Source organism: Sphingomonas sp. (genome assembly GCF_017745215.1).
In the GTDB taxonomy this organism is placed as follows: Bacteria; Pseudomonadota; Alphaproteobacteria; order Sphingomonadales; family Sphingomonadaceae; genus Sphingomonas.
In genome coordinates this window covers 55,214-246,471 of the sequence record NZ_JAGHZV010000005.1, presented here as the reverse complement: position 1 = coordinate 246,471, position 191,258 = coordinate 55,214, and the positions used below count along the sequence as shown (strand labels likewise).

The 191,258-nt window shown below is 66.6% G+C and carries 171 protein-coding genes and 1 tRNA gene (1 of these 172 cut by a window edge); 92 read left to right on the top strand and 80 right to left on the bottom strand.

Going from position 1 to position 191,258, the window contains the following annotated elements; all coding sequences use genetic code 11:
• Positions 1–280: 280 nt before the first annotated feature.
• Genes J7495_RS07480 through J7495_RS07465 form a run of 4 tightly spaced genes read right to left on the bottom strand, consistent with a single transcriptional unit; the run spans position 281 to position 3,354 of the window.
• A complete protein-coding gene (locus J7495_RS07480; protein ID WP_294055844.1) occupies positions 281–676 on the bottom strand; it encodes a hypothetical protein in 396 nt (131 codons plus the stop codon).
• 18 nt (positions 677–694) lie between these two features.
• Entirely contained in the window at positions 695–1,963 is a 1,269-nt protein-coding gene (locus J7495_RS07475) for a patatin-like phospholipase family protein (protein WP_294055843.1), read from the bottom strand.
• Between the two features lie 35 nt (positions 1,964–1,998).
• Complete coding sequence (locus J7495_RS07470; RefSeq protein ID WP_294055842.1) at positions 1,999–2,274, bottom strand: hypothetical protein; 276 nt, start codon at positions 2,272–2,274, stop codon at positions 1,999–2,001.
• A gap of 24 nt (positions 2,275–2,298) precedes the next feature.
• Positions 2,299–3,354 (bottom strand): hypothetical protein, encoded by a 1,056-nt coding sequence (locus J7495_RS07465; RefSeq protein ID WP_294055841.1) that lies wholly within the window; start codon positions 3,352–3,354, stop codon positions 2,299–2,301.
• Positions 3,355–3,562: 208 nt separating this feature from the next.
• Here J7495_RS07465 and J7495_RS07460 point away from each other — a divergent pair, with 208 nt between their 5' ends.
• A complete protein-coding gene (locus J7495_RS07460; RefSeq protein ID WP_294055840.1) occupies positions 3,563–5,194 on the top strand; it encodes an FAD-binding protein in 1,632 nt (543 codons plus the stop codon).
• 10 nt (positions 5,195–5,204) lie between these two features.
• Here the strand turns inward: J7495_RS07460 and J7495_RS07455 are convergent, their stop codons facing one another.
• From J7495_RS07455 to J7495_RS07440, 4 genes are all read right to left on the bottom strand, one after another.
• On the bottom strand, positions 5,205–6,860 hold the full coding sequence (locus J7495_RS07455) for a hypothetical protein (protein WP_294055839.1): 1,656 nt from the start codon (positions 6,858–6,860) through the stop codon (positions 5,205–5,207).
• Between the two features lie 195 nt (positions 6,861–7,055).
• Entirely contained in the window at positions 7,056–8,588 is a 1,533-nt protein-coding gene (locus J7495_RS07450) for a DHA2 family efflux MFS transporter permease subunit (RefSeq protein WP_294055838.1), read from the bottom strand.
• A gap of 11 nt (positions 8,589–8,599) precedes the next feature.
• Complete coding sequence (locus J7495_RS07445) at positions 8,600–9,748, bottom strand: HlyD family efflux transporter periplasmic adaptor subunit (RefSeq protein ID WP_294055837.1); 1,149 nt, start codon at positions 9,746–9,748, stop codon at positions 8,600–8,602.
• A complete protein-coding gene (locus J7495_RS07440; protein ID WP_294055836.1) occupies positions 9,741–11,213 on the bottom strand; it encodes an efflux transporter outer membrane subunit in 1,473 nt (490 codons plus the stop codon). The genes J7495_RS07445 and J7495_RS07440 overlap by 8 nt, the downstream gene beginning before the upstream one ends.
• Before the next feature lie 88 nt (positions 11,214–11,301).
• Here J7495_RS07440 and J7495_RS07435 point away from each other — a divergent pair, with 88 nt between their 5' ends.
• The 3 genes from J7495_RS07435 (at position 11,302) to J7495_RS07425 (ending at position 13,386) form a co-directional block, all read left to right on the top strand.
• Positions 11,302–11,943 carry a TetR/AcrR family transcriptional regulator gene (locus tag J7495_RS07435; RefSeq protein WP_294055835.1) on the top strand — a complete coding sequence of 214 codons (642 nt, stop codon included), beginning with the start codon at positions 11,302–11,304 and terminating at the stop codon, positions 11,941–11,943.
• A 146-nt stretch (positions 11,944–12,089) separates the two neighbouring features.
• Positions 12,090–13,100 (top strand): LacI family DNA-binding transcriptional regulator, encoded by a 1,011-nt coding sequence (locus J7495_RS07430; protein ID WP_294055834.1) that lies wholly within the window; start codon positions 12,090–12,092, stop codon positions 13,098–13,100.
• Between the two features lie 121 nt (positions 13,101–13,221).
• Positions 13,222–13,386: a hypothetical protein gene (locus tag J7495_RS07425; protein ID WP_294055833.1), complete on the top strand. Its 165-nt coding sequence runs from the start codon at positions 13,222–13,224 to the stop codon at positions 13,384–13,386.
• A 21-nt stretch (positions 13,387–13,407) separates the two neighbouring features.
• Here J7495_RS07425 and map read toward each other — a convergent pair whose 3' ends face one another.
• Positions 13,408–14,166 carry a type I methionyl aminopeptidase gene (gene map / locus J7495_RS07420; RefSeq protein WP_294055832.1) on the bottom strand — a complete coding sequence of 253 codons (759 nt, stop codon included), beginning with the start codon at positions 14,164–14,166 and terminating at the stop codon, positions 13,408–13,410.
• A gap of 1 nt (position 14,167) precedes the next feature.
• Positions 14,168–14,374, bottom strand: coding sequence for a ParD-like family protein (locus J7495_RS07415; protein WP_294055831.1), 207 nt, complete (start codon positions 14,372–14,374; stop codon positions 14,168–14,170).
• A 156-nt stretch (positions 14,375–14,530) separates the two neighbouring features.
• On the opposite strand from J7495_RS07415, the gene J7495_RS07410 reads away from it, so the two are divergent.
• Positions 14,531–16,597 carry a sulfatase-like hydrolase/transferase gene (locus J7495_RS07410; RefSeq protein WP_294055830.1) on the top strand — a complete coding sequence of 689 codons (2,067 nt, stop codon included), beginning with the start codon at positions 14,531–14,533 and terminating at the stop codon, positions 16,595–16,597.
• 30 nt (positions 16,598–16,627) lie between these two features.
• Here the strand turns inward: J7495_RS07410 and J7495_RS07405 are convergent, their stop codons facing one another.
• Positions 16,628–17,914 (bottom strand): MFS transporter, encoded by a 1,287-nt coding sequence (locus J7495_RS07405; RefSeq protein ID WP_294055829.1) that lies wholly within the window; start codon positions 17,912–17,914, stop codon positions 16,628–16,630.
• A 148-nt stretch (positions 17,915–18,062) separates the two neighbouring features.
• Here J7495_RS07405 and pgsA point away from each other — a divergent pair, with 148 nt between their 5' ends.
• The 4 genes from pgsA to J7495_RS07385 all read left to right on the top strand — a co-directional run bounded on the left by pgsA (position 18,063) and on the right by J7495_RS07385 (position 20,008).
• Positions 18,063–18,617, top strand: a complete 555-nt coding sequence (gene pgsA / locus J7495_RS07400) for a CDP-diacylglycerol--glycerol-3-phosphate 3-phosphatidyltransferase (protein WP_294055828.1) — start codon at positions 18,063–18,065, stop codon at positions 18,615–18,617.
• Positions 18,617–18,874 carry a molybdopterin converting factor subunit 1 gene (gene moaD / locus J7495_RS07395; RefSeq protein ID WP_294055827.1) on the top strand — a complete coding sequence of 86 codons (258 nt, stop codon included), beginning with the start codon at positions 18,617–18,619 and terminating at the stop codon, positions 18,872–18,874. Before pgsA ends, moaD begins: the two co-directional genes overlap by 1 nt.
• Positions 18,871–19,314, top strand: a complete 444-nt coding sequence (locus J7495_RS07390; RefSeq protein ID WP_294055826.1) for a molybdenum cofactor biosynthesis protein MoaE — start codon at positions 18,871–18,873, stop codon at positions 19,312–19,314. The genes moaD and J7495_RS07390 overlap by 4 nt, the downstream gene beginning before the upstream one ends.
• A 439-nt stretch (positions 19,315–19,753) precedes the next feature.
• Complete coding sequence (locus tag J7495_RS07385; protein WP_294055825.1) at positions 19,754–20,008, top strand: addiction module antitoxin; 255 nt, start codon at positions 19,754–19,756, stop codon at positions 20,006–20,008.
• Between the two features lie 306 nt (positions 20,009–20,314).
• Here J7495_RS07385 and J7495_RS07380 read toward each other — a convergent pair whose 3' ends face one another.
• The 3 genes from J7495_RS07380 to ahpC all read right to left on the bottom strand — a co-directional run bounded on the left by J7495_RS07380 (position 20,315) and on the right by ahpC (position 23,638).
• Positions 20,315–21,217 (bottom strand): hydrogen peroxide-inducible genes activator, encoded by a 903-nt coding sequence (locus J7495_RS07380; RefSeq protein ID WP_294055824.1) that lies wholly within the window; start codon positions 21,215–21,217, stop codon positions 20,315–20,317.
• A gap of 182 nt (positions 21,218–21,399) precedes the next feature.
• Entirely contained in the window at positions 21,400–22,977 is a 1,578-nt protein-coding gene (ahpF, locus tag J7495_RS07375; protein WP_294055823.1) for an alkyl hydroperoxide reductase subunit F, read from the bottom strand.
• 97 nt (positions 22,978–23,074) lie between these two features.
• Positions 23,075–23,638 (bottom strand): alkyl hydroperoxide reductase subunit C, encoded by a 564-nt coding sequence (ahpC, locus tag J7495_RS07370; RefSeq protein WP_294055822.1) that lies wholly within the window; start codon positions 23,636–23,638, stop codon positions 23,075–23,077.
• Between the two features lie 763 nt (positions 23,639–24,401).
• On the opposite strand from ahpC, the gene epsC reads away from it, so the two are divergent.
• Positions 24,402–25,121, top strand: coding sequence for a serine O-acetyltransferase EpsC (gene epsC / locus J7495_RS07365; protein WP_294055821.1), 720 nt, complete (start codon positions 24,402–24,404; stop codon positions 25,119–25,121).
• A 52-nt stretch (positions 25,122–25,173) separates the two neighbouring features.
• Positions 25,174–25,512 carry a DUF2794 domain-containing protein gene (locus tag J7495_RS07360; protein WP_294055820.1) on the top strand — a complete coding sequence of 113 codons (339 nt, stop codon included), beginning with the start codon at positions 25,174–25,176 and terminating at the stop codon, positions 25,510–25,512.
• A 152-nt stretch (positions 25,513–25,664) separates the two neighbouring features.
• On the opposite strand, the gene J7495_RS07355 is transcribed toward J7495_RS07360, so the two are convergent.
• The 4 genes from J7495_RS07355 to glmU all read right to left on the bottom strand — a co-directional run bounded on the left by J7495_RS07355 (position 25,665) and on the right by glmU (position 30,465).
• Positions 25,665–26,780 carry a hypothetical protein gene (locus J7495_RS07355; RefSeq protein WP_294055819.1) on the bottom strand — a complete coding sequence of 372 codons (1,116 nt, stop codon included), beginning with the start codon at positions 26,778–26,780 and terminating at the stop codon, positions 25,665–25,667.
• Positions 26,781–26,948: 168 nt separating this feature from the next.
• Positions 26,949–27,245 carry a UBP-type zinc finger domain-containing protein gene (locus tag J7495_RS07350; protein ID WP_294055818.1) on the bottom strand — a complete coding sequence of 99 codons (297 nt, stop codon included), beginning with the start codon at positions 27,243–27,245 and terminating at the stop codon, positions 26,949–26,951.
• Positions 27,246–27,262: 17 nt separating this feature from the next.
• Complete coding sequence (glmS, locus tag J7495_RS07345) at positions 27,263–29,086, bottom strand: glutamine--fructose-6-phosphate transaminase (isomerizing) (protein WP_294055817.1); 1,824 nt, start codon at positions 29,084–29,086, stop codon at positions 27,263–27,265.
• 23 nt (positions 29,087–29,109) lie between these two features.
• Positions 29,110–30,465: a bifunctional UDP-N-acetylglucosamine diphosphorylase/glucosamine-1-phosphate N-acetyltransferase GlmU gene (gene glmU / locus J7495_RS07340; RefSeq protein WP_294055816.1), complete on the bottom strand. Its 1,356-nt coding sequence runs from the start codon at positions 30,463–30,465 to the stop codon at positions 29,110–29,112.
• A 132-nt stretch (positions 30,466–30,597) separates the two neighbouring features.
• Between glmU and J7495_RS07335 the strand changes: the two genes are divergently transcribed.
• Positions 30,598–31,269, top strand: a complete 672-nt coding sequence (locus J7495_RS07335) for an HAD-IA family hydrolase (protein ID WP_294055815.1) — start codon at positions 30,598–30,600, stop codon at positions 31,267–31,269.
• Here J7495_RS07335 and J7495_RS07330 read toward each other — a convergent pair.
• The 5 genes from J7495_RS07330 to J7495_RS07310 all read right to left on the bottom strand — a co-directional run bounded on the left by J7495_RS07330 (position 31,204) and on the right by J7495_RS07310 (position 34,294).
• Positions 31,204–31,656, bottom strand: a complete 453-nt coding sequence (locus tag J7495_RS07330; RefSeq protein WP_294055814.1) for a hypothetical protein — start codon at positions 31,654–31,656, stop codon at positions 31,204–31,206. The genes J7495_RS07335 and J7495_RS07330 overlap by 66 nt on opposite strands.
• 107 nt (positions 31,657–31,763) lie before the next feature.
• On the bottom strand, positions 31,764–32,738 hold the full coding sequence (locus J7495_RS07325; protein ID WP_294055813.1) for a nucleotidyltransferase family protein: 975 nt from the start codon (positions 32,736–32,738) through the stop codon (positions 31,764–31,766).
• Positions 32,735–33,598: an HprK-related kinase A gene (locus tag J7495_RS07320; protein ID WP_294055812.1), complete on the bottom strand. Its 864-nt coding sequence runs from the start codon at positions 33,596–33,598 to the stop codon at positions 32,735–32,737. Before J7495_RS07320 ends, J7495_RS07325 begins: the two co-directional genes overlap by 4 nt.
• Entirely contained in the window at positions 33,595–33,864 is a 270-nt protein-coding gene (locus tag J7495_RS07315; protein ID WP_294055811.1) for an HPr-rel-A system PqqD family peptide chaperone, read from the bottom strand. The genes J7495_RS07320 and J7495_RS07315 overlap by 4 nt, the downstream gene beginning before the upstream one ends.
• Positions 33,865–33,895: 31 nt before the next feature.
• A complete protein-coding gene (locus tag J7495_RS07310) occupies positions 33,896–34,294 on the bottom strand; it encodes a hypothetical protein (protein ID WP_294055810.1) in 399 nt (132 codons plus the stop codon).
• Positions 34,295–34,398: 104 nt separating this feature from the next.
• Between J7495_RS07310 and J7495_RS07305 the strand changes: the two genes are divergently transcribed.
• The 10 genes from J7495_RS07305 (at position 34,399) to J7495_RS07260 (ending at position 45,431) form a co-directional block, all read left to right on the top strand.
• On the top strand, positions 34,399–35,607 hold the full coding sequence (locus J7495_RS07305; RefSeq protein WP_294055809.1) for an ATP-binding protein: 1,209 nt from the start codon (positions 34,399–34,401) through the stop codon (positions 35,605–35,607).
• Positions 35,608–35,692: 85 nt separating this feature from the next.
• Positions 35,693–36,724: a PstS family phosphate ABC transporter substrate-binding protein gene (locus J7495_RS07300; protein WP_294055808.1), complete on the top strand. Its 1,032-nt coding sequence runs from the start codon at positions 35,693–35,695 to the stop codon at positions 36,722–36,724.
• A gap of 34 nt (positions 36,725–36,758) precedes the next feature.
• A complete protein-coding gene (gene pstC / locus J7495_RS07295; protein ID WP_294055807.1) occupies positions 36,759–38,135 on the top strand; it encodes a phosphate ABC transporter permease subunit PstC in 1,377 nt (458 codons plus the stop codon).
• Positions 38,128–39,420 carry a phosphate ABC transporter permease PstA gene (pstA, locus tag J7495_RS07290; protein ID WP_294055806.1) on the top strand — a complete coding sequence of 431 codons (1,293 nt, stop codon included), beginning with the start codon at positions 38,128–38,130 and terminating at the stop codon, positions 39,418–39,420. Before pstC ends, pstA begins: the two co-directional genes overlap by 8 nt.
• Positions 39,420–40,223 carry a phosphate ABC transporter ATP-binding protein PstB gene (pstB, locus tag J7495_RS07285; RefSeq protein WP_294055805.1) on the top strand — a complete coding sequence of 268 codons (804 nt, stop codon included), beginning with the start codon at positions 39,420–39,422 and terminating at the stop codon, positions 40,221–40,223. Before pstA ends, pstB begins: the two co-directional genes overlap by 1 nt.
• Positions 40,223–40,924: a phosphate signaling complex protein PhoU gene (phoU, locus tag J7495_RS07280; RefSeq protein WP_294055851.1), complete on the top strand. Its 702-nt coding sequence runs from the start codon at positions 40,223–40,225 to the stop codon at positions 40,922–40,924. Before pstB ends, phoU begins: the two co-directional genes overlap by 1 nt.
• A 2-nt stretch (positions 40,925–40,926) precedes the next feature.
• Complete coding sequence (phoB, locus tag J7495_RS07275; RefSeq protein WP_294055804.1) at positions 40,927–41,619, top strand: phosphate regulon transcriptional regulator PhoB; 693 nt, start codon at positions 40,927–40,929, stop codon at positions 41,617–41,619.
• Between the two features lie 226 nt (positions 41,620–41,845).
• Positions 41,846–43,465 (top strand): tyrosine-type recombinase/integrase, encoded by a 1,620-nt coding sequence (locus tag J7495_RS07270; protein WP_294055803.1) that lies wholly within the window; start codon positions 41,846–41,848, stop codon positions 43,463–43,465.
• 502 nt (positions 43,466–43,967) lie between these two features.
• A complete protein-coding gene (locus tag J7495_RS07265; RefSeq protein ID WP_294055802.1) occupies positions 43,968–44,543 on the top strand; it encodes a hypothetical protein in 576 nt (191 codons plus the stop codon).
• A gap of 87 nt (positions 44,544–44,630) precedes the next feature.
• Positions 44,631–45,431 (top strand): hypothetical protein, encoded by an 801-nt coding sequence (locus J7495_RS07260; RefSeq protein WP_294055801.1) that lies wholly within the window; start codon positions 44,631–44,633, stop codon positions 45,429–45,431.
• Between the two features lie 3 nt (positions 45,432–45,434).
• On the opposite strand, the gene J7495_RS07255 is transcribed toward J7495_RS07260, so the two are convergent.
• On the bottom strand, positions 45,435–45,977 hold the full coding sequence (locus tag J7495_RS07255) for a hypothetical protein (protein WP_294055800.1): 543 nt from the start codon (positions 45,975–45,977) through the stop codon (positions 45,435–45,437).
• A gap of 255 nt (positions 45,978–46,232) precedes the next feature.
• Here J7495_RS07255 and J7495_RS07250 point away from each other — a divergent pair, with 255 nt between their 5' ends.
• From J7495_RS07250 to J7495_RS07235, 4 genes are all read left to right on the top strand, one after another.
• Positions 46,233–46,832 carry a recombinase family protein gene (locus J7495_RS07250; protein WP_294055799.1) on the top strand — a complete coding sequence of 200 codons (600 nt, stop codon included), beginning with the start codon at positions 46,233–46,235 and terminating at the stop codon, positions 46,830–46,832.
• A 14-nt stretch (positions 46,833–46,846) separates the two neighbouring features.
• Positions 46,847–47,158 carry a hypothetical protein gene (locus J7495_RS07245; RefSeq protein WP_294055798.1) on the top strand — a complete coding sequence of 104 codons (312 nt, stop codon included), beginning with the start codon at positions 46,847–46,849 and terminating at the stop codon, positions 47,156–47,158.
• Between the two features lie 258 nt (positions 47,159–47,416).
• A complete protein-coding gene (locus J7495_RS07240; protein ID WP_294055797.1) occupies positions 47,417–47,626 on the top strand; it encodes a hypothetical protein in 210 nt (69 codons plus the stop codon).
• 109 nt (positions 47,627–47,735) lie between these two features.
• A complete protein-coding gene (locus tag J7495_RS07235) occupies positions 47,736–48,251 on the top strand; it encodes a hypothetical protein (RefSeq protein WP_294055796.1) in 516 nt (171 codons plus the stop codon).
• 1 nt (position 48,252) lies between these two features.
• On the opposite strand, the gene J7495_RS07230 is transcribed toward J7495_RS07235, so the two are convergent.
• Positions 48,253–48,594 carry a hypothetical protein gene (locus tag J7495_RS07230; protein ID WP_294055795.1) on the bottom strand — a complete coding sequence of 114 codons (342 nt, stop codon included), beginning with the start codon at positions 48,592–48,594 and terminating at the stop codon, positions 48,253–48,255.
• Positions 48,595–48,629: 35 nt separating this feature from the next.
• A complete protein-coding gene (locus J7495_RS07225) occupies positions 48,630–50,573 on the bottom strand; it encodes a type IV secretory system conjugative DNA transfer family protein (RefSeq protein ID WP_294055793.1) in 1,944 nt (647 codons plus the stop codon).
• Between the two features lie 64 nt (positions 50,574–50,637).
• On the opposite strand from J7495_RS07225, the gene J7495_RS07220 reads away from it, so the two are divergent.
• From J7495_RS07220 to J7495_RS07210, 3 genes are all read left to right on the top strand, one after another.
• Entirely contained in the window at positions 50,638–50,985 is a 348-nt protein-coding gene (locus J7495_RS07220) for a hypothetical protein (RefSeq protein ID WP_294055791.1), read from the top strand.
• 20 nt (positions 50,986–51,005) lie between these two features.
• Positions 51,006–51,482 (top strand): hypothetical protein, encoded by a 477-nt coding sequence (locus J7495_RS07215; protein WP_294055789.1) that lies wholly within the window; start codon positions 51,006–51,008, stop codon positions 51,480–51,482.
• 281 nt (positions 51,483–51,763) lie between these two features.
• Entirely contained in the window at positions 51,764–53,266 is a 1,503-nt protein-coding gene (locus J7495_RS07210) for a MobA/MobL family protein (protein ID WP_294055788.1), read from the top strand.
• An 89-nt stretch (positions 53,267–53,355) separates the two neighbouring features.
• Here the strand turns inward: J7495_RS07210 and J7495_RS07205 are convergent, their stop codons facing one another.
• Together J7495_RS07205 and J7495_RS07200 are read right to left on the bottom strand one after the other, a co-directional pair.
• A complete protein-coding gene (locus tag J7495_RS07205) occupies positions 53,356–56,679 on the bottom strand; it encodes a hypothetical protein (RefSeq protein ID WP_294055786.1) in 3,324 nt (1,107 codons plus the stop codon).
• 108 nt (positions 56,680–56,787) lie between these two features.
• The gene (locus J7495_RS07200) at positions 56,788–57,564 is read right to left on the bottom strand and encodes a hypothetical protein (protein ID WP_294055784.1); all 777 of its coding nucleotides are present in this window, start codon (positions 57,562–57,564) and stop codon (positions 56,788–56,790) included.
• A 274-nt stretch (positions 57,565–57,838) separates the two neighbouring features.
• Here J7495_RS07200 and J7495_RS07195 point away from each other — a divergent pair, with 274 nt between their 5' ends.
• From J7495_RS07195 to J7495_RS07185, 3 genes are all read left to right on the top strand, one after another.
• Complete coding sequence (locus J7495_RS07195; RefSeq protein ID WP_294055782.1) at positions 57,839–58,603, top strand: hypothetical protein; 765 nt, start codon at positions 57,839–57,841, stop codon at positions 58,601–58,603.
• Positions 58,604–58,901: 298 nt separating this feature from the next.
• Positions 58,902–59,207, top strand: coding sequence for a hypothetical protein (locus J7495_RS07190; protein ID WP_294055781.1), 306 nt, complete (start codon positions 58,902–58,904; stop codon positions 59,205–59,207).
• Between the two features lie 200 nt (positions 59,208–59,407).
• Positions 59,408–60,307, top strand: a complete 900-nt coding sequence (locus tag J7495_RS07185) for an SDR family NAD(P)-dependent oxidoreductase (protein WP_294055779.1) — start codon at positions 59,408–59,410, stop codon at positions 60,305–60,307.
• A gap of 24 nt (positions 60,308–60,331) precedes the next feature.
• Here J7495_RS07185 and J7495_RS07180 read toward each other — a convergent pair whose 3' ends face one another.
• From J7495_RS07180 to J7495_RS07165, 4 genes are all read right to left on the bottom strand, one after another.
• Positions 60,332–60,916: a hypothetical protein gene (locus J7495_RS07180; RefSeq protein ID WP_294055777.1), complete on the bottom strand. Its 585-nt coding sequence runs from the start codon at positions 60,914–60,916 to the stop codon at positions 60,332–60,334.
• Between the two features lie 273 nt (positions 60,917–61,189).
• Positions 61,190–64,546 (bottom strand): polysaccharide deacetylase family protein, encoded by a 3,357-nt coding sequence (locus J7495_RS07175; protein ID WP_294055775.1) that lies wholly within the window; start codon positions 64,544–64,546, stop codon positions 61,190–61,192.
• A 145-nt stretch (positions 64,547–64,691) separates the two neighbouring features.
• Positions 64,692–65,060: a response regulator gene (locus J7495_RS07170; protein WP_294055773.1), complete on the bottom strand. Its 369-nt coding sequence runs from the start codon at positions 65,058–65,060 to the stop codon at positions 64,692–64,694.
• Positions 65,057–67,222 carry a PAS domain S-box protein gene (locus J7495_RS07165; RefSeq protein ID WP_294055771.1) on the bottom strand — a complete coding sequence of 722 codons (2,166 nt, stop codon included), beginning with the start codon at positions 67,220–67,222 and terminating at the stop codon, positions 65,057–65,059. The genes J7495_RS07170 and J7495_RS07165 overlap by 4 nt, the downstream gene beginning before the upstream one ends.
• A 324-nt stretch (positions 67,223–67,546) precedes the next feature.
• Here J7495_RS07165 and J7495_RS07160 point away from each other — a divergent pair, with 324 nt between their 5' ends.
• The 5 genes from J7495_RS07160 (at position 67,547) to J7495_RS07140 (ending at position 76,436) form a co-directional block, all read left to right on the top strand.
• Positions 67,547–69,424, top strand: a complete 1,878-nt coding sequence (locus tag J7495_RS07160; RefSeq protein ID WP_294055770.1) for an EAL domain-containing protein — start codon at positions 67,547–67,549, stop codon at positions 69,422–69,424.
• The gene (locus J7495_RS07155) at positions 69,424–71,226 is read left to right on the top strand and encodes a HAMP domain-containing sensor histidine kinase (protein WP_294055768.1); all 1,803 of its coding nucleotides are present in this window, start codon (positions 69,424–69,426) and stop codon (positions 71,224–71,226) included. Before J7495_RS07160 ends, J7495_RS07155 begins: the two co-directional genes overlap by 1 nt.
• 969 nt (positions 71,227–72,195) lie before the next feature.
• Positions 72,196–73,503 carry a GGDEF domain-containing phosphodiesterase gene (locus J7495_RS07150; RefSeq protein ID WP_294055766.1) on the top strand — a complete coding sequence of 436 codons (1,308 nt, stop codon included), beginning with the start codon at positions 72,196–72,198 and terminating at the stop codon, positions 73,501–73,503.
• Positions 73,503–75,977: an ATP-binding protein gene (locus tag J7495_RS07145; RefSeq protein WP_294055764.1), complete on the top strand. Its 2,475-nt coding sequence runs from the start codon at positions 73,503–73,505 to the stop codon at positions 75,975–75,977. Before J7495_RS07150 ends, J7495_RS07145 begins: the two co-directional genes overlap by 1 nt.
• A gap of 72 nt (positions 75,978–76,049) precedes the next feature.
• Positions 76,050–76,436 (top strand): response regulator, encoded by a 387-nt coding sequence (locus tag J7495_RS07140; protein ID WP_294055762.1) that lies wholly within the window; start codon positions 76,050–76,052, stop codon positions 76,434–76,436.
• Positions 76,437–76,439: 3 nt separating this feature from the next.
• Here J7495_RS07140 and J7495_RS07135 read toward each other — a convergent pair whose 3' ends face one another.
• The 4 genes from J7495_RS07135 to J7495_RS07120 all read right to left on the bottom strand — a co-directional run bounded on the left by J7495_RS07135 (position 76,440) and on the right by J7495_RS07120 (position 81,512).
• Entirely contained in the window at positions 76,440–77,714 is a 1,275-nt protein-coding gene (locus J7495_RS07135; protein ID WP_294055761.1) for an MFS transporter, read from the bottom strand.
• Positions 77,711–78,910: a nucleotidyltransferase family protein gene (locus J7495_RS07130; RefSeq protein WP_294055759.1), complete on the bottom strand. Its 1,200-nt coding sequence runs from the start codon at positions 78,908–78,910 to the stop codon at positions 77,711–77,713. The genes J7495_RS07135 and J7495_RS07130 overlap by 4 nt, the downstream gene beginning before the upstream one ends.
• A 599-nt stretch (positions 78,911–79,509) precedes the next feature.
• Positions 79,510–80,790, bottom strand: a complete 1,281-nt coding sequence (locus tag J7495_RS07125; RefSeq protein WP_294055757.1) for an ATP-binding protein — start codon at positions 80,788–80,790, stop codon at positions 79,510–79,512.
• Positions 80,787–81,512, bottom strand: a complete 726-nt coding sequence (locus J7495_RS07120) for a response regulator (protein WP_294055755.1) — start codon at positions 81,510–81,512, stop codon at positions 80,787–80,789. The genes J7495_RS07125 and J7495_RS07120 overlap by 4 nt, the downstream gene beginning before the upstream one ends.
• Positions 81,513–81,861: 349 nt before the next feature.
• On the opposite strand from J7495_RS07120, the gene rpsU reads away from it, so the two are divergent.
• From rpsU to J7495_RS07070, 10 genes are all read left to right on the top strand, one after another.
• Positions 81,862–82,068 carry a 30S ribosomal protein S21 gene (gene rpsU, locus J7495_RS07115; RefSeq protein ID WP_010162663.1) on the top strand — a complete coding sequence of 69 codons (207 nt, stop codon included), beginning with the start codon at positions 81,862–81,864 and terminating at the stop codon, positions 82,066–82,068.
• Positions 82,069–82,199: 131 nt separating this feature from the next.
• Complete coding sequence (locus J7495_RS07110) at positions 82,200–82,817, top strand: FKBP-type peptidyl-prolyl cis-trans isomerase (protein WP_294055753.1); 618 nt, start codon at positions 82,200–82,202, stop codon at positions 82,815–82,817.
• Positions 82,818–83,029: 212 nt separating this feature from the next.
• The gene (locus J7495_RS07105) at positions 83,030–84,271 is read left to right on the top strand and encodes a sugar transferase (RefSeq protein ID WP_294055751.1); all 1,242 of its coding nucleotides are present in this window, start codon (positions 83,030–83,032) and stop codon (positions 84,269–84,271) included.
• A 13-nt stretch (positions 84,272–84,284) separates the two neighbouring features.
• Positions 84,285–85,526, top strand: a complete 1,242-nt coding sequence (locus J7495_RS07100; protein ID WP_294055749.1) for a glycosyltransferase family 4 protein — start codon at positions 84,285–84,287, stop codon at positions 85,524–85,526.
• Positions 85,527–85,538: 12 nt separating this feature from the next.
• Positions 85,539–86,324, top strand: coding sequence for a metallophosphoesterase family protein (locus J7495_RS07095; protein WP_294055747.1), 786 nt, complete (start codon positions 85,539–85,541; stop codon positions 86,322–86,324).
• Positions 86,325–86,421: 97 nt separating this feature from the next.
• Positions 86,422–86,850 carry a hypothetical protein gene (locus tag J7495_RS07090; protein WP_294055746.1) on the top strand — a complete coding sequence of 143 codons (429 nt, stop codon included), beginning with the start codon at positions 86,422–86,424 and terminating at the stop codon, positions 86,848–86,850.
• Positions 86,851–87,114: 264 nt separating this feature from the next.
• The gene (locus J7495_RS07085; RefSeq protein ID WP_294055744.1) at positions 87,115–87,789 is read left to right on the top strand and encodes a polysaccharide biosynthesis/export family protein; all 675 of its coding nucleotides are present in this window, start codon (positions 87,115–87,117) and stop codon (positions 87,787–87,789) included.
• Positions 87,790–87,835: 46 nt separating this feature from the next.
• Entirely contained in the window at positions 87,836–90,067 is a 2,232-nt protein-coding gene (locus tag J7495_RS07080) for a polysaccharide biosynthesis tyrosine autokinase (protein WP_294055742.1), read from the top strand.
• The gene (locus J7495_RS07075) at positions 90,067–91,284 is read left to right on the top strand and encodes a hypothetical protein (RefSeq protein ID WP_294055740.1); all 1,218 of its coding nucleotides are present in this window, start codon (positions 90,067–90,069) and stop codon (positions 91,282–91,284) included. Before J7495_RS07080 ends, J7495_RS07075 begins: the two co-directional genes overlap by 1 nt.
• Positions 91,284–92,729 (top strand): O-antigen ligase family protein, encoded by a 1,446-nt coding sequence (locus tag J7495_RS07070; protein ID WP_294055738.1) that lies wholly within the window; start codon positions 91,284–91,286, stop codon positions 92,727–92,729. The genes J7495_RS07075 and J7495_RS07070 overlap by 1 nt, the downstream gene beginning before the upstream one ends.
• On the opposite strand, the gene J7495_RS07065 is transcribed toward J7495_RS07070, so the two are convergent.
• From J7495_RS07065 to J7495_RS07050, 4 genes are all read right to left on the bottom strand, one after another.
• Positions 92,726–93,574: a hypothetical protein gene (locus tag J7495_RS07065; protein ID WP_294055736.1), complete on the bottom strand. Its 849-nt coding sequence runs from the start codon at positions 93,572–93,574 to the stop codon at positions 92,726–92,728. The two genes, J7495_RS07070 and J7495_RS07065, sit on opposite strands and share 4 nt — an antisense overlap.
• Positions 93,571–93,888, bottom strand: coding sequence for a divalent-cation tolerance protein CutA (gene cutA, locus J7495_RS07060; protein WP_294055734.1), 318 nt, complete (start codon positions 93,886–93,888; stop codon positions 93,571–93,573). Before cutA ends, J7495_RS07065 begins: the two co-directional genes overlap by 4 nt.
• Positions 93,885–94,919 carry a COX15/CtaA family protein gene (locus J7495_RS07055; protein ID WP_294055733.1) on the bottom strand — a complete coding sequence of 345 codons (1,035 nt, stop codon included), beginning with the start codon at positions 94,917–94,919 and terminating at the stop codon, positions 93,885–93,887. Before J7495_RS07055 ends, cutA begins: the two co-directional genes overlap by 4 nt.
• A 142-nt stretch (positions 94,920–95,061) precedes the next feature.
• Positions 95,062–95,826 carry an SDR family oxidoreductase gene (locus J7495_RS07050; RefSeq protein WP_294055731.1) on the bottom strand — a complete coding sequence of 255 codons (765 nt, stop codon included), beginning with the start codon at positions 95,824–95,826 and terminating at the stop codon, positions 95,062–95,064.
• Positions 95,827–96,150: 324 nt separating this feature from the next.
• On the opposite strand from J7495_RS07050, the gene J7495_RS07045 reads away from it, so the two are divergent.
• The 4 genes from J7495_RS07045 (at position 96,151) to J7495_RS07030 (ending at position 101,331) form a co-directional block, all read left to right on the top strand.
• On the top strand, positions 96,151–97,710 hold the full coding sequence (locus J7495_RS07045; protein WP_294055729.1) for a tyrosine-type recombinase/integrase: 1,560 nt from the start codon (positions 96,151–96,153) through the stop codon (positions 97,708–97,710).
• 531 nt (positions 97,711–98,241) lie between these two features.
• On the top strand, positions 98,242–99,528 hold the full coding sequence (locus tag J7495_RS07040; protein WP_294055727.1) for a PEPxxWA-CTERM sorting domain-containing protein: 1,287 nt from the start codon (positions 98,242–98,244) through the stop codon (positions 99,526–99,528).
• A gap of 317 nt (positions 99,529–99,845) precedes the next feature.
• Entirely contained in the window at positions 99,846–100,058 is a 213-nt protein-coding gene (locus J7495_RS07035; protein ID WP_294055725.1) for a hypothetical protein, read from the top strand.
• A 511-nt stretch (positions 100,059–100,569) separates the two neighbouring features.
• Complete coding sequence (locus tag J7495_RS07030; RefSeq protein ID WP_294055723.1) at positions 100,570–101,331, top strand: hypothetical protein; 762 nt, start codon at positions 100,570–100,572, stop codon at positions 101,329–101,331.
• Here the strand turns inward: J7495_RS07030 and J7495_RS07025 are convergent.
• Both J7495_RS07025 and J7495_RS07020 read right to left on the bottom strand, forming a co-directional pair.
• Positions 101,328–101,660: a hypothetical protein gene (locus tag J7495_RS07025; RefSeq protein ID WP_294055722.1), complete on the bottom strand. Its 333-nt coding sequence runs from the start codon at positions 101,658–101,660 to the stop codon at positions 101,328–101,330. The two genes, J7495_RS07030 and J7495_RS07025, sit on opposite strands and share 4 nt — an antisense overlap.
• 5 nt (positions 101,661–101,665) lie before the next feature.
• Positions 101,666–101,836 (bottom strand): hypothetical protein, encoded by a 171-nt coding sequence (locus J7495_RS07020; protein WP_294055720.1) that lies wholly within the window; start codon positions 101,834–101,836, stop codon positions 101,666–101,668.
• A 229-nt stretch (positions 101,837–102,065) separates the two neighbouring features.
• On the opposite strand from J7495_RS07020, the gene J7495_RS07015 reads away from it, so the two are divergent.
• Together J7495_RS07015 and J7495_RS07010 are read left to right on the top strand one after the other, a co-directional pair.
• On the top strand, positions 102,066–102,638 hold the full coding sequence (locus J7495_RS07015; RefSeq protein ID WP_294055718.1) for a site-specific integrase: 573 nt from the start codon (positions 102,066–102,068) through the stop codon (positions 102,636–102,638).
• A 263-nt stretch (positions 102,639–102,901) separates the two neighbouring features.
• Positions 102,902–103,859 (top strand): IS630 family transposase gene (locus J7495_RS07010; protein WP_294055716.1). Its coding sequence is split into 2 segments (ribosomal slippage): positions 102,902–103,252 and positions 103,254–103,859, totalling 957 coding nucleotides; the frame shifts between segments, so codons are not numbered across the junction.
• 320 nt (positions 103,860–104,179) lie between these two features.
• Here the strand turns inward: J7495_RS07010 and J7495_RS20220 are convergent.
• The 3 genes from J7495_RS20220 to J7495_RS07000 form a co-directional block, all read right to left on the bottom strand.
• Positions 104,180–104,401: a hypothetical protein gene (locus J7495_RS20220; protein WP_366810892.1), complete on the bottom strand. Its 222-nt coding sequence runs from the start codon at positions 104,399–104,401 to the stop codon at positions 104,180–104,182.
• Between the two features lie 146 nt (positions 104,402–104,547).
• Complete coding sequence (locus J7495_RS07005) at positions 104,548–108,711, bottom strand: RHS repeat-associated core domain-containing protein (protein ID WP_294055714.1); 4,164 nt, start codon at positions 108,709–108,711, stop codon at positions 104,548–104,550.
• 39 nt (positions 108,712–108,750) lie between these two features.
• Positions 108,751–108,984, bottom strand: coding sequence for a hypothetical protein (locus J7495_RS07000; RefSeq protein ID WP_294055712.1), 234 nt, complete (start codon positions 108,982–108,984; stop codon positions 108,751–108,753).
• A gap of 351 nt (positions 108,985–109,335) precedes the next feature.
• On the opposite strand from J7495_RS07000, the gene J7495_RS06995 reads away from it, so the two are divergent.
• Positions 109,336–109,758, top strand: a complete 423-nt coding sequence (locus J7495_RS06995; RefSeq protein ID WP_294055850.1) for a TrbC/VirB2 family protein — start codon at positions 109,336–109,338, stop codon at positions 109,756–109,758.
• A gap of 31 nt (positions 109,759–109,789) precedes the next feature.
• Here the strand turns inward: J7495_RS06995 and J7495_RS06990 are convergent, their stop codons facing one another.
• From J7495_RS06990 to J7495_RS06960, 7 genes are all read right to left on the bottom strand, one after another.
• Positions 109,790–110,419, bottom strand: coding sequence for a hypothetical protein (locus tag J7495_RS06990; RefSeq protein ID WP_294055711.1), 630 nt, complete (start codon positions 110,417–110,419; stop codon positions 109,790–109,792).
• Entirely contained in the window at positions 110,416–111,456 is a 1,041-nt protein-coding gene (gene mobQ / locus J7495_RS06985) for a MobQ family relaxase (RefSeq protein ID WP_294055709.1), read from the bottom strand. Before mobQ ends, J7495_RS06990 begins: the two co-directional genes overlap by 4 nt.
• Before the next feature lie 285 nt (positions 111,457–111,741).
• Entirely contained in the window at positions 111,742–112,287 is a 546-nt protein-coding gene (locus J7495_RS06980; RefSeq protein WP_294055707.1) for a hypothetical protein, read from the bottom strand.
• Positions 112,284–113,891, bottom strand: a complete 1,608-nt coding sequence (locus J7495_RS06975; RefSeq protein ID WP_294055705.1) for a TraM recognition domain-containing protein — start codon at positions 113,889–113,891, stop codon at positions 112,284–112,286. The genes J7495_RS06980 and J7495_RS06975 overlap by 4 nt, the downstream gene beginning before the upstream one ends.
• A gap of 24 nt (positions 113,892–113,915) precedes the next feature.
• A complete protein-coding gene (locus tag J7495_RS06970; protein WP_294055703.1) occupies positions 113,916–114,158 on the bottom strand; it encodes a hypothetical protein in 243 nt (80 codons plus the stop codon).
• A 2-nt stretch (positions 114,159–114,160) separates the two neighbouring features.
• Entirely contained in the window at positions 114,161–114,370 is a 210-nt protein-coding gene (locus J7495_RS06965) for a hypothetical protein (RefSeq protein ID WP_294055702.1), read from the bottom strand.
• Positions 114,371–114,637: 267 nt separating this feature from the next.
• The gene (locus J7495_RS06960) at positions 114,638–114,769 is read right to left on the bottom strand and encodes a hypothetical protein (RefSeq protein WP_294055700.1); all 132 of its coding nucleotides are present in this window, start codon (positions 114,767–114,769) and stop codon (positions 114,638–114,640) included.
• A gap of 118 nt (positions 114,770–114,887) precedes the next feature.
• On the opposite strand from J7495_RS06960, the gene J7495_RS06955 reads away from it, so the two are divergent.
• Entirely contained in the window at positions 114,888–116,324 is a 1,437-nt protein-coding gene (locus J7495_RS06955; RefSeq protein WP_294055698.1) for a hypothetical protein, read from the top strand.
• Between the two features lie 357 nt (positions 116,325–116,681).
• On the opposite strand, the gene J7495_RS06950 is transcribed toward J7495_RS06955, so the two are convergent.
• Both J7495_RS06950 and J7495_RS06945 read right to left on the bottom strand, forming a co-directional pair.
• Positions 116,682–121,841: an RHS repeat-associated core domain-containing protein gene (locus tag J7495_RS06950; RefSeq protein WP_294055696.1), complete on the bottom strand. Its 5,160-nt coding sequence runs from the start codon at positions 121,839–121,841 to the stop codon at positions 116,682–116,684.
• Between the two features lie 560 nt (positions 121,842–122,401).
• On the bottom strand, positions 122,402–123,562 hold the full coding sequence (locus tag J7495_RS06945) for a DUF6161 domain-containing protein (RefSeq protein ID WP_294055694.1): 1,161 nt from the start codon (positions 123,560–123,562) through the stop codon (positions 122,402–122,404).
• A gap of 111 nt (positions 123,563–123,673) precedes the next feature.
• Here J7495_RS06945 and J7495_RS06940 point away from each other — a divergent pair, with 111 nt between their 5' ends.
• Positions 123,674–125,881: a P-loop NTPase fold protein gene (locus tag J7495_RS06940; RefSeq protein ID WP_294055692.1), complete on the top strand. Its 2,208-nt coding sequence runs from the start codon at positions 123,674–123,676 to the stop codon at positions 125,879–125,881.
• Positions 125,882–126,126: 245 nt separating this feature from the next.
• A complete protein-coding gene (locus tag J7495_RS06935) occupies positions 126,127–126,597 on the top strand; it encodes a MucR family transcriptional regulator (protein WP_294055691.1) in 471 nt (156 codons plus the stop codon).
• Between the two features lie 251 nt (positions 126,598–126,848).
• Here the strand turns inward: J7495_RS06935 and J7495_RS06930 are convergent, their stop codons facing one another.
• Positions 126,849–127,757, bottom strand: a complete 909-nt coding sequence (locus J7495_RS06930) for a LysR family transcriptional regulator (RefSeq protein WP_294055689.1) — start codon at positions 127,755–127,757, stop codon at positions 126,849–126,851.
• A gap of 445 nt (positions 127,758–128,202) precedes the next feature.
• Between J7495_RS06930 and J7495_RS06925 the strand changes: the two genes are divergently transcribed.
• Complete coding sequence (locus tag J7495_RS06925; RefSeq protein WP_294055687.1) at positions 128,203–129,528, top strand: family 1 glycosylhydrolase; 1,326 nt, start codon at positions 128,203–128,205, stop codon at positions 129,526–129,528.
• A gap of 79 nt (positions 129,529–129,607) precedes the next feature.
• Here J7495_RS06925 and katG read toward each other — a convergent pair whose 3' ends face one another.
• The gene (katG, locus tag J7495_RS06920) at positions 129,608–131,836 is read right to left on the bottom strand and encodes a catalase/peroxidase HPI (protein WP_294055685.1); all 2,229 of its coding nucleotides are present in this window, start codon (positions 131,834–131,836) and stop codon (positions 129,608–129,610) included.
• Between the two features lie 466 nt (positions 131,837–132,302).
• On the opposite strand from katG, the gene J7495_RS06915 reads away from it, so the two are divergent.
• Positions 132,303–133,667, top strand: a complete 1,365-nt coding sequence (locus J7495_RS06915; RefSeq protein ID WP_294055683.1) for an HD-GYP domain-containing protein — start codon at positions 132,303–132,305, stop codon at positions 133,665–133,667.
• Positions 133,668–133,753: 86 nt separating this feature from the next.
• Here J7495_RS06915 and dxs read toward each other — a convergent pair whose 3' ends face one another.
• From dxs to J7495_RS06890, 5 genes are all read right to left on the bottom strand, one after another.
• Positions 133,754–135,679, bottom strand: a complete 1,926-nt coding sequence (dxs, locus tag J7495_RS06910) for a 1-deoxy-D-xylulose-5-phosphate synthase (RefSeq protein WP_294055681.1) — start codon at positions 135,677–135,679, stop codon at positions 133,754–133,756.
• 194 nt (positions 135,680–135,873) lie between these two features.
• A complete protein-coding gene (locus tag J7495_RS06905; RefSeq protein ID WP_294055679.1) occupies positions 135,874–136,335 on the bottom strand; it encodes a transcriptional repressor in 462 nt (153 codons plus the stop codon).
• Positions 136,336–136,373: 38 nt separating this feature from the next.
• The gene (locus tag J7495_RS06900; protein WP_294055677.1) at positions 136,374–136,760 is read right to left on the bottom strand and encodes a MerC domain-containing protein; all 387 of its coding nucleotides are present in this window, start codon (positions 136,758–136,760) and stop codon (positions 136,374–136,376) included.
• A gap of 220 nt (positions 136,761–136,980) precedes the next feature.
• Complete coding sequence (locus J7495_RS06895) at positions 136,981–137,658, bottom strand: alpha/beta hydrolase (RefSeq protein ID WP_294055675.1); 678 nt, start codon at positions 137,656–137,658, stop codon at positions 136,981–136,983.
• A 264-nt stretch (positions 137,659–137,922) separates the two neighbouring features.
• Complete coding sequence (locus J7495_RS06890; RefSeq protein WP_294055673.1) at positions 137,923–138,387, bottom strand: lysozyme; 465 nt, start codon at positions 138,385–138,387, stop codon at positions 137,923–137,925.
• A gap of 118 nt (positions 138,388–138,505) precedes the next feature.
• Between J7495_RS06890 and J7495_RS06885 the strand changes: the two genes are divergently transcribed.
• The 9 genes from J7495_RS06885 to J7495_RS06845 all read left to right on the top strand — a co-directional run bounded on the left by J7495_RS06885 (position 138,506) and on the right by J7495_RS06845 (position 148,957).
• Entirely contained in the window at positions 138,506–139,240 is a 735-nt protein-coding gene (locus J7495_RS06885) for a TlyA family RNA methyltransferase (protein ID WP_294055671.1), read from the top strand.
• Between the two features lie 147 nt (positions 139,241–139,387).
• The gene (locus J7495_RS06880; RefSeq protein WP_294055669.1) at positions 139,388–141,286 is read left to right on the top strand and encodes a TonB-dependent receptor; all 1,899 of its coding nucleotides are present in this window, start codon (positions 139,388–139,390) and stop codon (positions 141,284–141,286) included.
• 410 nt (positions 141,287–141,696) lie between these two features.
• Complete coding sequence (locus J7495_RS06875) at positions 141,697–142,755, top strand: efflux RND transporter periplasmic adaptor subunit (RefSeq protein ID WP_294055667.1); 1,059 nt, start codon at positions 141,697–141,699, stop codon at positions 142,753–142,755.
• Positions 142,755–145,856, top strand: coding sequence for an efflux RND transporter permease subunit (locus tag J7495_RS06870; protein WP_294055665.1), 3,102 nt, complete (start codon positions 142,755–142,757; stop codon positions 145,854–145,856). The genes J7495_RS06875 and J7495_RS06870 overlap by 1 nt, the downstream gene beginning before the upstream one ends.
• Positions 145,857–145,898: 42 nt before the next feature.
• A complete protein-coding gene (locus tag J7495_RS06865; RefSeq protein WP_294055663.1) occupies positions 145,899–146,429 on the top strand; it encodes a TspO/MBR family protein in 531 nt (176 codons plus the stop codon).
• Between the two features lie 21 nt (positions 146,430–146,450).
• The gene (locus tag J7495_RS06860) at positions 146,451–146,759 is read left to right on the top strand and encodes an accessory factor UbiK family protein (RefSeq protein ID WP_294055662.1); all 309 of its coding nucleotides are present in this window, start codon (positions 146,451–146,453) and stop codon (positions 146,757–146,759) included.
• A gap of 118 nt (positions 146,760–146,877) precedes the next feature.
• Positions 146,878–147,378, top strand: coding sequence for a YbjN domain-containing protein (locus J7495_RS06855; RefSeq protein ID WP_294055660.1), 501 nt, complete (start codon positions 146,878–146,880; stop codon positions 147,376–147,378).
• Positions 147,379–147,421: 43 nt separating this feature from the next.
• Complete coding sequence (locus J7495_RS06850) at positions 147,422–148,156, top strand: pyrroline-5-carboxylate reductase (RefSeq protein WP_294055849.1); 735 nt, start codon at positions 147,422–147,424, stop codon at positions 148,154–148,156.
• Between the two features lie 171 nt (positions 148,157–148,327).
• Complete coding sequence (locus J7495_RS06845; RefSeq protein ID WP_294055658.1) at positions 148,328–148,957, top strand: hemerythrin domain-containing protein; 630 nt, start codon at positions 148,328–148,330, stop codon at positions 148,955–148,957.
• A gap of 107 nt (positions 148,958–149,064) precedes the next feature.
• Here the strand turns inward: J7495_RS06845 and J7495_RS06840 are convergent, their stop codons facing one another.
• Positions 149,065–149,328, bottom strand: a complete 264-nt coding sequence (locus tag J7495_RS06840) for an SWIB/MDM2 domain-containing protein (RefSeq protein WP_294055657.1) — start codon at positions 149,326–149,328, stop codon at positions 149,065–149,067.
• A 207-nt stretch (positions 149,329–149,535) separates the two neighbouring features.
• On the opposite strand from J7495_RS06840, the gene J7495_RS06835 reads away from it, so the two are divergent.
• Positions 149,536–149,757, top strand: a complete 222-nt coding sequence (locus J7495_RS06835; protein ID WP_294055655.1) for a hypothetical protein — start codon at positions 149,536–149,538, stop codon at positions 149,755–149,757.
• A gap of 134 nt (positions 149,758–149,891) precedes the next feature.
• Here the strand turns inward: J7495_RS06835 and J7495_RS06830 are convergent, their stop codons facing one another.
• Positions 149,892–150,287 carry a BLUF domain-containing protein gene (locus J7495_RS06830; RefSeq protein WP_294055653.1) on the bottom strand — a complete coding sequence of 132 codons (396 nt, stop codon included), beginning with the start codon at positions 150,285–150,287 and terminating at the stop codon, positions 149,892–149,894.
• A 249-nt stretch (positions 150,288–150,536) separates the two neighbouring features.
• Between J7495_RS06830 and leuA the strand changes: the two genes are divergently transcribed.
• The gene (gene leuA, locus J7495_RS06825; RefSeq protein WP_294055651.1) at positions 150,537–152,195 is read left to right on the top strand and encodes a 2-isopropylmalate synthase; all 1,659 of its coding nucleotides are present in this window, start codon (positions 150,537–150,539) and stop codon (positions 152,193–152,195) included.
• 168 nt (positions 152,196–152,363) lie between these two features.
• Positions 152,364–153,536 carry an ATP-binding protein gene (locus J7495_RS06820; RefSeq protein WP_294055649.1) on the top strand — a complete coding sequence of 391 codons (1,173 nt, stop codon included), beginning with the start codon at positions 152,364–152,366 and terminating at the stop codon, positions 153,534–153,536.
• Between the two features lie 46 nt (positions 153,537–153,582).
• On the opposite strand, the gene J7495_RS06815 is transcribed toward J7495_RS06820, so the two are convergent.
• Complete coding sequence (locus J7495_RS06815) at positions 153,583–155,700, bottom strand: prolyl oligopeptidase family serine peptidase (RefSeq protein ID WP_294055647.1); 2,118 nt, start codon at positions 155,698–155,700, stop codon at positions 153,583–153,585.
• 129 nt (positions 155,701–155,829) lie between these two features.
• Between J7495_RS06815 and yghU the strand changes: the two genes are divergently transcribed.
• Positions 155,830–156,747 carry a glutathione-dependent disulfide-bond oxidoreductase gene (gene yghU / locus J7495_RS06810; protein WP_294055645.1) on the top strand — a complete coding sequence of 306 codons (918 nt, stop codon included), beginning with the start codon at positions 155,830–155,832 and terminating at the stop codon, positions 156,745–156,747.
• Positions 156,748–156,867: 120 nt separating this feature from the next.
• Here yghU and J7495_RS06805 read toward each other — a convergent pair whose 3' ends face one another.
• From J7495_RS06805 to folE, 3 genes are read right to left on the bottom strand one after another with little or no spacing between them, the layout of a single operon-like run.
• Positions 156,868–157,227, bottom strand: coding sequence for a dihydroneopterin aldolase (locus J7495_RS06805; RefSeq protein ID WP_294055643.1), 360 nt, complete (start codon positions 157,225–157,227; stop codon positions 156,868–156,870).
• Positions 157,220–157,984 carry an SDR family NAD(P)-dependent oxidoreductase gene (locus J7495_RS06800; RefSeq protein WP_294055641.1) on the bottom strand — a complete coding sequence of 255 codons (765 nt, stop codon included), beginning with the start codon at positions 157,982–157,984 and terminating at the stop codon, positions 157,220–157,222. The genes J7495_RS06805 and J7495_RS06800 overlap by 8 nt, the downstream gene beginning before the upstream one ends.
• A 4-nt stretch (positions 157,985–157,988) precedes the next feature.
• The gene (folE, locus tag J7495_RS06795) at positions 157,989–158,609 is read right to left on the bottom strand and encodes a GTP cyclohydrolase I FolE (protein WP_294055639.1); all 621 of its coding nucleotides are present in this window, start codon (positions 158,607–158,609) and stop codon (positions 157,989–157,991) included.
• Between the two features lie 237 nt (positions 158,610–158,846).
• On the opposite strand from folE, the gene J7495_RS06790 reads away from it, so the two are divergent.
• Positions 158,847–161,534, top strand: a complete 2,688-nt coding sequence (locus tag J7495_RS06790) for a TonB-dependent receptor (protein ID WP_294055637.1) — start codon at positions 158,847–158,849, stop codon at positions 161,532–161,534.
• Between the two features lie 182 nt (positions 161,535–161,716).
• Here the strand turns inward: J7495_RS06790 and J7495_RS06785 are convergent, their stop codons facing one another.
• The 5 genes from J7495_RS06785 to miaA form a co-directional block, all read right to left on the bottom strand.
• Positions 161,717–162,319, bottom strand: a complete 603-nt coding sequence (locus tag J7495_RS06785) for a TMEM175 family protein (protein ID WP_294055635.1) — start codon at positions 162,317–162,319, stop codon at positions 161,717–161,719.
• Between the two features lie 87 nt (positions 162,320–162,406).
• A complete protein-coding gene (gene ilvC / locus J7495_RS06780) occupies positions 162,407–163,426 on the bottom strand; it encodes a ketol-acid reductoisomerase (protein ID WP_294055633.1) in 1,020 nt (339 codons plus the stop codon).
• Positions 163,427–163,541: 115 nt separating this feature from the next.
• A complete protein-coding gene (ilvN, locus tag J7495_RS06775; protein WP_294055631.1) occupies positions 163,542–164,057 on the bottom strand; it encodes an acetolactate synthase small subunit in 516 nt (171 codons plus the stop codon).
• Positions 164,058–164,061: 4 nt separating this feature from the next.
• Positions 164,062–165,849, bottom strand: coding sequence for an acetolactate synthase 3 large subunit (locus tag J7495_RS06770; protein ID WP_294055629.1), 1,788 nt, complete (start codon positions 165,847–165,849; stop codon positions 164,062–164,064).
• Between the two features lie 45 nt (positions 165,850–165,894).
• Positions 165,895–166,830: a tRNA (adenosine(37)-N6)-dimethylallyltransferase MiaA gene (gene miaA / locus J7495_RS06765; RefSeq protein ID WP_294055628.1), complete on the bottom strand. Its 936-nt coding sequence runs from the start codon at positions 166,828–166,830 to the stop codon at positions 165,895–165,897.
• Between miaA and serB the strand changes: the two genes are divergently transcribed.
• A complete protein-coding gene (serB, locus tag J7495_RS06760) occupies positions 166,823–167,701 on the top strand; it encodes a phosphoserine phosphatase SerB (RefSeq protein WP_294055626.1) in 879 nt (292 codons plus the stop codon). The two genes, miaA and serB, sit on opposite strands and share 8 nt — an antisense overlap.
• A gap of 3 nt (positions 167,702–167,704) precedes the next feature.
• Here the strand turns inward: serB and J7495_RS06755 are convergent, their stop codons facing one another.
• From J7495_RS06755 to J7495_RS06745, 3 genes are all read right to left on the bottom strand, one after another.
• Positions 167,705–168,487 (bottom strand): MipA/OmpV family protein, encoded by a 783-nt coding sequence (locus J7495_RS06755; protein ID WP_294055624.1) that lies wholly within the window; start codon positions 168,485–168,487, stop codon positions 167,705–167,707.
• Between the two features lie 36 nt (positions 168,488–168,523).
• Positions 168,524–169,561: a hypothetical protein gene (locus J7495_RS06750; protein WP_294055622.1), complete on the bottom strand. Its 1,038-nt coding sequence runs from the start codon at positions 169,559–169,561 to the stop codon at positions 168,524–168,526.
• Positions 169,562–169,625: 64 nt separating this feature from the next.
• Positions 169,626–170,594, bottom strand: a complete 969-nt coding sequence (locus J7495_RS06745) for an SPOR domain-containing protein (RefSeq protein WP_294055621.1) — start codon at positions 170,592–170,594, stop codon at positions 169,626–169,628.
• A 218-nt stretch (positions 170,595–170,812) separates the two neighbouring features.
• Between J7495_RS06745 and J7495_RS06740 the strand changes: the two genes are divergently transcribed.
• From J7495_RS06740 to J7495_RS06730, 3 genes are read left to right on the top strand one after another with little or no spacing between them, the layout of a single operon-like run.
• Entirely contained in the window at positions 170,813–171,529 is a 717-nt protein-coding gene (locus J7495_RS06740) for a ParA family protein (protein WP_294055619.1), read from the top strand.
• Positions 171,530–171,539: 10 nt separating this feature from the next.
• Positions 171,540–172,154, top strand: coding sequence for a hypothetical protein (locus J7495_RS06735; protein ID WP_294055617.1), 615 nt, complete (start codon positions 171,540–171,542; stop codon positions 172,152–172,154).
• Position 172,155: 1 nt separating this feature from the next.
• Positions 172,156–173,475 (top strand): SPOR domain-containing protein, encoded by a 1,320-nt coding sequence (locus J7495_RS06730; protein ID WP_294055616.1) that lies wholly within the window; start codon positions 172,156–172,158, stop codon positions 173,473–173,475.
• A gap of 129 nt (positions 173,476–173,604) precedes the next feature.
• Here J7495_RS06730 and J7495_RS06725 read toward each other — a convergent pair whose 3' ends face one another.
• Positions 173,605–174,705: a DUF3089 domain-containing protein gene (locus J7495_RS06725; protein ID WP_294055615.1), complete on the bottom strand. Its 1,101-nt coding sequence runs from the start codon at positions 174,703–174,705 to the stop codon at positions 173,605–173,607.
• Positions 174,706–174,892: 187 nt separating this feature from the next.
• Between J7495_RS06725 and J7495_RS06720 the strand changes: the two genes are divergently transcribed.
• The 4 genes from J7495_RS06720 to gatA are packed head-to-tail and all read left to right on the top strand — an operon-like array spanning position 174,893 to position 178,393.
• Complete coding sequence (locus J7495_RS06720) at positions 174,893–175,561, top strand: peroxiredoxin (protein WP_294055613.1); 669 nt, start codon at positions 174,893–174,895, stop codon at positions 175,559–175,561.
• Positions 175,561–176,592: an MBL fold metallo-hydrolase gene (locus J7495_RS06715; RefSeq protein ID WP_294055611.1), complete on the top strand. Its 1,032-nt coding sequence runs from the start codon at positions 175,561–175,563 to the stop codon at positions 176,590–176,592. The genes J7495_RS06720 and J7495_RS06715 overlap by 1 nt, the downstream gene beginning before the upstream one ends.
• Before the next feature lie 32 nt (positions 176,593–176,624).
• Positions 176,625–176,912, top strand: coding sequence for an Asp-tRNA(Asn)/Glu-tRNA(Gln) amidotransferase subunit GatC (gene gatC, locus J7495_RS06710; RefSeq protein ID WP_294055609.1), 288 nt, complete (start codon positions 176,625–176,627; stop codon positions 176,910–176,912).
• A complete protein-coding gene (gatA, locus tag J7495_RS06705; protein ID WP_294055607.1) occupies positions 176,909–178,393 on the top strand; it encodes an Asp-tRNA(Asn)/Glu-tRNA(Gln) amidotransferase subunit GatA in 1,485 nt (494 codons plus the stop codon). The genes gatC and gatA overlap by 4 nt, the downstream gene beginning before the upstream one ends.
• 7 nt (positions 178,394–178,400) lie before the next feature.
• On the opposite strand, the gene J7495_RS06700 is transcribed toward gatA, so the two are convergent.
• Both J7495_RS06700 and J7495_RS06695 read right to left on the bottom strand, forming a co-directional pair.
• Positions 178,401–179,510, bottom strand: coding sequence for an acyltransferase (locus J7495_RS06700; RefSeq protein WP_294055605.1), 1,110 nt, complete (start codon positions 179,508–179,510; stop codon positions 178,401–178,403).
• Between the two features lie 49 nt (positions 179,511–179,559).
• Positions 179,560–180,612, bottom strand: a complete 1,053-nt coding sequence (locus J7495_RS06695) for an acyltransferase (protein ID WP_294055603.1) — start codon at positions 180,610–180,612, stop codon at positions 179,560–179,562.
• 80 nt (positions 180,613–180,692) lie between these two features.
• On the opposite strand from J7495_RS06695, the gene gatB reads away from it, so the two are divergent.
• The 4 genes from gatB to J7495_RS06675 all read left to right on the top strand — a co-directional run bounded on the left by gatB (position 180,693) and on the right by J7495_RS06675 (position 184,268).
• Positions 180,693–182,201 carry an Asp-tRNA(Asn)/Glu-tRNA(Gln) amidotransferase subunit GatB gene (gene gatB / locus J7495_RS06690; protein WP_294055601.1) on the top strand — a complete coding sequence of 503 codons (1,509 nt, stop codon included), beginning with the start codon at positions 180,693–180,695 and terminating at the stop codon, positions 182,199–182,201.
• 25 nt (positions 182,202–182,226) lie between these two features.
• Positions 182,227–182,814, top strand: a complete 588-nt coding sequence (locus J7495_RS06685) for a hypothetical protein (protein ID WP_294055599.1) — start codon at positions 182,227–182,229, stop codon at positions 182,812–182,814.
• Between the two features lie 61 nt (positions 182,815–182,875).
• On the top strand, positions 182,876–183,496 hold the full coding sequence (locus J7495_RS06680) for a peptidylprolyl isomerase (protein ID WP_294055597.1): 621 nt from the start codon (positions 182,876–182,878) through the stop codon (positions 183,494–183,496).
• Positions 183,497–183,554: 58 nt separating this feature from the next.
• Positions 183,555–184,268: a hypothetical protein gene (locus tag J7495_RS06675; RefSeq protein ID WP_294055595.1), complete on the top strand. Its 714-nt coding sequence runs from the start codon at positions 183,555–183,557 to the stop codon at positions 184,266–184,268.
• 10 nt (positions 184,269–184,278) lie between these two features.
• On the opposite strand, the gene J7495_RS06670 is transcribed toward J7495_RS06675, so the two are convergent.
• Positions 184,279–184,458 carry a hypothetical protein gene (locus J7495_RS06670; protein ID WP_294055594.1) on the bottom strand — a complete coding sequence of 60 codons (180 nt, stop codon included), beginning with the start codon at positions 184,456–184,458 and terminating at the stop codon, positions 184,279–184,281.
• Positions 184,459–184,565: 107 nt separating this feature from the next.
• On the opposite strand from J7495_RS06670, the gene J7495_RS06665 reads away from it, so the two are divergent.
• The 5 genes from J7495_RS06665 to J7495_RS06645 all read left to right on the top strand — a co-directional run bounded on the left by J7495_RS06665 (position 184,566) and on the right by J7495_RS06645 (position 188,448).
• Positions 184,566–184,650: transfer RNA gene (locus J7495_RS06665), tRNA-Leu, on the top strand.
• Positions 184,651–184,712: 62 nt separating this feature from the next.
• Complete coding sequence (gene tig / locus J7495_RS06660) at positions 184,713–186,353, top strand: trigger factor (protein WP_294055592.1); 1,641 nt, start codon at positions 184,713–184,715, stop codon at positions 186,351–186,353.
• Positions 186,354–186,528: 175 nt separating this feature from the next.
• Positions 186,529–186,990 (top strand): Holliday junction resolvase RuvX, encoded by a 462-nt coding sequence (gene ruvX, locus J7495_RS06655; RefSeq protein WP_294055590.1) that lies wholly within the window; start codon positions 186,529–186,531, stop codon positions 186,988–186,990.
• Positions 186,987–187,658, top strand: coding sequence for an HPP family protein (locus J7495_RS06650; RefSeq protein ID WP_294055588.1), 672 nt, complete (start codon positions 186,987–186,989; stop codon positions 187,656–187,658). Before ruvX ends, J7495_RS06650 begins: the two co-directional genes overlap by 4 nt.
• A gap of 52 nt (positions 187,659–187,710) precedes the next feature.
• Positions 187,711–188,448, top strand: coding sequence for a LuxR C-terminal-related transcriptional regulator (locus tag J7495_RS06645; RefSeq protein WP_294055586.1), 738 nt, complete (start codon positions 187,711–187,713; stop codon positions 188,446–188,448).
• Positions 188,449–188,475: 27 nt separating this feature from the next.
• Here J7495_RS06645 and J7495_RS06640 read toward each other — a convergent pair whose 3' ends face one another.
• Positions 188,476–189,186 (bottom strand): PEPxxWA-CTERM sorting domain-containing protein, encoded by a 711-nt coding sequence (locus tag J7495_RS06640; RefSeq protein ID WP_294055584.1) that lies wholly within the window; start codon positions 189,184–189,186, stop codon positions 188,476–188,478.
• 293 nt (positions 189,187–189,479) lie between these two features.
• Here J7495_RS06640 and J7495_RS06635 point away from each other — a divergent pair, with 293 nt between their 5' ends.
• Both J7495_RS06635 and J7495_RS06630 read left to right on the top strand, forming a co-directional pair.
• On the top strand, positions 189,480–190,472 hold the full coding sequence (locus tag J7495_RS06635; RefSeq protein WP_294055582.1) for an aspartate carbamoyltransferase catalytic subunit: 993 nt from the start codon (positions 189,480–189,482) through the stop codon (positions 190,470–190,472).
• On the top strand, positions 190,469–191,258 hold the 5' portion of the coding sequence (locus J7495_RS06630; RefSeq protein WP_294055580.1) for a dihydroorotase family protein. It continues 419 nt past the right edge of the window; 790 of the gene's 1,209 nt are visible here — the first part of the coding sequence; its start codon is at positions 190,469–190,471; the stop codon falls past the right edge of the window. Before J7495_RS06635 ends, J7495_RS06630 begins: the two co-directional genes overlap by 4 nt.

Here is a 191,258-nt window from a genome sequence, read left to right as displayed (position 1 = left end):
CACGCTCGACAGGAGCAGGTTCCCGCTCCCCGCATCGACGTACACGCTCTCCCCGCCGCGGCCCGCCACCGCGCTCCCCAGCAACCCCCCAGACCCAAGCACCGACCCCGAGCCCCCGCTAAGCCCAGCACCCTTGCCCGTGATGATCGCTACCATCTCTTCCCCGCCCCCTGACGCCGCCCTCGGCGCGTGATCAGGAAAGATCGGCGGGATCCTGCTTTTGTTTAGCGGAGTGCGAATTCCGCCGGTGGCGGACCGGGCGCATCAAGCGCCCGGTGCCTCAGCGTTGCGGGGTGACCAGCGCGCCTCGCAGCGCCGTCCTGGCGGCCGAAATCCCGTCGCCGCCCTTCGAGGGATCGCCCGACTGCACCGTCTCGAGGCGATCGAGCGCCGTCAGCGCGGCCGCGTCCTTCGTCGCGAGCGCGCCCGCCAGCCGCTCGTTCGCTTGCTGGGCAGAGCGGACATTGCCCTGCTGGATCTCGACGCCGAGCAGCACGCCCGCCGCCGTCGTCGCCAGAGCGCCCACGGCATTGAAGATCACCAGCACCTGGCTCCATTCGGGCGGCTTGTCGCCCGGATGATAGAGCTCGAACAGCAGGATTCCCGCAACGCCCATATAGGCGACGAGCAGCAGGCCGGCGACGATCATCCGGTACTTCGGAGCCGTATCTTCCATGTGAACCTCCTCTGGTGGTTAGCTTGGCCGCACTTCGTTCCACGCTCCCCGGCGATCGCGCCCGATCAGGAGCATCCGCGCCATGTAGGCCGGATCGAATTCAACCCCCTTCGCCGGCGGGCCCGCCGCGATTTCATCCTTGGTGATGAAGGCGAAGCGCACCTGCTGCCCGTCGCCGGCGCGCGCCAGCACGTCCCGCATCGAGAAGGCATAGACCTGGTTCACCAGGATTTTCCGGGCTCGGCCGACGATATCCAGCGCCGAATATCGCGGAGGCGCGGAATAGGGCACGGTCAGGTCGCCGTTGCGGATCATGTCGGTGCGGATGACCGGCGCGGACGAAGCCGTGCCCGCGGCCCGCGGCGAGCGGAACGTCCTCGCCGCCTCGGCGCCCGCCTCGATCGCATTCACCGCGAACACGCCGAAACGCAGCCCCGCATCGACGTAGAGATGATCGTCGATCGGAACCGGCGGCGTGCCCAGCGGCTCGGAGGACGCGGCGATCATCACGTCGATGAAGCAATCGCGCGCGTGCCGGTCGCCACCCGCATATCGCCGGGCGAGTTCCAGCATGTCGATCCGCTCGGCGTCGCCCGTGTCCCAATTCAGCAGAAGCGTGAAGAGGCCTCGGCGCCTCGGGTCCAGCATCGCGAGCCGGCGCAGGGTCTGGTCGGTGATGAGCAGCCCGATGCGGCGCCTGAGCGGCGCCAGGTCGCCCGACGCCGCCTTGCGAAGGATCCCGGCCACGCCGCGCGACCGGTACAAGCTGCCTTCGCGCGATATCGAATAGCCCGAGACCAGATCGTCGATGTTGCGCCGGCCGGGTCGGTTCGCGTCGGCGGGGAAATCGTCCGCGGCGTCGAGGCGGCGGTCGTCGGGCGGCGCCTCGTTCCCCAGCAGGGCGAGCGGCGCCTGGAGCGCGCCGGTGCTGACGCCGGTCACGACGTCATAGTCCGGCAACGGCGCCAGGCCCGCCAGGAACCCCGAGCCGAAGGCGCCGTCCTGTCCGCCGCCGCTGAGAACGAGATGGCTGGCCCGAGGCTGGGGCGGGCCGAGCGCCTCGATCCCGGCCGAACGCGCCGCGGCGGCGTTGCGGAGGATCGAAACCATCGGGTCCTCCGGCGCCTCGGCTTGCGCCCCCAGCCGACTGCCGGTGCCCAGATCGATCCGGAGCGGCACGCCCGGAAGCGCGCAGGCCGGCGCGCCCGGCGCGGGCGCGGGCCGGGGAACGGTGCAGCCGGCCGTCAGGGAAAGCAGCCCGGCGGCAGCGATCGATGAAACGCGCATTCTCATCTCCTGTCTCTCGCAGCACGCCGGACGAGTCAGTTCGCCAGCAGGCCTTCGATCTCGGCCATCAGCGCCTCGAAGGCGGCGTGATTGCCGAGGTCGAGGGTCGACGCGCGCCCGGCGAGCCTGCCGAGCACGGCCTCGAACGCATCGTCGTCGCGGCCCATCGCCTGCAGGCTTTCGTCATATGCCGCCATCGTGTTGGCGTTGACGCGCTGGCGCCGCGGATCCGCGACCGGGAGCCGGTTGAAGAGGAGGCTGAGCGAGTCGCCGAGCGAAGCCCAGGCAGCGGAAAGCGTGGTCGAGTTCATGGCAGGTTCCTCCGATGTCAGGGTTCAGAACAGCGCGGCGACGGCCAGCAGCCCCTTGAGCGCCGACAGGATGCGCTTGCGGATTTCCGCGGCCTTGAGGCGCCGTTCCGCCAGCGAGAGCTTGGCGTGGGGATCGAACAGCAGGGCGCGGTAGGACGCGTGCGCCTCCCCGAACGCGTCGAGCAGCTTGTCGAGCTGTTCGCGCGTCGCCTGGACCTTGGCCAGTTGCTCGGTGACCGCCAGCGAGCGATCGGCAGTGGCGCGATATTCGGCGCGGTCCGCCGCCGGGATGCGCGTGTATCGGCAATCGGACGCGCTGCCCGGCGGGCAGAGCGCCAGCATCGCGCTCGCCTGATAGCCGCGAACGCCGTCGATCTGGGCGCCCTCGAGCTTGAGCGACGTGGCGAGCGCGTCGGTCCAGGCATGCGAAATGGCACGGAGCGCATCGAGCGAGGCCCGGAACTCGTTGTCGTCGAGCTTGGCCTCGATCCTCCTGAGATCGCGGACCTGATCCGCCGAGCTGATCAGACCGGAGATCAGGTCGAGGATCGTCTTGGCGCTCTTGAGCTGATCTTCCGACACCGGCAGCGACAAATTGCTGCCGACGATCCCGTTGATGTTGCTGATCACCCCTTCCAGCTGGTCGCGCGCGTCGGTCAGCGTTCCGGCGATGTCGATCGGCTTGCGCGTGGCGATGGCGTCGACCGCATCGAGATAAGCCACCATGCCGTTGATCGTCGCCAGGCTGATCTTCGCATAGGCCTGCGAGGGCCCCAGCACCTTGTGTCCGCGCCCGCCTTGTTCGATGATGCAGCCGCCCGTGGCGCCGGGACCGATCTCGAGCGTCGACGACAGCGCCTGGCAATTGGGATCGAAGGCGGCGAGCTCGACGAGATAGCGCCGGTAGCTGGCGGCGGTCTCGTCGATGGTCTTCCGCGATGCGGCGGTGGCGGCGTTGCCGGCCTCCACCATCGTGCCGGCGCGGCCGAGCTGCAGCGTCGAAGTGACGCAGCCCGAAAGCGCCAAGGCGATCGCGAGCGCGCCGGCCGCGGTGGCCGGGCCGCGCGGCGACCTGCCCATCGCGGATCGAGTTCGAGAATAGTCCATCGCCGTTCCCCTGAAAATCGAGAGTGCACGGCGAACAAATCATCTCATCATCCGGCGATCGTTACGTCGGCGTCCTCGTTGCGTGAAAAAAGCCGAAATTCGCGACTTTCGAGCCGCCGCGATCTTGGAAGACGTGCGCAATCGTGCAGCATTGCGGCATTCGTCCAAGGAGGCAGGTCTTATGTCCGAGGTCTGGAACAACTATCATGGGACCCACATGATCGAGGTCTTCGATCAGCGCCGGTTCAACCCGAAGGGAAAGCTGCAGCCCGACGGCAAGACCAAGGGGCAGGAAATGTTCGCCCTCAGCTCGGCCGATCTTTTCGCGCACCTCCGTCTCGCCGACGCCTCCGGCACTTATTGCGGACTGATCGGCAAGGCCTGGTCGTTCAGCATGCTCACCGGAAATACCAAGCTTCAGCTCGAGTGCGGCGGCAAGCTGGCTGGCGAGAGCCACCTTGAGGACAACAGCGGGCTCGTGGGCATCGTGCCGTTCCGCCCCGGCGAGCTGCACGCGGCATCGCAGCTTCGCCCCGGCCTGCTCGCCTGGGTGCGCGGCGGCACCACGATGCGCGCGCTCGCGCTTTGGGCCGAAGCGCATAATCTGTCGATCAGCACCAGCGGCGACCAGCTCGGACCCTCCCTCGCCGGCGCGATCGCGACCGGCACGCACGGGTCGCGCTTGGGCTACGGAGCGCTCCAGAACATGGTGCGCGGCCTGCACCTGATCACCGGGGACGGTCATTCGGTGTGGATCGAGAGGGCGAGCAATCCGGTCCTGGCAGACACCGTGGCGACGTCCTTCGCGGACAAGGTCATCCGTGACGACCGCAAGTTCGCCGACGCGCTCGTTCACCTCGGCGCGATGGGGATCGTCAATGGCGCGATCGTCGAGCTCGAGCCCCTGCGGCTCTTCCAGAAGAATGTCCCCATCCTCAGGCTCGCGCCGATGTGGGACGATTGGCTCAAGGCGGTCCGGGCGCGCGATTTCGCGAGGGCGGCCAAGATCCTGGGATGCGACATCAGCCCGATCTTCTACGAATTCAGCCTCAACCCCTTCGACCCGAAGGGAGAGGAAAGCGTCCATATCTTCTATTCGCCGACGACCGCGCTGATCGACACCGAAGTTCCGGGCCGCACGCCACGCCCCGCCGACGCGGTGATCCAATATGTGCTGCAGCAAACCCAGCTGGGCATGCTGGAGCCGGACGCCGCTCCGGCAGCCGATCTTCCGGCGATCTACATCGGGCTGGTCCGCAAGGCGCTGGAGGATGAGGCAAGCCTTCCGAACGCGCGGAAATGGAGCGTGCTCCATTCGAGCGACCAGGCGACGGGCGGGCCCGGCATGCTCTACAACGCGGGCTTCGCGATCCCCTTCGGCGAGCTTTCCAGGGCGATCGACATCATGTGCGACACGGTGAAGGACATGGGGCCGGGGCGGCAATTCATCTTTACCTATCGCTTCGTCACCGGCGCCGCGGGAACGCTCGCGCACCTGCGCTGGCCCGAAAGCGTGGCCGTCGAGCTCGATGGGGCATCGCCGGCCGCGCTCCTGCCCTATCAGATCGGGGCGCCGAACAGCCTCCAGGCCGCCAAGGCGATACAGGACGCCTTTCACAGGCGGGGCCTTCCGTTCGCGATGCACTGGGGAAAGCTCGGCAATGCGCCGGCGATCGTGAAGGAAAATTTCGGCTCGGCGGCCGAGGCGGCCTCGTCGCTCGGGCAATGGAACAAGACCCGCGACGCGCTCCTCCAGCCCGAGGGCAAGCGGACGATGCGCAACCAGCTGGTCGACAATTATGATCTGGCATGACGCCGGCGAGTCAGCCCTGCGAGAGACTCGCCTCCAGCATCGCGCGATGCATCGGGCTGGGAAAGAGCGCGAAGACGCGGTCGAGGTCGCCGCTCCGCCGCAGCCGCGTGGCGATGGTGGCGGCGACCGACGTCTCTCCTTTCAGCCGTGCCGCCATGTAGAGCCCGGCCATGGTGAGGGCGTATTGGGGGATGTGGATGTGTGCTTCGAACAGCAGCGCATAGGCCTCGTCGATCTCGCCCATCATCAGCCGCGCGAGCCCGATCCCCGTGATCGCATGGGCCCGGACGCCGGAGACCGGATTGATGCGCAGCGACAGCTCGAACCGTTCGCTCGCGCGGGCAGGGCGATCGCTGGCGAGATCGACCCAACCGCCCCAGAACAGCGACGGCTGATAGGCGGGGAACAGGCTGAGCGCGCGATCGACGAGATGGTCGGCGATGCGCAGGTCGCCACCCGTGAGCGCGAGCGTACCCGCGCAATAGCCCATCACCTCGACGTTGTCGGGCTCGAGCCGCAGCGCGTTCTGGTATTGGAGCATCGCCGTCCGCCGGGCAGCCTCGGGATTCGCCGTCCAGCCCGTGGAGAATGCCGCGGCATTGCAGAAGGCGCAGAGCGACGCCGCCCATCCGCTCTCGCTTTCGTGCGCCACCAGATCCTCGGTGAGCACCAGCGCTTCGCGGATCGAGGCGCTCGTCCACTGATGGAGCAGCGCGTTCGCACGCCAGTAGAGGTGGTAGCTGTTATCCATCCGCGCGGGGCGGGAGAGGCCGCGGTGGCGCTCCGCCTGGTCTATCCGCGTCCAGATTTGCGGCGTGATCGCCTGCGCGATCTCGTCATGGAGCGCCAGCGCGTCGCCATGCGGGTGCCGGAAGCTGCTCGCCCAGCGCTGGATGCCATTGGCCCCGTCGACGATGCGCACGCTGACGCGCATGGCGTCCTCGCCTTCGGCCAGCGTCCCCTCGAGCAGATACTGGACACCGAGCGTGACGGCGATCTCGCCGGGCAATTGCCCGCGCTCCAGCAGCATCGCCGCGGAACTGGTCGATACGACGAAGATGTGCGGATAGCTGGCGAGGCTCATGCTGATCGCTTCGGCGAGCATCAGCCCGCGCTCGACGGCGTCCCGGTTCGAGGTGTCGCCCGCGCTGAACGGCAGGACCGCGATCGAGGGCTTGGGCACCAGCGGCGGCGGCCGGGCGACGACGAGGTCGCTGCGCGGCGGCAGGGGGCCGCCGAGCAGCGCCTGCGGGGTGACCGAACCGGCGAGCGGGGGCTCGATCACGGTGAGGCAGACTTCCTCGATCCGGCGACGCTGCGTCCGGAGCCAGTCCTCGAACTCGTCGCAGCCCGGCAGGTCGAAGCCTTCCAGGAACACCGGGAACAAAGTCACGTCGCGATCGAGCCGCGGCGTGATCGCCAGCGCGTCGACGTCGATCCGATCGAGATCGAGAACGACATGCGACGCGTTGCGGGTGATGAGCGCCGGCGCGCCGCTGGCGTCGAGCGTCTGGACCAGGCTCGACAATTCGCGGCGCAGGCTCGCTTGCGCCTGCTCGATCCCGCGGCTGCCCCACAGCATCGACTGGAGCCAGACCCGCGCCCGCTCGCCGCTGGGAGTCATTGCAAGGAGCGCCAGCAAGGCGCAGGCGCGCTTGCTGGTCAATGAAATGCGCGCGCCATCGGCCGAGAACAGCGCAAAGCTTCCCAATAATCGCAGCCTGTACTTGCCGCTCGTCATCGCCACCATCTAATCTCGACGGAAACAGCTTATGGCGACAGTGCCCCGGCAATTCTTAGGTCGTTTATATTTATTTGCGCAACAGTTTTGATTTTCGGCCAATTGCCGGCAGGAGGCGGTTCAATGCGCCGCGCCCGGCCCCACCGCGCGCCTGGGCCGCGGGGTCAGCCAGATGATCATCGCCGCAGCCACGAAGACGAAGGCCGAAAGCAGGAAGACGTGGCTCGTCGCCAGCGACGACGCCTCCTTGTCGACCAGCTGGGCGACGATCGCGCGGACCTGATCGAGCGAGAAGCCCTGCGCGGTGAGGCTGTCCGCCGTGCCGTCGGTGTTGAGCCGGGCGACGATCTCGCTGCGGGCGATGCGCGACTGATCGTCCCACATCGTCGTCGAGACCGAGGTGCCGATCGCGCCCGCCATGGTGCGCAGGAAGCTCATCACGCCCGCCGCCGACGCCACTTCGCGCGGATCGACCGAGGCGAGCGCGAGCGTGGTCAGCGGGATGAAGAAGAAGGGCATGCCGAAACCCTGCAGCATCTGCGGGAAGGCGAGCGACCAGAAGTCCGCCTGGCTGTTCCAATGGACGCGGAGCAGCGACGTGAAGCCGAGCCAGAGGATGCCGAAGCAGACCAGCAGGCGCGGGTCGACCTTGGTCGAGAGCTTGGCGACGATCGGCGACATGATCACCGCCGCCACGCCGGTGAAGGCGGTGGCATAGCCGGCATCGGTGGCGGTGTAGCCCATGTTGAGCTGCAGCCACTGCGGGATGATCACCGCCGAGGAGAAGAAGGTTGCGAAGGCGAAGGACAGCGACAGGACCGAGACGGTGAAGCCGCGGTGGCGGAACACGCGCAGGTCGACGATCGGCTGCGCCTCGGTGCCTTCCCAGGCGAGGAAGACGAGGAGACCGATGACGGCGACCACCGCGAGCGACACGATCGTGCCGTCGTTGAACCAGTCATGCTCGCGGCCGAGGTCGAGCATGATCTGCAGCGCGCCGATCCAGAGCAGCATCAGCATCAGCCCGACGCGGTCGACGCGGAGCTGCTCGGTGGGCGTCTCGACGCGCGCGAGCAGGCGCATCGCCCCGAAGGCGCAGAGCGCGGCGACGGGAATGTTGATGAAGAAGATCCAGTGCCACGACCAGCTGTCCGAGATGGTGCCGCCGAGGATCGGGCCGAGGATCGGCGCGACGACGGTGGTCATCGCCCAGACGCCCATCGCCTGGGCGCGCTGCTCGGGCTTGAAGATGCGCATGAGCAGCGTCTGCGAGAGCGGCATCAGCGGGCCGCCGCACAGCCCCTGGCCGATCCGGCAGGCGACGAGCATGCCGAGCGAGGTGGACAGGCCGCACAGCGTCGAGAAGACGCCGAAGCCGATCATCCCGAAGGTGAAGGTGCGCACCGTGCCGAAGCGGCCGGCGAGCCAGCCGGTCAGCGGCACGCACACCGCCTCGGCGACGGCATAGGAGGTGATGATCCACGTCCCCTGGCTGCCCGAGATGCCGAGGCTCCCCGAGATATGCGGCACCGAGACGTTGGCGATGGTGGTGTCGAGCACCACCATGAAGTTGGTGAGCGCGAGCACGACGCCCGCGAGGATGAGCGGGACCCCGGTGAGGGGCGCCATCGTCTCGGCCTTGCTGCCGGTCATCGGAGGTGTCCTCAGTTCTTCGAGATGTCGATCTCGGCGTCCATCGACAGGCCCACGCGCAGCGGGTGCGCCTGGAGCTCCCTGGGGTCGAGCGCGACGCGGACGGGGAGGCGCTGGACCACCTTGATCCAGTTGCCCGTGGCATTCTGCGCGGGGATCAGCGCGAAGGACGAGCCGGTGCCGCCCGAAAGGCCGACGACCTTGCCGTGGTACTCGACGCTGCCGCCGTAAAGGTCGGACTTGAGCGTCACCGGCTGGCCGACCTGGACCTTGGCGAGCTGGCCTTCCTTGAAGTTGGCGTCGACATAGAGCTGGGCGACGGGGACGATCAGCATCAGCTGCGCGCCCGGGGCGACGCGCTGGCCGACCTGGACGTTGCGGCGGGTGATGACGCCGTCGATCGGCGCGCGGATCACGGTGCGCTCGAGGTCGAGCTTGGCCGCGACGACCTTGGCCTGGGCGGCGAGCACCTCGGGCGCGCTGTTGGCATTGGTGCCGCTGATCAGCGCATTGTTCGCGGCGAGCTCTCCGGTGGCGGCACCGCGGGTGGACGCAGCCTGGGCGACGCCGGCGCGCGCGAGGTCGAGATTGGCCTTGGCCGACGCGAAGGCGTTGGCGGCGGTGGTCAGCTCCTCGCCCGACACCGCGCCATTGGGGGCGAGGCGCTGGCGGCGGGCGAGGTCGACGCGGGCCTTCTCGTAATCGGCCTGCGCGGAAACGAGCTGGGCGCGGGCGCGCGCGATATCGGCGTCGCGCGCCTGGACCTGCGCGGCGAGCGCGGCGCTGGTCGCCGAGGTCTGGCCGTACTGCCGGCGGGCCTTGGCGAGCTCGGCCTCGGCCTGGGCGAGCGCCACGCGCGCGTCCCGGTCGTCGAGCTGGACGAGCATGTCGCCCTTGCGCACCTGCTGGGTGTCCGAGACCGCGACGGTGGTCACCTGCGCGGCGAGCATCGGCGTCACGCTGGCGCTGTCGGCGCCGACATAGGCGTTGTCGGTGCTGATGTAATGGCTGCCGACCAGCGCGTACCAGCCGCCGTAGCCGACGCCGGCGATGAGCACCGCGGCGCCGATGCCGGTTAGCAGCCGCCTGCGCAGCGTGTTGGGCTTGGCCGCCACTTCCTGGGCGTTCGTCGTGGGGAAGGCGGGATCGGCGTCAGCCATGGGTCGGGTCCTTGAGAACGGCAGCGTCGGCCGCGGTGTTGGTGGAAAAGCCTCCGCCGAGCGCGCGGACCAGCTGGACGTCGAGCGTGAACGCCCGCGCCTCGAGGTCGGCGACGATCTGGCGGTTCTGCAACACCCTCTCCTCGGCGGTCAGAACATCCAGGAAGGTCGACAGGCCGCCTTCATAGCGTTGCCTGGCGATCGAATAGGCGGCCTCGGACGAGGCCAGCGCCTGCCGGCTCTCCGAGAGGCGGGTCTCCAGCGCCTGGCGGCTCGTCATCGCATCGGCGACTTCGCGGAAGGCGGTGGTGACGGTCGAGTCATAGGTAGCGACCGCTTCGTCGTATGCGGCGCGCGCGCCCTTGTATTGGCCGGCGAGCTGGCCGCCGCGGAAGATCGGCAGGCTCACCGCCGGGCCGACCTGGCCATAGGTCGAGCCGCCCTTGAACAGATTGTCGAGCCCGAGCGCCTGGAGGCCGACCAGCGCCGTGAGGTTGACGGAAGGGTAGAAGTCGGCGCGGGCGACCTTGATGCGGTTCGCGGCAGCCTCGACGCGGGCGCGGGCGGCGGCGATGTCGGGGCGGCGGCCGATCAGATCGGTGGTGACGCCGGCGGGCAGGTCGTGCGCCTGGGCGGGGCGGGCGGGGAGGGCGATCGCGAGGCCGCGGTCGGGGCCCTTGCCGAGCAGCGCGGCGATGCGGTTGCGCGTGAGGCCGATCGCTTCGTCGGTCGCGGCCAAGTCGGCGCGCGCGGCGGGGACGGCGGCGTCCGACTGCTTGAGCTCGGCCTGGGTATCGAGCCCGTTGGTCACGCGATCGCCGACGAGCTTCTGCGTCTCGAGCCGGAGCTCGAGCGCCTTGGCCTGAACCGCGCGCTCGGCGCCGAGGCGCGCGAGATCGGCATAGGCGCTGGCGATGTTGGTGGAGAGCACGAGCCGCGACTGTTCGAGCTCGATCCGCGCCGCCTCGGCATCCGAGGTGGCGGCGGCGAGCGCGGCGCGGTTCTTGCCCCAGAGGTCGAGGTCGAAGCTGAGGCTCGCGGCGAGCTGGCCGCTGTCGTTCCAGCCGTGCGGCACGAAGGCGGCGGGGATGCCGTTGTTGTAGCTCTGCTTCGATTCGTTCGCGCCGCCCTGGGCAGTCACCGAAGGGAGCAGCGCCGCGCCGGCCTGCTGCGCATAGCCCTGCGCCGAGCGGAGCCGCGCGGCGGCGGCGGCGAGATCGGGCGAATCGGCGAGGCCCTCGGCGATCAGCGCGCTGAGCTGGGGATCGCCATAGGCCGACCACCAGTCGGTGGCGGGCCAGGCGGCGGCGACCGCGCGAGGGGCGAGCGACTGGTCCGCGGCATAGCTCGAGGCGGCGCGCACCTCCGGGCGGGCGCCGAGGTTCGGCACCGGGGCACAGGCCGAGAGCAGCGTGCCGGCAGCAAGAGTGGCGAGGAACAGGGGGCGGTAGCGGGGGTATGTCATCTTTTTATACCGTACTGTCTGGTACGGCAACGCAGATGGGCGCCTGGCGATCCCTTGTCAAGCGAAAATCGTACCCTATAGTACGGTAATGGAGACGGAGATCGAAACGGCGGAAAAGGCGCCGGGCAAGCGCGAGGCGCGCAAGCAGGATCGGCGCGAGGCGATCCTGGCGGTCGCGCGGCGCATGTTCCTCGAGAACGGCTATTCGGCGACTTCGATGTCGGCGATCTCGGCCGAGCTCGGCGGGTCCAAGGGCACGCTGTGGAGCTATTTCCCCTCGAAGGAGGAATTGTTCGGGGCCGTACTCGACGAAACGACCTCGGCCTATCGCCGGCAACTCGCGGACCTGCTCAAGCCGGGTGAGGACGTGGGCGCGACGGTGCTCCAGTTCTGCCGCAGCTTCATCGCCAAGGTGACCTCGCCGGAGGGGCTGGCGCTCCACCGGCTGGTGGTCGCCGAGGGAAGCCGCTTCCCCGAGGTGGGCGAGATCTTCTATCGCCGCGCGCCGCGCGCGACGCAGGAGATGCTTGCGGCCTTCTTCGCCGGCGCGATGGACGCGGGCGCGCTGCGCCGCGACGATCCGCTGCGCGCCGCACGCGTGCTGGCGAGCCTGTGCGTCGGGGGCGCACACCAGCGCATGCTCTGGGGCCAGAAGCCCACCGATGCCGAGCGCGAGCAGGAAGCGGCGCTGGCTGCGGAGATCTTCCTCAGGGCCTACGCGCCGGAGTGATTGCCGGGTGAATCCCGGCCAGCTAAATCCCGGAACGCGGCATCGGACGGTTGACAGCGGTTACATCTCCGCTTGCGCTGCGCCGACTCTCTCCAATATGCCATGCAATCGTCACACGGGCCAAAGCCCGGTCCCCGGGGGAGCCGATGTCCAGCCGTCCGACGATCAAGGAAGTCTCGAAGATCGCCGGGGTCTCGTTCAAGACCGTGAGCCGCGTGCTCAACAACGAGAAGCATGTGAGCGAAGCGACGCGGCGGCGCGTCGAGGAAGCGGTCGCGCGGCTGAACTTCCGGCCGAGCCATGCGGCGCGCACGCTCGCGGGGCGGCGGAGCTTCTCGGTGGCGCTGCTCTACGACAATCCGAGCCCCTATTACGTCTATCACGTGCAGCATGGCGCGCAGCAGCGCTGCGACGAGCTGGGCTTCCGCCTGCTCCACCAGCCGGTCGACGCCGAGGCGGCGGACTTCGTGCCGCAAGTGATGGCGCTGATCGACGAGGCGCATCTCGACGGCGTGATCATTTCGCCGCCGGTGACCGAATCGACCGAGCTGATCGAGACGCTCGAGCGGCGCGGCGTACCCTATGTGCGGATCGCGCCGGGGGTGAAGCGCGAGCTGGGCATGCTCGCGGCGATGGACGACGTCGCGGCGGCGCGCGAAGTGACCGAGCATCTGGTGGGGCTGGGGCATCGCACGATCGCCTTCATCCACGGGCCCTCGACGCACATCTCGTCGCGCGAGCGGCTGAAGGGCTATCGCGGCGCGCTGGAGGCGGCGGGAATCAAGTTCGACGAGGACCTGGTGGTGCCGGGCGACTATAGCTTCGCTTCGGGGCGGGAGGCGGCACGGACTTTGCTGGCGCGCGCGGCGCGGCCGACGGCGATCTTCGCGGGCAACGACGAGATGGCGGCGGGCGCGCTGGCGGTGGCGCACGAGTTCAACATCGCGGTGCCGGGGCAGCTCTCGATCGCGGGCTTCGACGACACCGACCTGGCGAGCGCGGTGTGGCCGCCGCTGACGACGATCCGCCAGCCGGTGCGCGAGCTCGCCTATGCCGCCGCCGACCTGCTGCTGGGCGGCAAGCCCGATCCGGAGCAGGTGACGCTGGGGCATGCGCTGATCGTGCGGAGCTCGACCGGGCCGGCGCCGAAGCGGTGAGGGTCTAAAGCCCTTCCCCTTCAGGGGAGGGGGGGCGGAGAAACGGCTGTCCCACCCTTGCACAATTGTTAACCACCCTCGGGATTTGCCCAAATCGTAAACGGCGCGTTAACTTGCGCGCATGGACCCGCTCTCGATCGCTTCGCCGGCTGCCAGCCACCCGATCCGCCGCACGATCGCGCGCGCGCGCGCGGTGGAGCGCAAGCGCCGCGACGACAGCGACCTCAAGCTGTTCGCGCTGAGCTTCACCGCCTTCTTCGTCTGCTTCTACACCTTCCTGCTCTGAGGGCAGGCGGCGAGGAGACGATCAAGTCCCGTCGCCGCGCAGCGTCAGCACTTCGACGCCGCTCGCGGTCACCGCGACCGTATGCTCGAACTGGGCGGAGAGCTTGTGGTCGCGCGTGACCACGGTCCAGCCGTCGTCCTCGGTCGAGACCATACGGCTGCCCTGGTTCACCATCGGCTCGATCGTGAACACCATGCCTTCGCGCAGCCGCATGCCGGTGCCGGGCTTGCCGAAGTTGAGCACCTGCGGATCCTCGTGCATCTCGCGGCCGATGCCGTGGCCGCAATATTCGCGGACGACGGTGTAGCCGTGCTTCTTGGCGTGGCGCTCGATCGCGAAGCCGATGTCGCCGAGCTGCGCGCCGGGGCGGACCTGGCGGATGCCCTGCCACATCGCCTCCTGCGCCACCTTCACCAGCCGCCGCGCGGCGGGCGGGGTGTTGCCGACAAGATAGGTCTTGCTCGAGTCCGCGATGAAGCCGTTCTTCTCGAGCGTGATGTCGAGGTTGATGATGTCGCCGTCGCGGATGATCGCCTGCGCGTCTGGCACGCCGTGGCAGACGATATGGTTGATCGAGCAGTTGAGGACGTATTTGAAGCCGTACTGCCCCTTGCTCGCGGGCCGCGCGGCGAGGTCGACGGTGATGAAGCGCTCGACCAGGTCGTTGACCTGCATCGTCGACATGCCGGCGAGGTCGAGCCCGTCGAGCATCTCGAACACCGAGGCGAGCAGCCGGCCCGAGATGCGCATCAGCGCGAGTTCGTCGGGAGTCTTGACCATGTCAGGCGGCCAGCGTCTCGGCGAGGCGGACCTGCGCGCCTTCGAGCTGGAAGCGGACGATCTCGTTGAACGAGCGTGTCGGGTTGGCTTCGGCGAGCATGCCGATCTTCATCCAGAATTCGGCCTGGGCATTGATCGAGCGGCACATCACCGCGCTCGCCCGGCGGACCTCCTCGTGGAGTTGATCGTCGATCTTCACAATGCCCATCGGACCCTCGGCAGGTGGCTGAAGTATGGTCCGTATACGATTCGTATATCGACTGCAATGGCGAGCGAATTCGAGTCGGCATCGGTTCGATCCGGTTAAGTCGGATCGACGGACACGCTAGTTGTCTTTCCGCAACGACGCGGAGGAGAGCGTGTCATGGGGGACGATTCGGAGACGACGACCGATTCGGGGACCGCGGCGAAGCGGCCCAATATCCTGTTGATCACTTGCGACCAATATCGATTTCCGCGCTTTTCCTATGGCGCGGAGGGCGGGTTCGACGAGGAACTGAAGCAGATCCTCGGCTTCCAGGGCGAAGTACACGAGCACAACCGTTTCGCGCATTGCTTCCCGGGGCTGCTGCGGTTGCGGCGCAACTCGGTGGTGCTGCGCAACCACACGATCGCCGCCTCGGCCTGCACGCCGAGCCGCGCGGTGATCTACACCGGGCAATACGGCACCAAGACCGGCGTCACCCAGACCGACGGCCTCTTCAAGAACGGCGATTCGCCCAACTTCCCCTGGCTCGAGGCCGGGGGCATCCCGACGCTGGGGCATTGGATGCGCGGCGCGGGGTACAGCACGCATTATTTCGGCAAGTGGCACGTCTCCAACCCGCCCGACCATTCGCTCGAGCGCTACGGCTTCGACAATTGGGAGGAGAGCTACCCCGAGCCGCACGGCGCGCAGGCAAACAACCTGGGCGTCTATCGCGACGCCGGGTTCACCGACAGTGCGTGCAAGTTCCTGCGGCGCCAGGGACTGGCGCTCAACTACAACCGGGTCTCGGCGCAGATGTCGGCGAGCGACCCGACGAGCACCGGGCCCGATGTGAACGACATCCCGCCGTGGTTCACCGTGGTGTCGTTCACCAACCCGCACGACATCGCGACCTATCCCGGCGTGATCGCCCAGGCGCTGCCCGACAGCGACAGCAAGAGCGGCACCCAATCGATCATGGGGCCGCTCACCGTGCCGCGGAAGGGCGAGCGCACACCTGCGCCGACCGCGGGGACGATCCGGCTGCCGCTCAACCCCAACGACTTCCCGCAGGACTGCGCGCGGCCCTCGCCGACGCAGAACGAGGACCTGTCGACCAAGCCGAGCTGCCAGCACGAGGCGGCGTACAAGGTCGGGCTAGCTCTGGCGGCGAAGGGCGGGTTCAACCTCGTCAACACGCTGATCGCCGCCGCCCAGGCCGCCGGCAAGGACCCGAGCGGCGATCACAGCTTCGAGGCGATGGTCGATTCGGCGCTCAGGATGTGCATCCCCTTCCAGCTCGCCGAGGACCCGGGGCCCGAGGAGAATTGCACGCTGTTCCTCCAGCTCTACGCCTGGCTCCACGCGGTGCTCGACGGGCATGTCGCGACGGTGCTCGATGCGCTGCATGATTCGGGGCAGGCGGAGAATACGATCGTGGTGTTCCTGGCCGATCACGGCGAATATGCCGCGGCGCACGGGATGATGATCGAGAAATGGTACACGGCGTACCAGGAAGCGCTGCACGTGCCGGTGGTGGTCCAGTTCCCCGGCGTCGCCGATCCCGCTGCCGTGGCGAGGCGGGTGGTGGCACCCGAGCCGGCGCAGGTCGACGCGCTGACCAGCCACATCGACATCCTGCCGACGGTGCTGGGGCTGGCAGGCGTGACGCCCGAGGAGCGCGTGAAGATCGGCGCCAAGCTTGCCGAGACGCGGCCGGTGCCCAGGCTGCCGGGAGTCGATCTTTCCGAGATCATCCGCAACGCGGCCTCGGGCGCGCGCGTCGAGATTCCGGTGATCGAGCCCGACGGGCAGGAGCGCGAGGGCGTGCTGTTCATCACCGACGACGACATCACCTCACCGCTGCCGCCCGAGCGCAATGCGCACGAGAAGCAAAGCTATGAGGAGTTCCGCGTCTACGAAGCGGTGGTCGACCGGGTGCGGCTGCGCCATGGGCCCAAGGGGGTGAGGCTGACCGGCGGCCCGGTGAAGCAGCCGAGCCATGTCCGCGCGGTGCGGACCAGGGACTTCAAGCTGGCGCGCTACTTTGATCCCTCGGGCGCCGAGGCGCAGGAATGGGAAATGTATGACCTGCGCGCGGATCCGAACGAAGCGCGCAACCTGGTCGAGGTGGCGCTGACGCCGCCTCTGGTGCGGCCGGACGTGCCGGGGCGCGACGCGATGCAGACCGAGGCGGATCGGCTGGCGAAGCTGCTCGAGCGACTGGAGCGGCGGGATTTGTAAATTCCTCCCCCAGCAAGCTGGGGGAGGAATTTAGGGCGCCACCGTCGCCGGGGTGTCGCAGGCCTTGTGGAGCACCCAGGCCGCCCAGGCGGAGAGGAAGCAGAAGATCAGCACCACGAGGATCGCATTCTCGACGCTGACCCCCAGTTTGGTGACGCCGAAGATGCCGACCGAGCCGAACACCATGAAGCCCGAATTGACGATGTTGTTCGCCGCCACGGTGCGCGAGGTCTGCGACTTGTCAACCGTGGTGGTGAGGAAGGCATAGAGCGGGACGACGAACATGCCGCCGGTGATCGCGATCATCGCGAGATCGAACAGCACGCGCCAGGCCTGGGGCTCGGCGAGGAACTCGACGGTCTTGATCAGCGGGCCCTCGTTGACCGGCCAGAGCCGCGCGGCGAAGTAGAAATCGGTGACGAACGCCGCCATCGCGAGCACCGAGGCGGTGGAGTAGCGCGCCGAGACCTGGCCCTTGAGCAGCGCGTTGATGATGATCGATCCGATCGCGATCCCCACCGAGAAGATCGCGAGGAAGACGCTGGCGACGTCCTTCTGCGAGTGGAAGACGTTCTTGACCAGCGGCGGGAAGAGCACGCCGAGCATCGCCGCGATCGTCCAGAACACGCTGATCGCTAGGATCGCGAGGTAGAGCCGGCGGATGTGCATCGTCGCCGCGACCAGCCGATAGGAGGAGCGGACGACGTTCCAGTCGATCTTGAGCTTGGCGACCGGCGGTGCGGGCGGGATGAACTGCGAGGCGCCCCAGCCGATGCAGGCGACCGCGACGACCGCCACCGCGGCGATGCGCACGTCGCCGATCGTTCCGCCGGCGATCGTACCGCCGAGGATCGCGATATAGGTCCCCGCCTCGACCAGCCCGGTGCCGCCGAGGACATGCTCCTCGCGCAGGTGCTGGGGGATCACCGCATATTTGATCGGGCCGAAGAAGGCCGAGTGCACGCCCATGCCGACCAGCGCCGCGAGCATCAGCTCGAGGTGCGCGGTGAAGATGCCGACCGCGCCGACGAGCATGATCAGGATCTCGGCGAACTTGATGATCCGCATGATCCTCGCCTTGTCGTAGCTGTCGGCCAGCTGGCCGGCGAGCGCCGAGAAGAGGAAGAACGGCAGGATGAACAGCCCGGTGGCGATCGCGCTGAAGCGCGTCTCGGCCTCCTCGCTGTTGAAGATCTGATAGGTCGCGAAGAAGATCATCGCGTTCTTGAACAGATTGTCGTTGAACGCGCCCAGGAACTGGGTGACGAACAGCGGCAGGAAGCGGCGCTGCGTGAGCAAGCCGAGCGAACCGATCATGCCTAGCTGTTGACTCCGAGACTCAAAACGATGGCAGGGCATAGCCAGCGGGGGACGGGGCGGCAATCGCGATTGTGTTTCGCCCGTGGCACGAGTTTGGCCGCTCCGGGGTGACGAGGGCGGGGCCAGGGTGTAGACCGCCAGCCGCATGCTGACGCTTCCCAACATCCTGACGCTGTCACGGATCTTCACGGTGCCGCTGCTCGCGGCCTTCCTCTGGTGGCCCGAATGGCGGCTGGGCTATGCGATCGCGTTCGCGATCTACTGCCTGATGGGCGTGACCGACTATTTCGACGGTTACCTCGCCCGCGCGCAGGGGACGGTCTCCAAGCTCGGCGTGTTCCTCGATCCGATCGCCGACAAGATCATGGTCGCGGCGGTGATCCTGCTGCTGGTCGCGACGCGGACGATCGCGGGATGGCACCTCATCGCGGCGCTGGTCATCCTGCTGCGCGAGATCACCGTCTCGGGGCTGCGCGAGTTCCTGGGCGGCATCCAGGTGTCGGTGCCCGTCTCGCGGCTCGCCAAGTGGAAGACGACGCTGCAGCTGGTGGCGCTGGGCGCACTGATCCTGGCGCGCGCGCTGCCGGGCTGGCCCTGGATGCTCGACGTGGGACTCGCGGCGCTGTGGGGCGCGGCGGCGCTGACGCTGGTGACGGGCTGGGACTATCTGCGCGTGGGCCTGAAGCACATGGACACGTGATGGCGCTCGAGCTGCTCTACTTCGCCTGGGTGCGCGAGAGGGTCGGCACGCCGCACGAGCTGGTCGAACCGCCCGAGGACGTGGCCGACGTGGCCGGGCTGGTGGCCTGGCTGTCGGGGCGGAGCGCTGGGCATGCGGCGGCCTTTGCCGAGCCGGGGAAGCTGCGCGCGGCGGTGGACCAGAAGTTCGTCGGGATGGAGGCGCCGATCGCGGGCGCGCGCGAAGTCGCCTTGTTCCCGCCGGTGACGGGCGGATGATCCGCGTCTCGGTCCAGCCCGCGCCGATCGACCTCGCCACCGAGCTGGCGGCCGTCGAGGTCAAGGAGGCGGGCGGGATCGCAAGCTTCACCGGCTGCGTGCGCGGCGACGATGGCGTGGCCTCGCTGACGCTGGAACATTATCCCGGCATGACCGAGGCGGCGCTCTGCGACCTGGCCGAGGAGGCGTTCGCGCGCTGGGGGCTGCTCGCGGCGACGATCGTACACCGGGTCGGCGAGATGGTGCCGGGCGACCGGGTGGTGTTCGTCGCCACCGCGGCGGTGCATCGGGCGGAGGCGCTGGCGGCGTGCGCTTTCCTGATCGACCGGCTGAAGACCGACGCACCGTTCTGGAAGAAGGAAGTGCGCGGGGAGGCGGCGCATTGGGTCGAGGCGCGGGCGGGGGATGCCGAGCGTGCCGCGGGCTGGGGGGAAGGTTGAAATTTTAGCGAGTCGACGGTATAACGAGATCGCCAAAGGACATGAGTGCCTTTCTTGGATGAAGCCCCGTTGTTGCAGCAGCGGGGCTTCGCTCGTTTGGGGGACGCGTTGCAGCGCGCCCCCCGCCCGTTGCCCTACTTTTGACGCGTGACTTCGACGAGCTTCAACAGAAGCGTTCCGAAGCCGAACAACGCCGCCAGCAAAAGGCAAACGTCGCCAAAGACCATGATTCAACCTCCTCGGTTGGACGGCAACAGCGCCGCCATCGCAGAGGATAGGGTCGGCCCGAGCGCATCCCCGGCGACTGCGTCCATAACGGATGCGGTTCCATCCGCTTTGGTGGTTGGTGCGCTAGAATGGGCTGTCGATTGTTCGTCCACAATATCGGGATATATTGAGACATATGGCGACAGCTATGGAGGTCCCGGTGGGCAAAGCAATGACGCTGAACGTGCGCGTGAGCGGCGCGCTGAGCGAGTTCATCCAGCGCAACGTCGGCGAGGAGGGGCTGTACGAGAACGTCAGCGAATATGTCCGCGACCTGATCCGGCGCGACAAGGAGCGGGTGGAGCGCGAAGCGTTCAATACGCTGAAGGCGGAGCTGCAGCGCGGCTTTGCGACGCCGGATGAGGAATATGTCTACATCTCCGCCGAGGATGTGATCGCCCGTGCCAAAAAACGGTGGGGCGATTGAGCGGCTTCCAAGTCGATCCGATCGCTGCGGGGCAGATCGACGAAATCTATGATTATACGCGCCACCGATGGGGCGCGAATCAGGCCGAGCGATACATCCATGGCCTCGTCGAGCGGTTCACGCGATTGCTGATCGCCAGCTTGTCTGGCGACCGATTCCGGTTGAGTTCGGCGTCGCCGGCTACTTCCACAGATATGGACGGCGCTACATCTATTGGAAGCGAACTGCGGATGGTGTCATTCGGATCTTCTCGATCCAGCAGGTGAGCATGCAGCAGGCCACCAGGCCCCCGCGCGAAATGCCTGACTAAGCCCGCGCCTCCGCCAGCACGTCGGCGAGCAGCCGGAAGTCGCGCTCGCGGGGGGAAGCCTTGCGCCAGACCAGCGCGATGTGGCGCGAGGCGTGGGGGGACTCGAGTGGGCGAGCCTCGACGCGGGTATTGTCGAGGATGCCGGCGTCGACCGCCATCTCGGGGAGCATCGTCACGCCCAAGCCGTTGTCGACCATCTGGACCATCGTGTGGAGCGAGGTGCCCATCATCGTCGCCTCGGCGCGGAGTTCGGGGCGGTTGCAGGCCGACAGCGCATGGTCCTTGAGACAATGGCCGTCCTCGAGGAGGAGCAGGCGGCGCTCGTCGATCTCGCCCGGCGCGATGCTGGTCGCGGGCTCCATCTCGCCCTGCTGGAAGGCGACGAACAGACGGTCGTCGAACAGCCGGACCGATTCGATGTCGCCGCAGGCGTAGGGGAGGGCGAGGAGGACGCAGTCGACACGGCCGTTGTGGAGGCTTTCGCAGGCCTGTCCGCTGGTCTCTTCGCGCAGATAGAGGCGCAGGTCGGGATAGTCGCGGCGCAGGCGGGGGAGGATGCGGGGGAGGAGGAACGGCGCGATCGTGGGGATCACGCTCATCCGCATCTCGCCCGACAGGGGCCGGCCGGCGGCGCGGGCGAGGTCGCCGAGCTCATCGGCCTCGCGCAGCACGCGGCGCGCCTTGGCGACGATCTGCTCGCCGAGCGGCGTGAAGCGGACGACGCGGCGCGTGCGCTCGACGAGGACGACGCCGATCAGCGTCTCGAGCTCCCGGATGCCGGCGGAGAGGGTGGACTGGGTGACGAAGCAGGCCTCCGCGGCGCGGCCGAAATGGCCCGCGTCGTTGAGCGCGACCAGATATTGGAGCTGCTTGAGCGTCGGGAGATAGGTGGTCGTCATTGATCGCCGCTGTCGATTGACTGGGGCCTATGTAAGCGATTTTGGCGATCAGGCTAGGGGGAAGCGTTCACAAACTGCCGTCATCCCGGCGAAAGCCGGGACCCAGAGCCAAGCAGGACGTCGCTCGGGCCCCTGGGTCCCGGCTTTCGCCGGGATGACGACTTAAAGGGAAGAGAGCACCCTCAAGCCGCCATCTGCTCCTCGAGCGGCAGGCGGATCAGATAGTCGAAGGCGGCCAGCGCGGCGGTCGAGCCCGCGCCCATCGCGATGACGATCTGCTTGTAGGGCACCGTCGTCGCGTCACCCGCGGCGAAGATGCCGGGCTGCGAGGTCTCGCCGCGCGCATCGATCTCGATCTCGCCGCGATCGGTGAGCGCGATCGCGTCCTTAATCCACTCGGTGTTAGGCACCAGCCCGATCTGGACGAACACGCCCTCGAGCTGGACCTCGTGCTCCTGATCGTGGTTGCGGTCCTTGTACACCAGACCGGTTACCTTCTGGCCATCACCGACAACCTTTGTGGTGAGCGCCGATGTGATGATCCGGACATTGGGCAGGCTCGCGAGCTTGCGCTGGAGCACTGCGTCGGCGCGCAGGTCCTTGTCGAACTCGATCAGCGTGACGTGCGCGACCACGCCCGCCAGGTCGATCGCCGCCTCGACTCCCGAATTGCCGCCGCCGATTACCGCGACGCGCTTGCCCTTGAACAGCGGCCCGTCGCAATGCGGGCAATAGGTCACCCCCTTGTTGCGATATTCGGCCTCGCCGGGGACGTTCATCTGGCGCCAGCGCGCGCCGGTCGAGAGGATCACGGTGCGCGCCTTCAGCACCGCGCCGCCGGCCAGCACGACCTCGTGGAGCCCGCCCTCATGGCTCGCGGGCACCAGCTTCTCGGCGCGCTGGAGGTTCATCAGGTCGACGTCATAGTCCTTGACGTGCTGCTCGAGCTGGGCGGCGAGCTTCGGGCCCTCGGTGTGCGGGACCGAGACGAAATTCTCGATCGCCATCGTGTCGAGCACCTGGCCGCCGAAGCGCTCGGCGACGACGCCGGTGCGGATGCCCTTGCGCGCGGCATAGATCGCCGCCGCCGCGCCGGCGGGGCCGCCGCCGACGACGAGCACCTCGAACGGCGCCTTGTGCCTGAGCTTCTCGGCCGCGCGCGCCGCGGCGCCGCTGTCGAGCTTGGCGACGACCTGCTCGAGCTCCATGCGGCCCGAAGCGAAAGGCTCGCCGTTCAAATAAATGCTCGGCACCGCCATGATCTGGCGTTCCTCGACTTCGCCGGGGAACAGCCCGCCGTCGATCGCGGTGTGCCGGATGCGCGGATTGAGCACCGCCATCAGGTTGAGCGCCTGCACGACATCGGGGCAGTTCTGGCAGGTGAGCGAGAAATAGGTCTCGAATTCATAGTCGCCGTCGAGCGCCCTGACCTGCTCGATCACCTCCTGCGCGGCCTTGGAGGGGTGGCCGCCGACCTGGAGGAGCGCGAGCACCAGGCTGGTGAACTCATGGCCGAGCGGGATGCCGGCGAAGCGCACGCCGATATCGGTGCCGGCGCGGCGAATCAGGAAGCTCGGGCGGCGCATGTCGTCGTCGGCGCGGATCACTGCGATCTTGTCCGAAAGCGCGGCGATCTCGTCGAGGAGGCCAGCCAGCTCGCGCGATTTGGCGCCGTCGTCCAGGCTCGCGACGAGCTCGATCGGCTCACGGATATTGGCGAGATAGGTCCTGAGCTGTTGCGTCAGATTGGCATCGAGCATGGCTTACTCCTGTTGCACTTGCGAAAAGGCCCGGGACGATTGCTCGCCCCGGGCCTGGTGGGCGCCCGCAAGGGGGCAGCGGGCGCCTCGGGGACGCTTAGATCTTGCCGACGAGGTCGAGCGAAGGGGCGAGCGTCTCTTCGCCCTCTTCCCACTTGGCCGGGCAGACTTCGCCCGGATGCGCGGCGATGTACTGCGCGGCCTTGACCTTGCGGAGCAGCTCGGCGGCGTTGCGGCCGACGCCTTCCGACGTCACTTCGATCAGCTGGATCACGCCCTCGGGATCGACGACGAAAGTGCCGCGATCGGCGAGGCCCTGACCGGCACGCAGGATCTCGAAATTGTTCGAAATCACATGGTTCTGGTCACCCAGCATGAAGTAATCGATCTTGCCGATCGCCGGCGAGGTGTCATGCCAGGCCTTGTGGCTGAAGTGGGTGTCGGTCGACACCGAGTAGACCTCCACGCCCATGCTCTGGAGCTTGGGGTAGATGCCGGCGAGGTCCTCGAGCTCGGTCGGGCAGACGAAGGTGAAGTCCGCCGGATAGAAGAAGAACACAGCCCATTTGCCCTTCACGTCCTGGTCCGTGACGCTCACGAACTTGCCCGACTTGTACGCCTGGGCGGTGAACGGCTTGATGGTGCTTCCGATCAGCGACATGTGCTTGCTACTCCGTTTTTGGTTGCGGTGCAGCAGATAGGCGCGCTGCGTCGCAATGTGAAATTGGAAGCCTCGGTCGCGCTGATCGGAGTTTTCAATCATTAAGGGGCTTGTGATCGATTTCACGCTTTTTAGCGTTGATCTGCCGCAACCGCACGATGAGCGGAAAACACCGATTCGGAGCGGACATCCCACCGAAACAAAGCTTTGGTCATTTCGCAGTCGAGCCAAGTGCTCCGCCCGAAGCCCCCCAGCTTAGGGCGAGATTGGTGCTTCGCCGGCGGTGATGCCGCAAGCGGCGCAAGCCGGGATGCCCCCCAAGCATCCTCCGTTTTGAACGGACAGCGTCACTCAGGCGCGAGCACCTACTCCCCCGGCGCGGGGCCCGGCCCCCAACCATTGGGCCCCGCGCCACTCCCTTCTTTGGACGAGGCCAGCCGGCTCCCCGGTCCGCTGCTCGTGTTCCTCGCGAGACGGCGTGTCATCTATTGCCTGACGGACCTCGGCCCCGCGGCCGTCATCCCGGCGAAAGCCGGGACCAGGGTTACGCAGGGCGTCGCTCGCGGCCCTGGGTCCCGGCTTTCGCCGGGATGACGATTGGGCCGGGATGAAGATTGGGGAAGTCCAATCCCGTGATGACGCGCCCAGGTTTCCGGGTGCGGAAAAACGCCTCTCGCGCACGTTGGATCGAAACGGGAAAGGCGCGGTTCTGGTAATTGCGCTTCGCGATGTTTAAATGAGTTGCGGTTAAAGGGGACCGGCCATGTTCAAGCGTCTCGGCGCCTATCTGGATTCGATCAAGGCGCGCGACCCCGCGCCGCGATCCCGCGCGGAGATTCTCCTTTACCCAGGCGTGTGGGCGCTGGGCTATCATCGCATCGCGCATGCGCTGTTCCGCCGCCGCTTCTTCTTCCTTGCCCGCGCGGTGAACCACTGGTCGCGGTGGCTGACTGCGATCGACATCCATCCGGGCGCGAAGATCGGGCGCAACTTCTTCATCGACCATGGCTTCACCGTGATCGGCGAGACGGCCGAGATCGGCGACGACGTGACGATCTACCAGTGCGTGACGCTGGGCGGCACGAGCCCCGACAATGGCGTGGCGGGCAAGCGCCACCCGACGATCCTCGACGGCGCGATCCTGGGTTCGGGCGCGCAGGTGCTCGGGCCGATCACGGTCGGCAGGCGCGCGCGCGTGGGCGCGAACGCAGTGGTGACCAAGGACGTGCCCGAGGGCGCGGTGATGGTCGGCATCCCGGCGCGTCCGGTGCTGGTCGAGGCCGAGACCTGGAAGCAGGACTGGATGCCCTATGGCACGCCGTGCAGCCAGATGTTCGACCCCGCGACTCAGAAGCTCGAGATCATGCGCTGCGAGATGGAGACGCTGAGGAAGCGGCTCGACGCGATGATCGCCGAGCGCGAGGCGGCGAAGGCCGAGCATGAGCCCAAGCTGTTCAGCCCGGAGCAGCGCGATTCGGCTTGAGGCTGGCCTGGGCGCTTCGATGCGGATTCCCCATGGAAGGGTCTTCGGCTGAATGGGGACGGTGACCCCGCTCCCGCTCGCCCGCAGGGCGCAGGTCGGCTTCGACCGCGCCGAGCTCACAAGGATCCTCGATCTCTATGGCCGAATGGTCGCCGCCGGGCATTGGCGCGACTATGCGATCCAGTTCGACGGCGAGGCGGCGGTGTTCGCCTGTTTCCGGCGCGCGGCCGAGCGGCCCGAATATCGGATCGAGAAGCGGCCGGCGCTGAGGAACCGCCAGGGGATGTGGGCGCTGCTGAGCGAAGGCGGGCTGGTGCTCAAGCGCGGGCATGAGCTCGGGCCGGTGCTGGCGCCGGTGGAGCGGCGGCTGCTGAAGCTGGTGGGGGAGTGATCCTGCAACTCTAAGTCGTCGTCATCCCGGCGAAAGCCGGGACCTAGGGCCACGAGCGACGTCGCCTGCTGCCCTGGGTCCTGGCTTTCGCCGGGATGACGGTTGTAAAGTCGGATGGGGATGGCCCTCCTCGGGAGGCCACCCCCATCGGATTACGCCAACGCCGGCTGCTGCGTCGGCGGCAGGCTTTCGCCGATGCCGCCCAGCAGGCCGACGACCGCGCGGCGCATCGGGTGCCAGAAGGCCGAGAGCGTCAGCAGCGCCGAGCCGATCACCAGCGCGGTGAGCGAAGCCGAGAGCTCGACGTTCCCCGTCGTCCGGAACAGCGTGTACATCGCGGCCAGGACGTAGACGAGCGACGAGACCAGCAGCGCGCGGCGGTCGACCGCGAGCGCGACCAGCGCGAAGCCGATGTAGAGCGCGATCACGATCCCCGCCGTCGCGCCCGAGATGTCGCCGCTCAGCACGCCGAGCATCTGGAAGATCGGATGCGCGATCAGCGGCGCCGCGGCGAGATGGAGCCAGAAGGCGACGTCCGATCGGCGCGTGCGGCGCTCGAGGTCGCTCACGTCCCAGCGCATCGCGAAGGCGAAGACCAGCACGCCGGCGCCGAGGAGGATCGGGTTGATCCAGTGGATCGCATCGGGGACGAGCGCGAGCACCAGCGCGACGGCGAGCCCGATCACTGCGGCGGTGGCCGCGGCGACGGTGATCGGCACCATGAAGCGCTTCCAATGCACCCAGGCGCCGACCGCGGTGGTGATCGCGACGATCGCGGCGGCGCCGGCGCCGTACTGGCGATGGCCGAGGTCGGTGTCGGGGATGTGGAGCTGCTCGGTCAGCCAGCCCCAATTGGCCGTGAACAGCCCGGCGACGCCCGCGGCGATCCCGCCGACGAAGGCGAGGAGCAGCAGGATGCTGGGCAGCGCCATGCGGCGGCGGCGCGTGAAATATTCGCCGAGCAGCCAGCTGGTGGCCGCAACCGCGAAGCCGGCGACGGTCACGCCGACGCCGATCTGGTGCGCTTCATTGTCGCCGCCATAGAGGAGGTCGGCGAAATAGGCGCCAATCCGTCCGACGGCGACGAGCATCAGCACCGTCGCGATTGCGACGAAGATGTCGTTGAAGCCGGTGAGCAGCTTGAAATGCTCTTCGTCGACGGCGGGCGCGGCGCGCGACTCCGCGACGTGATTGCGCAGTGCCTCGGCGGCTTCGCGCGAGATCGCGCCCGCCTCGACTGCGCCTGCCAGATCGCTTTCGCTGTACATGGCTCAGGGTCCCTCCTGTTGGTGGAGGGGGTTTAGCATGAGTGTGTTATTGTAGCAATACGGTATGCACGCACTCACCGTCATCCCGGCGAAAGCCGGGACCCAGGACCGCGGCGACGTCCTTCGTAACCCTGGGTCCCGGCTTTCGCCGGGATGACGATTCAAAGGTCAGACGAATCGCGGGATCGGCCCCTGCTGGGGCGTCTGGTCGGGCAGGTCGACGACTTCCTCGTCGACCCAGCACCAGCCCCAGCCTTCGGGCGGGTCGTAGCCTTCGATGATCGGGTGGCGCGTCGCGTGGAAATGCGCGCGGGCGTGGCGGTGGGGGGACTGGTCGCAGCAGCCGACATGGCCACAGCTGCGGCACAGGCGGAGATGCACCCAGGGGCTGCCGATCTTGAGGCACTCCTCGCAGCCCTTGGCGCTGGGGATGACGTCCAGGATCGTATCGAGGTGCGTGCACATGCGCGGCTCTCCCAGGGCTATTCGACGGTCACCGATTTTGCGAGGTTGCGGGGCTGGTCGACGTCGGTGCCCTTGGCCACCGCGACGTGATAGGCGAGGAGCTGCACCGGCACCGCGTAGACCAGGGGTGCGATCAGCGGGTGGACCTTGGGCATGGTGATCGTCGCGAGGCAATTGTCGCCCGCGGCGAAGATGCCGTCATAGTCCGAGATCAGCACCACCTTGCCGCCGCGCGCCTGGACCTCCTGCATGTTGCTGACGGTCTTGTCGAACAGCGGACCCGAGGGCGCGATGACGATCACGGGGACATTCTCGTCGATGAGGGCGATCGGCCCGTGCTTCATCTCGCCCGCGGCATAGCCTTCGGCGTGGATATAGCTGATTTCCTTGAGCTTGAGCGCGCCTTCGAGCGCCAGCGGATAATCGGTGCCGCGGCCGAGGTAGAGCACGTCGCGCGCGCCGGCGATGACGTGCGCCATCGCTTCGATCGCTTCGTCATAGGCGAGCGCGGCGTTGAGCGAGGCGGGCGCCTCGGCGAGGTGACGGACGATGCGGCGCTCCTCGTCGCGGTCGAGCTTGCCCTTGGCGGTCGCGAGGTTGGCGGCGAAGGCGGCGAGCACCGCGAGCTGGCAGGTGAACGCCTTGGTCGAGGCGACGCCGATCTCGGGGCCGGCATGGGTGGGGAGCAGCAGGTCGGCCTCGCGCGCCATCGTGCTGGAGGGGACGTTGACCACCACCGCGATCTTCTGGTTCTCGGCGCGCGCGTGGCGGAGCGCGGCGAGCGTGTCGGCGGTCTCGCCCGACTGGCTGATGAAGAGCGCGAGCCCGCCTTCCTCCATCACCGGCGCGCGGTAGCGGAACTCGCTCGCGACATCGAGGTCGACGGGGACGCGGGCGAACTGCTCGAACCAATATTTGGCGACCATGCCCGCGTAGAAGCTCGTCCCGCAGGCGACGATGGTGACGCGCTTGACTCCCGACAGGTCGAACTCGGGGATGGGCAGCGCGACACGCTCGTCGATGCGGCTGAGGTAGGAGCGCAGCGTCTGCGCGACCACCACCGGCTGCTCGTAGATTTCCTTGAGCATGAAGTGGCGATGGTTGCCCTTGTCGATCGCCATCGGGGTGACGCCCGAATCGACGATAGGCCGCTCGACGGGGTTGTTCTCGCGGTCGAAGATCTCGACGGCCTCGCGGGTGACACAGGCCCAGTCGCCTTCGTCGAGATAGGCGATGCGGCGGGTGAGCGTGGCGAGCGCGTGCGCGTCCGAGCCGAGATAGTTCTCGCCTTCGCCATAGCCGACGGTGAGCGGCGCGCCGAGGCGCGCGGCGATCAGCAGGTCGGGCTCGTTGCGGAACAGGAAGGCGATCGCGAAGGCGCCGTGGAGGCGCGGCAGCACGGTTGCGACGGCCTCGCGCGGGGTGCGGCCGCGGGTGAGCTCGCGGTCGACGAGGTGCGCGACGACCTCGGTGTCGGTCTGGCTCTTGAACACGCGGCCGTCGGCGATGAGCTCGTCGCGCAGCGGCTTGAAATTCTCGATGATGCCGTTGTGGACGATGGTGACGTCGCCGGCGATGTGCGGATGGGCATTGTCCTCGGTCGGCGCGCCGTGGGTGGCCCAGCGGGTGTGGGCGATGCCGATCCGGCCGGGCAGCGGGTTCTCGGCGAGGCGCGCCTGGAGGTTGGAGAGCTTGCCCTCGGCGCGGCGGCGATCGATCTCGCCGTCGTGGAGCGTGGCGATGCCCGCCGAATCATAGCCGCGATATTCGAGGCGCTTGAGTCCGTCGAACAGCCGCTGCGCGACTTCGCTGGTCCCGACGATTCCGACAATTCCGCACATTCAATCTTACTCCTGGGGGCTGGCTATTTCGCGGCCTTCCGCGCTGCCATCATCTCCCGAAATCTCTTCGCCCAGCCGGGCTTCGCCGCCTGCGTGCCGCGCGCGAGCGCGAGTGCGTCGGCATCGACGTCCTTCGTGATCACCGAGCCCGCCGCGACGATCGCGCCGTCGCCGATCGTCACCGGCGCGACCAGCGCGCTGTTCGAGCCGACGAACGCGCCGGCGCCGATCGTGGTGCGGTATTTGAAGAAGCCGTCGTAGTTGCAGGTGATCGTGCCCGCGCCGATGTTCGCCTTCGCACCTACGTCGGCGTCGCCGAGGTAGGTGAGGTGGTTGGCCTTGGCGCCCTCGCCCAGCGTCGCATTCTTCACTTCGACGAAATTCCCGACATGCGCATTGACGCCGATCCGCGCGCCGGGGCGCAGCCGGGCATAGGGGCCGACGGTCGCGCCGCTCTCGATCGTCGCGCCTTCGAGATGGCTGAAGGCGCGGACCTGGACCCGGTCGGCGATCGCCACGCCCGGGCCGAAGACGACGTTGGGCTCGATCGTGACATCGCGGCCCAAGACCGTGTCCCAGGCGAACCACACCGTCTCGGGCGCGATGAGCGTCGCGCCGTCGGCCATCGCGTGGGCGCGGCGGGCGCGCTGCCAGTGATGCTCGGCATGCGCCAGGTCGGCGCGGCTGTTGACGCCGAGCACCTCGGCCTCGGGCGCTTCGATCACCACCGAGCGGTCGCCGTCCGCCAGCGCGAGCATCACGATGTCGGGGAGGTAATATTCGCCCGCCGCATTCTCGTTCTTCACGCGCGCGAGCAGCGGCCAGAGGTCGGCGGCGCGCACCGCCGTGACGCCCGAGTTGCAGAGCTTTTCGGCGCGCTGGGTGGGGCTGGCGTCCTTGTACTCGACCATCGCGAGGATACGGCCGTCGCTGTCGGCGATGATCCGGCCATAGGCGCCGGGGTCCAGCGGGCGGAAGCCGAGCACCGCGATCTTGGGGTGGTCGTACTCGTCGAGCCGGGCGACGAGCCGCTCGATCGTCGCCGGGCTGAGGAAGGGGGTGTCGCCGAAGCAGACCACCACCACGCCATCGAAGCGGGCGAGCGCGCCCTGGGCTTCGCGCGCGGCGTGGGCGGTGCCCATCTGATGCTCCTGGACGACGGTGCGGATGCCGAGCGGATGGACCACCGCCTCGACCTGCTCGCGCTGCGAGCCGACGACGACGACGCGCTCGCTGGCGCCCGCCTCGGCGAGGCTGTCGGTCAGGTGCAGCAGCATCGGCCGGCCGGCGATGGGATGCAGCACCTTGTGGAGATCGGACTTCATCCGCGTGCCCTTGCCGGCGGCAAGGATGATCGCGGCGATGGGTTGCGTGGCCACGCGGAGCAGGGTCCCTTAAACGGTTCGTGGCCGGGATAGCCGGCGCGCGATCGAACCGGAATCAGACTTAGGTTGGTGGCCCTGCCACGATTGGCTTGCCAACGCCATAGCGATGCTGGCAGCGGCTCCGAAATGACCGATTTCCCTTTTCAAGTCGTCGGGTTCGACCTCGACGGCACCTTGTTCGACACCAGCGGCGACCTGGCCGCGGCGACCAACCATGCGCTGTCGCTCGCGGGGCGGCCGACGCTCGCGGTCGAAGAGGTCAAGCGGATGATCGGCGGCGGCGCGCGGCGGATGCTCCAGCGCGGGCTCGAAGCCTCGGGCGGATGCGACGACGCGCAGCTCGACCAGCTCTTCCCGCAGCTGCTCAGCTATTATGAGGGGCATATTGCCCGCGAGACCCGGCCCTATCCGGGGCTGCTCGACGCGATGGACGCGCTCGACGGGCTGGGGGTGAAGCTCGGGATCGTCACCAACAAGCTCGAATATCTGACCGTCAAGCTGGTGAACGAGCTGGGTCTCGCGCACCGCTTCGCCGCGGTGATCGGCGTGGACACGATGGGCAAGGGCAGCGCCAAGCCCTCGCCGCTCGGCATCCAGGCGATGATCGAGCGATGCGGCGGCGGGCGTGCGGCGTTCGTGGGGGATTCAGACTTCGACATCGCCGCGGCGCGCAACGCGGGCATTCCCGCGGTGGCGGTGAGCTTCGGCTTCCTGGCCGGTCCGGTCGAGGACCTAGCCGCTGATGCCGTTGTCCATCGCTACGCCGAGCTGGTCCCCGTCCTCGCCGGGCTCGCCTGAGGCGGGCGCAGGCTCGAGCAGCAGGTTCGAGTTGACGTGATAGCCTGCGAGCGTCGCCCTGCCGCCGTCGAGCCGATAGACGAACTCCTCCTGCCCCGGTCCGTTGGCGAAGCGCGACTGATAGGTGAGGATGACGAAATGCTCGCCGTTGAAGAGGTTGTCGGTCCAGCCCGGTTCACTCGACGACTGGAACGGCCCGAGCTTCGCGGCGAGCAGCGGGCAGAGCTGCATCCATTGCTCGCGCGAGGTGCTCTGGATGAAGTCGGGTGCGGCACCGGCGTGGATTTCGCCACAGCGCCCCGAAGCCCATTGCTTGCGGAACTTCGCCACTTCTGCCTTCGCCAGCGGCAAGTCGGCCGCGGGCGAGCAGCCCGCAACCAACAACAAGACCGCCGGAATCGCCCTTCCGACTCGCATTCTGGCGTCCCCTTGCCGATGCTCGCCCGAATTTACCAAAATGGATGAGATTCAGGAACGGTTAATTGTGCGCTGCGTCAGGCCTTGCGCCATTTGGTCCAGAGGTGCCGCGCGAGCATCAGCGGCGGCATGCGCAGCCAGTGCGAGCGGACGTAGAAGGCGAGGCGGGTGAGGGGCCGCGTCGCCCGGCCCCAGCCGTCGCGCGCGAGCAGGCGGCGCACATAGAGCCGGTCGGCGAGGCTGCGCGGCGGCGCGGAAGGTGCGAAGAGCGAGGCGCTGAGACGCAGCGCGCGGCCGACTTCGCGCTCGAGCCCGTGGAGCCGCGCGCGCTCGACGAGGCCGGTGATGCCGAATTCCTCGACCAGGCAGTGCACGTCCCAGAGGTTGCGCAGGCCGCCCGCAAGGTCGCCGTCGGCGAAGAGGTGAGCAGCGGCGTGGCAGAGCATGTCGCCTGGCGAGAGCGCCCAGAGGCCATTGCCGAGCGGCACTGCCTCGGCGAGCAGCGCGACTGGATCGGGGGTGATCCGCGCGGTGAGCGGCAGGATCGTGTGGTGGACGTCGATCATCCGGTCGCGCTCGCGATGGATGAGCGGCGGGAGCTCGTGCATCCAGCGGCGGTAATAGGCGTCGTCATAGGGGTCGGGCTTCACCCATTCCCAGCCGGCGGCGAGCAAGGCGGCCTCGGCTTCGGCGAGGCGGTCGCGGGGCACGAGGATGTCGAGGTCGCCGACCGAGCGGCCGACGCCGGCCTTGAGCCCGGCGGCGAGGAAGGCCGTGCCCTTGAGCAGGACGAAGGGGATGGGCCCGAGCGCGCGGCGCGCCATCTCGGCTTCCCAGAGCGCGGCGGTGCGGCCGTGGTCGGCGCTGGCGCGGGCGTCCTCGAGGAGGCGCCGGGCCGCGGGCGGGGCAGGGAGGCCGGCGAGGCGGTGCGCGAGCGTGCCGACGATCTGCTCGGCGCGCGCGGCGGCGATGAGCTGGGTCCAGCCGTGCGCGTCGAGCTGGGTGGCGGTCGCAGGCTCGGCGAGGGTGCGGGCGAGGAGGCGGGCGGTCACGCCACCGCCTCCCACAGCGCTTCGACCCGGGCGATTGCGGCGTCGGTGTCAGGATAGTCGATCGCCGCGGCGGGCACGTCGCGCACCAGGCGAGTGAGCGCGTCGAAGCCGCGTTCGGCGAGCGCGACATAGTTGGTCGAGGCCTGGGTAAGGCGCGCGAACGCTTCGCTCGGCGGTACCGGGCGCGTGGCCGGGGCGAAGCCGAAGCTCGGGAAGAGGATCAGCGCGGGGGCCGCCGGCGTGTCCATCGCAGCGATCGCGGCGGCGTCGGGGACGAGGTGGCGGATGCGGCCCTTGGGGGTGCCCTCGATCGCGTCGGCGAAGTGGGCGCGGGGGATCGCGGCCTCGACCACGGCGACGCTCTCGTTCTTGAGGCTGACGAGGCGCGGGAAGGCGTGGGCGAGGCCGGTCGCCGGATCGATCAGCGCGAATTCGTCGCCCATCAGCCGCCAGCCGCGCGCCGAGAGCAGGGCGGCGAGCGTGGATTTGCCCGCGCCCGAGAGGCCGGTCATCAGAAGCGCCTTGCCGTCGCGCTCGACCGCCGAGGCATGGAGCAGCAGGTAGCGCCGCTGGCCGAGCGCCATCTGCAAGTTCATCCCCATCTCGGCAGCGAGTAGCCCTTGGGCGAGCGGAAGCGGCGCGGCATCGGCGAGGAGATAGTCGCCCCCGATCTCGACCGAGGGGCGCAGGAACCGCCGCCACGGCCGCGCGGCGAAGAGGCGGACGGTGAAGTCGGGGATGCCGTCGTGCGGCTGGGGGTAATCGGCGTAGAGCGTCTCGAGCTGGGCGATCGGGCCACGCCAGTCGCTGCCGATGCGGAAGCCCACGGGGCCGATGCGGAGCTGGGCCGCGTGCCTCACGGGTGCTGGACCAAGCCGGCGGCGGCGAGCTCGTCGAGGCGCGCGGCGAGCGCCGCTTCGTCGGCGTCGGCGAGGTCGAAGCGCTCGGCAAGACGGGCGAGCAGCTGGAAGGCGTCGAGCGTCTCGCTGCCCAGCGCCTCGAGGATCTCGGGCACCGGCGCATCGACGACATGGGTGATGCCCGAGGCGCGGTGGTAGATCAGCGTGAGCGCGTCGAGCGGGACGATGCGCAAGGTGGCGGGATCGGCGGCGCGGTAGCGGGTCACCGGGCCCGGAGACGGGGCGTTCGGCAAGCGCTCAGCCGCGCGGCATCTGCAGCGAGGCGAAGCAGGTGAAGCCGCTCTGGCCCGCCTGGAGCCGGCGGATGTAGTTGGTGTAGGCGCGGCTCGACTCCGCGTCGGTGCCGGGCAGCGTGCCGCCCTGGAGCGCGCGCTTGACGTCCTCGGCGCTGAACTCGCCCGCGGCGGGGAAGGCGCCCTTGGTGCCCGCGGGCACCAGGCTGCCGTCGGGCGCGATATAGCTGCCCGCGCGGCCGGCGTCGGGCACCGGGATCTTGCAGTTGCTGACCGACACCGCGGTGCTCGCGAGCGCGGGGCGGATCGACACGATCGCCGAGGCGCCGACCGCGCCGAGCATCAGCGCGCGGCGGCGCGTGGCCCTGGGGCCGGGCCCGGCTTCGGGACTGTCCTCGCTCATCGCCCATCCATGTTGCGCGCCGCGGCCTTTCGCAATCGTAAATCTCGTTTCGGGAATGGGCGGCGGTTTGCCGTTGGCGCAACTTCTTCTAAGGGAAGGGCGCAATGCCTTCACCCTTCGGAGCCCGCGCCCTGCTGGCGCTCGCCGTCGCCGCCTCGGGCGCGCTGGCGGGCTTCCTGCTGAACGGGGACGTGCAGACCCTGCTCGTCGGGCTGGTCTGCGGCACGGCGGCGGTGCTCGTCGCTGGCGGGATGGGCGATGCGCCGCCCGCGACGCTCAACACCGCTCCGGCACCGGTCCAGGCAGGCCCGCCGGTGGGCGACGTGATCGAAGCGATCGACGAGCCGCTGCTGGTGATCGCCGCCAATCGCGTCCGCCACGCAAACCGCGCCGCGCGCGAGCTCCTGGGCGACCATATCCTGGGCGAGGACGTGCGCGTCGCGATCCGCCACCCCGCGGCGGCCGAACGGCTGCTGAGCCCGGAGCAGGGCGCTCCGGCCGCGCCGGTGCACCTCGTCGGGCTCGGCACGCGCGACCAGCGCTGGGAGCTGCGCGTCCGCGATATCGGGGAAGGCCAGCGCGTCGTCCATCTGCGCGACAGCACCGGCAGCTATGCGACCGAGCGGATGCGCGTCGATTTCGTCGCCAACGCCAGCCACGAGCTGCGCACCCCGCTCGCGTCGCTGCTCGGCTATGTCGAGACGCTGGGCGACGAAGCGGGGGACGATCCGGCAACGCGCAACCGCTTCCTCAAGATCATGTTCGACGAAGCACGCCGGATGCAGCGGCTGATCGACGACCTGATGAGCCTCAGCCGGATCGAGGCCGAGAAATACCGCGCGCCGAGCGACGCGGTCGACCTCGCCGAGCTGGTGGAGGAGGTCCACACCGAGCTGGCCACCGGCGGTGGCGTGCGCGCGGCGGATATCGTGGTGGAGACCGAAGCCGTGGCGCCGGTGCGCGGCGATCGGATCCAGCTGTCGCAGCTGCTCCACAACATCATCGGCAATGCGCTCAAATATGGCCGGCCGGGCACGCCGGTGACGGTGCGGCTGCGCCCGGGCGGCAGCGGGATGGTCGAGCTGAGCGTCGCCGACGAGGGCGAGGGGATCGCGCCGGCGCACATCCCGCGGCTCACCGAACGCTTCTACCGCGTCGATTCGGGGCGGAGCCGCGCGATGGGCGGCACCGGCCTGGGGCTCGCGATCGTCAAGCACGTCGTCGAGCGCCACCGCGGCCGGCTCGACATCGCCAGCGGCGTGGGCAAGGGCACGACGGTGACGATCCTGCTTCCCCTGCAGCGGGTGTCATGAACCTGTCACGCTGGCGCGCAATGGGCTAGCTTGCGGCCCCGGCCATGCCGGCGGCCGACGAGGCGATTCCCGAAGGAACCCATCGATGCTCGGCCGGCTCACGCTAGTTGCGGTTACCGCATTCGCGCTCGCTTCGTGCGACGGCAGCAGCGTGCGCGAGATTCGCGTGGTCGGCTCTTCGACCGTGTTCCCCTTCACCACCGCGGTGGCCGAGGCCTTCGTCAACCAGGGCAAGGGCCACAAGGCGCCGGTGATCCAGTCGACCGGCACCGGCGCCGGCTTCAAGCGCTTCTGCGAAGGCGTCGGCGCGCAATTCCCCGACGTGGTCGACGCTTCGCGCGCGATGAAGCGCAGCGAATACGACAATTGCCGGAAGAACGGCGTCGGCGAGATCCTGGAAATCCAGATCGGCACCGACGGCATCGCGCTCGCCGAATCGAACAACGGCCCCAAGATGGCGCTGACCGAGAAGGACATCTATCTCGCGCTGGCGGCCAATCCGATGGGCAAGCCCAACACCGCGAAGACCTGGAAGGATGTGAACCCGGCGCTGCCGGCGATCCCGATCACGGTCTACGGGCCGCCCTCGACCAGCGGCACGCGCGACGCCTTCGCCGAGCTGATCCTCCAGCCGGGCTGCCTCGCCGCCTGGCCCGAGGCCAGGGCGCTCAAGGAAGGCGGCGATCCGGCCAGATTCGATGCGGCATGCCTGAGGCTGCGCGACGACGGGCCCTATGTCGACAAGGGCGAGAACGACAACCTCATCGTCCAGGGGCTGGCGCAGAATCCCAACGCGCTCGGCATCTTCGGCTATTCCTATCTCGAGGAGAACCACGACCGGCTGCACGGCGTGAAGATCAACGGCATCGAGCCGACCTATGAGACGATCGCCACCACCCGATATCCGGGCTCCCGCCCGCTCTACCTCTACGTCAAGAAGCGCCACCTCAAGGCGGTGCCCGGGCTCAAGGACTTCCTGAACCTGTACACCGAGCTGTGGGACCCCAAGGGCGAGTTGGTGAAGCACGGTCTGATCGCGGCGCCGGCGACGGTGCGCAACAAGTCCTGGGACATCATCCAGAACGAAGTTGCGCTCGATCCGGCGCAGTTGCACTGAGCGGCGCGCTGACCTTGCTGAGAATGTCCTGCCGGTGAATCTGTTCGCACTCCTGTTCCTGATCGCGGGTCTCGGTCTGATCGGTTGGATCACGGCGCGCGCGCGGGCGGCGCGATTCGATCGCGGCGTGCAGAAGCGGCTTCACTCGCTGCCGACGCAGCACGGCTGGTACGTCGCGCTTTGGACGGTGCTGCCGGCGCTGCTGTTCCTCGCCGTGTGGGGAACGATCGCGCCGGGGCTGGTGCGCGAAGCGGTGCTCAAGGACCCGGCGGCGAAGGAGCTCTCGACCTTCGACTTCGAGCGCGATTCGGTGCTCGCCCAGGCGCGGCAGATCGCCCGCGATCCGTTCCAGGGTGGCGGCAACGACCTCGCCGACCGACTCGCGCCGGCGATGAAGAAGGCGCAGGCGCATTACGGCTGGATGGGCAGCATCGCGGCGATCGCGCTGGCGTTCGCGGGCGGGGCACTGGCCTTCGCCCGGCTGCGCGCGGGATTCAAGGCGCGCACCCAGGTCGAGCGGGTGGTGATGCTGCTGCTGCTCGTCGCCTCGCTGATCGCGGTGCTGACGACGTTGGGAATCTTCGTGTCGCTGTTCTGGGAATCGATGCGCTTTTTCGAGCAAATCTCGCCGATGCAGTTCCTGCTGGGCACGCATTGGAGCCCGCAGATCATCGACGCGAAGAACCCCGGCGCGTCGCTGGGCGCGGTGCCGCTGTTCTGGGGGACCTTCTTCATCGGCGCGGTGATCGCGATGCTCGTCGCGATCCCGTTCGGGCTGATGAGCGCGGTCTACCTCACCCAATATGCCGCACCTCGCGTGCGCAAGTGGATGAAGCCGATCCTCGAGATCCTCGCGGGCGTGCCGACCGTGGTCTACGGCTATTTCGCCGCGCTCACCGTTGCGCCGGCGGTGCGCCAGCTCGCGGTGGCGCTGGGCGACACCTATGCCTCGTCGGAGAGCGCGCTCGCGGCGGGGCTGGTGATGGGGGTGATGATCATCCCCTTCGTCTCCTCGATGGCCGACGATTCGATCGCCGCGGTGCCCAGCGCGATGCGCGACGGCAGCCTGGCGATGGGCGCGACGACCAGCGAGACGATCAGCCGGGTGCTGCTGCCCGCGGCGCTGCCCGGCGTGGTCGCCGGCGTGCTGCTCGCGGTGAGCCGCGCGATCGGCGAGACGATGATCGTTGTGATGGCCGCGAGCGGCGCCGCGACGATCAGCCTCAATCCCTTCGAGAGCGCGACGACGGTGACCAAGCAGATCGTCGACCTGCTCACCGGCGAGGCCGAGTTCGACAGTCCCAAGACGCTCGCCGCCTTCGCGCTGGGCCTCACGCTGTTCGTGGTGACCTTCTGCCTCAACATCTTCGCGCTCGGCGTCGTGAAGCGCTACCGGGAGGCCTATGAGTAAGGCGCCTTCCACCCTGCGCGACCGTCCGCCGACCGACTGGAAGTCGCCGGAGATGCAGCGCCGCATCCGCCGCCGCTACGGCGCCGAGCGGCGCTTCCGGCTGCTCGGCTTCATGGCGGTGGTGTTCTCGGCGGCGTTCCTCGCCTTCCTGTTGTTCACGATGAGCTTCAACGGGCTGCGCGGCTTCCTCCATTCGGAAGTGGCGCTGCCGCTCGACTTCCCGGCGATGCAGATCTCGGTCGACGAGCACCAGCTCCATGCCGCCGGTGCCGACCTCGCGCTGAGCGGCGCGGGGCTCGAGGACAAGGTCGACGTCGCCGCCTCGGCCGCCTTTCCGGGCGAGCTGCAGACGGTGTCGGACAGCGCCTGGCTTACCGTGCGCAACCGGATCAAGGCCGATCCGCGGATCCTGAAGCAGAAGACGGTGATCTGGGTGCCGGCCTCCCCCGAGGTCGAGCGCGGCACCGCAGACGAAGGGCCGGGCGTCGCCGCGGCGCGCAAGCTTCAGGCCGAGGGCAAGCTGCGCAGCGGGTTCAACTGGGGCTTCCTGACCGAGAGCAACTCGACCGATCCCACCGCGGTGGGCATCTGGGGGGCGCTCAAGGGATCGCTGATGACGATGCTCGTCACCTTCGCGATCGCCTTTCCGGTGGGCGTGCTCGCCGCGGTCTATCTCGAGGAATATGCGCCGCGGAACCGCTGGACCGACCTCATCGAAGTCTCGATCAACAACCTCGCGGCCGTGCCCTCGATCATCTTCGGCCTGCTCGGCCTGGCGGTGTTCCTCGGCACCTGGGAGATCGGCGGCGCGCGCTTCGGGCCGCTGCTGCCCGAATCGGCGGCGGTGGTCGGCGGGCTCACCCTCGCGCTGATGATCATGCCGGTGATCGTGATCGCCGCGCGCAATGCGCTCAAGGCCGTGCCGCCCTCGATCCGCGACGCTGCGCTGGGGGTCGGGGCAAGCCGCGTGCAGGTGGTGTTCCACCATGTCCTGCCGCTCGCGCTGCCCGGCATCCTGACCGGCACGATCATCGGCATGGCACGGGCGCTGGGCGAGACCGCGCCGTTGCTGCTGATCGGCATGCGCGCCTTCATCTCGACCCCGCCGCAGAGCTTCACCGATCCGGCGACCGTGCTGCCGGTGCAGATCTTCCTCTGGTCCGACGAAGTCAGCCGCGGCTTCGTCGAGAAGACCAGCGCCGCGATCATCGTGCTGCTCGTCTTCCTGCTCGCCATGAACGGGCTGGCCATCTATCTCCGCAACCGATTCGAGACTCGCTGGTAATGACCGACGCCGCTCGCGCCTTCCCTCCCGTTTCCGCGACGCCGGCGGAGCACAAGATGTCGGCGCGGCGCGTCAACGTCTTCTACGGCTCGAACCAGGCGATCCGCGACGTGTCGATCGACATCGACATGGAGAACGTCACGGCGTTCATCGGCCCCTCGGGCTGCGGCAAGTCGACCTTCCTTCGCACCTTCAACCGGATGAACGACACGATCGCGACGGCGCGCGTGGAAGGCGAGATCACGCTCGACGGCGAGGACATCTATTCGAGCGCGATGGACGTGGTGCAGCTGCGCGCGCGCGTCGGCATGGTGTTCCAGAAGCCCAATCCCTTCCCCAAGTCGATCTACGAGAATGTCGCCTACGGTCCGCGCATCCACGGGCTGGCGGCGTCGAAGAGCGACATGGACGCGATCGTCGAGCGTTCCTTGAAGCGCGCGGGGTTGTGGGAGGAAGTGAAGGACCGGCTCTCGGACAGCGGCACCGCCCTGTCGGGCGGGCAGCAGCAGCGGCTGTGCATCGCGCGGGCCATCGCAGTCGATCCCGAAGTGATCCTGATGGACGAGCCCTGCTCGGCGCTCGACCCGATCGCGACCGCCAAGATCGAGGAGCTGATCCACGAGCTGCGCGGCAACTATGCGATCGTGATCGTCACCCACAACATGCAGCAGGCCGCGCGCGTCTCGCAGCGGACCGCCTTCTTCCACCTGGGCCAGCTGGTCGAATATGGCGTGACCGACGACATCTTCACCAATCCGCGCCAGGAGCGGACCAAGGACTATATCACCGGAAGGTACGGATGATGGCGACCGGCCACGAACATACGGTCAAGGCCTTCGACCAGGACATCGGCCAGCTCCGCGCGCTCGTCAGCCAGATGGGCGGGCTCGCGGAGGAAGCGCTGGGCGACGCGATGACCGCGCTTTCGCGCAACGACGTCGCGCTGGCGCGCGAGGTTCGGCGCAAGGACAAGGCGATCGACGCGATCGAGAGCGAGATCGAGCGCGCCGCGGTGCGCGTGATCGCGCTTCGTGCGCCGATGGCGGACGACCTTCGCGAAGTGATCGCCGCGCTCAAGATCGCCGCGGTGATCGAGCGGATCGGCGACTATGCCAAGAACATCGCCAAGCGCGTGCCGATGATCCACGCCGAGGGCGAGGAGCGGATCGAAGTCATCTCGATCCTGCCGGCGATGGGACAGATCGCGAGCGACATGGTGCACGACGCGCTCGACGCCTTCTCGGCGCGCGATGCCGAGAAGGCACGCCGGGTGTGCGACAGCGACAATGCGCTCGACGATTTCTACGACAGCATCTTTCGCACGCTCGTGACCTTCATGGTCGAGAACCCGCGCACGATCAGCCAGGTCGCGCACCTGCTGTTCGTCGCCAAGAATATCGAGAGGATCGGCGATCACGCCACCAACGTAGCCGAGATGGTCTATTTTGCAGCCACCGGCCAATACCTCGCCGACCGCGAGGCCACCGATACCGAAAGGACGTGAAAATGGCCCGGGCCCGCATGTTGCTGGTCGAAGACGACGCCGCCCTCGCGGAGCTCGTCAGCTATCATTTCAAACGCGAAGACTTCGACGTGAAGCAGACGCACGACGGGGAGGAAGCGCTGCTCCTCGCCAAGGAGGCGACGCCGGACATCGTGCTGCTCGACTGGATGGTCGAGGGGCTTTCGGGAATCGAGGTCTGCCGGCGCCTGCGCCGCATGCCCGAGACCGCGAACGTGCCGATCATCATGCTGACGGCGCGCGGCGAGGAGGAGGACCGCGTGCGCGGGCTCGAGACGGGCGCGGACGACTATGTCACCAAGCCCTTCTCCCCGCGCGAGCTGGTGGCGCGCGTCGGCGCGGTGCTGCGCCGCGTACGGCCGGCGCTGGCGGGCGAGCAGCTCACCTATTCGGACATCGAGATGGACACGGTGGGCCACAAGGTCCGCCGCAGCGGCGAAGTGGTGCCGCTGGGGCCGACCGAGTTCCGACTGCTCAAGCATTTCCTCGAGCATCCCGGCTGGGTGTTCTCGCGCGAGCGGCTGCTCGATGCGGTATGGGGGCATGATTCGGACATCGAGAGCCGCACGGTCGACGTGCACATCCGCCGGCTGCGCAAGGCGATCAACACCAACGGCAAGCCGGACATCATCCGGACGGTTCGTTCGGCGGGCTATGCGCTGGATTCGGGGAATTAATTCCTGACGCCGTCATCCCGGCGAAAGCCGGGATCCAGGGTCACGAGCGATGGCCTTTGCGGCCCTGGATCCCGGCTTTCGCCGGGATGACTATTTCATCTTAAATTACTAGTAATAAACGATATTTTTTGCTATAGTTCTCTGCACAAGGCATGCACAGCAACGGTAGATCAAAGACTTACGCCGCTGTTCTGCACAGAAACTGCACAGAGAGCGAGATAGCGCTATGGCGTTTGTCACAGATAAAGAGGTGCTGAAGCCCGGCTTGATTATCTTTCGTCGGGCGGACGTGCAGCACCGCAACTGGTATTGCCGTGTGAAGCTCCCAAAGGCCGACCGCTACAAGACCTTCTCTTTAAAGACCGACGACATCAACGCCGCCCGCACGCAGGCGTGGCGGCGCGATGCCAATGTCGAATACGCCCTTGAGAAGGACCATCCGCTATTCAACCGCTCTTTCGCCAAGGTGGGGCAGGAATACTTGCTTGAACAGCAGGCGCGCGCGGATCGCGGCGAAATCAGCGAGGCAAGGCCGAAGAAACTTCGCGCCGTGATCGAGGGGGCGCTCAACGATTATATGGGTTCGACGCAAGTCCACCTGATCGGCGACGACACATGGAGGGGTTACCCGGCATGGCGCCGCGCCAACGGCGAAGGCCGCGCGGCGCGCAACGGCGTTCGATCGATCTCCGAGGCGCTCGCGACCAAGCTGGTGGATCAGGAATTGATGGCGCGCGAGAAGGCGCGGCAAGCGCGGGGCCTTCGCCCGCGCGTCCTGCCGGGCGCGAGCAACCGGCGCGGGCAATCGGCCAGCGACGAAGCGATCGAGGCGCGCGAAGCGGCGATCGCTGAGCGCATCAAAGGTGCGCGCCAGATCAGCGACTCCACCATCCGCTTTGAAATGTCCATCTTCGCCTCCGTGATGAACTTCGCCATTCGGAAGCGTTACGCACCGGCGAGCCAACGCTACGACACGCGGCCCAAGCTCAAGACCATGCGTCGCGATGAATTCACGCATGAGGAATATACGGCGCTTTACACCTATTCCCGCGACTATTGGGTGAAGGGCAAAACGAAAGAGGACGGCAAGGCGAAGGAACCCGCCCGTCCGCTCTCGCTGGTGAGCCGCTGGTATCGCGCGATAACGCACAATTTCGTGCTGGTGATGTGTAACACCGGCATGCGGCCCAGCGAGGCAAAGAACCTGCGCTGGAAGGACATCACGACCGCCAGGGATCGCGACGGCAACGAGGTTGTCGTGCTGTTCGTCCAGGGCAAGGGCAAGTCGCGCAAATTGGTCGCGGTCCCGAGCGTCGGCAAATATCTCGACCGCATCCGCCAGAAGATCAAGGAGCAGAACCGCAAGCGGCTCGAGCGCGACGGCATGAAGAACGTTCCGGATCATCTAACGGAGCCGAAACCGCTCGATCCGGTGTTCGCGACTATCGACGGAACGCCCGCCCTCTCGCTCTATAAACACCTGATCGACGATTTGTTGACCGAAGCGGGTTTGCGCATCGGTCCGTGCGGCACGGTGCGCTCCACCTACAGTTTCCGCCACACCTACGCGACGATGCGGCTGAGCGAAGGCGTGGATGTCTACCTGCTTGCCGAGCAGATGGGCACATCGGTCAAGATGATCGAGGATCACTACGGCCATGTGGATTCCATTCGGCACGCCGACCGCGTGTTGCAGGGCGCGGGCGGTTGGAAGGGCCGCAGGCCCGACGACGAGGACGACGGGAAAGCCGAACCCCACGGCAAAGCCGCCAAGGCTTCCTCTGTACGCGATAAGGCGAAGCGGCCCGCTACGCCCCGCAGGGGTCGCCGCCCTCGTGCCGGTTAGCGCGCTCTCGCGCTAACCTGATCCCGCGCCCGGCTCGGGCTTCTCGGCGGGATCAAAAGCCGTTTGCCGATGCGCCGCTGGCGCTCCCCGATCGGCGAATGGCCGGTGAACGCGTGATCTCGCGTTCGCCCCTTCAAGCTATCTGCCGCTGGCAAATGGAGAGCTTGAACACAAAAATCGGCCGCTGCCGCGGCCTCCCTTCGCAATTAGAAGCAGCCCCTAATGGGACTGCTTCCAAGTTCTTATCAGGTGACTGATCGCTGAGATCAGGCTGGCTATAGCGCTGATCAGTAGCGCCAGATCGTTGAAGGTCATCGCATCTCCTTTCGAGCGTGTTTGCCGCTTCATGCGGAGATGTCTCGTTGCCGAGCCTAGCATCGGAGATTGAAAGCCCGGACCGTGCCTTAGGCCGCCGCTTGCGCGGGGCGGAGCTGCACAACCCCGGCTTGGACGGGGGCGGAAGCGAGCAGGCTTCAATCTCTGATCGGATCGGCAAAATCGAATGCACAAGCACATACACGCCCGGAAGGGCGTAGACCTGAGACGCCGGGCGATCGGCGACGAACGGCCTGAGTTCAGCTATAATGCCGTCGAGGAGGCAGCAGTGGGTTTGAGATATAGCGCCGAGAAAATCCGGGGATGGTCCCACCTTTATCTCAGCTTGGCCGACTGGCCGGACCGGATTCGAGAATGCCATCGTTCCCACAATCGAATGCGGGATGAGCTGACCTTCTATCTCTGCTTCTTCGTTCAGGCTTACTCGGTGCGTGACTGGCTGGCGAAGCAGAAAATTCTGAAGCCGAACGAGTTAGATGCCGCGATACAGGGTGATATCGCGATGCGCATCTGCCGCGACATCTGCAATCGCTATAAGCACTATACTATCCAAAATCCGAGTATTGACGCGGATTGGTCGATACAGCGCCGCGTAATCAATCCGTTTTCAGGCAGCGATTGGGAATGGTCCGTCATCGCCGACACCGAAAATTTCGCGCTGTGGGACTTGATGATCAGATGCATAAGCTTTTGGGAAGCGCTGGTAGCCGCATACGGCCTTGAAGCGCAGGCCGATCCATAGGGAATACTAAAGTATTCAGCAAGTTATAGATGCTGCAACACTTTCTTTTTAGAGATTATTAACCGTCTTGTCCCATAATATGGGAACATGGCGGAGTACGAAGAGGCAGATTCCAGAATTGACGGTGCGGCGCTAGCGATGGCGCAGAGCTTCGGCGCGGTGACGCTGCCGCTTGGAATCTCGTTCGCCAAAGCTGCCGCGACAGAAGCGCAGGCCAGTCTCGCGCTTCGCCTCGAAGGCGCGGAAAATTTCTCCCTCGCCGGGAAGGGTGGAGCGATCGGCGGTAAATCCAGAGCCGAACGCGAAAAGGATGAAGCCGAGGAGGCGCTTGAGCTGTTCGCCTGGACGGCGGAAGAAGCGGAGCGTCAGCGCGAGCGCGACGAATGGTCGAAAGCGACGCACAGCTTCGCGGGCGTCAACATGACCGGCGCACAATGGGGTGAGCTTGGCGACGAACTCCGGCGCGACGGGCCTCTCCGGCAGTGGCTAATCTCCCGCATGGTCCGCGACGGCAAGACCAACGGGCAAGCGACCGTGAAGGCCGATGAAATGGCCGACGTGTTTACAGCCCTTTCAAAGCCGCCGACACAGCGGACGCCGGAAGAGAATGCGGCCATCGATCGCGCGAAGAGCGATCCTGATTTTCAACGCTACACATCGCAGGCAGCGGTGCAGAAATTTGGTCGCTCCGAGATAAACGGTGGCGGCATGCGCCACGAACAAGACGGTTCGACCACCAGCAGGGCCGAACTCTTCACCACCGCACCCGATCTTTCATCAGGATATCGAGCAGCGCTCGCAGCGTCTGAGCCGCTGGACGCGCCGAAGCTCGCCGCCACGACGACGCCCGCGCCGCTTCCCGCAAACTCAGCCGGGCTTGATCTCTAGCGGTTAGCTCGATGGCCTGCGCGCATCGAGAATTTGCAGCGCATAAGGGGTGTAGTCCGTGTCACCCATCAGCACGAGCATGACGGGCTTGTTCTCCCCCCGAAGCGCATAGATCGAGGCGCTTCGCTGCCCGCCGTTCCAGAATATGATCATCGGAAGGCCGCTCCTTGTCGAGCCGTCGGCATTGCGATGGACCGTATCGGCGATCACCATGGGGCGGGTTCCGATTTTCTCCTTTTGGCGCATCTCCGCATCGAACGAAGGGCCGAACAGCGACAGGGGCTTCGCGACTGGCAACCGCGCATCAATCAGGCGGATATTGGTAAGCCTCGCGACGACGCACATGCGGGTTGAGCTTTGGGCGCGCGGCAAATCGCCCTCTAGCTGGTAGCCGACCGACCCGTCAGCGTTCGACGTGACGGCGTTTGCGTAGCGCGTGACCGTCACGCCCGAGCTTCGCGTGGCGTCGTTGTTGAGCGCTTCGCGGTTGCCGATGACAAGCGTGCGCTGACCTTGCGCTTTCAACGCCGTGTTCATCTCGGCCATGGAAAGGCACTGCTTAGGTTCAAGTTCCTGCGCTTGTGCAACAGTAGTGGGGATGCACAGAACCACCAAAGCAACAACGCCGACGATAGAACGGAGATACATGACCCAATAGCTTTCGCCTTGCAGTCTCGAAAACCATCATATTTGATACTCACGTATCTTGAGGGGTTCCGCTCTTCGTGCTACTTCAGATTACTAGGAAATAGGCAGCTCGACCGTCTGATATTCCCGGTCTTCGGGCCGGTCTCATAAACGATGGTTTTTGAGACTGCCGGTGCGCCACCGCGCACCGGAAAGGGCTCCGTGAAAATTGGCTACATTCGCGTGTCGAAAGAGACGCAAAATCCTGACATGCAGGCAAGAGCGATGCGCAAGGCCGGTTGCCATCGCGTCTTTCGTGAGAAGATCAGCGCCACCGCCGTGCATCGGCCCCAGCTCGCGCGGGCGTTGGAGTGCCTGAACAAAGGCGATCAGCTTGTGGTGTGGAAGCTCGATCGCTTCGGTCGCGACCTGCTCGAATATCTCCTGCTCCAGCGCGAGCTCGGCGAGATCGGCGCGAGCCTTATTAGCCTCACCGAAAATCTGCGCACCGCCGACATAATGGACAGCCTGATGGGGCAGCAGCGCATGCTCTGGAACGAGGTCGAGCTTCACAATATCCGCCTGCGCACCCGCGCCGGATTGGCGGCGGCGAAAGAGCGCGGCGTGAAGCTCGGGCGGAAGCGCAAACTATCCGAACGGCAGGCGTCCGCCGCGCGACGACTGATGGACAGCGGAATGAAGGCCGAAGCTGTCGCACAAAAATACGGCGTCGGACGTGCCACGCTGTTCCGGTACATGCGGAGTGTTTCGTGATGGAGGGGTCGCAAATGCGCGTGCTACTGGTCGTTCCGCTTTTCGCTCTCGCCGCGTGTCAGCCGGACGCGCCGGAAACGACAAATCAGCCAATCACGATGGATCAGTTGAGCCGCGAACTCAGCGCCTTGCTCACGGACGGAATGATCAACGCTCGCGAAAACGCGGTGCTGCGTCGGGGCTTCGATCTTGCCGCCTCGCGTGGCGGCGACACGCGCCTGATCGACAGCGCAGACGAACGCAAGGAATTCGCCAGGATCGTCTCGGCTAGCACCGCGAAGCACAGCGCGCGTCAGCGTCTCGTGGTATCGTTCGGTCTTGGGTAGTCGGCGAGTGCAGGTGCCGGTCAGTCTCGAGCCACGGTCTCACCTTCGGATCAGTCCGGGTTTAATTTCATTGGGGATCATGCCCGCCGCCGCCGGCGATCAACACGCCTCGCTTCCGCGTCTCTCTCGTTCCTTGTGCAGCTCCGGCCCATCCCGGCGCATGTACCATGCGGTGTTTGATCCCCGGCTCGTCTCGGCGGGCCCTTGTCTCCCCATGAACCCCGGACTGATCCGAGGTCTGGAACCAAGGAGACTATCATGACCGCTACCGCTCAAAATCGCTTTCCCACCCACAGCGTCTATGTCGTCCATGGCGAAGGCAAGACCGCGCGCTGGACCCGCATCGGAGCAGCCTGGCCCAATCGCGACGGCGAGGGCTTTTCGATCGACCTTGTCGCCAACGCCAATGGCGGTCGCGTCGTGATGCGCCGGAACAAGCCTCGCGAAGAACAGAGGGCGCTCCTATGAGCGCCCTCAACTTGCGCACAGAGTGTAACGACCTAAGCTGCGCGAAGCTGTCGCAGTTTTTGGGTGATCCACGGAGAACGCAATGTCCCGACGCTTGCGACTTCAAACAATGGCTGTGCTGCTGTTTGCGGCTGCCGCATGCAGTTCGCCTGGCCCCGCCCCGCAAAATTCGGCGGCGGCGGAGAATGACCCGAGGGCCATGCTGCCGAGACGCGATCTCGCCGAGCAGAAGAAGGTCGATTATGCCACGGCGGTTCGCTGCCTGTGGCTGGCCAATGGTTTCGTTTCAAATGCTGACAAGGCGTTCGCGCTGAAAGCAATGCGGGTGCGGACTCAGGCGAGATTCTTCGCTAATCAACACGCGACCGAGGCAGGAAAGACTCCGACGCAGGTCGAGCAAGACCTCCTCGATATGACGGCGGTCGAGGCGAAATCCGCTCCGCCGGGCTCCGGTCCCATGTATTGCTTTGGTGGCAATCCCGAGTGCCTGGCTGCGCAGAAGGAAGCCGGACGCCGGGACGCTGAGAAGGCTAAGAGGGATATTGAGTTGGGGGTAAGGCCCGATCTTGCAAAGCTTCAGCGCGAGGAATTTGAAGGAGTCTGCATCCCCTTGCTCGGAAGCTGACCTACTTTTTCCGCGACCTGAATTCGACGCGCGCTGTTTTGTTGGATTGCGCAGAGGAGCTGAGAAGCAGGTAGAAACCGAATATCACGGCAGCCACGCACGCGATGCTGAACAGCACAAAGGGGAACGTCGAGAACGAAAGCAGTATTTTCAATTGCAGCGGGTCGGGCGTCGCCGCCACTGGAATGTTTCCGTCGGCCATCGCCGCCGCCTTGAATCTCTCGTCGGCGTTCTTCGCAAATTCCTGGTAGAAGGCCGCGCTGTTCTCGATCGCGCCGAGCAGAATCCAGTACGCCACCGCGCCCAAGGCGACGAGCAGTCCGCCGGTCAGCTTGCGTCGCATAGGCAAAGAGACTCCCGAGCTATGAGCGTACCGCTTTATACGGCGGGCGCGTCCGCGATCCAAATATCCGCCAGATGCAACCCGCTTCGCACGATTCCACCTTCCGGCGTCGTATGAGCGCGCATCACTCCGTCGCATAAGGCGAGAACCTCGATAATCTGCCGCCGCGTTTCGATTTCGGCGAGAAGGTCGCCCGCCTTGAATGCCGCGCCCGAAGCCGAATGCCACTTCATCAGCGTTCCATGGCTCGGTTGCCGAAACAGGCCCTCGGTTATCTCGGGCGCATACAGGCGCTCGGTTTCGCCGCGCTCAGGCGCAGGCGGCGGCGCGGCGGGAGCGGCAGGCGCGGCAGCGGCTCCGTGATCCGGGTGCGGATCAAAGAGGCCCGCGAAAGCCGGATCGGCAAAATAAGGCGTGCGGCGAACGGCGATCGGATAATGGTTCGGCGTGATCGCGAGCATCCGGCCGGTTTCGGCGGCGAAAATCTTTGCCGCCTCGTCGGGGTTGAGAAGTTCGGTTTTCTGCACCGTCTCGCTTGTGCCCCATGCGACGCCTTCCTGCCGCGAGCGGGAAAGGCCGGGGATGAGCGCGGTCAGCGCGCCCAATCCCCAGCTCGCGACGCCCGAGGGGTTGTAGCTGCTTCCCGTGCCGGAGCCGACCTGTTCGCCGCGATTGGCGACATCCTTGCGGACCTCGACCTTGCCGAGCCGCCGCGAGATATAGTCGAGCGTGAACTGATCCGCGTTGCCGAAGAACATCGCGAGCCCCGCGTTGCCGAGAAACGTCTCCCAGCGCTCTTTATAGAGCGCCTTAAGCTGGGTGAGGTCCTGCAGAACGGCCCAGATTTTGACGCCGAAGCCCGCGATTTGGCCGATGGCCTTTTCCAGCGACGCCATCCGGTCGAGGATGGCGAATTCATCCAGAACAAGCAGGACCGGATGCCCGCTCATCGGCCTTCCGCGCAGTCGCTCCATTCCGTCGAGCGTCAGGCCGACCATCATGCGCAGCCATCGCGCATGCGTATTCATGTATCGGGCCGGAAGGCAGAGATAGACTGTCACGCCCGCCGGATCGCTTTTCAACGCGTCGAGCGAAAAGGTGGAATGATCGAGGACCGGACGCATGAGCGGTGAATCAAGGAAGTCGGTATTGCGGCGCGCGGTCGAGAGGACCGAGCTTAGCTCCCGGTCCGCCATCGACAGCACCGACGCGCCGACACCGGCGACAATGCCATGGAATGCCTTGCTTTCGGCCATCGCTTTCCAGAGAAAGTCGAAGGCGGCGGCGGAAGGTTCCGGCATCTCAAATTCAGGTTCGGTGGCGCGCCGATAGGCTACATACTCCGCGACCCCTTGCGTATCGCCGCGCGTCAGGAGTTGGCGCACCGTTAGAAGGTTGCGTCGTCCTTCATATTCGATGGCGTGCAGGACATGGAGGATCAGCCCTTCAATGACCGATCGGGCCGATTCATCCCAATGCGCGTCCTCGCCTTTCGCAACGACGACCAGGCTGTCCGCCAGCCGTTTTGCTTCGTCCGACGCTTCGGGATTGTCGGTATCGATCCAGTCGAGCGGATTGAAAGCGGCGCGATAGCCCTGATCCACTTGGGCGGCATTGAACGGATCGAGGACGTAGACGCGCTGCCCCATCGGCGTTGCGGTATCCGATCCCTGACCCCGCCGCGCGGCGGTCAGGGTCGCATTCTCTCCCTTGGGATCGATGCACACGACCGAACCGGGATAGAGGCACAGATTGTTGACCAGCAGCGAGGTGCCTTTGCCCGCGCGCGTTCCGGCCACGGTGATGACATGGCGGTCGTCGCGCCATCCGATAGGTATCGCGGCCTCGGTTTCCGACCGCCCGAGCCACAACGCGCCCGGCTCATAGGCAAGCTGCTCGGCCTCGGCGGCTGGCATCCAGCCCGCCGTGCCGAGTGAAACGTTGCGATTGTCGCCCTGTCCGCGCGGCAGATCGGTCATCTCCTCTATTCCCCCGCTTCATCTCGTCGTTTACTTGAGCATATTGCCACGGACGGAGTCGATCATGCCTGACAATCGCCGCCCCGACCATGCGCCCGCGCCGGGAATGGACCTGAAGATGAAGGGGTCGGCAGCCGACGCCGTGAACCGCGAGGCTTTTGCGGCCCGTCAGGATCAGGTGAAGAAGTTTGGCAACCACCATGCCAGCGGCGGTGGCGAAAAAGCCACGCCGAATTTTAGCCAAAAGGCGTCACAGGCCTACCAGCAATCCACAACAAGCCAGCCAGGATCGAAGGCGGGCCGTGGGAATTTGTCAGCTGAGGCTAGTAAGGCAGGCAAGACTGGAACAGCAAAAGCGGCTTTCAATAAAGCTAACAGGCCTCCGTCTGGAAAATCTGGCATGGGACGCTGATTTTATACTATAATTAAACTATGGATGTACCGACAGACGAAGAACTTTGGGAAAAGAAATCAGAAATTCTAGAAATTTTCGGAGTTCCAAGGCTATTTTCCTTCCCCAGCGGTGTATGGGAAATGGCAAGCGATTTGTCGGACAATTTCAAAAGGCCTATCCCGGACATCATCGAAATTGTCGCCACTTGGTTCGAAATCGAGGTCTTCGAGGGATTTGGCGAAGACGCACCTCTGGAAATCGAGCGACGCATCGTCAAGTGGTGGATGACGATTTGGGGCGACTGGCCAGCAAACGGTAACGTCGAAAAGAAACCGCGACGGCCTGACTATCAGCAAGATGCCGATCCCGAGGTCATATCCTCGATCTTCATGCCGAAGACCGGACATTCTCTACGGGCGCTCTGTAAAGAGAGCGTGGACGATCCTCAGTTGCTCGACTATAAGCCGGACGTGGACCAAGCGATCATATCGGCAATCTTCAAACCCAAAGATTGAGCCGATGGGACGCATACCATCGTAGGCAGATCGCATGCCCGGATATGCGAATAGTGGAATCTACTACCCGCGATTCAACCCCATCTGATATTATGTAAATCTGTAGGGCGCACTTTTGGGTTTCTTGAAACCCTGCGCCATCGGAGCAAGTCCGAGCGGAAACGGTCCGCCGTTTCCGCACCTTCGCGGCCAAGAGCTCGCGCCCTTCGGAACCGATTCTCGCATTCGTGAGTCATATCGGCAGCGCAACTATAGCACTGGGGAAAAATGGATCGCCCGTCATGGCAATCTATTCGTGCAATCTCGCGTCCATTGGACGCTCGACCCATGCGCCGGGTACGGCGGGCGCGCATCTTCGCTACGTGAGTCGCGAAGGCGCGGAGCCATTGGTAGAAGCGCATGTCATTCCGCTCGATCCGGTCCATGCCCGAAGCTGGATGGACCGCGAGGAAGTGACGGCGCGGGCGAATGCGCGTCTTGTCGATAAGGTGCGCGTCGCGATTCCGCGCGAGCTTGGCGAGCCCGAACGCGCTCAGCTCGTTCGCAATTTCGTGCGCGATGTGACGCAGGATCGCGTGCCGTGGATGTTCGCCATCCACCAGCGCGGGGAGGACGCGCATAATCCGCACGCCCATATCGTCCTGCGCGACCGCGACCTTGAAACCGGCAAACGCCTGTTGCGGCTCTCTGACAGCGCGCGCGACCGCATCAAAGCCGGGCTTGAGCCGAAGGGCGTCGATTGGATTCGCGAGCGCTGGGAGCATCACGCGAATACGGCGCTGGAGCGGGCGGGCCATGAAACTCGGATCGACCGGCGGACCCTTGCGGCCCAAGGCATTGACCGCGAGCCGACAATCCATATCGGCGTGCGCGGCGCGCAAGTGGAGCGCTATGTTCAGGAGCCCCAATCGAAGCAGCGCCGCAACGCGCTCGGGCGCGAGATCGACTATCCGTCGATCGACCAAGGCCGCACCCGCATGGAGCGCCATGCCGAGATTGTGAATCTCAATCTCGAACGTGCTGCGCGCTCGCCTGATTTTGAGACGCGGACCTGGGCTCAGTTTGAGCGCGGGCAAACGAAACTTGACAGTCAGCTTGAAACCGAGCTTGCGGGGCATGCGCGCCGGCGCACGAAAGAACTGCGCGCGCTCAAATCCCGCTTTCGCGGCCAGGCGGATGCCCTCCGCGCCGAGCGTCAGGAAACGCGTAATCGCGGCATCACGGAATTGCGCGCATCGTTGCATGACGCGGCGGCGGGCTTGCGCCAGCGTCACCGCGCCGAGCGTCAGGCGCTACGGCAAAAGCAGACGACGCTTTGGGCGCGCGCCACGCGCTTTCTCGACTGGACCGGCGGCACGAGGAAGAAGCAGTACGCCGCCCGGCGTGAGCAGATCGACCTCCACAAGGCCGAGCGTTCGGCGCTGGCGCGTCGATCGAAGGAACAGCGCGTCGCCTTGGAAAGCGCGATCCGCCAGCGCTTCCAACCCCGAGCCGAGCGGTTGCAGGACGAACGTTCCAGCGGCCTCGCTGCAATGCGCGACATGCACCAGCGCGGCGAAGCCGCAGCCGACGCCAAGCGTCAGCTTCGAGAACGCGCGCGTGAACAGGAGCGCAGCCGCACCGCCGAGCTGATCCGTGTCGGGAAAGCCCACCAGCGCGACGTGAAGGCGGATGATCAAACGCCGCGAGCGGAGTTTATCCGCACCGTCAACCAGCGCGGACAGGTCGCGCGCCGAACTCCGCAACAGCGTCAACCTGATCGTGGGCCGTCGCTTGATCGATAAGCTAGACGTCGCTCCAAACGTTCGCTGCAACACTATCGGCAACAGGGTTGCGGTTTTTTTTTGCGCCGCCCCCCGATCCAAATATCGGCTTAACCGAACTGCAATGACCTCAGCCACTCTAGCGTCTCGAGTACCGGTGCATTGGGCTGGTCCGGTGGAATAAAAGGTGGTTCATCCAAATCCAAGACCGAGGCCGTCATGTCGTTGGTCGCTATCTCCCACGCGTTGACGACCGTTAGATTGTGCTTGCCGATTGGCAGGTCAAAAATAGGTTCGGGTTGCGCGAGCTTGTTTGGGAGGTGGACAGGAAGCAGCACATACCGGCCATGCCGCGCATAGTCTTCGAGGAACTTATCAAGGTTCTCAGTCGAATTTGGGTACATACGATTGATCCGCGATACAAATCCGACAGTTTTTCCATCCGAAATTGGAACGTTATCCGGGTTAGGACTGACCATCACGGCGTAAGAGGCGGGGTTATCGCGCGATATGCCGCGAACGATCGTAACTTTAAGATCGTCTTTGACATCGTCATCGCCGTAACGCTTTCGCCATGACATGAAGATGTCTCGGGCGGCCGAAGGATTCTCGTACGCGAGTCCCAGCATGGGAGGTGGCATGTCCGGGTCGTCCGGAGACCACATAAACGTCGTGCCATTCCATCTCGCCTTATCCCACTTCCGCGCATCAATGGGCGAAATCCAGCGCGTCGTCGAATGCTTGCCCTTGGCCGCCGCATCGCGCAATTTTCTGGGAGCGAGGCCTTTACCGCGCGGTGTGTCGCCAAATGACTGGATCGCCGCGGGAGTCGGGGCGGGGGGCCAGGTCTCCGAGCGTTTGACCTCATAGATAGGATCGGTTGGATCGATCCAATCAGCAAGGGAGAGCTGCGCGCGATCACCGTGCAGATTGCCAAGCATGATGGGAATGTTTGAGAACGTCAGCGCGCGATCTAGGGCGCGCTCATCTTCAAACAGGGCCTTGCCCCACGTCTCGACATCCTGAGGGGCGGCGAAGCGAAGGAAGATTTCAAGAACGGCATCCCTCATCCAACGCGGAAATGATAGCGCATCTTCCTTGGTCTTGTATTCCATGACCATGCGGTGCGTGATCGTGCCGATGGGTTCTCCCTCAACATCGGCAAACGTCAGGACAGGGCTGAGCCCGACGATGTCGGACGGGGTGACCCGTAGTTGCAGGTGGTCTACCTGAGGCAAAATGCGATGATCGAGGCTGGTCGCAAGCAAGGCTTCCAGTGACCCGAGGATCGCCTCGCCGATGCCGATGGAGACAAGATTGTTGGCGCAAACCAATTCAATGCGGCATCCGAGTACATTGGACGAAAGCGTGACAGTTTCCTCAAGGGCGAAGTCCGGAGCGGGATAGTCCTCTTTTGAGCCGTAGTCGTGCAGGTCGCGCATGAAGGCTTCCGCGCCTTCGCGAGTTTCTTGTTCGGGTATCCAGCCTTCCGTTCTCAAGATGTCTTCATTGCCCATCAGGTAAAGCAGTGCGGTGCGGGACATCGGCAATGCGAGCCGTTCGAGCGCGTCGGGAAGTTGAGCGATTTCGCTCAGTTTATCGACGGGGGTCTGCAGAAGCAGCGATGCGATCTGCATCATGTGGGCCTCTTGCACCTTATCGAGGCGGCGGCGCTGCCCATCCGTGCGCGCCTGTGAATGGCGAACGATCATTTCCAACTCGTGCGCACTTAGAATCTGTGGAACGCGGCGGAGCTTGAGTTCGGTATCAAAGTACCTGGACAGGACTGAAGCCCGGAGGGCGCCGATGCTGCCGTACCTTTTGAACGACGAGAATTCCTGACTGACGGCGGCTAGGGTGTAGTTCCTTGCAGCCCATGGAAGGCCGACTTCTTCGAAGGCCAAGCCTGCGCCTAGCAAAGCGTCGATGAGATCATCCTCATACTCCTCCTTGATGAGGAGCGCGACGGCACGGCCGAACCAGCGGATAGCGTCATAGGGCAATCCCTTCGCAAGCTTCTGGTATCCCCGCTGAACACTCTTCTTTGCAGCCTCCCCTTCGCCGCTGCGCGCCGCGAGGGCGTCGGTGACGGTCTCGAATAAGGTATCGAATTCCTGGCTGTCAGCGATGAATTCGCCGATTTGTGTAAGGGCATTTGCGATGCTCGTGAACGGGAATGTTCCTAACCCTTCGGCGCGTTTTATGACGTCGGTGAACGAGACCCAGATATCCTTGAGCGGGTCGTCGCGATGCTCAACGCCTTTTTCGGAGACACGAGTCATGAGCAACAGGGCTTCGGCATGTAACGCGTTGTTGGGCCGACTGGTCTGTACCGACAGACCTTCCAGCGCCGCCTTGAGCGCAGCGGTGCGGTCCTTGAGCTTTCCCTTCGATGCTTCCATCGAGCCCGATTGGACGCTCATGCGTATCAGGGGCAGAAGATTGCTCAAACGCTCTAAGTCATTTGCGTCGTCCGAAGCGAGAGCGAGACCTTCAACTGTGTCGTAGAGTTCGGACGTGCGAAGGTGGTCCTCATGCCAGAAATGGGAGGTCCATGCCCACTCGTAGGAAATCGCGAGTTCGAGCTTTTTGAGATTGTTATCTCGCGCGAGACGAAGCGCGCGATCAAAACGCCCGTTCACGTCAACACTCGAATGCTCCAATCCTCGAGCCAGAAGAGCGGCATTTCGCGCATCTTCGACTAGCGCGGCAGGCTGCCCCTGATATTGCGATCCGTCAGCGATCTTTGCCTCAAGGGCGTCTAGCTCCGCCTTACGCTGGGTATCACTTGGCCCCAGCTTCTTGGTTTGCTTCTCCGTGCCCTTGCCAACGCCAAGCTCCTCAACCGCAATGGCCATACTGTCGTGCTTGAAAACGCGGTCGAGGATCCAGGTGCGATCCAGAATGGTGACTGGGATGCCGTGCTTTTTAAAAAGCTCGTCTTGCAGATCAGCAGACTTCTTTGCTGGGACGAACTGGTTGGTGACGCAGATGATCTGGTCGTAGTCTCGCTTGGTGCCCGCGATGGCGGCGACGTCGGACTGGATTTTAGAGCGCCAAGTTTTCTTGGCGCTGAATGCGAAGGCCTTACGTTCGCCGGCCTTGTCGTTGTCGGGCACGAACCAGCGAGCGGAAATTTCACTCGATACCGGGAACGTCTCTGCGTCGGTCTTACCGTCGCCCCCACCAACCGGACCAGTCTGAGGGCGAATATTCGGCGCTATGAATTTCTCGCAAAGACGTTGCGAGAAATTTTCGAACGCAGTCTCATCTTTCTGATTTGTGAGCGTTTCGAGGTGGTAGGATAATACGTCGCGCTCGACTTCGTATTCCACCTCGGAAACCGAATCGGAGAACAAGTCGGGGTGGCGGTCTCGCATATAACGCGAGGGTGCATACTTCGGTTTTTCGGGAGGCTTCGTTGGTTCGGTCATGAAAGGAGAATATAGGATTTCACACAACCTACGAAATGGGTCGTGCAGGTGAGAGGCCGCTCACTTAATTAACATATTGAAAATAAACGACTTCAAGTCGTTTGAACGTTAGCTCTGGCTTCTACACCTCTCGCGTTCCGCGAAAAGCGCCTTGAAACGCGTTTGAACCTCTAAACGGCGTTTTCCCAATTCGACAAATCGCGCGTCCGGTATCACCGGGCCGCTGGCACCCAGCGAGTCGAAATGTTCTTCGAACTCGTTGCAAACCGCGATGAGTTCATCGACCACATGCGGGATCGGATCGACCGGCACCTTTCGCAACAGCCATGCTTCAAGAGGTAGATTGGCTTTCGCTGCGCGGCGCTCTTCATAGACCCGCTGCGCGCCGGAAAGAGCTATCGCCATTTCCCGTGCCCACTCTGTACGGTCCGCATCCTCATATATGCGAACCCTGCGATTGCGGGGACGATGGTCGAAATCAAAGTCCTGGGGGACGCTCGGATCGGCCACGAACACGATCCGCCGCTCGCCTTTTGGCTTTGGCGTAATATCCAGCAATTCCCCGTCAGGGCTTTTCCAGACGCAATGAAATTCGGCGGTCAAGAGCGCTCCCGGCCACTCCCAGATCGTCCAGCCGAACATGGCTTCGCCGCCATCCGCCTTGATCTTCTCGCCTACGCCATCGCTGCACCAGCCGTACAGGCCGTGCGGGTCGTTCACGACCGGAACGTATTGCGGTGGATCGCCATCGAGGGTCTTTGCGAAATCGAGCAGCGCAGGCGTCATTTCGGGCGGCGTGGTTTCGGAGATGTCTGGCGCTTCGGCTCTGTGAGCCGCGAACTGTTCGGCAGAGGCTTGGCGGATTTGTGCAAGAGGCATCGACATAGAAATGATCTAGTTTTGTTCTGGCGCACGCTCAAGGTCTGCGCACCGGATCGACGAAATTCTTAGGGCTCCGCCCTCAGCGCGCTGCAAGCGATCTTCCGCCCAGCTTCCTCCGCGCTACGCGCTCCGTGCAGCCGGTTCCCCGCGAAGACGCTTTCCGCTTGCACACCCGCTCTTCGCCAGAGCGGCAGGGTTGCAGATACCCGCAACCTTCTTCCCTTGAATTGGACTTACTCGGCTTTGCGTTGCCAGTCTGTTCTGCTATTTTTGTTTCATGTCAGATGAGTCACTAGATGGCGGGCCGATACAACCGCCGAAAGTCAATCGCGCAGCCGATTTAGGGCGTGCAGCCGCCAAAGGCGTACTCGGTGCGGTGCCTGTTGCCGGATCGTTGTTGGCCGAAGCGGCGGGCGAGGTGTTGCCCGATCCGACCGAAGCGGATCGTCGCCGGTGGGAAGGCGACGTCACGGACGGAGTCAACAACCTGCACGGTCGCGTGGAGAAGATCGCCCAGCAAACCGGGGCGCGAACCGTTTCGCTGACCGGCGGCAGCGCGGTTGCCGCCAAATACATGGTCGAGCATTGCCCCGACGGGCTCGCCCACACCTGGGTCAGCATCGACGAGATTGCCGCTGCCTATCCCGATGTTGAGCGGCAGGAAATCAAGGACGGGTTAGGTGATCTGGAATCCTACGGCCTAGTCAGCACAATCTCTTTCATTGGTAGCCCCGATCGGTACAAGCTAACGCAATACGGGTATGAGGTTCTGGACCCGCCAATCATGGGCTGGAGCCCGAAAGAGGATGCAAGGCAGGTCGCCGCTCTTGCGGTGAAACAGCAAGATGGCGTGCGGTCTGCCGATTTGGAAGCGGCGCTTGGATGGCCGCGTCGCCGCTTCAACCCCGCTCTGCGCATCGTCGTTGATTTTGTCGAGCCGGGGCGGGTTAGCCAGTCGTTGCAACCCGATTATGTTACGAGATGGTTTTCACCGAACAACATGGAGCGCGCGCAGCTTCGTCGGTTTGCCGCTGGTGAATGAGTGCGGTTGGGGTGGTCGATCGGAGCGAATCGCGGCATGCTTTTGGATGATCGAAGCGCGCCGCAAACCCGAGAAATTGACCTGTGCAGGAAAAATATCTGCACGGTTCCTGCACAGCCGCATTCTATCCACAATTATTAAATGATCTCAAGGTGATGGGAGCGCTTTATCCTTTCGCCGGGATGACGGCTGTTGGTGTTCGACGGGGCTTCGACGACCCCGGACCCAATCCGCATCTCCCGCGTTTGGACTGCGAGCGAAATCGAACCGCGCTCGCGCAACTCCAGGAGATGCCCCCATGAAGCTGATTGCGCTGGCAGCAGCCCTCGCCGTCTCGGGCACCGCAGTCGCCCAGACCGCGCCCGCGACGCAGGACAGCACGACCGTCACCACCACCACGACCACCGAGGCGGCGCCCGACCCGCAGGGCGGCTACCAGCCGACCCAGCCGCTGTTCACCGGCACGCCCAAGCCCGGCGACACGGTGGTGTTCGTGCCGAACACCCAGACGCCCGACCAGGCCTATCCGGCGCCGCCGCCGATGGCGCACTACCCGATCTGCAAACCCGGCCAGTTCGACAATTGCCGGCAACGCGGGGGCTGAGGCCCGCCGCGACCTACGGGGGACCGGTGTGGCCATGATGCAGCCGGTTCCCCTTCGCCTTTCCCGGCGTTAGACCAACCGAAATAGCCGTCCCGGCGAAAGCCGGGACCCAGGCCAGCAAGCTATGTCGCTCGTGACCCCTGGGTCCCGCCTTTCGCCGGGATGACGCTTTGAGTGGATCGAACCCGGAGAACGCCCCGATGACCATCGACTTCAGGGATCGCGTCGCGATCGTCACCGGCGCGGGCGGCGGGCTCGGGCGCGCCTATGCGCTGCAGCTGGCATCGCGCGGGGCGAAGGTGGTGGTCAACGACCTCGGCGGCTCGCGCGACGGCACCGGCCATTCGGACGCCGCGCTCAAGGTGGTCGAGGAGATCGAGGCGGCCGGCGGCGCAGCGATGTCGAACGGCGGGAGCGTCACCGATTACGGCCATATGGTCGCGATGGTCGAGGCGGCGAAGGCGCGCTGGGGCCGCGTCGACGTCCTGATCAACAACGCCGGCGTGCTGCGCGACAAGAGCTTCGCCAAGATGGAGCCGGCGGATTTCGAGTTCGTGGTGCAGGTCCACCTCATCGGCTCGGCGAACTGCGCCAAGGCGGTGTGGGAGACGATGCGCGCGCAGAATTACGGGCGCATCCTGATGACCGCCTCGTCGAGCGGGCTCTACGGCAATTTCGGACAGGCCAATTATGGCGCAGCCAAGCTGGGGGTGCTCGGTCTCGCCAAGACGCTGCATCTCGAGGGCGCCAAGCACGATATCCGCGTCAACACGCTCGCGCCGACCGCGGCGACGCGGATGACCGAGGACATCTTCCCCGAAGAGATGTACCGCCATTTCGAGCCCGAGAAGGTCGCGCCCGCGGCGCTCTACCTGGTCAGCGAGGATGCGCCGAACAATGTGATCGTGGGTGCGGGCGCGGGGGTCTTCCAATCGGCCTATGTGACGCTGACCCCCGGCGTGCGGCTCGATGGCGATGCGCTGAGCCCCGAAGGCGTGGCGGCGCATTGGGCGGAGATCACGTCGCGGGCGGGCGAGACGGTGCCCAATGCCGGGGCCGAGCAGGCGATGGCGATCCTGTCGAAGCTGCAGGGGAAATAGGCGCGCGACGCCGGCCGGCCTTCGCTATCGCTTCGGCTTGAGGGCGTCGCAGTCGCGTTCGGCCTCGCGCGCGGACTGGCTGCCGACCACTTCCAGCCGCGGCTGATAGATCCATAGGTCGCCGGGGCCGTCGAGCATGACGCCGAAGCTCAGCTTCTCCTGGTCGCACCGCACCGGCCCCATCGTCAGGCTGATCGGCGTCCAGGTGTGCGAGCCGCGGAACTCGAACTGGCCGGTCTCGGTGGCCATGTCGGCCCGGGCCGTCGCGCTGGGCTTGCCCGGGCGGCCGCTGGCGACCCAGAACCACACGCGCCCGGCCTTCTGCGACGCCGCCCACATCGTCACGCGCAGGATCTTGCCGCGATAGGGCCGCGCATCGACCACCTGACGCAACTGGCCCCAGCCGTGCGGGCCACCGCTCCGTGCGCCGATGCAGAGCGGCGCACCGTCCTCGGGTATGCGGAAGACATATTGGTCCATCCGCGTGCCCGCGCGCTGCCAGATGTCGGGGCCGGTGACCGGATCGTCGTCGGGAAAGATGCCCAGAACGCCCGTCGCGGGATCGCGCTTGATCACTTGCTGGCGCGACTGCGCCGCGGCGGGCGCCATGTCCACGTCGTCCAGCGGGTCGCCCGGCCGGGGTTGGCAGTGCGGCAATCTTCCGACGACCAGGATCGGGGGATTTTCGGCATCCTGCGCGGGGTCGTCCGCGGGCGCGGTCTGGGTGGCTGTCTGGGGCTTCGCAACAGGCTGGCCTGCTCCGTTCTGGGCAGACTGGCTCAGGATCATCAATAGCAAGACCGACAGCATCAGACCTCCCCCCGGGGCGCCGGCGCGATCATAGGGTACGGCAGCGGATCTCCAAGGAAAAACGAGGCGGGTCTAAGGGGTTGGCGTCCGCGTCCGTCCGGTGCGTTCCAGCTTGCCCCAGCCGACCCAGAAGCCCGCCACCGCCGAGCCGATCGCGCGGAGCACGACCCAGTACATCACCTGGCGATAGACGAAGCGCTGGGCGAGCAGCAGGAAGCCGGGGAAGCGCTTCTCGCGCTTCTCCAGCGCATAGGCGGTCCAGCCGCAGGCGAGGTCGACCGCTGTGAAGATCAGCCAGTAGAGCCCCATGCGGAACACGTCGGTCTGCGTCTGCGCCCAGCCGTGCTGGAGGACGCGGACGATCGTGCCGACGATCGAGACGATGAGCGCGGTGTCGATCAGCGGCGAGATCGCGGCGAAGACGATCTGGAACAGCCAGGTCTGCGGCACGCCGACCAGCGCGAGGCCGGCGGGCCTGCGGTCGAGCACGAGGCGGCCGTGCTTCCACAGGCATTGCAGCGTGCCGAACGCCCAGCGGTAGCGCTGCTTGGCGAGCGCCTTGAAGCTCTCGGGCGCCTCGGTCCAGGCCACTGCCTCGACGTCGTAGGCGACGCGCCAGCCGTCGCGCTGGATCGCGATGGTGAGGTCCTGGTCCTCGGCGAGCGTGTCCTCGGGATAGCCGCCGACGTCGTCGAGCGCTTCGCGCCGCCACGCGCCGACCGCGCCGGGGACGACCATCATCGCATCGAACCGCGCGAGCGCGCGGCGCTCGACGTTCTGTGCGGTGACATATTCGACCGCCTGCCATTTGGTGACGAGGTTGACGCGGTTGCCGACCTTGGCGTTGCCCGCGACCGCGCCGATGTCGGGGTCGGCGAACCAGCGCGCGAGGCGGGCGATGGTCAGCGGCTCGAACTGGGTGTCGGCGTCGAGCGCGACGATGACGGGGGCGGTGGCGTCCTTGAGGGCACGGTTGAGCGCCGCGGCCTTGCCGCCGTTGACGAGCGTGAGCAGCTGGACGCGCGGATCATGGCCGAAGACCTCGCGGACGATCGCGCTGGTGCGGTCCTTCGAGCCGTCGTCGGCGACGATCACTTCGAGCGTGACGCCCTCGCTCTCGAGCACGCGGCGCACCGAGGCCTCGATCACGCGTTCCTCGTTATAGGCGGGGATGATCACCGAGACGAAGGGCGGTTCCCCGGGCATCGGCGGGGCCGGCATGTGGTTGCGGCCGGTGACCGCGAGGATCGTCATCAGCACCGCGCGCGCCATGCCGAGCGCGATCGCGAGGAAGAACAGCCAGACGAGCCCGCCGCCGATCGCCGAGAGCACGCGGAAGATGCCGACGTCGAAGCGCACCGCCGCCAGGTCCTCGGCGGTGACCTTGGGCATCACCTGCGCGGGCGTGAGGCCGGCGAGCTGCGAGACCGGGACGAAGGTGTAGCCCTTGGCGCGGAGCCGGTCGATGATCTGCGGCAGCGCGGCGAGCGTCTGGGTGCGGTCGCCGCCGCCGTCGTGGAGGAGGACGATGTTCGCGGAGCGGTCGGGCTCTGGCTCGAGGATCTCGCGCATCGTCGTGTTGATGATCGCGTCGACGCCGGGGCGCTGCCAGTCCTCGGGATCGACGTGGAGGCCGACCACGGTATAGCCCGCCTGCTGCGCCGCGAGCGCGGGACCGATTTCGTCGGCGGTGGTCGGCTCGGCGTCGCCGAAATAGGGTGCGCGGAACAGGCGGGTGCTGTGGCCGGTATAGGCCTCGATCACGCGCTGGGTGGTGTTGAACTCGAGCCGCGCCTCGGTGTCGGTCACCTGCGCCATGTTGGGATGGGTGTAGCTGTGGTTGCCGATCTCGTGCCCCTCGGCGACGAGGCGGCGCATGAGGCCCGGATTGTCGACCGCATTCTCGCCGATCACGAAGAAGGTGGCGGGGACGTGCTTCGCCTTGAGCACGTCGAGGATGCGCGGGGTCCAGTAGGAATCGGGGCCGTCGTCGAAGGTGAGCGCGATCAGCTTGGGATTCTGCGCGCCGGTGCGGGATACGACATAGGGGGTCGGGAGCGAGTCGTAGACGACGTTGTGGATCAGCCCGTCGGCGCCGAAGGTCATGCGGCGCTTGCCGGTGGTGGGGGTCGCGGTGATGCGCAGGATCTCGCCCGAATGCTCGACGTCGACGTCGTTCGCGGGGGTGATCGAGGCGAGATCGGGCCGCGCCTTGCCCCGCGTGCCGGGACTTTGGCGCCAGGTGTCGAGCGTGGTCCAGACGCCCGGGTCCTCGCTGCCGAGCCGCCACAGCGCGACGCTGTTGACGCCCAGCGCGCGAGTGGCCTGGAGCTGGTTCCAGGTCGCGGCGGCGTCCATCAGCCAGATGTTGTGGCTCTCGCCGTCCTCCTCCTCATAGGCGAAGCGCGAATTGCCGCTGTCGGGGTCGAACTGGGGCGTGGTGCTGCTGTCGTGTGCGGCGTCGAGCGCTTCCTCGACCGTCATCGCGTCGACGGTGTCGCCGTGCCAGTCGTAGCCGTAGCTGCCGAGCGCAACGATGAGCTTGTCGCGCGGGACCTGGGAGAGCGAGCGGCGGATCTGCTCGATGAACCAGGGCTGCGCCGCGATCGGGCCGGCGGTGCCGCCCTGCCAATGCTGGTCATAGTCCATGAGGAACAGCCGGTCGGTGACCGCGGCGATCTGGGCGAGCGGCCAGGTGGGGTCGTCGGCGGGGATGGTGACGGTGACGAGCAGGCCCTTGGCGTCGAGCGCCTTGTTCGCTTCGGTGAGCAGCTTGACGTAATCGGGCAGCGCTTTGGCCGGCAGGTTCTCGAAGTCGAAGCAGAGGCCCGCGGCGTGCTGGCGCTCGGCCATGGCGACGAGCGCCTGGATCAGCCGCGCGCGGGCGGCGGGATCGTGGAGCAGCGTCGCGGCATTGGGGCCGTCCCAGGCGCCGTCGTCGAGGTTCTGCACCATGGTGAGCTGGTGCGGGCGTGTCGGCGCGGTGGCGAGGAGATAGGCGAGGCCGGGATCGTTGACGATGCGCAGGGCATGGTCGGGCCCGCTCACGCCGGCGAGCGCGGGGACGACCCAGTCGATCTGCTTGAGGTGGCCGCGCAGCGAATCGAGGCTGGCGGGATCCCAGGGAACGTAGAAGCCGACGGTGAGCGGCTGGCCGGCGTGTGCGGCGGGCTTGCGCGGCAGCCAGCCGCCGAGCGTCGAGATGCCGCGGCGGACGTGATGGCCCGCGCGCGCGACCTGCGCGCCGAGGCGCAGCGCCTGTGGGCGCTCGAGCCCGATCGCGAGCGGCGAGCCGGCCGGGACGTCCACCAGGGTGGTAGCGAAGAGCACCGCGGCGATCACGATGCCGAGGAACACCGCGACCATTCCGCGCAGAGACCAGCGCTTCCGGAAGCCGCTCGGATCGTAGAAGACAGGCTGATGCGTCATGGTGCCACCCCGGCGAGAGTCCCAGGGGCGGCGCAGTGGCAGGCAGCGGCGGGCGCGTAAATCAAACCTAAGCAGGGGGTGGGGGATCGGTGCTGTCTGACTCCCCTCCCTGGAAGGGAGCGCAGACTGTCAGGGTCGGATCCGATCAGTCCGCCGGATCCAGCAGCGCCGTCAGCGCCGCCTCGACATCCGACTCGCGATAGGGCTTGCCGATCAGCGGCGCGGCCTGGGCGCCGCCGACCTCGGGGGCGGCGGCATAGCCGCTGGCGAAGGCGAAAGGGATGCCGCGTGCGAGCAGCGCCTCCGCGATCGCGATGCTCTGCTCGCCGCCGAGATTGACGTCGAGGATCGCCGCGTCGAGCGCGGCGTCATGGGCATAGCGCAGCCCTTCGTCGAGCCGTCCGGCGGGACCGATGGGGATACAGCCGAGCGCCTCGAGCATGTCCTCGAGGCACATCGCCACGATCGGCTCATCCTCGACGACGAGCACGCGCGCGCCGGCGAGGGCCGTCACGACGCGGCCTCGGGCAAGGGCGCGTCGAGCGTGCAGATGAGGCCGGCGGGGGCGAACTCGATATGGACGGTGCCGTTCAGCTCCGCCGCGAGCCCGCGCTCGATCATCCGCGTGCCGAAGCCGCGCGACTTGGGCGGCGTCACCGGCGGGCCGCCCGCCTCGCTCCATTCGAAATGGAGCTGGGGATCGGCCTCGCTGCCGCCCCGCGCCCAGAGGATCGTCACACGTCCCTCGGGCTGCGACAACGCGCCGTGCTTGACGGCGTTGGTCGCGAGCTCGTGGATCGCGAGCGCGAGGCTGATCGCGGTCTTGGGGGCGATGGTGAGGTCGGGGCCGTCGAGACGGAAACGGCCGAGGTCGCCGCCGTGCGGAGCGACCGCATCGGCGATGATCCGCGCCATCGAGACCGAGCCCCAATGTTCACGGGTGAGCAGGTCGTGCGCCTCGCTGAGGGCGGCGATGCGGCCTTCGAAAGCGCGCCGCGCCGCCTCGGGATCGGCGCCGGCCTTGAAGGTCTGCTGGGCGATGCCCTGGACGATCGCCAGGCTGTTCTTCACGCGGTGGTTGAGCTCGTCGACGAGCAGCCGGAGATGCGCCTCGGCGCGCTTGGCCTCGGTGATGTCGCGCCCGATCGCATTGAGCGCGATCGGCTTGCCACGTTCGTCGGCCATCAGCCGCGAATCGATCTCCCAGACCAGCTGGCGGCCATCGCGGGCGCGCACGACGATCGAGACGCGGGTGTTGCCGCCAAACTGGATCTTGTGCTCGAGCGCCTCGCGGCTGAGCGCATATTGCTCGGCATCCATGAACTCGGAGACATGGCGGCCGATCGCCTCCGCCTCGGTATAGCCGAGGGCACTGAGTGCGGCGGGGTTCACCGAGGTGATCCGCTGGTCGAGCGTGGTGGTGATCAAATAGTCGTTAGCCTGCTCGAAGATCGTACGGAAACGCGCTTCGCTGTCGCGCAGTTCCTCCTCGGCATGCTTGCGCTCGGTGATGTCGAACGAGACGCCGACGAAGCGGTTGAGCCGACCGCCGTCATGGTCGATGCGGCTGCCGTGGCTCTGGAGCCACCGCTCCTCGCCATTGTCCGCGCGGCGGATGCGATATTCGATGCGATAGGGCTCGCCCGCGGCGAAGCAGCGCTCGACCGCCTCGCGCGCGATCGGCTTGTCCTCGTCGACGATGCGCGCGATCCAGTCCTCGACCGTGCCGCGCAGGCTGGCGGTGCGCGGCAGGCCGAGCAGGTCGAAGCGGTTGGGCGACCATTGGCCCTCGCGCGCTGGCAGGTCGAGCTCCCAGGTCGCCATGCCGGCGCCTTCGACGGCGAGGCGGAGCGTCTCCTCGCTTCGGCGCAGCTCCTGCTCGGATTCGCGGCGCTGGGTGACGTCGAGCGTGACCGCGAGCACGCCGAACGGCCCGCCGCCGGGGCGACGGATCACCGATACCGAATTGTTGACCCAGACGATGCCGCCGTCCTTGCGGATATAGCGCTTCTCATGCGTGTAAGGTGTGCCGTCGTGCACCGCGCGTTCGAACATCGGCACGTTGCGCGGCAAGTCGTCGGGATGGGTGATCGACTGCATCGTGCGCTGGAGCAGCTCCTCGCGGCTCCAGCCGGCGATCTCGCAGAAGCGGTCGTTGACCAGCGTGAAGCGGCCGTCGAGATCGACTTCGGCGAAGCCCGCGGTGGACTGGTTGACGAAGGCCGAGAGCTGCGCCTCGCGGTCGCGCAGCGCCAGTTCGGCTTCCTTGGCGTCGGTGACGTCGTGCGCGACGCCGATGAAGCCGATGTGGCGCCCCTCCGCATCCCAGCGCGGCTGCGAGGTCGAGTGGAGCCACCGCCATGCGCCATCGCCGCGGCGATAGCGTCCGATCAGCTCGAAGGTCTTGAGGCTCGCTTCCCCCGCGATCGATTCGCCGAGGATGCGCAGCGCGTCGTCGGGGTGGATGATCTCGCGCCAGTCGAAGTCGAGCGCCTGCTTGTAGGAGACGCCGAGCCATTCGACATAGGCTCGGTTGACGAAGCTGCGCCGGTGGTCGAGTCGCGACACCCACACCGCGACGGGCGCGGAATCGGCGATCAGGCGGAACTCATCCTCCCCCACGGGCAGCGGCTCGCTGCCTGGCGCGATCGGCTCGTCTGGATCGGACGCGTGCATGGGCCCGCGACCCTAAGAGCAAGACTAGGGAAAGCAACGCGGAAATCCCGCAACCGGGGAGGCGCCTCCGGGACAGTGGAGGCGCCATGAGCCGAAGCCGCGGGGGGATCGGATGCGGCTTCGGCTCACTCCCGGCGCGCGCCGATCCGGGCGAGGACCGGCACGTGTACGCTTACGTGCTACTCACGATACTGGAAGGCGGCTTGGGAGGAGCACGGCTTCGAAACGATCTTTACGCAGCATTAAGCCCATCCGGATACTCCGTTTAAATACCTCAGGGGGGGCCCGTAAGTGCGGCTACTGATCGTTGATGACGAACCGGCGATGCATGATTCGTATCGCCATTGCTTCGAGCCTGCGCGCGGCGAGCGTGGCGAGGCGGCGCTGTCGGCGATGGCCGCGGAACTGTTCGGCGAGAGCGGCCAAATGCCCGTGGTGCCGGTGAACGAGGACCATCACTTCGCCTCGACGCATTGCTCGCAGGGATTGGAGGCGGTCGCGGCGGTGAAGGACTCGATGGCGAGCGGCGACCGCTTCGCGGTGGCCTTCATCGACATCCGCATGCCGCCGGGCATCGACGGCAAGGAGACCGCGGCGCGGATCCGCGCGATCGACCCCGAGATCAACATCGTCATCGTCACCGGCTATTCGGACTTCTCGCCGCTCGACATCAGCCGCGCCGCCGGCCCGGCGGACAAGATCTTCTACATCGCCAAGCCGTTCGAAGTGGACGAAGTCGTCCAGACCGCGCGCGCGCTCGGGCGGCGATGGCAGGTCGATCGCGAGCTGGCGGCGGCGCGCGAGGCGCTGGCCGAGAAGATCGCATTGCTCGAGGAGCAGACGCTCGAGCTCGCCGCGAACGAATCGCGCGCGATCCACATGGCCAACCATGATTCGCTGACCGACGCGCCCAACCGGCTCGCCTTCACCCGCGCGCTCGCCGAGCAGGTGCGCGAAGGGAGCTGCTTCGCGATGGCGATGCTCGACCTCGACCGGTTCAAGCTGGTCAACGACAGCTTCGGCCATCTCGCGGGCGACGAGCTGATCCGCATGGTCTGCGCCGAGCTCCAGGGCGTGATGAAAGGGGAGGGCTTCGTCGCGCGGCTGGGCGGCGACGAGTTCGCGATGCTGATGCGCGTCGCGGGCGAGGACGAAGCGATGATGCGCTGCGAGCGGCTGATCCGTGCGGCCTCGGCGAACTTCTCGGTGTTCGGCCACACCGTCCAGGGCAGCGCTTCGGCGGGGCTCGTCGTGGTGGGGCCGGACGAGCCGCGCGATCCGGTGGACGTGATGCGCCGCGCCGACCTCGCGCTCAACGAGGCCAAGCGCGACGGGCGCGGGATCGTCCGGCTGTTCGACGAGAGCATGGACGAATCGATCCGCTTCCGCCGCCGCATCGAGACCGGGCTCGGCCAGGCGATCGAGAATGGCGAGCTGTGCCTCGTCTACCAGCCGATCGCGACGCGCGACACGCTGGAAGTGAAGGGCTTCGAGGCGCTCCTGCGCTGGGCGAGCCCCGAGTACGGGCTCACCGCGCCGGCGATGTTCATCCCGATCGCCGAGGAATCCTCGCTGATCCACGAGCTCGGCGACTGGGTGACCGACGAGGCGCTGAAGACGCTGCAGCAATGGCCGGATCAATATGTCTCGGTCAATTTCTCGCCGCGCCAGTTCCGCCGGCAGAATTTCGTCGCGCATCTGATGGCGCGGGTGATGGAGGCCGGGGTGAGCCCGCAGCGCTTCCAGATCGAGATCACCGAGACCGCGATCTTCGACGATGCCGAGCGCGCGGCGGACACGCTGTATCGCCTGCGCCAGATGGGCTTCCGCATCGCGCTCGACGATTTCGGCACGGGCTATTCGTCGCTCTACAACATCCGCAAGTTCGCGCTCGACAGCCTCAAGATCGACCGCAGCTTCGTCGACGGCATGGGCCGGGAACGGGAATCAGCCGCGATCGTCCACTCGATCATCCACCTCGGCCGCGCGCTGGGGCTGGAAGTGGTGGCCGAGGGCGTCGAGAATTCGGCGCAGCTCCAGGCGCTCCGAGTCGCGGGGTGCAGCCATGCCCAGGGCTATTTCCTCGCCCACCCGATGGTCGCCGAGCGCGCCGCGGCGCTTTCCGCCAAGCGCTTCCTGACCCCGGGCGAGGATGAGGAGATCGTGTTCGGCTTCGGAGCGCGGACCGGGACGCACGGCTGATGCGTGCCGGCGCCGGGCCTTCGTCGCGGCGATTGCGGCCGCCGGGGTCGCTCGGCGGCAAGCTGGTGTGGATGCTCACCGGCATCGGGCTGATCGCGGCGACTGCGCTCACGCTGCTGATGGCGATGGTGATCGTGCCGAGCTTCAACCGGCTCGAGCGCCAGCAGGTGCTCGCCCAGGCCGACCGCACGCGCGCGGCGCTGGCGGATTATGCCCGGGTGATGGAATCGGTGGCGCGTGCCTCGGGTGAAGGCGTGGCGCCGCAGGCGATGGCGAGCCTCGACGTCGAGGGCGTCGCCTGGGTCGGGCTCGAGGGCCGGGTGCGCTCGGCACGCTGGGTCGATGCGGGGCAGACGACCGGGAATGCGGCGATGCGCGATGCGCTGGCCGCGGCGGCGGGTAGCCTGGACTTCGCGCGGGTGCTCGAGGGGCGGGGCTCGGCGAGCTTCTACCTGCGGATGGGCGGACGGCTCGCGGCGGTGGGCGTGGCGCGCGTGCCCGGGAACGGCCATGTGCTGATGGCGCGGACGATCGGCTCCCGGCAGCTGAGCAGCCTGCTCCAGCTCGCCGCGCGGATCGACCTGAGCCACGCCGCCAATGCGCTCGAAATGGCGCCGGGATCGTCGACGCTGGTGGTCGGCGTGCCGGTGCCGGGTCCGCGCGGCGAGCCGGTGGCGACCGCGGCGTTCAGCGTGTCGCGCGACATCTCGACGCTGGGGACGCGGCTGCTGCTGCTCGCGGTGATCGGATCGAGCCTGTTGCTCGCCTTCGTGCTGATCGTGCTCCGTCGCGCGATCACGCGACTGGTGCTGCGGCCCTTGAACCGGGTCGAGCAGCATATGGGCGTGGTGCGCGAATCGGGCGAGCTCGACCTGCTCACCGAAGCGCCGCGCAACGACGAGATCGGCAGCCTGGTCGCGAGCTTCAACTCGATGCTCCGCCAGCTCCAGGGGCTGCGCGAGCAGCTCGAGGCGCAGAGCTTCGCGATGGGGCGCAGCGAGAGCGCGGTCGCGGTGATGCACAATGTCCGCAACGCGCTGAACCCGGTGACGACGGTGATGAGCCAGGGGCTCGACCGGCCGCCGGCCGTGGACCGCGCGACGCTCGACCGCGCTTTGGCCGAGCTGGTCGAAGGCAGGATCCCGGCGGCGCGGCGGCGGAAGCTCGTCGCCTTCCTGGCGGCGGCGATCGAGGCGGGCGACGCCGAGCGCGACGAGCGCCACCGCCAGCTCGACATCGGCCGCGAGGCGCTGCGCCATGTGCTCGACATCATCGGCCGCCAGCAGGAAGTTGCGAACGCGCGGCCGCAGCTCGGCTCGTGCGACCTCGTCGCGATCGTCGCGCAGAATGCGGTGATCGCGCGCTATTCGGGCGGGACCGCGATCGAGTTCCGCTATCCGGCCGAGCCCTGCTGGGTGCTCGCCAACCGCGTGATCCTGAGCCAGGTGGTGGGCAACCTCTTCTCCAACGCAGTCGAGGCGATCGCGGCGACGGGGCGCGGCGAGGGGAGCATCGCGGTAACGATCGAGCAGGTTGGCGAACGCGTGCGGATTCGGATCAGGGACGACGGCGAAGGGTTCGACGCCGACATCGCCGACCGGCTGTTCCAGCGCGGCTATTCGACGCGCGAGGAGAAGTCGGGCGGACTGGGGCTGCACTGGTGCGCCAATTCGATGCGCGCGATGGAGGGCACGCTGGCGCTCGAGAGCCTGGGGCGGGGGTATGGCGCCTGCGCGATGCTGTCGCTGAAGGCGGCGAGTGTGCTGGGGATACAGGCGGAGGTTGTAGCGGCGGTGGGCTGAGCGCCGCTTCTTTTACCCTGTCATCCTGAACGTGTTTCAGCATCCAACCAACCTCTTGGCAGTGTCGCCCGCAGTTGAACCCCGAAACAATGGCGTGTGATCAATTGCCGAACGGGTTTCGGCACTCCTACAGCTGACGATTTAGGAAGACAGCGTGCCCCTCCCAACCTGCTTTCAAAGGCCGCAATTAATGACACGCCCAAGTTGAGGGTGACGGGTCTTCGAAAGGCGAGGTGCGACGACCCTGCGAGAAGGCAGAACAAGAAGACCCTCACCCAGCCTACATCGGGTCGGCCATGCCGGGGGCACGCCGACCCGATGTACCCGCGAAACCGGGGAGACGGCTTAAAATGAAGAAGCGGGTTTGGATGCGAGCGGCCCGGTAAGTCCGCTTCGCACCCGAAACGAACCTGCTCCGGATCGGGCCGGATTTCATCCGATATGATTGATATCGAATCAAAAAAGCCGCGGGCGGGTGCCCACGGCTTCATTCGGTTTCATTACCGACCGGGCCGGTCAGCGCACCCCCGCCACGGAAGCGCCTCACCGCCGGCCCGGCAGTGCGTTCGGTTCAGAACGGACGAATGTTGTCGCCGCCCAGACCGTCGCGGAAGAGAACAAGAAACGCGAACATCTTCAGTCTCCCATCGTGCGCATTTCGCGCGATTCGGTGGTTAAAGGGAGATTAAGCCTTAATCAAGTCGTAACACTACGGAGGACAGCGGTGTCATCGGGCGTTCCGGGGGGCGTTTCCAGACGCATTCAGGAAGGGCGAACGGGGTCCGTGCTTAACGCTTCCTTCAAGGCTGAGCGCCTAGAAGTGAGGGGATGTCGGCACGGATCGAACCCCCGGCGAACTCAACACCTGCTCGCGGCCGTGCGGCCGCGAGCGGCGCTCGCGCACGCCCTGCAGAGCGGGAGATACCCCGGGCGGATGGTTCGGGACCGCAACGAAGCGGCGACGCGCCGATGCCGCGCCGGATCTCGCTGCATCCCACTGCACGCGCCGAGCGTGGCAACGGCGCCGGCGGCAACGGTCGCTACTGGCGCATCCTCTGCCTGTGCGAGATCGGCAACTTCGCGATGCTGCGCCGGCACCTCGGCCGCCCGCGCGCCGACCAGCTGGTGCTCGATGCCGCGGCCAGGATCAATGGGATCTGCCCCGACATGCGGATCGCGCCGAGCGGTCGCGCGCTGATCGAAATCTCCTTCGAGCGCGAGACCACCGAACTCGCGGCCGCCGACATCGACCGGCTGCGCAAGGCGTTCCTCCGCTCGCTCGACATCGACGGCGAGCGCTTCCAGCTCCAGATGCGCTTCGGCGTCGCCGCGGCGCCGTCGGGCGACAGCGACGAGGTCCGCCTCGCCGAGGCGGCCGAATCGGCGCTCGAGCAGGCGCAGGCCGAGAATCGGGTGGTGATGCTCGACCTGTCGCGCACCGACCTTGCGTTCGACCGGCTCACCCTGATGCGCGAATTGCCGCGGGCGATCGCGAACGGGGAGATGTTCCTCCAATACCAGCCCAAGATCCACGTCCGCCGCCAGGCGATCGCAAGCGCCGAGGCGTTGATCCGCTGGCAGCATCCAACGCGCGGGCTGATCCTGCCGGGCGACTTCATCTCGGTGGCCGAGCAGGCGGGCGAGATCGGCGCGCTGACGCTCTGGACGCTGCGCCAGGTGATCGCCGACCAGAAGACCCTCGCCGCCGACGGGCACGACCTGCCGCTGTTCCTCAACATTTCGGGCGTGCTGCTCGCCGACGAGGCGTTCGTGGCGGAAGCCTGCGAGATCCTCGCGCATTCGGACGCCAAGATCGGCTTCGAGATCACCGAGACTTCGGTGATCCGCGATCCCGAAAGCGCGATCCGGCACCTTCATGCCTTCGCCGACATCGGCGTGACGCTGGCGATCGACGATTATGGCGCGGGGCTCTCGTCGCTCGCCTATCTGAAGCAGCTCCCCGCGCGCGAGCTCAAGATCGACAAGATGTTCGTGATGCAGCTCACCTCGAGCAACCGCGACCCGCTCATTGTCCGCTCGACGATCGACCTCGCGCATGCGCTCGAGATGGAAGTGACGGCAGAGGGGGTGGAGACGCCCTCGGCGCTGGCGCTGCTCAGCGTGATGGGCTGCGACATGGTGCAGGGCTTCCTGATCTCGCGCCCGCTCGGCATCGACGCGTTCCGCACCTTCGTTGCCGACGAAGCTAAGCTGCAGGGCGCCGGCGCGGTGCCGACGTCGTTCATCCGGCCCGAGAGCTTCTGGAAGCGCGCGTGATGCGGCGGAAGCTGCGTCTCGCGTTGCTGCTGCTCGGCTGTTCGGCGCTGGTGCCGGCGGCGGCACGGGCCCAGGCGCCTTCCGCGGCTTCGTCGCCGCTGCCCCAGCCCAGGTTCAGCCCCGCGATCGAGGATGCCTTCGCGCGCGCCAAGGCGGCGATGATGGAGGACCCGCGCGAAGTGCTCCGCCACGTCGCCGATGCGGAGCGGCTCGCGGCGGCGCTGCCGGACGAGCGCACGCGCTCGCTCGTGCTGGCGACGGGCTATTGGCTCGCGGCCGAGGCGCATCTGCGCAGCGGCGAGCCCGACCTCGCCGCGCCGCTGCTCGCGCGCGGGCTCAAGCTGATCGCGCCGATCCAGGAGACGCTCAAGCTGCGCGGCGACCTGCTGATGTCGCAGGGCTCGCTCTTCGTCGACCGCGACCAGGCGTCCGAGGCGCTGGGCAACTACCACCAGGCCTATCGCACCTTCGTCGCCGCGCGTGAGCCGCGCAGCCAGGCGATCGCGCTGCAGAACATCGCGCTGCTCTACCTGGGCGCGAACGACTTCGCGAATGCGCAGAAATATTTCGCCGAGGCGGCGGGTGCCTATGACGGCGATCCGCAGCTCTCGATGTCGCTGCACAACAACCTGGGCAACACGTTGCTGAGGCTCGACCTCTACGACGCGGCCGAGGCGGAATATCTGAAGGCGTTGGAGATCGCGCGCGCAAACGGCAGCGCGGTGCTCGAGGCGCGGGTGCTCGGCAACATCGCGCGCGGGCGCGTCGAGGCGCGGCGGCTGGCCGCGGCGGAGCAGGCGCTGTCCGAGGGCTTTGCCCTCGCGCGCGGCGCCGATGCGCATGCGGTGCGGCTCCAGCTCTCGGCCGTGGCGGCGCGCGTCGCGATGGAGCGCGGCGACCTGGCGCGCGCCAGGCAGCTGATCGACGAGGTCTTCGCGGGCGTCGACCTGAGCAAGACTTCCTCGGCCTATCTCTATCCGCATACCGTCGCCTATCTCGTCTACGAGAAGCTGGGAGAGGATGCGCTGGCGCTCAGGCACCTCGAGGCAAAGAAGCGGCTGGACGACGAAGCAGCGAAGGTGGCGACGACCACCGGCGCGGCGCTGATGTCGGCGCAGTTCGATTCGGCGAACAAGGACGCCAAGATCGCCAATCTGCGCGCCGAGCAGATCGCCAAGTCGGCCGAGTTCCAGCGCGCGCTGTTCCTCTACATCGGCGGCGCGACGCTGGTGATCATCCTGCTGCTCACCGTCGCGCTGTTCGTGATCCGCCGCAGCCGCAACCAGGTTCGCGCGGCGAACATCGTGCTGGGCGAGACCAACTTCGCGCTCGAGAAGGCGCTCAAGGCCAAGACCGAGTTCCTCGCGACGACGAGCCACGAGATCCGCACGCCGCTGAACGGCATCCTGGGGATGACGCAGGTGATGCTCTCCGATCCCCGGATCGAGCCGGCGACGCGCGACCGGATCGGCATCGTCCATGGCGCCGGCGTGACGATGCGCGCGTTGGTCGACGACATCCTCGACCTCGCCAAGATGGAGACGGGCAACCTCACCGTCGAGACCGCGCCGACGAACCTGCCCGCGGTGCTGCGCGACGTGACGCGGATGTGGGAGGAGCAGGCGCGCGCCAAGGGGCTGGGCTTCGTGCTCGACCTCGAGAAGGCGCCGGGCTGGATCGTCAGCGATTCGGCGCGCCTGCGGCAGATCGTGTTCAACCTGCTTTCCAACGCGATCAAGTTCACCGCGGCGGGCCAGGTGGGGTTGAGCGCGGTGGCAGAGGGCGGGCGGCTGCGGCTGGTCGTCACCGACAGCGGCATCGGCATCCCGCAGGAGAAGCTCGACGAGATCTTCGAATCGTTCAAGCAGGTCGACACCAGCACGACGCGCAAGTTCGGCGGGACCGGGCTGGGGCTCGCGATCTGCCGCAACCTGGCGCGCGCGCTCGGCGGCGACATCTCGGTCGAGAGCCGCGAAGGCGAGGGCTCGCGCTTCATCGTCGACATGCCGATGACCGAGGCCGAGGCGCCGGCGGAGAGCGTCGCGGCGAAGGGCGGCGAGGGGACGCTGCTGGTGCTCGACCGCAACCCGATCGCGCGAGCGATGCTCAAGACCCTGCTCGAGCCGCGGGTGGGCACGCTGCGCTTCCTCGCGACGCTGGACGAGGCGGTCGCCGCGCTGGGTGACGGCGCCGACGAGATCCTGGTCGACGAAGGCACGCTCAAGGCACAGGACGGCGATCCGACGGCCCTGCTCCGCCAGCTCGCCGACGCGGCTGCGGCCGCGGGCGCAGCGAGCGCAGTGCTGTGGGTCAAGCCTGATGATGCGATTCGTACTATACTTCTTGACGCGGGTGTCGGACAGGTGATTGACAAGCCGGTGAATGGACCCGCATTGATCAAGGCGCTCGTTACGGTGTCGAAAGGAGATTCGGACGAGCCGAGTCCGGGCGCGCTTGTGTCGCGGGCTGCATAGCGCAATAGGTTCCGGGAAGCCGAACAAGAAGGTCGCACCTCTGATGATTGCCGCGCTCGGATCACGCCAAGGATGAACATCCTCTTCATCGAGGACGACCCGATGAATCGCCGGGTCGTGAAGGACATGCTCGATGTCGCGGGCGCGACGATGGCCGAGGCGGGTCTGGCCGAGGAAGGCTTGGCCAAGATCGAGGCTGAGGACTTCGACGTCGTGCTCGTCGACCTGCGCATGCCGGGCATGGACGGGCTCGAGGCGATCCGTCGCATCCGCGGCCGCGAGGATGCGAAGAAGGACCTGCCGATCATCGTGATCACCGCCGACACCGCGGTCGACCTGCGCGAGCGCTGCCTCGAGACGGGGGCGGACGACGTGCTGTTCAAGCCGGTGGCGATGGACGCGCTGTTCGATTCGATCGGCCGCGTGCTCGCGATCCGCGGCGGGGGGATGATCCTCTAGGGATCAGTCCTCCAGGATGCGGCTGTGCTTCCGCGTGTCGCGCATCGCGAGGTAGGTGATGAGCGAGATGCCGATCATCGCGGTGACGTACCAGTAGAAGCCGCGCTCCCAGCCTTCGTCCTTGAACCACAGGGCGACATAGGGCGCGGTGCCGCCGAAGATCGCGTTGGCCAGCGCATAGGGAAGCGCGACCCCGAGCGTGCGGATGTGCGCGGGAAAGAGCTCGGCCTTCACTACCGCGTTGATCGACGTATAGCCCGTGACGATCGCCAGCGCCGCGACCATCAGCAGGAATGCGCCCACGCCGGTCTTCACGCCTTCGAGCGCGACGAAGATCGGATAGGAGAAGAGCACGCCCAGCACGCCGAAGCCGACCATCAGCGGCTTGCGCCCGATCCGGTCCGACAGCGCGCCCGCGAGCGGCTGGAGGCACATGAAGACGAACAGCGCGGCGGCGTTGACCTGCGCCGAGGCGGCGTCGGAGAAGCCCGCGGTCTTCTTGAGGAAGGCGAGCGGGTAGATGGTGTAGGCATAGAAGGCGAGCGTGCCGCCGGCGGTGAGCAGCATCACCACCGCCGCTTCGCGCGGGTGGCGCAGGCAGAGCGCGAGCAGCCCCGAGCGCTCGCCGGTCTCGCGCCTGGCGAAACTCTCGGTCTCGGGGAGGCGGCGTCGGAGCCAGAAGACGATCACCGCGAGCAGCCCGCCGATCGCGAAGGGGATGCGCCAGCCCCAGGCCTTGAGCTCCGCCGCGGGCATCACGGCCTGGAGCAGGATCAGCGCGAGCAGCGCGATCAGCTGGCCCGAGATCAGCGTGACGTACTGGAAGCTCGAGAAGAAGCCGCGGCGCTCCTTGCCCGCCATCTCGGAGAGATAGGTCGCGCTCGCGCCGTACTCGCCGCCGAGCGACAGGCCCTGGATCAGCCGCGCGAGCACCAGCACCGCGGTCGCGGCGGGGCCGATCGCCGCATAGCCGGGCGTCAGCGCGATCAGCAGCGAGCCGAGGCACATCAGCGTGACCGACAGCGTCAGCCCCGCCTTGCGGCCGTAGCGATCGCCGTAGACGCCCATCAGCCAGCCGCCGATCGGCCGCATGAAGAAGCCGACCGCGAACACCGCCCAGGCGTTGAGGTCCTTCGCCGCGGTGTCGGGGAAATAGTGCGGCGCGAGATAAGCGGTCAGCGCGGCATAGGCGTACCAGTCGTACCATTCGACGAGGTTGCCCGCCGATCCGCCGAGAATCGGGCCGAGGCGGCGCCGGGGCGTCGCGGCGCCCGTCACGCGGCCTTCTTCGCCTCGCGGCCGATGAGCCCCGTCATCCGCGCGCCCCAGCGCACGCCGCCGAGCACCGGATAGAGGAAGCCGAGCCCGGGCGGCAGCTTGCCCGTCGCGCGATCGGTGGGGTTGGAGGCGAGCGACACCAGCTCGCTCCATTTGTAGCCAAGCCCGCGGCGCAACCACAGCGCGCCGAGCGTCGCGGGCAGCATCGTCCGCGCGGCGGGGTTGGCGTGCTCGGTCAGCTCGAAGTCGCCGGCCATGCAGGCGAGCGCGATCGCGACGAGGCGGCGATGGACCGGATCGGCCCGGAGCCTGGCCTCGAACGCCGGGTCGAGCGGCAGCGCGAGCAGCTTGTGCGCGAGCAGCATCGCCTGGGCAGCGGCGCGGCCGACGCCGAGCGCGCGCGATTCCTCGTAGCGCTGCTCGACGAGCTCGGGCTCCCGCGCGAGCCAGGCAGCGACGTCGGCGAGCCATTTGAGGCGGAACCAGCCGTGGTGCGCGCCATGGACGAAGAGATAGGGGAGGAGAATCTCGTCGGCGAGCGTCGGTACGTCGATACCGGGCGCGAGGACGATGCGTTGGCGCGGCGCCGACAGGCCCGCCTCGGGCATCAGCGCGGGATTGGCGAGCATCCGGCCGTGCAGCTCGACGATCAGGCCGCTCTGGGGGTGGTGCCAGCCGGTTTCCTTGCAGACCTTCATCCAGGCCTCGATCTGGTGGTCGGCGATCTCGGGACCAGGGTTGAAGCGCCGGTAGCCGGCCTCGGCAATCAGCGAGCAGGCGCGGGCCGTGTCGGCTTCGGAGACGAGCAGGTCGATGTCGTTCGACATCTTGACCGCCAGCGAACCATAGGCACGCACCGCCAGGGTGAGTCCCTTGAAGCCGATCCAGTCGATCCCCGCGGCATCGAAGGCGCGGCCGAGCTGGGCGGTGGCGGCGAGCGCGATCAGGTTGCGCCGGGCATTGGCCTCGCCGCGCTGGGCGAAGCCGGTCGCGACTTCGGGCGGTGGCTCCAGCCCGGCCGAGCGGATCGCGTCGTCGACCAACCCCCAGACGCGCTGGCGCCGGGCGATCGCCGCGGCGCGGGACCAGTCGATCCCTTCTGCAGCGTCGCGCACCGCGGCGTCGCGCTCCGGCCCGCGCGGCCACCGGCAGGCGGCGCAGACGAAACGGAACTCGGGGCTGAAATCGCTCGGCATATCCGGGCTATAGCGGCTGAGCGGGCAAAGCTGAAACCCCCGGTGCGCCTCGGCACTTGGATCCGTCGGTCGACGACTCCGCGAAACCCAACCGTCACCCCGGCGTTGTGCCGGGGCCCGCCGGGAGACAACGGCTGGAATAGAGCCTCTCGTCCGGCCGGTGCCGCTGGGTGGACCCCGGCACAAGGCCGGGGTGGTGATGTGTTTACCGAGTGTCGGGGCGAACCGCAGATGCCTCTACACCGAAGCCTCGCGACAAAGGGCGAGGGCCTTCCTCAGCCAGGGGAGAGAAGAAGGCCCTCGCCGACGCGGTACGGGCATTCAGGGACCCATCCCGTGCCGCGCCTCTCTCCCCCGGACAATGGTGGGGAGAGACTCGTCGCCGTCAGCGCACGATCTTGATCGCGGCGCCGGCGGCATATCCGGCGGAGACAGAGCCGGACATGATTGGAGGACTGCTGCGGGATCTGCGCAGCGGAATCGTCGGCGAAGACATTGTCGCTCGCAAAATTCGGCGGTTCCTTGCTGTCCGTGGCCCGGAGATCGGGGCCGAACCGCACGGCGGAATTTCGAGCGATGTCGCGATGTTGCAGCGCGTATCAGGCGGCGGCCGTGGGCTCCAGCGGCAGGCGCACGCGAGCGCGGCCGCCGCCCTCGGGCCGGTTCTCGAGCGTGACATAGCCGCCATGCGTCTCGGCGATGGCGCGGACGATCGCGAGACCCAGCCCGCTGCCGCCGGTCTCGCGGCTGCGCGAGGTCTCGCCGCGGACGAAGGGCTCGAACAGCGCGGCGGGCGCGGCGCCGAAGCCGGGCCCGTCGTCGTCGACGACGACTTCGGCCCAGCCCGGCAGGCTTGCCCAGGCGATCCGCGCGGCCTTGCCGTAGCGCACCGCATTGTCGGCGAGGTTGGTGAGCAGGCGGCGCAGCGAGACGGGGTCGGCGAGGATCACCAGCCGCGGCCCCGCCTTGGCGGTGACCGGGCGGCCGATCGCGTGGAGATCGTCGGCGACGCTCTCGATCAGGCTGCCGAGCTCGGTGCGCGCGCGCATGTCGCCGCGCGCGTCGCGGACGAAGCGGAGCACGTCGTTGAGCATCGTCCGCATCTCGTCGATGTCGGCCTCGGCGCGCTCGCGGGCGCCCTCGGGCAGCTTCTCGACGCGGAAGGCGAGGCGCGCGAGCGGGGTGCCGAGATCGTGCGCGATCGCGGCGAGCATCGCGGTGCGGCCCTCGGCGGCCTCGAGGATGCGCGCCTCCATCGCGGCGATCGCGGCGGCGAGCTCGCGGACCTCGCGCGGGCCGCCCGCGGGGATCGGGCGGCGGGTGCCGAGCCGCGTCTCGGCCGCAGCGGCAGCGAGGCGCTCGATCGGGTGCGAGATGGTGCGCGCGATCCGCCAGGCGATGAACGTCATCAGCACGATCAGGCTGAGGATCGCGACGAGGTTCATCGCGTGCCAGCGGGTGAACCAGGGCTCCTCGGGCGTCTCGACGACGCGCCAGCGCGGGGCCGCGCCGGGGAGCCGCATCGCGACGCGGAAGCTGCCGAACAGCATCTCGCTGCCGATCCAGGGCGGGCCGAAATAGCTGCCGTGCACTTCGCCGCCGCCGGCGGCCCTGGCGATCTCGGCGTCCATCGCCGGGTTGACGTGCTCGCGATAGCGCGGCTCGGGCAGCACGGCGCCGTCGGTCAGGGTGAGCCGGGTCGCGAGCGAGGCGGGCACGGCGCCGGTCTTGAGCGCCTGGGCGACGAGCGCCGGGCGCACCGGCACCGGCCGGCGCGGCGGGCCCGAGAAGGTGACCGCGAACAGCGCGAGCGCCGTGAACGCCACCGACGCGCCGACGAGCAGCACGATCGGCGCGACGATCGAATAGCCGCGGCTCATCGGCGCGTCACGTCGGCGACGAAGAGATAGCCTTCGTTGCGCACGGTGCGGATCAGGTCCTCGGCGCCGGGCCGGGCGAGCTTCTTGCGCAGCCGGCTGAGCTGGACGTCGACCGCGCGGTCGAAATGCTCGGCGTTGATGCCGCGCGACATGTCGAGCAGCGTGTCGCGGGTGAGCACGCGGCGCGGGTTCTCGACGAAGGCGAGCAGCAGGCGGAACTCGCCGTCTGAGAGGTTGATGACGAGGTCGTCGGGATCGAGCAGCTGGCGGCCGAGCGGGTCGAGCCGCCAGCCGGCGAAGCGGAGATAGCTGCGGTCGGCCGGGGCGGCGGGGGCGTTGCGCGTACGGCGGAGCACCGAGCGGATGCGCGCGAGCAGCTCGCGCGGGTTGGCGGGCTTGGCGACATAGTCGTCGGCGCCGAGCTCGAGCCCGACGATCCGGTCGATGTCGCCGCCGACGATCGAGTGGAAGATGACGGCGGGGCCGCTCGCGCGGTCGAGCGAGCGCAGGATGCTGAGGCCGTCCTCGCCGGGCATCATCACGTCGAGCACGAGCAGCGCATAGTCGTGCTGCGCCATCAGCGTCCGCATCTCGGGCGCGCCCGAGGCGGCGTCGACGCAATAGCCATGATCGGCCAGGAAGGCGGCGGTCAGTTCGCGAATGCCGGGATCGTCGTCGACGATCAGGATGCGAGTTTCATAGTCCAAGATGAGGTCGTCCATCGTCCAGACGATTGCTTCCGCAAGCTATCCGGGGCGTTTCAGCGCTGCAATCCGGTGTAATGCGGTACCAGTGTGGTTTGGCTGCAACAGCCACCACAGTCGTCATCCCGGCGAAAGCCGGGACCCAGGGTTACAGGGGACATCGCTCGTGGCCCTGGGTCCCGGCTTTCGCCGGGATGACGGTGGTTGGGAAGCAGAATCAAGAAGCGCGGGGCGCTCCTCAGAACCGCTTGAATTTGCCGCCGGCTGCTGTTAGAGGGCCGCCCTCCGCCGCAGCTCGCGCTCCGGCGAACCCTATTCTATTGAATCGACGGCAACTCGATTTCGAGATCGGAGCAAAGACGGCTTTATGCAAATCATCGTTCGCGACAACAACGTCGACCAGGCCCTTCGCGCGCTCAAGAAGAAGCTGCAGCGTGAGGGCGTGTACCGCGAGATGAAGCTGCGCCGTCACTATGAGAAGCCGAGCGAGAAGCGCGCCCGCGAGCGCGCGGCCGCGGTCCGCCGCGCGCGCAAGCTCGAGCGCAAGCGCATGGAGCGCGACGGCGCGCGCTGAGCGCGTCGTTCGAGTTGCCATTACGCCCGCCCATTGATCGGGCGGCAAAGTTGGGCCAAAGGCGCGCGAAGGCCGTCTTTGGCCCGACTTTTATTCACCTTCGATGAGCCGCACCGCGGCGGGAGCCCAGCATGTCCGTCACCGCCGTTCCGCTGCAGCCCGTCAAGGCCTCGTACAAGCGCTGGCTGTGGTTCGGGCTGGTGCTCGCGGTCGCCGCTGCCTTCGGGCTGGCCTGGGTGGGCACGCGCGCGGTGGTCGCGGCGAAGGGCACCAACGAGCAGTTCCTGTCGTGGAACAAGACCCAGCCGGGCATCCACACCACGGCTTCGGGCCTCCAGTACCAGGTGCTCAAGCAGGGCACCGGCGCCAATGCGGTCGACGGCGACGGCGTATCACTGACGATCGAAGGCAAGAAGCGTGACGGCGAGATCTTCCAGCCCAAGGGCCCGCTGCGCTACCAGATCGGCGCGCAGCCGATGATCGCGGGCTTCACCGAAGCGGTGAAGCTGATGAGCAAGGGCTCGGTCTATCGCGTGTGGTTGCCGGCGAACATCGCCTTCGGCGCGACGCCGATGGCGCCCCCGGAGCTCAAGGACGCCGTGTTGATCTTCGACATCAGCATGGACGACCTGGTGACCGCCGCGCAAATCCAGCAGATGCAGCAAATGCAGCAGATGCAACAGCAGCCTCCGCAGGGCGCGGAACCGGGCGCGCCGACTCCGGGCGGAGCGCCGCAGGGCCAGCCGTAAGTCGCGCTCGCCGCTTCGCTGCGGCGGGGGCGAAGAGGATTCGACGCAAAGCCCCAGGCATTTGTTCCGCAATGCGGAACGAATCTTGATCTGAGTGGTTCAGGTACGCGTATAGGGCTGCTAGGACGATTGGTGCGCATCAGGGACGCGCAGAACGAAGGGGGTAAGGTCCGTTGGTGACGCCCTACATGCACGTCAACCAATCGCGGCGCATGTTCCAGTCGTTGCGGTTCCAGATCGTCGCGATCCTGGTGGTCGGCGGGCTGGCGCCCTTCTTCCTCAGCCATTTCGACATCCTGCTGAGCGCGAACACTTCGCAGAACAGCGCGATCGGCTCGGTCACCGCAGCGCTGGCGGCGCTGATCATCTACCGCCGCATGACCGCCTATCCGGGCACGATGGCGTTCGCCTATATCCTGCCGGTGTTCGTCTCGACCTATGGGCTGGCGATCGCGGTGCTGTTCTTCACGCGCCTCGAATATTCGGGATCGATGCTGCTGGTGGGCTTCCTCGCCTCGGTGGTGTTCACTTTCCTGCTCGCGCTGGTGATCGAGCGGCGAGGCGTGGCGCGCTTCTACGTCGTGCCGGGCGGGATCGACGACCTGATCCGCGACGCGCCGCGCTTCGAGTGGGTGACGCTGCGCCAGCCGCTGCCGCCCGAGGAGCGCGGCGCGACGATCGTCGCCAATCTCCACTGGGATCATGATTCGGCGTGGGAGCGAATGCTCGCCGAGGCCGCGCTCAAGGGCCATGCGGTCTACCACACCAAGCAGCTCCACGAATCCCTCACCGGGCGCGTACGGATCGAGCATCTCTCCGAGAACAACCTCGGTTCGCTGGTTCCCAACTTCGCCTATGACAAGGTGAAGCGGCTGGGAGATCTCGCGGCGTGCGTCGCGCTGTTGCCGGTGCTGATCGTGGTGCTGCCGGTGATCGCGATCGCGGTGCGGATCGATTCGGGCGGGCCGGTGATCTTCCGTCAGGTGCGGATGGGGTATCGACGGCGTCCGTTCACGATGCTCAAGTTCCGCACGATGACCGATCGGCTGCCGTGCGAGGATCCCGAGGAGGCTCGCAACGACGCGGTGACGCTCCATGACGATTCGCGGATCACGAGGGTCGGCCGCTTCCTGCGCCGCACCAGGCTCGACGAACTGCCCCAGGTGTTCAACATCGCGCGCGGCGAGATGAGTTTCATCGGCCCGCGCCCCGAGGCGATGCCGCTTTCCGACTGGTACGAGCGCGAACTGCCCTTCTATTCCTATCGCCACATCGTGCGCCCGGGCCTCACCGGCTGGGCGCAGGTGAACCAGGGCCATGTCTCCGAGCTCGCCGACGCGAACGAGAAGCTCCAGTACGACTTCTACTACATCAAGAACTTCTCGGCCTGGCTCGACATCGTGATCATCATCCGCACGGTGCGCACCGTGCTGCTGGGCTTCGGATGGCGGTGAACCGCCTACACCCATGCCGCGCCTGATCTTCGTCAATCGCTTCTACGCCCCGGACCATTCGGCGACCGCGCAGATCCTCACCGACCTGTGCCGCTACCTCGTCGCGCGCGGCTTCGAGGTGACGGTGATCACGAGCCGGATGCGCTACGACGACCCCGCCGCGGTGCTGCCGCGCGAGGAACCGCTCGACGGCGTGCGCGTGCGCCGGGTCGCGACGACCCGATTCGGGCGGGGGACGATCCTCGGGCGGCTGAGCGACTATCTTTCCTTCTATCCCAGCGCCTTGTGGGCGATGCTGCGACTCGTGAAGCGCGGCGACGTGCTGATCGCCAAGACCGATCCTCCGCTCGTCTCGGTGCCCGCGGCGCTGGTCGCCTGGATCAAGGGCGCGCGGCTGGTGAACTGGCTGCAGGACCTCTACCCGGAAGTCGCCGCGGCGATGGGGATCCGCTGGGCCGACGGGGCAGGGGGCGCGCTGGTGGCGGGCTTGCGCGACTGGTCGCTGCGAAGGGCCGCGGCGAACGTCGCGGTGGGCGAACTGATGGCCGAGCGCGTCACGTCGCGCGGCGTGCCCGGCGCGAGCATCGCGGTGATCCAGAACTGGTCGGGCGACACCGACATCGCGCCGCTCGTGCACGAGGCGAACCCGCTGCGCCGCGAATGGGGCTATGGTCCCGAGCAGTTCGTCGTCGCCTATTCGGGCAATTTGGGGCGCGCGCACGAGGCCGAGACCTTGCTCGACGCGGCGGCGCGGCTCGAGGGGCGCGACGACATCCGTTTCCTCTTCGTCGGCGGCGGGCACCACCTCGACGGCGTGCGCGCGCGGGCGGGCAAGAACATCGCCTTCCAGCCCTATCAGCCGCGCGAACGGCTCGCCCAGTCGCTGGGCGCCGGCGACGTCCACTGGCTGTCGCTGCGCGAGCCCTTCGAGGGGCTGATCGTGCCGAGCAAGTTCTTCGGCATCGCCGCAGCGGGCCGGCCGGTAATCGCCGTGACGCATCAACGCGGGGAGATCGCCCGGCTGCTCACCGCACACGGCTGCGGCGAAGTGGTCGCGCCGGGGGACGGCGAAGGGCTCGCCGCGCTGATCGCACGCCTCGCCGGCGATCGCGCGGCTTGTGCGCGTATGGGCCGTCATGCGAGAGAGATGATCGAAGAACGGTACGGCCAGGCGCAGGCAATGGCCCGATTCCATGGGCTTTTCGCCGCAGTCGCGAGCGGCGGGCTTGCCGCTGGTGCCGCACCGCAGCAATAATCGGCCAAGCAAATGTTGAACATCTTCAAATCCCGCCGCAACCGTGCGGATCAACCGCCCCAGGGAGCGCCGGGCGCACGCTGCTATGCGATCGGCGACATCCACGGCCGGCTCGACCTGCTCGATGCGATGCTCGACCGGATCGACGCGGTCGAACGGTCGCGCTCGCCGGCGAAGACCTGGATCGTGCTGCTCGGCGACCTGATCGACCGCGGCCCCGATTCGGCGGGCGTGATCAATCGCTTGCGCACGCGCGAATGGGGGCGGCTGCTCCCGGTTTTCCTGCTCGGCAATCACGAGGAGATGATGCTCCGCGTGCTCGGCGACGAGCCCTGGCTGGTGACCGACTGGATGACGCATGGCGGATTCGAATGCGCGCAGAGCTATGGCGTGCCGGTGGGCAAGCTGGCGTCGCTTTCGGCCGAGCAGGCGGCGGAATTGCTGCGCGCGCACATTCCGCCCGAGGATGTGGCGTTCGTGCAACAGTTCGCGGACAGCTTCCGCTTCGGCGACTATCTGTTCGTCCATGCCGGAATCCGCCCCGGAATCCCGCTGGAACGGCAGAAAACTCAGGATCTTCGCTGGATTCGCGCCGACTTCCTCGATGCCGTCCGGGACGACGGCCTGATCGTGGTGCATGGCCACACGATCAGTAAAATGCCGGACGAGGCGCCGGGGCGGATCGGAATCGACACTGGTGCGTATATGGGTGGGCCGTTGACGGCTCTGTTCGTGGAAGGCGCTTTTAAGTCATTTTTAGCAGTCGAAAGCCATAGCGAAGCGGCGAAAACGAGTTGACTTGGCGGGTTGTTTCGGCGAGAGGACTCAGGAGCGAACCGGCAGTCACGGGCTGCATGTTGGTGGGCCGGAATAAGATTAGTACAAGGGGAAGAACATGAAGCTGACCAACTTCATTTCGTTCGGTGCCGCGATTGGTATGGCGCTCGCGCCTATCGCCGCTGCGCAGGCGCAGGGCGCTGCAGATTCGGCCGGCTACATGGTCGTGCGGGACGGCAAGGTTGTGACCGTCTCGGGCGCTTCGTCGCTGACGGCTGGTGATCGCGTCGTGACGCGTGATGCGGGTGCGAAGCTGGCTCTCAACGGCTGCTCGCTCGACGTCCCGGCGGCTTCGAGCGTGACGATCTCGAGCGATGCCTGCTCGAGCAGCGTCAAGTCGCTCCAGCTGGCCCGTGCCGGCTACCAGATGGAAGATACCAGCTCGCTCAGCGGCGCTGGCTGGCTGGTCGCGCTTCTTGCGCTGGCCGCCGTCATCACCGGTGCGATCATCGCGGCCGACGGCAAGAAGAAGCCGGCGAGCCCGTAAGCTCTCGATCGCGAGATCGGAATAAAAAGGCCGGGTATCCCCCGGCCTTTTTTCGTTTTCGGTAGACCTGCGCCGGCGAACGCGGATAAGGCTTTGGCGGCGGTGACTTGCCGAGGCGAGGTGCGCGCTTTTGAAACGCCATGGCCGGCGCGATTCGATCCAAGGGTGAGCGTGGTGCCTTCCGCGCTGGGTTCGCGCGGTGAACGAGAGGGTGACGTAATGAGTGTTGACGCTGGCCGCCCGGGAGTGCGAGGCCGCCTTGCGATGTGGGCCGCGATCATCGCCGCGGCGGTGACGCTCACGGGATGCGCTTCGCGCGGCGGGCCGGTCCCCTATGGCGTCCGGAACTTTGGCGCGCCCTCCGTGCCGACCGCGGCCGACCTCAACCAGGATTATCACGTCGGCGCGCGAGACGTGCTGACGATCAGCGTCTTCCGGGTTCCGACGCTTTCCGGCGACATGCAAGTGGAAGCCAATGGCAGCATCATCATGCCGCTGCTCGGCCCGGTGCCGGTGATGGGCAAGACGACGCTCGAAGTCGCCGCGGACCTGCGCCAGCGGCTGGGCGAGAAATATCTCCAATCGCCCGAGGTGCAGGTATCGGTGAAGGCCTCGCCGCGGCTGCGCATCACGGTGGACGGGGCAGTCACGAGCGGCGGCGTGTTCTCGATCGACGGACCGACGACGCTGATGCAGGCGGTCGCAATGGCGAAGGGGACTTCCGATACGGCGAATCCGCGCCGGGTGGTGGTGTTCCGCACGATCGACGGCCAGCGCATGGCTGCCGCCTTCGACCTGACCGACATCCGCCGCGGCCTGAATCCCGATCCGGTGATCTATGGCGACGACATCATCATCGTCGACGGCGACCGCTGGCGCTCGCGCTTCAAGGACGTGGTCTCGTCGATCCCGCTCGCTGCGCTCTTCTCTCCGTTCTGACCCGCCTGAACCGCGCGTCCCCCCCCTCGCTTCTGGTAGCTGACATATGAACGAAGACACTCCACTGGTCCCGGCCTCCAAGACCCAGAGCGGCTGGCTCGCCGATGCGAGCAACGATTATCTGCGCCGTGCGGTCGCGACTTCGAAGGAAGAGGGACACAGCGGCATCAGCCCGCACGAGATCTGGCGGATTCTCTACAAGTGGCGCCTGCTTATCCTGGCGAGCATCGCGGTCTGCGCGATCATCGGCGTGGTCACGACGATGATGACCACCAAGATGTATCGTTCCCAGTCGCAGATCGAAGTCGCGCTCAACGAGCAGCGCGTGGTCAACGAGGACCGCGGCAGCGACTCCTACCAGACCTATCGCGACCCGCAGTATCTCGCGACCCAATATGGCCTGTTGCGCAGCCGCGCGCTGGCCGAGCGCGTCGCGCGCAGCCTCAATCTCGCCGGCAACCCGGCGGTGGTGCCGCAGAACGCGCCGCGCAACGTGCGCGAGAAGATCGCGGCGGCGGTGGTCGCGGGCGGCGTGAGCATCACGCCGGTGCCCGGCAGCCGCCTGATCACCATCCAATATGAAAGCAAGTCGCCGCAGCTCGCCGCGCAGATCCCCAATGCCTACGCCGAGGGATTCATCGCTTCGAACCTCGAGCGCAAATATGACGCGACGGCCTTTGCCCGCCAGTTCCTCGAGCGTCGAATCTCGACGGTGAAGGCGGCGCTCGAGAAATCCGAACGCGCGCTGGTCGCCTATGCAGCCGAGCATCATATCGTCACGGTCGATTCGGACGTGGGCGGCAGCGATCGCGGCTCGAGGGAACAGTCGCTCGACAGCGCCAACCTGCTCTCGCTCAGCCAGGCGCTGACCGAGGCGCAGAACCAGCGGATCCAGCTCGAGCAAAGCTACAAACAGGCCAGCGGCGCGGAAGCGCAGATCCAGACGCAGCGCGACGCCGCGCTCGTCGGGCTGCGTCAACAGCTCAACGTGCTTCAGGCGCAATATCAGGAAAAGCTGAGCCTGTTTAAGCCCGACTATCCCGAGATGGTGAGCCTCAAGGGACAGATCGACGCGGTTCGCAGCCAACTCACCGCACAGGAGAAGCAGGTCTCGGGCGCCGTCACCGGCCAGATGAGCGCTGCCTATCGCGCCGCGCTGGGCCGTGAGCAGCAGCTTTCCGCCAAGGTCGACCAGCTCAAGACGCAGATGATCGACCTGCGCAACCGCGGCATCCAGTACACGATCCTGCAGCGGGAGGTGGACACCAATCGCACCATGTACGAGGGCCTGCTCCAGCGCTTCAAGGAAGTCAGCGTGGCCGGCGGCGTGGGCAGCAACCTGGTCTCGATCGTCGACCGCGCCGAAGTGCCCGGCGGGCCCTTCCGTCCGAGCATGAGCACCAACCTGTCGTTCGCGCTGGTGATCGGCGTGCTGATCGGCGTCGCGCTGGCGTTCGGCATCGAATTCATCGACGACACGATCAAGAACCCCGACGACATCAAGGACCGGCTGGGCCTCACGCTGCTGGGCGTGGTGCCGACGGTAGCCAAGGACGGCACCGTCGCCGACGCGTTGCTCGATCCCAAGTCGCCGCAATCCGAGGCCTATTTCGCGATCCGGACCGCGATCCAGTTCGCAACCGCGGGCGGCCTGCCCAAGTCGCTGCTCGTGACCAGCACCCAGGCCTCGGAGGGCAAGTCGAACTCGAGCTTCGCGATCGCGCGCAGCTTCGCGCGCATCGGCTATACGGTGCTGCTGATCGACGGCGACATGCGCAAGCCGACCTTCAAGTCGGACCTCGAAGGCGAGAAGGGCCTGTCCTCGCTGCTCGCCTCGCACGACACGGTCGCGGCGCACGTCGTCGGCACGTCGATCGAGAATCTGTTCATGATGCCGAGCGGCCCGATCCCGCCGAACGCGGCCGAACTGCTGGCGGGCGACCGTTTCCGCTCGGTGCTGCGCGAGGCCGAGGCGTCGTTCGACCTGATCGTGGTGGACTCGCCGCCGATCCTGGGCCTGGCGGATGCGCCGGTGCTCTCCTCGATCTGCGACGTGACGGTGTTCGTGGTCCAGGCCGGTCGCGTCCGCCGTCCGGCGATCCTGCGCGCGCTCGGCCGCCTGCGCATCGCGGGCGCGCATATGATCGGCGCCGTGATCACCAAGTTCGACGCCGCCAAGGCCGGCTACGGCTACGGGTACGGCTATGGGTACGGCTATGGCTATGGCGAGGGCGGCAAGGAGAATTCGGCTCGTCTGATCTCGCTCGAGACGCGTTGATGCCGGCCAGAAGCGGGCGTTGGGTCCGGTTGGGCGCAGCCGCGCTGCTCGTGCTCGCCGGAGTGCCCACGATTGCGCAGGTCGCCGCGCATGCGCTCGACGTTCAAGGCAACGATCGGCTCGCACGGCTCTTCGGCGGGCAGACCCAGCAGGAACGTCTGCGGATCAGCCAGGCGATGGCGGCGGGCACCGGCAAGCCGCTCCCCCCCGCGACGCGCGCGCTCGTGCGCGGGGCGGCGGTGCGCGACCCGCTCTCGGCGGATCCCTATTTCCTGCTGGGTGCCTCGCGCGCGGCGGAGGGCGACCGGCGAAGCGGCGCCGCACTGGTCGGCCTCGCGGTGCGGCGCGACCCGCGTTTCCTGCCGGCGCGCTATTGGCAGATCGACGATGATGCCCGCGGCAACCGAGTGGAGCGCGCGACCGCAGGCGTGCTGCGCGCGATCGACCTCGATCCCGACAACAACCAGCAGACCGTGCCGATGCTCGTGCGGCTGACGAAGGTGCCGGCGAGCTGGCCGCTGATCCGCGCAGCGCTGCCCGGCGCGAGCACGTGGCGCGACTATTACTACGAAAAGCTCGTCGCGGCGCAGGTCGAGCCCAGCATCGTGTTCAACGCGATCGACGCGGCGCGTGCCGCCTCTGGCAAGGCGCCCGCGGTGCAGCAGCAGGGCGCCCTGCTGCAGGCGATGGTCGCCAAGGGCGACTTCGATCGCGCCTACACCGCGTGGCTCGGGTGGCTGCCGCAGGAAGCGCTCGGCAAGATCGCCTATCTTTACGACGGCGGCTTCACCGGCAGCCCAGGTGCGCTGCCGTTCAATTGGCAGATGCCGACCGAGGGCGACGGCACTGCGGCGATCGAACCGAGCCACGGCCTGCGCTTCGATTATTCGCCCGAAGCGAACATCGCGCTCGCCAGGCAGGTGGCGCTGATCCCGCCGGGCCAATATCGGCTGACGAGCTTCTCCAAGCTCGACCAGGAGCGCGAATCGGACACGCCCGCGTCGGTCTCCTGGCAGATCGCTTGCCTGCCGAAGGGCAATGTGATCGCCAACCTGGCGCTGCCCAATGCGATCGATCTCCGCGGCGTCGCCACGACCTTCACGGTGGGCGCCGACTGCACCGCCCAGGCGGTGATGCTGATGGGCACCTCCTCCGAATTTCCCGTGCGGGTCGGCGGCTATGTCCGTCAGGTGAAGATCGAGAAGGCGACGAAGTAATGGCGCGGGCGAGCGGGAGCAGGAGCGGGCGGAGCCGCAGCAGCAAGACGCAGAAGAAGAGCTTCGAGCTGGGCGTGACGATCGAGCAGACGGTCGCGGCGGGCTTCGTGCTGCTCGCGGTGCTGCTCGGCGGTGCGAGCGCCGGAGGCTTCCTCGGCAATGCCGTGCTCCAGTTCCTGGCCCTGGCGGTGATCGCCTGGGGCGTGGTGACGGTCGACTGGCTGCCCGAGCGCCGCGGTGAGCGCGTGCCGCTGATGTTCGCGCTTGCGGCGCTCGCGCTGATGCTGATCCAGCTCCTGCCGCTGCCGCCCGCCTTATGGTCGGTCCTGCCCGGCCGCGCGCATGTGGCGCAGGGCCTGACGGTGATCGGCGTGACGCCGCTGCCATGGATGCCGCTGTCGCTCGATCCCGCCCGGACGCTGGCAGGGGTGACGGCGATGCTGCCGCCGATCGCCGCGCTCGTGCTGGTGCTGCGCGTGGGCCGGGAGGCCGTGCAGGCAGCGCTGTGGGCGCTGTTCGCCGCAGCGGTCGCCTCGGTGCTCGTCGGCATGGGGCAGCTCTCCGCGGGGCAGGAATCGCCGCTCTATTTCTACGCGGTCACCAACTATGGCAGCGCGGTGGGCTTCTTCTCCAACGCCAACCATCTGGCGACGCTGACGCTGATCGTGATCCCGCTGGTCGCCGCCGTGGCGGTGCGCGCGCGCGTGCGCAACGATGAAGCCGGACGCGCAACCATCGCCTGGGTGGCGGCGCCGGCGGTGGCGCTGCTCGCGCTGCTGGGGCTGCTGGCGGCAGGATCGCTCGCAGGACTGCTGCTCGTGCCGGCGGCCCTGGCCGGTGCCTTCTTCGTCTTCCAGCCGGCGCTGCCGCCGCGCGCGCAGCTCTGGCTGCTCGTCGCGAGCGGGCTGGTGATCCTGGCCGCCGTCGCGGTCATCCTGTTCAGCCCCTCGATCACCGATTTCGGCAGCACGAGCTTTGGATCCGACGGCATGAGCCGGCCGCACATCTGGCAGCTCTCGAAGGGCGCCGTGACGGCGATGCTGCCCTTCGGCGCGGGCTTCGGCTCCTTCGCGGGCGTGTTCCGCCAGTTCGAGGATCCGGCGACGGTGGGCGCGGTCTATGCGAACCATGCGCACTCCGACCTGATCGAGCTCGCGGTCGAGGCGGGTATCCCAGGGCTATTGCTGCTCGCCGGGCTGCTCTTCTGGGTGGCGACGCGATTCTGGAAGCTGTGGACCGCGAAGGGCGGGCGCGACCCCATCGCCTGCGCGGCGAGCGTGGCGGTGGTCGTGGTGCTGCTCCATAGCCTGGTCGACTATCCGTTGCGGACATCCGCGATCGCGGTGCCCTTCGCGCTGTGCCTCGGGCTGATGGCGCGGACGCCCCGGCAGACCGCCGCCATCGCTTCGGAGAAGCCGAGCGGCGCGCGGCACCTGACCGCCTAGTCCGCCGGCCAGGCAGCGGGGTCGAGCCGCTCGACCCGTGTCGTGGCGATGCGGACAGTCGGGGAGATGCCGGGCTGGTCGAGCTGGCTGGTCACGGTCTCGCTCGACGCGGTGAGCAGGCCGGTGGCGGTGTCGAAATCGCGCAGGATCGCCAGGACGACATGGCCCGATGGCGGCTGCGAACCGTTGGCGGCAGGGAGCGCCGCGTCACCCGACGCTTCGACGCTGATCCGCCGGCCCAGCGGGATCGGCGCGACGGTGCGGGTGCCTGTCAGCGACAGCTTGCCCCCGAACGGCGAATCGCCGGGGACGCGGACCTGGCGCGTGCCGATCGCCTCGCCGGGCTCGTGCGCGATCATCGCGTCGAGGATCGAGCCGAGCACGCGGAGCTGGCGCTCGGGCGGCAGGCTGCGCAGCGGCTCGGCGATGCGCCGGGCGAGCAGCGCGCGCTCCTCGGCACTCTTGTGCGTGCGCAGCGCGAAGATCCGGCCGACGCTGTCGCAGACCGCGGCCCACACCGCCTCGCGGTCGTCGATCGCGATGACCTTGCCCGCGGCATCGAGGCGCAGGACGAGCGTGCGGCCGGTCAGGCCGGAGTAGCTCGCCTCGAACATGGTCGAGACGTCTTCGCTGCCTTCGCCCTCCACCGCCGTGACGCGAAGCTCGGCGCGGTAGCCGAGCCCATCGCGCGCGAAGCGGACGAGGCGCTCGACCCGGAAGCGATAATGGCCGGAGACGCCCTGCTGGTCGCGCTCGGTAACGACGCGGAAAGGCACGGCAAGCGGGGGCAGGAAGCGGGCCGGCTCGGCCTCTGCCTGGATCAGCAGAGGCGCGAGGAAGATCAACGGCCGGTTTCCACCGCGACCCAGTCGAGCACCGGGCCGTCCGTCTCCACCGTCCAGCGCTCGATCACCGGCAGGTCATAGGGGTGAAGCTCGGCGATCCGCTCGTGCAGGCGCCGGGCGAGCATCGGGCGGGTCTTGAACAGCGCGGGGACTTCGGTCGCGCGCTCGATCGCGCCCTGCCAGCGGTAGACCGAGGTGCAGGGCGCGAGGATGTTGACGCAGGCCGCGAGACGCTCGCCCAGCACGGTTTCTGCGACGCGCTCGGCATCCTCCGCCGAGGCGAAGGTGGCGTAGAGCAGCGCCGTCTCGTTCATCCGCGCCGGCCGAGCAGATGGACGCCCCAGACGGTCGCACAGAGCAGCATCGCGCCGGTGAACTGGTGGAGCGCGGCGAGCCAGATCGGCATTCCCGCCATCACCGTGGCGATGCCAAGCAGCACCTGCGTGCCGAAGGCGCTGTGGATCGCGATCGAGGCGCGGCGATCGGCGCGCTTGACCCGGCGCGCGAGTAGCACGAGCACGCCGACCACCGCCCAGGCCCACCAGCGGTGGATGAAGTGGACGATCTGCGGATCGTCGAAGATCGCATCGAGGAAGGAGCGCCCGACCTGGGTGGTGCCCGGGAAGAAGGCGCCGTTCATCAGCGGCCATTGGTTGGTCACCAGCCCCGCGTCGAGCCCGGCGACGAGCGCGCCGTAGAAGAGCTGGACGCCGAGCACCGCGAGCGCGGCGATGCCGAAGCCGGTGAGCCGGGCGGGCCTCGCGGCGGGGTTGCGCGCGATCGCGAGCAGGTCGAGCGCCGTCCAGATCACGCCGCCGAGCGTGAACAGCGCGGTCATCAGGTGCGCGGCGAGCCAGAGGTGGCTGACCGAGGTGCGGACATGGTTGAGGCCCGACTTGACCATCCACCAGCCGAACGCGCCCTGCAGCCCGCCCAGCGCGAGCAGCGCGACGAGCCGCCAGCCATAGCCGCGCGGGATCTGCCGCTTCACCGCGAACCAGAGGAGCGGCAGCGCGAAGACCATGCCGATCAGCCGGCCGAGCAGCCGGTGGACGTACTCCCAGAAGAAGATCGCCTTGAACCCGGCGAGCGTCATCCCGCGGTTGAGCTGCTCATATTGGCCGATCTGCTTGTAGTGGTCGAACTCGGCCTGCCACTGCGCCTCGGTGAGCGGCGGGATGGCACCGCTGATCGGCTTCCACTCCGTGATCGAGAGGCCGCTCTCGGTGAGGCGCGTGATGCCGCCGATCACCACCATCGCGACGATCATCGCCGCGACGACGAACAGCCAGTTTGCAAGCAGGCGAGGGCGGGCAGTGAGCGGCAGCGTGGTCATCTGGAGCATGCCGCGGCTGTAGGGCGGCGGCGATGGAAAGGCCAGCGAAGCGGGGCCGGCCGGGGCTCCACGGGGATGAAGTCGTTCGGATTGCCGGACATGAGGGGGAGGGAAGCAGGCGGGGTGGGGTTTGGCAAGGGGGCGAAACGCCTCACCCCGCCGTCCACCCCCCGTCGACCATCAGCGCGCTGCCGGTCATCAGCGAGGACGCGTCCGCGGCGAGGAGCAGCAGCGGGCCGGTGAGCTCCTCCATCTGCCCCAGTCGGCCGAACTGGATGCGGCTCAGGACGCGCTCGCGCGTGCCCGGCGTGTCGAGGATCGGGCGAGTGAGCGCGGTCTCGATGAAGGTCGGGCAGATCGTGTTCACGCGGATGCCGTGTGGGGCGAGGTCGATCGCCATGCATTTGGTGAGCCCCTCGAGCGCGAACTTCGACGCGCTGTAGAGCGAGCGCCCGGGGCCGCCGATATGGCCCATCTGGGAGGAGACGTTGATGATCGAACCCGGCCGGCCCGCGGCGAGGAGACCCTTCGCCACCGCCTGAGCGACGAACAGCGCGGCGCGCAGGTTGAGGTCGAGGACGGCGTCGTAATCCTCCTCGGTCACGTCGGTGATCGGGCGGATGCGGTTGGCGCCGGCGTTGTTGAGCAGGATGTCGAACGGGCCGCGCGCGGCGATCTCGCGCTGCATCGTCACGGTGTCGAGCACGTCGAGCGCGAAGGCGTCGGCCTTGAAGCCGGCTTCGCGGAGCTCCGCGGCATTGGCTTCGACTTCGCTCAGCGTCCGCGCGCAGAGCGTGACCGCGGCGCCCGCCTGGGCGAACACCGCTGCCCCCGCCGCGCCGATCCCGCGCCCCGCCCCGGTGACGAGCGCGCGCTTGCCGTCGAGGCGGAAGTCGGGCGGGGGGAGAAGGGACATGGTGGGGTCTCCGGCTGTGGACGCGGAGGCGCTATCGGCGGGGTCGCGCGGGGCGTCAATATTCACTTGTGCGATAGTGAGTGAATGAGGGCGCAGCGCCTTTCCCTCTTTCCGTCATCCCGGCGAAAGCCGGGACCCAGGGCAGCAAGCGATGTGGCTCGCGGCCCTGGGTCCCGGCTTTCGCCGGGATGATAGTAATCTATCAAATAACTAGTAATAAACGATAATTTTTGCTATATCTTGCTGTACGGTTGTGACACGACATCGCAAAATCAACCACTTACGTCGGCGATGTACACGGATGTTGCACGAAGCGAGGCGGATATGGCGTTCATCACGGACAAGCGGGAGCTGAAGCGCGGCCTCATCCTCTTCCGCCGCGGCGATTTGCAGCACCGCGAGTGGCATTGCCGGGTGAAAATCCCCAATCAGCGACGTTACAAAATCCTGGCGCTGAAAACGCTCGACGTCGAGACAGCGGAGGAGCGGGCGTATGAGCTCTTCGCCGATGTGAAGGCGAAGGTGAATAACGACATCGCGGTGTTCAACCGGCCCTTCCGCGACGTGGCGCAGGAATATCTCGACGTTCAGAAAACCCGCGCCCAGCATCAGCAGATCAGCCAGGCGCGGCCGAAGAAGATCCAGGCGATCCTCGACGGGCCGCTGGAGGCGTATGTCGGCTCCATTCAGGTGCATCTGATCGGGGACGACTCGTGGGGCGACTATCCGGCGTGGCGGCGCGAGCACGGCGAAGGTGCCAGCGAGCGCAACGGCACGCGCACCGTTTCGCGCGAGCTGGCGGTCAAGCTGGTGGAGCAGGACGAAGCGGCGAAGGTGAAGCGGATGGCGGCGCGCCGCGTGCGCCCGAAGAAGCTGTCGGCCGCGGAGTTCGAAGCGGCGGTGCAGAAGAAGCTGGAGAAGCCGCTGCCCTATATCAGCGACGCGACGATCGGCTTCGAGATGGCGGTGTTCGGCGCGGTGATGAACTACGCCATCAAGAAGCGCTATGCGCCGGTCAGCCAGCGCTTCGACCGGCGGCCGAAGCTCCGACGCATGCGTCGCGACGAGTTCACGCGCGAGGAGTACCGGGCGCTGCATACCAAGGGCCGCAAGTGGATTCGGGTCAGCATCAAGAAGGACGAGGAAGGCAAGGATCAGGAGGTCACGAACAACGCGGTCGCCCAATGGTACCGCACCATGACCTACAACATGATCCTGATCGCCTGTAACACCGGCATGCGGCCTTCCGAATTGAAGAACCTGTGCTGGCAGGACATCGAACCGGCGAAGGACCGCGAGGGGCGCGAGATCGTCGTGCTCTCGGTGCGCGGCAAGGGCAAGGCGCGCAAGCTGGTGGCGGCAAAGAGCGTCGGCGATTACCTCAACCGCGTGCGCGGGCAGGCCAAGATCGCGCTCAAGAAGAAGGCCGAGAAAGCAGCCGGAAGGCCGCTGCCGGAGTACGACGAGGAGCCCAAGCCAGAGGATCGGGTGTTCACCACCATCGACGGAAAGCCCAATCAATCGCTCTACGAGCATCTGGTAGACGATCTGCTGGAGGTCACTAAGCTGCGCCGCGGCAGCGGCGGCACCGCTCGCTCCATCTACAGCTTCCGCCACACCTACGCGACGATGCGCTTGCAGGAAGGAGTGGATTCGCTGCTGCTGGCCGATCAGATGGGGACCTCGGTCAAGGTGATCCAGGATCACTACGGCCATGTGAACACGGTGTCCTACGCCGAGCGCGTGCTGATGGGCATCAACGGCTGGGACACCGAGAATATCGCGCTCGACGCGCAGGCTGCCGCAGAGGAGGCGGACGCCAAGCTGGCGCGCGCCGCCCAGGCGAGGCAGGAGCCGAAAAAGCCTCGCCGTTCGAAACGCTAGCCCGCATCGACCAGCCGTCGAGCTCGACGGCCGATGCACTTGGGGCTTGCGTTCCTGCCGGGTTCGCGACGCACCGTGGTGCTCTTGCTCGCGGAACCGGCCAAGCGGGCATGGGAAAAAGGCGCGCCCGGTCGGGTGCGCCCTCAGGCCCGCGTCTTCCGCCGCCCCGCTTCCTCCGCCGTGGCGATGAAAGAGGAAATGGGGCAAGGCCTTTCAATCCCACGTCTGGCACGGGCTACTCGGCGGGATCAAAATGCCGGGCCGACGGGCGGTCATGCTAAAGCTCTCTCACCACCTACGTCGTGTCGATCGCAAGCGGCCAAAGACGTGAGATTTTTTGGGAGTAGCAAGTTGCTATCACCTGCGTCGAAGGCAGTGATTATTCGTTGCTGCCGCATCGGAGATTTGGGCGATAGCGCAAGTAGAAATCATTCTAGCGCAGAAGGCCGGTGATAAATTCAATTCAGACCGCACGGTTGACGTTCATTTTTTGCTATGGGAGCATCGATAAAAAATTGGGGAGATTCGCTCATGAAACGAGCAATCATGGCGCTAAGTTTCGTGATCGGGTTCGGCATCTCTTCGCCTGCTGGCGCGCAAGTTACTACCGTTACAATGACAGGTCGGCAGGATTACGGTGGGTCTACCTATGCTCAAGGCACCCCTATAAGCGTCAATTTCGCCTACAGCCCGGACCTGCCGTTTATTGGGGGTAGTGCTACCGTCGGGAGTTCGTTTTGGGACGGCGCGATGTCGAGCGATGTGAGGATCGGTGCGGGCTCGTATCAATTTTCCCACATGCAGATTGACGAAGACCGCTTCAATATTCCTGGCCAGGGTAGCACAGTGGTTTACAACCTTTTTGGCTGGGATTCTTCAACACCCGGCGTAGGCTGGAGGGTCACTCTAACGCCGACCGACCAAAGCAACGTGTCTTTCACGGCGCTTCCTGCGAGCAATTCGCTGTCGAGTTTCTCTGCCTCGTCACTCTTTCTGTATTCTAACTTGCCAGGTCAGTTCGTGTCATTGGGCGGTGCTTACGCCCCCGCTATCGTTGTGGCGGAGACCCCGACCGGCGAGTCCGACTTTGATCCTGCCTCGATCTATGCGGGTCGAGTTAGCTTGTTCAATGAAGGCAGCATCATCTCTGCAAAATTTTCGCCTGGGAACGGCCTCAGTTTGTCCGAGGCCGCACGTTCTCTTGGATTTGACCATTTCAATTGGCAGCAGACATTGATCTCTGCCGACCCCTTGGCGTTACCCGCAATTCTATTGGCGGCGCATCAGTCTCCGCCCTTTTTCGATCCGATACCAGGCGGATATTCGTACAATTCAGGCTTGAACGCCTATCCTTACTATTATGATTCGTTCAATTCGTTCTCAGATAATGGCTACAATCTCGCAGGGCACATCTCGGCTGACGGGAAGACGCTCGAGTTCGCCGATCAACCAAATGTACCGTGCCTGGGAGGGGCGCTCGCCAAGAACTTCTGCTATAGCTATTTCCAGACAGCTTTAGTTGGCGTCAACACCGACGGCTCACTGGGTTCCAAGCTGTTCGAATTTGCCTGGAAAAGCAACTTCTCGACCGACGACGCGGCGGGTGGGGTAGCGATCCTTAACGCACATCCTGACGTCCAACTCCGGGGCGTTGGGGGTGTGACCCTACTTTCGGGCAAATACTTCGCAACCGCCGTACCTGAGCCCGCTACTTGGACCATGCTCTCCCTCGGCTTCGGTTTAATCGGTTACGCGATGCGGCGGCGGCCACGGCGCACAGTTTCGGTCAGATGCCATAGCGGTTGTTTGCAACAATAGCCTCCGCGAGGTTTGTGGAGATTCGCATTTGCTCCTTGTGACTTATCACCCGCTTACTGCCCTTGATCGCGCGCTCTCCGCATCCACCACCACATCACCCGCCGCTTCTGTATGGGGTGAGCCTTAGGCCGGGCCCGCCTCGGGTAAACCCAGCTCGCTTCCGCGCTGGCGCTTGTGCAGCTCCGCTCCCTTCGGGCGCATCCGCCCGCGCTATGCTCGGCGGCGGGCGGGGTGTGACCCCCGGCTCCATGGCCCGGCCTCTTTGCTCCCCATGAAGCCGCTGGGTGGTCCGGCGGCGGAACGCAAAGGAGCAGATCATGGCTACGCACCGCAAACTTCCCGGCATCAGGCCGACCCACCGCATCTACCTCGTCACCGGCGAGGGCAAATCCGCCTTCTGGACGCCGATCGGCGCCGCCTGGCCCAACCGCGACGGCAACGGCTTCTCGCTCAGCTGCGCCGCGATCCCGCTCGGCGGCCGCACCGTGATGCGCCGCATCACCGAGCGCCCGGCGAAGGCGGAGGCGTGAACCTCCGCCCCGGCGGTCCCTACGGGGGCCGCTGGCTCGCCGCGACGAGATGCGCAATCGCGAGAATGAGCGCCGCGAGCGCGTCGATCAGCATCGCCAGGTCGTGAAGCTGGGTCATGGTTTCCTCCCTCCCTTGCCTCGCGCTGGATTGCTCGAGGAACGAGGAAGCTCAGGCCGACCGCCCCAGCCGGACGGGCACAGGCCGCGTGACACGCGCCGCCACGCGGGACGATGCTGCACGAATGGAAGCACGTCGCCTTGCCCGGCCGGTGCGGTCGGCCAAAACGCCCGAGATCCCCCGTGCGAGCCAGCGCGCGGCAGTGGAGGGAACCCGCCAGCCCACGACCGGCGATGCCGCTCGACGCCGCCGTTAGGGGAAAATTAACCATATCTTAGCGATTGCGCGCTATACTGCGGGAAGGTTCACGCACGCGCGCAGGGGAAGTCTATAGCGGGCAAAACGACAGTTTCAGGGGATCATCCGCCCGGGGCGGATGATCCGCAAGCGAGCTTGCGGGCCGAATTGCTCGGCCGCCTCGTCGCTGCGCAGTTCGAGCTGGAAGCCGCCGTCGCCAGGCTCCGCACGGGCACCGATAGCGTCGGCATCGCCCGCGGCGAATTGAGCCTCAACGACCTGCTCGCGCTCCAACGCAGTGTCGCCACCGCGAGCCCATCCGCGCTCGCCGGGATGCGCGCCGAGATCCTCGCTGCCGCAGCCACCATCGCCAACGAGGCGAAGCAGGCCGCGTCATCGAGCGCCACCGATGCGCCGGACGCACTGACGACCGCTAGCGCCCGCGCCCGCGACACCGTCCGCGCCGTCATGGACGGCATGAAGGATTTCGACCCGTATCTCCGCTTCGCGTCCGACGAGGACCGCGAGGCTTACCGCAAACGCGAGGAAGCCAACCGACGCGCGATCGACGCCGCGATGGCGGAGGGAACGCCGGAGGGCACGGCACGCGCGCTGAAATTGGCGGAGGCCCAATTACGCGACGCTGGCGCACACGGCGCCGATACAAGTCCCGCCTATGCGTCTCGTTTGGAAGACATCAAGCGCCGCGAGGCCGAACTCCAAACTGCCGGTGTGGTGTCGCCAGCGGCGGGTCCGAAAGCTGACGGGCAAGCTTCTCCGGAGAAGCCGGACGATCTGGGCGATGTGCTGGCCGTATTGAAAGCGGCGGGCGTTTCGTCTCCCGCCGCCGCTGAATCATCCGGCCACGGCCTCGCCGAGAATCAGACGTCGAAAGGCGGCGAGGTCCGACGCGGCTAACTCGCCAATCCGAGCCCTCGGCAGCTTGCCCGATGGCGCTCCATCGCGCCCGGGTCCGTGCGCGTCTCAATGCCGAGTGCCTCTGCCGTTCCCGAAATATCCGCGGCCAAGCGTGCGTTGCCATAGTGCAGCGACGCCGCGATTTTGCGGGCCGCTTCCAGGGCCCGCACGCCTGCGGCCTTATCCTGATAATGCGCGGCGACCGCCGAGCACATCAGCGTCAGCGTGTACGCCTTCTCGGCGGCGCTATCCGGAGCCGCCGCGCTTGCCTGCGCGGCGCAGCCCGTTGCGGCGATCAACGCGACAGTGGCCAGCGCCGCCTTGCGCACCGCCGTCACAGCCTTCCCTTGAAGGAATAGCGATGCAGCACGAAGCCCGAGCCGAATGTGAGCAGCGCGGCCACCAGCGCCCGCTCGAAATCGCCCGCAGACATGTGGTCGTGATGCTGCTGAACCGTAACGTCATAGGTGCCCTTGTTCGTCTGCACCGTGTAGACATAAGCCATGGCAAAAATCCCCCACCGCTTCATGAAATCCGGTCGGGAATGCTACAGTATGGGCTATTCTGTTGCGGGCAGCGGCTAAGAAAGCTCTAAGATTGTCGGTAGTTATGCCGATAGCATCTCATCATCCGATCTTTCGCCGCTCTGCCGGAAACCCGCAGCGCGCCTCATTTTTTGGGCCGAGGGGTTGCAACAGAATAGCCCATTCTGTTTCAGCCACGGGCGGATATCGATGATCACGGACGGCGCACAGCTTCTCGACATCAACGGGCAGCGCAAATACCTGCATGCCCGGGAGGCGAAGCGCCTACTGGCCGCCGCCGCCCGTGCCGATCGCGAAACGCGGCTGTTTTGCCATCTGCTGTATTATACCGGCTGCCGTGTCAGCGAGGGGCTAGCGCTCACGCCGCGCCTGCTCGATACCGAACTGGCGCGCGTCGTGTTCCGCACGTTGAAACGCCGCAAGCTGGTGCACCGGGCCGTCCCACTGCCCGCGCCTTTCCTGCGCGAGCTGGCCGAGCTGGCGAAGCACCGCGCGCTGGACGAGCGGCTGTTCCCCTGGTCGCGCTCGACCGGCTGGCGGCGCATCAAGGCGCTGATGGATGCGGCGGGCATCGATGGCCCGCAGGCGACGCCGAAAGGCCTGCGCCATCATTTCGGCGTACACGCCATCGGCTGCAAAATGGCGGAGTCGTCGGTCGGGCGCTGGCTCGGGCACGCGGAGCCGAAATCGACCTATATCTACACCGCCGCCCTCGGCGACGAAGAACGCGCGCTCGTCCGCCGCATGTGGAAGGAGCGGTAACCGATGCGCCGTCATCGACGAATAGCCCGCTACTTCCTGGCTCCTGGCGAAATGCGCCGGGGAGCCATCCCCAAAGCGCTCCTCCAAACTCTCGACTTCCCCCTGGCCCTCCTCGACCTCTTCCTCTCACCCCTCATGCTCCTCATCGCATGGCGGGGGCGGAGGTGACGCGCAGGGCATGACCTAGAGCGGCGGGTCGATTTTGTGAATCGAAGGATTCCCAGGGGATCGCGATTGTGATTCAACCTCGTTGGAGGTGGATCATGGGTGAATGTCGATCGAATGATTTGCGTGTTCGAGTGGTCGAGGCGGTAGCGGCGGGGAGCTCACGGCGCGCGGCAGTGGAGCGTTTTTCGGTAAGCGCAAGTTCGGCGATCCGGTGGGTCGCGCAGGCGGCGGAAGAGGGAAGCGCAAAGCCGCGCAAACAGGGACGTCCAGCGGGGAAGGGTCCGCTGGTTGAGCATCTGGATTATCTGGTCGCGGTGGTGGAAGCCGAGCCGGACATCGCGATGCCCGAGTTGGCGGTGCGGCTGCACGCCGAGCGAGGGGTAACGGCGGCTCGAGCCTCGCTCTCGAAGCTGCTTTGCCGGGTCGGGTTCACATATAAAAAAACAGCTGATGGCGTCGGAATGCGCACGCGCTGACGTGGCCGAACGACGCAAGATCTGGATCGACGATCGACAGCCTCATATGCGCCGCGATCCGGGGCGCCTGGTGTTCATCGACGAGACCTCGGTCAATACCAAGATGACCCGCCTGCGCGGGCGAGCGCGGCATGGGAAACGCCTCAAAGCGAGCGCGCCGTTCGGCAAGTGGGGCACCCAGACCTTCATCGCCGGCCTGCGTCAGGACGGACTTACGGCGCCTTGGGTGATCCCCGGCGCAATGGATCGCCAAGCCTTCAATATCTACATCGAAACGCAACTCGCGCCCACACTGGCACCCGGTGACATCGTGATCCTCGACAACCTGTCGGTTCACAAAAGCGCCAGGGCTGAAGCAGCCGTCCGGGCGCGGGGCGCATGGATGCTCTTCCTTCCCCAATACTCCCCCGATCTCAACCCAATCGAAATGGCCTTCGCCAAGCTCAAGGCCTACCTGCGAAAGACCGCAGCACGAACCTTTGATGCATTGATCGCTGCCATCGGAGATATCTGCCGCCTCTTCCAACCAGCCGAATGCCACAACTACTTCTCTAAAACCGGGTACGCACCACATTAACGGCACGATGCTCTAGCCTAGCGCTACGACGTCGAAGCCACGTTCCTCGGGCTCGACTAGGGCTTGCTACGCCACTCGCTCGGCCACGCTCTCAACAGCAAATCCACCCGCTTCTACTTCAACGCCATGGGCGACGAAGAGCGCGAACTCGCAACGGATGTGGCGATGAACGCCAGGCACAAATTACGCCGACCCCTTGCGCTTCCTCCCTGCTTGCGCGGAGCTTGCCGTGGAGGCGGCGCCGCCGGGCTTGGCCACGTTAATCCTGATTTGCGCGCGGCCTGTTGAAGTAGTTAAGAAGGAGATAAAGTAGCCGATTGTCAGTTATTTCTTTTGAGAGATAGCTCCATTTTACATAGATCGAATAATCTGTCTCGTGAGTTCGTTTTTTTCGAGACAAATTTATCGCAATCGAGCTGCATTTTTTGCAGAAAGATAAACTCATCTCTCGTGATATATCCGTCAGAATTACTATCATATTCCATGAAAGTTATCTTGTTAATATCGCCATTACGAGATCCGTCATTATTTGCAGGAAACATCTCAGAAAACTTTATCCTACCATCATGATCTAAGTCATTCTTTGAAAATAAAATATCTGCATTCCTATTCGAGAATTCACTATTATTCATACCTGAGCAGGATGTGACCGCAATGGCCATGACAGCAATGGTTATGTATTTCATAGTCACCTCTTTGAGTATATTCTTACGTCCGTGCCTGGCGGAGTGTTTATAGTTGGCCTAACCGTTACCCAATGAACGTCAGGGTTCATGGCAAAATATGTCGTCGTCACCAATCCAGTTCTTACGATAAATACCCTGCCATTTACCAAAACCTCCCCAATTGGAATCGCCAGCCCAGGGTTATTTTGGCCTCCCGTTTGCACAAAATTTGGACTGAAGGTCTTAATTTTAAAATATGTCGCGCCCCCCAGTATTCTCACCTTTTTTTCAGGAGAGAGGAATCCCGGGCTGACATCAACCTCAGCTTCGAACATATACCCCTCGGAATCCAACGTCGGATTGGTAATTATTTGCTGCAAACTCGTCGAGATAGGCATATAATTCTGACTGTAGCGCACTCCAGTCACCACTATTGGCGCGCTCCCATCTAGGCTCCCTCGCATGACGTCGTCGGGTAAACCCCCTTCAAGAGTATCCACGCCGTCCGTTGTATCTCCAGTGTAAGAACCAGACCCGCCCTCGTTATTTGCCGCATCACTTGGGTGATCAAAAGCAGAACAGTTCCCGATGCAAGCCAGCGGATCAATAGTACCACAACTGGTATGCTCAACTAACGATCCAGTGCACTTAATCATACCGCTTGGATCATCGCCGTTAACCGGGTCGGCCGATAAATAGTTATATATGTTCATGCCCGCTGAGTATCCAATTGGATCTGCCTGTATAAACCTACCCAGCCCTGGTGAATAAATGCGAGCTTTATAGTAGTACATGCCGAGATCGCTCAACCATGTTTGCCCGGTATACTGGAACCTACCGGCATTGCCGTTCGCGGGGATACCATATTCGTCATAGCTGTTGATCGCGGTCTTGGCTCCGGAATTGTCGCTCCGCGCGACGATTGAGCCCCGCTCGTCGGCCAGCAGATAGGTTCGATTGCCACTGCCGTCATATTCGACAAGCGGTTCGTCCGTGCCTGAGCCATGCACATAGCGCTTCTGCAGTACGTTGGAGCTGTTGTACTCCGCGATCAGATTGACGCCATCGTACTGCAACCTCGCAGTGGCCCCTGCGGCCGTCTGGTACAGCCGTAACATCGGGTCGTAGCTCAGCGTCGTGCTCACGCTATTCACCGTCGCGCCGGTGAGCAAATTCTCCGACGAATAGCTGAAGCTGTCCGATCCCGACGAAGTCAGGTTGCCCCGGGCATCATAGCCCAGGCTCGTGCCGCCCGCGGCCGTCAGCTGGTTGAGCCCGTTCGACGTATAGCCGCGGTTGACGTTGTAATGCCCGCCCCAGGCATAGAGGTCGTTGGTGCGCGTCTGCGCTGCGATCTGGCTCGATGGTGAATAGCTGAAGCTCGTCGTCACGTCGTTGGTCGTCGTGCCGCCGTCGAGGTTCAGCCCGAGCGAGGCCAGCCGCGAGACATTATCGAACCCGTAGCCCGTCACATTGCCGTTGCCCCGCGTCAGGCTCGTGCGCCGACCAAGGTCGTCATAGGCATAGGTCGCCAGCGTTGTGCTGCCGCTCTCCTTGATCGTCGTGACTTCGCCCGTCACTTGATAGTCGTAGGTGACGTAGAAGCTGTCCGGCCAGGTCAGCCGCGTGCGACGTCCGGCGGCGTCATATTGATAGCTCACCGTGCCCTGCGGCCCGCCCTGGCTGGTGTTGCGGCCGAGCGCGTCATAGCCGAAGGTCAGCGCATTGCCCGTCTGGCTCGCGCCGGTCAGCTCGCTCAGCAGATCATAGGTGTAGGCCACATCGGGCTCCGATCCCGGAAGATCCTTCGCCGTCACCCGGTTCAGCGCATCATAGGTAAAGTCGATGTGCTTCGTCGAATCGCCTGCATAGCCCCGCAGGCGGCGGCTGGTGACGTTGCTCCCCGCATCGTACACCAGCTCCTCATAGTCGGTGCTCGAACTGGTGCCTGCGCCCTTGGTGGTGTTGGGGTACGACGTCTTCGACAGCCGGTCGAACCCGTCATAGCTGTAGCTGGTCTTGTTGCCCTCGGCATCGGTGACGCTGGCGACCCGGCCGTTGTCGGTATAGGCGGTGGTCACCTCATCGGCCTGCACGCCGGTCACGCCATAGCCGGTCTGCACCTTTGTCAGTCGGCCCGCATTGTCGAAGGTCCGCTTGGTGATCCGGTCGTCGCCGAAGCTGCCCGTGGTCTGCAAGGTGCAGGCGTCGGACGGCAGCGAGCCCCAGGCGCTGCTGTTCATCCGCTGGGCTGTGCATTGAAGCCGCCCGACGCTGTCGTAGCTGTACTGCATCACTTGGTAGGTGGTCGACGATGCCGTCAGCACATCCTTGGTCTTGTAGCCGCCCGACCAGCTTGTGGTGACTTTTTGCGCGGAGACGAACGCCGACCAGTCGCTGTCGCTTGTGCCGTTGACCGTACCGATCTCGACGTCCGTGGCGCGACCGACGCTATCATAGGTCGTTTTCTGCGCACGGCGCTTGAGCGAGCCGCCGCCATCGGGATCGGCCGAGATCGCGCCCGTCTGTCGCCGTGCGGCATCATAACGGAAGGTCGTGGTGTCGCCGTTACCGGAAAGCGGCCCATCTACGGTGAGCACATCGCCGAGCGGCGTATAGGTCGCTGCAGTGACGGCGCTCAGGCTGTTATCGCCCGCCGCCTGCGTCAGGCTGGTGACGTTGCCGTTCGTGTCATAAGCAACCGTGGTCTTGGTTTCGTCCGACGTGCCCACGCACCCCGGCGCGGCACTGGTGCGGCAGGCCGAGACGCCAGTGACGAGATATTCACCGTTGGTGAGCGTATAGCTGTAGCGCGTCTCCGGGCGTGTACCCGACCCACTGGGGGCCGGACCGGTCACCGCCGTCACGCCACCATGGGTGCTATCGTAGGTGTAGTCGGTGGTCTTGCTGCGCGCATCCGTGGTGCTCGTCGGTTCGTTGCACGTCACCGGATTCGAGCAGGTCGAGGGATAGCTCGCCGTTTCGACGATGTCCGACAGCCCCGAGCCCGATTTGGCGACGCGCCGCGTCTCCGTGATGTTGCCGCGCCCGTCATAGGTATAGTTGATGTAATTGCCCTCGGGCGCAGTGACGCGGGTCAGGCGGCCGTAGCTGTCGTAGCTGTAGCCGGTGGTCTTGCTGGTCGCGTCAGTCACCGACGTGGGCCTGCCCGTGGTGAGGTTGGAGACGATCACCGTCGAGTGGCTCTGCGCGTCGGTCACCGTCATCGTCGCGGTGGTGCCGCTCACCGAGCGTGAATAGCTCGTGGTGATGCCGTCGCGCGTCACCGAGGTCACGGCATTGGTGGTGCCGCCGACCGTAAAGCTCGCACTGCCTTCGCCCGGACGGCGGATGCTGGTCGCGGTCACGCGCCAGGTGGCGCCCGCCATGTCGGTCACATCGACCGTGCCGGAGGAAGGATAGGCGTAGGTCACGCTTCCCTGGATGGTGCTGCCGATCGCCGTGTTGCGGAAATCGGCCTGGGTGCGCTTGAACCAGTCGGCTGCGGGCGTAGAGCCGGTGTAGCTGTTATCGGCGTAGGTGAAGGTCACCGAATAGCCGTAGCTGTTCGCCACCGAAGCAAGCCGCCAGTCGAAGGCCCCGCCGACAAGCGGGTAGATATCCCACGAAAGCGTGATGCTGCGCCCATTGGGGCTGGTGATCGTGTCCGGAAGCAGCGTGCAGTTGGTCGCGAGCGCGGCCCCGCAGAAGGTGACGGCCGGATCGCCATCGCCCCCGGTGGGGTCGAGGAAGGTGATCGTCGTGCCGTCGGCCGTCTGGTAGGTGTAATGGGCGTTGTCGGTCATCGTCAGCGTGGCACCATTGCCCTTCGCGTTGACGAGGCCGACGTTGGTGAACTTGTCGACATAGCCGCCCTCGCGCCGGATGGTGACGACGGTGCTCGTTCCGCTGCCGGTGCGCGTGAATAGAATTTTGTCCCACTGAGTGGGGTTGTTGCTCGTATCCCGGCGCACCAGCGCAAGCTCGCCCGGTCCCGAGCCGATCGCCCCTTCGGGGAATGCCATCACGAAATCGCCCAGCGTCAGATCGACGCCGTTCGCATCGAGATTGCGATAGGTCTGCGCCATGGCCGGCGCCACGAGGCCGCTCGCCAGGATCGTCGTGATCGAGAGCGCAATGCGCCGCCCGATCCGGCCGCGCGCGCGGCCGGAGTGCTTCTTCATCATCGGATTTTCCCCGCCCGAATTTGCTGGTCTAAGCGCCGGTCAGTTCGGCGAGCCGGTGACGTTCACCGTCACGCGGTTGTCCGCCTTGTCGTAGGTGTAATTGGCCTGGAGATTGTTGTTCACGCTGCCGCTGTGGCTCACGTTGGTGAGCCGTCCGCGCGCGTCATAGCTGTAGTTGATCGTCTCGTTGCCCATCGGCGCCGCCGAGAGCGCGGCCGCCGCGGCCACTACGATCGCCGCCAGCGCCGCGACCGGCGCAATCAAACCTCGCATCAATGATTCCCCCGCCAGAAGCCCGAAGCGGCCCGCCGCCGCCCGGTACAAACCGAGAACAACACGAAATCCAACATTGCAAGCGGCAACCGCGGGGCCCGCCTGGGCCGGTCGTTCGCCATGCATCGGATGCTACGCCAGGCCGAGTACCGACAGCGCTCGATTCGCGCCGTTATGGAGGATGATGCGCCGCCCCCGCGCCCGGGCAAGGGGATTCTATTCCGTTTCGGAGGGAACGGTTCAGCTATTCGCCGAACCAGTATTTTCTAAGAATGCCACAATCACGCGACGCGCCAAGAGCAATACGCGATCCTATTCTCTCACTTGAACGATCCGAACGCCGTCTAGCGACTGAGGTCTACGAGTTCATCAGCCCTTAGCCTTCCCCTCGTTGCGGTCGAGCTGTACGTCCAAGGCATGATGGCCGAACACGCGATCCCTGCCGCAGCGCACTGGCTGCAAAGCACGATGCTCGGCACCATCGCCACCACGCTCGCGGTAGTATGTGTTGCGGCAGTTGGGTTGGGAATGCTCAACGGAAGGATGGATGCGCGACGGGGCATCACGGTGATCGCCGGATGTTTTTTGGTGTTTGGGTCAACCTCCATTGCCGCAGGATTGCGTAGCCTGACTGAGTTTAGCGACGGCGGCCCTGAACTGATCGCGGCCCAAGCATCGCCTATGCCAATACAGGCAATTTTCCCGCCGCCACAACTTCCGCCACCGCCACCACAGGTCCGTGATCCCTACGCCGGTGCCGCACTCCATTATTAACTGCGACTTGGACAGAAAAAGCGGCAGGTATTCAAGCCTTTTCAAATGCAACATTACGGGCGTCGCCGCTGCCACCGAGGCACCGGATGGAGGTCACGAGCGGCTTGCCAGGGCGCGCTTGCCACACCGCTGCGGCGTATTCCTGCACTATGAGCACCGAGCCGGATTGTAAGCGCTGTGCCAGCTCATCCAGCCCCGCGCCCTCAATGATGAACTGCCGCGTGCCGAAGTCGAGGGAGAGGAGTCTGTCGCCGGTGTACTCGGCGGCGAGGAGCTGGGGGTAGGAAAGGACCCAGCCGGTCCAGAGGCCGGATTTTGGCTCGAAGCGGCGCAGGTGGAGCATCATCGCCGGGCGCGAGCGTCCGCGCTGGAGCACCCAGGGCCGGTATTCCTGCGGGTCGAGGGCGAGCGCCAGGGCGGCTTCGTCGGTGATTTCCTCGGGTGAGAGCGGCCCTCGGGTCGGTTCGCCGCCGTTCGGCTGGGGGCGTGCCGGGTCGTGGCCGTCATCGTAGCCGCCCGGCGGCGCGGGCCGGTGCGAGTGCGGAGGCGCGGCGTCGGGCTGCCCGAAGGGTGCGCGCCCGTCGTTCCCCGGCAGCGGCTCGCGCCGCCCACGGTCGAACAGGTTGCGCCAGTGGTTGGGGTCCTGATGGTCCATGCTCATCGCTCTAGGTCGGATGTCGGGGGTGAACGGGACGCGTCGCGGTCGGGGCCCGCGTTGGGCATTGCGCCGCCGTGCGTCTGGTTGGGCCCTGCACGGGCGTGCTCCATTCCCGCGGGACCGAGCCGCTCCTGCTGTCGCTCGATCCACGCGAAGAACCGCTCGGCGGTGTCCTTCGCCTGACGTGCAGCGTCAGGCGTCATCGGCGACGCATCGAGCTTGGCGAACGCCGCCTTCGCGCGGCTCTCGACGGCGCGGTAATGCCGCGCCCGCTGGAACTGGCCGAACCGCTCCTTCATGACCCCATAGAGTTCCTTGAGGTGGAACGCGAGCCGCAGCGCCGGTTCCGGCAGCCGCGACAAGCCGCGCTCCAGGTAGCTCCGCCGGTCGATGCGCTGGTCGGAACCGGCGCGCGCCAGCGCGGCGTTGGCGGTGTTCTCCCATGCCTCGCGGCAGCGCTCGTAATAGTCGGGACAGTTCCAGCTCTGGGCATTGGAGACGACCATGACCGGCCGCCCGTCCGGATGAAGGCGGCCGGACGGGTCCGGCACCCAATCATGCCGGACCTTCTGCCCGAAGCCGTCCGCGACCAGCGGACGCATCGTGAGCATGACATGGGCGTGGGGCTGCTCCCGCCCGTCCGTGTCCGAAATCTTGTTGTGCCAGCAGATATCGGCGACCATGCCCTTCGCCACGAAGCTCTTGAGCACGAAATCGCGCACCACATTGATGCGCTCCTCGGGCGGCAGCTCGCGGGGAATCATGATGCGCAGCTCGCGCGCGGTCTGGCTGTCCTTGCGTTTCTCGCCCGCCTCGACCGCGTTCCACAGCCGCTCGCGGTCGATGCCCTGCACCCAGGCCGGTGCTCCGGCCGGGAGCAGGATTTCGGTATGCTCGACCCCGCCGCGGTTGCGGTAATCGTGGGTGATGCCCTGCCGATCGTCGCGGAGCTTCTCGCCCGACCGATAGGCCGCAGCGGCGACCGACGACCGGGACTTGCTCCGCGACAGGACCTGCATCCGCATGCTGAAAAGCGCCATAAGCACCCCCAGCCGACTAAGGGGCCATCTTCCTTCCCATGGTGGTTAAAGCCTTCCGGAAAAGTCTAAGAGTGCACAGATACGTTGCCCGCTTAGGTTGCGTACAACGTGCACCCCTGCCGGAGGCTTTTAACGTCCATGGTAGGGAGAATATGGTTAAGGAATTGCTAACTTCCGCATTAAAACCGCGTAATGTCAGCGATGTGGCTGAGGGGCTTTGGCGGTCGCGCCTTGCCCGCAAATCCGGCAAAACTTGCAACTCTTGCGCGAGGACTTGCTGGCCGTTCATTCGACCGGTCCCAGCACTTGGCGGCAATGGTCGGGCAAGCCGCGATAGGCGTCGCGCAGCGTCGGGACGGGAATCAGCGGCCGCCGGATGCAGACCGCAACCACGCCGTCCCGAGCGCTGCCACCGCGACGCCTGCGCCGGGCCCAGGCCCAGAGCTTGGCCAGCCCGGCGAAGAGAAGCAGCGGGGCGGCCAGCAGCATCAGCACGCCGACGACTGCCTGGCCGCCGCCATGCTGGGCGGCATGGCCCAGCAGGCTGAACAGGAGCAGGCCAAGCACGATGCTCCCCGCCCACATCAGCGGGCGCTTCCGCCGGGGCGGCGTGCCCGCCATTTGGTTCCACTCGACCTGCCAGCGCCAATAGGCCTGCATCTGCCGGTCGGCCTTGGTCGCCGCCGCGACGAGCAGGCCGAACCCGATCAGCAGCGGCCACGCGTCGCCCCGCTGCATCCAGAGGATGAAGGCGACGATCGCCATCGCCCAGGAGCCCAGGAACACCGGGGCGCTGCCCAGCACGCGCGTGCGAATATCGGGCTCTCTCATTGCCGGAACCTCACGATGACATGGTTGCCGCCCGTCAGGCCGAAGATGCGCCCGGTCTGATACCAGACGGCGGTGATGATCCCGCCGTTCGCCGGGCCGCCGGTGCGCAGCCCCCAGGCGAACGCGCCGGGCTCGATGATCCAGTCGGCCTGCTCTGACCAGCCGCTATTCGTGCCGTAATTGGTCGAGCTGCCAAGGTTCCGGCTCCGCCCGTCGCTGCCGCCCCAGGACGCGCCGCTCCCCCAATTGCTGCCCGACGAATGCGCGCCGTTCGGCCCCGTCGACGAGCTGCCGCCCGACTGGGTAGAGCCGCCCCAGTTCTCGCCCTCGTTCATGCCGAGGCCGTAATTGCGACTGGTGCCTTCGGATTCGCTGTAGCTCGCCCGCCGGTGAAGCCTGCGCCCGATCGTCTCCGACGCCCAGCTATTGGTGATCTTGCACGAGTTCGCGTGGAAGATCTTGGTATTGAAATTGGTCAGCAGGTGATGCGTCACATGCTCGGGATGCGATCCGCCGATCTTCGCGTAGAACGAGGGCAGCGACTGCGCGAGATAGACGACGCAGACCTTCGAGCTGCGGCACGCCGCGAGGAAGTCCGCATCGCCCGGCGTTACGAACGCGGGCGCCTCGTCGGCGAACAGGCAGCAATAGCGCTCGCGCTGGCTCGGCTCGAGCGCGGTGCGCGCGAGCATCGCCTGTTGCCATGCATGCTTGAAGATGAGCTGCGCCAGCAGCCCGTCTTCCCCCAGGGTGGTGGACGGCATGTCCATCACGATCACCGCTCCGTGGAAGCACAGCTCCGGCGTGATGGTGCTGTCGGTGCAGAAACAGTCGCGAAGCCAGCCATGGCACAGCCGGTCGAGTGCCGCGACCAGCGAGATCGCGATATTGGATCGCGTCTTCGGGTCGAGCGTCGCGAACGTGTCCTTCCAATAGAGCAGGCATTGCATGCCGAGCGCGTTGTCGATCTTGACGGCTGCTTCCTTGCCGGACGCCATCATGCAGATCCGGCAGAAGAACGAGCTCGCCTGCCATCGGCTATCGGTGAACTGCTCCGGCGTCTGCGGCGCGCTGCGCACGAAATTGATGACGTCCACCACCCGCACGCCGCCCGTCGCCGCGTAGATCAATGGCACCGCGTGGCGCAGCAGGGTACGGATGGAGTCGGTCCAGAACTGGTCGCTCTCGCGCCCCGGCGACGGCGCGGCGCGCTTCGCCAGGTCGACGATGGTCAGCAAATACTCCACCACGCTGTTGAGGCCGGACACGCCGAACCGCGCGAGGATATGCGTGATGAAGTTGAAGCGGTGGTTCCGCCCATCCCATCGGATCAGCGACCCCAGCCGCCCGTGCTTCGCGCAACGACGTACCCATAGGTCGGCTTCGTCGGGCTTCAGGCAGCAGATCAGCATGCCCATGCCGATGCGCAAGCAGGTCGCCGCGAGCAGCTCGGCCGCGCCGGTGGTTTTGCCGGAGCCCGACGCGCCCGTCACCAGCACATGCGAGCCAAGGTCCTGGGTGCGCAAATAGTCGCGGGGGGAAAGCCTCGCGAGCGGAACCGCAAGTTCCGCCGCGGGCGATGTTCGCGATAGCAGGCGCATCATGCCTCCGTCAGATGCGGGACCGGCCTATCGGTCGATGCCGTGCTCCGGCGCGTGGCCGGGCTGCTCCGGTTCCGTGGTGAAAAGTTCGGGGTGGTCCTCGAACAGCCGGTCGAGCAGGCTGCGCTCGTCGGGCGCATCGTCGCCGACCTCCCGTGCCGTATCGGCGGCACGGTCGGGGCGGCGACGTCCGAACCAGGCCTCGTCGATGAGCTTGGACCGCACATCGTCGATCGCCGCCCCGAAGGCGCTGAAAAATGCCTCGAACATGGTCAGTACCGGTGTCCGCAGCCGACGCAGCGCCGCTCCTTGCGCCACAGGTTGATGAACTTGACGCCACCCCACAGCGCGAGCGTGCCGAAGGCGAAGGCCGGGTGGTCGGCCCGCCGCGCGAGTGTCACCGTGTTGGCGAGCTGCTCGAACGAGACGACCTGGATCAGGTTGGAATCAGCGTGGAACGATCCACAATGCGGGCAGGTCATGTGCTAGCTCCCTTGCTTGGAATGGGTGATGGGCCGGAGCTTCTTGGGCATCGGCTGCGGATGCGGGGGCAGCGGCCACGTGCCGAACGGCTCGCCCGGCCCGTCGCCCAGCGCCCCCAGAAACCCGCGTTCAGCCATCTCCCAATCTTCTCTGTCCATAAGGACCACTCCGGAAAATGGGCGCAGGTCTTCCCCGCACAGCGCGAAGCGCCTGCGCCCGAGTTCACCGACGATGTCGATGGATGAGAGGCCCTCAGGCCCCCCGGCTCACTTCAGGAAGGTATTGCTGATGAAGTGGCCGATGACCGGCCCGGCCGTGCCGCCGATCAGGTGGCCGAAAAGGGCCGTGGTCACCAGGGTGCACACGCGCACCGCAGGATCGTTTGAGTTGTGGTCCATTGTCCCGTCTCCTTGTTGCTGGCGGCATTGACTTGAAAACTCCCGCCGCCGAGCAAAGATTGCGAAGCGCGCCACAGCCTGTCATTCAGCACATATTCGATGATCTTCGGAGAATTCGATGGCTGGGCACGAAGTATCAGATTCGGCAGCATCTTTTCTTCTCGCCAATTTTATCAACAAGCACTTGCCGCGTGGCACGGGCAATCGCGGCCAACCGCAGACGGCATCGCTCTTCGCCGCAAACTCGGGGCTTTCGGAAGGACGGCTCAGCGAGTTGCGTCATCGCAAAGGCGGCCTGCCCGGCCTTTCTTCCTTACAGGTGATCGAGCGCGCGTTTTTCCCGGGCGGCGGAAAAAGGCACGACCCCGCCTGGCTTGAATGGCAGGAAGTGCGTGAAGCCGTGCTGCGGCACGGCGATCCGGTAGAGCCTGGACGGGATCAGAAGCGATTCACCGCCCGGGAAACCTGGGATTTGCTGATGCGCCCGCTTGCCGACCGCGCCACACCGCTCGTCCGTTCGACTATCGATGATGACCCGGCACACGCCTTACGCCACGAGCATCTCTGCGGACGGGTGAGGGATCGCAGTTTCATCCTGCCGATGCCGCCATGGTTCCAGGCTGCCATCGAGAGCGATGCGGTCTTCGCCGGGCGGTACGATCTCTATGCGCCGATGGACTTCGACGGCGACGCCGCCTGCCAGTCGTTTCTCGCCGCCGTCCGGGTGCCCGGTTTCTCTGCGATCGTCGCCCATCATGCCGACATGTATGCGCACCACGTGCTTGAAGCGCTGCGCGGCTCGTCAGCATTTCCTCCCTACAACAAACGGAAACTGGGCCTATTCGGCTTCCAGCAGCCGCAGCGTTCTGGTGCCGGAGAGGGCGTCTACCTCGATCTCGATTTCTACGTCACGGATTATCACACGCACCGGGTCATGCGCCGCGTGATGCATGAGTTGCGCATGAGCCATCCCGCACTGTTTCGCGATGATGGCGATCCGTTCGGTACGATGCCGTACCTGCGCTATTTCACCACGTCGTTCGGCATCAACGTCCTGGCGACGACGCAGGAACGGCAGGGCAAGCGCGTCTATCTCGCCCGCGTCTCGAATCGTCAGGGCAACGCCAACCAGCACGGCCTATGGCATGTCACCGCCAACGAAGGACTCAATCTCGACGACGTGTTTGATGGGCGGGTGGATTTTCGGAGCGCCATCGCCCGTGCGCTGTGCGAGGAGCTCGGCGCAAATCTCTCCGAACCGGATGACGAAACTATCTACCTGGAATTCGCCATCGACCGGCGGAACTTCGAGCCGTTCCTGTCCTGCCTTGTCCATCTCGGCATAGACCGCGAAACCTTCTACCACCGCAAGCGCCACCTCGCGCGCGACGACCGGCGAGAATTTCAGGAAATCATCGACATCCCCTTCACGGAAGAGGCGATGATCGAGCTCCTACTCGGCGAGCCTCGGGGAAGCGCGGGGTTTACGTCGTATGGGCTCAATATTATGGACAATATTCTTCTAAGGAATCTGATACCGAAAACTTCAGGATAGAAATTCAATCTCCCATCTCATCGACCGCAGCCCTTATTCGATCTACATCGTCTCGAATTACGCCCGAAATTGGAAGCCCCAGATCCGACTTCGTCATGCCACCTGACCAGCGCAGCTCCCCGTTTGAAAATTCTTTCGATAGATACAAGCTAGTAGAAATATTAATAAGAGACAAATATAGGGCCTGTATACTGTCAGCGCCAAAAACATCCTTGACTATTGGCTTATCGAATCCGTCGATCGATACTCTACATCTCCAATCGCCACTCTCCGGAATGGGAGCTTCGATTGAAACGACAATTTCACGATCTGCCAAATATGTCAGCCTTCTAGAGTATATAAAATTCACAATAAATCTCAAAATGATAAAAGTGTTCTTCCAACAATTGGAAGAGTTGCCTCTGGAGCAAATATAGTACCAATAACAATTATTGTCCCGCCTATAATTATCACCGCACCAATTAGTCTCGGATCAATATCCAGAGGATTCGGCCAAAAATTCTGCTGCCACGGGTCCATCTCGCGCCATGTGACTAACGGAGGTAACGGTCGCCCCGCTCCACGCGCCGCATCTCGATCAGCGGCGCTAGCCCAGCATCGAGCTCTCGCTTCGGCACTTTGAAGAGATCGGCATTTCTCGTAGTCATCTTCTGCCGCACTTTTGCGCTCGTCTTCGTCCATTGCGTCGGACGCGTTCGGATTTTGTGGCGGACAGAGGCCTAGCGGATCAATCCGATTTACTGGATTGCTTGCGACACTTTCATACAGGTTGAGGCCACCGAGCTCCCCAACGGGATCGCGGTTCAGCCAACGCCCGTGCGCAGGGTCATGCGCACGAAGGAGCGCGAAGGAGAGTGCGGCCGTCGGCTCGTCATAGTAAATGCTCCAACCAGCGTTGGTCGCGACACCCGAAACCACGGTCTTATTGCCATAAGGGTCATACTCATACTGCGCGTTGACGCCGCCGGTGCCATCGACGAGCTGCCGCGTGCTACCCAGCCGGTCGGTGACAGAGTACTGGATCGTGGCGCCGATCATCATGCCTTGCGCGAAGAAGCGGGTTTCGATCGGGGCGCCGGATTTCAGATTGTCGTGCTGGGCGCAGACCTCACCGGCGCACCAGAGCAGCGCGTGATCGGACGCCACCGCGCCGGATTTCTTGGCGATGACGCGCACCAGGCGGCCGAGGCCGTCGTAACTGTAACTGGCTTCGTCGGGCCCGGAGACTACCTTCGTCAGGCGGTTCGCGCCGTCCCAGGTATATTGGGTGCTATCGAGCGTGGTCGGGCTGCCGTTGACATCGTAAGTGCCGCTGCTGATCGCGTTGGTCGAGGTGTAGGCCAGGTTCTGGGTACGCGCAGGCGTCTGGATTTTCGTGAGGTTCGATGCCGCGTCGTAGCTGTAGGCGTAGTTTGGCGAGGTAGATGACCCGCTCGTCAGGTTGGTGCCGACAGTGGCAGCCGTGATGCGGTTGGCCTTGTCGTAGCTGTAATCGGTGATTTGCGCGCTCGGCAGCGGCGGCTCGTCGGCCTTCCGCTTGTGGCTCGAGCAGCTCGCCAGCACCAGCAAAAGGCCGATCGGAACGAACAGGGCCAGGCGCCAGCGGCGCCGTGTCGCAACGGCGAGCATGGCGGCCAGCGCCAGCACGATGCCCGGCAGCGCCCCGGCGAGCAGATCGAAATCCTCGGACGGCGTTGACGCGCCGCCCTGCGCGGTGGCCGCGTGCGCCTTGCCCGAAAGCCCGTTCAGGATGGTGCGCTGCCAATCGGCCGGGCGCACGCCGGACTCGGGCTGCCGCTGCGCAAGCGCTTCACCGGTTCCCCTGCCGGGAAGCTGCCCGAGCGCCGCGAATTTCTGGTTGATGTAGGATTGCTTGAACTGCGTGACGTTGTCGTTGGCATTGTAGGCATAATCGAACTGCGAGAGGATCGCGTCGCTCGCCTTGGTGTATTTCATCTGCTTGAGCAGATTATCCCCCTTCGCGTCATAGTAGCTCAGCGCGACCTTGGGCCCGTGCGCCGAGCTGATGCCGCTCACCCGCGCACTGCCGTCGAGATAGCTGTAGTTAAACGTGTCCAGCACGTTGGCCGCGGTCGTCACCCGGCCCAGCGCGTCATATGCCGTGCTTTCGGCGGCGCCATCGACATTTCGGCCGACCATGCGGCCCAGCGCATCATACTGGTAGGTCACGGTGTCCGCGACGCCGCTGGCGCCCGCGACCGGGCTCGTCACCGATTGCAGCTTGCCCGCGCCGGGGTTCGCAGCGCCGGTGATCGGATAGTAGCTGTATTGCGTCGTGCCGATGCCATCGGTCATCGACACCAGCCGCGGGAAGACATTGTCATAGGTGAAGGCGACGGGGAGAGCGTTGGTGTAGGCGATCGACTTCACGCTGTCGTCGGCGTTGTAGAGGTAGCTGGTGACTTGATGCTTGGCGTCCGTCACCATCGCGATGCGGCTGGTGCTGCCCTCGTAATCGACCGTCTGCGACGTCCCGTCCGCGTAGGTCTTGGTAACGATCCGATCCTGAAGATCGCGAACCATCTGCGTCGCATGGCCGTTGCCGTCGGTGATCGTGGCGAGCTGGCCGTTCAGCGAATAGCTGAACTGGTTCGATTGGCCGAGCGCGTCGGCGACCTTCACGAGCTGCCGCTCGGAATCGTACGTCATCTGGCTGGCCTGGCCTAGCCGGTCCGTCACGCCGACGAGATCGAGGAGGCTGTAGGCATATTTAATGGACGTCCCGTCCGGATAGGATGCGCTCACCGGCCGATCGGCATCATCGTAGCTGTAGCTGACCGTGAGACCGCCTGGGTCCGTCGCCGACGCCACGCGGCCGACGGTATCGTAGGTGAATTTGTAGGTGGCGCCCGACACCGCGCCCTGGATGCCGGTCAGGTAACCCTTGCCGTCGTAGCTGTAGCCAGTGACGTTACCGAGCGCGTCGGTGCCTTTGGTGAGCTGACCGGCGGCGTTGTAGTCGTAATGGGAGGTCGATCCGTCCGCCCCCGTGACGGCTGTGGGTAGGTGCTGGCCGTTATAGGTGAGGCTGGTGAGCAGCCGCGACGTGCCGCCCGTCACGTTGCTCGCCGTCAGCAAGTCCAGCCCGGAGGAATCGTAAGTGAATAACTGCTTCCGCCCTGCTGGATCAGTGTAGGAAGTCACATTGCCCGCGCTGTTGTAAGCGAAGGTCTCCAGCCGCGTCGTGCCGTCATCGAGCACTCGCCCGATATGCAGGGGCAGGTTGCTCGTACCCTCCTGATAACCGATCGACTGCCCAGCATAATCGCGCCAGACGCGCCGTTCAAGCGGCTCCTTGGTGCTCTCGATGACGCGCGAGGTCGCGGAAAAATCGCGCGTGTGCACGAAATGCAGGATTTTGGCTTTCGCGTAGTCGAGCCCGCCACCCGCCGTCGCGACCTTGTATTGCTCGGGATTCCAGATGAACGAGTTGCGATAATTCAGATAAGAATTTTGGGTGAGCATGCCGGCTGGCACCACCGGGTCCGAGAACGGGATGCCGGGCGCGTCCTGACGGAATTCCACGCGGCTGACGCGCCCGAGCGTATCGGTGACATTGAGAAATCGTCGATCGCCGAGGCTCGCATCGGTCGTGACATCACCGAACGCGAAACTAGTCGTGCCATAGGGCGTCTTGAGCGCGGAGACGAAGTCGCCTGTGCCGTACGTGTATTGCGACGTGATACCGAGCACGTCGGTGATGCTCGCGAGCTGGCCGGCGCCGTTATAGGTGAAGCTGGCCGAACGCCCGAAGGGATCGGTGATTTTCGTGACCTTGAGGGGGTCACTGTTCCCATAGCTGAGCGTGGTCACCTGGCCGATCGCATCGGTGATCGACGCGATGCGCATCTGCGCGTCGTAGCTAATCGTCACCTTGTTGCCCTGTCGGTCGATGACGGCCGTCATGAAATATTTGTTGCCCAGCGCTTGGCCAAAGACCTCCAACGACCCGTCCTTGAGGTGACGGGTGAACGTTGTCGCGCCGGATACGGTCTGGGCCGTCACATAGGCTTGGCTATAGGCGCCGGGCGACGAGGTGGCCCCCGACATCGTGTAGGGCTCGTCGCCTCCGCCGCGTTGATAGAGATCGACCGCTCCGCCGCTTGAGCGCTTGTCGGTCATGTAGCTGAGCCAGCCGAAAGTCCATTTGTGGCCAAAATTGACGTAATTGAACGTCGCCGGTTGCTGCACGTCACGGTGCGAATAGTAGATGTCGAAATTGATCGCCGGGCCTACCGGCGGCGTATAGCCGACAGGGCGGTCGTGCAGCTCCAGGCTGACGAACATCGGCTCAACGTTCCAGGTCGTGCAGCCGCCGCAATCCTTGTTGTCATCGTCCGGAAAGGCCGGATCGCCGCTCTGCGGCCCGGTGCCACCCTGGTCGCGGCTCGAGCCGGTATCGCCGCGCCCCCAGATCTTGTCCGCCTCCGCCGTTTCAACTTTGCGCCATCCGCTCGGCAACGGTCCCGAGGGGATCAGAAAATAGCCGCTCGTTTCCTCTTCGAGCGTCCCCCGGCGCACCCGGATATCCCGCCCGAACGTCGAGTCCTCGACGAGGTAGCGGTCTCCGGACTTACCGACGATCGCCGCGTAATGGCCCATCTTCCAATGGGCGACGGCGGGCGTCACGATCGCGGCCCCCGATGAACGATAGGCCATCTGGTAGCGCATGCCGACGCTTGCGGCGATGTGTTGCACCGCGCTCAGCGAAAGCCCCTGCGCCGTTGAGTTCGCCTTTTCCAGGCGGTTGACCGTGTCGGCCGGAGCGTGGGGATTGAGGTAGAGCAGGATGCGCAGGAGCGCGAGAGGTCCGCAGCGGAAGCTCCGCTCCGGCCATTCGCTCATATGTGCCAGGCCACGCTTGGAACTGTTCACCAGCTCCGCCGCCGTCCCGTGAATAGGTCGGTCTTTTACCTCGGCAAGCAGGCCAGAAAGCCGCTCCGTCCGCCCGAGATAAGCGTTGAACTGGCTGAGTTCGGCAATCGCCGCGTCACCGATCGCGGCGCCATCGCGCGTGCGAAGGCTTTTGCTCGCCGTCCAGGCCTGATCAAATGCCTGCATGGCTTTGCTGAAATGGCCGGTCTGCCGGTAGACGCTTCCGAGATTGAGCAGCAGCACCGGACGCCAGGCCGAGCCGGGATGGCTTGCCAAGAATGACGTGAGGGGAGCTACCGCGTCAATGTCACCCGCCGACACCGACTTTTCATACACGAGCAGAGCCGCGGCCAGATCGCGGTTATCCGACGCCGCGGTCACGCCTGCGGGGACCAGCGTTTGGTCGAAGAGACCTACGCGAAGGAATTCAGCATCCGCCGGTGAGCCGGAAAAATGAAGCCGTGTGGGCGGCGGCGCAACGGCGGCATTGCTTTTCCATTGCCCCCAGGACGACGGTAGAACGACCGCCCCTAACAGAGAAATAAGAAGAGCCACCGCTAAAATGCTGAAAAGACGCGCACGATCAGAAAGCGCGCCAAGCGCGACGCTAAATGAATTCATAGCGAAGTTCCCCCACCCGCAGAATCACTCAGACGAATGAGGCTAACGTCTCATCGAATCGCTCAAATCGCAAGATTAGCGCCGGATTTAATTCATCACGCTTCTCAGAAAATTTCGCCGATACGGATCAATTTTCAAAATGCAGTAGCTACATGCCGGATGAAGACTCATTTTCCGGCGCAACTATCTATTCTTAGGTTGTATCCATTTCGGACGATCCTTTTCCGGTGGCGGGTTCGCCGGACGATCTGACGTGCGCCACTGATTGTTACCACTCCAAGATAGAGTCTGGCTCCTTCATGATGGTTGTTTGAGGGGGGATGGCAACGTGTCCGGGGGCATGCGCCGCTGGGGCGACAGCCTCCCTGACGCTAAGCGCAAACTCTATTGCACGCCCTGCCGCACCCGCGACCGCCTCCGCATCGCGCCCTGGATCGACAAGACCAAATCCACCCCCACTGGCGACCCGCTCCCCGACCCACCCCTCTACGAATGGAAAAAACTCATCGCGCGCTATCGGAGCTGAGGATCACGCCTTCACCAAGATTGAATCGCGCCAACTAGGATTTCTGGGGCGACAAAAAGCGGGCGAGCAAGGCTGGAGCGCTGAAATCGCCCGGTCCTTCATCCTTCACGATACCGTCCGGACTGCTTCGAAAGATTGACGCCAGAATGATTGCTCGCTCCTCCGAGCTAAAGGACTCTCGCGTTTCCATCGAAAGAAAAGTTTTTGTCATAACCGCCTTCTCTCGTGCGTCCGATCCTAGATGGTGTTCGCTCAGGAAAAGCTTTGAAAGCAATCTACCTATCCAAAAAATCAAAGTTGTGATTCCCAAAGTCGCACCACTGACGATAATGTATACGGGTGTAGCATGCTGGCTTTCTGGCACGGAAAGGAGATACGCCGCTGCCCACTTCGCTAGAAAGAAAATTCCAAACCCGGCGGCCACGAAATAGATGAACATCAGCACGGCCCACGCGATCTCCCATTTACCATGCGAGGTTGCCTTGTCGCGCCAGTATTGGACCGGTGCCATAAGCGCCATTTGGTTACGATATTTGTCCTCGGTCTCAGCGAGCTGATCTACGATCTCCGAGCGCTGGGCCGCAAAATCTTTCGCGGCGGCATTCCAAATCGCAAAGGATCGTTGCAGGAGACGGCGTTTCAAAGCCATGATCCGGTGCGTGCGCGAACGAACAAATTCATCTTGCTCGGCTTCTAAGTCGCGAACGCGCTGCTCTAGCCGGTCAATCGCGCGACGATAATTGCGGCGCTCTGCCGCCAGCGCTTCGCGGTCGAAGCCCACGTACGAGGCAGCGACCGAGCGCGCATAATTGTAGAACCAGGTCGCATTTTGAAGATTGCGCTGAAAATCGGAGTGACGCTCAACAATGACGAGATAGCGGGCGGCATCATCGCCGACTAAATCCCTTGCCGAGAGGTAGCGCTGTCCATCGAAGCTTCCGCTGTAGGGAAGAGATGGGCGCAGCCCATAGAAAATCGATTTCAGCTCTTCTTCGATGGCGCTGACATCCGCTCCGCTCGTGATCTTAGCGTCTAAAGCCCGGGTGCGACGCTGCAATTGCGAAAATTCGTCCCAATTTTTCGATAGCAACCAGTCCCACGTGGCGCGCTCCTTCTCCCACCACTTTCCCAGTTGACGAAGCGATCGGAACGTCAGCTCTTCGCCATCGAGCCGAAATCTAAGGAATTCAGCCATCTTTGCTCTCCCCTCCAAGAGGGTGGCGCTGCCGGGTATGATGAGCAAGACGGATTTTGCACCAGTCGCGTCCGCGATTGTCAAATAATTGCCATCGGTTAGAATTCAACTATGGCGACACATACGAATAATTCAATAAAAGGCGATCGCGCGCTTGGTCCCGGCGACAAGGACGAACTCGGCTTTCGGGAAGTTGCCGCGCGCATTGCAGTATCCCTCATCGATCATGCATCCGATGACGGCCTTGTAATCGGTATTGAGGGAGCGTGGGGGTCGGGGAAATCCAGTCTCGTCTTTCTCATTGAGGATGAGCTTCAGAAGCTACCCAAAGAGCAGCGACCCAGCGTCATAAATTTTCGCCCGTGGTTGATCGGCAACCGAGATGCCTTGATCAATGGCCTGTTTACCGAACTGTCGAAGCAGTTGGATCGAGTCGCGTTGGATGCTGGCGATGCAACGCCGATCACCATCGCCCGAGCTAAAAAGGCGGAAGACGCACTACGAGAATTCGCCTCCGGCCTGACTAAAGTGGGAGCCGCAATTGAGTTTATTGGAGACGTTTCGGGCTTGCCACCTGTCAAATGGTTCGGGAAGGGGACTAAGGCAGCTGCAAATCTAGCCGAGGGCAAGCGTGCCGCCTCCCAATTATCCGACCTCAAGGACAAACTGGTCAGATCGCTTCGCGATCTAGGGCACAGGTTTGTCATCACGATCGATGACGTTGATCGCCTCGAACCAGCGGAAGTCATCGAGATATTGCGCCTTGTTCGATCGGTCGCCGATTTTCCAAATGTCATCTATTTGCTTTGCTACGATGGAAAAATCCTCGCCCACAGCATCGAGAAAGCTGCGCGCGCAAAGAGCGGCAAGGCCTATCTCGAAAAGATCATCCAGCTTACGATTATGGTACCGCAACCGGAATCAATGCAATTGCGTCAATGGTTCACTGATTCCCTTCATCAAATCGCCGCGCCCAAAAACGATGACGAGCTTTCGAGACTCAAGACGGTTGTCGATTTTGAGGGAGGACGTCAGCTACGGACCCCAAGGTCCGTTGTGCGCGCACTGGATTCGATCCGGTTCTTCTGGCCACCGCTTCGAGACGCCAAAGCCGATTTGGCGGACCTCGTCTGGCTTCAGCTCATTAAGGATGGAAATCCCGCGCTCTACCGTTGGATCGAAGAATATTGCGCCGCCGCAGCGATCCACTCGCTAGGAATCGCTCGCGTATCCGATGTGGAAAAGACGCGGGAGCTTTCCAAGCTGATCAACATCACCGAAGAAGGCCATTTCGATGATCTTACTTACCGGCATTATTTTGCTGATCAACTAGCTGGCGTAGAAATGAATTACGGAGATGACGGCGATAAATTCAGAATATTTCAGCACGTCCATGAACACCAGCGAGACGCAGCAATTCGCGGTGTGCGCCTGGCCAGCCCGGATCACTACCGGCTCTATTTTGCGTTGGCGGGTCCGTCGCATGCCCTGACGCAGGACGATTTCACATCAATGTGGGCGGCAGCAGAAGCGGGTGTCGAGCAGACCACTGCAGAACTTCTGCGTCTCCACGGTGAGCCCGCTGGTGGATCATTCACCAAGGCGGACATCCTGCTTGAACGCATCAGAGGCAGTGCGTTCGAAGTGCTGACGCCGCAGCAGTGCGACAACATTCTTCTCGGCCTGTCGCAAGCCATGGACGCGGCCTATCGGCAACGCCCCTTCGACCGCTTCTGGATCAACTCACTATGGGATCGTGCGTCCCGGCTCATCCCGCTCCTACTTGCGCAGCTGGACGCAGAACAGCGCGCCGCGGCTGTAACAACGATGTTTCAGCACGGTGCGGCCCTTGCCTGGCTCACGACCGTCTTTCGGCACGAGACGTTTGCCCACGGTCGGTACGGCGACAGGCCACGCCCCACAGAGGACTGGCTGGTGACTAACCCCGAACTCGACCAAATTAATGGCATTATGCTCGACCGATACCGGGCGCTGTCCGATCATGAAATTCTCGAAGTTATCGATCCGATCAGCTTGCTATTCGCATGGCGGCAGGGCGGAGACGAGGCAGGCCCGCGCGAACGCCTCGAGGCGAACATTGTTTCGGATGAGGGACTGGTGGAGACATTGGAGAAGCTCGTCAGCTCTGTCGACAGCAGTAATCGTGGCAGGTTCGACGTCATCAAGAGGGATAATCTCGCGCCGTTTTTAGATTACGACGAGGCAGCGCAACGGATCGAAGCGCTCAGAAATCACAGCGAACTCGGTGAGCGCGCATCCCGATTGGCGGTCGCCTTCGCGGACGGACTGGAATTTTAGCGGAAGGAAGAAGTGTTATCTTAGGGCTCCGCCCTCGGCGCGCTTCGAGTGCCGTCCGCCCACCTTCCTCCGCTCACGCTCCGTGCAGCCGGTTCCCCGCGCCGACACCGCTCCGCTTGCACACCCCCCGTTCGCCACGGAGGCAGGGTTGCAGCGGCAACCTCTTTCCAATTGCAGCAAGTCTTTCTCGACAGGGCGATTTCGGGAAGTCATGGAAATGACACACCAGCGATAGGAACATCCCGATGGCGGAAAAAACCACCCTCATGAGTTTGACGGCCGACATCGTTGCCGCTCACGTGTCGAACAATAGCGTCGCCATCGGTGATTTGCCTGCGCTGATTGCCAGCACTTTCCAAGCGCTCGCGAAACTTGACCAGCCTGTGGAAGCTCCGGCACCCGAAAAGCCCAAGGGCGCAGTTTCTGCGCGGGCATCCATCAAGCCCGAGCATCTCATCAGCATGATAGATGGCAAGCCGTACAAGATGCTGCGCAAGCATATCGCGTTGCACGGCTTCACGCCGGAGACTTACCGCGACACCTTCGGCCTCCCGCGCGACTACCCGATGGTCTCGGCGAACTACGCCGAAGCCCGCCGCGCCCTCGCCGTGAAAATCGGCCTCGGCCGCAAACCGGGGAAGGCCGCAGCCGCCACCCAACCCGCCAGGGCCCCAACCGCAGCCAAGCCCACGCGCCCCCCGCGCACCGACAAATAGGGCGGGCGGGAACCGCGCAGGCGGAGATCGCGGCTGTGAAGATCGTGCGAGATTCGCTGGACCCCCAACGCACCGCATGACATCAATCGCACAGCCAGCCCGGCAACCTCACACCGCCTAAAGTCAAAATTCTATACACGAATGTTACACGAAGCGATTTCTTGGGAAATTTCTGTTTAATCTCAATCGTGTAAAAATGGTCTAACACGTCGCCGGGATGACGGCTTTCTAAAGCGGAGAGAGCAGCGACGCTAGAAATGCCCGCGCGCCGACCAGGTCTTCAGCGCATAGATGAAGGTGCGCAGCCCCCCGGGGATGTGGCGCCTGGCGGAGTGGTAGAGGAACAGGCCGGGATATTCGGGGCACCAGTCGGGAAGCAGCGGCAGGAGGCGGCCCTCGGCGATGGGCGCGCGGGCGAGGCGCTCGGCGACATAGGCGATGCCGAGGCCGCGAAGCGCCGCTTCGACCAGCTGCTGGGGCCGGCCGAGGGTGAGGCGGCCGTCGATGTCGATCGCAAGCGGCTGGCCGTGGCGCTCGAACTCCCAGCGCTGGACGCGGCCGCTGGCGAGGCGGAGGCGGAGGCAGTCGTGCTGGGGGAGGTCCTCGGGGCTTTGCGGCGCCTCGCGGCCCTCGAGATAGGCGGGCGCGGCGACGGGGATCATCCGCGACGGGCTGCCGAAGGGCACGACGGTCATGTCGCGCGGGACGATGTCGCCCTGGCGGATCGCCGCGTCGAAGCCTTCGCCCATGATGTCGACCGGCCCGTCCTCGGCGACCAGATCGAGCGCCATCTCGGGGAAGGCGGCGAGATAGCTCGGGACGACGGTCTGCAGGAGCTGCATCGCGACGCTCTCGGGTGCGGCCAGGCGCAGCAGACCGCCGGGCCGCTCGGGCATCGTCGCGACGTCGGAGAGCGCCGCATCGAGGTCGCGCAGGATGGGGTGGAGGCTGGCGACGAGCCGCTCGCCCGCATCGGTGGGGACGACGCTGCGCGTGGTGCGGTTGAGCAGCCGCGTACCCATTCGCCCCTCGAGTGTCCGCATCATATGGCTGAGCGTGGAGGGCGAGAGCTCGAGCTCGTCCGCTGCCTTGCGGAAGCTCCGGTGCGTCGCGATCGAGGCGAGCGCAGCGAGTTCGTTGAGGGAAGGGCGCTCATTCATGGCCATTTACCATGATATCATGGATGATTACCGGGAAAACCACAAGCAATCTGGGACATTTTGAGGGGGCGGAGCGATTCAGCGGGCAGTTGGGAGCTCCAATCGGCGTTCTTTCGAACGGAAGGCGCGCGGCCCTGGGGCTCGGCGGCCACCCGATATATGGCAAAATAACATTAATATGTGCGGTATTAAACGATATCGCGTCATAACGGGATTGGGCGAGCCGAAAAACGGGGGATTTGCCCTGGCGATGCCAAGAGGGCCGACCCGTGGGACGAAAATTGATGATGAAATCACATGGATATCATGGTCATTATCCTGTATTTGACATCAATATTCCATGTACTCGAGTGTGGGTCCATCGGACTTGCGTTGATATTCGCTGATGAGAGAGTAAGTTTCCGAGCGAGGCGGCGTGAGTCCGCCACGAGGAGGAGAGGAAGTGATGGGCAACGGCACCGGGATTTCGCGTCGAGGCATGATCGCGGGCGCCGCCGCGGGACTGGCGAGCGGGCCGCTGCTCGCCGCGGGCCGAGCCGGAGAGCGCAAGCGGGCGCTGCCGAAGGACTTCCTCTGGGGCACCGCGATCTCGGCCTATCAGAGCGAGGGCAACAACACCAACAGCGACGCCTGGCTGATGGAGAACATCAAGCCCAGCATGTTCAAGGACCGCTCGGGCGACAGCGTCGACAGCTACCATCGCTTTGCCGAGGATTTCGCGATCGCGAAGCGGCTGGGGTTCAACTGCTATCGTCTCGGCATCGAATGGGCGCGGATCGAGCCGAGTGAAGGCGAATTCTCCAACGCCGAGCTCGATCATTATGCGCAGATGCTGGAGTCGTGCCGGGCGCATGGGCTCAAGCCAGTGGTTACCTTCAACCACTTCACCACACCGCTCTGGTTCGCCAAGCGCGGCGGGTTCGAGGCGGCCGACGCCCCCGAGCTGTTCGCGCGCTATTGCGATCGCGCGGCCAAGCACCTCGGCGGGCTGATGCACCTCGCGACGACGTTCAACGAAGCCAACATCCAGCTGCTGGTGCACCTGTTCCCGCAATTCGCGGCGGGCATCCCCAAGTCGCGCGAAGCGATCGCGGCGGCGGCGAAGGCAACCGATTCCCCGCATTTCTCGCGGATTGCCTATGCCGATCCGGCGGTGGTGACGCCGATCATGCAGGAGGCGCACCGGCGCGGCTATGCGGCGATCAAGGCGGCGCGGCCCGAGCTGCCGGTGGGACTGACGCTGACGACGCAGGACATCCAGTCGGTCGGCGATCCGGGACTGGTCGCGGAGTATCAGCGCCGGCTGTACGGGGATTGGGTCGAGGTCGCGCGCAGCCACGCCGATTTCTTCGGGGTGCAGACCTATACGCGCTTCCGCGTCGGGCCCGAGGGATTCGTGCCGCCGCCTGCCGGGGCCGAATTGACCCGGGCCGGCTATGAATATTACCCGCAGGCGCTCGCGGCCACGATCCGCTGGGCGCACAAGGCGATCGGCAAGCCGGTCTACATCACCGAGAGCGGCATCGCGACCGACGACGACAGCCGCCGCGTGGCATTCATCGACGCGGCGCTGGACGGGGTGCGCGAATGCCTGGACGAAGGCATTCCGGTGCACAGCTATCTCTATTGGTCGCTGCTCGACAATTTCGAATGGACGTCGGGCTATGACGTGCATTTCGGGCTGGTTTCGGTGGACCGGCAGAGCTTCAAGCGGACGGTGAAGCCGAGCGCGCTGCATCTGGGGGCGATCGCGCGGGGAAATCGGATTTAGCGCACAGACCTGTGTGGGCTGGCGGTAGAGCCAACCCCGCCGCGGAAGGGAGCGCCGCGGCGGGGGATCGGCCGGCGGGTCAGGCCAGCAGGTCGTAGCGGTCGGCGTCCATCACCTTGGTCCAGGCGGCGACGAAGTCGTGGACGAACTTCTCGCCGGCGTCGGACGAGGCATAGACTTCCGACAGCGCGCGGAGCTGCGAGTTCGAACCGAACACCAGATCGGTTCGCGATGCCGTCCAGCGGTGCTCGCCGGTATGGCGATCGGTGCCGACGAACTCCTCGTCGCCGGTCTCGTCGACTTCCTTCCACGCCGTGCCCATGTCGAGCAGGTTGACGAAGAAGTCGTTGGTGAGCTGGCCGACGCGATCGGTGAGCACGCCATGCTTCGAACCGTCGTGGTTAGCCCCGAGCACGCGGAGGCCGCCGACGAGCACCGTCATCTCCGGCGCCGCCAGGCCGAGCAGCTGCGAACGGTCGACCAGCAGCTCCTCGGTCGGCACGCTGTAGCGGACCGAGAGATAGTTGCGGAAGCCGTCGGCCTTGGGCTCGAGCACCGCAAAGCCCTCGACGTCGGTCTGTTCCTGCGACGCATCGGTGCGGCCGGGGGTGAAGGGCACTTCGACGGTATAGCCCGCATCCTTCGCCGCCTTCTCGACCGCGGCCGCACCGGCGAGGACGATCAGGTCGGCGATGCTGATCTTCTTGCCGTTCGCGGCGGGGCCGTTGAAGTCCGCGCGGATCTGCTCGAGCTTCGCCAGCACCCTGGCGAGCTGCTCGGGCTGGTTGACCTTCCAGTCCTTTTGCGGCGCAAGACGGATGCGGCCGCCGTTGGCGCCGCCGCGATGGTCCGACCCGCGCCAGGTCGACGCCGAGGCCCAGGCGGTCGTCACCAGCTCGGACACCGACAGGCCTGAGGCGAGCACGCGGCGCTTCAGGTCGACGACATCGGCCCTGTCGACCAGCGGATGCTCGAGCGCGGGGATCGGGTCCTGCCAGAGCAGGTCCTCCGCAGGCACTTCCGGCCCGAGGTAGCGCGCCTTGGGACCCATGTCGCGGTGGCAGAGCTTGAACCAGGCACGCGCGAAGGCATCGGCAAACGCCGCCGGATCGGCACGGAACTTCTCCGAGATCGCGCGGAAACCCGGGTCCATCTTGAGCGCCATGTCGGCGGTGGTCATCATCGTCGGGACGCGGCGCTCGGGGCTGTGTGCGCCCGGCGCCTTGTCCGCTTCGGACTGGCCCACCGGCTGCCATTGCTTGGCGCCTGCGGGGCTCCTCACCAGCTCATATTCATAGTCGAGCAGCATGTGGAAGAAGGTGTCGTCCCACTTGGTTGGCGTGGGGGTCCAGGCGCCTTCGATGCCGCTGGTGATCGTGTCGTCACCGATGCCGGCGCCGTGGCTGCTGATCCAGCCGAGGCCCTGCATCGCGATGTCCGCGCCCTCGGGCTCGATGCCGACCTTGGACGCGTCGCCCGCACCGTGCGCCTTGCCGAAGGTGTGGCCGCCAGCGGTGAGCGCGACGGTCTCCTCGTCGTTCATGCCCATCCGGCCGAAGGTCTCGCGGATGTCGCGTGCCGAGAGCAGCGGGTCCGGGTTGCCGCCGGGACCTTCCGGATTGACGTAGATGAGGCCCATCTGGATCGCGGCGAGCGGGTCCTCCAGGATGAGGTTCTGCTCGGGTTGGATGCGCGTCTCGGCGCCCTGGCCGACCCATTGCTCCTCGGTGCCCCAATAGACGTCCTTCTCGGGCTCCCACACGTCGGGGCGGCCCCCGCCGAAGCCGAAGACGGGCCCGCCCATCGATTCGATCGCGACGTTGCCGGCGAGGATCATCAGATCGGCCCAGCTGAGCTTCGAGCCGTATTTCTGCTTGATCGGCCACAGGAGGCGGCGCGCCTTGTCGAGGTTGCCGTTGTCGGGCCAGCTGTTGAGCGGCGCGAAGCGCTGCTGCCCCGCACCGGCGCCGCCGCGGCCGTCGCCCGAGCGATAGGTGCCCGCGCTATGCCAGGCCATGCGGATGAAGAAGGGGCCGTAATGCCCGTAATCGGCCGGCCACCAGGGCTGGCTGTCGGTCATCAGCGCGGTCAGGTCGCGCTTCACCGCGGCATAGTCGAGCGACTTGAACGCTTCGCGATAGTCGAAGCTGTCGCCCATCGGATCGCCGGACCTGCCCTGCTGGTGCAGGATGTCGATCGAAAGCTGGTTGGGCCACCAGTCCCGGTTGGTGCGGCCGAGCAGCGCGCGAAGCGCCGCGGGCTTCTTCATCGGGCACTCCAGCGGGTCGCCCTTGGTCTCTGCATCCATCTTCGCTCTCCTGCGCCTGGCTTTGATTTCCGGCGAGCCTAGGCCTGGTTCGGGCGAGTGGAAAGCGAGCGGCCTTTGTCAGTGAGAGTTGGAAAATCGATTAGCGCGCCGCCGCGACTCGTGCCGGGGCGCCAGTATCGCTGCCAAGAACGTGACAATTCCGCGCCTTGCCGCGCGCACCCGTGTCCGGAGTCGATTGCGGGGATCCGTGAATCTGCGAATTTCGGGTCGGGGGAGATCTTCGAGTCCGTGTCCGCCGTACCAGCGGGGCAGACCCACCATGTGATGGTCGAGCCGCACGAGGACGACGCGTCCTTCGTCGCGGGCGACGAAGTGCGGACGCTGGAAGGGCTGGTCGCGCCACCGGAGGCGGATGCGACGAGCCGAGCGGAGCCGAAACGGGGCGTTAAGCGCGCTGGCCTAGGAACGGCGACTCGTCCCGCGTTCCCGCCTTGAAGGCCAGTCCATGCGTCACGCCTTTCCCGCCGAGTTCGGCGGCATCGCCGGCACCACGACCACCTCGCTCGCCGAGATCCTGGGCGCCTTCTCCTATGCGCTTGACCTCACCGAGGGCCAGCCCGAGGGCCATGCGCTGCGATCCTGCTGGATCGCGAGCCGGATGGCCGCGGCGCTGGGGCTGAGCGCGGAGGAGCGGCGTACCGTCTATTATGCGACGCTGCTCAAGGACCTGGGCTGCAGCAGCAACGCCGCGCGTGTCGCCGAGCTCTACCTCGCCGACGATCGCGCGATCAAACAGGGCTTCAAGCTGATCCCCCAGGGGCTCGCGTCGACGCTGCGCTTCGTCTTCTCGCGTACCGGCGCGGGCGGGCCGCTGCGCGCGCGGACGAAGGCGATCCTCACGATCCTGCGCAACGGCGAGGATCTGGTGCATGAGCTCATCGAGACGCGCTGCATGCGCGGCGCCGACATCGCGCGCCAGCTGCGCTTCCCCGAGCCCGTGGCGCTGGCGGTCGCGGCGCTCGACGAGCATTGGGACGGTACGGGAAAGCCGCTGGGCCTGCGGGGCACGGCGGTCCCGGTGGCGGCGCGGCTGGCGCTGCTCGCGCAGATCGCCGACGTGTTCAACGTCGCCGGCGGGCCTCAGGCGGCGCGCGCGGAAGTGGAGGCACGGTCGGGAAGCTGGTTCGATCCCGAGCTGGTCGGGCTGTTCCTGACGATGTCGAAGGACACGGGCTTCTGGGCCGATCTCGCCGATCCGGCGCTCGAGCAGCGGCTGCGCGGGTTCGAGCCCGCCGAGGTGCGCGTCGCGGTCGACGATGATTATCTCGACGACATCGCCGCGGCGTTCGGCGCCGTGATCGACGCCAAGAGCCCGTTCACCGGCGGCCATTCGGAGCGGGTCGGCAATTATGCCGCGGCGCTGGGCGAGCGGCTCGACATCCCCGCCGACCATCGCCGTGCGGTCCGCCGTGCCGCGATGCTCCACGACGTCGGCAAGCTGGGGGTAAGCAGCCGCGTGCTGGAGAAGCCGGGCAAGCTCGACGCGGTCGAATGGGCGGAGATGCGCAGCCATGCGGTGCACACCATGGCGATCCTCGGCCGGATCGCGCCGCTGCGCGAGATGGCGACGATCGCCGGCGCGCACCACGAGCGGCTCGACGGGCGCGGCTATCCGCTGGGGCTCGACGAGATGCTGATCGCGCGCGAATCGCGGATCATCACGGTGTGCGACTTCTTCGACGCGCTGACCGCCGACCGGCCGTATCGCCCGGCGATGTCCAGGGCGCAGGCGCTGGAGGTGATGGCGGGGGAGGTCGGCCGGGCGATCGACGCGGAGGTCTTCGCGGCGCTGCGCGAAGTGGTGGGGTAGGGCGCCAGGGGCGCCGCAACATCAATCCTCCCCCGGAGGGGGAGGATTTAAGTCGCAAACGCGCGGCGCCTTCAGGCGCGAATCGGCTAAGCCCTCACGCCGTCCGCCGCGACGGCCTCGTTGTAGCGCAGCGCCTTCAGCACCGTCTCGACGATATGCTCGGCGTTCAGCCCGGCCTCGTCGTACTGCTTCTCGGGCTTGTCCTGGTCCTGGAAGACGTCGGGCAGGCGCATGGTGCGCAGCTTGAGGCCGGCGTCGATCAGGCCCTCGTCGCTCGCCAGCGTGAGGACGTGCGCGCCGAGGCCGCCGATCGAGCCTTCCTCGATCGTCACCGCGACTTCGTGGGTGGTGAGCAGGCGGCGGATCAGCGCCTCGTCGAGCGGCTTGGCGAAGCGCAGGTCGGCGACCGTCGTCGACAGGCCCTTGGCGTCGAGCGCGTCGGCGGCCTTGAGCGCTTCGGCGAGGCGCGTGCCGAGCGAGAGGATCGCGACGGTCTTGCCCTCGCGGACGACGCGGCCCTTGCCGATCTCGAGCCGCTCGGGCGCGGCGGGCATCGCGACCCCGACGCCGTTGCCGCGCGGATAGCGCAGCGCGATCGGGCCGGTGTCGTGCATCGCGGCGGTGTGGACCATGTGGACGAGCTCGGCCTCGTCGGCGGCGGCCATCACCACGAAGTTCGGAAGCGTCGCGAGATAGGTGAGGTCGAAGCTGCCCGCATGCGTCGCGCCGTCGGCGCCGACCAGCCCGGCGCGGTCGATCGCGAACCGGACCGGCAGGTTCTGGATTGCGACGTCGTGGACGACCTGGTCGTAGGCGCGCTGGAGGAAGGTCGAGTAGATCGCGCAGAACGGCCGCATGCCCTGCGCGGCGAGGCCGGCGGCGAAGGTGACGGCATGCTGCTCGGCGATGCCGACGTCGAAGCTGCGATCCGGGAAGCGGCGCTCGAACTTGTCGAGCCCGGTGCCCGAGGGCATCGCTGCGGTGATCGCGCAGACGGTGGGGTCGCGCTCGGCTTCGGCAACCAGCGCTTCGGCGAAGACGTTGGTGTAGCTCGGCGGGCCCGGGGGCGCCTTGGCCTGCGCGCCGGTGATCACGTCGAACTTCTGGACGCCGTGGTATTTGTCCGCCGCGGCTTCGGCGGGGGCATAGCCCTTGCCCTTCTTGGTCACGACATGGACGAGGATCGGGCCCTCCTCGGCATCGCGGACATTCTCGAGCACCGGGATGAGATGGTCGAGGTTGTGGCCGTCGATCGGGCCGACGTAATAGAAGCCGAGTTCCTCGAACAGCGTGCCGCCGGTGGCCATGCCGCGGGCATATTCCTCGGCCTTGCCCGCCGCTGCGGTGAGGCGGCGCGAGAGGCGGCGGATCGCGCGCTTGGCGAGGCTCCTGAGACCCAGATATTCCTCGGACGAAATGAGGCGCGCGAGATAGGCCGAGAGCCCGCCGACCGGGGGCGCGATCGACATGTCGTTGTCGTTGAGGATCACGACGAGGCGGTTGCCCGCCGCCTCGGCGTTGTTCATCGCCTCATAGGCCATGCCCGCGGACATGGCGCCGTCGCCGATCACGGCGATCGCCTTGCCGGGCTGGCTCGCGAGCTTGTTGGCCACCGCGAAGCCCAGCGCGGCGCTGATCGAGGTCGAGCTGTGCGCGGCGCCGAACGGATCGTATTCGCTCTCGCTGCGCTTGGTGAAGCCCGAGAGCCCGCCGCCCATGCGCAGCGTGCGGATGCGGTCGCGCCGGCCGGTGAGGATCTTGTGCGGATAGCATTGGTGGCCGACGTCCCAGATCAGCCGGTCGCGCGGGGTATCGAAGACATAATGGATCGCGACGGTGAGCTCGACAACGCCGAGTCCCGAGCCGAGGTGGCCGCCGGTGACGCCGACCGCGCTGATCGTCTCGGCGCGCAGCTCGTCGGCGAGCTGGCGGAGGTCGGCGGGCTTGAGCTTGCGGAGGTCGTCAGGCGTAGCGACGGTGTCGAGCAACGGCGTGTTCGGGAGATCGGCCATCACGGCCTGATACTCCAGTGGCGCGGCTGAGTCGAATGCCTGGATCAAGGAGTTTTGGTGCAGGGGCGCGCGCCATCCGACCCACTTCAACCGTCATCCCGGCGAAAGCCGGGACCCAGGGTCACGAGCGACGTGGCCTGCCGCCCTGGGTCCCGGCTTTCGCCGGGATGACGGCTTTTTTTAGCGAACTGTACTCACTCGCAGTCCGAGCACTTCCCGCGCACTTCGATCACCGGGCGCTCGGGGGAGAAGCCCGCGTGCTTCGCCGCGGCGCGCACCGTGCGGGTGATCGAATCGTCGTCGATGTGCGTGGTCTGGCCGCAGCTGTCGCAGACGAGGAAGATGCAGTCGTGCAGGCAATCGGGGTGCGCATTGGCGACATAGGCGTTGGCGCTCTCGACGCGGCGGGCGAGGTTGGCGCCGACGAACAGGTCGAGGATGCGGTAGACGCTGTTCGCCGCCACCCGGCGGCCCTCGAGCTTCGACACCGCCTCCGCGATGTCATAGGCCGAGGCGGGCTTGTCGAATCCGGCAAGCGCCTCGAACACGCGTTCGCGCATGCTCGTCCATTGCTCGCCCGATTTCTCGAGCGTGGTCTGCGCGGCGCGCGTCAGGTCGGTGCCGTGATGCTCGTGGTGGTGATGGTGGCCGGACATGTTCCGAATCTAGGCCCGCCATGGCCCCACGACAAGCGTCAGTAGGTGGCGCGGCGGTTGAGATCGTGTCCCAATGCGACGAGCGCCACGCCGATCAGCGTCCAGAAGGTCTCGAACTGGCCGTGCGGCAGCGACAGCGCGCCAGCCATGATCCCGAGCCCGAAGGCGCCGATCACCGCGGGCATCATATAGCCATGGGTGAAGATGCCTCGTCCGAGCGCGACCACGCCGAACACGATCGCGAGCGTCAGCCCCACTTCGTGGATGCGCGGATCGAGCAGCCCGCCGGCGGCGGAGAAGACGGCGAGCAGGACCGTGGTGCCGAGGCAATGCGCCAGGCAAAGCCCGCTGACCCCGATCGCAATGCGATCGAGGCGCGAGTCGATGACTCCCCATACGCGGGAAATACTGAGCGGGACCGCCATGGCCGCGCATATAGACCTGGCTGGGCGAAGTTACAACATAACATCGCGCGGATTCCGATGCGGTTGGTCGCATCGGAGCGAGACGTGCGCGGAAGCCGGAAAGGGGTGGCCGGGCGGTGTTCTAGGGGGACACCGCCCGGCCGGGTCCACACGGGGGCGACCGTGCGGACGGGACATCGTGGCCGCGGCACCCGGAGAGGGGGGCGCCGCGGCAGACCGTCTAGCTGACCGCGCCCAGGTAATGCGCCTGGGCGGCGTCGGTCGCGTTGACGGCAAGCAGGGCACGGGCCTCGCGCGGGGTGCGCGGGCGGCCGTGGCGATCGGAAGCGGTGTCGAGCAACCGGTCGAGCAGCTTCTGGCCCTCGGGCCACCAGCCCAGGCCGCTGTCGGCGTTGAGATGGCCCTGGTGGCCGGCGTCGACGAAATGGCTGCCCCAGGCATTGGCGAGGTCGCGCGCGCGCTGGATGTCGATCCAGGGATCGTCGTGGCTCGCGACCACGATCGACGGGAAGGGCAGCGCGGTCAGCGGCGTGGGGCGGAAGGCGGCGAGCGAGGCCGGCGCCGCGGTTCGGTCGACATCGGCGGGCGCGACGAGCAGCGCGCCGGCGACGGGCAGGCCGAAGGGCTGGCGCGCGAGCTCGGCCCACCAGATCGTCGCCAGCACGCCGAGGCTGTGCGCGACGAGGATGACGGGAGTCCGCGCCTGGCGGATCGCCTGGTCGAGCTTGGTGACCCAGGCATTGCGATGCGGCGAATGCCACATGCCGAGCTCGACCCGGCGCGTGTCCGGACGAGCTTCCTCCCACAGCGTCTGCCAGTGCGAGGGACCCGAATCGCCGAGCCCGGGCACGGTGAGAACGACCGGCGCAGCGACGTCCAAGGCCGAGAAGATCGACATAACAGGTCTCCCTCGAAGGAGCTGGCCGGTACGCCGCAATATATTCCTATCTATTTGGTAGGCAATAGGGCTGCGACAAAATGATCGGCGTATGCGCCAAGCCGAAAAATCCAGCGAGAAGAGGGCACTATCCGGCTCATCCAGCACTTCCGTCGTCATCCCGGCGAAAGCCGGGACCCAGGGCCAAGAGCGACTCGCCTGCTGCCCTGGATCCCGGCTTCCGCCGGGATGACGGGAAGGGGCGGGCGACTCGACTTTGGAGATTCAGGGCTTGGCGTAGAGCGCGGCCTCGGCGGCGCGGCGGCGGGTGAGGCCGGCCATCACCTGGCCCTTGGCCTTGTTCCATTTGGCGAACTCGGCCCTGGCGCCGGCGAAATTGCCCGCCTTGTGCAACCGGAGCAGCGTCGAGCGGCCGAGATTGCCGATGCCGACGTTGTAGGCGAAGGAGACCAGCGCATCGAACTGGTTCTGGCTGGTCGCGGCGCCGGCGAGCTGATCGGTGACGCCCTTGGCGAATACCGCCATGTCCGACGCGAATCGGTCGTCGCATTGCTGCCGGGTCCAGACGACGCCCTTCTTGACGTCCTTGCCGGTCGTCCCCCAGCCGATCGTCCAGGGCGCGCCGCCCGAGGCGGGGTCGGGATAGGCCTGGAAGCTGCCGTTCTTGAGGTCGGTCTGGCAGCTTTCGAATTCCTTGATCAGGTCGAGGCCGGGATCCTTGGGCGTCATGCGATTTCCTCCCAATCGAGTCGCGATCGGTGATGGTAGCGTTGCGCGGCGTCGCAGCGACTTGGAACGAATCCGAATCGGTGTGGCATTCGGCGCCGCGCGCCGCCAAAGGAAGGCCATGGCCAAGCAACGCGCCGATCAGCTCCTCGTCGACCGCGGACTCGCGGAGAGCCGCACGCGCGCGCAGGCGCTGATCATGGCGGGGTTGGCGTTCAGCGGCGACCGCAAGATCGAGAAGGCGGGGCAGATGCTGGCCGGGGATGCCGCGCTCGAGGTGCGCGGGCGCGACCATCCCTGGGTGTCGCGCGGCGGGATCAAGCTGGCGCACGGGCTTGACCATTTCGGCTGGGATGTAACCGGCGCGGTGGCGATCGACGTGGGCAGCTCGACCGGCGGCTTCACCGACGTGCTGCTGAGCCGCGGCGCGGCGCGCGTCTATGCGGTGGACAGCGGCACCAACCAGCTCGCCTGGAAGCTGCGGCAGGATCCACGCGTGGTGGTACACGAGCAGACCAGCGCGCGGGTGCTGACCGAAGCGCACATCCCCGAGCCGATCGACCTGATCGTGTGCGACGCGAGCTTCATCGGGCTGGCGAAGGTGCTCGACGTGCCGATGCGGTTCGCGGGGCCGAAGGCGCGGCTGCTCGCGCTGATCAAGCCGCAGTTCGAGGCGGGGCGTGCCGAAGTCGGCAAGGGCGGGGTCGTCCGCGATCCCGAGGTGCATGCGCGCGTCTGCCGCGAAGTCTCCGACTGGCTGAGCGCGCAGGGCTGGGCGGTGGAGGGGGTGACCGAGAGCCCGATCACCGGGCCCGAGGGCAATGTCGAGTTCCTGATCGGGGCGCATCGATCCTGAAGCCGTTAGAGTTTGGGGATGGGTCGGGGCCTGTCGGGGACGAGCCGGTGCGTCCTCGCAACGACTTCGGTGCCATAGTCTGCTAAATCACCTCTTCCGAACGGTTGGGGAACCAGGATGTGGAGAGGAGCGGCTTGCGTCTCGGCCGTGGCACTGGCGTTGTGCGCCGCGCCCGCCTGCGCGCAGCGGACCGACGACAATGCGACGCGCGAGGCCGAGGATGCCTTCGGATCGAGCGTCGGCAATGAATCGATCGGCATCTACAACCCCTTCGACGTGCGCGGCTTCTCGCCGGTCGACGCGGGGAACGTGCGGATCGAGGGGCTCTATTTCGACCAGCAGACCGACCTCTCGCAGCGCGTGATCGCCGGGTCGACGATCCGCGTCGGCATCTCGGCGCAGGGCTATGCCTTTCCGGCGCCCACCGGCATCGTCGACTTCGCGCTACGCCGTGCGGGCAAGGACCCGCTCGCGTCGTTCGCGGCCAGCGTCGGTCCCTGGGGCTCGCTGAGCTTCGAAGCCGATGCCGAGCTGCCGATCGACGGCGAGCGGCTGGGGTTCGCGGGCGGGGCGGGAGTCTATCGCAACGGCCAGCCCTTTGGCGCGAAGGGATTTCTGCTCTCCTATGGCGGGACGCTGCGCTGGGCGCCGCGCGACGGCGTTTCGGTCCAGGCCTTCTGGGGCCAGTCGCGCGATCGCGACGAGGAAGCCCAGCCGCTGATCGCGACCGACGGCATGCGGCTGCCGCCGAAGATGAAGCGCGGCCGGTTCCTGGGCCAGCACTGGGCGGACAATGACGCGACCGGCACCGGCTATGGCGTGATCGCGCACGCCGATCCGCTGGGGCTCGACGTGTCGCTGGGTGCGTTCCGCTCGGTCTATGCGAGCCCGCACGCCGCGGCCGACCTGCTGTTCGGCGTCTCGCCCGACGGGAGCGCGGCGGACCGGGTGGTGGTGCTCGAGGACGGCTATCGCAGCGGCTCGACCTCGGGCGAACTGCGCGTGTCGAAGAGCCTGGAAGAGGGGCCGCGGCGGCACACGTTGGTCGCGTCGCTGCGCGGGCGCGCGCAGGACCGGCGCTATGGCGGCGCGGCGCTGGTCGACCTGGGGCCGAGCAGCGCGATCGAGCCCGATTTCCGCCCGGCGCCGAGCTATTCGAACGGCCCCAAGACGCGCGACGCGGTGCGCCAGGCGACGCTGGGGGTCGCGTACCAGGGCCAGTGGAAGGGCGTGGGCGAGCTGGGCCTCGGCATCCAGAAGAGCCGCTACACCAAGCGGATCACCGATCCCGACCCGAGCGTCCACTTCCCCGAGACGCGCGATTCGCCGCTGCTGATCGAAGCGAGCGCAGCGGCGCACCTGACCCACTGGCTCGCGCTCTACGCCGGCTATACCCGCGGGCTGGAGGAGAGCCCGGTCGCGCCGCGCGAGGCGGCGAACCTCAACGAAGCGCCGCCCGCGATCCATACGCGCCAGAAGGATGCCGGCGCGCGCATCCGCATCGGCAGGCGCGTGACCGCGGTGGTGGGCGTGTTCGACGTCGAGAAGCCGTACTTCAACCTCGATTCGGCGATGCGCTTCCGCCAGCTCGGCATGGTGCGCAACCGCGGGGTGGAGATGTCGGTCGCGGGCGAAGTGATGAAGGGGCTCACGCTGGTCGCGGGCAATGTGCTGATCGACGCCAAGGTCTCGGGCGAGGAAGTGCGCAGCGGAGCGATCGGGCCGCGGCCGGTGGCAAGCTTCCGCCGGCATTCGATCCTGAGCCTCGACTATGCCGTGCCGGGGCTGAAGGGCCTGTCGATCGAAGCCGCGGGGGAGTCGATCAGCCGGCCGGTCGCCAATTCGGCGAACACGCTGTCCATCCCGGCGCGATCGGTCGTCAACCTGGGCGCGCGCTATCGCTTCAGCGTGGGCGAGACCAAGCTGCTGGTGCATGCGACGGTCGCCAATGTGTTCGGGGTCTTCGGTTGGAACAACACCGCGAGCGGCTTCTACATCCCCAACGGCAACCGGCGCTATTCGCTCACCGTGGCGGCGGATATTTGAGATATCCTGGTTCTCACACTGTCATTCTGAGCTTGTTTCAGCATCCAACCATCCTCTTGGCGGTGTCGCTAGCTTGCGAAACAAGGGTGTGTCATCAATTGCGCTGTTTGAAAGCGGACGGGAGCGGCACTGCCGTTTGAGCCGTCATCCCGGCGAAAGCCGGGACCCAGGGCCGCGAATGATGTCCTCAGTAACCCTGGGTCCCGGCTTTCGCCGGGATGACGGCCGCTGGAGCGCCGAAACCCGCTCGGGGATCGATGACACGCCCAAGTTCAGGGCGACGGTTTGGGATGCGTGACGCGGTTCCATATTCCAGGGAACGGGCACATTCGCTCGCCTTGCTGCGGCGCGGAAACACAGGGGCAAAGTCTTGCCTTTAGCCGGGGTGCGGAATAGCTGCCCGGACATCGATGCGCACTGCTACAGCTCTGATCCTGATCGCCGCCACGCTGAGCGGATGCGGCAACCAGGCCAAGGGCGACGCCGTGCGCCGCGACGCGCCGCTGGTGCGTGCCGCGAGAGTCCAGGCGATGCATTTCGTCGACCGGGTCGAAGCCGTGGGTACTGCCCGCGCCAACGAGCAGGTGACGCTCTCCGCGCCGGTGACCGAGCGCGTGCTCAAGCTCAATTTCGACGACGGCGAATATATCGGCAAGGGCCAGATCGTCGCGGTGCTCGCGGCGGGGCAGGAGCAGGCGCAGCTCGAGATGGCCGACGCCCGTGCCCGCGAGGCGAAGCAGCAGCTCGAACGGCTCAACGCATTGAAGGCGCGCGGCTTCGCGACCACCAGCGCAGTCGATACGCAGGTGGCGCTCGCTGCCCAGGCCTCGGCGCAGGCGAGCGAGGCGCGCGCCTCGATCGGCGACCGCGTGATCCGCGCGCCCTTCTCGGGCTGGGTGTCGCTGCGTACCATCTCGGCGGGCGCGGTGGTCAATTCGGGCACGCCGATTGCCGAGATCAGCGACATCTCGAAGATCAAGCTCGACTTCACCGTGCCCGAGACCGTGCTCGCGCAGGTCCGCGCCGGCCAGCCGATCCAGGCCGTCGCGGCCGCCTGGCCCGACGCGCCGTTCAGCGGCACGATCGCGACGATCGACCCGGTGCTCAACCCTGAGACGCGCGCCGCCACCGTGCGCGCGGTGCTGCCCAACGGCGACAAGCGGCTGAAGCCCGGCATGCTGCTCACCGTGCAGATCGCCACCGCCGAGCGGACCGCGCCGGCGGTGCCCGAGCTCGCGGTGGTGGGCGAGGGCGACCAGAGCTTCGTCTTCATCGTTCAGGGCGACAAGGTGAAGCGCACGCCGGTGCGCACCGGGCTGCGCCAGAACGGCATGGTCGAGATCGTCTCGGGGCTGCCTGCCAACGCGCGGGTGGTGACCGAGGGGGTGGTGAAGATCGCCGACGGGCAGCATGTGCGGCTCGACGGCCAGGGCAGCCCGACCGGCGCAGGCGCCTCCAAGGGCGATTAGTGCGGCTTTCGGACCTTTCCGTCCGCCGTCCGGTGTTCGCCGCGGTCGTGGCGATCCTGCTGACGCTCGTCGGCATCGTCGGCTTCTGGTCGCTGTCGGTGCGCGAATATCCCGACATCGATCCGCCCGTGGTCTCGGTGCAGACGGTCTATACCGGCGCGGCGGCGAGCGTGATCGAGACGCGGATCACCCAGCCGCTCGAGGACCAGCTCTCGGGCATCGAGGGCGTGCAGACGATCACCTCGCGCTCGAGCGACGGCAGCTCGAACATCTCGGTCGAGTTCCGCCCGGGCCGCAACATCGACGAGGCCGCGAACGACGTGCGTGACCGTATCGGCGGGGCGATGCAGGACCTGCCCGAAGACGCGCTCGCGCCGCAGGTGCAGAAGGTCGACGCCGACGCCTCGCCGATCATGTTCATCACGCTCGCGCGGCCGGGCTGGTCGACGCTCGAGCTGTCCGACTGGGTGGAGCGCAACCTCACCGACCGCTTCGCCAATATCGACGGCGTCGCGCGCGTATTCGTCGGCGGCGAGGCCAAGCCGTCGATGCGCATCTGGCTGCAGCCGCAGAAGCTCGCGGCGTTCCAGCTGACGCCCGCCGACGTCGAGATCGCGCTCCGGCGGCAGAATGTCGAGCTGCCCGCGGGGCGGCTCGAATCGCAGGCGCAGAACACGACGCTGCGCGTCAACAGGCCGTTCTCCAGCCCCGAAAGCTTCGCCGCGCTCGTCGTCGGGCGCGGGCCCGACGGCTATCAGGTCAAGCTCGGCGACGTCGCGCGTGTCGAGCGCGGACCCGAGAATCCCTACAGCTATTTCCGCGTCAACGGATCGCCGGCCGTGGGTCTCGGCATCGTCCGCCAGTCGGGCGCGAACACGCTCGCGGTCGCCGATGCGGCGAAGAAGCTGATGGCGCAGATCCAGCCGACGCTCCCCGCGGGCATGACGATGGGCATCGGCTCGGACGATTCGCAGTTCATCGGCCGCGCGATCGAAGGCGTGTGGCACACGCTGGGCGAAGCGGCGGTGCTGGTGGTGCTGGTGATCTTCCTGTTCCTCGGCAGCTGGCGCGCGACGCTGATCCCGGCGCTGACCGTGCCGATCTGCCTGCTCGCCTCGATGGCGGTGCTGTGGGCGTGCGGCTTCTCGATCAACCTGCTGACCCTGCTCGCGATGGTGCTCGCGATCGGGCTGGTGGTCGACGATGCGATCGTGGTGCTCGAGAATGTCTACCACCGGATCGAGGAAGGCGAACCGCCGCTCGTCGCTGCGTTCAAGGGCACGCGGCAGGTGGGGTTCGCAGTGATCTCGACGACGCTGGTGGTGTGCGCGGTGTTCGTGCCGGTTTGCTTCCTCGCCGGCCAGACCGGCCTCCTGTTTCGCGAGCTGGCGGTAGCGATGATCGGCGCGGTGGGCTTCTCGGGGTTCCTCGCGCTCAGCCTCACGCCGATGCTCTGCTCGAAGCTGCTCCGCCACGAAGCGCGCGGGCGGCTGACCGGCTGGGTCGATGCGCGCTTCCAGGCGCTCGAGGCGTTCTACGGGCACCGGCTGGAGGGCGTGATTCGCCGGCCGCTGATCCCGCTGCTCCTCGTCGCGGCATTCCTCGGGCTCGCGGGGCTGGCCTGGACCAACCTCAAGTCCGAGCTCGTGCCGGCCGAGGACCAGGGCGTCGCGCAGGCGCAGATCTCGGCGCCCGAAGGCACCGGCTTCGCGCAGATGGACCGCTACATGACCGAGGCGCAGGGCAGACTGATGCCGCTGCTCAAGGAAGGCGCCGTCCGCACCGTCATCACCCGCACGCCGGGCAGCTTCACCACCACCGACGACTATAACAGCGGTACCTTCGTGATCTTCCTGCGGCCCTGGGAGGAGCGCAAGGCGACGACGCAGGACGTGGTGCAGCAGATCAACAAGACGCTCGCCGGCATGCCCGCGATCCGCGGCAATGCGCAGGTCCGCTCGGCCTTGGGGCGCGGGCGCGGCCAGCCGATCGGCTTCGTCATCGCCGGCACGCGCTACGAGGACCTGATGAAGGCGCGCGACCGCATCCTCGCGGCGGCGGCGCAGAACCCGGGGATCATCAACCTCGATTCGGATTACAAGGAGACCAAGCCGCAGCTCCGCGTCGACGTCGACGCCCAGCGCGCGGGCGATCTTGGCGTGTCGGTGCAGGCGGTGAGCCAGGCGCTGCAGACGATGCTCGGCTCGCGGCGCGTCTCGACCTATGTCGACCGCGGCGAGGAATATCGCGTGATCGTCCAGGCCGAGCTCGAGGACCGCTCCAAGCTTGCCGACCTCGCCTCGATCTACGTCCGCGCGCGCGACGGCAGCCTGGTGCCGCTCTCCAACCTCGTCACCACGCGCCAATATTCGGGGCCGCGCGACCTCGGCCGCTTCAACAAGCTGCGCGCGATCACCTTCCAGGGCGGGCTCGCGCCGGGCTATTCGCTCGGCCAGGCGCTGGCCTTCCTCCAGGACCAGGCGAAGCAATCGCCCGAAGTGATCGCGGTCGGCTATCGCGGCGAGAGCCAGGCGTTCATCGAGACCGGCGGATCGATCCTGCTCGTCTTCGCGCTGACGATCGTGATCGTCTACCTCGTGCTCGCCGCGCAGTTCGAGAGCTTCGTGCACCCCGCAGTGATCATCACCACCGTGCCGCTGGCGGTGGGCGGCGGGCTGCTCGGGCTCTGGGCGTTCGGCACCTCGCTCAACCTCTATTCGCAGATCGGCATCGTGATGCTGGTGGGGCTGGCGGCGAAGAACGGCATCCTGATCGTCGAGTTCGCCAACCAGCTGCGCGACCAGGGCGTCGAGCTGACCCAGGCGATTCGCCAGGCGGCGACGCGGCGGCTGCGCGCGATCCTGATGACCTCGATCGCGACGATCGCGGGTGCCGTGCCGCTGATGGTGGCGAGCGGCGCAGGCGCAGCGGCGCGCTCGGCGATCGGCGTGGTGATCGTGTTCGGCGTCGCGCTCGCGACCTTCATCACCCTATTTCTTATTCCGATCCTCTACTCTAGGCTTGCCAAGCGGACGGGTTCCCCCGAGGCTGTGAGCCGGGAACTCGACGCCGCGCTGGGGGCAGCGCAGCCAGCCGAGTAAGGGAGGGTCGCGAGTTTGAGCGAAATTGCGTCTAGGGGACAGTTGCGCCTCGCATTCCTGCGCTGGGCGGTGGTGACCGTTCCGTTCATCCTGCTCACCGGGTTCGCCTCGGCGCGCTTCCTGCCCACCGGCTCGCAGAACGGCTGGTTCGTGGCGCTGGCCAAGCCGCAGGGCATGCCCGAACAATGGGTGTTCCCGGCCGCCTGGGCGGTGCTCTACGTGCTGCTCGGCCTCGCGCTGGCGATGATCATCAACGCGCGCGGATCGCGGCTGCAGCGGCCGGCGATCATCCTGTTCGCGATCATGATGGCCGGCAATTTCGCCTGGCCGCTCGTCTTCTTCGGCGCGCACCAGGTACAGGGCTCGATGATCCTGATCGGCGCGCTGGGCGTGCTGGCGCTGGTGACTGCGGTCTTCTTCGCGCGCGTGCGCATCGTCGCGGCGCTGTTCATGCTGCCGTACATCGCGTGGCTGGCCTATGCGGGCATGCTGCTGTATCAGATCGACCAGCTCAATCCCGACGCGGCGAACCTTGCGCCGGGGCGGTCGACTGACCAGATAGAGGTCAAGTAACTCGGGACAGGTAGTTTTTTGATGCAGACCGACAATCGGTTGTTCGACGATCTGGTGAAGTTCGTGAATGGTGCCGCGGGCACCTTTGCCGGCATGGCGCGCGAAGGCGAGGCCGCGGCGCGCGAGCGCGCGCGCGAATGGATCGGCGGGCTCGACTTCGTGAGCCGCGAGGAATTCGACGCGGTGAAGGCGATGGCCGCGGCGGCGCGCGACGAAGCCGATGCGCTCGCCGCGCGCGTGGCGGCGCTCGAGGCGGCGCTGGCGGGCCAGGCGGCTCCGGCCGCGCCCAAGGCAGCCCCGAAGCCGCGAAAGCCGAAGGCCCAGTCTTGAACCGTCCAGTCTTGAACTGCTTGTCCACAGCTTTTCGACAGGGTTATGATTGCAATGCTTGTGCCGCATCCGGGCGGTTGGCAGGACTCCTGCCCATGATGTCGGGGTGGAGGTTGTGATGCTCGACGAAGCCGAGTTCGACCGCGAAGACGCTGCCCCGATCGACATGCTCGAATCCTATTTCGCTGCGCATGGCTGGAGCCATGAGCGCGAGGAGGACGAGATCGTCGCCAAGGTGAAGGGCAGCTGGACCGAATATGAGCTTCGCGCGATCTGGCGCGAGGACGACGGCGTGCTCCAGTTCCTCGCCTTCCCCGATATCCGCGTGCCCGACGAGCGGCGCGTGGCGCTCTACGAAGCGATCGGGCTGGTCAACGAGCAACTGTGGATCGGCCACTTCGAGCTCTGGTCGAGCAGCGGCATCCTGCTGTTCCGCCACGCCGCGATGATCGACGGCGAGGAGCCGACGCTGAGCCTCGCCCAGGCCGAGCTACTCGTCGAGAGCGCGGTCGACGAGTGCGAGCGCTTCTACCCCGTCTTCCAGTTCGTGCTGTGGGGCGGCAAGACCCCGCAGGACGCGCTCGCCTCGGCGCTGATCGAGACCCAGGGCGAAGCCTGAGTTGAGCTTCCCCGCCAGCATCTGGCTCGCCGGGTGCGGCAACATGGGCGGCGCGATGCTGCGCCGCTGGATCGCCGCCGGCGCCGATCCCGCGACGATCACGGTGATCGATCCCTGGGCGAAGGACCTGCCCGAAGGCGTGACGGTGCTCACCGAGCCCGGCGAGGGTGCGCCCGAGGTGCTGGTGCTCGCGGTCAAGCCGCAGCAGCTCGACGCGATGCCGCGGCTGAAGGCCGGCGTGCTGATCTCGATCCTCGCGGGTGTGGAGGAAGCGGCGCTGGCGTCGCGCTTCGACGCGGGCGCGGTGGTGCGCGCGATGCCGAACCTGCCGGTGAGCCTGGGGCGCGGCGTGGTCGCGCTGCACGGGGGCGATGCCGAGGCGCGGCATGTCGCCGAGACGCTGATGGCGCCGCTCGGCATCGTCGAGTGGATCGGCGAGGAGAAGCTGTTCGACGCGGTGACTGCGCTGTCGGGCTCGGGTCCGGGGTTCGTCTATCGCTTCCTCGAGGCGCTGGCCGAAGGCGGCGCGGGGCTGGGCCTGCCGGCCGACCAGGCGCTGCGCTTCGCGGTGGCGACGGTCGAAGGTGCCGCGGCGCTGGCGGCAGCCTCGGGCGAGCCGCCCGCGGTGCTCGCCGAGCGCGTCGCCAGCCCGGGCGGCACGACGCGCGCGGGGCTCAACGTCCTCGACCACGACCATGCGCTGCAGGACCTGATCGCCGCGACGCTCGACGCGGCGGCGAAGCGCAGCGCCGAGCTGGCCGCGGCGGCGCGAGGCTGAGCGCCTCCACATCCCGAAATCGTCATCCCGGCGAAAGCCGGGATCCAGGGCCAAGCAGGACGTCGCTCGTCGCCCTGGATCCCGGCTTTCGCCGGGATGGCGAAGTGGAGAGTGGAACGGAACCGCGCCTTCTCCGAAACATTGTCGCGCCATCAATCCACGGAGGCGATCATGGCCACCACCACGGCGACACGCGACGACAAGGGACGCTTCACCAAGGCTTCGGGCAGGAAGGCGAACGGCCACGCCGGCAACGGAGCCGGCCGGGGCTTCGTCGTTGCCGGCGCGGCGGTGGGCGGCGCGGCGCTGGGGCTGCTCGCGATGTTCGGGCGCAAGGCGATCGTCCAGGCGCCCGACCTGCTCGCCGACGACTGGCTGGGCGCGCTGGTTGCCGAGCATCGTGCGGTGATGAAGACCTTCGACGCGATCGAGGCGACCGCCGACAACATGGCCGGGCGCAGGACGATGCTGCTGAGCCACCTAAAGGCCACGCTCACCAAGCATGCGATCGAGGAGGAGAGCGTGATCTATCCCGCCCTGCGCCAGTCGGGCCAGCGCGAGGCCGCCGACGAGCTCAACCGCGAGCACGGCTATGTGAAGCAGGCGCTCTACGAGCTCGGCAACATGCCCGCCGAGAGCCCGGAATGGATGGCCAAGCTGCGCAAGTTCCGCAGCGAGCTCGAGGCGCATGTGAAGGAGGAAGAGGAGCGCCTCTTCCCGATGCTGCGCGAGGTGCTGAGCGAGGAGCGCAACAAGGCGCTCACCAAGGCCGTGAACCGCGAGGGGTTCAAGGTCGCCTGATCGGGCGAGGGAAGCGCGAGGCGCGCCGGGCGTCTGCGCCGGCGGCTACAGTGCGATGAACCGCGTCATCGCGAGGGGGCCGGCATGGCCACCGGCCCCCAAGTCGCTTACTTCATGTGCTTGCTGAGATGCTTGTTCATCTCGAACATCGTGCACTTGTCGCCGCCGAAGATCGGCTTGAGCTTGGCGTCGGCGAGGATCTCGCGCTTGTTGGCGGGGTTCTGCAGATTGTTGGCCTTGATATAGGCCCAGATCTTGCTCACCACTTCGCTGCGCGGAAGGGCAGCCGAACCCACGATCGCCGCGAGCTCGGGCGAGGGGGTGACCGGCTTGGCGATCCCGCCACGGGCGCCGCCTTTGGTATCCGCCATTTTCTTCTTCTCCTGATCGCGCCCGGTTTTCGGGCTATTGCTTCGTAGCGCCATCGGCTTCCCCCCAGGGAAGCAAAAACTCCGCTGCCGCTGGCGATGCTCTACTGTGGATTTTTCGCATATGCATCCCCCCCTGCCTTTGAGACGAACAGTTTATCGTCCAAGACGGATCGTGCTATCGAAGGCGTTGGAGCAGAGGGGAGAGGCGTGATGCGGGTTCTGGTGATCGCTGGAGTGCTGCTGCTGGGCGGCTGCGGGAGCGCGCCGACCACCAATTATTCGGCCCCGCCGCCCGAAGCGACGATCGTCGCAACGCCCACGCCGATCGCTACGCCGACACCTGAGGCGCCGGTCGGGCCTTCGGACACGCCGATCGGCGACGACAATATCCAGACCGCGGCCGGGGAAGCCGTCGCCAACGGGATGTAGCGTTCCGACGTCGCCGCTATTCTGACATCGTCATCCCGGCGAAAGCCGGGACCCAGGGCCGCGAGCGATGTCCTCCGCAACGCTGGCTCCCGGCTTTCGCCGGGATGACGGTTGGGAGGCGATCGGCTGAATCTTCAGGCCGCGCGGCGCGCCTCGGCGAAGCCCTGGAACGTGCCGCGCACCGCGGGCGCGGCATGCGCGACCAGCTCGGCCACGCGCGCGATGAAGGCATCGGCGTCGTCGCCCGGGGTGCGGTGCGCCATCGCCCAGTCGCCGAACTCGCGCGCCTCGATCTCGCGGCGGAGCAGGACGACGATCGCGCGGTGGCGCGGATCGAGCTGGATGCGCGCGAACGCCTGCTCGACCGCAAGCGGCTCGCCCTCGAGCACCTGGAGGAAGCGGCGCTCGTCCGAATAGAGCAGCCCGGTGATCCCGTCGCGTGCGTTGTTCACCCGTGACACCCGCAGGATCGCCTCCGGATCGGGTGCGGTTTCGGGCACGACGCTGCTGACGTAGACGAGCTGGAACATGGCTTCATTCTTCCGCGAACTGGGTCCGAAGGCGTTACCGGCGGCGCTTTAAGATTTCGCTGACGCGGGCATCGCCATAGTGGACAAATCAGCCCTCGCGGTGCATGGAGCGCGGCGTGACCAGGCTGCTCGCCCTCGGACTTCTCCTTACCCGCCCTTAGGGGCGTAGCGCCGTGCGCGTCTCCCCTAAGGGCCAAGCGAACCCGAAGCGACCCTGACCGGCCGAGCCGGCCAAGCCGAGAGACTCACATGTTGCGCGATCCCAGCATCAAATACCGCCCCTTCCCGCAGGTCGACCTGCCCGACCGGCAATGGCCGAGCCGCACGATCACCCAGGCCCCGCGCTGGCTCTCCACCGACATGCGCGACGGCAACCAGGCGCTGATCGACCCGATGGATGGCGAGAAGAAGACCCGCTTCTTCGAGCTGCTCTGCAAGGTGGGCGTGAAGGAGATCGAAGTCGGCTTCCCGAGTGCGGGCGCCACCGAGTTCGACTTCATCTCGGGGCTGGTGAAGGACGGCCGCATCCCGGACGACGTGATCGTCCAGGTGCTCACCCAGAGCCGCCGCGACCTGATCGAGACGAGCTTCGAGAGCCTGCGCGGCGCTTCGAAGGCGATCGTCCACCTCTACAACGCCGTCTCGCCCGCCTGGCGCCGGATCGTCTTCGGGATGAGCCGCGACGAGGTCCGCGAGATCGCCGTCAGCGGCGCCAAGGTGCTGCGCGACTGCGCCGCCGCCCAGCCCGACACCGACTGGCATTTCGAATATTCGCCGGAGACCTTCTCGACCGCCGAGCTCGATTTCTCGGTCGAAGTCTGCGAGGCGGTGATGGACGTGCTGCGGCCGACCCCCGAGCGCCCGCTGATCCTCAACCTCCCCGCGACGGTGGAGGCGGCGACGCCCAACATCTATGCCGACCAGATCGAATGGTTCGGCCGCAACATCCGCAACCGGGATTGCGTGGTGATCAGCCTCCACACCCACAACGACCGCGGCACCGGCGTAGCGGCGACCGAGCTGGGGCTGCTCGCCGGCGCCGACCGCGTCGAGGGCTGCCTGTTCGGCAACGGCGAGCGCACCGGCAACGTCGACCTCGTGACGGTGGCGCTCAACCTCTACACCCAGGGCGTGAACCCGGGGCTCGACTTCTCGGACATCGACGAGGTGATCAAGACCGTCGAATATTGCAACGCGCTGCCGGTGCATCCGCGGCATCCCTATGCCGGCGACCTGGTGTTCACTGCCTTCTCGGGCTCGCACCAGGATGCGATCAAGAAGGGCTTCGCGGCGCAGGCCGAGCGCAACGACCAGCTGTGGGACGTGCCGTACCTGCCGATCGACCCCAAGGACCTGGGCCGCGACTACGAGGCGGTGATCCGGGTCAATTCGCAGTCGGGCAAGGGCGGCGTCGCCTGGGTGCTCGAGCAGGACAAGGGGCTGAAGCTGCCCAAGCGGATGCAGGCCGAATTCTCGAAGCATGTCCAGGCGCTCGCCGACGAGACGAGCCGCGAATTGAACGCCGCCGACATCTGGGGGCTGTTCGAGCGGGTGTACCTGCCGGGCGAGCGCGACCGGTTCGTGCTGGTCGACTATGAGGAGAGCGGGACGGCGGGGCAGCGGCTGTTCGTCGGCCGCGTGGCGATCGACGGCGAAGCGCGCTCGATCTCGGGGCGCGGCAACGGCCTGATCTCGGGCGTGATCGACGCGCTGTCGGTGTCGACCGGGCCGAATTTGGACGTGGTCGACTATTCGGAGCACGCGATCGGGCATGGCGCCGATGCGCAGGCGGCCGCCTATGTGGAATGCCGGACGGAGGACGGGCGGACGGTGTTCGGCGTGGGCATCGACGCGGATATCGCGACCGCGAGCGTCAGGGCGGTGCTGAGCGCGGCGAATAGGGTTTAGAATAACAGCGGATTGCGCGACGCCGCGTTTGTGCGCTTCGCCCTCGGCAAATGGCCGGGCATGGCGCATCTGCGTTCGCGCCCGCCGGGCATCCATCGCTCATTGACTTATAGGGAATTTACCCGATTATAGCTCAATGAGCATATACTATCCTATAAAGAGATAAAAATGGACCCGGTTCGAAATCCGTTTGCGCCCGGGGCGGGTTCGCAGCCGCCCGAACTGGCGGGTCGTGACAGAATTGTCTCGGACGCGGACACTGCCCTGCAACGAATCCTGCTCGGGCGTCCGGCGCAATCGCAAATGCTTCTCGGCTTGCGGGGTGTTGGGAAAACCGTTCTGCTCAACAAGATCGAACAGACCGCGGAGGCACATGGCTATCTGACGTCGTTTATCGAAGCGCCGGAAGATCGAAAGCTGGTCGATCTGCTTTATCCGAAAATCCATCAGGTGCTTCGCAAGCTATCGCTCGTCGAAGCCGCGAAGGCCACTACGCACAAGGCGATGCGCGCGCTCCGCAGCTTTGCGAGTGCCTTCAGGATCAACATGGGTGATTTCGAAGTTTCGGTCGATCCCGAGCCTGGCACCGCTGACAGTGGGAACCTGGAATATGATATCACGGAGCTGTTCCTGAAGGTCGGCGAAGCGGCGAAGGCTGCTTCCCGCGGCTGGGTGTTGTTGATCGACGAAGTCCAATATCTCTCCGCCGAAGAACTCGGCGCCTTGATCGTGGCGATCCATCGCATCAACCAGAAGGGATTGCCTGTCATTCTCTTCGGTGCCGGTCTGCCGGCGATCGCCGCACTGTCCGGCGATGCGAAATCATATGCCGAACGGCTCTTCACCTTCCCCGAAGTCGACGCGCTGCCAAAGGATGCCGCCGCAAACGCAATACGGCAGCCCATCGAAGAAGAAGGTGAAACGATCGATGAAGCGCTGCTCGACCAGATCGTCACGTCGACGAAGGGCTACCCCTATTTCCTCCAGGAATGGGGGTATCAGGTCTGGAACGCGTCGCAGCAGTCACCGATCTCGGTCGGCTGTATTGAAGTCGCCGAGCGGGAAGCATTGCGCCGGCTCGACGAAGGCTTTTTCAAGGTCCGGGCTGATCGCCTGACCCCGAAGGAGAAGGAATATGTGATCGCCATGGCCCGATTGGGAACCGGGCCATATCGATCCGCGGACGTCGCCGAGGCGTTGAATGAAAAGCTTACGACCTTAGGGCCCAGGCGAGCGCAAATCATCGCCAAGGGAATGATCTACAGCCCAGCCCACGGCGACATTGCCTTTACCGTTCCGATGTTCGACGAATATCTCAAACGCCACTGGATCGTGGACTGACCATCCGGCGACGTCGGGGTTCGCCGCGACCTCCGGCCAAGCGCCCTCACCGCCCATCCATCAGCTTCTGCGAGAAATACACCATCTGCATCGCCTGGATCCGCGCGCCCTGGGCGATGTCGGCGTCGCCCGAGTGCCCGCCCGCCGTGTCCTCGTAGAACAGATAAGGCAGCCCATATTCCGCCATCCGCGCGGCGAACTTGCGCGCGTGCTGGGGGCCGACGCGGTCGTCCTTGGTGGTGGTCCAGATGAAGGGCTCGGGATAGGCGACGCCCTTCCTGAGGTTCTGGTACGGCGAGATCTTCGCCAGGAACGCCTTCTCCTCCGGCACCGAGACGCTGCCGTACTCGCCTACCCACGAAGCGCCCGCCTGGATCTGCTCGTAGCGCAGCATGTCGAGCAGCGGCACCTGGATCACCACGGCCTTCCACAGCTCGGGATGCTGGTTGAATTCGACGCCCATCAGCAGCCCGCCGTTCGAGCCGCCGTAGATGCCGAACTTCGCCGGGCTGGTCAGCTTCCGCGCGAACAGGTCCTTCGAGACGCTCGCGAAATCGTCGTAGATGATCTGGCGTTTGGTCTTGAGCCCCGCCTCGTGCCACTTGGGGCCGAACTCGCCGCCGCCGCGGATGTTGGCGAGCACGAAGCTGCCGCCGCGCTCGAGCCACAGCTTGCCGAGGCTGCCCGAATAATAGGGCGTCTCCGACGACTGGAAGCCGCCGTACGCGGTCATGATCGTCGGCGTGGTGCCGTCGAGCTTCACGCCCTTCCGGTGGACGATGAAGTACGGGATCTTCGTCCCGTCGGTCGAGGTCGCCTCGAACTGCTCGACGACGTCCTGCGAGGCATCGAAGCGCGCCGGGGTAGCCTTGACCTGCGCGAGCTTGCCGCTCGCCGCGTCGACCGACCAGAGCGTGGTGGGGGTGAGGAAGCCGGTGACGCTGAGGTAGCCGAAGTTGCTCGTGTCGGTGGTCGAGACCAGGCCGATCGTGGCGTTGTCGGGCAGCGTGAGCGGGGCCGAGGTCCAGCCGGTCGCGGTGGGCGTGTAGATCGCCGCTCGGCCGCGGACATTGTCGGTGTAGGTGAGGAGCAGCTTGTCGCGCGTGGTCGCGAAGCCGTCGACCGACTGGCGCGGACTGGGCTGGAAGATGACGGTGGGCGAAAGGTCCCCGCCGTCGCGCAGGTCGGCGAGCGTCACCGAGACGAGCGCGCCGCCGGGGATGGTCTTGCCGCCGGTGGTCCAGTCTTCGCTCAGGTTGATCAGCACGCGGCCGTCGATCATCCCGCCGGGGCCCGACTTGGCGGGGAGCGGGAGGCGCGTGGTGCCCGCGTCGGTGAGGAGGAACTTGTCCGATTCGAAGAAGGTACGGTTGTTGATGATCATCGCGACGCGGTTGCCCCTGGCGTCGGTGAGGAGCGCGGGGCCGGCGCCGATGTCCTCGGGCTTGCCGCGATAGACTTCGACCGCGGCGTCGAGCGGCTGGCCGCGCTTGAGTTTCTTGACGACGAAGGGATAGCCCGAGGCGGTCATCGTGCCGGGGCCCCAGTCGCGCGCGACGAGGATCGTGTCGTCATCGAGCCAGCTGACGTCCTGCTTCGAGGTGGGCAGGCTGAAGCCGCCGTCGACGAACGTGCCCGTCTCGAGGTCGAACTCGCGCACGGTGACGGCATCCTCGCCGCCGTCGGAGAGATAGACGAGGCAGCGGCGCTCGGCGGGGGGCAGGCAGCTGCTGCCCTTGTACACCCAGTTCTTGCCTTCAGCCTTGCCGAGCGCGTCGACGTCGATCAGCGTGGTCCATTGCGGCGCGGCGCTGGCGTAGCTCTCGGGCGTGGTCCAGCGCCACAGGCCCTTGGGATGATCGGTGTCGCGCCAGAAGTTGACGATGCGGCCATACACCTGCGCGGGCATCGCGATCCTGTCCTTGGCGGCGGCGATCGCGAGGGCATCGTCGAAGAAGGGCTTGTAGCGCGCGTCGCCCTGGAGGCGGGGGAGCGTCCTGGCGTTCTCGGCCTCGACCCAGGCCATCGGCTTGGCGCCGTCCTTGTCCTCGAGCCAGAGATAGGGGTCGTCGGCGGATGCGGGGGCGGGCGCCGGCGCGGTCTGGGCAGCGAGCGGAAGCGGTGCCAGCGCGAGCGTCGTGGCGAGTAAGGTACGGATCTTCATGGCAGAAACGACTCCCCGGATCGGATCGCGCGACTATGCCGGGTTCGGGCCGCCGTTCAAGCGGCGAGACCCCTTGGAAAGCCGGCGCGGCACCCCAGATGAATAGTTCAACAAACAGGAACCATTCCCATGGCCGACGACGCCCCGAACCCCGCCGACAATTTCCCCGCGGGCTATGTGCCGCCCAAGGTCTGGACCTGGGAGCAGGGCAATGGCGGCGCCTTCGCCAACATCAACCGGCCGGTTTCGGGCGCGACGCACGAGCAGGCGCTGCCGGTGGGCAAGCACCCGCTCCAGCTCTATTCGCTGGCGACGCCCAACGGCGTGAAGGTCGGCATCCTGCTCGAGGAGCTGCTCGCGGCGGGCCATTCGGGCGCCGAATATGACGCCTGGCTGGTCAACATCGGCAAGGGCGAGCAGTTCGGCAGCGGCTTCGTCGCGGCGAACCCCAATTCGAAGATCCCGGTGATGGTCGATCATTCGGTCGAGCCGACGGTGCGGCTGTTCGAGAGCGGGTCGATCCTCTTCTACCTGGCGGAGAAGTTCGGCGCCTTCCTGCCGACCGAGCCGCACAAGCGCGCCGAGACGATGAACTGGCTGATGTGGCAGATGGGCGCGGGGCCGTTCGTCGGCGGCGGCTTCGGGCATTTCTTCACCTATGCCCCGGTGAAGATCGAATATGCGATCAACCGCTATGCGATGGAAGTGAAGCGCCAGCTGCATGTGCTGGATACGAACCTGGCTTCGCGGGAGTATATCGCGGGTGACGAGTATACGATCGCCGACATGGCGATCTGGCCCTGGTACGGTGCGCTGGCGCGCGGCGAGGCCTATGCGGGCTCGGCGGAATTCCTGAACGTCGGCGAATATGAGCACCTTCAGCGGTGGGTGGCGCAGGTCGGCGCGCGCGAGGCGGTGAGGCGCGGGCGGATGGTCAACCGCGCTACGGGTCCGCTGGAGCAGCAGCTGCGCGAGCGGCACGACGCCAGCGACTTCGAGACGAACACGCAGGACAAGGTGCTGGCTCGGGAGGGCGAGGCGGCCTGATCTGCCTCTAGCCGTCATCCCGGCGAAAGCCGGGACCCAGGGTTACGAAGGACATCGCTCGCGGCCCTGGGTCCCGGCTTTCGCCGGGATGACGGTTTGGGAATGTGAGGAGAGTGGAGCCTAACCCCGCACTCGCTCCACCTCGCAGCCCACGCGTGCATCCGGATAGATGTCCAGCTTCATCGACCGCACCCGCACCCGACACACCCGCGGGTCCGCCAGTGCCAGCGCCGCGACTTCGTCGCACAGCGTCTCCTGCAGCTCGAAATGGCGCGATTCCACCAAGCGGCGGATGCCCGCCCGCAGGAAGTCGTAATCGACCACCGCCTCGATCCGGTCCTCCGGCGCGGCGGCGTAGCGGCAGTCCATCTCGACATGGAGATGCACCCGCTGCGGCGCCGCGCGCTCGTGCGGATGGATGCCGAGGCCCATGGCGAGCTCCAGCCCCTCGAGCCGGATCGTGTAGCGCGCCTCAGCCATGCGGCCGGCTCCGGCCCTCGAACATCACATCGCCCTCGCGCGAGAGGAAGCGCTGGCCGCAGTCGACGAAGATATTCTGTCCGGTGACGCTCCCGGCGCCCAGCAGATGCTCGACCGCCGCGGCGATGTCGTCGAGCGCGACGGGGCGCTGGAGCAGGTTCTGCCGCGCATGGCCGGCGAACTCCTCGGGGGTCTGGTCGAGGCTGGGCAGGGTGAGGCCCGGCGACACCGCGTTCACCCGGATGCGCGGGGCGAGCGCGCGGGCGAGCAGTTCGGTGGCGGTCGCGAGCGCGGCCTTGCTCAGCGTGTAGGTGAGGAAATCGGGGTTGAGGTTGGCGACCTTCTGGTCGAGCAGGTTGACCACCGCGCCTTCGTCGAGGTCGTCCTGCCCGGCGAGCGCCGAGGCGAGCGCGATCGGCGCGCCGAGGTTCACGCGCATATGCTGGTCGAGCAGCGCGAAATCGGTGAGCGGCAGCGTGTCGAAGGCGAATTGCGAGGCGTTGTTGACCAATCCCTCGATCGTCCCGTCCAGCGCCTCGCGCGCGGCTTCGATCAGCGCGGGCGCCGTGGCGGCGTCCTCGAGCTCGCCGGTGACGGCACAGATCGTGCCGCCGGCGGCGCGCACCGAGGCGACCAGCGCCTCGGCATCCTCGCCGGCATGGTGGTGATGGATCGCAACCGCGTGGCCGCGCAGCGCCAGCCGCCGCGCGATCGCCGCGCCGATCCGCCGCGCGCCGCCTGTCACCAGCACGCGCACGGGGTCAGTATCCCATCAGCTTGAGCACTTCGGCGCGGCTGCGCTCGTCCTCGCGGAACACGCCCATCATCCGGCTGGTGACCATGCCGACGCCCGGCGTGCGCACCCCGCGCGCGGTCATACACGAATGGCTCGCATCGATGACGACGGCGACGCCCTGGGGATGGAGCGCGTTCCAGATACAGTCGGCGACCTGCGCGGTCAGCCGCTCCTGCACCTGCAGCCGCCGCGCGAAGCCGTGGAGCACGCGCGCGATCTTCGAGATGCCCACCACCTTGTCGTTGGGCAGATAGGCGATCGAGGCCTTGCCGATGATCGGCGCCATGTGATGCTCGCAATGCGACTGGAAGGGGATGTCCTTCAAGAGCACGATCTCGTCATAGCCGCCGACCTCCTCGAAGGTGCGCGAGAGATGATGCGCGGGGTCCTCGCCATAGCCCTGGCAATATTCCTTCCAGGCGCGCGCGACGCGCTTGGGCGTGTCGACCAGCCCCTCGCGCTCGGGGTCGTCGCCGGCCCAGCGGATCAGCGTGCGCACCGCTTCGGCGACCTCGTCGGGCACCGGAATCTTGGCCGGAGCCTCGATGATGTCGCCGTCTTCGGGGCCTTCCTCGCGATCAACCATAATTTTCTCGTTTCGCTCTCCCAACGGTCGTCTCGCCGCTTGACGCTACGTCACGCTGGTCTTGGCCCGAAAGCCACTGTTGCACTCTTGTGTCGCCTCGGGAAAAACCGCTGAAATCCGCCGGAAAGCGCGGCCTAATCCCGTTGACGCCTCGGGAAATGCAGCGATAGTTGCTGCCACACGAAAAGCAACGCGCGACCGGCAAAGATCGGAGCGCGTCAAGGAGGGGTGCCAACCATGAAGAAGCTTCAGCTGCTTGCGGCGACTGCACTGACCCTGTGCATCGCGTCGCCTTCCTTCGCACAGGACAATACGACGCCGCCGGCCCAGGACGACCAGTCCCAGTCCTATGACGGCGCGAACGAGATCGTCGTCACCGCGACGCTGCGCAACGAGACGGTGCAGGACGTGCCGGTCGCGGTGACCGCGGTGCCGGCCGAACTGCTCCAGAACGCCGGCGTGCAGGACATCAAGGGCCTCGAGCAGCTCGCGCCGAGCCTTCAGACCACCACCGGCCAGTCGGCGGCGACGGGCTCGTCCTTCTCGATCCGCGGCATCGGCACCGCGGGCGACAACCCCGGCTTCGAGCCGGCGGTGGGCGTGTTCATCGACGGCGTGTTCCGTCCGCGCGCGGGCGTGGCGCTCGCCGAGCTCCCCGAGCTCGACCGCGTCGAGATCCTCCGCGGGCCGCAGGGCACGCTGTTCGGCCGCAACACCTCGGCCGGTGCGGTGCGCGTGTTCACCGCGCAGCCCAAGTTCGAGTTCGGCGGCCATATCGAAGGCTCCTACGGCAACTACAACGCCTGGGAGCTCAACGGCGGCGTCACCGGGCCGGTGAGCGAGCAGTTCGCGGTGCGCCTCGACGCGGGCATCCGCAAGCGCGACGGCTATATCCATGACGTCAACACCGGCCGCGACATCAACAACATCGACCGCTATAATTTCCGCGGCCAGGCGCTGCTCGATACCGGCGCGGTGACCTTCCGGCTGATCGCCGACTATTACCATACCGACGAAGCCTGCTGCGGCGCGGTGAGCGTGGCGCGCGGGTCGCTGGCCAATGCGATCAACGCGGTGGCGGTGCCGCAGGGCCTGATCGGCATGTACACCGGCTCGCCGTCGGATCGCCGCATGGCGGTCTCGCCGAACCGCAACTATGGCGAGCAGGTCAAGGACGGCGGCGTCTCGGGCGAGCTCAACTGGGATCTCGGCAGCGTCAACCTGACTTCGATCACTGCCTATCGCAAATGGTCGGCCAACCGCGACCAGGACATCGACTTCTCGGGCATCGATCGCGCCTATCGCGACGATTACCACGTCAATCTCAACGACTTCACCCAGGAGCTGCGCTTCCAGGGCTCGCTGTTCGGCGGCAAGCTCGACTGGCTGATCGGCGGCTTCTTCCTCAATGAATCGCTCAAATTGCGCGACACGGTGAAGATCGGCAACGACGGCAATCGTTACGTCGACACCGTCTTCGCGGGCGCGCTCGGCGCGGCGCCGCCGGCGGGCTTCGGCACGCCGCTGCAGTTCTTCGGCTCGCTGGGGCCGACGGTGCCGCTGTTCGGTGCGGCGCTGCTCAACCCGGCGGTGCCCAACAGCCTCGCGGCGCTGCAGGCGGCCTATGGCGCCTCGCTCGGGCCGCTCGTCGGCTGCTTCCGCGCCCAGGTCGGCACCGCGCCGTCGTCGCTGTGCGTCGTCCCGGGCTTCTCGGGCACGCCGGTCCCGGGCCTCGCCGCGCTGGTCACCAACCCGCTGCCGGGCGCGGTGGCGGGGCAGGGCAACAACCCCGACCTGTTCAACGTCAAGACCAACGCGATCGCGCTGTTCACCCACAACATCATCAACGTGAACGACAAGATCTCGATCACGCTGGGCGCGCGCTGGAACCATGAGAAGAAGACGCTCGACGCGACGATCAACAACAACCTCGGCTCGTGCGCCTTCTTCGACCAGGTCCGCGCCGGCAATGCGGCGGCGGCGACCTATGCCAAGTATCTGACCGCCGCCGGGCTGTTCAACAACCTGTTCCTGCTGAGCTGCAACCCGGCGGTGAACAGCGAGTTCAACGGTACCTATGCGCACAGCCGGAGCGAGGACAAGATCACCGGCACCGCCAAGCTGTCGGTCAAGTTCACCGACAAGGTGCTCGGCTATTTCAGCTACGACCGCGGCTACAAGTCGGGCGGCTACAACCTCGACCAGGCGACCTTCGACTCGGTGCTGCTCGGCGGCAACGGCGCGCAGGGCTCGGACCTGGCCTTCGGGTCGGAGACGGTCGACTCGTTCGAGCTGGGCTTCAAGACCAGCTTCAGCCGCGCCTTCACGCTGAACGCCGCGCTGTTCCGGGCGAAGTACCACGACCTGCAGAATCTGGTGTTCAGCGGCAACAACTTCGTGGTGCAGAACATCAAGTCGTCGACGTCGCAGGGCATCGAGCTCGAATCGATCGTCCGTCCGTCGCGGGACTTCACGCTGCGGCTGGCCTATACCTTCCTCGACGCCAAGTACGACAAGTCGAACAACTTCACGGGCACGCCGCTGGCAGGGCTCGAGGGGCAGCAGATCCAGAACCAGCCGCGCAACGTGATCACGGGCGCCGCGACCTGGACGCCGCACCTCTTCGGCAACATCAACGGCCTGCTCCACGTCGACGCGCGCTACAACAGCGCCACCGAGATCGCCGGCGTGAGCACGACCTTCCCGGGCCAGGGGATCGTCCGCAACGACGAATATGTGCTGGTGGACGCGCGCATCGGCCTGCAGACCGAGGACGGCAAGATCCGCGGCGAGTTCTTCGTCGATAACCTGACGAACCAATATTACAACATCACCGGCTTCGCGGTGCCCGAGCAGACCGGAAACTATGCCGGCTACCCCGGCTATCCGCGCTTCTACGGCGTGCGGCTGCGCTACGGCTTCTGATTGCCGGAGAAGGGCTGAGAGATTGGGGCGCTCCGGAGTTTCCGGGGCGCCCTTTTCTCTGTCCGCTGCTTAACCGTCATCCCGGCGAAAGCCGGGACCCAGAGTCACGGGCAAGGACCTGTGTGGCCCTGGGTCCCGGCTTTCGCCGGGATGACGGTTGAAGGGGCCGGGTCGATGTGTCGCTACGCGCCGAACAGCGCGTCCAGCGGGCTCTTCGGCAGGCACCAGAAGACCGCGACCAGCGCGGCGCAGGCGAGACCGGCGACGGGCGAGACGAACGCCAGCGGGATGCCGAGCGCATAGACGAACGTCGCCGCCATCCCCTTGCGCGTGCTGCGCAGGTGATAGTCCTGCGCGACGTCGTCCTGGCGGCCGGTGCGCCGGATCACCGCCTGGAGCCAGCTGTAGGCGAAGGACGGGAGCAGCATCGTGCCGAGGTAGAGCAGGGTCGCGTCGCGGGTGAACTGCTGCTCGCCGAGATAGGCCGTCGCGAAGGGCACCAGCGAGAGCGCGAACAGCAGCGCGATGTTCGACCAGACGAGGCCGTTGCTCACCCCCGTGGCGAAGTGGAACAGCCGGTGGTGGTTCACCCAATAGATGGCGACGTAGATATAGCTCAGCAGATAGGCGACGAAGACGGGCCAGAGCGGCAGTAGGTGCTTCAGGCCGGGCTCCTCGGGCGCGTGGAGCTCGAGCACCATGATCGTGATGATGATCGCGATCACGCCGTCGGAGAAGGCCTCCACCCGCTTGGCGCCTTCGCGGCCCTCGGCTCCGTCGGTCATTTGGTTGCTCCCCCGCTCCAAAGTGCGTCATCCCGGCGAACGCCGGGATGACGGTTGAACTCAAGCGGCTGAACCAGGCGCCGACGATCAGTTCTTGTCCTTGTCCACCAGCTTGTTCGCGCCGATCCAGGGCATCATCGCGCGCAGCTCGGTGCCGACCTGCTCGATCGGATGCGCCGCGGCGGCCTTGCGCGCGGCCTTGAGCTCGGGCTGGCCGGCGCGGTTGTCGAGCACGAAGTTCTTCACGAACCGGCCCGAGGTGATGTCGGCGAGCACGCGTTTCATCTCGGCCTTGGTCTCGTCGGTGATGATCCGCGGGCCGGTGGTGATGTCGCCATATTCGGCGGTGTTCGAGATCGAGTAGCGCATGTTGGCGATGCCGCCCTCATAGAGGAGGTCGACGATCAGCTTGGTCTCGTGGAGGCATTCGAAATAGGCCATCTCGGGGGCATAGCCCGCCTCGACCAGCGTCTCGAACCCCGCCTGGATCAGGTGAGTGATGCCGCCGCAGAGCACGGCCTGCTCGCCGAACAGGTCGGTCTCGCACTCTTCCTTGAAGTTGGTCTCGATGATCCCCGAGCGGCCGCCGCCGACGCCCGAGGCATAGGCGAGCGCGACGTCGTGCGCATTGCCGGTCGAATCCTGGTGGATCGCGATCAGGCAGGGCACGCCGCCGCCGCGGACATATTCGCTGCGCACGGTGTGGCCGGGGCCCTTGGGCGCGATCATGATCACGTCGATGTCCGCGGGTGGCTCGATCAGGCCGAAGTGGACGTTGAGGCCATGGGCAAACGCAATTGCGGCACCGGGCTTCATCTTGCCCTTGAGGTCGGCTTCCCAGATCGCGGCCTGGTGCTCGTCGGGGGCGAGGATCATCAGAATGTCGGCCCAGCCGGCCGCGTCCTGGTTCGCCATCACCTTGAAGCCCGCGCCTTCGGCCTTCGCCGCCGAGGCCGAGCCGGGGCGGAGCGCGATCGCGACTTCCTTGACGCCCGAATCGCGCAGGTTCTGCGCATGGGCATGGCCCTGGCTGCCATAGCCGAGGATGGCGATCTTCTTGTTGACGAGCAGGTTCAGATCGGCGTCGCGATCGTAATAGACACGCATTCCCAGGTTCTTCCCTTTCTAGTCGTCATCCCGGCGAAAGCCGGGACCCAGGGCCACAAAGGTCATCGCCCGTGCCCCTGGGTCCCGGCTTTCGCCGGGATGACGGGTGTATGGTTCAGGCCGCTTCCTTGCCCCGCGAGATCGCGACCACGCCGGTGCGCGCGACTTCGACGAGGCCGACCTCGGCCATCAGCTCGACGAACTTGTCGATCTTCTCGGTGCCGCCCGTCACTTCGAACACGAAGCTGGAGATCGTCGCGTCGACGACGCGGGCGCGATAGACTTCGGCGAGGCGCAGCGCCTCGATCCGGTGGTCGCCGGTGCCGACCACCTTGACCAGCGCCAGCTCGCGCTCGACGTGCGGGCCGCTGGCGGTGAGGTCCACCACCTTGTGCACCGGTACCAGCCGCTCGAGCTGGGCGATGATCTGCTCCATCACCGCCGCCGAGGCCGAGGTGACGATGGTGATGCGGCTGACGAGATCGTCGGTGGTGATCTCGCTCACCGTCAGGCTCTCGATGTTGTAGCCGCGCGCGGTGAACAGGCCGGCGATCCGCGCGAGGATGCCGGGCTCGTTGTCGACGATCACGGCGAGCGTGTGCCGCTCGCGCTGCTCTTCCTTGATGTGCATGGGATCAGACCAGTGCCTTGGCTTCGTCGTCGAGCTCGCCAGCGACCTGGGCGTCCTCGAGGATCATGTCGGTGTGGGCGGCCCCCGAAGGGATCATCGGGAAGCAGTTGGCGAGCTTCGCCACGCGGCAGTCGACGATCACCGGGCCGTCATAGGCGAGCATCTCGGCGATGCCGCTATCCAGCTGGTCCGGGTTCTCGATCAGGATGCCCTTCCAGCCATAGGCTTCGGCGAGCTTCACGAAATCGGGAAGCGCGTCCGAATAGCTTTCCGAATAGCGCGACTGATAGGTCAGCTCCTGCCACTGGCGGACCATCCCCATATATTCGTTGTTGAGGATGAAGATCTTGACCGGCAGGCGATATTGCGTGGCGGTGCCGAGCTCCTGGATGTTCATCTGGATGCTCGCCTCGCCGGCGATGTCGATCACCAGCGAATCCGGATTGCCCAGCTGCGCGCCGATCGCGGCGGGGAGGCCGTAGCCCATCGTGCCGAGACCGCCCGAGGTGAGCCATTTGTTGGGCGCCTCGAAGTGGAAGTGCTGCGCGGCCCACATCTGGTGCTGGCCCACCTCGGTGGTGATGATCGGGCTCTTGTCGCGAGTCGCTTCCCACAGCGCGCGGATCGCGCGTTGCGGCATGATCGCGTCCTTGCGGTCCTTGAAGGCGAGGCTCTGCGTCTTGCGCCAGCCCTCGATCCGGCTCCACCATTCGGTGAGGTCGGGCTTCGGATGCTGCCGGGCCTGCCAGGCGCCGACCATCGCCTCGAGCGCGAGGCCGACGTCGCCGATGATGGGCAGGTCGACGCGGACGTTCTTGTTGATCGAGGAGCGGTCGATATCGACGTGGATCTTGCGCGAATGCGGGCTGAACGCGTCGAGCCGGCCGGTCACGCGGTCGTCGAAGCGCGCGCCGAGGCACACGATCAGGTCGGCCTTGTTCATCGCCCAATTGGCTTCATAGGTGCCGTGCATGCCGAGCATGCCCAGCCACTGGTCCGACGAGGCGGGGAAGGCGCCGAGGCCCATCAGCGTCGACGTGACCGGCGCGCCGGTGAGCGCCGCCAGCTCGCGCAGCAGCCCTGAGGCTTCGGGCCCCGAATTGATGATCCCGCCGCCGGTGTAGAAGATCGGGCGCTCGGCGGCGGCGAGCATATCGACCGCCTGCTCGATCAGCGCGACGTCGGGCACGGTCTGCGGCGCATAGGGCTTGGGGCGGATCGGCGCGATATTGTCGGCGCGCGCGGTCGCGACCTGCACGTCCTTGGGGATGTCGACCACCACCGGACCGGGGCGGCCGCACGTCGCGATGCGGAACGCCTCGTGGAGCACGCCGGCGAGCGTCGCGGGGTCCTTCACCAGGTAATTGTGCTTCGAGCAATGGCGGGTGATGCCGACGGTGTCGGCTTCCTGGAAGGCGTCGGTGCCGATCAGGTGCGTCGCGACCTGGCCGGTGATGACGATCATCGGGATCGAATCCATCAGCGCGTCGGTGATGCCGGTGACCGCATTGGTCGCGCCCGGGCCCGAGGTGACGAGCACCACGCCCGGCTTGCCGGTGGCGCGGGCATAGCCCTCGGCCGCATGCGTCGCGGCCTGCTCGTGGCGGACGAGGATGTGCTTGATCCGGTCTTGCTTGAACAGCGCGTCGTAGATCGGGAGCACGGCGCCGCCGGGATAGCCGAACACGACCTCCACACCGAGATCGCACAGCGTCTCGATCAGGATGTCGGCACCGCTTTTCTCGGTCGTCACGTCGGGTCTCCAGGGTCGTTGCGGGGATGCCCATAGCATCGTCGGAAGCGCGCTGCTAATCGTACGAAAACTACAGGTCAAGGCCTATATAGACAATTTTCTTTCAAATTGCCCAAGAAGTGCGTATGTATCTGTCTCCGTCGTCCGGCCCCACGCCTCAGGGGGCTGGCGGCGGAACCAGGTGTACTGCCGCTTGGCATATTGACGCGTCGCCGCCTGGGCGCGCGCGACCGCTTCGGCGCGGTCGTAGTGCCCGTCGAGCCAGCCGGCGATCTCGGCGACGCCGATCGCGCGGCGGACGGGGGCGTTCGCGCCGACATCGGTGCGCGCGGCGAGCGTGCGGACCTCCTCCGCGGCGCCGGCTTCGAGCATCGCTTCGAACCGCGTATCGGTGCGGGCGTGGAGCCAGGCGCGGTCGGGGAGCATCACCAGCCCGAGCACCTCGACCGATTCGCCGATCCCCCCCACGCGGTGCGCCTGCCAATGCGCGATGCCGTGCCCGGTCGAGCGCACGACTTCGAGCGCGCGGGCGACGCGCGTGGTGTCGCTGGCGCGCAGCCGCCCCGCCGCCTCGGGGTCGAGCTCGGCGAGCTCCGCATGGGCGTCGGCGACGGCGAGCGCGCGGACGTGCGCGCGGACGTGCGGCTGGATCTCGGGGACCGGCGCGATCCCGTCGACGAGCGTGCGCAGGTACATGCCGGTGCCGCCGACGAGGATCGGCAGCTGGCCGTGCTTGTGCGCCTCGGCGATGGCGGCGCGCGCCTCGGCCGCCCAGCGCGCTGCGGAATAATCGTCGGCGCCGTCGACATGGCCGAACAGGCGGTGCGGCACGCTGGCTTCCTCCTCGGCGCTCGGCCGCGCGCTCAGGATGCGGAGATCGGCATAGACCTGCGCCGAATCGGCGTTGATCACCACGCCGCCGTGGCGCTCGGCGAGCAGCATCGCCAGCGCGGACTTGCCGCTCGCGGTCGGCCCTGCGATGAGCGCGACCTTCGGTCGATCGGGAGTGCCCATGTTCATCGCCACCTTGATAGCAGAACAGCTCGCGGCAGGGGATGTGTCCTCGGCGGCCGACCGGCTGGCGACCGCGGGCTGCGCGCCGGGCGACTGGCGCTGGATCGACGAAGGCAAGGCGGCGGACCTGTCCTTCGCGCACAACCCGGGCGCGGCGCGCGCGGTGCTGGAGGGTGCGCTGCCCTTTACCGACGTGGCGGTGCAGCTCGAGGCGGGGCGCGCCAAGAAGCTGCTGATCGCCGACATGGATTCGACGATGATCACCGTCGAATGCATCGACGAGCTCGCCGATTACGCGGGGATCAAGGCCCGGATCGCCGAAGTGACCGAGCGCGCGATGAAGGGCGAGCTCGACTTCGCCGCCGCGCTCGACGCGCGGGTGGCGCTGCTGCGCGGGCTCGAGGAGCGCGCGATCGAGCGCTGCCTCGCCGAGCGTGTTCGCCTGTCGCCGGGTGCCGAGGCGCTGGTGAAGACGATGCGGGTGCGAGGGGCGCTGACGATTCTGATCTCGGGCGGCTTCACCCGCTTCGCCGAGCCGGTGGGCGCGCAGATCGGCTTCGAGCGGGTGATCGCCAACCGGCTGGTGATCGAGGGCGGCGCGCTGCTCGGGCTGGTCGAGAAGCCGATCGTCGACAGTTCGGCGAAGGAATCGACGCTGCTCGCCGGCGCCGGCGAACGCGGGCTCGACCTCGCCGAGACGCTGGCAGTGGGCGACGGCGCCAACGACCTGGCGATGATCCGCCGCGCGGGGCTTGGGGTGGCGTACCACGCCAAGCCGATCGTCGCCGCCGCGGCAGGCGTGCGCGTCGACCACGGCGACCTCACCGCGCTGCTCTACGCTCAGGGGATCGCGCGCAAGGACTGGGCGGCGGGCTGAGCCTCAGCTGCGCTTGCCGCCGAAGGTGACGGAGAGCGCGAGGCCCGCGGAGAGCTGGTTGCGCGAGCCCTCGGCGCGGACCAGCGGCGATTCGGCTGCGCTGCCGGTCAGGCGGTCGTATTTGAGGTAGGAGTAGAGCCCCCAGTGGCGGCCGAACTGGCGCAGATAGCCGGCATTGGCGCCCACCGCATGGATACCGCCGTCGGGCGCGAAGGCGGTGAGGCCGCTCGCCGCCGATTCGGCGGGGGTGACGCCGAAGAAGGCGCGCTGGTAGCGCGCGTCGCCGAAGGTGAGGCGCGGGCCGATCGCGAAGACGTGCTTGTCGCCGTCGCGCTGGATCAGGTCGAGCCCGGCATTGCCGGTCCAGGCGTCATGCCCGTTGATGCCGCGGCGGAGCTCGACGTGCGCGCGCAGCCAGGGCGCGAGCATCGCCTGGGCGAAACCGCCGAGCTCGAGCGTGTCGCCGCTGCCCTGGATGCCGGCGCGGCGATAGTCGCGGCCGTTCTGGAAGTCGAACACGCCGCCGAACTCGACGCCGCCGATCTTCGCCAGCGTGAAGCCCGGGCTGTCGTCGGTCGCGTCGAAGGCGAAGGGCGTGTCGCCGCGGGCGATCGAATAGTCCCATAGCGGCTGGACGGGCATGCGCCGCGCGCCGGGGAAGCTGGGCGAGACTTCGGCGCCGAGCACGACGCGGTAGCGCCGCGGCTCCCTGGGGGCGTCGTCGGACTGGGCGTGCGCGGCAGACGGGAGGAGTCCGGCAAGGAGGCAAAGGGTGAGCCGCTTCATGGCGGCGGCGCTAACAGGCGCGCGCGGGCGGCTGTATCAGCCCTTGGTTGGGGGTGGCGGCGAGACGCGGAACACGCGCACCGTGCCGCCGCGGTCGTAGGGCCAGGTCACCAGCCCGCCGGTCGAGGGCGTGATCAGGTGGCGGCCGTCGGGGCTGAAGGCGACCGAGCCGCACCCCATGCCCGAGACATGCGCGCGGCCGAGCACCTTGCCGCTCCGCGTGTCGACCAGCCAGGCGGTGCCGTTGCCATAGGTGCCCGCGGCGACGCGACGGCCATCGGGGCTGAACGCCGGCGTGGAAATCTGCGCGCCCTCGAGCTCGATCTGGCGCCGCAGCGTGCGGCGGTGCACGTCCCAGAGCTGGAGCGTGGCGAGGTCGCTGCCCGCCGCGAGCACGCGTCCGTCGGGGCTGAAGGCAAGCGACCTGACGTAGCGGCCCATCCCGCGGAGAGTCGCGAGCAGGTGGCCCGTGCGGAGGTCCCACAGCGCAATGGAATCCCAATAGCCGGCGGCGAGCAGGCTGCCGTCGGGGCTCACCGCGAGCGCAAAGGCGCGGTGACTGCCGAAGCCGCGGACCGTGCGGCCGGTCGTGAGGTCGACCAGGCGCGGCATCAGGGGATCGGGGCCGTCGCCCCAGGATGCGACCACCGCCGACTCGCGGTGAGGCACGAAGGCGGCGTGGACCGTGCCCGTGGTCGGCGCGACGATCGTTCCGTCGCGCATCTGCCGGATGCCCTCAGTCGTGGCGTAGTAGCGCCAGTCGGGCGCGATCGCGATCGGGCGGCCGGGGAGCTTGCGGATCAGCTTGCCCGCGGGGAAGCTCCAGAGCGAGAGCGTGCCGTCCACGTCGGTCGGATCGGTGGCGCCGTCCGAGGCGATCTGCCTGCCCGAGGGATCGAAGGCGACGAAGCTCATCCAGCCGAACTTGGATTGCTTCCAGAGGTCGTCCGCCCAGCCGAAGCCGATCCTGCCCGCCGGGTGCAGCACGCCACCGCCTGGCGCCGGGGCAATGGGCGCCGCCGGTGCGGCTGCGGCCAGCAGGGCTGCCGCGATCAGGAATTGCAGCGGGCGCACGATGAGGCGAGTGTGCGCCGGGCCCGGCGACTCCGCAACGGCATTTGCGGGCCCGGACGAGCCGTTACTGCCCCACCGGCACGCAGGGCTTCACGGCGATGCACGCGCCATTGGCCTCGGCCTTGGAACCATAGGGGCCGACGATCACCTTGGTGAGGCTGCCCTGCTTGATGTAGCTCACCTGGCGGCCGGGGAACTTGCCCGAGACCTGGCCCCAGAGCTTGCGGGCATTGCCGGGATCGCCGAACGCGCCGAGCTGGACGCGCCAGCCGCCGTCGCGCACCACCGGGGCCGAGGCGGCGGGCCGGGGCTGGGGCATCGCGGGCTTGTCGGCCATCGCAACCTGCACCGGGCGGGTCTGCGCGGGCTGGACCTTCGCCGGGATCGGCGCTGGGCCGGGCCTGGGCTTGGCAGCGGGCTTGACCGGCGCCGTGGCGGCCATGGTGGTCGTGGTGTCGCCATAGCCTTCGGGCGGCGGCAGCGTCGGCCGGTTGGCCTTTTCCTCATACTGGCGCGCGAGGGTGAGGCCCTGCTGACGGTCGCTCAGCGAGATGTAGCGGTCCATCTGCGCCAGCGCTGCCGAAGCCTGGGGCAGGCCCGACTGCGAGGCGCGGACGATCAGCGCATAGGCGCGCACCCAGTCGCGCTCGACCGTGTCGCCGTTGAAATACATGGTGCCGAGCACGAACTGCGCGCGCGGCTCGCCGCGGTCGGCCGAGCGGTTGAGCCATTGCACCGCTTCGGCGCGCTTGCCGTTCTGGAAGAGCACGAGGCCGTAATTGTCGCCCGCCTGCTGGTGTCCCTGGAGCGCGGCCTTGCGATACCATATCTCGGCCTGGGCGAGATCGGGCGCCGGCACGCCGCGGCCGAGCTTGTACGCCTGGCCGAGGTTGAACTGCGCATCGGGATTGCCGTTGACCGCCGGCATCCGCCAGAGCTCGACGGCCTTCTTGTAATCGCCCTTCTGCTCCCAGGCCTCGACGCCGGCCTTCACCGGGTCTTCCTGCTGGGCCGACGCGGGTGCTGCGAGCACAATCTGAACCGCTGCCGCAGCCAACCACAGAGCCTTCATAGCCGAACTCCCGCGTCCCCCGTCTCGAACGATGAATGCCAGTTAACCATGGTTTGTGAAAGAAATCCTTAATCGGTCGTTACGCGGGCGAGTCCCGCGGCGAAACGGGCGTTAACCTGTTCTTATCCCCGATCATGGCATCCCGCCCCTGGAGCATGGCAGTTTTTTCGAGGGGGTAGATGCGCGTCCTGGCCTTGGCATCGCAGAAAGGCGGGTCCGGCAAGACCACGCTGAGCGGGCACCTGGCGGTGCAAGCCCAGCGGGCCGGCCACGGCCCCGTCGTGCTGATCGACATCGATCCGCAGGGCTCGCTCTCCGACTGGTGGAACGAGCGCGAGACCGATTACCCGGCCTTCGCCCAGACCACGGTGGCGCGCCTCGCTTCCGACCTCGAGGTGCTGCGCCGCCAGGGCTTCCGCTTGGCCGTCATCGACACGCCGCCGGCGATCACCATGGCGATCCAGAGCGTGATCCAGGTCGCCGAGCTGATCGTGATCCCGACTCGCCCGAGCCCGCACGACCTCCGCGCCGTCGGCGCCACGGTCGATCTCTGCGAGCGCGCGGGCAAGCCGCTGATGTTCATCGTCAACGCCGCGACGCCCAAGGCGCGAATCACGTCCGAAGCCGCGGTCGCGCTGTCGCAGCACGGCACCGTCGCGCCGGTGACGATCCACCACCGCACCGATTTCGCAGCCTCGATGATCGACGGCCGCACCGTGATGGAAGTCGACCCCAACGGCCGCTCGGCCGAGGAAGTCGTCCAGCTCTGGGCCTATATCTCGGACCGGCTCGAGAAGAATTTCCGCCGCACGGTGTTCGCCGCGCCGGCCGCCACTGCCAGTCACTTCGGCGCCGCGCGCCCCGCCGGCGGCTTCGGCCGCCGCGTGGTGAGCTGAGGAGAGCGCGATGCTGGGCAAGCCTACCGCTTCGCTGTCCTCCGGCCTCCTCGCGCGCAAGGGCCATGCGCGCCCGGCGATGCGTCCCCAGGGCTATATGGGGATGACGCAGAGCGCGCACGAAGACCTCGGCTGGAACGACATGGGCGAGGAGCTGTACCCCCAGGGCCCGCAGCCCGCGCCGGCCGAAGCCTATCCGCCCGTCGAGGCGCCCGAGCCGCCGGTGCTGCGCCAGCGCGCCGAGCTCGAGCAGCAGATCGCGCCCGAGCCTCGGTATGACGAGGCCGAGGATTATTACGACGAGACCGCCGAGTACGAAGACGAGCCCGCGCCGGTCGCGTCGCTGCCGGTGGCCGAGCCGCGCAAGCCGGCGCTCCCCGCGGCGCGCCCGGTGGTGAGCGAAGGCACGCTTGCCCGCGTCGCGCGCGAAGTGGCGGGCAAGAAGGCCAAGGCGGCGTTCACGCTCCGCCTCGACCATGAGCGCCACCGCCGCCTGCGCCTCGCTTCGGCGATCAGCAATCTGTCGGCGCAGCAGATCGTCACCGAGGCGCTCGACAGCTTCCTCGACTCGCTCACCGATGTGGACGCCCTCGTCCGCGAGCTCGATGCTCGCGAAAGGAACTGAGATGAAGACCCGCACCCTGCTCACGATCGGCATCTCGGCGCTGGTGGTCACCGGGCCGATGCTCGGCGCCGCGCTTCCGGGCATGATGGCGACTGCCGCCTCGACCGAGAATCCGAAGCTCGCCGCGGCGCAGGCCGACAAGGCGCGCGGCGCGCTCGCCAAGCGCCAGGCCGACAAGGCGGTGCGCTTCGCCGAGGCTGCAGTGGCCTATGCCCCGCAGGACGCGGGCTATCGCGCGCTGCTCGGCCAGGCCTATCTCCTCGCGGGCCGCTTCACGTCGGCGCGCCAGGCGCTGACCGACACGCTTTCGCTCGATTCCGCCACCCCCGGCGCGGCGCTCAACCTCGCGCTCGCGCAGATCGCCGAGGGCGACTGGCAGGGCGCGCGCGGCACGCTCGAGGCGCACAGCGAGATTTCGGTGAGCGACCGCGGGCTGGCCTTCGCGCTCGCCGGCGATCCGGTGCGCGCGGTGCAGCTCCTCGGCCCGGCGGCGCGCGACGCCGAATCGACGCCGAAGCTCCGCCAGAACCTCGCGCTGAGCCTCGCGCTCGCCGGCCATTGGGAAGAAGCGCGCGCGATCGCCGCGCTCGACGTCGCGCCCGACCAGATCGATGCGCGGATCGAGCAATGGGCCGCCTTCTCGCGCCCGGCCAACGCCTATGACCAGGTCGCTTCGCTGCTCGGCGTGCGCCCGGTGGCCGATTCGGGCCAGCCGGTGCAACTCGCGCTGGTGAGGCCCGCCGAGAATGTCGGCGTCGCCGCCGTGGTGCCGACGCCGCAGCCGACCGAGGAGCCGGTCGCCGAACCCAGTGTCCAGGTCGCGGCCGCCGAGCCGGTGACCACCGTCGAGCCGAGCCCCGAGCCCCAGCCCGAGCCTGCGCAGGTCGCGGGCACCGGGCCGCAGGTTGTGTTCGGTCCGCGCCAGGAGATCGTCCAGCCGGTGCAGGTCGCCGCGTCGCGCGCTGCGCCCGCCGCGATCGCCGTGCGCGTCGCCAAGGCGCCGGTCGCCGCTGCAAGCTTCGCCAAGGGCAGCTACTACGTCCAGCTCGGCGCCTATGTGAGCCCGGCGGTCGCGCGGGATGCGTGGCGCCGCACGGCTTCGCGGGTGCCCGAAGTGGGCCGCCACCAGCCGCAGGGCGCGCGCGTCACGACCAAGGCGGGCAATTTCTATCGCTTGTCGGTGGGCGGCTTCGCGCGAAACGACGCCGATTCGCTGTGCCGCCAAGTCAAGTCGAGCGGCGGGGCGTGCTTCGTCCGCGTCGCTGCCGGCGACGCGATGGCGAGCTGGGTGAAGGGCGGCACGCAGGTCGCTTCGCGCTGAGTTAAGTCGCTAAGGCCGAATTCAAACAACCGTCATCCCGGCGAAAGCCGGGATCCAGGGCCGCGAGCGACGTCCTCTGCAACCCTGGGTCCCGGCTTTCGCCGGGATGACGGCCTATGGGGAACGGGCTCAGCGCTTCAAATACGCCGCCAGCCGCCGCTTCGCGTCCGCGCGGATGTTCGCCCAGAACAGGCTGTAGTCGAACACATGATAGTTCTTCCCCGGCAGCACATAGGGCCCGAGGTCGGGCGGGTTGCCGCCGATCATCAGGAAGCCGCGCCCCTCGCAGCGCGCCGGCACCACGCCGGGCACCAGCTCGGCCGACTTCAGGCTCGAATCGGGGATCAGCGCGCCGAGGTTGGCGCTCGCGGGTGCTGAGTCGCCGGGCCTGCCGGTGATCGGGTTGGTGCAGACCATCGCCGTGCCCGCGCGCGGCTTGCCAGTGAAGCCCTTGGTCGCGTCGAAGGTGTCGACGATCAGCGAAGGGTCCGCCGGCTCGCCGAAGCTCTGCCACGAGAGCAGGCACCCCGCCTCGTCGGGGCCCGAGCAGGCGGGCAGGCCCATCCTGGGCAGGTCCGCGGTCACCGACACCGGCCAGCCGACGACATAGGCCGCGACCACGCGCTTCGCGAGCGGCGTCCCCGCCACCCGCTCGACGAGCAGCCGCGACAGGTGCAGCGCGCCCTGGCTGTGCCCGGCGAGGATGATCGGCCGGTCGTCGGCTTCCTTCAGGAACTGGTCGAACGCCGCGACCACGTCGCGATAGGCATAGTCGAGCGCCTTCTGCGCCTCGGGCTTGCTGGTCAGGAAGGCGCCGAAGGTCGCCTGGCGGTAGCGCGGCGCCCAGATCGCGCCGACTTCGTTGAACGCGCTCGCCTGGCCGCGCAGGAACAGCTCGGCGCGGCCATTGGCGTCGCGGTCGTCGAGGGGCGCGTTCCAGCGTGTCCGATCGAGGAACGAGGTCGGGTGGAGGAAGAACACCGCGGCGGGCGGGTTGGCGGTCGCGGCGTGGCCCTTGGGCGTCCACAGCGCCGGGTTGCCCGGCTTGTCGGGCCGCGCGATCCACAGGTCGGCCCTGGCATAGTCCGGCGGTGGGCTCAGCGCGGCGACCGCCGTCGTCGGCACCAGCGCCTGACGCAGCAGCTGGATGCCCCAGAACCGGTAGGCGAAGGTTGCGGCGAGCGCGAGCACGATCAGGACTGCGACTGCATAGAGGAACTTGCGGGCCAACCACCCATCTCCATTGTGCAATGCAACATAAAACACCCCCCGGTGCAATCGCGTTCCCGTGCATCAACCGTGCGAAAGGCGCAATCGCGGGCATCGCGAGGGGCAAGAAAATCCTCGCTTGCACTCGCCCCGGCGGCGGCGCAGCTTCGCGCTCCGGCCGCCTGCAGGGGGTGAGGAGAACAACGCCATGACCTTGAAAATCAACGATATCGCGCCTGATTTCACCCAGGATTCGACTCAAGGGCCGATCCATTTCCACGAATGGCTGGGCGACAGCTGGGGCCTGTTCTTCTCGCATCCCAAGGACTTCACGCCCGTTTGCACCACCGAGCTGGGCGAAGTCGCGCGGCTGAAGCCCGAGTTCGACAAGCGCGGCGTGAAAGTGATCGGCCTCTCGGTCGATCCCGCCGACAACCATGCGCGCTGGGCCGACGACATCCGCGAGACCCAGGGCCATGCCCCCAACTTCCCGATGATCGCCGACACCGATCTCAGCGTCTCGAAGCTCTACGGCATGCTGCCCGCCGAGACCGGCGACAGCTCGGAGGGCCGCACCGCGGCGGACAATGCGACGGTGCGCAACGTCTTCGTCATCGGGCCCGACAGGAAGATCAAGCTGGTCCTCGTCTATCCGATGACCACCGGGCGCAACTTCGACGAGATCCTGCGCGTGATCGATTCGCTCCAGCTCACCTCGCAGCACCGCGTCGCGACGCCGGTGAACTGGCGCTCGGGCGACGACGTGATCATCGTGCCGGCGGTCTCCGACGAGGAGGCCAGGTCGCTGTTCGCCGACTGGGTGGCGCACAAGCCCTATCTCCGGACGACCAAGCAGCCTGGCAAGCAACCCGGCTGATGCTGTTCGAGCAGATCGCGACGGGCGGCTGCCAGTCCTATCTGGTCGGCTGCCCCGAGACGCGCGTCGCCGCGGTGATCGACCCCGAGCTGCGGCAGATCGACCGCTACCTCGGCACCGCGGCGCGCGAGGGCTGCCGCATCCGATACGTGATCGAGACGCACACCCATGCCGATCACTTCTCGGGTGCGCGCGAGCTCGCGGCGGCGAGCGGCGCGGCGGTGGTGGCGCACAGCCTGAGCCCCGCGCCGCACACGGTGATGCGGCTCGACGACGGCGAGATGCTCCACTTGGGCGGGCTCAAGCTGCGCGCGCTCCACACGCCGGGGCATACGCGCGACTCGATGTGCCTGGTGGGCGAGGACCGGGTGTTCACCGGCGACACGCTGCTGATCGGCGGCACCGGCCGCACCGACCTCCCCACCGGCGACCCCGAGGCGCTGTGGGACAGCCTGTTCAACCGGCTGCTCCGGCTGGACCCGGCGACGCTCGTCTATCCCGCGCACGACTATAAGGGGCGGACTTCCTCGACGCTGGCGATCGAGGCGGTGGAGAACCCGCGCCTGCAGAAGCGCGACAAGGCCGAGTTCGTCGCGATGATGCGCGAGCTCAACCTCGCTGCGCCGACGCACCTCACCGAGGCTTTGCGCACCAACATGAGCGGCGGCAAGACCGTCGCCCAGCTGCTGTCCGAAGCCGCGGCGGCGGTGCCCTTCCTGTCGATGGACGAACTGGCGGCGCGCGTCGAATCGAACAATCTCGGCCTGGTCCTGCTCGACGTGCGCGAGCGCGACCTGTTCGACGCCGGGCACATCCCCGGCGCCACCCATCTGCCGCGCGGGCAATTGGAGCTGCGCGTCAACGAGATGCTCCCCGATCCGACCGCGCGGATCCTCACCGTCTGCGAGTTCGGCCGGATCTCGACGCTCGCCGCAGCGACGCTGCGCACGCTCGGTTTCCGCCGTGCGGTGGCGCTCGACGGGGGGATGAAGGCCTGGCGCGAGGCGGGGCTGCCGCTCGTCTCCGCTTGAAGCCGGGGCCAGCGGCTGCTAGCCGCGCGGCCATGTCCGTAACCAAGACCGACGTGCTCAAGGTGGCGAGCCTCGCGCGGATCGCGATCAGCGATGCCGATGCCGAGCGGCTCACGCCCGAACTCAACAACATTCTCGGCTGGATCGAGCAGCTCGGCGAGGTCGACACCTCGTCGATCGAGCCGATGACCGCAGTGATCCCCAACCAGCTGCGCCTGCGCGCCGACGTGGTGACCGAGGGCGACCAGCGCGACGCGATCCTGTCGAACGCGCCCGAGGGGCAGCACGGCTTCTTCACCGTGCCGAAGGTGGTCGAATGAGCGACGTTACGGACCTCGGCGTCGCCGCGCTGCGCGACGGCATCCGCACGGGCGAGTTCTCGGCGCGCGAAGTCGCCGATGCATTCATCGTCAAGGTGAGCCAGGCCAAGGCGCTCAACGCGTTCATCGTCGAGACCCCCGAGCATGCGCTCGCCGCCGCGCGTGCCGCCGACGAAGCGGTGGCGAAGGGCGAGACGCTCAAGCCGCTCGCCGGCGTGCCGATCGGCATGAAGGACCTGTTCTGCACCAAAGGCGTGCAGACCACCGCCGCGAGCCACATCCTCGAGGGCTTCAAGCCGGTCTATGAGTCCACCGTCTCGAACAAGTTGTTCGAGGCCGGCGCAGGCATGCTCGGCAAGCTCAACCTCGACCAGTTTGCGATGGGCTCGTCGAACGAGACGTCCTACTTCGGCAACGTCATCTCGCCCTGGCGGCGCAAGGACGGCGGGAACGCCCCGCTCGCGCCGGGCGGCTCGTCGGGCGGCAGCTCCTCGGCGATCGCGGCCCGGCTCGTGCCCGCGGCGACCGGTACCGACACCGGCGGCTCGATCCGCCAGCCCGCGGCGTTCACCGGCATCAGCGGCATCAAGCCGACCTACGGCCGCTGCTCGCGCTGGGGCATCGTCAGCTTCGCCTCGTCGCTCGACCAGGCCGGGCCGATGGCGCGCGACGTCAGGGACTGCGCGATCCTGCTCGAGGCAATGAGCGGCTTCGATTCCAAGGATTCGACCTCGCTCGACCTCGCCGTGCCCAAGTGGGAAGCCAATCTTTCGGCCGACCTGCGCGGCAAGAAGGTCGGCATCCCCAGGGAATATCGCCTCGACACCGTGCCGCGCGAGATCGACGCGCTCTGGGATCAGGGCATCGATTTCCTCCGCGACGCCGGTGCCGAGATCGTCGAGGTCTCGCTGCCGCACACGAAATACGCGCTGCCGACCTATTACATCATCGCCCCCGCCGAAGCATCGTCGAACCTCGCGCGCTACGACGGCGTGCGCTATGGCCTGCGCGAGCTGGCCGAGGGCCAGAACCTCCAGGACATGTACGCCGCCACCCGCGCGGCGGGCTTCGGCCCCGAGGTGCAGCGCCGCATCCTGATCGGCACCTATGTGCTCTCGGCCGGCTTCTATGATGCGTACTTCACCAAGGCGCAGAAGGTCCGCACGCTGATCGCGCAGGACTTCGACAATGCCTGGGCACAGTGCGACCTGCTGCTCACGCCGACCGCGCCGAGCGCGGCCTTCGCCCTGGGTGAGAAGCAGGCCGATCCGATCGCGATGTACTTGAACGACGTCTTCACCGTGCCCGCCAGCCTGGCCGGCGTGCCGGCGATGAGCGTGCCCGGCGGGCTCGATTCGGGGGGGCTGCCGCTGGGGCTGCAGATCATCGGCAAGCCGCTCGACGAGCAGTCGGTGCTGAACGCCGGCCTCGCGATCGAGGAGCGCGCCGGCTTCAAGGCGCGGCCCGAGGCCTGGTGGTGAGCGGCGGCTAGGGCGCCGCTTCCTCGTTGAGGGCGGTCGCTTCGCGCCTGGGCCGGGCAAGCAGCTTGCGGCTCAGCCATTGGCGGATCGGGACGTCGACCCAGCGCACGATCAGCGGCGAGGCGACGATCAGCGCGCCCATCAGGATCGGATTGATGATCCGCGGCGCGATCGCGGTGAAATGCGTGATCGAAGCACCCACCATCCCTGCCGGATTCTGGAGGATGTAGATCGGGTAGCTCATCAGTCCCAGCCACCGGTGGATATCGTCGTGCCGGGAGCGTTGCGCCCCGATGCCGAACGCGACGAGCAGCGGCGAGACCAGGGCGCAGAACGCCAGCGAATAGACCGGATGCTCGATCGGCGCGCCGAGCGCCGCGATCAGGACGAGGAGCAGGATCCACGGATGCACGCGCGGCAGCCGCCGCACGATCTCGCCGCGGAACCGGTGCATCAGCACCCCGGTGAAGAAGGAGGCCAGCGTCCGGACGATCGCGCCGAGCGCTTCGCTTGCCAGCCAGCCGGCCGGCCAGCTGCCCGTGATCAGGGCATAAGCGAAGGCGCCGGCAAAGCTGGCGACGATCAGCGGCCACAGCCGGGCCGGCCGCCACCAGGCCGGGCGTGCGGCATAGAGGAGATTGGCCACGATCTCGTAGAACAGCGACCAGGCGACGGTCACGAATGGATAGAGCTGGGCGCCGTTGCTGAACAGGTCGGGCAGGAAGAACAGCCCTTCGGCGAAGCGGATCAGGACCAGGCCGGTCGCGCTCGAGGCGGCGCCGTCATGCACCACGGCCGCGGCCAGCGAGACTGCGGAACTCGCCACCGTCGCGATCGCATAGAGCGGCCAGAGCCGGATGAAGCGCACCTTGAGGAAGGTGACGAACCCCATGTCGCCTGTCGTCAGCCGCGCGCCATAGGCGTGCGCGATCACGAACCCGCTCAGCAGGAAGAACAGGTCGACGGCGAGATAGCCGTTCGCGAAACGGAACGGCGCCGGCATGGCCAGATGATAGGCCAGCACCGCCATCGCCGCGATTCCGCGCAGGGCGTCGAGTGCGGGGAAGTCTTCGCGCGCGGCCCTCTCCGGGCTCGCCGCCGTCACTCGATCGGTCATGGCTTCGCGATAATTGCCGCGGCTTGCCGCCGCAACGATTCCTTGGATCTCAGGCCGGGTTGCCGGCAGCCGCGAGCGGCCGGCCGCGCCGCCGCGCGTCGAGCGTCGCGCGGACCGGCCCGTCGAACCAGCGCGTCAGCAGATGGGCGAGACCGACCAGCACCGCGAGGTACATCGCGCCGCCCAGCCAGGCCGGCACCGCACGGATCAGCGGGCGGAAGGCTTCGAGCAGCGGCAGGTTGATCGCGTAGATCGCATAGGAGAGGTCGCCGGCGCGCAGGAAGGCGCCGCGGAGCCGGGCGGGCGGCTCGACTCGCGCGGCCCAGGCGACCAGCACCGGGAAGAGCAGCACCACCACGAGCAGTTGCCAGTCGGCACGGTGCGGCAGGAGCAGGATCGGTGCCGCCATCGCCAGCAACGGCAGCACCGCAGCAGTCGTCTCCGGGCGCCGCGCCGTCGAGGCCCAGCGGAAGACGAGCATGCCCGCCGCGAACGCGCCGGTCGCGCGCATCAGCCCGCCGGGGAAGCTCTTCCAATCCCAGCCGATGTTGAAACAGTCCGGCGGGTGGACGGTCATCGCGAGGATGAGCGCGGCGGTAGCGGCGATCGCGACCAGCCAGCGGCTGCCGAGCCGGTGGAGCGTGGTCGCGAAGACGAGGTTGACCAGCAGCTCGAAGAACAGCGACCAGGCGGTGCCGTTGAGCGGGAACAGCGTCTTGTGGAAGGGGTCGGGCAGCAGCACCAGCCCGAAGCCCAGCGCCGCGACTCCGCCGGCAGGGCTCAGCGCGCCGGCCTCGCCGCGCCAGGCGATGCTTGCCTGCGCGACGATGCCCAGCGCGAGCCCGGCGAGATAGAGCGGATAGAGGCGCACCAGCCGGCTGCGCCAGAAGTCGGCGAGCGTCATCCCGTCCGCGAGCAAGGGCCCGTAGCGCGCCGCGATCACGAAGCCGCTGAGCACGAAGAACAGGTCGACCGCGAGGTAGCCGGGGATGGTCGCGATGCCGCGATGCTGCTGGAAATGATAGAGCGCGACCAGCAGCGCGGCGAGCCCGCGCATGCCGTCGAAGGTCCCGAGCCTGTCCGAATCCGTGGGGGGCGCCATGCACGTCTCCTGCCTCGGTGCAGGTTAAGAAAGCGCCTTGGGGGGTGTCGTGGGCTTCACAAGGTGCTAGGCGCCGCGGGATGAGCGAATCCATGTCCAGCTACCGCATCCACGGCGACACCGGCGAATGGGAAGTCGTGGTCGGCCTCGAGGTCCATGCCCAGGTCACCTCCAACGCCAAGCTCTTCTCGGGCGCCGCGACGGCGTTCGGCGCCGAGCCCAACAGCCAGGTCTCGCTGATCGATGCGGCGATGCCCGGCATGCTGCCCGTGCCCAACCGCGAGTGCATCCGCCAGGCGGTGCGCACCGGCATGGCGCTGGGTGCGGTGATCAACAAATGGTCGCGCTTCGACCGCAAGAACTACTTCTACGCCGATCTGCCGCAGGGCTATCAGATCAGCCAGCTCTACCACCCGCTGGTGGGCGAGGGGACGCTCGAGATCAGCCTCGACGAGAAGGACCCCGAGGCCGAGGTCAAGACGATCGGCATCGAGCGCATCCACGTCGAGCAGGACGCCGGCAAGCTGATGCACGACCAGCATCCGACGCGTAGCTATGTCGACTTGAACCGCGCGGGCGTCGCGCTGATGGAGATCGTGTCCAAGCCCGACATGCGCTCGCCGCAGGAAGCCGGCGCCTATCTCGCCAAGCTGCGCTCGATCCTGCGCTACGTCGGCTCGTGCGACGGCAACATGGACCAGGGCTCGATGCGCGCCGACGTGAACGTCAGCGTCCGCCGCCCGGGCGCCGAGTTCGGCACGCGCACCGAGACCAAGAACGTCAACTCGGTCCGCTTCGTGATGCAGACCGTCGAGACCGAGGCGCGGCGCCAGGTCGAAGTGCTCGAGGCCGGCGGCAGGATCGTCCAGGAAACCCGGCTGTTCGATCCCGATCGCGGCGAGACGCGCCCGATGCGCTCGAAGGAAGACGCACAGGACTATCGCTATTTCCCCGATCCCGACCTGCTGCCGCTCCAGCTCGACGAGGCGTTCCTCGCCGAATGCGAGGCGAGCCTGCCCGAGCTGCCCGATGCCAAGCGCCGCCGCTACGAAGGCGAGCTGGGGCTGAGCGCCTACAACGCCGCGACGCTCATCGCCGATGCCGACACCGCGCGCTGGTTCGAAGCGCTCGTCGCCGAGGGCGCGCGGGTGCAGAAGAAGGGCGAGAACGAAGTCGCGCGCGCCGCGGCCAACTGGCTGCTCTCGGACCTGTTCGGCGCGCTGAACCGGCTCGACAAGGACCTCGACGCCAGCCCGGTAAGCCCCGAGCAGGGCGCCGAGCTGCTCGCGCTGGTGGCGGATGGGACGATCTCGGGCACGCTCGGCAAGCAGGTGTTCGAGATCATGCTCGAGACCGGCGACGCGCCCGGCAGGATCGTCGAGGAGCGCGGGCTCAAGCAGACCAGCGACACCGGCGCGATCGAAGCAGTGATCGCCGAGGTGCTCGCCAAGAATCCCGGCCAGCTGGAACAGTATCGCGGCGGCAAGGAAGCGCTGTTCGGCTTCTTCGTCGGCCAGACGATGAAGGCGATGCAGGGCAAGGCCAATCCGGCGGTGGTCAACGAGCTGCTCAAGAAGGCGCTGGGCTGAGCGCGGCGGGGCGGGGGAGGAACCGATGATGGTCTTCGCTTCGCTGCTCCTTGTTTCGGCACCCCAGGCCGTCGACTGCCGCTACGACCGCGAGCACCTGATCGCGATGGACCAGCGGAGCTTCGACCAGGACCTGACCGGCGGCTGGCGCGCGCTCGCGGCGAAGGGCTGCGACCGCGAGGCTGCGGACCTCGTCCGCGACTGGCGCGTGGCGCACAAGGCCGAGGACGGCATCCTCTATTGGCACGAGGGCCAGCTCCGCGCCGATGCCGGCGACTATGCCGCCGCTGCGCCGCTGTTCGAGAAATCGCGCAAGCCCGGGACGAACGGCTATGATCGTGCCTGGAACCTCTATGTCGACGGCAGCATCGCCTTCGTCCGCGGCGACCGCGCCGGACTGGAGGCGGTACGCGCCAAGCTCGCCGCCGTGCCGCGACCGGCCGACTTCCAGGAAGAAGCGCGCGGCCCCGACGGCAAGCCGATCCTGCTGCCGGACGGCACGCCGTGGCGGGTCCAATGGCCGCTCAACCTCGACGTGCTCGACGGGCTGCTCGGCTGCTGGGGCAAGCCCTATGCCGAGGCCTATGGTTGCCGGGCACCTTCAGCGAGCTGACCCCGCTTGCCCGCGCGATTGCGCGGGCTAGGATCGCGGCGAAACTGGCGGAGGGGTGGCAATGATCCGGACGATTCTCGTGTTGCTGGCGGCGCTCCTCGCCTTCCCCGCCTTCGCCCAGACCGTGCCTGCGCCCGCGTCTGCTCCCGCCGCCAACCCGCGCGTGGCGCTGGAGACCGCCGCCGGGCGGATCGTCGTCGAGGTCTATGCCGACAAGGCGCCGGTCACCGCGGCCAATTTCCTGAAGTACGTCGACCAGCGCCGGCTCGACGGCATCACCTTCTACCGCGTGGTGAAGGTCGCCGATCACTTCGGCTTCGTCCAGTTCGGGGTGCAGAACGCCCCCAAGAAGGTGCTGCCCAGGATCAGGCACGAGCCGACCACGCTCACGGGGATCAAGCACCTCGACTTCACCCTCTCGATGCCGCGGCTCGCGCCCGGCACCGCGCAGGGCGAGTTCACCATCATGGTCGGCGACCAGCCCTCGTTCGACGCCGATCCGTCGAAGCCAGGCGACAACCTCGGCTATGCCGCCTTCGCGCGCGTGGTCGAGGGGCAGGACGTCGTGCTCAGGATCTTCGACGCGCCGCGGTCGCCCGATGCGATGATCATGGGTTCGTTCAAGGGCGAGATCCCGGTCGCGCCCGTGAAGATTCTGACCGCGCGGCGCGTGGCGCCCTGAGGGGTTGCGGCGCGGGTTGCGCTTCCGGCAGGGCCTGGGGCTGTGCTAGCCCGATGGCATGCCGCTCGATTCGGTGCTCATCGATGGCGATGATTTCAGCCTGGGCCTGATGCCCGAGCTCGAGAAGTCGTTCGGCGTCCGATTCCCCCGCGATCTCCGCCACGTCCGCACCGTCGGCGATCTGTTCGACGAGCTGATGCGGCTGCGGCCCTCCTCGGGCGAAGGCGAGCGCGAGGGGATGGTGATGACCTTCAACGCGCTCCGCCGCGCGCTCGCCCCGTTGTGGCGCGAGACCGATCCGCGCCCCGCGACTCCGCTTGCCGACCAGGAGCTGCCCTGGCCTCGCGAGGTACGCGCGATCCTCGAGCGCGAGACCGGCCTCGCCGTGCCGCGCCCGCCGATGTCGGCGTTCACGCTGATCGCCGTCGTCGCGCTGGGCGCTCTCGGTGCCTGGGCCTTCTGGGACGGGTCGTGGTGGACCGGGCTGGGGGTGGGCGCGGCGTGCCTCGCGGTCGGCTGGTTCGATCCGGGCGAGTTCGCCGGCGACTGGAAGACGCTCGGCAGCCTCGCCCGCGCCGTCTCGGACGCCAATTACGACATGCTCGCCGAAAAGGGCGCGCGAGACAGCGAAGCCGCGGCGTGGCGCACCTTCACGGCGCTGGTCGCGCGCGAGGCGGCGGAGGGGAATCGCATTCCCCACCCGGCCGAGATCGCGCGCGAGACGCTGCTCGACGTCGACGGAGCCCTGGCCGCCGCAGCCGCGCGCAACTGAGGCGGAGGGGCTAGCCGATCGGCTGGCCCGGCGCGATTCCCGGGTCGCCCGCGGGCTGGGGCGCCGGCACGTCGATGTCGGGGACCGGCGGCTGGACTTCAGGCGGCGCGGGCTCGGGCGTGCCGGGACCGGGCACCGGCGGCATGTCGGGTGGCGGAACGGTGGGCTGGACGGGCGGTTCGACGGGCATGGCGGAACTCCTTTCCCGATAAAACGCACCATACCGTCCGCGCGTTGCCTTGCGGCTTGCTCCCGGGCCCATGGTTGCTATAGAGCCGCGCGACCGGCGGTGCCCCTGCGGGCGTGGCGGAACTGGTAGACGCGCTGGATTTAGGTTCCAGTATCGCAAGATGTGGGGGTTCGAGTCCCTTCGCCCGCACCAGGCCGTTGCTCGTTAGCCCGCGCAATCGGCCGAATCCCGAATCTGATTGGAAGTCGAGAAGAATGCAGACTGTCGAGACGTTGAACGAGGGCCTGAAGCGCGCCTACACGCTCAAGATCAGTGCCAAGGACATCGACGCCAAGGTCGATGCCGAAGTGAAGCGCGTCGCCCCGCAAATCCGCATGCCCGGCTTCCGCCCCGGCAAGGTTCCCACCAACCTGGTGCGCAAGATGCACGGCGAGGCGCTGGCGCAGGACGCGCTCAACAGCTCGATCCAGGAAGGCATCCAGTCGCTGATCGCGAAGAACAAGCTTCGCCCGGCGATGTCGCCCTCGGTCAGCCTCGAAGGCGACTATGCCCCCGGCGGCGACGCCGAGGTCAAGGTCGAGCTCGAAGTGCTCCCCGACGTGCCGACGCCCTCGATCGAAGGCATCGCGCTCGAGCGGCTGGTCGTGCCCGTGCCCGACGAAGCCGTCGACGAGCAGCTCAAGCAGCTCGCGAGCCAGCAGAAGCGCTGGGAGGACGCCGAGCCCAAGCACAAGGCCGCGACCGGCGACCAGGTGACGATGGACTTCGCCGGCAAGGTCGACGGCGTCGCCTTCGACGGCGGCACCGGCGAGGGCATGGCGGTCGAGCTCGGCTCGGGCCGGCTGATCCCGGGCTTCGAGGAGCAGCTGGTCGGCGTCAAGCTCGGCGACGAGAAGACGCTCAACGTCACCTTCCCGGCCGATTACGGCGTGGCCGACCTCGCCGCCAAGGACGCGACCTTCGACGTCAAGGTCACGGCGATCAAGACCGCGAGCGATCCCGTGCTCGACGACGCGCTGGCGACCAACCTCGGCCTGCAGAGCCTCGAGCAGCTCAAGGGGCTGCTGAAGGGCCAGCTCGAGCAGCAGAACCTCGGGCTCACCCGCACCTATATGAAGCGCAAGCTGCTCGACCAGCTCGCCGCGGGCCACGACTTCCCGGTGCCGCCGTCGATGGTGGCGGCCGAGTTCGACCAGATCTGGGCGCAGCTCCAGCACGAGGCCGAGCATGAGGAGGACGTCGACGCGGCCAAGGCCGAGCTCGAGGCCGAGCGCGGCGACTATCAGGCGATCGCCGAGCGCCGCGTGCGCCTGGGCCTGTTGCTCTCCGAGATCGGCAACGCCCACGGCGTCGAAGTCTCGCCGCAGGAGATGAACCAGCTCATCATGCAGGCCGCGCAGCAATACACGCCGGCCGACCGCGAGCGGTTCATCGCTTATGTCCGCCAGGAGCCGCTTGCCGCTGCCCAGCTGCGCGCGCCGCTGTTCGAGGACAAGGTGGTCGACTTCCTGTTCGACAAGGCCGAGGTGACCGAGCGCGAAGTGACGCGCGAGGAGCTCGAGGCGGCGATCGAGAGCGAAGAGGGTGCGATCCCCCACGTCCATGGCCCGGATTGCGGCCATGATCATCACCATGATCACGACCATGGCGCCAAGCCCAAGAAGGCCGCCAAGGCGAAGCAGGCCGAAGCCGAAGCAGTGACCGAGGAGGCTCCGGCCGCCGAGGAGAAGCCGGCGAAGAAGGCTGCCGCCAAGAAGGCCAAGGCCGAGGAAGCCCCTGCTGTTGAGGACGTGACCGAGGAAGCGCCGAAGAAGAAGGCCAAGAAGGCCGAGGCTCCGGCCGATGAAGCTGCGGCCGAGAAGCCGAAGAAGGCCGCGAAGAAGAAGGCGGACTGAGGCCGTCGCGATACTCGACCCTCCCCGCAATGGGCAGGGCAGGCATGCCACGCCTTGCGTCCAACCTTGAATCGTCATCCCGGCGAAAGCCGGGACCCAGGGCCGCGAGCGACGTCCTCTGCAACCCTGGGTCCCGGCTTTCGCCGGGATGACGGTTGGGGTTATGGGGGCGCGGATGATCACCCTCACCCCCGCCGACTTCCGCGCCGCGCTCCCCGAAGGGGGACGGCTGCTCGGGCTCGACGTCGGCACCAAGACGATCGGCACCGCGCTCTGCGACGCCGGCTGGAGCTTCGCCACGCCCGCGACGCTCGTCCGCCGCACCAAGTTCGGCAAGGACAAGGCCGCGCTCGCCGAGCTGATCGCGCAGCAGCAAGTGAAAGGGCTCGTCATCGGCTTGCCCCTCAACCTCGACGGCACCGATTCCCCCCGCACCCAATCCACGCGCGCCTTCGCGCGCAACGTCGAGGACATGGGGCTGCCGATCCTCCTCTGGGACGAGCGCTGGTCCACCGTCGCGGTCGAGCGGACGCTGATCGAGCAGGACTTCAGCCGCGCGCGTCGCGCCGAGCTGATCGACAAGGCCGCCGCCGCGCACATTCTCCAGGGCGCGATCGACGGGCTGGTGAGCGCATGACCGGCCACAAGGTCGCCTGGTTCGCCCCGCTCCTCGCCGGCGCCCGCTCGCGCGACCGGCTGGTCGCTGCGCTCGGCGGCGCGCTCGGGATCGGGCTGACCTGCTGGATCGCCGCCTTCCACGTCGAGCCCGGCATGCTGCTGTTCGTCGCAGCCCCGCTCGGCGCCTCGGCGGTGCTGCTGTTCGCGGTGCCGGCCAGCCCGATGTCGGCGCCCTGGCCGGTGATCGGCGGCGCGATGACCTCGACTGCGAGCGGCGCGTTGATGGTCCACCTCCTCGGCGCCACCCCGCTCGCCGCGGGGCTGGCGGTCGGGCTCGCGATCGTCGCGATGTCGGCGCTGCGCTGCCTCCATCCGCCGGGCGGCGGCTATGCGCTGGTGCCGGTGGTCGCGGGCGCGGGCGCCAAGGCCGCGGGGTGGGTGTTCATCCTCGCGCCGGTCGGCACCAATGCGCTGCTGCTCGTGCTGAGCGGGCTCGCCTTCCACCGCCTGGTTTCGGGCCACAGCTATCCGCACCGCCCGGTGGCGCCGCCGCAGGACCCGCTCACCGCCGAGGACATCGACGCCGCGCTCGCCGAGCTGGGCGAGACCTTCGACGTCGCGCGCGAGGACCTCGACGCGCTGCTCGAAGCCGCGGCGCGCCACGCCCGCCAGCGCCGGGGCAGTTGACTCCAAGGCCACGCGATCCGACCCTGCCCTCCGGAAAGGGGGAGGCGACTCGATGCTCGACGTCCTGCTGGCCTATGCGGAGCCGGTGCTCGCCGCGCCCACGCCCCAGGCCGCGAGCCGCGCCTATTTCGCTTCGGTCGAGCCGATCGGCGCCACCTATCTCCAGACCCGGCTCTATCGCCGCCCGCGCACCCCGCTCACGCCGCGGACGCATTGGGCCGCCGGTGGCTTCGTCGAGCGGATCGCGCGGCCGGGCTGGGAGGGGAGCGAGGCGTTCAACTATATCTGCTTCCAGCAGGTCCCCACGCTCCGCGCGGTCGAGGAAGGCCGCACCCGCTATCGCTTCGGCGACTTCGCCCCGCACCATGACAAGCGCTACGGCGCCTATTGGGACGCGATGAGCGAGGCGGGCATGGCCGAAGTGCTCTGCGCCTCGGCCTATGGCCCGGGGCGCAGCACCGGTTCGCTGCATCTGGGATTCGACCGGCGCGATTTCGGCGAGGCCGAGGCCGCGGCGATCCAGACCGCGGGGATGATGCTCGTCGAGAAGCTGCTCACCTTCGAGATCGACGAGGATCCCGAACCGCCGATCGCCGCACCGCTCACGCCACGCGAGCGCGATGCGCTGGCCTTTGTCGCCCAGGGCAAGACCGATTGGGAGATCGCGACGATCCTCGGCATCTCGCAGACCACGGCGCGCAGCCATGTCGATAATGCCCGGCGCAAGCTCGGCGCGGTCAATCGCGCGCACGCGGTGGCACGTCTGCTCGCCGGCGGCAGCCTGAGCTGACCGCCGGCGAGTCGCCCTTACCCCGGCTCAGGTCGCAAACGCCGGGGCCAGACGCTGGCGGCGGCGCAGCGCGAAGCCCACCGCACCAAAACCGCCAATCAGCATCAACCAGGTCGCGGGCTCGGGCACCGCATTCGACACCAGCAGCGCATTGCCGCTGCCGACGTTCGACGGGGTCGAGAAGGAGAGCAGCGTGAAGCTGCCGCCGTTCGCGCTGGTCAGCCCGCCGTCGAGCGCGACCTGGTCGGAGAAGTTGAAGATGAGGTCGCTCGCCGCATCCTTCGCCGCCATCTGCGCGGCATAGCCCGGGTCGCTGGTCGGCAGGTCGGGCGTGTCGAGCAGCACGAGCGCGGCGATCAGCGAAGCCTCGTCATAGCCGGCGAAGCTCACGCCGAAATCGTCGCCCGCGCTCAGCAGGCTCGCGGCGAAGGCGTCGTTGAACGCCACGACGAGATGGTCGACCGACGAGAGCGTCGTGACGCCGAGGAAATAGGTCCAGATCGGCGGGTTGAGCGAGCTCTTCGGGAAGGGATCGATGATCGTCCCGCCCGGCGCGCCGACGTGGAAGCTGTTGGTCGTGCCGCCACCGAGGGCATATTGATTGTAGGTCACGATATGATCGAGATCGACCACGGTGGTGATGGTGTAGCTCTGCAGGAAATCCGTTGCCGCGGCGGGCACGGACGCAAACAGCGCACCGGCCATCGCGGCGAGTGCGAACATCGTTCGTTTAAACATGGGACGCCTCCCCGATTAACCAACACGACCTGTGCCGCTTCAATAGGTTGCGGGGTGCTGCTCGCGGTATCCTCGAATTCGAGGAGGCGGTGCGCGGGTGCGGTCCAGGAGCGGGACGATTCCCCCGGCCCACCCCACCAATCGTCATCCCGGCGAAAGCCGGGACCCTGGGCCGCGAGCGATGTCCTGCCTGGCCCTGGGCCCCGGCTTTCGCCGGGGTGACGGTCCTATGGGGGCTATGGACCGCCCAACGCCTTGCGCCCCCGCCCGAGCCGGGCTAACCGGCGCCTTTAATGCCAGCCTCCGATCACCGCCCCGCTGCCCAGCTTTCGGGCAGCGTCCTGTTCCCGCACCGGCACCTCACCGGGATCGCGGGGCTCCAGCCGCACGAGATCATGTTCCTGCTCGACGAAGCGGAGCAATGGATCGGCGCCAACCGCACCCGCGCCAAGAGCGACCGGCGGCTGGAAGGCATCACCCAGATCAACGCCTTCTTCGAGAATTCCACCCGCACGCTGCTGAGCTTCGAGATCGCAGGCAAGCGCCTCGGCGCCGACGTGGTCAACATGCACGCGGCGCAATCGAGCGTGAAGAAGGGCGAGACGCTGATCGACACCGCCGTCACGCTCAACGCGATGCGCGCCGACGTGATCGTGATCCGCCACATGAGCTCGGGCGCGGTGCAGCTGATCGCCGACAAGGTCGATTGCCCCGTGCTCAATGCCGGCGACGGCTGGCACGAGCACCCCACCCAGGCGCTGCTCGACGCGCTCACCATCCGCCGGCGCCGCGGCAGCATCGCCGGCCAGCGCGTCGTGATCTGCGGCGACATCCTCCACAGCCGGGTCGCGCGCTCGAACATGCTGGCGCTGACCGCGCTCGCCGCCGAGGTCCGCGTCGTCGCCCCCGCGACGCTGATGCCCGCGGCGATCGACCGGATGGGCGTCACGGCCTTCGCCGACTTCGACGAAGCGCTGGAGGGCGCCGATGTCGTGATGATGCTCCGCCTCCAGAACGAGCGGATGGCGGGGCAGTATATCCCCTCCACCCGCGAATATCGGCTGCGCTACGGCCTCACCCCCGAGCGGCTGGCGCGCGCCAAGGCGGACGCGATCGTGATGCACCCGGGCCCGATGAACCGCGGGATCGAGATCGACTCGAGCGTCGCCGACGATCCCGATCGCTCGACGATCACCGAGCAGGTCGAACTCGGCGTCGCGGTGCGCATGGCGTGCCTGGACGTGCTCACGCGCCGCGAGCGCTGCATCGAAGGTTGGGTCGAATGAAGCGCGCCTGGGTCAATTTCGCCGCCGGGTTCGCGCACGGCACCCTCGTCACCGAAGGCGACGTGATCGCGCACATCGGCGACGGCGCGCCGCCCGCCGATGCTGATGAGATTATCGACTGCGGCGGCAAGCTGCTCGCGCCCGGGATCATCGATCTCGGCGTCTTCGCGGTCGACCAGCGCGCCTGCCGCGCGGGCGGGGTGGTGCGCGTCGGGCTGATGCCCGACCAGTCGCCGGTGCTCGACGATCCCGGTATCGTCCGAAGGGCGGCGCTGATGGGCAAGCCCAAACTCTGGGTCCACCCGCTCGCCGCCGCGACGCGCGCGCTCGAAGGCGCCGAACTCGCCGAGATGGCGATCAACGCCAATGCCGGCGCCAAGGCGGTCGCCACCGGGCGGCGCTGGATCGCCGATTCGGGGGTGATGCGGAAGGTGCTCGCCTATGCGCGCGACTGCGGGCTGGTGGTGGTGGCGCACGCCGAGGACGGCGGGCTGGCGGGCGACGCGGTCGCGACCGACGGCGAGACCGCGATGCGGCTCGGCCTGCCCTCGGCGCCGTCGATCGCCGAGTCGCTCGCGATCCAGCGCGACCTCAGCCTCGCCGAGGATACCGGCGCGCGCATCCACTTCCGCCAGGTGACGACCGCGGCGGGGTTCGAGCACATCCGCCGGGCCAAGGCGCGCGGGGTGCCGGTGACCTGCGGGATCACGCCCGCGCACCTGCTGCTCTCCGAGATCGCGATGTCGGACTTCCGCACCTATGCGCTGCTCTCGCCGCCGCTGCGCA

What these genes read in the sequence shown, in the direction of transcription:
- J7495_RS07480 (WP_294055844.1), bottom strand. Translation starts at nt 676, where the DNA reads ATGGAAGATACGGCTCCGAAGTACCGGATGATCGTCGCCGGCCTGCTG.
- J7495_RS07475 (WP_294055843.1), bottom strand. Translation starts at nt 1,963, where the DNA reads ATGCGCGTTTCATCGATCGCTGCCGCCGGGCTGCTTTCCCTGACGGCC.
- J7495_RS07470 (WP_294055842.1), bottom strand. Translation starts at nt 2,274, where the DNA reads ATGAACTCGACCACGCTTTCCGCTGCCTGGGCTTCGCTCGGCGACTCG.
- J7495_RS07465 (WP_294055841.1), bottom strand. Translation starts at nt 3,354, where the DNA reads ATGGGCAGGTCGCCGCGCGGCCCGGCCACCGCGGCCGGCGCGCTCGCG.
- J7495_RS07460 (WP_294055840.1), top strand. Translation starts at nt 3,563, where the DNA reads ATGTCCGAGGTCTGGAACAACTATCATGGGACCCACATGATCGAGGTC.
- J7495_RS07450 (WP_294055838.1), bottom strand. Translation starts at nt 8,588, where the DNA reads ATGACCGGCAGCAAGGCCGAGACGATGGCGCCCCTCACCGGGGTCCCG.
- J7495_RS07445 (WP_294055837.1), bottom strand. Translation starts at nt 9,748, where the DNA reads ATGGCTGACGCCGATCCCGCCTTCCCCACGACGAACGCCCAGGAAGTG.
- J7495_RS07440 (WP_294055836.1), bottom strand. Translation starts at nt 11,213, where the DNA reads ATGACATACCCCCGCTACCGCCCCCTGTTCCTCGCCACTCTTGCTGCC.
- J7495_RS07435 (WP_294055835.1), top strand. Translation starts at nt 11,302, where the DNA reads ATGGAGACGGAGATCGAAACGGCGGAAAAGGCGCCGGGCAAGCGCGAG.
- J7495_RS07430 (WP_294055834.1), top strand. Translation starts at nt 12,090, where the DNA reads ATGTCCAGCCGTCCGACGATCAAGGAAGTCTCGAAGATCGCCGGGGTC.
- J7495_RS07425 (WP_294055833.1), top strand. Translation starts at nt 13,222, where the DNA reads ATGGACCCGCTCTCGATCGCTTCGCCGGCTGCCAGCCACCCGATCCGC.
- map (WP_294055832.1), bottom strand. Translation starts at nt 14,166, where the DNA reads ATGGTCAAGACTCCCGACGAACTCGCGCTGATGCGCATCTCGGGCCGG.
- J7495_RS07415 (WP_294055831.1), bottom strand. Translation starts at nt 14,374, where the DNA reads ATGGGCATTGTGAAGATCGACGATCAACTCCACGAGGAGGTCCGCCGG.
- J7495_RS07410 (WP_294055830.1), top strand. Translation starts at nt 14,531, where the DNA reads ATGGGGGACGATTCGGAGACGACGACCGATTCGGGGACCGCGGCGAAG.
- J7495_RS07405 (WP_294055829.1), bottom strand. Translation starts at nt 17,914, where the DNA reads ATGATCGGTTCGCTCGGCTTGCTCACGCAGCGCCGCTTCCTGCCGCTG.
- pgsA (WP_294055828.1), top strand. Translation starts at nt 18,063, where the DNA reads ATGCTGACGCTTCCCAACATCCTGACGCTGTCACGGATCTTCACGGTG.
- moaD (WP_294055827.1), top strand. Translation starts at nt 18,617, where the DNA reads ATGGCGCTCGAGCTGCTCTACTTCGCCTGGGTGCGCGAGAGGGTCGGC.
- J7495_RS07390 (WP_294055826.1), top strand. Translation starts at nt 18,871, where the DNA reads ATGATCCGCGTCTCGGTCCAGCCCGCGCCGATCGACCTCGCCACCGAG.
- J7495_RS07385 (WP_294055825.1), top strand. Translation starts at nt 19,754, where the DNA reads ATGACGCTGAACGTGCGCGTGAGCGGCGCGCTGAGCGAGTTCATCCAG.
- J7495_RS07380 (WP_294055824.1), bottom strand. Translation starts at nt 21,217, where the DNA reads ATGACGACCACCTATCTCCCGACGCTCAAGCAGCTCCAATATCTGGTC.
- ahpF (WP_294055823.1), bottom strand. Translation starts at nt 22,977, where the DNA reads ATGCTCGATGCCAATCTGACGCAACAGCTCAGGACCTATCTCGCCAAT.
- ahpC (WP_294055822.1), bottom strand. Translation starts at nt 23,638, where the DNA reads ATGTCGCTGATCGGAAGCACCATCAAGCCGTTCACCGCCCAGGCGTAC.
- epsC (WP_294055821.1), top strand. Translation starts at nt 24,402, where the DNA reads ATGTTCAAGCGTCTCGGCGCCTATCTGGATTCGATCAAGGCGCGCGAC.
- J7495_RS07360 (WP_294055820.1), top strand. Translation starts at nt 25,174, where the DNA reads ATGGGGACGGTGACCCCGCTCCCGCTCGCCCGCAGGGCGCAGGTCGGC.
- J7495_RS07355 (WP_294055819.1), bottom strand. Translation starts at nt 26,780, where the DNA reads ATGTACAGCGAAAGCGATCTGGCAGGCGCAGTCGAGGCGGGCGCGATC.
- J7495_RS07350 (WP_294055818.1), bottom strand. Translation starts at nt 27,245, where the DNA reads ATGTGCACGCACCTCGATACGATCCTGGACGTCATCCCCAGCGCCAAG.
- glmS (WP_294055817.1), bottom strand. Translation starts at nt 29,086, where the DNA reads ATGTGCGGAATTGTCGGAATCGTCGGGACCAGCGAAGTCGCGCAGCGG.
- J7495_RS07335 (WP_294055815.1), top strand. Translation starts at nt 30,598, where the DNA reads ATGACCGATTTCCCTTTTCAAGTCGTCGGGTTCGACCTCGACGGCACC.
- J7495_RS07310 (WP_294055810.1), bottom strand. Translation starts at nt 34,294, where the DNA reads ATGAGCGAGGACAGTCCCGAAGCCGGGCCCGGCCCCAGGGCCACGCGC.
- J7495_RS07305 (WP_294055809.1), top strand. Translation starts at nt 34,399, where the DNA reads ATGCCTTCACCCTTCGGAGCCCGCGCCCTGCTGGCGCTCGCCGTCGCC.
- J7495_RS07300 (WP_294055808.1), top strand. Translation starts at nt 35,693, where the DNA reads ATGCTCGGCCGGCTCACGCTAGTTGCGGTTACCGCATTCGCGCTCGCT.
- pstA (WP_294055806.1), top strand. Translation starts at nt 38,128, where the DNA reads ATGAGTAAGGCGCCTTCCACCCTGCGCGACCGTCCGCCGACCGACTGG.
- pstB (WP_294055805.1), top strand. Translation starts at nt 39,420, where the DNA reads ATGACCGACGCCGCTCGCGCCTTCCCTCCCGTTTCCGCGACGCCGGCG.
- phoU (WP_294055851.1), top strand. Translation starts at nt 40,223, where the DNA reads ATGGCGACCGGCCACGAACATACGGTCAAGGCCTTCGACCAGGACATC.
- phoB (WP_294055804.1), top strand. Translation starts at nt 40,927, where the DNA reads ATGGCCCGGGCCCGCATGTTGCTGGTCGAAGACGACGCCGCCCTCGCG.
- J7495_RS07270 (WP_294055803.1), top strand. Translation starts at nt 41,846, where the DNA reads ATGGCGTTTGTCACAGATAAAGAGGTGCTGAAGCCCGGCTTGATTATC.
- J7495_RS07265 (WP_294055802.1), top strand. Translation starts at nt 43,968, where the DNA reads ATGCACAAGCACATACACGCCCGGAAGGGCGTAGACCTGAGACGCCGG.
- J7495_RS07260 (WP_294055801.1), top strand. Translation starts at nt 44,631, where the DNA reads ATGGCGGAGTACGAAGAGGCAGATTCCAGAATTGACGGTGCGGCGCTA.
- J7495_RS07255 (WP_294055800.1), bottom strand. Translation starts at nt 45,977, where the DNA reads ATGGCCGAGATGAACACGGCGTTGAAAGCGCAAGGTCAGCGCACGCTT.
- J7495_RS07250 (WP_294055799.1), top strand. Translation starts at nt 46,233, where the DNA reads ATGGTTTTTGAGACTGCCGGTGCGCCACCGCGCACCGGAAAGGGCTCC.
- J7495_RS07245 (WP_294055798.1), top strand. Translation starts at nt 46,847, where the DNA reads ATGCGCGTGCTACTGGTCGTTCCGCTTTTCGCTCTCGCCGCGTGTCAG.
- J7495_RS07240 (WP_294055797.1), top strand. Translation starts at nt 47,417, where the DNA reads ATGACCGCTACCGCTCAAAATCGCTTTCCCACCCACAGCGTCTATGTC.
- J7495_RS07235 (WP_294055796.1), top strand. Translation starts at nt 47,736, where the DNA reads ATGGCTGTGCTGCTGTTTGCGGCTGCCGCATGCAGTTCGCCTGGCCCC.
- J7495_RS07230 (WP_294055795.1), bottom strand. Translation starts at nt 48,594, where the DNA reads ATGCGACGCAAGCTGACCGGCGGACTGCTCGTCGCCTTGGGCGCGGTG.
- J7495_RS07225 (WP_294055793.1), bottom strand. Translation starts at nt 50,573, where the DNA reads ATGACCGATCTGCCGCGCGGACAGGGCGACAATCGCAACGTTTCACTC.
- J7495_RS07220 (WP_294055791.1), top strand. Translation starts at nt 50,638, where the DNA reads ATGCCTGACAATCGCCGCCCCGACCATGCGCCCGCGCCGGGAATGGAC.
- J7495_RS07215 (WP_294055789.1), top strand. Translation starts at nt 51,006, where the DNA reads ATGGATGTACCGACAGACGAAGAACTTTGGGAAAAGAAATCAGAAATT.
- J7495_RS07210 (WP_294055788.1), top strand. Translation starts at nt 51,764, where the DNA reads ATGGCAATCTATTCGTGCAATCTCGCGTCCATTGGACGCTCGACCCAT.
- J7495_RS07205 (WP_294055786.1), bottom strand. Translation starts at nt 56,679, where the DNA reads ATGACCGAACCAACGAAGCCTCCCGAAAAACCGAAGTATGCACCCTCG.
- J7495_RS07200 (WP_294055784.1), bottom strand. Translation starts at nt 57,564, where the DNA reads ATGTCGATGCCTCTTGCACAAATCCGCCAAGCCTCTGCCGAACAGTTC.
- J7495_RS07195 (WP_294055782.1), top strand. Translation starts at nt 57,839, where the DNA reads ATGTCAGATGAGTCACTAGATGGCGGGCCGATACAACCGCCGAAAGTC.
- J7495_RS07190 (WP_294055781.1), top strand. Translation starts at nt 58,902, where the DNA reads ATGAAGCTGATTGCGCTGGCAGCAGCCCTCGCCGTCTCGGGCACCGCA.
- J7495_RS07185 (WP_294055779.1), top strand. Translation starts at nt 59,408, where the DNA reads ATGACCATCGACTTCAGGGATCGCGTCGCGATCGTCACCGGCGCGGGC.
- J7495_RS07180 (WP_294055777.1), bottom strand. Translation starts at nt 60,916, where the DNA reads ATGGCGCCCGCCGCGGCGCAGTCGCGCCAGCAAGTGATCAAGCGCGAT.
- J7495_RS07175 (WP_294055775.1), bottom strand. Translation starts at nt 64,546, where the DNA reads ATGACGCATCAGCCTGTCTTCTACGATCCGAGCGGCTTCCGGAAGCGC.
- J7495_RS07165 (WP_294055771.1), bottom strand. Translation starts at nt 67,222, where the DNA reads ATGCACGCGTCCGATCCAGACGAGCCGATCGCGCCAGGCAGCGAGCCG.
- J7495_RS07160 (WP_294055770.1), top strand. Translation starts at nt 67,547, where the DNA reads ATGCATGATTCGTATCGCCATTGCTTCGAGCCTGCGCGCGGCGAGCGT.
- J7495_RS07155 (WP_294055768.1), top strand. Translation starts at nt 69,424, where the DNA reads ATGCGTGCCGGCGCCGGGCCTTCGTCGCGGCGATTGCGGCCGCCGGGG.
- J7495_RS07150 (WP_294055766.1), top strand. Translation starts at nt 72,196, where the DNA reads ATGCCGCGCCGGATCTCGCTGCATCCCACTGCACGCGCCGAGCGTGGC.
- J7495_RS07145 (WP_294055764.1), top strand. Translation starts at nt 73,503, where the DNA reads ATGCGGCGGAAGCTGCGTCTCGCGTTGCTGCTGCTCGGCTGTTCGGCG.
- J7495_RS07140 (WP_294055762.1), top strand. Translation starts at nt 76,050, where the DNA reads ATGAACATCCTCTTCATCGAGGACGACCCGATGAATCGCCGGGTCGTG.
- J7495_RS07130 (WP_294055759.1), bottom strand. Translation starts at nt 78,910, where the DNA reads ATGCCGAGCGATTTCAGCCCCGAGTTCCGTTTCGTCTGCGCCGCCTGC.
- J7495_RS07125 (WP_294055757.1), bottom strand. Translation starts at nt 80,790, where the DNA reads ATGAGCCGCGGCTATTCGATCGTCGCGCCGATCGTGCTGCTCGTCGGC.
- J7495_RS07120 (WP_294055755.1), bottom strand. Translation starts at nt 81,512, where the DNA reads ATGGACGACCTCATCTTGGACTATGAAACTCGCATCCTGATCGTCGAC.
- rpsU (WP_010162663.1), top strand. Translation starts at nt 81,862, where the DNA reads ATGCAAATCATCGTTCGCGACAACAACGTCGACCAGGCCCTTCGCGCG.
- J7495_RS07110 (WP_294055753.1), top strand. Translation starts at nt 82,200, where the DNA reads ATGTCCGTCACCGCCGTTCCGCTGCAGCCCGTCAAGGCCTCGTACAAG.
- J7495_RS07105 (WP_294055751.1), top strand. Translation starts at nt 83,030, where the DNA reads ATGTTCCAGTCGTTGCGGTTCCAGATCGTCGCGATCCTGGTGGTCGGC.
- J7495_RS07100 (WP_294055749.1), top strand. Translation starts at nt 84,285, where the DNA reads ATGCCGCGCCTGATCTTCGTCAATCGCTTCTACGCCCCGGACCATTCG.
- J7495_RS07095 (WP_294055747.1), top strand. Translation starts at nt 85,539, where the DNA reads ATGTTGAACATCTTCAAATCCCGCCGCAACCGTGCGGATCAACCGCCC.
- J7495_RS07090 (WP_294055746.1), top strand. Translation starts at nt 86,422, where the DNA reads ATGAAGCTGACCAACTTCATTTCGTTCGGTGCCGCGATTGGTATGGCG.
- J7495_RS07085 (WP_294055744.1), top strand. Translation starts at nt 87,115, where the DNA reads ATGTGGGCCGCGATCATCGCCGCGGCGGTGACGCTCACGGGATGCGCT.
- J7495_RS07080 (WP_294055742.1), top strand. Translation starts at nt 87,836, where the DNA reads ATGAACGAAGACACTCCACTGGTCCCGGCCTCCAAGACCCAGAGCGGC.
- J7495_RS07075 (WP_294055740.1), top strand. Translation starts at nt 90,067, where the DNA reads ATGCCGGCCAGAAGCGGGCGTTGGGTCCGGTTGGGCGCAGCCGCGCTG.
- J7495_RS07070 (WP_294055738.1), top strand. Translation starts at nt 91,284, where the DNA reads ATGGCGCGGGCGAGCGGGAGCAGGAGCGGGCGGAGCCGCAGCAGCAAG.
- cutA (WP_294055734.1), bottom strand. Translation starts at nt 93,888, where the DNA reads ATGAACGAGACGGCGCTGCTCTACGCCACCTTCGCCTCGGCGGAGGAT.
- J7495_RS07055 (WP_294055733.1), bottom strand. Translation starts at nt 94,919, where the DNA reads ATGCTCCAGATGACCACGCTGCCGCTCACTGCCCGCCCTCGCCTGCTT.
- J7495_RS07050 (WP_294055731.1), bottom strand. Translation starts at nt 95,826, where the DNA reads ATGTCCCTTCTCCCCCCGCCCGACTTCCGCCTCGACGGCAAGCGCGCG.
- J7495_RS07045 (WP_294055729.1), top strand. Translation starts at nt 96,151, where the DNA reads ATGGCGTTCATCACGGACAAGCGGGAGCTGAAGCGCGGCCTCATCCTC.
- J7495_RS07040 (WP_294055727.1), top strand. Translation starts at nt 98,242, where the DNA reads ATGAAACGAGCAATCATGGCGCTAAGTTTCGTGATCGGGTTCGGCATC.
- J7495_RS07035 (WP_294055725.1), top strand. Translation starts at nt 99,846, where the DNA reads ATGGCTACGCACCGCAAACTTCCCGGCATCAGGCCGACCCACCGCATC.
- J7495_RS07020 (WP_294055720.1), bottom strand. Translation starts at nt 101,836, where the DNA reads ATGGCTTATGTCTACACGGTGCAGACGAACAAGGGCACCTATGACGTT.
- J7495_RS07015 (WP_294055718.1), top strand. Translation starts at nt 102,066, where the DNA reads ATGATCACGGACGGCGCACAGCTTCTCGACATCAACGGGCAGCGCAAA.
- J7495_RS20220 (WP_366810892.1), bottom strand. Translation starts at nt 104,401, where the DNA reads ATGTTTCCTGCAAATAATGACGGATCTCGTAATGGCGATATTAACAAG.
- J7495_RS07005 (WP_294055714.1), bottom strand. Translation starts at nt 108,711, where the DNA reads ATGATGAAGAAGCACTCCGGCCGCGCGCGCGGCCGGATCGGGCGGCGC.
- J7495_RS07000 (WP_294055712.1), bottom strand. Translation starts at nt 108,984, where the DNA reads ATGCGAGGTTTGATTGCGCCGGTCGCGGCGCTGGCGGCGATCGTAGTG.
- J7495_RS06990 (WP_294055711.1), bottom strand. Translation starts at nt 110,419, where the DNA reads ATGAGCATGGACCATCAGGACCCCAACCACTGGCGCAACCTGTTCGAC.
- mobQ (WP_294055709.1), bottom strand. Translation starts at nt 111,456, where the DNA reads ATGGCGCTTTTCAGCATGCGGATGCAGGTCCTGTCGCGGAGCAAGTCC.
- J7495_RS06980 (WP_294055707.1), bottom strand. Translation starts at nt 112,287, where the DNA reads ATGAGAGAGCCCGATATTCGCACGCGCGTGCTGGGCAGCGCCCCGGTG.
- J7495_RS06975 (WP_294055705.1), bottom strand. Translation starts at nt 113,891, where the DNA reads ATGATGCGCCTGCTATCGCGAACATCGCCCGCGGCGGAACTTGCGGTT.
- J7495_RS06970 (WP_294055703.1), bottom strand. Translation starts at nt 114,158, where the DNA reads ATGTTCGAGGCATTTTTCAGCGCCTTCGGGGCGGCGATCGACGATGTG.
- J7495_RS06965 (WP_294055702.1), bottom strand. Translation starts at nt 114,370, where the DNA reads ATGACCTGCCCGCATTGTGGATCGTTCCACGCTGATTCCAACCTGATC.
- J7495_RS06960 (WP_294055700.1), bottom strand. Translation starts at nt 114,769, where the DNA reads ATGGACCACAACTCAAACGATCCTGCGGTGCGCGTGTGCACCCTGGTG.
- J7495_RS06955 (WP_294055698.1), top strand. Translation starts at nt 114,888, where the DNA reads ATGGCTGGGCACGAAGTATCAGATTCGGCAGCATCTTTTCTTCTCGCC.
- J7495_RS06950 (WP_294055696.1), bottom strand. Translation starts at nt 121,841, where the DNA reads ATGAATTCATTTAGCGTCGCGCTTGGCGCGCTTTCTGATCGTGCGCGT.
- J7495_RS06945 (WP_294055694.1), bottom strand. Translation starts at nt 123,562, where the DNA reads ATGGCTGAATTCCTTAGATTTCGGCTCGATGGCGAAGAGCTGACGTTC.
- J7495_RS06940 (WP_294055692.1), top strand. Translation starts at nt 123,674, where the DNA reads ATGGCGACACATACGAATAATTCAATAAAAGGCGATCGCGCGCTTGGT.
- J7495_RS06935 (WP_294055691.1), top strand. Translation starts at nt 126,127, where the DNA reads ATGGCGGAAAAAACCACCCTCATGAGTTTGACGGCCGACATCGTTGCC.
- J7495_RS06930 (WP_294055689.1), bottom strand. Translation starts at nt 127,757, where the DNA reads ATGAATGAGCGCCCTTCCCTCAACGAACTCGCTGCGCTCGCCTCGATC.
- J7495_RS06925 (WP_294055687.1), top strand. Translation starts at nt 128,203, where the DNA reads ATGGGCAACGGCACCGGGATTTCGCGTCGAGGCATGATCGCGGGCGCC.
- katG (WP_294055685.1), bottom strand. Translation starts at nt 131,836, where the DNA reads ATGGATGCAGAGACCAAGGGCGACCCGCTGGAGTGCCCGATGAAGAAG.
- J7495_RS06915 (WP_294055683.1), top strand. Translation starts at nt 132,303, where the DNA reads ATGCGTCACGCCTTTCCCGCCGAGTTCGGCGGCATCGCCGGCACCACG.
- dxs (WP_294055681.1), bottom strand. Translation starts at nt 135,679, where the DNA reads ATGGCCGATCTCCCGAACACGCCGTTGCTCGACACCGTCGCTACGCCT.
- J7495_RS06905 (WP_294055679.1), bottom strand. Translation starts at nt 136,335, where the DNA reads ATGTCCGGCCACCATCACCACCACGAGCATCACGGCACCGACCTGACG.
- J7495_RS06900 (WP_294055677.1), bottom strand. Translation starts at nt 136,760, where the DNA reads ATGGCGGTCCCGCTCAGTATTTCCCGCGTATGGGGAGTCATCGACTCG.
- J7495_RS06895 (WP_294055675.1), bottom strand. Translation starts at nt 137,658, where the DNA reads ATGTCGATCTTCTCGGCCTTGGACGTCGCTGCGCCGGTCGTTCTCACC.
- J7495_RS06890 (WP_294055673.1), bottom strand. Translation starts at nt 138,387, where the DNA reads ATGACGCCCAAGGATCCCGGCCTCGACCTGATCAAGGAATTCGAAAGC.
- J7495_RS06885 (WP_294055671.1), top strand. Translation starts at nt 138,506, where the DNA reads ATGGCCAAGCAACGCGCCGATCAGCTCCTCGTCGACCGCGGACTCGCG.
- J7495_RS06875 (WP_294055667.1), top strand. Translation starts at nt 141,697, where the DNA reads ATGCGCACTGCTACAGCTCTGATCCTGATCGCCGCCACGCTGAGCGGA.
- J7495_RS06860 (WP_294055662.1), top strand. Translation starts at nt 146,451, where the DNA reads ATGCAGACCGACAATCGGTTGTTCGACGATCTGGTGAAGTTCGTGAAT.
- J7495_RS06855 (WP_294055660.1), top strand. Translation starts at nt 146,878, where the DNA reads ATGCTCGACGAAGCCGAGTTCGACCGCGAAGACGCTGCCCCGATCGAC.
- J7495_RS06850 (WP_294055849.1), top strand. Translation starts at nt 147,422, where the DNA reads ATGGGCGGCGCGATGCTGCGCCGCTGGATCGCCGCCGGCGCCGATCCC.
- J7495_RS06845 (WP_294055658.1), top strand. Translation starts at nt 148,328, where the DNA reads ATGGCCACCACCACGGCGACACGCGACGACAAGGGACGCTTCACCAAG.
- J7495_RS06840 (WP_294055657.1), bottom strand. Translation starts at nt 149,328, where the DNA reads ATGGCGGATACCAAAGGCGGCGCCCGTGGCGGGATCGCCAAGCCGGTC.
- J7495_RS06830 (WP_294055653.1), bottom strand. Translation starts at nt 150,287, where the DNA reads ATGTTCCAGCTCGTCTACGTCAGCAGCGTCGTGCCCGAAACCGCACCC.
- leuA (WP_294055651.1), top strand. Translation starts at nt 150,537, where the DNA reads ATGTTGCGCGATCCCAGCATCAAATACCGCCCCTTCCCGCAGGTCGAC.
- J7495_RS06820 (WP_294055649.1), top strand. Translation starts at nt 152,364, where the DNA reads ATGGACCCGGTTCGAAATCCGTTTGCGCCCGGGGCGGGTTCGCAGCCG.
- J7495_RS06815 (WP_294055647.1), bottom strand. Translation starts at nt 155,700, where the DNA reads ATGAAGATCCGTACCTTACTCGCCACGACGCTCGCGCTGGCACCGCTT.
- yghU (WP_294055645.1), top strand. Translation starts at nt 155,830, where the DNA reads ATGGCCGACGACGCCCCGAACCCCGCCGACAATTTCCCCGCGGGCTAT.
- J7495_RS06805 (WP_294055643.1), bottom strand. Translation starts at nt 157,227, where the DNA reads ATGGCTGAGGCGCGCTACACGATCCGGCTCGAGGGGCTGGAGCTCGCC.
- folE (WP_294055639.1), bottom strand. Translation starts at nt 158,609, where the DNA reads ATGGTTGATCGCGAGGAAGGCCCCGAAGACGGCGACATCATCGAGGCT.
- J7495_RS06790 (WP_294055637.1), top strand. Translation starts at nt 158,847, where the DNA reads ATGAAGAAGCTTCAGCTGCTTGCGGCGACTGCACTGACCCTGTGCATC.
- J7495_RS06785 (WP_294055635.1), bottom strand. Translation starts at nt 162,319, where the DNA reads ATGACCGACGGAGCCGAGGGCCGCGAAGGCGCCAAGCGGGTGGAGGCC.
- ilvC (WP_294055633.1), bottom strand. Translation starts at nt 163,426, where the DNA reads ATGCGTGTCTATTACGATCGCGACGCCGATCTGAACCTGCTCGTCAAC.
- ilvN (WP_294055631.1), bottom strand. Translation starts at nt 164,057, where the DNA reads ATGCACATCAAGGAAGAGCAGCGCGAGCGGCACACGCTCGCCGTGATC.
- J7495_RS06770 (WP_294055629.1), bottom strand. Translation starts at nt 165,849, where the DNA reads ATGCTATGGGCATCCCCGCAACGACCCTGGAGACCCGACGTGACGACC.
- serB (WP_294055626.1), top strand. Translation starts at nt 166,823, where the DNA reads ATGTTCATCGCCACCTTGATAGCAGAACAGCTCGCGGCAGGGGATGTG.
- miaA (WP_294055628.1), bottom strand. Translation starts at nt 166,830, where the DNA reads ATGAACATGGGCACTCCCGATCGACCGAAGGTCGCGCTCATCGCAGGG.
- J7495_RS06755 (WP_294055624.1), bottom strand. Translation starts at nt 168,487, where the DNA reads ATGAAGCGGCTCACCCTTTGCCTCCTTGCCGGACTCCTCCCGTCTGCC.
- J7495_RS06740 (WP_294055619.1), top strand. Translation starts at nt 170,813, where the DNA reads ATGCGCGTCCTGGCCTTGGCATCGCAGAAAGGCGGGTCCGGCAAGACC.
- J7495_RS06735 (WP_294055617.1), top strand. Translation starts at nt 171,540, where the DNA reads ATGCTGGGCAAGCCTACCGCTTCGCTGTCCTCCGGCCTCCTCGCGCGC.
- J7495_RS06730 (WP_294055616.1), top strand. Translation starts at nt 172,156, where the DNA reads ATGAAGACCCGCACCCTGCTCACGATCGGCATCTCGGCGCTGGTGGTC.
- J7495_RS06720 (WP_294055613.1), top strand. Translation starts at nt 174,893, where the DNA reads ATGACCTTGAAAATCAACGATATCGCGCCTGATTTCACCCAGGATTCG.
- J7495_RS06715 (WP_294055611.1), top strand. Translation starts at nt 175,561, where the DNA reads ATGCTGTTCGAGCAGATCGCGACGGGCGGCTGCCAGTCCTATCTGGTC.
- gatC (WP_294055609.1), top strand. Translation starts at nt 176,625, where the DNA reads ATGTCCGTAACCAAGACCGACGTGCTCAAGGTGGCGAGCCTCGCGCGG.
- gatA (WP_294055607.1), top strand. Translation starts at nt 176,909, where the DNA reads ATGAGCGACGTTACGGACCTCGGCGTCGCCGCGCTGCGCGACGGCATC.
- J7495_RS06700 (WP_294055605.1), bottom strand. Translation starts at nt 179,510, where the DNA reads ATGACCGATCGAGTGACGGCGGCGAGCCCGGAGAGGGCCGCGCGCGAA.
- J7495_RS06695 (WP_294055603.1), bottom strand. Translation starts at nt 180,612, where the DNA reads ATGGCGCCCCCCACGGATTCGGACAGGCTCGGGACCTTCGACGGCATG.
- gatB (WP_294055601.1), top strand. Translation starts at nt 180,693, where the DNA reads ATGAGCGAATCCATGTCCAGCTACCGCATCCACGGCGACACCGGCGAA.
- J7495_RS06685 (WP_294055599.1), top strand. Translation starts at nt 182,227, where the DNA reads ATGATGGTCTTCGCTTCGCTGCTCCTTGTTTCGGCACCCCAGGCCGTC.
- J7495_RS06680 (WP_294055597.1), top strand. Translation starts at nt 182,876, where the DNA reads ATGATCCGGACGATTCTCGTGTTGCTGGCGGCGCTCCTCGCCTTCCCC.
- J7495_RS06675 (WP_294055595.1), top strand. Translation starts at nt 183,555, where the DNA reads ATGCCGCTCGATTCGGTGCTCATCGATGGCGATGATTTCAGCCTGGGC.
- J7495_RS06670 (WP_294055594.1), bottom strand. Translation starts at nt 184,458, where the DNA reads ATGCCCGTCGAACCGCCCGTCCAGCCCACCGTTCCGCCACCCGACATG.
- tig (WP_294055592.1), top strand. Translation starts at nt 184,713, where the DNA reads ATGCAGACTGTCGAGACGTTGAACGAGGGCCTGAAGCGCGCCTACACG.
- ruvX (WP_294055590.1), top strand. Translation starts at nt 186,529, where the DNA reads ATGATCACCCTCACCCCCGCCGACTTCCGCGCCGCGCTCCCCGAAGGG.
- J7495_RS06650 (WP_294055588.1), top strand. Translation starts at nt 186,987, where the DNA reads ATGACCGGCCACAAGGTCGCCTGGTTCGCCCCGCTCCTCGCCGGCGCC.
- J7495_RS06645 (WP_294055586.1), top strand. Translation starts at nt 187,711, where the DNA reads ATGCTCGACGTCCTGCTGGCCTATGCGGAGCCGGTGCTCGCCGCGCCC.
- J7495_RS06640 (WP_294055584.1), bottom strand. Translation starts at nt 189,186, where the DNA reads ATGTTTAAACGAACGATGTTCGCACTCGCCGCGATGGCCGGTGCGCTG.
- J7495_RS06635 (WP_294055582.1), top strand. Translation starts at nt 189,480, where the DNA reads ATGCCAGCCTCCGATCACCGCCCCGCTGCCCAGCTTTCGGGCAGCGTC.